This window comes from Emticicia fluvialis (assembly GCF_024793945.1).
Lineage (GTDB): Bacteria > Bacteroidota > Bacteroidia > Cytophagales > Spirosomataceae > Emticicia > Emticicia fluvialis.
In genome coordinates, this window is record NZ_JANUSD010000002.1 from 1 (window position 1) to 230686 (window position 230686).

Consider the following 230686-nt stretch of genomic DNA (forward strand, 5'->3'; position numbering starts at 1 on the left):
GTATCTTCATCTTCTCTTTGTGTTGCACCTCTAAGATAACACTTTTTAGAGGAACAAAGAAAAATCCCCGCGTCTTTTTTGACCGGGGATTCCTATTTTTAGACCTTTTTAGACAGCCTCTTTTAAAAGTTGGCCGGTTAATGGCTTATAGCTCTTTTATTTTAATGTTTTTGTACCACACTTTATCGCCGTGGTCTTGGATGGCAATTTTACCTTTGGCAAATTTACCGAAGCCTTCCCACGATTTAAATTTGCTGTTAGCAACCATGCTATCCCAAGCCGGGCCCGACAAATCAAATTCAACGGTTTGTTTGCCATTCAACCAGAAAGTGCCTTTATTGGCTTTGCGGTCAATTCTCATTTTGGCCACGTTCCATTCGCCAGCAGGTTTTACTGCCTCAAATGTAGACGGAGGTATTAAATCATACAACGAACCAGCCTTGTGATTACCGTTTTTACCGGCTTTGGCATCAGAGTGGCGTTGGTCGTCCAATACCTGCATTTCAGGGCCTGTTACATAAGGGCAGCAGTATTTTTTGTCTTCTACCACACCCCACATTATACCGCTGTTGCCACCTTCGGCTATTTTCCACTCTAATTCCAGCTCAAAGCTTTCATATTCTTTATCAGTTACCAGGTCTCCGCCGCCTTTGGCTGTTAATACCATGGCGCCGTCTTCTATTTTCCATTTGTCTGAAACAGGCTCGGTTTTGTTAAAAGCGTGCCAGCCGGTAAAATCTTTTCCATTAAAAATAGATACCCATTTTCCTTTTTTCTGCGCATAAGAGGTAGTTGCGCAAGCCATCATCAGTGTCATCAGGGCAATGCCACCCAATTTAATTTTTTTCATTTAAATATTCGCTTAAGGTTGATTTTGTTTCAAAAGTACATAATAAAACAGGTGCAAACCAAATGAGATAATAATATTATTCATTAAGCTTTTATTTGCAAAAATACTGTTTTAAAAACAATACCGAGGGCGCAAAGCACCCCCGGTATGAGATTTTAAATGCTATTAAATGCCTAATGCCTTACGGTTTACTTTTTCGTCGGCTCCGGTAGCGGCAAAATCATCAAAGGCGCGTGTAGCTACCTGAATGATATGGCTGGCGATGAAAGGTGCGCCTTCTGCGGCACCCTGCTCTGACGATTTAATGCAGCATTCCCATTCAAGTACTGCCCAGCTGTCATAATTGTATTGTGACAACTTGCTGAAAATGCTGGAAAAATCTACCTGGCCATCGCCTAAAGAGCGGAATCGACCGGCGCGGTCTGCCCATCCGGCATAACCACTATAAACACCCTGGCGACCCGATGGATTGAACTCAGCATCTTTTACATGGAATGCCTTGATGCGGTCGTGATATAAATCAATAAATGCCAGGTAATCCAGTTGTTGTAATACAAAGTGGCTTGGGTCATAATTGATACAAGCGCGTTTATGGCCTTTTAGGTAATCAACAAACATTTCGAAAGTTGAACCATCAAAAAGGTCTTCTCCCGGGTGAAGCTCGTAGCAATAATCCACTCCGTTTTCGTCAAAAGCATTCAGGATTGGTTTCCAACGGCGGGCTAGTTCTTTAAAAGCCGTTTCAATCAGACCCGAAGGGCGTTGCGGCCATGGGTAAAGAAATGGCCATGCCAAAGCACCTGAAAAACCTACGTGCGATGTCAGCCCAAGATTCTGAGAAGCCTTGGCTGCCCAAAGTAATTGTTGTTCTGCCCATTTGCGGCGCGCTTTTTCGTTGCCATGTACAGAGGCAGGGGCAAACGCATCATACATGGCATTATAAGCCGGGTGAGAAGCTATCAGCTGGCCTTGCAAGTGGGTTGATAATTCAGTAATGGCAAGACCTTTATCGGCCAGTTTGCCTTTTAGTTCGTCGGCATACGTTTGTGACTCCGCTGCTTTTTGCAGGTCAATCACGCGGCTATCCCAGGTTGGTAACTGAATACCTTTGTAGCCTAAGCCTGCCATGTAGTCGGCAATGGTATCTAATGAGTTAAATGGGGCTTCATCGCCCATGAACTGCGCTAAAAATATGGCTGGTCCTTTGATGGTTTTCATATTTTAAATAATGAATTAGCGAATGGCGAATTAATGAATAAATCAGCCATTCGTATAGGTGTTTTTTCTTGATTTCGATAAAATATGTAATAACTCTTTACTATCTGTAATTAAATTGCTTAGTTTTTCCTGTTTGAAATAATTGAGATCAATCAACATTTCCAGCCAAAAAACAGACTCATCTATTTCTTCTACTACTATGCTTAATTTAGCGAAGAATTCGTTCTGGCTTCGTGCTCTTCTTACAGCCCTGTAATTTGTTGCTGATGAAGTAGAGGAACGGACTAGTTGCTTTCCGATATGTTGGGCGACGAAATCAGTTAAAGGTAAAGCTCTGTAAACTTCGATACATCTTAGAGTAAATGATTTTAATTTCTTTTCAAGCGTTTCTGCGAATTGAAATCTTTCTTCTTCTGAATATTTGGATGCATATCTTTGTTTCATAAATCATTCGCTAATTTACCATTCACTAATTCGCCATTGGCAAATTATCCCTTAAACTTCACCCACTTAGAGTTGCTTTTGCCTGAGGCGATAACGGTTTCTACGAATTGCATACCCCTGATACCATCTTCGATTGTCGGGAAATCAAGTTCGATTTCGGTTGGTGTTTCTCCGTTCATTCTTTTGCGAACCGTGCGGGCAAAATTGCGGTAGATATTGGCAAAAGCTTCGAGGTATCCTTCCGGATGGCCCGATGGAAGACGAATATTGGCCTTAGCCTCCGGGCAAAGATTGCCTACCGAAGGGCGGTAAATCTTTTGGAACTCCTGCGATTTATGAATCAAGCTATTAGGTTCTTGCTGAAACCAGGTTACACTGCCGAGTTCACCGTAAACTCTGATGTTCAGGTTGTTCTCGTCGCCGTTAGCTATCTGGCTGCAATGTAATAATCCTTTGGCTCCACCCTCAAAGTGTAACAACACGTTGGCATCGTCATCAAGCAGGCGGCCTTCCACAAATGTGCTTACATCGGCACACATTTCGGTAATTTTCAGGCCTGTAATATACTCTGCAAGATTTTCAGCATGGGTTCCTATATCTCCTACGGCTCCGGCAATACCCGAACGCTTAGGGTCTGTGCGCCATTCAGCTTGTTTGTATCCGCGTTTTTCTTCCAGAAAAGCCAGCCATCCCTGTGGATATTCCACTACTACCTTACGGATTTTACCCAGTGCACCGCTTTGAACCAAATGGCGTGCCTGTTTTACCATGGGGTAGCCGGTGTAGTTGTGCGTAAGCGCAAAGGTCAATCCGGTTTTTTCAACAATGTCTTTCAGTTTCTTTGCTTCCGGTAGTGTAAATGTTACAGGTTTGTCGCAAATAACATGAAACCCATTCTCAAGGGCCATTTTTGCAGGCGCAAAGTGCATGTGGTTAGGAGTAACGATAGACACAGCATCCATGCGGTCTTTGCGGCGTTTCTCTTTCTGAATCATTTCTTTGAAATCGCCATAGCATCTTTCAGGTGCCAGCATCAGGTCTTCTCCTGACGCCTTTGATTTCTCTGCTGTAGAGCTGAATGCCCCGCATACTAATTCAATTTCGCCATCAATGGCTGCAGCAGTGCGGTGAACGGCACCAATAAACGCACCACGACCACCACCAACCATTCCCATTCGGATTTTTCGTTGCATATTGTAAACTAGTGGGTTGAAATTTTAAATGAAACCATTATATAAATCATCATTTTTCTGTAAGTTAATTTGGAAAAACGATTTCGGAATTAAAAAATTGATTATTATTGTCTCAAATTGTGACAAAGTGATTTTATTGTATCAGAATTTAATTTTTTTGCTTCAGTTAAATTTGTTTCAGTATTAAAAACGCTTTGCAGCCTCATTAAAGGCCAAAATTTTCTTAAAAATCTGAAATATTTATCATGGTGTAAAATAAAAGCGTTTAATCTGATTTTACAATTAAGATTTCCTTTTATTTCTTTAATTTTCGGCTGTTTTTAAAGAAAATAAGCCTCAATTAGCAGAAAAAAATGGTTATTATTATGGATATTCCATTAATCGTAGGCAGAAATGGTCAGTTCATCGCATAATTACTACATTGTTATTTATCTGGTTTTTTTAACAGTTTGTCTGAATTTTATCTAGTCTTAATTAAACAGATTATTATTAGATATAGATGCGAATTTCATTTGCTTAGAATTACGTTTCAAATAGCCCTATAATTGTAAAGATTACAATTATTAATATCATTTTCTTTTGAAACAATGCAAAAAAAGCTACTTTTACGCTCATAAAAATTTATTAAACCCTAAAAAACTACAAACTCTTATGGTTAATCAGTCGCGTTTATTTCTAGGGAGCTGTTTCGCCTTGATTACTACAGCTTTTTCATTCAGTATTCGTGCAGGTATTCTTAAACAATTAGGGGCAGAATATGGCTTTTCAAACGAACAGCTAGGTACCATAAATCAGATGTGGTTCTTGGGCTTCCCCATCTCAATGATTGTAGGCGGATTAATTTACCAGGCAATTGGTGGTAAAAAAATTATGCAGTTTGCTTTTCTTTCACACACTTTAGGCATTTTGCTTACTATTTATTCTGGAGGCAGCTATGCCGTATTATTGGTTTCAACGCTTTTTATTGGTTTGGGCAATGGCTGTACTGAGGCCGCTTGTAACCCGATGATTGCTGACGCGTATGAAGGTAACAAAATGAGTACCATGCTTAACCGTTTCCACATGTGGTTCCCTGGCGGTATCGTAATAGGTTCTTTGATTTCAAAATTCATGACTGACGCAGCACTACCTTGGCAGTCACAGATTTGGATTATTATGATTCCGACAATAATATATGCCTTTTTGTTTTGGGGCCAGTTATTCCCGCAATCTAAAACCATACAAGGCTCAAATAAATCAGCAAATTATAAAGTAAGTATTCCCTTCTTATCAATTGCCGTTTTGTTTTTCATCCTGTATTCGTTTTCCGATTCATTGGGCATTAGCAATTTGGCAGGTAGTTCAACATCCTTTATTTTATTTTCTGTTGCAATTGTAACTTTGCTAATAGGGGTTTATTCATTATTCGGAGGCCTCTTTTTGTTTATGTTTGTTTGTATGGCACTTACATCAATCTCAGAATTTGGCCCAGGACAATGGATTGATTTGATTTTGGGTAGTAGTGGAGCCAATCCAATGATTTTATTAGCTTTAACTACTGGTACAATGGCCATTGCAAGATTTTTTGCAGGTTCTATCGTTCATAGATTTGACCAGACAGGTGTTTTATTAGGTTCAGCAGTATTGGCAGCTATCGGGCTTTACTTGTACAGCTCATTGACTGGAGATATTTTGTATGTAGTAGCTATTGTTTATGCCTGTGGTATTGCATTTTTCTGGCCAAATATGGTTGGCTTTATTGCCGATAAAATTCCGCAGAGTGGCGCTCTGGGTATGTCAGTAATTGGTGGTATTGGTATGTTTTCAAGCTCACTTTTTCAGCCAATTATTGGCCGCTGGATTGACGAGGCACATACACAAAAAGCAGCTGAAGGCTTAACTGGCAATGCACTTGAGCTTGCTGCTGGTCAAGCCACTCTTAGCACCATGGTGTTATTCCCACTTATACTTATTGTTGCATTTATAGGTTTATTTTTCTATATGAAAAACAGAAAAAAGATTGCTTAATTTAAGCATTGATCAACATATTTTCAGGAAAGCCTTGTTAATTCGTTTAACAAGGCTTTTTTGTTATTTTTGCTGCCAATTCAATTTTAACCTGGCTTATAAAGCAACCGGCTTTGAGTTTTCTTGCGTATTATGTAACGAAACCGCCAAAGGGTTGCCTATGCTTCAATACTATTAACAATGCTAACTATTTCTACCCCGGGCAGGATTTGCCTTTTCGGCGAACATCAGGATTACCTCGGTCTTCCCGTTATTGCCGCTGCAATTTCACGCAGAGTACAGATGACAGGTCAACATCGCAGCGATAACAAAATCATTATACATCTGCCGGATATCGGCTCTGAATTGCAGATGGAAGTTTCTACAACCAGAATGCCGTATCAGGAAAAACGAGATTATTTCAGAAGTGGTTATAACGTTTTGATTGACAAAGGGCTGAAGTTCTCTAAAGGCATAGAGTGTACAGTAAATGGTAATATACCTATCAATTCGGGTACCTCCAGTTCGTCGGCACTTTTGGTTACCTGGATTCATTTCCTGTCTAAGATGGCAGATAATCCAAATCAGTTTACGTTGCAGGAACTCGGAGAACTGGCCTACACTGCCGAGATTGTAGAGTTTAACGAACCCGGAGGTATGATGGATCAGTTATCTACTGCCATAGGTAATGCAGTTTACCTTCAGTTTGAACCCAAAGTAGTTGTAAGAGAGTTAAAACCGGATCTGGGTACTTTCGTATTGGCCGATTCGTTAGAGCCGAAAGACACCATTGGTGTTTTAAAGCGGGCCAAGTTTGCCAGGTTAGACCTCATACAGAAAATCAGGCAGACTCTTCCTTCATTTTCTTTGCATGATTTCAATACCTCCGGTCAGGAAGACCTCAAAAAGCTGTTAACGAACGATGAGTATGCCTTGCTGGGAGGTACATTGCGTAACAGAGATATTTTAAGAGAAGCGCTGGCATTATTTGAGTCGGGTGCAATGTCCAACGAGAAACTCGGGCAATTACTGACAGAGCATCATGGTATATTAAGAGACTTACTGCAGATTTCAACGCCTAAAATTGAGGCAATGATGGCGGCAGCTTTAGCGGCAGGGGCTTTGGGCGGTAAGATTAATGGCTCAGGCGGTGGCGGATGTATGTTCGTATATGCACCAGATGAACCAGAGAAAGTGGCAGACGCTATTAATGCAGTAGGAGGTAGAAGCTATATAATAAGAATTGACCGCGGAACTACAGCTCATATTTCATGAAATGATAAGAATCATAAAAGCCTATGATTTTTTTCTTCAAAATGTGCTTATTATATCCGTTTAATAATTATTTTTGTTTTCAAATTGTTGCTTTGCCTGGTTTTAAGGTACACCTCATCTGCAGAACTTGCCATTTTAGATTAGAATTATTGAATTTCAATATAGTTTTTCCCTAACTATCCTGGAACATAATAACCAATGAAAATACGTCAGACAAAGTTTGTTGATAATACCTGGAAAGAAATTTTGAAGCAGGAGGGTTTTTCAAATCAGAAAGCCGGGCTTGTTCTTGCATTTGGCGAAAGAAAACTGTTAGATAGTTATAATGCTTTCTCTTTTCTTCAACAGGAGTTTCCGGCTGCAGAAATAATAATTAATTCAACATCAGGTGAAATCTACGAAAACAGTGTTCATGATGATACAATCGTTGTAACTGCTATTGAATTTGAAAAAACCAGGGTAAAAACCGTAAAAATTGATATTGCAGACCATACCGAAAGTTTTAAGGCCGGCGAGACCATTGCACAACGTCTGAAAGAAGATGACCTGGCCGCTATTATTGTGATTTCGGATGGGGGCAAGGTAAACGGTAGCAAGTTAATTGAAGCCTTAAATCTGGCGGTTGATACGGGCGTTTCTATTTCAGGAGGCCTGGCCGGAGACGCAGGCAGGTTTGAAAAAACACTGGTAGGTCTAAACGAAAAACCAACTGAAGGCAGAATTGTAGGTATTGGCCTGTATGGTAAAGACCTGAAAGTTGGGCATGGAACAAAAGGCGGCTGGGATGTATTTGGCCCCGAAAGAGAAGTTACAGAGTCTGAATATAACGTCTTATATAAAATCGGAGAGAGCGCAGCTCTTGACTTGTACAAAGATTACCTGGGCAAGTATGCTAAAGATTTACCAGGTGCAGCACTGCTGTTTCCGTTATCGATTCGGGTAAAACCCGACTCTGAGCCTATTGTAAGAACCATTCTTACCATAGATGAAGAAAAGAAAAGTATGACATTTGCCGGCGAATTACCCAAAGGCGCTATGGTTAGGTTCATGAAGGCCAATTTTGACCATCTGGTTGATGCATCCGCTTCTGCTGCGCAATCGTCAGTTAAAAGCATCGGTAACAAACCTGAATTGGCTCTTTTGATTAGTTGCGTAGGCCGTAAATTGGTATTGGGACAAAGAATTGATGAAGAGGTAGAAGCAGCCAGAGATATTTTTGGCGACACAACCGTTGTTACGGGCTTTTATTCTTACGGAGAAATTTCGCCGTTGACACCCAATGCGCAATGCGAATTGCATAATCAAACCATGACCATTACCACTTTTTCAGAAAATTAATAGAATGGAGTTGGATAATATACATAGACTGCTAGCGAAACAGATAAAAAAACATTTGTCAGACGATTGTCTGAAGCACTCCGCCTTTCAGAATTTCATAAATGCTGTTAATGATTCATATCATGGTTTTGACAGAGATAAAGAACTTTCAGAACACTCGGCACTGCTCAACGAAAAAGAGTTCTATGAAATTAATCAAAAACTGAAAAATGAGATTCTTCAAAGAAAAGAATCGGTTCAGAAATTGATTGAAGCCATTAATTTGCTTGAAACCCCGGAAAGCGACGCATCAAAGATTGACGACAATAATTTATCGTCGCTGGTTGACCTCCTCCAAAGACAGATTCATATCAGAAAACATATTGAGGCCGAATTAATTAATGCAAAAGAAGTGGCCGAAACTGCCACGCAGGCAAAATCGGAGTTTTTGTCGATGATGAGTCATGAAATCAGAACTCCGCTGAATGCCATTATCGGGCTCACCTACCTGATGCAACAGGAAGAGCAGACTCCGTCTGTAATGGAAAACCTGAAAACCTTACAGTTTTCAGCCGAAAATTTACACTTGCTCATTAACGATATTCTCGATTTCAGCAAAATTGAAGCAGGTAAGGTAGATTTAGAAGAAATGCCTTTTGATTTGAAACTGCTGGTATCAAACATCAAAAAAGCCAATCAGGTAAAGGCTGAAGAAAAAGGCAACAAAATAAAACTGATGCTGGATGATGATATACCGGCCACGTTAATCGGCGATTCGTTAAGAATAGGGCAGGTATTGACCAATCTGGTGTCAAATGCCGTAAAGTTTACCTTGAATGGCAGTGTAACCATTGAGGTTTCGGTGGTAAAAAAAGACGAAGAAAAAGCAAGCATCTATTTCTCTGTAACAGATACGGGCATCGGTATTCCGCTAGATAAACAGAAACTGATTTTTGAGCGATTCGCACAGGCCAACTCAGAAACCACCCGCAAATTTGGTGGAACGGGTCTGGGGCTGGTAATCAGTAAAAAGCTGGTGCAGTTGCACAACAGCGACATTAATCTGGAAAGTGAGGTAGGCAAAGGAACCAAATTCTGGTTTACAATTGACTTGCGTATTGGTACTACGCTTAAGCAGCAGATAACATCTGCACTGACAGAAGATGACAACGATGTAAGTCTGGAAGGCGTGAAACTCTTACTGGTTGACGATTACTTTGTGAATATCAGGGTAGCTTCTAAATTCCTTGAGAAATGGAAAGTGACATTTGATACTGCTGAAAACGGCCTTGTTGCGCTAGATAAATTCAAAAACAATGAATATGACCTCATTCTGATGGATATTCTGATGCCTGAAATGGACGGCTACACTGCCGCAGAGAAAATAAGAGAAACAGGTACAGAAATTCCTATTATTGCCCTTACGGCCTCTGCCACCATGAATAATCAGGACAGGGCGTTTTCGGTAGGTATGAACGATTACGTAACGAAGCCGTTCAACCCGAAAGAGCTTTATCATAAAATAGCAAAATATAGCGGCAGAATTTAATCTGCCGCTTTTTTATAATTTCATTGCGCCGTATCTAAAACCTACCTCTACTCAACCCTTTTTTCATAAGTAAATATAGTTGTTATATCATCTTCCTTAGTGTCAAGCTGATTTATAATACTTTTCTTAACAATTTTATATTTTTTGGTGAAGTATATAGTTGAATTATCATCTCCCGACTTTGATTTCCCTTCTATTTTTAAAGGCGCTAAATAAAGTTCTCCGTTTAAATGACCACTATAGCCATAAACCACCATATTTGGGAGCTTTACCACACTCTCTAAAGTTAAATGGTTGGAGTAAAGTGTGCTCCCTTCAGAAGTTTCTGCTTGCCATCTATAGCTGGTACGGTCCAGAAATTTTAAAAGTTCTGTATCGTTATATTTAAAGATGCTATCTATGTCAGTGGGCATTATGTCCCTGTTGGGTCTTTTCAGATATTTGCTGACATTTTCGCCTATGAGCACTCTTACCATATCTACGTGTGAGGGTAAATATAAGATGTCTACTGTCTGATCTTTATATACATTATTAAAAACATCAGATTTAACAGGTACAACGGTATGATATTTAGTGCCACTTTTAAGTTTATATGATAATTGTAAATCATAATACTTTGGTTTTCTACCACCAGTTATACTCTTACCATCTGTAACTATCGCATCTTTTACGAGAATTCCTGTGTTTCTAAAGGCAGAGTCTATCCTGTACCTACACCAGAATGAAAATAGTAAACCTGTGCCAACCACTGAGAGTATAACAATTACAATAAAAAAGTCACTTTCGGGTGGCAAAGTCTCTTCTTCATCCTCATTAATAGAGTAAAGCATACGCCTTATACCAGTTGGTATCATATATCCTAAAGTTATCCCGATAGGGATAGAGGTTATATAGGGGTAAAACTCATACAAGTAAATAGGGGGAAATATCAGTATTAAAAGAAGTAAGCTAACAGCGATTATAAGACGCTTGTATTTTTTAGGTAATTGCATAAATTGTTATAGAGTTTAGGGTACCTTTAAAAGAGGATGCGATATCTGTATTAATTGGCAGGATGAGCCATCAGCAAAACTTTCGTCAATATACGGAGTAGGCTTTGTAAAAAAAAGATTACTTATCTATAAACTCTTTTTATAAATCTTTATGTAATATGAGAAGCAAAAAGCGACGAAGTAATTCAGTTTAACTGTAAATTGCCAACTATTTTGTAAATTAGTGGCACAGAGGCCATTTTGAAGGATAAATTGTGACACAAACCATTGTTATTGCAGAGTTTGGGGTAATCAGAAAAGCAAGTGATTTTCACTTGCCGGTTGATTCCTTTTCTGAGGTTTTTGTGTCTGATAAGGTATTTCTCCAGATAAAATCCTTTGTTTTCTCCTACGCCAACGATCTCCTTTTTACTTATGCTGCCCAGCGAGGTAAAGAACAATTGCGGGTGAAAAACTATGTGGGGCTTATTCCCATATCAGAGTCTGTTCAGATAGAAATTCTTCCGAAAACCGCGGCCGGTTCAACCAAAGAATCCCGGCAGATATTGTTAAAAATGCTCCAAAGGATACCGTCTTATCAGGTATTGTCTAAAGCACACGTAGCGGCCAGTCATTTGCCTTTGCTTGAAATCTATGCAGTGGTTTTTCTGGACGAACTGGAGAAACTCTTGCGAACAGGGCTGGGTAGAAAATACGAAAAAACAGAAACCAACGAAGCTTTCATTAAGGGCAAAGTATTGATTGCGAAAAACATGAGGCAAAACCTGATGAAACAGCACACATTCTATGTGTCTTACGATGATTTTGTTGATAATATACCACAGAACAGAATCCTGAAAACCTGCTTGTTCCGCTTGAAAGCTATGGCTTTTAGTAGCCTTACCAGACAAAGAATCTGGCAGAATCTTTCAGTTTTTGAAGGTATCAACTTGTCAGATAACCTGCACCGCGACTTTATTAAAAGCCATGTGCCGAACCCTCATTTTGAGCGGTACCAGCATTTGTTGCAGTGGGCAGGGGTTTTGTTAGCAAGGCAGTCATTTCTGCCTTTTTCAGGCAATTATAACCAGCTATCATTGTTGTTTCCTATGGAAGTGCTGTTTGAGAACTACATCGGTAGCTTATTCTGTAAATATATTCCGCTTACTTACCGGGTGAAGCTACAAGACAGACGCAAGCATCTGGTAATGAAGCACAAAGAAAATGCGAGGTTCAGGCTGATACCCGACATTGTGATTGAAAACGAAGCAGGCGAAGCAATGATTTTTGATACCAAGTGGAAGCTGATTGATGCTTCAAAAAATAAACAGAATTATGGCATAGAGCAGGCAGATTTATATCAGATGTACGCCTACGGCAAAAAATACAATGCCCGGAAACTCTTTCTTATTTACCCGGCCAACGAAAATTTCAGAGAACCACTGGAGGTATTTGACTACGATGAAGACCTGGTACTGCACGTAATACCTTTCAACTTAATGAATGTTGGAAGCGACGAAGTAAGGAAACTTATGCTATAATAAGTTATTGGTACACAGGTGCTTTTAAACCAGAATTTTAATATCTTGCAATGAAACAATCAACCTAATTTGAACGATGCCTATTTTACTTACCTTGCTGGCTATCATTGCTCTTGTGGTTCTGGTAGCTTTCGTAAAGCTTGACACCTTCATTTCATTTATATTAATAGCTATTTCACTGGGTTTGGCAACAGGCATGAATGTGCCAGCCATTGGTAAAGCAATTCAGACGGGTATTGGCGGTACGCTGGGAGAGCTTATTTTGATTATCGGCTTTGGTGCCATGCTGGGTAAGCTGGTGGCAGAAAGTGGAGCAGCCCAACGCATAACCGATACACTTATTAGCATTTTTGGTAAAAAGTACCTGCAATGGGGTTTGGCACTGGCAGGGTTTATTATCGGTATTCCTTTGTTCTATAATGCAGGTTTTATTATTGTAATACCTCTTATCTTTTCCATAGCGGCTTCAACCAAAATGCCGATTTTATATGTGGGTATTCCTATGCTTTCGGCTTTGTCAGTAGCACATGGTTATCTACCCCCGCACCCTTCACCGGCGGCTATTGCATCTCAATTGAACGCCAATGTAGGGCAGACCCTTATTTATGGTATTATTGTGGCTATTCCGGCCATTGCTATAGCCGGACCGATTTTTGGACGTACACTAAAAAAGTATAAACCTGAGATTGATACCACTTTATTCAGCCTGAAACCCGTACCTAAAGAAAAACAACCCAGTTTGTTTGAAAGTCTTGTAGTGGCACTGATGCCTGTTTTCTTACTGACCTTAACCTCGTTCATTAAAGGCTTTGCCCCCAACAACCAGATAGTACTCTTAATAGCTGAGCCTTATGTGGGTATGTTACTATCCTTATTATTGGCCATGTATTTGCTGGGTATTAAACAAGGCCATAGTATAAAAGTAGTAAGTAAGCAACTGGAAGAAGCTTTTAAAAGCTGTGCTGGAATATTACTCATCATAGCCGGTGCTGGCGCTTTGAAACAGATACTGAAAGACAGTGGTACCAGCGATTACATTGGCGCACAATTACAAGGTTTTGATATTAACCCTTTGATATTGGGCTGGACAATCGCGGCCGTATTACGCCTTTGTGTGGGGTCTGCTACGGTAGCCGGGTTAACGGCAGTAGGTATATTGGCTCCGCTGATTCAGAACCAGACAGGTGTAAAGCCCGAGCTGATGGTGCTTTCTATTGGTGCGGGAAGTTTGCTGTTTTCGCATCTCAATGATGGGGGCTTCTGGCTTTTTAAAGAATACTTCAATTTATCAATAAAAGATACTATCAAAACCTGGTCGGTTATGGAAACCATCGTGTCGGTAGTAGGCTTACTAGGCGTATTAATTTTAAATCTTTTTGTATAAAACAGTATGAGGACACCCGAAGAAAATCTGGCAAGACTGAATGTGGAATTACCACCACCACCTGCGCCAAAAGGCGTTTATAAACCTGCTTTAATAGTTGATAATTTTATATATGTGTCTGGGCATGGCCCGGTTCAAACAAACGGCACACTTATTTTTGGTCGCGTTGGTGAAGATGTAGACATTGAAGGCGGCAAATTGGCGGCACGCCAGGTAGGGCTTACCATTCTGGCTACATTGAAAACTGCTTTAGGCAGCCTTAATAAAATTAAAAGGGTAGTGAAAATATTAGGCATGGTTAATTGTACCAGCGATTTCGGAAGTCACCCGTATGTAATCAATGGTTGCAGCGAATTGTTTGCCGATATTTGGGGTACTGAAAACGGCATAGGTGTACGCTCGGCAGTTGGAATGGGCTCATTGCCTGAAAATATTCCGGTTGAAATTGAAGTCATTTTTGAGTTAAATCAAGATTAATAAAATGCTTACTATCAATAAAGTTCATCACATTGCTATTATCTGTTCTGACTACGAGGTATCGAAGCATTTCTATACCGAAGTTTTAGGCTTGAAAATCGTTCAGGAAATTTATCGGGAAGCCCGGCAGTCATACAAACTTGACCTGGCCATTGGCCATAATTATGTAATTGAATTATTCTCGTTCCCAAGTTCACCGCCCCGGCCGTCTCGTCCTGAGTCTTGCGGTTTAAGACACCTGGCTTTTGAAGTGCCGAGTGTTGAAGAAGCAAAAGCGGCCTTAGAACAAAAAGGTGTTGCGGTTGAACCCATCAGAATTGATGAACACACTGGTAAAAAGTTTGCTTTCTTTGCCGACCCCGATGATTTACCACTTGAGATATACGAGCAATAATACTCATTGCCAATAAAAAATAAACTATGGATTGGTACAAAGTGAACAATGAGGGAGAATTGGATTCTCCCTCATTGTTGATATATAAAGAACGTGTTCAGGAGAACATCCGGAAAATGATAGACATTGCCGGTAATGCCGACCGCCTGTTTACACACGTGAAAACCAACAAAATGCCCGAGATTGTAAAATTGATGATAGCGCAGGGTATCAGTAAGTTTAAATGTGCTACCATTGCCGAAGCAGAAATAACCGCTATGGCAGGTGCCGGAATGGTAGTAATTGCCCACCAGTTGGTTGGCCCTAAAATCGGGCGATTAGTGCAGTTGAGCCGCTTGTATCCTGATGTGGTTTTTGCGTCTTTAATAGATTCGTTAGATGTGGCAAAACAACACAATGAAGTATTTGGAGAAGCAGGGCTGGTATCAAACGTATTTCTGGATGTGAACAATGGTATGGATAGGTCCGGGCATTTGCTGGATGACAAAATTCTCGACTTGTATACGTTTCTGGCTTCGCAACCCAACATAAAACTGCTCGGCTTGCATATTTATGATGGTCACCTCCGGGCAGATGATTTTGAAGAACGCAAGCATGAAATCGATGCAGGTTTTGTAGATGTAAAACACTTTCTGGAGGCCATTGAAGAGAAGGGGCTACCCCAGCCAATGGTTATAGCGGGGGGTACTCCGGCCTTTACTTCACATGCTTTGCGTGCCGAAACCTTTTGCAGCCCGGGTACTTGTGTGTTGTGGGACTGGGGCTATGGCGATAAACTAACCGAGCAGCCTTTTGAATACGCCGCGCTTGTGCTTACAAGGGTGATTTCTAAACCACAAAAAGGCATTATAACTGTCGATTTGGGGCATAAGGCCATATCTGCCGAAAACCCTATTGATAAACGTGTCAGATTCTTGAATCTGACAGATTACGAGCTGACAGGCCAAAGCGAAGAACACGGCGTTCTGAAAGTAAAAAACTGGGATTCTATAAAAGTAGGTGATGTGCTGTATGGCGTTCCGTATCATGTTTGCCCGACTGTGAACCTGTACGATGAAGCCTATGTGGTGGTAAACCATCAGGTAAATGATGTCTGGCAGGTGCTGGGCAGACGCAGAAAAGTAACTGTTTAAACTCAGCAGCACATAAATAAAGAGTGGGCCGTTTCAATGCTGCCCACTCTTTATTGTTTTGGTATATCAGAAAATCTGCCTTGCCACTGCTAAAGTTGTGTCAGATTTGCTCATGGTATAAAAGTGCAGCGCAGGTACACCGAAATTCATCAACTCACGGCATTGTTGGGTACACCACTCAATCCCTATTTGTTTGGCTTGTTTATCGTTCTCGCAGGCTGCTATTTCTTTTCTGAACGCCTCGGGCATATCAAGAAAAAACAACTTCGGCAATACATCTAATTGCTTTTTGGTAGATAATACCTTCAAGCCAGGTATAATAGGGATAGTAATACCTTCTGCACGGCAGCGATTTACAAAGTCAAAATATTTCTGGTTATCAAAAAACATCTGGGTAACCACGTAGTCAGCGCCTGCGGCTATCTTACGCTTCAGATTTTCAATGTCTTGTTCCAGCGTCTCGGCCTCAAAGTGTTTTTCGGGGTAAGCTGCCACACCAATACAGAAACTGCTGGCGCTCAGGTATTCAGACTCGTCATGCAGGTACTTCCCCTGATTCATGTCTTTAATTTGTGTTACCAGTTCATTGGCATACAAGTGGCCATCTTCCTTGGCAATAAATGAGGTATATGGTTTAGCAAAATCACCTCTCAAAGCCAGTACGTTTTCAATGCCCAGGTAATTAAGGTCTATCAGCAGATCTTCGGTTTCATCTTTACTGAACCCCCCACATAATACATGAGGCACGGGGTCAATATTGAACTTGTGCATAATAGAAGCACAAATACCTACGGTGCCGGGTCTTTTACGAACTTTTATTTCCTTAAGTTGTCCGTCCGGCTGAGGCTTGAAAATATATTCTTCCCTGTGGTAGGTAACGTCAATAAACGGTGGCTTCAGTTCCATCATTGGCTCAATTGATTTCAGCAAATCATCAATATTGCTGCCTTTTACCGGCGGAATGATTTCAATTGAAAAAACGGGTTTGTCCGTTGCGTTGTATAAATGTTCTATTACCTTAGCCATTGTTCTTGAATTGAGAATATATCTTTTATTTAAGGCAAAAATAGATATATTATTTATTGAAACAAATTTTTTCAGTTAAATTATCTTTATTGGGTGTAGTTGGTAGTTTTTATATCGTATTTGTATGTTAATTCTCATGGTAAGTGCAATTTTAATTAAAAGCTAAACAGGTTTTGTTTCTGATGTTTAGCAAAATAAGTATCTTGCAATGCTAATTTTATATTTTTTACAATTTTCAAAAACTAATTTTTTTAAGATGAAAAGACTATTAACACTACTGATTGTTGGCATTTTTGCCATTTCTTTTGATGTTTCTGCACAAACAACTACAACCGCTGCTGCGCTTGACACCGTGGCGGCCAAAAGTTATGTAGGTAAATATAAAATGAAAGATGCTCCTTTTGAAGAAATAATTGTAACGTTGAAAGACGGTAAGCTCATTGGTGAAGCCGTTGGGCAAGGCGTGGCAGACCTGGCGCCTACCAAAGAACCTGATGTATTTGAAGTAGTTGGCTACGATGGAAAACTGGAGTTTGTTAAAAATGACTCAAAAATAGTGACCAAAATAAAGCTGACTATTCAGGGGTCTACATTGGAGGGAGATAAACAGCCCTGAGTGAAATTTTAAATGCCATACTTACGTTAAAGCCTGAGAGCCATTTCTATGGTCTCAGGCTTTTTAATTACATACTCAAACATTTTTCTTATTTTTGTGGATAAATAAGACAAAGGATACTCAATGGAATATGGACAGCAACCTTATTGCTCTTTCTGCGGTAGAGGAAAAAGCGAAGTTGAACTCTTAATATCTGGCACCGAAGCCAATATCTGCAATTTTTGTGTAGAGCAGGGGCACCAGCTTGTGCAACAGGAATTGCACGGAGTTGTGAAGAAAGAAAAGAAAAAGAAGTCAGCAGACTCGCCTAAATTTGACCTCAAGCCCCCCATAGAACTGAAAAAGCATCTTGACCAGTACGTAATTGGGCAGGATGAAGCCAAAAAGGTTTTAAGCGTAGCGGTTTATAATCATTATAAACGCCTGATGCAAAACAGGCGTGACGATGATGTAATGATTGAGAAGTCGAACATAATTATGGTAGGAGAGACCGGAACCGGCAAGACCTACCTGGCACGTAATATTGCCAAAGTATTACAGGTACCTTTTGCCATTGCTGACGCCACTGTGTTAACCGAGGCAGGTTATGTGGGCGAAGACGTAGAAAGTATTTTGAGCAGACTTTTACAGGCCGCCGATTATAACGTTGAATTGGCTGAAAGAGGAATAGTTTATATTGATGAGATTGATAAAATAGCCCGTAAAAGTGACAACCCGTCTATAACGCGTGATGTAAGCGGTGAAGGTGTGCAACAGGGTTTGCTGAAATTGCTGGAAGGCTCAGTTGTAAGTGTTCCGCCGGAAGGTGGAAGAAAGCACCCGGAGCAAAAGATGGTGCAGATAAACACCGAAAACATATTGTTTATCTGCGGCGGGGCTTTCGATGGTATAGACCGCCACATAGCCAAGCGTATTAATACCCACCCGATTGGGTTCTCTAATGATGCCAAACGCCTGGAATTGCTGGAAAGCACCAGCTTGTTGCGTTTCGTTACGCAACAGGATTTAAAATCTTTTGGTCTTATACCTGAATTGATTGGTCGTTTGCCTTTGTTGACTTATCTGAATCCGCTTGACAAGGACGCCTTGAGCCGTATCCTGATAGAGCCTAAAAATGCACTGACCAAGCAATATAAGAAGCTTTTTGCTATGGAAGATGTAGCCCTTGAGTTTGCACCGGACGCCCTGGATTACATTGTAGGGAAAGCCATGGAATACAAGCTGGGAGCTAGAGGATTACGCTCTATCTGTGAGGCAATCATGACAGACATCATGTTTGAGATTCCGTCAAACAAAGAGGTAAAGAACTTCACAATTACGCTAGAATACGCACAAAATAAATTTGAGCGCTCGGCGTTCTATCAATTGAAACTGGTAGCGTAATTTTTGGGATATTTCATCAAACCCTGTAAAGCCGGTCAATAAGCTTTACAGGGTTTTTTGATGCCCGGTATTTTGGCTGCCTCTACCCTGATATTTTTCTTAAAAAGCTATTATACTATGTTAAGAACGCTTCCATTTGTACTGGTTTTGCTGCTTGTGTTGGGTTGTAAACGAGAGTACGCCCGTTTTCAGAACTCAATTCCGGATCATTATCTGAAGCCTAAAAAACAGAATGCCGCGTCAGCTTTAAAGGCTGGTACTATTGCACCGCATGAAATGGAAAAAATGGCTCCGATGCCCGCGCCAGCCATCGAAAATTTAACAGCTAATAATATCCCGCCCTTGCCTACCATAAAAAATGAGGTAAACCATAAAACAGATTGGTTGCCAAAGGGGTTATTGAAGAAGAACAGTAAAACAGATGAGCACCAGAAACCGCGTCTTTTTCAAAAACCCGAGAAAAAAGGCATATTTCAGAAGAAGAAATCAAAGAAGAAAAGGGGAGGTTTAAGCCATAAAGCATTTGTGCGGCTTGAGATTGGGCTGGTGTTGCTGGGCTTTGCAGTTATTTTTGCATTGTTGCACATCAATATACTAGCCATAGTTTTCGGCTTGTTGTCGGCATTTATGATCATACGCGCATTGCGGAAACTGTTTTAATTGAGTAAAACTTAAAAACCGGAAAATATGAATGTTATTCTGATTCATGGCTTTGGCGAAGACCACATCATCTGGAACAAGTTTATCAGCCTGCTTCCCCGAACACATACTTATGTAACACCAGATTACAGCAAACTTACCAATTGCACATCTATTGACGATTATGCAGACTGGCTGAAAGACCTGCTGGATGAACGCAAAGAAGAAAAATGCGTGTTGATAGGGCATTCTATGGGGGGGTACATAGCACTGACTTTTGCTGAAAAATACCCGGAACGGTTACAAGGTCTGGGGCTGTTTCATTCCTCTGCTTACCCGGATGATGAGGAACGAAAAGCAACTAGATTAAAGACCATTGATTTTATTGAAAAACACGGCTCAGCTGAGTTTATCAGAGATTTTTATCCGAAAATGTTTACAGATGATTTCAAGAAAAAAAGTAAAACCCTGATTGAAAGTCAGATGGAACGTTACAGTTCAATTCCGGAAAAGGCCTTGACAAACGCACAGATGGCCATGCGGAATCGCCGGGATACAACGGCAATTCTGAAAGATGCCGGATACCCCACCATGATTATTGCAGGTGAAGAGGATAAGTTTGTAACGGTTTCGGCAGCTGAGGAACAAATAAAGCTTTTAAAGATGGGTTATACTGGTATACTCGGTGGAGTAGCTCATGCCGGAATGTTTGAAAGACCCGAAGAATGCGCCAGGATTGTAGCTGAATTTCTAACCGCATGTGCTGAGGTAGACACACGCTTTGGCGGAGGTGGCCAATGATAATCAACTGGTAAATCTTCACCTTACCGGCCTCTTTTATGTGTTAAAGTTACTTTGCTAGATATTTTATGAGATATAAGGTAGTATTTCTCACGACAAAGTACTTCATTAAGCTGGGCAATCAGTATTTATTGTACTTTTATGGTATCAATTGCATTTGTAATCATTGTTAAACTGATTAGAAAATGAGCTTTACCACCTACATACCCTGCGACACACTTAAACCTTTTGTAAGACTACTGGCAATATCAGAATCAATAACCTTGCAAAGCTGTTGTTTACCAGCAAAAGCCCTCTTGAAAAGCGGTTCAGAAAAACGGTAGGCGCGTCTCCTAAAAAATTTGCAGGTATTGTTCGTTTCAATGCCTTGCTCAAAAATCATACTGACCAAAAAACACTAACCGAATTGGGTTTAGAGGCAGGTTATTTTGATCAGGCTCATTTTATTCATGATTTCAAGGCATTTAAAGGCGAAACCCCTGAAGCTTATTTTCAGCACAACAAATAATCTTTCGTAATTCATTTCCACTATGCAAATATATCTGAAGGAGCCTCCAAAAGGTTCCTTTTTGTTTAAATGGCCGTTCTACCAGGGTATTGGCAAATTAAAATATAGTTATTTTTACTTATATTTGTATAAAGTCGTTTTATAACTGAACAAGTTAACTACAAATTATATGAAATGGGCTTATAGCATCGAACAAAAAGTAAAAGCCGCTATGGGGCTGACAGTCATTTTTGTGTTTTTGTTTATCAAAAATGTTTCAGATAAACATCATTTTAACGAATTAGGCGATAGCTTCTCTGCAGTGTATGAAGACCGGCTTATGGCTGAAAGCTATATCTATGAGCTATCTAATCACCTTTCCAGAAAGAAATTACTGGTAGATGACTGTAACACCAAAGAAGAAATAGCCCAGATAAAAGATAAAATAACACAGCACAACCAGTCTATAAACGCCTTGATAGTGTCTTACGAAAAGACGAAATTAACAGCAACAGAAGAGGTACTTTTCAAGGATTTTAAAAAGAAAATAGCGCATGGACTATCGCTTGAGCAAAAGCACATTTATCGGGCAGGTGTTTACAATTCAGAAAACGTGAAACACATACTGGATGAAGCGTTTTACGGTGCGCTGAATACGCTCAACCACTTGTCGAACATCCAGATTACAGAAGGGGAGAAGCTGAATAAAACATCGCAGAGAATAGTGTTAGGCTCAGCATCAGATACCCAGTTTGAGCTAACGCTGCTGATTGTTCTGGGTACCATCATTCTTACGCTTATATTTTCATCCAGGTCTGCTATGCCTAAAACACCTCAGAATCCATCATTAAACTAAACCAGGCTAAAAGCAAAAGCCCGGTGTTCATGAGAGCGCCGGGCTTTTGCTTTAAAAATTTGGTTCCTCTGTTTGACAGAACTTATGCTTTCAATCTGAACACTACTCCACCCAAAGGCGGCAATGATATTTCAATAGAGTTATCTTTACCATGCAAAGGTATTGCTTCGGTATTAACACTGCCGTTTTGTAAACCGGTGCCCCAGTACTTCTGGTTATCGCTATTAAAGACTTCTTCATAAATACCCGTTTCAGGTACGCCAATCCGATATGGAGAATGAGGTACAGGCGTGAAGTTGAGTACTACAATTACAGCGTCTTTTTCATGCAAACCTTTACGGGCATACACGATCACGGCATTTTCGCGGTCGCTTGTATCAAGCCATTCAAAACCATCCGGCGAAAACTGCTTTTCAAACAAGGCTACTTCTCCTCTATACAAACCGTTCAGGTCTTTTACCAGCTCTTTTATCCCTTTATTGGGTTGGTTTTCTAACAGATGCCAATCAAGGCTTTTGGCGTAGTTCCATTCGGCATATTGGGCAAATTCGCCACCCATAAATAGCAATTTTGCTCCTGGGTGTGTAAACATATAAGTAAACAATAGGCGAAGGTTTGCAAATTTTCTCCATTGGTCGCCAGGCATTTTTTCAATCAATGACCCTTTGCCATATACCACCTCATCGTGCGAAAGCGGCAACATAAAGTTTTCAGTAAAAGAATATACAAGGCTGAAAGTTATATCATTCTGATGCCATTTCCTGAACATAGGGTCTTTAGCAAAATAGCGCAGGGTATCGTGCATCCAGCCCATCATCCATTTCATGCCAAAACCCAGCCCGCCGTTATATACCGGTCTTGAAACACCCGGGAAAGCCGTAGACTCTTCAGCCACGGTCTGCACATCAGGGAAACTCCTGTAAATCTCTTCATTTAGCTCTTTCAGTAACGATATCACTTCCAGGTTCTCGCGGCCTCCAAAAATATTAGGTACCCATTCTCCGGCTTTACGTGAGTAGTCACGGTAGAGCATAGATGCTACGGCATCAACCCTCAGGCCATCAATATGGAATCTATCGAGCCAGAATAAAGCATTGCTGATTAAGAAAGAGCGTACTTCAAAGCGTCCGTAATTAAAAATATAACTCTTCCAGTCGGGGTGATAGCCCTGGCGTGGGTCTTCATGCTCATACAGCGAGGTGCCGTCAAAACGGTAAATACCATGTGCGTCGCTGGGATAATGAGACGGTACCCAGTCTAGCAGAACCCCGATTCCGTTGATGTGCAGTTGTTCTACCAGATACATAAAGTCTTGCGGTGTACCAAAGCGGCTGCTGGTGGCAAAGTATCCGGTAATCTGATACCCCCACGATGGCTCATAGGGGTGCTGCATCACCGGCATAAACTCTACGTGCGTAAAGCCCATGTCTTTCATATAAGGCACCAGCGAATTGGCAATTTCTCTGTAACTGAGCCGCCGTTCCGGGTCGCTTGGGTCACGCTGCCATGACCCCAGATGAAGCTCATAGACCGATATGGGGGCGTTCAGCGCATTGTTACGATGCCGTGTCTGCATCCAGTCTTTGTCCTGCCATTCATACCAGGTGTCCCATACTACCGAAGCGGTTTTTGGGGGTATCTCCCAATGCAGGGCATAAGGGTCTCCTTTTTCAAGGTCTTCACCTGTATTCGACGAAATAAAATATTTGTAAACTTCACCATTGCCAACGTTGGGTATCCATCCTTCCCAAATGCCTGAGCTGTCCCAACGCGATGCCAGCGGGTGTGAGCCACGCTCCCAGCCATTAAAGCCACCAATAACCGACACGTACCGGGCATTAGGAGCCCAGACAGCAAAGTATGTGCCCACCACACCCTGGTTTTCAATCACGTGCGACCCCATCTTTTCATACAAACGATAATGCTTGCCTGCCTTGAAAAGATTAATGTCAAAATCTGTAAACAAACTGAATGATTCTACGTTCTTGAAACTGGGGGTTTCCGGGTTAGATTCTTCTGTATTCGGTGTAGAAGTCTTTTTCTTTGCCATAGGTTAAAGCCAATGAGGTTTTGTTTTTTCCAATAGGTAAAAATAGAGCAGTGGTTCTACAATTCCAAGAAGCGAAGTATATTTGTCTTGTAAATCTTATTTAGTGAAAAAAAGGATGAACGCTGCTAATCCGGATACTTAAATCTCTTAATAATATATTGTATGGCTGCACCATTAGCTGAGCGCCTGCGTCCGAAAAAACTGGAAGATTACCTGGGGCAGGAACACATTTTAGGGAAAAACAAACCCCTCCGTAATGCCGTTGAGGCCAATCTGGTGCCATCCATGATTCTATGGGGTCCGCCGGGTACAGGCAAAACCACATTGGCTTTGCTGATAGCCGAAACCACCAAAAGGCAGTTTCATCAGTTAAATGCTGTTAGTTCGGGTGTAAAAGAATTGCGCGAGGTAATCGGCCGGGCAACAGGCTTGTTTCCACCCATTGTGTTTATAGATGAGATTCACCGCTATAATAAATCACAGCAGGATTCTCTGTTGCTGGCCGTTGAAAAAGGACAGATTACCCTGATTGGCGCTACAACCGAAAACCCTTCGTTTGAATTAAACAGTGCGGTGTTGTCACGTTGCCAGGTTTATATATTAGAGTCTTTCGGTGAAGATGAACTAAAAGCGCTGACCGACAGAGCCATACATGAAGATGTAATTCTGAAAGAAAGAGATATAAAAGTGGAATCTTACGATGCGTTGATGCGCATTTCAGGAGGTGACGGGCGAAAGCTATTGAATCTGATTGAAATAATCAGTTTTTCTTTTCCTGTAGATACGCCCATCGTGATTACTGATGACTTGGTAGAAGAAGTAGCCCAACGCAATATTGCCCGTTACGATAAGTCAGGTGAGCAGCACTATGATATTATTTCGGCGTTTATTAAGTCAATGAGGGGTTCAGACCCGAATGCAGCCGTTTACTGGATGGCCCGCATGATTGTGGCCGGAGAAGACCCCGAATTTATAGCCCGCCGTATGCTGATTCTGGCGTCGGAGGATATTGGCAATGCTAACCCAACGGCTGTAATTATGGCCAATAACTGTATGCAGGCCGTAAAGACTGTCGGTTACCCTGAGTGCCGTATTATCCTTTCACAAACTGCTATTTATCTGGCTACATCGCCTAAGTCTAATGCTTCTTACATGGCTATTGAAAATGCCATTGCACTGGCCGAGAAAACGTCTCACCTTCCTGTGCCTTTAGCGTTGCGCAATGCCCCAACCAAACTGATGAAGCAGATTGGTTATGGCAAAAATTATAAATATGCGCACAACTATGAAGGGAATTTTACAAAGCTGAATTTTTTGCCTGATGAACTGAAAGGTACCAAACTTTATGAACCAAGCAACAATGCCAGAGAAAACGAGATACGAAGGCAATTGCAGGCATGGTGGGCGGAGTGGTACGGGTATTGAAATTGCCAACAACAGATAAAAAGCCTTGTCCATTCTCGTAGACAAGGCTTTCTTTAAGTCCCTTTAGGGACGATATATCGGTAGAAATCTAAAAGAATACATTTCCAAGTCCTGTAGGGACGTTATATTAATATACTATCCCTACAGTATATTCAATCTCTTTCTACTGGTTTTATCTAAAGATATAGCATCCCTACAGGATATTAGGATATCGATTTTATCAGTTTTCTCGCCAATATAACATTATTATGACGGGACTGTATATCACACATATGTTATCCTAAATACCCTTACAAATTCCCTTTCTTCAACTCTTTTACAGCATAATCAGCTGCTCTTGCTGTCAATGCCATATAAGTAAGTGATGGGTTTTGGGTTGAGGTTGAGGTCATACAGGCGCCGTCGGTGACAAATACGTTTTTGCACTCATGCAGAGCATTCCACTTGTTCAGGAGTGACGTTTTTGGGTCTTTGCCCATTCTTACACCACCCATTTCGTGGATGTCCAGCCCCGGTGTCCGGTTCGAATCGTTGGTTCGGATATTCTTGAAGCCTGCTTTGGTGTACATTTCTGTTAATTGCTCGAAGAAATCCTTTACCATCTTGCGGTCGTTGTCGTCATAATCTACCGAAATACTTAATTGTGGCATCCCCCAGGGGTCAAGCTTCGATTTATCCAATCTAACATAGTTGCTCTCTTTGGGTATGGTCTCACCCATCATGTGCGAACCTACACTCCATACGTTGTTCAGGTACGGATTCAACAAGCCTTTTTTCAGGTCTTCACCCATACCGCTTCTGTCGTCACGCATGTATCGACCCGCCTGAAAACCAGAGGCGTAGCCACGCAGAAAGTCTGTCTCCTGCTTGAATACATTACGGAAACGAGGTATATAAGGAGAGTTTGGCCGGCGACCATCGGTGGTAGAGTCCAGAAAACCCTCATAATCGGCATTGATAGTGGCCGTGTAATTATGAAAAGCAATGTATTTGCCCAACAAACCATTGTCATTACCTAATCCATTTGGGAAACGGCCGGATATTGAGTTCAACAATATCAGATTTGAGTTTAGGGCCGCAGCATTTACAAAAATGATACGGGCATAGTACTCGGTCATTTGTTTCGTGTTCGAATCAATCACTCTAACACCGGTTGCTTTGCCTTTTGTTTCATCATAAATGATTGAATGTACAACCGAATCGGGGCGTAAAGTCATTTTGCCTGTTTTGGCAGCCCAGGGTAAAGTAGAAGCATTGCTGCTGAAATAACCACCGAAAGGACAACCACGCTCACAGATGGTACGGTGCTGGCATTTGGCTCTGCCCTGGTCCAGGTGTACCTTTTTAGGCTCGGTAATATGTGCACAACGGCCCATAATAATATGGCGGTCGTTATAATTTTTGGCTATCTGCTGGCTGAAATACTTCTCTACGCAGTTCATCTCATGCGGTGGCAGAAACTCACCGTCTGGTAAGCTGGCCAAGCCGTCTTTATTGCCCGATATGCCTGCAAACTTCTCTACATAGCTGTACCACGGAGCTATATCTTCATAACCAATAGGCCATTCTACGGCAAAACCGTCACGGCCGGGGCCTTCAAAATCGTATTTCGACCAGCGTTGTGTCTGGCGCGCCCATAGCAATGACTTACCACCCGTCTGGTATCCGCGAATCCAATCAAAAGGTTTTTCCTGTACATAAGGATGCTCAGCATCTTTTACAAAAAACTGTTCGGTGCCTTCATAAAAAGCATAGCATTTGCTTACAATGGGGTTGGCGTCTCTTACCTCTTTTTTCAACTGGCCGCGATGCTCAAACTCCCACGGTTGCATCATGGTGGTAGGGTAATCGGTTACGTGTTTTACCTCGCGGCCACGTTCCAGCACCAGGGTTCTCAAACCCTTGCCTGTTAATTCTTTGGCTGCCCATCCGCCGCTGATACCCGAACCGATAACGATGGCATCAAATGTTTGTGCTTTTACTGAATCAATATTAAAATATGACATAATAACAGTGCGTTTCAAATTGAGTTAAAAAAGAATTATGATTTTACCGGCACACAACCATGATAACGCCCCGGAATAAATTCATGCACGCGCAGGTTGGTCATTACATATTCAGAGTTTAGGTAGCCCTGAATAGTCAAATTTTTCACCAGTCTGATAAAGCCTTTGTCCGTTTCATTGTCCGATACCGCCATTTTGTTCAGAACTGCCAGCCTTTGTTTGGTGTCGGCCTCAATAAACGGTTTTGAGTACTCGCTCGCTGCCAGGGTATCTACTTTTTGCAGACCCTTGGTAAAGGTATCCTGTGCGTTGGCGTCAAAACAGTCGGCTACCATTAGCGTAACAAATTTGTTTAAATTCAGTTCTTTAGCGCCGGGCGTATCAGTTTTAGGGATGATTGCCTCCACTATTTCGGCCAATAAGGCTTCTTGTGAAGAAGAAAGAATCAGATTTGACTGATGAAGGGTTTCTTTGCTCCAGGCATTGGCCCATGACGGCAATACAAGGGTGCTTCCTATGCTGAGTGCAAATGTTTTTAGAGCTGCTCTACGTTGCATTATTCAAATAGATAAAATTTTCAAAAATCTAGGCTTTAAAAGTACTCTTAACAGCCAATAAATTAAACCTGATGAAAGCGCTTAAAATTATATGAGGTGTTAAATAAATGAAGGTTTTTACGGTGTCAATCACCGGTTTTGCTGACCCTATTCTTTTGTTACAATTTCGTCAAGATTCAGCATGGCATTGGCTGTAACAGCGAGTGCTGCCATTTTTGGGGTAACATCAGACTTCCCGAAAAACTTATAGGCCTCAACGGGGTTTCTGGTATATTCCTGCTCGGTTTGTCTGTAAAGCTTGGTAAGCACTTTTAGTTTTTTGTCATCAATATTGCGCATCATAATCAGGTTGAAGCCTGCCTGAATCTGTTGTTCGGGGTTTTTGCCTTTTTTCATCATGTTTCTGGCCAGTTGTTGTGCGGCTTCAACATAGGTTGGGTCATTGAGGGTTACCAATGCCTGTAAAGGAGTATTTGTTCTGAGCCGTCTTAGCTGGCAGAATTCCCTGCTTGGGGCATCGAACGACATCATCGACGGATACGGAGCGGTGCGCTTCCAGAATGTATAAATGGCCCTGCGGTATTTATCTTCTCCTTGTGACAGTTTCCATGACTCTCCATTCCAGGGAGATTGCCAAAGGCCGTCAGGTTGATAGGGCATTACGCTTTTGCCATACATTTTTTTCGACAGCAGACCACTTACAAGCAAGGCCTGGTCTCTTACCTGCTCTGCCGTAAGCCTTATTCTTGGCCCACGTGCCAGAAACCGGTTGTAGGGGTCTTTTTCAAGCAGTTCGTTATTTACTTCTGACGATTGACGGTAAGTACCTGAAGTAACAATCATTTTTAGTAGTTTTTTTACGCTCCAGTGCATATCATCCTGGAAAGTAACGGCCAGGTAATCCAGCAATTCAGGATGCGAAGCGTTGAAACCCTGCGTGCCGAAGTCTTCTACGGTTTCTACTATGCCCACACCAAATATCTGCTCCCAGAATCGGTTTACGGCAACGCGGGCTGTTAAAGGATTGTTTCCATTAACCAGCCATTTAGCCAGCCCGAGCCTGTTGGCAGGGTAATCTTTTGGCATTTCAGACAGATACTTAGGTACCTCGGGCTTTACCTCTTTACCATGTACCAGCCAGTTGCCTCGTTCAAAAATGTGCTGCTTGCGTGCCAGATCGCCTTCTCCATCGCTCATAATCGGGGTAAAATCCGCACTGGCATTCAGAATCTCTTTATATCCGGCTTCAATTTTTTCATATTCTTTGCCTTCGCCAAAAGTACTCTGAAACGACAACCATTTTATCTGTAGCCAGTCTTTGGGCTTTTTAGGATTCGTAAAAGTGAAATAGAGGTCATGCCCGCCTTCCAGTTTCGGAAGCGGGTAAAACATGACGGTATCTCGTGCCGGAGAAATCGGGATAGTCAGAATAATGTTTCCATCCGGCTTGCCGTCTCTGATGTGTAGTACACCTTTTTCAGTGCCGGTATTGAAATTCATTACCAGTCTATTCTTCTCCGTCAGTGTGACCCCTTTCAATCGGCCGTAGCCTGTATGCTGTAAACCAAGATATTTGGCATCTAATAACGATGAAGTACCTGCTGATAAAGGCTCAACATCATGCGAATTGAATTTAGGCTCCAGTATTTTTACAAACTTTTCAAAGTCTTTCCCATTTCTTCCTTTCGCCAGTATCCAGCTCGTCAATTCTTCTATTTTGGTTGAATCCTCAGGCTTGTAAAATCTCAGATAAGGTGTATCGCTCACTACGTCTTCATCACGTGCATTGTTAAAAAATGCCATCAGCTTGTAGTATTCATCATGTACGAAGGGGTCGTACGGGTGCGTATGGCATTGTACGCAACCCATAGTTGTACCCTGCCAAACATCAAAAGTAGTATTTACTCTATCAATATTAGCCGCCACCCTGAACTCCTCGTCTACGGTTCCTCCTTCATCATTGTTCATGGTGTTTCTGTGGAAACCCGTGGCTATCAATTGTTCGTTGGTGGCATTTGGTAGCAAATCGCCGGCCAGTTGCTCAATCGTAAACTGGTCGAAAGGTTTATCATCATTGAAGGCGTTGATAACGTAATCACGGTATCGCCAGATATTCCTGTATACATCTCTTTCATAACCCTTTGTATCGGCATAGCGGGCCAAATCAAGCCACATGGCTGCCCAGCGCTCTCCGTATGCCGGAGAAGCCAATAACTGGTCTACCACCTTCTCATAGGCATTTTCAGATTTATCGTTCAGAAAAGCCCGTAATTGTTCTTCGGTTGGCGGCAGGCCGGTCAAATCAAGATATACCCGGCGTAATAATGTGCCTTTATCAGCTTGTTTCGAAAAAGATAGGCCTTCTTCTTTCAGCTTTTCTACTACAAAATTGTCAATTTCATTTTTGGCAAAGCGGGTTTCGTTATCATCTATCAGACCCAGACGGGCAAAAAAGCCACCAACTGACGGCACATCAGGTTTTTCCGGTTTTTGGTAAGCCCAATGCCCGCCCCACGGAGCCCCCTCATCAATCCATTTTTTCAAGGTCTCCATTTCTTCTTTGCTGAGCGGGTCTTTGCCTTTGGGCATTCGTTCTTCTTCATCAGAGCTTATCAGGCGTCTGTAAAACTCTGAATGCTCGGCATCACCGGGTATAATACCCACCTTGCCCGACTTCCCTTTGGTATTGATGGCCTCCTGAGAAAACAAAAAACTGATATCTCCTGCCTTTTTTACTCCGCCATGACAAGACACGCAATGCTTGTTCAGAATAGGTTTTATTTCAGTATTGAAATCTACCTTGTCTGCAAAAGGATTGAAGCTGAAAGCCATGATGGCGCTTATGGCAATAATGGAACAGGAGAATATAAAAAGCCTTGAGTATTTCATAGATGTCTAGACAACCGTTAGGTATTACAAATTTAACCAGGGTTTGTGTTAAATAGTACAAATAGAAATGAATTAATTTTCAGACCCAGGCATAAATATAAATTAAGAAACACTGTTGTGGTAAGAGAATTAACATTGGTACAGCCAAAGTAAGGCTTATAAAACCTGTAAAAAATCCGGCTTGTTTTAATACAATCGAATATTTACACAAAATCGGGTAAGTTTAGAAAGTTTTCAAAAATCATCATTAAATTTAACCATTCGACACCGGGTTTCCCTTATGTCATGTGATATTATTTGTACAATTCAGGCAATACCCCAAAATTTGAATCGAATTTAATCAGCAGATTGAAATCAACAGAGATAAATTACTCAGTTTAATCAAAAAATAAAGCATTAGCATCACAAATGAGCGATTTTCTTAAAAAATTAAAGGGTATATTTGTAGTAGAAGCTCCGGCAGGAGAAGCCGCCAGCGATACCACTGCCCCGGAAAAACAGGCAGAAGCCCCGACGAATGTCTCTGTGCAGATTCCTCAGGGAAAGGCCTCTGACAAGTTTTATGACATTTTATTGGGCGCCATGGAAGCCAATAACCAGGAGGGTTTTGATTATCTGGAGTTTAAAAAATCTTTAAAGACTTTGGCGCAGATGCCAATGGATGAAAAGACACGTTATCTATCTGCCTTCGCAGCAGCACAGGCAATGGGTATTACACCTCAGAAATTATCTGAATCAGCCGGTTTTTATCTCAAAGTGCTTCAGACAGAAGATTCAAAATTTCTTGAGTCGGTTAATGCGCAGCGTCAGAAACAGATTGGTAATAAAGAAAAAGCCATTGCTGATATGGACGCAACCATAAAAGCTAAAGGTGAGCAGATTGCCAAACTGACACTGGAGATACAGGAACACCAGGCAGATATGGAAAAAATGAAAGCGGAGATTTCAGACGCGGTGGTTAAAATTGAAACAACATTGAGTGATTTTCATGCCACTTACAGTGAGTTAACGGCACAAATCAGCAAGGATGTTGACAATATGACTAAATATTTGAAACAATAAAACCCCGGCTCAGCAGGAAACAGCCCCTTGCTTTCTGCGGTACTATAAACTATCACTAAACAAATTGAAAACCTCCGGGAGGCGGAGGATAACCCCAACAGAATATGGAAATGCAAGAAACCAGACCCAAATCGTTTTGGGAACGCCCCGAAGGCAAAACAGGTACTCTTTTCGCTGCAGGTTTATTATTAGGTGGAGGCTATCTGCTCTATAAAGCCCTGCCTTATCTGATTACTCTGGCTTCAAATACGCTTTATCTGGCCGGCCTGCTGATTGTACTGGCGGCACTTATTTATATGATACTTGACCCCAAGATGAGAAATCTGATTTTCTACATCTATAAGAGTATTATGCGCTGGATAACCGGCATGTTTATACAACTGGATCCTATCGGTGTTCTGAAAACTTATATTGACGAATTGCGGAGTAATCTGGGTAAAATGAACCAGCAGATTGCTACCCTGAAAGGCCAGATGTATAACCTGAAGACTATCATTGAAAATAACAGAAAGCAGATTCAGAACGATTTAAATCTGGCAAGCAAGGCCAAAGAAACCGACAAACAGGCCATGATGGTGCTGAAAGCCCGCAAGGCAGGCCGTTTGCAGGAGTCGAACATTAAGCTGGAAGATTTGTACAAGAAAATGGAGATTCTTTACAGGGTTCTTACCAAGATGTACGAAAATTCGGAGATAATGCTTGAAGACATCAAAGATCAGGTGGCTGTAAAAGAACAGGAGCGTAAGGCCATCCGTACCAGTCATTCAGCCATGCGCTCTGCCATGAATATACTGAACGGAAACAAAGACCAGCGCCAGATGTTTGATATGGCCATGGAATCTATTGCTGACGACGTAAGCCAGAAGGTAGGGGAGATGGAACGCTTTATGGAGATGTCTTCTAACTTTATGGATTCTATTGACCTTCAAAATGGAGTATTTGAAGAAGAAGGTCTGAAAATGCTTGAAAAATGGGAGCAGGAAGGCGTTTCTTTGTTGCTTGGAAGCGACAAAAAGGCCCTGATTGCCGGTAAAGACGTGCCAACAACCAAGCATTCCGGCAACCAGTATGATAAACTCTTTGAATAGAAGCTTTCATAAGGGTATGAGCCACCCAAGGTGGCTCATACTTTCTGAGTCTTAATTTTTACTTTATTCAATTACAAAAAATCCGGTAGATTTTAATTAGCAACAAAATGAAAACAACACTCACACCATTTGCCCGGTTTATGATTACCCTCTTTATTCTTGGAGGCTTGTTTTTTGGAGGCAAATATGTTTTAGATAACACAAGCTGGGGCAAATCTTTGCTTGATAAAAACAATGAAACCCAGGTTGATGAAACCAATACCAAAGCTCCGGAAGAAGGACCGGCTGCAGGTAGCACACCAGGTACTTCAGGTAGTAACACTGAAGCAACAGAAGGTGGCTCATCTTCGTTCAGTTATGTGGCTCGCGAACCGGTTAACGGTAAACTAAAGGGCGTAGTTGAGCTGGGTGCCAGTGGTTTTAATTCTTTTATTGTAAGAATAGATAAAAGCAAAAACTGGAAACTGGAGAAAGCTGAATTCGGTAACAGTCTGGTAACTGAAAATATGGCCTCAGACGATGACATCAGAGCTGGATTGAAAAAATACATAGGCAGTATGCTCGATTTCGGCGTGAGCGGCCGTGATATTCACTTTGTAGTAAGCTCAGGTGCTGTAAAAGCGGATGTAACGCAGAAAATCATTAAAAACCTGAAAACACTTAATTATTTTGTAAACACGGTTACACCTGAACAGGAGGGCGCTCTTGCTTTGAAATGTGTATTACCTGAAGATTACGAAGAAGAGGCTTTTGTAACCGACATCGGCTCTGGGAATACCAAGATTTCATGGTCTACCAATGGTAGTGTTTCAGCCCTTGAAACCTATGGAGCCAAGTATTTTCAGAATGGTGTTGATGATGGTAAGGTATATGACGAAGTAAAAGTGAAGGCATCGTCGGTGCCCAGCATGAAACGCAAAACCTGTTTCATTATTGGAGGGGTGCCTTTCTCGATGGCAAAAAAAGTAAGAGAAGGCAAAGAACGCTATACCGTGCTGAAAGAACCGGCCTACTATAAAATACTGACTGACGCTAAAGATAAATCTGGGGTGAATATCTACAAAGCTATTAAAGATGCCACCGGCTGCGAGCAATTCGTTTTCGACTGGGATGCAAACTTTACTATTGGCTTTTTGTTAGGGTTGCCTTGATGAATGACGAATAGTGAATGGCGAATTATTGAATAAATGTTTATTCAATAATTCGTCATTCATAATTCACGATTGCTTTACGGCCTCAATAATCTTTATCTGCTCAAGTATTTGTTCAGGCTTAATGAGTAACTCTTTGCCTTCTGCAATGGCTTCGTAAAGGTTCTGGAATAAAAGCCCCCAGTTACCGGCCTCGGTATCTACCTGCCCTCTGAACGACACCCCGTTTATTTCTGCATTCAGTAAACCGCTATTCTGCTTCGATTCTACACCGAAACCCTCCATGCCCGGTAGTAATCCGGCCTTTAGGTTATCTTCCTGCACGTCAAGACCATATTTTATAAAAGAACCTTTGGTGCCATGCAGCACATATCTCGGGCCTTCTTCCCGCACCAGCAGGCTCGATTTTAAGGTGACTTTCAGCTTGCCGTAGTCTAGCCTTATATCAAATGCGTCATCAATTTCAGAACCTTCTCTTTGCACATAAGTTTCGCCCCAAACACTTTTCGGTTTGCCGAAAAGCGTAATGGTCTGGTCAATAATATGTGCGCCGAGGTCATATAAAATGCCATTGGCTGGGCTTACCACTTCTTTCCATCTTTTGGGGTTCAGCACAGGCTTGTAGCGGTCATAATGTGCTTCATAGCTAATCAATTCTCCTAAAACGCCGCTTTCTACCACCTTTCGCACGGTTCTGAAGTCTCCATCAAAACGGCGGTTCTGAAACACACATACAATTTTGTTTTGTTTTCTGGCCAGTTCAATTATCTCCTCAGCCTCGGCTGCGGTAGAAGTAAAAGGCTTCTCTACCAGAATGTGTTTGTTGGCCTGCAGGCTTTTCATGGCCAGCTCATAATGTGTTGAGCTGGGCGAACAAATACTTACCAGCTCTATTTCATCATCAGCCAGCACTTCATCAATGCTTCTGGCAACCTGTACCAACGGGAAGATGGCCTGTGGATTTTGACTATTGGTAACAACTGTTTTTAGTCTGAAATTCGGGTTCGCTTCAAAGAAAGGGGCTTGCAGGTATCTTCCCGAAAGTCCGAAACCCACCAGTGCAACATTAATCATATTTATTTAATAAGAAAGGGTTTAATTGATGGGCTAAATTATAAAAAATGCCTTGCTTTTGTATTACAGCAAGGCATTTTTACAGATATCTTTTCGGGTCAGCTCAAAGAAAATGCTTCTATCAGCTTTTGTTTAAACGCTTCGTAATCTGTGCTTATTTTGTCTGCCTGTTTCTCTTTACCCAGTAAAGCCGAGAGCCTATCAGGAATTGGCTGAGAACCAATTACCTCTTCAACCACATCCAGAAACTTGGCATAATGCGCTGTAGACAGGAAAATGCCTGAAACTGACTCAGAAAGATGGCTGGTATATGCTTTCAAACCCAAATAAGCTACAACGGTATGTGGGCATATCACATAATTGTTGCGCTCGTACACCAGGCGCATGGCATCTTTGGTTTCTGTATCTGAGTAGAAATAGCCTGTCAGCATATTTTTCATTTGCTCAAGGTCGTTATTAAACAATGCCAGCATCCTCGGAAAATTACTCGGGTTACCAACGTCCATGGCATTTGAGATAGTAGACAATGACGGGCTTATGGGTTGATAAACACCAGTGTTGAGGTACTGAGGCACTACATTATTTACATTAGTGGCAGCAATAAACTGTTTTACTGGTAAACCCATTCGCCAGGCAATAATACCGGCACTCAAATTACCAAAATTGCCGCTTGGCACAGAAATAACAACTTCTTTGTTTTGTCCTTTCTTTTTTAACTGCGCATAGGCATTAACGTAATAAAACGCCTGCGGTATTAATCTGGCAATGTTTATAGAATTGGCCGATGCCAGAGAAAACCGGGCTGTTAGTTCAGCATCAAGAAATGCCTGTTTTACCAGTTTCTGGCAGTCATCGAAAGTACCGTTCACTTCAAGCGCTTTTACATTTTCACCAAGGGTGGTCAGCTGTTTTTCCTGAATGTCGCTGACTTTGCCGCTTGGATACAAAATGGTAACATCAATATTAGGGGTCCGATAAAACCCTTGTGCCACGGCACCGCCGGTGTCGCCTGATGTGGCTACCAGAATATGTATCTGTTTTTCTGATTTCTGTAAGAAATAAGACATCAAAGCAGCCATGAAACGCGCCCCAAAGTCTTTAAAAGCCATAGACGGCCCATGAAACAACTCAAGACAATAGGTGTTATCTTCTACCTCAACCAATGGTGCCGGAAAATCAATGGCTTTGTTTATTAGTTCTTTTAAATCATAAGCAGGCACATCCTCACCGATCAGGGCATGAGCAATAGCAAATGCAATTTCCTGAAGGCTCTTGTTTTCAATGGTGTCCCAGAAAGCCTGAGGAAGTTTAGGGATATCAGTAGGCATATACAAACCATTATCAGGTGGCAGTCCTCTGAAAATGGCTTCTTCCAAGTTTACATCAGGGCTCTCGTTTTTGGTACTGTATAACTGCATAGGAATTTCTGAAAATAAATTTAAACAGGTTTCGGGTAGGCGCAGCGCGTGTGCAATACGCCATTTTGTTGGTTCATAGCTCCCCTTTTACAAATATAGGACGATTTACAAAACCGTCCTATTGAATTAGGGTATCGAAAATTATACTGCCTATGCCAGTTATTTCTGAAGCATTTGCACAAAATTATCGAAAAGATATCGTGAATCATGCGGACCCGGTGAGGCTTCTGGGTGGTATTGTACCGAGAAAGCAGGCTTATCTTTGCGACGGATACCTTCAATGGTCTGGTCGTTCAGGTTCACGTGGGTCAGTTCTATATTTTCGTTATTGGTAACCTGGTCTGGTTTTACCGCAAAACCATGGTTCTGAGACGTAACTTCACAATAGCCTGTTAACAGGTTTTTAACCGGATGGTTCAGGCCGCGATGTCCATTCTTCATCTTGTAGGTTTCAATACCGCTGGCCAAGGCTAATAACTGATGCCCCAGGCAGATACCAAAAACAGGTTTGCCGGTGTCAACTACGTCTTTGATGGTTTCTACTGCATAAGGCATTGCGGCTGGGTCGCCGGGGCCGTTTGAGAGAAAGAAGCCGTCAGGATTAAAGGCCTGAATTTCTTCGAAACTCGATTTAGCGTTGAAAACCTTACAATAGCAGTCTCTTGATGTAAAGTTTTTTAGGATACTCTTCTTTACGCCAAAGTCTAGCACGGCAACTTTATATTTGGCATCTTCTTCGCCCATGGTGTAGGGCTCTGGTGTACTTACAACCGACGAAAGCTCGAGGCCTTCCATTGAAGGGCATTTCTTCAACTCAATCATCAGTTCCTGAGGATCAAGAATTTCAGAAGAAATGATGCAGTTCATCACACCTGCATTGCGGATGTGCCTCACAATCTGACGGGTGTCTACATCACAAATACCAACAATACCTGCGCGTTCGAAGTATTCCTGTAGCGAAAAATTGGCAGTGGTACGCGAGTAATAGTGGTTTGCGTAGGCATTACACACCATACCGCTGATTGTTACACTCTTTGATTCCTCTTCATCGTCAAGCACTACGCCGTAGTTGCCGATATGAGAGGTGGTGTTTACAATGATTTGTCCGAAATACGAAGGGTCTGTATAAATTTCCTGATAGCCGGTCATACCGGTATTAAAACAGATTTCGCCAGCCGAAGTACCAATTTTACCAAGAGCTTTACCTTTGAAAACAGTGCCATCTTCTAGAAGTAGAATGGCGTCAGAAGGTGTATGAGTCATTGAAAGAAGAATGAATGTTTTCCGATTAATTTACAAAAATCTGCTTGAATGGGTGCCATCAGGCATTCGTTTCAAGTTCAGTATCGGAGAACAAAGGTATAAAAAAAACACATACGCAAAGAATAAACCTGTTACAGTAGGTGTCTTTTCTTTCTTAAGTGCAATAATACTTAAGTATATTTACATTAAAAGCGTATTTAAGAAAGCTTAAGGTCATTAATCTTTCTTTTTCAGATTATCTCTGAAATACTGATCGCGGGTTACGTTGTCACGTGGGGCCGCATCTGCACCTGCTTTCCAGGATTTATCTTTCCAAGCACCGCTTTTGATTGATTTTACGAAATTAGCCCATGAAAATGGGTTCAGAAGAGGATTTGTAGTTACCGACCCCCGGTTTTCTATCTGCCGTAAGAACTGGTTGTTGGCATATTTATAATTGTCGGTGGCTGTCATACCATGCACGGCCGCCATTTTGGCTATATTTTCGGCACTGTAAGTTTCGCGCAGAATTTGTCTTTCGCGCTCATCAGGCAACTTCATATCAACCAGCGCCTGTTTAAATTCTTCTTCAGTGTTGAAAGGATAAACTTTAACTTCTTTTAACAATTTAGAGTCTACCTGCAACTCAACAAATACCGAATAGTCAACGTCTGTCTTGCGTGGAATCACATGGTACTGTTTCTTGAAACCCAGATAACTGAATACCACGGTGTCGCCCGGAAATACCGATAAGGCAAAGTAACCCTTACCATTTGATAGCGTACCTCTGCCAGCCTGTGGGATGGTAATATAAGCGCCTGGCAAAGCTTCTTTTGTTTGCCCGTCTATCACAACCCCTGAAAAAGTAACATATTTTATTTCGCCTTGAGCACGAGATAAATAGCTGATTGTCAAGCAAATAAATGTAAGTAAATATGTAAGATTTCTTTTCATCGTATATTCCGTAAGGGTATGGTCTTCAAAGGTGTAGTAAATTTTAATAACCGGTGCACTCAGCATTGATTAACCAAAAATCTTTAAAAATGTTAAAATAAAAGGCATTGAAAGCAACAGGCCGTCAAATCTGTCCAGAAATCCCCCATGACCCGGTATCAAACTGCCAGAATCTTTGATAGCAATACTACGTTTAAATAATGATTCTACCAAATCGCCAAGGGTGCCGGTTACTGAAATTATAACAGCTACTGCGTACCATTGCCAAGGAGAAACGCAGTCGAAATACTTTGTTAAAATAAACGCTATCAATAGGGCTAATATTGCGCCTCCGAAGAAGCCCTCCCAGGTCTTTTTAGGAGAGACCCGTTCAAACAATTTACGTTTGCCCAGAAAACGCCCGGCAAAATAAGCGCCGGTGTCGCTTCCCCATAGTATAAACAAGCACCCCAGCAACAGCGTAGGTTCGTATCCGCTGTCGGTAAGAACCATTTCATTTATCAATGCAAACGGAACGGCCACATATAAAATACCAAGAAAAGTGTAGCCAAGGTTGGCAAAAGGTTTTGTATCCTTCTTTTTATAAAGCTTAATAAAAAACGTGACCGTTAATAATGGCACTATCAGATAGTAATACTTGAAAGGGAGAAAATCTTTTTCAATAAGAAATGTTAAAGCGTTTAGTATTACGCCGCAGAAAGTACCGTAAAAAGTAAGCGGCAGGTTAGAGTCAAGCTTTAATAGTTTATAAAACTCAATTTGTGTAAGCACACTGATAACCAGAAACAGAACCCAGAATGTCCATTCATTGTAGAGTACTCCGGTTAAAATAATTGATACCCCGACAACAGCAGCAATGATTCGTTGGTTTAGGTTAGATAGTTGGTTTAGTTTCCTCGTCATTTTGGTTGAATATATCAATAATCTCTTTCGCGGCTTCTTCCTGGTAGTCCTGCACGTGCACTTCGCACCAGCCCAGCAGGTAGCTTCTGTCTTTCTTATTTAAAACTACAGCGGCAATTTCTTTATTCAGCAACTCATTCTTTAGCATTTCGGCTCTGTACACATTCGGAGACTCAAAAACCTTTATCCAATTAGCCATAGTTTCGTTTTAATATTTTACCAAATATAATGGTAATTTCTATAAAACAGTATTTTCAAACAGTTTTCATAGCATTTTAATCTGCATTAGCTATCCAGATTATAACTGAGTTTATCATATCAGGCCAGCGTTTTACGCATTAATCTGAGCCAGTTTTTATGAAATACATTCTCAATATCACTCTGTTGGTAGCCTCTTTTAGCCAGCAGATGTTTGTAATGTTGCAGGTCGGCAATGGTATCGAGGTCATAAGGTGATTGCTCAGTGCCAAATGTGCCGTCCAAATCGCTGCCAATGGCAATGTGAAGGCTGTTACCGGTTATCTGGCAAATATGGTCGAAGTGGTCAATCAGTACTTCAAGGTTGGCGCCCACTTCACGCGGGTTTATCTGTCTCTGAATCAGGTTCGGTTTCAGCATCCATACGTCCAGGCAGCCGCCAATTACAGCATCTCTTTCTACTAGGCGTTTAATCTGCTCATCGTTCAACTGGCGTTGATGAGGCACCAACGTGCGGCAATTATGGTGGCTTGCCCATACCTGCCCCTGAAACAAATCCAGCGCTTCGTCGAAGCCTTCATCCGTCAGGTGGGTGGCATCCAGCACCATACCCAGTTTATCCATTTCTTTTACCAGTTCCCGGCCAGCTTTTGTGAGGCCGCCTGTCATACCTGTGCCTGGCGCATATCTGCCCGGGCCGTAGTGTGCGGGGCCTATGGCTCTAAGGCCATAACTGTAGGCTTTTTCAAGGTAGGATAAATTAACTAAAGAATCGGCACCCTCCAGGCTAAGAATAAACCCGACGGGTTTTGTGGAATCATCAATGGCAGGGTTTTCCCATAAAGCAATATGATTATCCAATTGTGCGCTTGTCGTAATCTGAACCATTTCTCCGGCTTCAACCATTGCCTGGTACCATGCCAGTTGCGCTTGTGTCATGGCCCATGCCTGATGTGGCGAGTTCCAGCCCGAACCTGGCATACTGCCGTTGTTTTCACTGAATCTGGCCAATTGCGTAGCTACTATAATGGCTATCTTACCCTTACGCAGCTCAGGCAATGAAACCACCCCTTTTCCACGGTCAATCTTGTCGGTCATGGTTTGTTCCATCATCCTGATTTCCCCAACTGTCCGCCGGTAATCACGGTTCCATTCTATGGCGTTCATGGCCATGTCCAGATGCGCATCAATTATAATCATATTCTGTTTAACAGGCGGTAAATTGTTTTATTAATCAAGCCTTAGTTCCATTTCATCACTAGTTGCCTTGAAACCGTATTTTTCATAAATGGGTCTTCCTTCTTCTGACGCGTGCAATTGTATACGTTTGTAGCCAAGGTTTTTGGCTTCTTCTACAATACGGCTGAAAATCTCTTTGCCTAGCCCTTTTTTTCGCCAGAGGGGCAATGTATAAACATTCAGTATGTAGGCAACTCTGCCATCGGGCAACGAAAAACCCGGAAAGATTCTGAAAAAGCACAAGCCACTGGTACAAACAATTTTTCCATCTGCTTCGGCCAGCCAGACCACAATTTCACCGCTTCCGAGATGTAAATGAAAATAATCTTCAAGCGTTTGCCTTAGCCCTTCCTCATCGGTCTGGTGCGTTTCATTGCTTTGCACTTCTTTCAGAAACTGAACCCTTAACCTTGCCAGCTCTTTTACATCAGCAAGGGTAGCTTTTCGATACGAAATAGTCATCAGATGAGACGTTTATTAATCTACAACAGGATATTTGCCCTGGTCGGCCAGTTTCTGCAATGCTTCGGTAACGGTAGGTTTATCTTCCGGATAAGTAACTCCAAACCATTCAGACTCATTAGAGAAAACCTTACATTTCCCCAGCCCGTTCTGAATCAGGTAGGTCATTACGGTTGGTATATAAAACTCTGCTTTGGGCGAGTGTAGGTTTTTAATAGCGTAGTCTTTGAACATTTCGTTGATAACCGAAAAAACACCGGGCATAAAACCCCAGAAGTTCATAGAAACTATGGTGTTATCATCCAGCTTGGTCAGTTCATCTTTTTCTTCAAAAACAATCTGGCCATCTGCCTGACGGTAAATCTTCGTTCGCTCGGTAACAACTTCCAGAAATCCGTCGGCATCCAGTTCACAAACTCCGCGTGACACTGAACCGTTTTCAGACAATGTATTCTTTATCTGGTAACCTACCATAGCGTGGCGGGTTTCTTCTTTATTGGTTGAGAGGAAATCAGCCATGATTTTGAAACCTTCATATCCGTAAAAATCATCGGCATTGATAACGGCGAAAGGCGTGTTGGTTTGCTCCCAGGCGCATAATACGGCATGGCCAGTACCCCAGGGTTTGGTGCGCTCAACAGTGCCCAGCTCGGCAGGCACATAGCTTTGAACGCTCTGAATGGCAAAATCGTAATCGATTTTTCCTTCCAGCTTCGGGCCGAATATTTCCTCGAAATCTGCTTTAAGTTCTTCTCTGATAATAAACACTATTTTGCCGAACCCGGCTTTGATAGCGTCATATATTGAATAATCTATAATAGTTTCGCCGTTAGGGCCAAACTTATCTAATTGTTTCACACCTCCGTAGCGGCTACCCATACCCGCCGCCAAAATCAGTAAAGTTGGTTTCAACATAAAAAGCTTTGGTTTCATTATTTCTCAACAAAAGTACAAAACTGTTTCATTAGTGCTTAAAAAGTTTTTCCGATTTTAATTGTATAAAATACAATTAATCGGCTAGATTTGTAGAAAACTCTAACAGATTCAACCATGTACCTACGCTTCTTATCCATTTTATGGGCGTCTTTGCTTTGTTTTCAATCCTATGCTCAGGAATTTCCACTGAATCAGTTACCCATTGATAACTGGGAAACCGGTAGCTGGAAAACCGCCGGGAGCGTTGATAATCCGTATAAAAAGAAACCCGGCTTTAAGGCGGGTAACCAGATTTTGTTTTCAACCACGCCGGGCAGAACGACTTCTAAATTAATTACGGCCGATGCCAAAGTTAAGTTTGATTTCATGCTGGGCAAAAACAGTGATGGCGTATTTTATATTCAGGGTAAACACGGCATTATACTGAGTAATTCAGGTACTACCGGCGCTATTATCAGACCAGACGGCACCCTTCAATTAGCTAATCAAAATGCAGGTAAGGCCATTGGCTTATGGCAAACCCTTGAAGTTACTTTTTCTGATGCTCCTTTTGGCGAAGCACTTATTATTGAAAAAGTAACCTTGAACAACGTAGTGATACATCAGGGCTATGTGATACCTGCCAAAGGTATAAATGAAGGCCCGCTGGCATTTGAAAACAAGGCAGGTACTATTGCCATTAAAAATGTGCAGTATCTAAAATATAACAAAGAAAAACCATTAAAGCTGAGCGACTTAAGCTACGAAATGTATGAGACGTTCGACTGGAACCAACAGTTTGCGCCCAAAAGCACTACACCAAACGATAAAGGTACCACCACTGCCCTTACCAAAGATTTTGGGGCTGGTTACAACCGTTTTCTTCTGATATTCAGAGGGAATCTGGATGTGGAAAAAGACGGAAGCTATTCACTGGTGGCTGATTATGCTGGCAAAGCCTCAGTAAAAGTAGATGGTAAAGAAGTAATACCAACCGAAAGCGGAGAAACGTATCGCAGACCCAGAGCAGCTTATCTGGATTTGAAAAAAGGCAAACACCCCATTGAGATACGCTATAACAAAGTATGGTGGAGAGCCGAACTGGGACTTTTTGCTGCCGGACCCGAAGTAAGAGCGTATCCGCTTCATGCCGAAACCTCACTGCCATCGCCACAAGCTGTTGGTGAAATAGAAATAACTCCCAGGAGCGATGTAGAAGTTATCCGCTCGTTTGTTATGTTTAATGGCAAAAAGCGCACACATGCTATTTCGGTTGGTACACCTGTCGGAACCCATTACACGTTCGATTTAGACCAGGGTACCCCGCTTTATGCCTGGAGAGGTGATTTTGCTGATGTAACAGAGATGTTTCATGAACGCGGTGAACCTCAGTTGCTGAAACCAAAGGGTGTAAAAACTACCTTTAGTGGCAAAACGAGTGTTGCCTTGCTTGCAAATGCCAATGAGTCTTTTCCGGATACGCTTGATGATTACAAAGACTTTATTTTTAAAGGTTATGCACTGGGTGGAGAAGGCCTGCCTACCTATAAATACCAATACAAGGGCGCTGAAATTACCGAGAAATTTGAACCATCGGCCGATGGAGGAATCACAACCACCATCAGTGCTATCGGTGGTAACAGCCTTTATGCAAGACTTGGCGAAGCCAAAAGCATAACCCAGCTCGATAAAGGGTTTTATATTTTAGAGACAACAAACGGTAATGACAGCTACATCAGGCTGGATGCTAAACTGAAACCGGTCATAAAAAATACACGTGACGGACAAGAGATTATCATTCCGCTGGCTGGTAGTGTTTCGTTTACAACACTTTGGTAAGCCTAAAAAAGAAGACATTTAAGGTTGGTTTACAACCAGAACCCATTCAAATAAATCTGAAAATGAAAAAAATATTCATCTTAGTGTTATTCACAATTACGGGGGTTTATGCCCAGAACCGCCCGTTGGTGGAAGAAGACTTTTACCGTATTGTTACGTTGCCGGTTCCGGAAGGTGTAAAGCTGGAAGTTGGCGGTTTGGCTGTTTTGCCTGACGGCCGCTTGGGTGTATGTACACGCCGTGGCGAAGTATGGGTTATCTCAAACCCATATATGAAAAACGGAACCACGCCTACCTACAAAAGATTTGCCAGCGGCCTGCACGAGCCACTGGGTCTTAATTATATTAATGGCAACCTGTGGGCAACCCAGAGAGGAGAGGTAACTATTCTGAAAGATAATAATGCAGATGGTGTAGCAGATGATTATACCTCATTTTACAAATTTCCGCTTTCGGGCAATTACCACGAGTATTCTTATGGCCCTGTGCTATTGCGCAATAATGATATGCTGATAACGCTTAATCTGGGTTGGATTGGTCATGGCGCCAGTTTGTCTAAATGGCGAGGCTGGATGTTGCGCCTAACGCCTGATGGAAAAATGACCCCCTGGGCAACAGGTTTGCGTTCTCCGGCTGGGTTTAATGTTTTGAAAAACGGAGATATTTATTATACTGAAAATCAGGGCGATTGGGTTGGATCAGGAAGAATGACACAATTGGAATCGGGTGATTTTGCGGGAAATCCGGAGGGTCTTGTCTGGACATCAGAGGCTAATTCGCCATTAAAAATCAAGGCATCTGATGTGCCTGATACCGGTGAGCCTATGTATGATGTGGCCAAACGCCTGCCCAGCTTAAAAACTCCGGCTGTGTGGTTTCCGCATACATTAATGGGTATTTCAACGTCTGATATTGCCGAGGATTTATCAGGTGGGAAATTCGGGCCTTTTGCTGGTCAGCTTTTTGTGGGCGACCAGGGGCACAGCAAAATTATGCGCGTGTTTTTAGAAAAAGTAAAGGGTAAAAGTCAGGGAGTGTGTTTCCCTTTCCGCGAAGGCTTCCAGTCGGGCATCCTGCGTATGCAATGGGGACTTGACCACTCCATGTTTGTGGGTATGACCAGCCGTGGGTGGTCGTCAACCGGGAAAGACGAGTTTGGTTTGCAAAGATTGGAATGGACAGGCAGAACACCTTTTGAAATGAAAACGGTGAAATCAATGCCGGATGGGTTTCTTATAGAATTTACTCAGCCAGTTAGTAAAGACCTTGCCAGAGATATTGATTCTTATAAAATTAATAGTTTTACCTATAAGTATCATCATAATTATGGTAGCCCTATTATCAATGCCAAAAAATTAGGCATAAAGGCTATTCAGGTGGCAGAAGATGGCATGAGCGTAAGGCTGGCCATTGATTCGTTGCGTTTGGGTTATATTCATGAGTTACGCCTGGAGGGTATCAGAAGTGCAGAAGACAGACCTTTATTGCATAACGTGGGTTATTACACACTTAACAACATTAATGATGAAGCTCCTAAAATGGATATTGCCAGATATGTTGTAGCCGAGAAAAAACCTGCTGATGAGCACGCCGGGCATACCATGAGCAATGCACCTAAGACAGAGCTAAAGGCAAGTGCCAAAAGGCTGACAGAAATACCGACTGATTGGGGTGGCAAAGTAGACCAGACCATAAATATTGGTACTAAACCGGGGCTTAAGTTTGACATAGCCCGTGTGCAGGTAAAAGCCGGAGCCAGAATCCGTCTGGTTTTCAATAATAATGATGACATGCTCCATAACCTGGTAATTGTAAAACCTGGTACGGTAGGTAAAGTAGGCGAAGCCGCCTTTAAAATGGGACTGGAAGGCGAAAGCAAGGCCTACGTACCAGATTTAAGTGAGGTGCTGTTTCATACAGGGCTGATGCAACCGGAAGCACAGGAGACTATCTATTTTACTGCCCCAAGCACACCAGGTGACTACACTTTCGTTTGTACTTATCCGGGGCATTATACTGTTATGCAGGGTACAATAAAGGTTGTGAAGTAAATCAATGAAATATCTGTACAAAAAGGGCGAATATCAACTTACTGATTTTCGCCCTTTTTTGTGAATCATAGTGGTTTTAATTCAAGAATCATTTTTTGATAGTTTTTTATAAATAATTCCATTTATTGAATCCAAAACAAATAAATTTATAAATTGCTAGCCTGTGAATCTTTTCCTCAAAGACTATATCACACAAATAGCTTGAATCTTTATGGATTCTAAAATTAAATCAAAAAAATGTACGACTATTTAATTGTTGGTTCCGGGCTTTTTGGAGCAACTTTTGCTTATGAAGTTTCGAGAATTGACAAAAAGGTTTTAGTATTAGACAGAAGAAAAAATGTTGGTGGAAACGTTTACTGTGAAGCGGTTGAAGGCATAAATGTTCATAAATTTGGCCCCCATATTTTTCATACTAATAATGAAGATATTTGGAATTTCGTAAATAAGTTTGTTCGCTTTAATAGGTTTACTTATTCACCTATTGCCAACTACAAAGGCAATCTCTACAATTTACCTTTTAATATGAATACTTTCTACCAGATGTGGGGAATTAAATCTCCTGAGGAAGTAAAGTCAATCATTCAAAACCAGGTAAATAGCTCGGGAATTATAGTTCCGGATAATCTCGAAGAACAAGCGATATCTTTGGTCGGTAAAGATATTTACGAAATTTTAATAAAAGAATACACGGAAAAGCAGTGGGGTATGCCTGCAAGAGAACTTCCTGCATTTATAATTAAAAGATTACCTGTAAGATTTACCTTTGATAATAACTATTTTAATGACAAGTTTCAGGGTATACCAGAAGGGGGTTATAATTTGCTAGTGGCTTCTCTGCTTAGAGGTATTGAAGTAAGACTCAATGTAAATTTTCTTGATGATAGGGCGTATTGGGAATCCATCGCAAAAAAGATTGTCTTTACTGGTCCTTTAGATGAACTTTTCGGATATGAAGATGGTGTTCTTGAATATCGGTCATTGCGATTTGAGGAGCAGATACTTTCAACTGAAAACTATCAAGGAGTTGCTGTAATGAATTTTACAGGCAAAGAGGTGCCATATACCAGGATTATTGAGCATAAGCATTTTGAATTTAATAAAGGGCCGAAAACGGTTATAACTAAGGAATTTCCAATTCATTGGTTTAAAGGTTCAGAACCGTACTATCCGATAAATAACAAAATTAATGAAGCTTTACATAGAAAATACAAAGGGAAATCAGACAGGCTTAAGAATTATATTTTTGGAGGTAGATTAGCTGATTATCAGTATTATGATATGCATCAAGTAATTGGTTCTGCGCTCTCATTGGCTAAAAAAGAAATTCTTCAATCAGATGATAATAGTTACGATTAATTAAAGAATGGTGATAAATCATCTCAGGTGTTCGTTACTTTATTTTTGAGAAAGGACTCACCATAGATTTTCTATTATGGATATTGTTAATTTTGTTCCATTTCAAACGAGCTGGAATTATATTGAATATTATAAAGAATGAATAAACACGCATACTTAATTATTGCGCACAATAATCCATGGCAGTTATCTATATTAATTGAGCTTTTAGACGATAAAAGAAATGACATTTATATTTTGATAGATGTCAAATCAAATTTATCGGAAAATCAATTATTGTATAAACCAAAATATGCAAGCTTAAGCGTTTTGAAAGACCCAGATAGGAAAATTTATTGGGGTAGTATTAGCTTAATAATGGCTGAATTACAACTATTGGAAACTGCATTGCGACAACATGAATACACTTATTATCATCTTCTTTCTGGGATGGATTTGCCTTTGAAAACACAAGATTTCCTTCATTCATTTTTTGGGCAAACGTCCAAAGAATTCGTAGGATTTAATAATAATCGCCTTAAGACTGCTCAATGGAAAACTGAAAGGTATCATTTTTTTGTTGAAGGATTTAATTACCGAGATAGAAAAATTTATAAATACCTACGCAACGGGCTGGTTTTGCTACAAAAAATTCTGTTTATCAAAAGAAAACGCGAGTTTACAAAATATTATCATGGCTCAGCGTTCTTTTCTATTTCTCTTGCGTTTGCGAAGCATCTTGTTAATAAAAAGTCTATTATTGAGAAGTCATATAGGCATACTATATGTTGTGATGAGGTGTTCATTCAGACAGAATTGATGAATTCTGAATTTGAAAGAAATGTTTCATCTTCTGTTGTTAAAGATAGAGAAAATATGAGACTGATTGATTGGTCAAGACGCGAAGGGAATACTCCATATACCTGGAGAATTCAAGATTTTGACGAAATGATAAAGTCTCCATATTTTTTTGCAAGAAAAGTAGATGAAAATGTTGATAAGGAGATAATTCTAAAAATTCGCCAATATTTAATAGGCGATCATTTGTAATCTTAGCCATTGAATTAACCGCCCAAAAAAGCCTTGAAGCGCTCAATGGCATTGGCAATTATTTCATTTTCTTGCGTAGTTAGTGGGTAAACGGGTGCAACTTCGATATGTAATATTCCGTTTTTTACTATCCTTTGCCATGAACCGACAATTACACCGTTGATAACCACCATACGGTTATAGGCAAAAACGGCTTGTTCTTCATTTGGGGCTTTTGATGGTAATATAGCATTTCTGTTTTTGTATGCTATACCGTATTCGTCATAATCCGGCATCAGGAAAGAATGGTTCGGATGCTTTAAATCTTTAGTGTCGGCTGGTTTGAAAATGTACTCCTGACCATCAATTTTGGTTTTTGCAAAGTCTGATGGCAGATTATTAACCCCTTTGGTGGCATCTTTTGTAGTCAGGCCAGACCACCACACAAAATCCTGCACGGTTGCCGGGCCACGGCTGGTAAAATATCTTTTTACTAACTCAGTTAAAGCTTCTTCCTGTGTAAAAGGCTTTGTTGAGGCAACTCTTTCATCTAGTAAGGCATAAGTAAATTGTTTTCCCTGCCTCGGGCCGCTACAGATAATTCCTTCTAATTCAGCCTGCATCATCAGGCAGCTTAGACCTACACCATCTGTTACTATTCCTGCTTCAACAAAGGCATCATTGAGGGCATTGCGGGTTAGAAATTTACCGCCTTCCAGTTGCTGAATGATAATTGCATTGCATTTACTGAAAACGTTGTTGTCAAGTCCGTTTTTTCTGTACTGATAGGCATTAAAAGCATGCACGCGCGGAGCCGTTAAGGCCAGAAGCCACCGGATATCGGCTGGTGCAACAAAATGCCAGGTTGGCCGCATCAGGTGCGTGCGCAAAATTTTGCCTTCATTAAAGGCCTGTTCAATTGCTGATTCATCCAGATTGTTAGCTCTTAATGCAATGGCCCATTTTGCCATCGCATATTCCTGCGACTGCATAGCGCCCATCCATGATACCACCTGTTCGGGTGTAATAAATGCTGGCTCACTCAGTTGCTGATTATAAAGCCGCGAAGTTATGATGTCAGCCTTTGTCATTAGTAAAGTCCTATCCGTTTGCTTTAAAAAGTATAGTAAATGTTTGAAATTTTTCAGAGAAACAGTGCTTGCGAAAGTGTTTCGCTGAGCATGGAATTATCTTATCGGATAAGTCAGTTAATAAAACCTGTTGAGTTTTATTACAAGAAGTACAAACGAGTAATTCAATTTATTGTATGTTGTTTCTACGGAGCATCAGCAGATTAATTCTGATGCGGTTATATTGTTGTAAAAAAATCGGATAAATATTGTAGGCAACATTGGCAAGTGATATAAAAATCCCCCATGCTATCAACCCTTTAATGAACGCATAAATGCCTAAACAAAGAAAAAAGACAAATACAAGGTAGTGGAACTTCTCATTGACAGCAGACTTGGCCAAAACATTCTTAAAAGATTGTTTGCTTTCAATGTACCTGTACTCAGGGTGACTGTTTTTAACAATGTTATTTACCAGGTCGCCGTCCTGCGTATATTTTTTAATAAATCTTACACCTATTTTTCTGTATAAGTGTTGGCTTTTACTTAGTCTTATACGGGCAAGCCATGAAGTTGGAACAAAAATGACCGGGCAACTGATAAGCAGAAACCAGTAAAGTATGCTGAGCGGCAAATGTTGGATACAGAAATAGATAACCGGGGTAAAAGCCAGTGTAGACCAGAAAAAATTGATTAGCTGGTTATAAATAACTAGTGCTTTAGGGCTTTTATTTTGCCTGTTTTTCATTTGCAAGGCAGATTCCAGTCTATAAAACAAACTAAAACCCATTCTTGCGAACGGGTTTATATCTCGTCGTAATTCAGTACAATCAAGTAAATTAAAAATCGTAGCCTAGAGACAGGTAAAACTTGGGCTTGCCTACTTCTGCATCTTCAAGCCCCCAGGCGTAATCGGCTTTTACAAAATAACCCAAAATAGTAGTTCTTACTCCTGCGCCGTAGCCAATCAGAAAAGGATTTTTAAAGTTGGTAACCTGGGCACTGAATGGATTTGCTCCACCTCCGATTTGTTCAGTATTCAGGCTATTCTGGCGATTAAAAGGTCCTTTACTACCATACCAGGCAGTGCCAATATCACTAAAGCCCACAAACTGCATATTGCGAAGGAAGCTTGAAGAAAACGAACCTTTAGAAAAATACTGAGCTAACGGAAGCCTGAGCTCAAAATTAGTCAGCAAGTGGCTGGTGCCAAACAATTTGGCAAAATTAAAGCCTCTCAGGTTACCGGCATAGTCGAAGAAAAGAATGTCGCGCAAATCGTTCGGTATACCATCCATTTGTCCGTTAGATGGTTCAATGGTTCGGTTAACAGAATTTTCTACACCACCCAGAAAAGTAACTTTAGGTGAATTGCCCAATGAACGGCTGTAAGATAATCTGGCTGCAAAAATAAAGGTATTCAATAAGCGCTGATAATGCCGCGCATCAACCACCAGCCTGCTGAAATTACCGCTGCCGGAAGCAAGACTATAATTGCGCTCTAAACGCAGTTTGGCTCTTGTACCCAAAAGAACTTTGCTATAAAGCGGTGTGGTGTTGTCAAATACAACTTCTGCTTTATAACCCAGGTAGTTAGTGGTAAGTGTTTTGGTGCTTAGTTCAAGTAAATTAATATCTGTTGTAGTAAGAAAAAACGGAGAAATACCTACCCTAAGTTTATTACTTATAGGATAATTGGCATAAGCCGAAAACTTGTTATAGAATAACCGGCGGTCAATAGACGCGGTGGCAGCAGAAGGAAGATTGATTTTTAAAGGCTTGAACAAATACATACTTCTGCTGTCGAGCTCACCCAGTGATACTGAACGGCGGAAAATGCCCAAGCCCCAGTCAATCTTTTTTGCATTATTATTGTATTCAAGCTGAATATCATGATTACGTATGATTGGCGCAATAAACAACCCGATTTTCAGATTATGGTTTTCAAGTAAATCATTTAGCACCAGTGTGTTTTTCATACCAATACGGCGCACCGGATCCATCAGAAATTCAGTTTTTATATCATTGGCAATCATGATATTTTCATACGCGAAAGGCCCTTTTATTTTCAGGGTTTCACGGTAACGACCCGGTTTCGGAGAAGTTTTATCGCCTGCATCAACCTTATTTTTGCCAGTTTCATTGGCCAACGACTTCATGACGTTTTCAGCATCAAATTCATAGTTATCGGTATCTACTTCTCCTTTTTGAAGTACCAGTTTTTCTTTGGGCTTGCTTAATTCAATGCGCGGAGAAACCGAAGGCCGGTTTATGGTTGCTTCTACAATCTTCGGAGTCGCATTGGCATAGGCGCCACTCACATAAAATTCTTTCCATTCTTTTAGAAAGCGGTTATATGAGATACCCAGTGTACTGGTGATGCTAGACTCTTCCGTGCGGATGATCCGGGTCAGGTTCAGGATATTTGAGATATTATCTTTACCGTATCGCAAGGCAATATAGGTCCAGATAGATTGCCCGACAAGCTCTGCATCTTTGCCTTCCAGGTTAGAAATTTTCTTGTCTTTATTTTTCAATACGGCAATCCGCAGGCGGTCCAGGGTTGCGGGGTTTTCGCTGTTTTCTGAAATATAGGCCGCAATTCCAGCCATATACCATTCAGGCACGGTAAGTAGCAGAGAACTCTGCAGTACTTCTTTCAGCGAGCCTCCGTAAAGCATATCGTAAACGAACAAGCGCGAAATTTGTCTGATTAACTCCTGCCTGAAGGTTTCTTCTTTGCCAGTGTACGCAATCTGCACGCGCGATTTGGCCAGATTGAGAATACCGCCGTCTAAATCAACAGGTGCCGTAAGTCCTATGTTGCTTTGCGCCAGGTCTTTAGGCGAATTATAAAGAAATATCTTCATGGTTGTAAAAGGCGTGTAGCCTAACAACTCGGTAATACGGTCATATTCTTCTTCAGAAAACTTGGCAGCATTGCGGGCAATTTTATCGCCGCCTCTATAGTAATTGAATTCAAAATTATTGCTGGTGAGCGTTACCCATTCAAATCTCTTTTCCTGAATACGGTTTTTGCCAAATTCTTCTTGTGTAGAGGCAAAGTAGTTCTGAGCAGAAGCAGATGATACACCAATGCAAATAAGAGCGTTAATGGCAAACAAGCGAGCAATATTTCGTTGAAAAGTAGAGATTTTTTTCATAGCTCTCTGTATATATCCCGCTCCTTGGTTCGGGTTTCAGACTTTGTTTTCTGGTTTAAGGTATTATGCTTTATCCTGTAACGAATATAACGAATAAAATCTTCGAATGTTAGACTCCGCGGGCAAATCTTTCTTGCTTTCTAAAAAATATAACATCTCCTGTGCAAAATAAGGCGCCAGAGAAACCCCCTTGGTGCCTAAACCGTTAAACGAATAGACGTTGCCGTGTGCCGGATGGTTGCCTAGAAATGGGCGGCGGTCTTTAGTTGTAGGTCTGATACCCGCCTGCTGGTCAATAACCTGGTACGGGATTTTGAGAAATTTATCAATTTTACCGGTTATACTTTCCAGGCTCTCTTGTGTCGGTAGCCAGTCTAACTGATTCCAGCTATACGTTGACCCAAAACGGTATTGCTGATTGCCTAAAGGAATAATCCATGCTCCCTGATTAACAATTTCTTTAATTGAATAGTCAGTCATGGTTGCAATAATTGTTTCTCCTTTGGCGGGGTTAAATGGCAGCCAGTTGAAATAGGGGTTCTGCATGGCGTAGTACCCATCGCAGAAAATTATTTTTGGGGCGCTGAAAGTTTTGTAGGAAACCTTCTCGTTAGTAAGCACCAAAGCGGGGTAATCAAATTTTTCGGCCTGATATACAGCCTTTTGAACGAAAAGTTTTTTTAATGTACTCAACATGAGAGGTACATCTACCCACCCGGCTAATGTTGTATACAAGCCACCGAGACTGTTTTCAATTGACTGATATTGATTGGGTTTTACCAGTTGAATATATTTGGATAAATCGTATTCATCAGTCAGTTGCAGAAAATGTCTTCGCTGTTGTTCGTTGGCATAGGGTCTGAATAGATTGGTTTCGTAATAAAAGCGGGTGTGCGTTTCTTTTTCGAGTGTAAGATAAAACTCTCTGGAAAAAGGAAAAAGCGTATCTGCCAGCCAGGTTTTGTCCAGGTTTTTACCGGTTACAGGGTTAAAAATGCCACCGGCTACAGCCGATGAGGTTGGAAGCGATTCGTCATTCAGAATAACTACACGTTTATCGGCCTTCAAGAGCTGATAAGCCAGCACAGAACCCGCAATACCTTGTCCCACTATGATGTAATCAAACTCCTGCATAGATTTACATTGAACCGTTCTTTAACTTTTTGCTGAGCGCTTCGTCGGCCAGCAGGCATACTACATCCACCTGTTCGTCAAGCGTCATGAAAGACGTATCTACTTCTATGGCATCATCTGCTTTTCTTAACGGACTTTCCTTACGGGTGGTATCTATCAGGTCTCTTTTTCTTATGTTTTCAATAATATCTTCCAGGTCAATCAGATCTCCCCTTTCTGATAACTCTATCTGGCGGCGATTAGCCCTTATCAGTGGGTCGGCGGTCATAAATATCTTCAGTTCAGCATCAGGAAAAACCACTGTACCTATATCGCGTCCATCCATTACTACTCCTTTTTTTTTGCCCATGCGGCGTTGTTGGGCTACCATGGCATGCCTTACGGCAGCTACTGCGCTTACTTCACTTACCTGATTGGCAATGTACAGCTTTCTGATTTCATCTTCAACGTTAAGCCCATTCAGATAGGTCTCATTCCGACCGTCGTTCGCATTCCTCCTGAACTCAATATGAATGTTTTCAAGCGCTTTTTCAACTTCTTTGTCGTTAGTGAGGGTAATCAGGTGTTCATGAAAATAGAGTGTTACCGAACGGTACATGGCACCAGTATCGATATAGGTATAACCCAGTTTTTTTGCCACTCTTTTGGCCGTGGTGCTTTTGCCACAGCTGGAGTACCCATCAACGGCAATAGTAATTTTTTGCATTCAATCAGAAAGTTTTTGCAAAGAAAAATCTATTTTGCGAGAGTATCAATCTGTCTGGACAGGTTTTGTCGAATTTTAAATTCTCAATGGGTGTCATTTTAAATGTTTAATGATGAAAACAGTAGCCATTTTTATTTTTGATGAGGTAGAAGTACTCGATTTTACCGGGCCCTTCGAGATTTTTGGTGTTGCCGGAAAACAAGGCGGGGGAGACGGCTTTTTTGAAGTATTTACAGTTGCTGAAAAACCGCAGATAGCTGCCAGAAATAACCTGCAGGTGGTGCCAAACTATACTTTAGAAAATTGCCCGGTGCCTGATATTTTGTTGATACCTGGTGGGGGAGGTTTTAAACCGGATGGCACACCTTACGGAACCCGCCGCGAAATGAATAATGAAAAGCTACTGGACTGGGTAAAGGCAATGAATGAAAAAGTAGAATTGCTTTTGTCTGTCTGTACGGGTTCGCTTATTCTGGCAAAGGCAAATTTGCTAAATGGGCTGTCGGCCACCACACACTTTAAAGCAGTTGAACAAATGCGGGCTGTGGCACCAGACACCACATTAATACCGGAAGAACGTTGGGTTGATAACGGACGGATTATTCTTTCGGCAGGGGTATCGGCGGGTATTGATATGGCTTTGTATGTAGTTGCTAAACTGTATGGGAAAGAGGTAGCTGATGAAACGGCGAGGTATATTCAGTATGATTATTGGAAGTAGGAAAGTGTATTATATTTTATCACCAAATTCTACGTCGGGTTCCACTACAATTCTTTCTGAGTTTTTATGAAACCGCACCAAAAAAGTTATTCGTATTTTAAATTCCCGGGTTGTTACTTTTTGAGCTGCAAAAAGTAACGCAAGACTAGCCGTCCGCAAAGCAGCCCATCATTCCAACTCGCACAATCAAAAATCCAACAATCTCTCTCGCATGGTTATATACATTCCAAGATTTTTAATTGTGAACTAGCCGTCCGCCTCAACAGGAATGACGTAATAAGGTATTCAATTTTAGTTGTTATTTTATTATCAAGGTAGTGCATTATTCCTCCGCGCAACTCTGTGTTAAACTTCGGGATACTCCGTGGTTTAAGGTTTATAAAATTAAAGTCAGGTTTTAATCATTAACTGTCTTTAACTGCTGTTTTATATATCCATAAACCCCATTAAAATCATCCGCATTGAACCATTTGAAATTATCCTGATTTTTGAACCAGGTCATTTGCCGCTTGGCATATCGTCTTGAATTGCGTTTCAATAACTCTACCATCGTCTGGTAGTCAAAAGCTCCATCCAGATACTCAAATACTTCTTTATAGCCTACTGTTTGTAGAGCATTATGATTTCTGAATGCCGTTACACCTTTTACTTCGTCTACCAAACCATTCGCCAGCATCATATCCATTCGTAGGTTAATGCGGTCGTAGAGTTCTTCTCTCGGGCGTTCAATACCAATTTTTATGCATTGAAAGCTTCGTTCAACCTTATGGTTTTTATGAAATTCAGAGAAAGGTCTGCCAGCACTTAAGCAAACTTCCAGAGCCCTCACCACACGCTGTGAGTTTTGTAAATCGGCGGTGGCGCAATACTCTGGGTCTAGTTTTTTTAACTCCCCGGCCAGTACCTCAAGACCTTCAGTTTCAAGTCTGTTCATAAGATTTTCCCGAATTTCTAAGGGTGCTTCGGGCATCTCATCTAATCCGTCGGTAATGGCTTTTATAAAAAGCCCCGAGCCTCCGGTCATGATGGCTACATCTTTTCGCTTAAAGATGTCTTCTTCCACTAGCCTGATGGCATCTCTTTCAAAATCACCGGCACTGTAATAGTCAGTTATATGATGAGAATCAATGAAATGATGGATAACACCATCCATTTCTTCTGGGGTTGGTTTGGCAGTGCCAATGCTTAGTTCTTTATAAAATTGCCGTGAATCGGCTGATATAATTTCAGTTTGAAGCAAATGTGCCAGCCTGACAGACAAGTCTGTTTTGCCTACGGCAGTAGGGCCAACAATAAGAATAAGGTATTTTTGAGAGGTTATTGCCAAGTGAATATGAAATACTGTCTGGCTGCAAAATTAGATAAAATAATAATTGATGTAGCAAAAATCACTCAATCGCTAATCATTTAAACGCAGCAATACCCGTAATGGCTTGGCCCAATATAAGCAGGTGAATGTCATGTGTGCCCTCATAGGTTACAACTGACTCGAGGTTCATCTGGTGGCGCATAATCGAATACTCTCCGGTTATGCCCATGCCACCATGAATCTGGCGAGTTTCACGGGCTATATCTAAAGCCATGGCTACGTTGTTACGCTTAGCCAACGATATTTGTGCCGTAGTGGCTTTATCTTGATTTTTCAGATTCCCAAGTCGCCAGCAAATCAGTTGGGCTTTGGTAATTTCGGTAAGCATTTCGGCCAGTTTCTTTTGCGTAAGCTGAAAAGAAGCAATGGGCTTGTCGAACTGTATGCGCTCCATGGCATATCTTCTGGCAGCCTCGTAACAGTCCATCGCTGCTCCTAAGGCACCCCATGCTATGCCGTAGCGTGCATTGTCAAGGCAAGCCATTGGGGCTTTCAATCCGTCAGCCTCAGGCAATATGTTTGCTTTGGGTACTCTTACATTATTAAAGACCAGTTCGCCGGTTATACTGGCACGTAACGACCATTTGCCGTGTATTTCTGGTGTGCTGAACCCTTCCATGCCACGTTCAACAATCAGACCCTTGATGCGACCCTGCTCATTTTTTGCCCATACAACTGCCACATCTGCCTTGGGGGCATTAGATATCCACATTTTTGCGCCGTTCAGAATCACGTGGTCTCCGTCTTCAACAAAGTGGGTCGTCATGCCACCAGGGTTTGAACCAAAGTCAGGCTCTGTTAACCCAAAACAACCTAAAAACTCTCCACTACCCAGCTTGGGCAGAAATTTCTGCTTTTGCTCTTCACTGCCGAATTTGTAAATAGGAAACATAACCAGCGAGCCCTGCACTGAAGCCGTTGAACGCATGCCGGAATCGCCGCGTTCAATTTCCTGCATCATCAGGCCATAAGATATATAATCCAGACTCTGCCCTCCGTATTCTAAGGGAATAGTAGGGCCAAAGACCCCCATATCTCCCATACTTTTTACCAGATGCTCAGGGAAAACGCATCTCTGAGCGGCATCTTCAATAATGGGTGATATTTCACGCTTTACAAAACTACGCACCGCCGAGCGAATCATCAGATGTTCTTCGGTCAGTAAATCATCTATGCCATAAAAATCAGGCGATTCAAACTCATCTCTTTTGTTAGAGCGATGGAAGTCTTGTTGAGAAGCAATCATAATTGTAAGTAAGTTGAGGCCTCAAATGTAAGCAAACTAGAGTTCAAGCACAATCTGATTGCGCAGAATATCCTCCATGGTTTCACGCTGACGAATCAATTTCGCCTCTCCATTATATATCAATATCTCTGCCGGGCGGAAACGGGAATTATAGTTTGACGCCATAGAAAAACCATAAGCGCCTGCATTTTTAATTACCAGAATATCGCCCTCTTTTACTTTCGGAATCGTACGGTCTTTGCCCAGAGTATCGGTTTCGCAGATGTACCCTACAATATCATAAGTCTCTTTTTCTTTACCTTCAGGATCTGACCCATTGATGATATCATGGTAGGCGTCGTACATCATAGGGCGAATGAGGTGATTAAGGCCTGAATCAACGCCTACAAAATTACGGCCCGGGTTATGCTTCACCACATTGGCTGTTACCAGTAAATAACCGCACTCGCTTACCAGAAATTTACCGGGCTCAAACCAAAGCTGAACATCCTTACCATACTGCCGGCAAAAATCGTTAAACACTTTTACTACACTTTTACCCAGCTTTTCCATGTCTGTTACGTGGTCGTCTTCTTTGTAGGCCACTTTAAAGCCCGAACCCAGGTCAAGAAATTCCAGATTCGGAAAGTATTTAAAAGCTAATTCAAATAGTTTTTCGGCTGCCTCAATAATCACATTCGCATTTTTGAAATCAGAACCCGTATGCTGATGCAGGCCTGTTACTTTCAAATCATACTTTTGTACAATTTCATAAATTTCAGGTGCCTGCTCAATAGAAATGCCGAACTTGGAGTCTTTATGGCCGGTAGAAATTTTCAGGGTTCCGCCCTCCATGATATGCGGGTTAATTCGCAGACAGATAGGTTGAGAATTTCCGTAGGTTTGTCCGAATTTCTCCAGCAAAGGCAACGAGTCAAGATTCATTCTTAAACCCATGGCTACGGCTTCCTGAACTTCAGAAAACGCCACACCACTTGGGGTATATTGTATCTGATGCGGCTCATAACCTGCCAGAATTGCCAGATGTGCTTCCTGTGTTGATACCACGTCTATATCTACGCCGTTCTTTCGCATCAGCTTCATGATGTTGATGTTGGTAAGCGCTTTGCAGGCATATTTCAGTTTTAGGTTACTACCAGCAAAGGCAGTACGCATTTTACTGATTTGCTCTTCAATTTTGTGGCCGTCATAAACATAGAGCGGTGTGCCGAACTGGCTGGCTAGAGACTCAACTGTGAAATTCTGAATTGAAAACATGGTTTTTCTGCTTGAAACAGAGGTTTATGGGTTATAATATGCTTATATGTTGATATAAAGAAACACAGAGGATATAGCCGCTCTGTGTTTCCTGATGTAATCAATATTTTTGTGTTTGCTTTAAAACGGCAGGTCGTCCTGTCCTTCTTCGGCAGAAACCAGAAACTCAGGTGCTGCAGGTTTACTGGCAACCGGTGCCGACTGCGCCGGAGCCGCATAATAAGGAGTTTCTGCTGAGGCCTCTTCTACTTTCCAGGCTCTTACGTCGGTATACCAGCGGCCGTTAAACTCGCGGCTTTCAAGGTCAAACGATACAGTTACATCTCTGCCTGCTACCAAAAGGCTTTCACTGATTCTATCTCCCCAAGCCGAAATACATACTCTTTTGGGGTATTGGCCTTCGGTTTCAATTACAAAATCCTGCTTTTTCCAAACGCCATTTTTTCCTTGTCCTGTCTGTAGTGGCAACAACTGTACTATTTTACCTGTAATTTCCATCTCTTTAAAATTTTATTTCTGCTAAAGGCGACAAAGATACGAATCATAGGGCATAAATAAAACCGGCACTGCCAAAATACTAAACACTTAAAAGGCAAAAATAAGAACCGATTTGTTTGATGCAGCAAAGCACCCTAAGCCATTTTTTATATTGGTGGGTATGGGTACCGGCTCTACAAACGGGTTGCCATCCTGCCGGTTGTTAATACGCACAGCCCTGTGATAATTGAAATAGTTCTTGTCGGTGTTTAGAATTTCAAGGCGGATGATGCTCTTTTTGCCTGCATAACGGGTATAATAGCGCTGATTGTTTTCTGCTACTGCCTCGGTACCCGGGGTAATAATACCATTGGGGGTTGAGAGCAACTGCCCATCGCGGCTTGCATCGGTCTGGTATTGCTCCTGCCGGTTTTCTTCATCCCAATAACCGGTATAACTGATTGTTCTGATGAGGGTAGTCTGAGATTTATTGTCAGGAAAAGGAGTTAACACCATGGGCGCTTTTATTTCTGCTTTCATGGTATAGAAGTTTTCCTGCCCCGGTATGTCTTTCCAGTCAAAATTAATCCTGAAAGTAAGACGGGTAGGATTCACACGGAAGTCAGTAAGGGTGTCAATCTTGTATTTTACAATAGATGCGGCATCTTTTGGTACGGTACAGGCTGCCTCAATATTACCCATTGGTGCACTGGCTTTTATGGTGTAAGTTTCACCGGCAAGAATCGGGAACGACTTCGTGCCAAGCAAATAAACCTGCTGGGTTTTACTGTATGGTAATTCAGCCGACTGCCTTTTTGAGTTTGAGATACTTACTTTGGCATTTGCCACTGGCACGTTGGTCTGGTAGATGGTATCCTGGCCGACAACAGTATAGGTGTACCCGCTGTTTGGCTGAATACCCAGTAAAGGGTTTGATAGTGTTATTTTTACCAGAATGAGGGTGTCTTGCGGAGAAATATAAGAATGCAGGACGAGTTTTCCGGCTCCTTGGGGTAGTTTGTCTTCAGGTACGGTAGTAATGAGGCTGTCGCAAGACAGCAATCCTGAACATAAAATGACACCATATAAATAGGAAAGAAACTTCATCAGTGTTGTCAGAATTTAAAATTATAAGAAAACGCCGGCACAATCGGGAACAACGAGTACTTCTTCAATACATTTTTTTCGGCCACGGTATTGTCTGAATAAGTTATGGTTTCGGTACTTATGTTATAAAAAAACGGATTCCTGCGGTTATATACATTGTAGAGGCTAAATTCCCACGTGCGCTCATGGTGTTTAAGCTTTTTATGAAACTGAATACCGAAATCAAGCCTGTGGTATGGTTCTGCACGGTATGAGTTTTTTTCGCCATATTCATTGGCATCCTGGCTGCTCCACTGTATCCGGTTAACAATGGCCGGGGTTCTTCTGGCACTATTGAACCGGTCAATGTAGGCGCTGTAAGTGGCAACAGGTAAGGTTAGGGCATTACCTGTGCCATATACCCAGGTGCCTGATATTGTAATGCGTGGTGTGAGCTCATATATGCCTACCAGCGATAGGTCATGTCGGCGGTCATACTTCGGATAAAACTTTTTACCGGCGTTCAGTTCAGGAAACTGCCAGAGTGTCCATGATAATGTGTAGCCAATCCATCCAGACATACGCCCTGATTTACGTTGCAATAAAAATTCTCCGCCATAAGACCAGCCGTTTCCGGCTGTTACGTTGTTTTCCCAGTTTACTTCCTGCGCGCCAAGGCCGTCAAGGTTTAAGAATGTAGAACCTTCTTTATAGGCCAGTATATTACGCATATATTTATAATACCCCTCTACAGTAAGTGCCAGGTTTTGCTTCGGAAAGTCTTTGGCAATACCTGCAGCTACCTGCCTTGAGTTTTGCGGCGCTACCTTGCGGGTGGTAGGTACCCATAAATCGGTAGGCAGCCCGATACCCGTGTTAGAAAGCAAATGAACAAACTGATTCATTTCTGCATAAGAGGCTTTGGCTGACAGGTTTTCGGCCAGTTTCAAGGCCGCAGAGATGCGGGGTTCGGGCCGCAGGTAACTCTTTTGTTGGGCAATAAAATAGCTGAGCCTTAGCCCTATATTCATTTTTAGATGGTCGGTGGCTTTCCAGGTATCTTCTCCATAAATGCCAGATTCCATTACATCAATCGGGCTGGCTTCACGCTCCAGGTTGGTCTGGCTGCTTTTGAGCACAATGGCCGACGGAATAAAACGATGACGTGTAACCGCCATGCCAATTCTGGCTGAGTGCTTAGGATTGGGGAAATAATCAAAGTCACTCTTCAGGCCTATGTCGTTGATGCGCGATTGATAATTCAGGGTGTAGTTGTCGCTACTGGTTTGAAAATCCTGATAATAACTGCCAATACCAAATTGATAACTACTAAGAATAAAAGAGGTATTGGCAAACAGTTTTTCATTAAAGAGGTGATTCCAGCGGAGCGTGGTAGTAATGTTACCCCAGTTTAGGTCTGAATCATTCTTTTCGGTATCTGTTTTTGACTTGCTGTAAAATTTATCTCTGCCAAAATAGGCGCTGGCATAAACCTTGTCTTTGCGGCCGAAATCGTAGTTCAGTTTGGCATTGAGGTCATAGAAATAATAACCGCCGTCATCCTGAGTTCCGGCATCTGACTGCGCCTTGATAAACGGCCTGGCCACTACATCAAGGTAGGTTCTGCGGCCTGAAATTAAAAACGATGATTTGCCTTTTCTGATGGGCCCTTCAAGAGTCAGCCTTGACGATATCAGACCAATGCCGCCTTCGCCATGCAGTTTCTCCTTATTGCCTTCTTTCATGTTTAAGTCAATCACTGACGATAACCTGCCGCCATATCTGGCGGGGAAGCCGCCTTTGGTGAGTTCCACACTTTTCAGGGCATCGCCGTTAAAAGTAGAAAAGAAACCAAAAAGATGATTGGCATTGTACACAATGGCGTCGTCTAATATAATCAGGTTCTGATCTGCGCCGCCGCCCCGCACATAAATGCCCGACTGCCCTTCGGAGCCTTTCTGTACTCCAGGCATTAGTTGCAGCACCTTTAGCACATCTTTTTCGCCTAAAAAAGCAGGTATTTTTTTGATTTGCTGCACAGGCAGGTCTATACTGCTCATCTGAGGCGTTTCGCTTACTTTGTCTTGTTGTCTTCTGGCCGACACCATCACTTCCTGCAACTGATTAGCTGTTTCCATCTCAATGTTCAACTCCAGGTTTTTCAGAAGGCTTAACTGTTTTTCAACTCGTTTGTAACCAACCATCGAGAAAATAAGTGTCAGGCTGTCAGAAGCTGAAATCGTAAGTGAGTAAAATCCATAGGTATTTGAAGCTGTGGCGATTGACGAATTCGGTAAATACACATTTACTCCTATCAGTTGTTCCTGGCTTCCTTTTTCGCGGATATACCCGCTCACAGTAAATTTATTCTGAGCAGAAGCAATAGCAGCAACCATTAAGAGCAAAATGGTAAATTTAAAGCTCATGGTTTAGGGTTTGTCTTTGGGGTGTTTATGGTTAATAAACGTAATTCAGAGCAATATATTGACAATATACTCATTTTTGAAGGATATTTTGATGCAGTTATGGAGGAAAAAGAAGCAACTGTTTATTTGCTTACACAACCAGAGGCAATCTGTTTCCTAATGTTTCTACCTGCAAAGGGCTTTGTCCTTTGGTTTCGCCGTCAATTACCAGCATGAATGGGTCGGCATCAATGTTGAATTTTCTGGCCTTCCGGTAAACAACCAAAGAGGAATGAATGTGCCTGCCCGAGAAAATTAAAGGAAACAGCCGCAGCAGATGAAAAAACGAAACATGCTTAATTACCAGTACATCCAGCAGGCCATCATCCAGAACCGCAAGCGGGGCAATCTTCATCGCCTTGCCTGTGTGTTGCGTATTACAGGCCAGCACAAAACTGAAATCTCCGGTAAAGACTTCATCGTCAACCGTTACAGTTGCCTTGAACGAAGGATTCCTGAAAATATGAAAGATGGCTCCCACGCTGTATCTTAAGCCACCCAGCCAGCGTAGTTGCTCTGCTGTTTTATTAATATCTGATACCAGCCCCCAGCCAATAATATTAAAACCGTAGCTCATTTGTTCCGGAGCCGGTGCCGTCGGAAAAGTGGCTTTAAAAATGTCAATGTGCTTAATGTTGTTTTGTCTGAATTTTGCAAGCGAACTATCCCAGTCAAGATTTTTCAGGTCGTGGTTCAATGCTTTGCCACCACCACAGGGAAACAACAGAATAGGGGGTAGAGAAGTTTTTTCGGCCAGGGCATTACATATTTCGTGCATGGTGCCGTCGCCTCCAAAAACAATAATTTTTTCGTAGGGAGTCAGGTCTTCACTTTGCAGAAAGTGAATAAAATGCCCTCTGTACTCACTCACAATGGTTGTATAATCGTAATTATCCAGTTGTTTTTTCAGGTACTCGCTGGCGGCCAGGCTTTTACCTGTACCCGAAAAGGGGTTTACAAGCAAAAGGAGTTTTTTGCACATTTTACAGAAGGTTAATATAGGGGTTCTATTGAATAGGTTAAATTTGTATTGATTCATTTTACAATCAATATTTAATATTATGATAAAAAAATTAAATCTGCTATTATTTGCAGGCCTAATTAGCGTATCTACCCTGATGGCACAGATACAGTCTGGCCCTATGCTTGGGTATTCAGAAATGAGAGAAGTGCTGCTATGGGTACAAACTAAAAAAGAGGCATCTGTGAAATTTGTGTATTGGGACAAAACAAAGCCCGCAATAAAGTATGCAACGGAAGAGTTTAAAACCACTAAATCAGATGCTTTTGTTGCCAGACTAATTGCAGACGAGGTATTGCCGGGAAAAAAATACGCATACGAGGTATGGATAGATAAAAAGAAAGTGGCGCTCAGTTATCCGCTTGAGTTTCAGACCCAGGCGCTCTGGCAATGGCGTACCGACCCTCCGGCCTTTAAGTTTGCGCTGGGTAGCTGTGCTTATATCAATGAAACAGAATTTGACCGCCCGGGTACGCCTTATGGTTCTGAGTATGAAATTTTTACGAGTATCTATCAATCAAAGCCCGATTTTATGTTGTGGAGCGGCGATAATATTTATCTGCGTGAGCCGGACTGGAACACCAAAACGGGTATCATGAAGCGCTATACCCATACGCGCTCATTGCCTGAAATGCAGCCCTTGCTCGGTAGTATTCATAACTATGCTATCTGGGACGACCACGATTTTGGCCCTAACGATGCCGACAGAGGTTTTGTAAGTAAAAAACAAACCCTTGATGCCTTTAAGCTTTTCTGGGGTAACCTCAATTATACCTTTAAGGATGAAGGCGTAACGGGGTCTTTTCAATGGGCAGACTGCCAGTTCTTCCTCATGGACGATCGCTGGTGGAGAACGCCTAACGACCGTACTACCGGAGGCAGAGAGTATTTTGGGCAAAAGCAGATTCAATGGTTGGTAGATGCCCTTAAGTTCTCAAATGCACCGTTTAAATTTGTTATAGTAGGAGGGCAGGTGGGTAATCCGGCTAAAATATTCGAGAATTTTGCCAATTATGAAGAAGAACGCAACCAGTTGTTTGAACTCATTACCAAAGAAAAAATACCCGGGGTAATCTTTATCAGTGGTGACCGCCACTGGACAGCCCTGACAAAAGTAGACCGCCCCGGCGCTTATCCACTATATGACCTTACTATTTCTGCGCTTACCTCTGGCCCCTCAAAACCAGTAAAAGAAGAAGCTGATAGCCCTTATTTGGAAGGCACCACAGTTACCAAACACAATTTCGGGTTGCTTGAAATATCAGGCAAACGCACAGACCGCGTGCTGAAGATTAATGTGCTTGATAAAGACGGTAAAGAACTCTGGACCAGAGAAATAAAAGCCAGTGAATTGAAATAATTTCCAGAATCAGTAATTAGAAAGGCCACATCCAATTACGTGGCCTTTTTCTTTTCTGATGTTTATAACCCGGGCCTGGTTTTTTTCTGAATCTTTATTGTACTATTTTTAAAGCCGTAAAAGTTATCGGGGTATTTAAGTATCAAATCATTTCCAAATATGAGCACAGCTGGGTCTAATAAAGAGCTTCTTGTTGAGAAACTACGTGAAATTGATAATAAAGAGGCGTCTTTATGGTTTTTTGTGCTTTTAAAAGAGCTGATAGAAGTAACCAATGTAGGCATAGACGACCCCAGAATAGTTTTTTCTGTCAGAAAAGACAAAGCAATTTCGGCCAATATCAATAACTATGTGGCTTTGGATTTCAGACGCAAAAAGGGCTTATGGTATGATATTATACTCTGTAAACGCCATGAACAACTATTTGCCAGGTACGATACCATTGAATTATCGCCCCTTAATAACCCCGATTATCTATATGCCCATATACCTTTTGAACAAAAGCATATCATTGAAGACATCAAGATAAGAAGTGCCTGGCATGAGTGTCTGGAAGAACTGAAAGCCACGGCCATTTCAAGCGCACGTAAAGAGCGGCACAATCAGTACATCTACCAGATAGCAGAAAATGAAAATTTAAGAAACGAGCTTTTCTGGGAAATTGGCACCTCTGATACCACCTCTGAAATAACTGATAAGAACCCGCTGCTGTTGAACGAAACAGAAGTAAATTATGCGCCAAAGCTGAATATACCACCAAATTTGGTTTTTTATGGCCCCCCGGGCACAGGTAAAACATTTGAAGCAAGAAACATTGCGGGCAGAGCCCCTGCTCAGTTCATAGCATTTCATCAGTCGTACAGTTATGAAGAGTTCATAGAAGGTTTAAGACCCATTGCACGGGGCGGACAGGTATATTATGAGGTAGTAAAGGGCATTTTTTATAAGGCCTGCCTGGAAGCATTAAAAATGGCGGGATATTCCGGCTTTGAAGCCTGTATGAAGGATACCAGAGAAAACCGCGCCGGAAGATTCGAAAAAGCCGGAAGCTATGTGCTGATTATTGATGAATTGAACCGGGCGAATTTATCAAAGGTATTTGGTGAACTGATAACCCTGATAGAACCAGATAAGCGGCTGGGCGCCGAAAATGAACTATCACTGGTGTTGTCTTACTCGCAGGAGACGTTTGGAGTGCCTGGTAATCTGCACATTATAGGCACTATGAATACGGCCGACCGCTCTATTGCTTTGCTGGATCTGGCTTTACGTCGCCGGTTTGAGTTTAAGGAATTAATGCCGAAGCCCTTTTTGCTGAAGACCATAGAGGATATTGACTTAAGCAGGTTACTGGAAATAATTAACCAGAGGATAGCGTTTTTGCTCGACAGAAATCATACCTTAGGCCATGCTTATTTTTTAGGAGTAGATACTGCTGATGAATTAGCAGGTGTGTTTCATAAAAAGGTTATTCCGTTATTACAAGAGTACTTTTATAACGATTGGGAGAAGATACGCCTGATTCTTGGGTCAGGGGTTATTTTAAGAGAGACCATAAAAACCAAAGGTATTTTTGGCACTAATCTAGATAATTTTGATCACGAAACTTACAGATACCTGGTAAATCAGGAGCTGACAGCAGAAAGTCTGAAACAGATATACCAATAATAAATGGCACACTGCCCAAGCTTTATAAGCCAATGGTGCTCAAATCCCAGGCTTTGGTTGTGTCAAACCTTAAGTTTCCGTTTTCAACAATCAGTGGGCTGTCAACATTATTATGGTACAATGCGCCTGTTCCCAAACCCTGTGGTAGCGTGTTTTTATACTCGGCAGTAAACTGTGCTATGGCATTCAAGCCGATATTAGATTCTAATGCAGAGGTTACCCACCAGCCAATTTGTAGTCTGGTGGCAATTTCAATCCATTCGCGGCAGTGTTGCAGGCCTCCCAACAGGGTGGGTTTTAAAATAATATACTGAGGCTTTATTTTTTTCAGCAACTGCATTTTATGTACGTATTCACTTACACCAATCAGTTCTTCATCAAGGGCAACAGGTACTGGGCTTTTTTCAATTAAAGCAGCCATTGCCTCTGGTTGTCCTGCTTTAATGGGTTGTTCTATGCTATGCAGCTGGTAGGTACCTAAACGAGCTAGTTTGAGTGCTGCTTCAGCCACACTAAAAGCTCCGTTGGCATCAACCCGCAGGCTAATTTGCCCGACCGTAAATTTTTCTCTTATAAAAGCCAGAATACTTAGTTCATCTTCAAAATTAATAGCTCCAATTTTTAACTTTAAAGTATCAAATCCGCCATTTAGTTTTTCTTCAACCTGCTGCAACATAAACCCTTTACTACCCATCCAGATAAGACCATTGATAGGTATAGCTCTTTTGCCAGCCGAAAAATCATTTTCAAAAATAATTCTTCGGCCGCCATTCATTACATCAAGCAGGGCGGTTTCGAATCCGAATTTTACAGATGGATAAGCATCATCAATAAGCTGAGAAAGAATAATATTCAGATTCCAGGGGAAAATCTCCAGGTCTAGGCTGTCAAAAGTAACGCAGGTGTTATGAATCACCTCTTCCAGATTGGGCACATGGTCTATGCTCAGCCCTTGTAGAGGCGCAATTTCACCCACACCGAAAACCCCCGGATTTTCAGTATCTTCGATTTTTAAATAGTACGTTTCTTTTTCTGTGTAAACACCGCGTGAAGTTCCGGCTTCGAACTTGAATTTCAATAAGTGTTTAGACCATTTAGCTTTCAGCCCCATTGAAAAATGCTTAATTTTGGCAAAAGTACAGAAAGTTTTATTTTTTACTCTACAGATTACCCGTTTTGTGCCTTATTCTTATTAAGCGATATTAAAAGCACAAGCACTATAAGAATTTTACATGCAAACCACCCTTTTACAAATATTGCTTTTTCCGTTAAGTGTCGTAATGGCCTGTATTATTGGTGTTCGCAACTGGCTGTATGATAAACAGATTCTGAAAAGCACCAGGCCGGATGTATTTACCATCAATGTAGGGAATCTGAATCTGGGCGGCACAGGCAAAACCCCCCATGTAGAGTATCTGGTACAACTCCTGGCAGACAAATACAAGCTAAGTATACTTAGCAGAGGGTATAAACGCTCTACCAAAGGCTATGTGATGGCTGATGAAAACGCCACGGCCTCAACGATAGGCGATGAACCGATGCAGTATTACCTGAAATTCAGCCATAAAATCAGAGTAGTGGTTTGTGAAGACCGGGTAACAGGCGTGAATCAGATTCAGTATCAATGGCCTGATAATGAGCTGGTTATTTTAGATGATGCTTTTCAGCACCGCAAAATTGCTCCGCACTTGAATCTGCTTTTATGCGATTATAACCGCCCGTTTTTTAAAGATTTTATGGTGCCAACCGGTTTGCTGCGCGATATACGCCAAAGTGCCCGAAGAGCAGATGCCGTAATTGTAACCAAATGCCCGGATGATATTATACATAAAACAAAAGAAGATATAATTAATGGCATTGCTAAATATGCAGGTGCCGATAAACTGGTATTTTTTTCAGGTATCCGCTATAAAACGGTGGCATCTTATGCAGGCAAAAGTGTTTTTAATGCCCAGGTTCCGGTAACACTTGTAACCGCTATTGCCAGGCCTGAAGTACTGGTGAAACATTTAAAACTGCATGGTTTTGTTATTGAACAGACTTTTGAGTACCCGGACCATTTTGCGTTTTCCGGAAAAGAAATTTCTAAAATAATTGATAATAGCCGGCCTCGGCAAATTGTAACCACCGAGAAAGACATGGTAAAAATAAAGCCCTTGCTGAGCGGGCAAGAGCTTGATAGATTTTTTTATGTACCCATTGAGGTGGTTATCTCAGATGCAGAAACATTTAATGAACTAATATTGGCTAAAGTAAAAGGTTTTATCTCAAAAAGTATCTGAAACCTAAGCCTAAACCCGGGCTGCCGTTTGCCCCCATACCCACGTTTACTAATTTGGTTTTTTCAGACCACGTGTAGCCTGCATTAAGGCTAACCAATGAGGTAGAACCTTCAATAGCAAATTTTTCGTTCAGTAGATAAATAATCCCTGGTCCGGCACTAAGGTACAGGTTTATGTTGCCAGGGGTGCCAGAAAGTCCTTCTGAATGAACATGGAACTGATACACCAGACTGCCGCCATAATTGACCGAAACTCCAAGTTTTTCTGATAACATTTTGTAATTTGTGAAAGATATTCCGGCAGCAACAGCATGTGAATATAGAGTATGGAACTCACTCGTTGCATATTGTCTGTGTCTGCCAATTCCAAGGTTATAGCCTAACGAATAATTAACGGCGAAATTATCTTTAATAAATTTAGTTAAAGACGGTGTTAAACCCAGATTTACAGTGTTACTCTCTACAGTGCCATTATTTTTTAGCTGAGTGAGATTAAAACCAAAATTACCACCAATAAAACGTGTGCCTTTTGGAATTACCTGACCAAAAGCTGTGATTGATAAGAATGAAAACAAAGTAATAATGCAGACCTTTTTCATAGTTAGAATTTTCTTGTAATAAATTGATTAATAAGAAGTAAAAATAGTGTTTATATTCAAAAGTTTTAGAACTCTGGCCAGATTGTTATTTTGCGGTACAGTGTAAAGCGTACTTTAAAACATGCCTTTTAAAATCTTTCAGCCAGTTTAACTCTATATTTGCGGTATGTTTCAATCGTACGCTGTAAAATATGCCAATCTGATTAAGACCAAAGCCACAGAATTGGGCTTTGATTTTTGTGGCATATCTAAAGCTGAGTTTCTGGAAGAAGAAGCCCCGCGCCTTGAGGCCTGGCTCAATAAGAACTACCATGGTAAAATGGCCTATATGGCCAATCATTTTGATAAACGATTAGACCCCCGTAAGCTGGTTGATGGCGCAAAATCTGTAATTACACTAATTCTGAATTATTATCCGGAGCAAACCCTGCCTGAATCTGCCTCTGACCTTAAATTGTCGAAATACGCTTATGGAACCGATTATCATTTTGTAATGAAAGACAAACTGAAAGATTTAGTAGAGGCAATAGCTGATGAAATAGGGGAAGTAAATGGCAGAGTGTTTGTTGATTCGGCACCGGTGATGGATAAAGTTTGGGCCAAAAAGAGTGGGGTAGGCTGGGTAGGTAAACACACCAACCTGATAAACTGCGAAATTGGCAGTTTTTTCTTTATCGGTGAGATTATCTGTGATTTGGAACTGGAACCAGATGGCCCTATAAAAGATTACTGTGGCACCTGCACGCGTTGTATAGACGCCTGCCCAACCGATGCAATTACCGAACCTTACGTGGTTGATGGCAGTAAATGTATCAGCTATTTTACAATAGAGCTGAAAGAAGCTATTCCGGAAGAGATGAAAGGGAAGTTTAATAACTGGATGTTTGGCTGCGACATTTGCCAGGACGTATGCCCCTGGAACTCCTTTGCACGGCCTCACAAAACGGCACAGTTTGAGATGAATCCACAGTTAAAAGAATTTACCAGAAAAGACTGGGAAGAAATTACCGGAGAACTGTTTCAGGAAATCTTCAGGCGGTCAGCCGTCAAACGCACCAAACTGGAAGGGCTCCGAAGAAATATTGCTTTTCTTAAAGAGGACTAAAGATTCTTCATTTTAATTTATAATCTCTTATGTCTATTATATTCTTGCAGAATGGGTATTCCTGTGGCTGGTTTGAGCAGATAATCAGCAGGCGGTTTTGGGTATGCTGTTCTACCTGGCTCAAATACCATCCTGAAGCCTGCGCATCCAGATTGGATGTCGGTTCGTCGAGCATTATAACCGGGCAATCAGAATAAAAAGCAAGCCCGAGTTTCAGTCTTTGCTTCATGCCTGACGAGAAATTTTTGATTGATTTATCTTTGTGATGAGCCAGCTGAATCAACTCAAGAAACTGAACAGGAGAAATGTTGTTTTTAAGCGGCTTGAATTTGATATGGAAGTCTACCATTTCAAGCAGGGTAAATTCTTCAATCAATTCAAGGTAAGGAGCAGCAATGGTTATTTTCTTATAAAACTCTTCTATACTTAAAACCTTTCCGTTTTCAATATAGGCAAGCTGGCCTTCAGACTGTGGCAGAGAACCTGCAATTACTTGTAAAAGAGTGGATTTTCCGCTTCCATTGGGCCCGACAAACGTATAACTCTCGTTACTCGAGAAGGTCAGGTTAGTGTTACGAAAAATCCATTCGTTTCTATATTTCTTGCCTATATTAGCCAGCTCAATTTTCACTATCCAAGGCTTTTTTTAACGGGCTTTTGATGATTCCTCTTTCAGAATTAGAAATAAAATTCAATATTTCGTCACGTTCCGGTGTAGCAGGAAACTCAAGCTCAACCTGTGTTACAGCTTCATTATTATTTAAACCTTTCAGATAAATATAACGATAGATGTCCTGTATTTCTGCTATTTTCTCATCTGAATGCCCTCTGCGGCGCAAACCTACCGAGTTGATACCCGCGTAAGAAAGCGGCTCACGGGCTGCCTTGATATAAGGCGGAACATCTTTTCTGATTTGTGAACAGCCACCAATATAAGTATGCTTGCCTATTTTAACAAATTGTTGCACGGCAGACATCCCACCTATATTGGCATAGTCTCCCACGGTAATATGGCCTGCCAATTGCACACAGTTGGCCAGAATTACATTGTTGCCAACAATACAATCGTGGGCTATATGTGTATAAGCCATTATCAGGCAGTTAGAGCCAATTTCAGTGCGATACTTGTCTACGGTACCCCTGTTTACGGTAACACATTCTCTGATAGTGGTATTGTCGCCTATAATTGTTACGGTTTGTTCTCCTTTAAATTTTAGGTCCTGCGGAACAGCAGAAATAACTGCTCCCGGAAAAATACGGCAATTTTTGCCGATTCGGGCACCCTCCATAATAATGGCGTGCGAGCCTATCCATGTCCCTTCTCCAATCTCAACGTCTTTATTAATTACAGCAAATGGTTCTACAACTACATTATGTGCAATTTTGGCGTCTGGGTGTATGAATGCTAATGGTTGATTCATAATTGTTTGATTATTGCTTTAGAATGTTTTGCTTCATAAGACTGGTATCCATACCTGCTTATTTAGCTTTTTTAACAAGACGGGCCGTCATGTTTACGTCGCAAACAAGAGTTTTGCCTACCCACGCTTCTCCATGCATTTTTGCTACACCCAGTTTCATGGGGTTTATTAGAGAGCATCTGATAATAAGTGTGTCGCCCGGTAACACATTTCTGTAAAAACGGCAGTTATCTATACTTACCAGATACGGCCAGTACGCTTCTGGGTTTCCGGTAGAGGTAAGAACAAGCACACCACCTGTTTGCGCAATGGCTTCAATCTGAAGCACACCGGGCATAACGGGGTTTTCCGGGAAGTGACCCGTAAACTGCGGCTCGTTCATGGTAATATTTTTGATGCCTACTACGGTTTGGCCGTCCAGGTAAACAATTTTGTCAACCAGTGCAAACGGATAACGGTGTGGCAACAGCTTGGCAATATCATTTACATTAAACACCGGAGGAGTATTAGGGTCATACTGTGGGGCACTTTTGGCCGAGTCAAGCATTTGTTTTTTGATTTTCTTTGCTAACTCTACATTAGGCGTGTGACCCGGGCGGGCGGCCAGAATATGAGCTTTCAACGGGCGACCAACCAATGCCAGGTCTCCCATTACATCTAATAACTTATGTCTTGCAGGTTCATTAGAAAAACGCAGCGGTGTGTCGTTCAGCACGCCGGTTTTGCCTACCTGAATTTTAGGCTTGTTAAGTAGCTTTGATAAATTTTCAACTTCGTCTTCCGACACCTCCTTGTCAACAATCACAACGGCATTGCCAATATCGCCTCCTTTAATTAAGCCTGCTTTAAAAAGGGCTTCCAACTCATGCAAAAATACAAAAGTACGGCAAGGTGCAATTTCGTTCTTGAAAAGCTCGATATTATGTAGCTGCGCATGCTGGCTGTGCAAGATGGCCGAGTTATAATCAACCATTGCCGTCAGGCGGTAGTCATTCAGTGGCAATGCTGCCAGTTCAATACTGCGTTCGTCGTTGCGGTAATGAATAGCCTCGGTAACTTCGTAGTAGTTACGTAAAGAGGGTTGTTCTTCCACACCGGCTTCTTCCAGTAACTCAACAAACTGAATTGCGCTTCCATCAAGAATAGGAATTTCAGGTCCATCAAGCTGAATCAGGACGTTATCAATCTGTAAGCCTACCAGGGCGGCCAGAATATGCTCGGTGGTATGTACGCGTGCACCTTCTTTTTCAAGCACTGTACCTCTTGAGGTATCTACCACATAATCTACATCGGCTTCAATGATTGGTTTATTGTCTAAGTCGATTCTCTGAAACTTATACCCATGATTAATCGGAGCAGGTTGAATGGTCAGCGTTACTTTTTCGCCTGTATGCAAACCTACGCCCGAAATTGAAACTTTCTTTTTTACGGTTTGTTGTTTTACGTTCATTGGCAATATCATATTTTTCGGTGTCAGCTAATCTATACCTCTGTAAAGGCTCCCTCGCTGGTGAGCTCTTCCAAACGTTTTTCAAGTTCTCGTACCTGTTTTTCCAGAACAGGTAGTTTCCTGAAAATAGCTGTTGACCTCAGATAATCGTTAATCTCAAAGGCAGGTACGCCCGAGACTGAAGTATTTTCTTTCTTAAAAGTTCTGTTAATACCAGACTTGGCTCCAATTTTAGTGCCATTCGGGATACTTATATGCCCCACTATACCAACCTGGCCTGCTATAACACAGTTTTCGCCAATAATTGATGACCCCGCTACGCCTGTCTGTGCTGCAATGACGGTATTTTTGCCAACTTCTACATTATGGGCAATCTGCACCAGGTTGTCAATTTTTACACCCTGCCTTAAAATTGTAGACCCCATAGTAGCACAATCAATAGTGGTGTTGGCTCCTATACTTACATTATCTTCTAGAATAACGTTCCCCAATTGCGGAATAGCCCTATACGAACCATCAGGTTGTGGTGCAAAACCAAATCCATCGCTGCCAATTACTACACCTGCGTGCAAAACGCAGTTATTTCCGATTACCGTGTTGCTATACACCTTTGCACCTGCATAGATAATGGTATTGTTGCCCACGGTTACGTTGTCTCCAATATAAACCTGCGGATAAATTTTAACGTTTTTACCTATTTTTGAATTTTTACCTACATAAGCAAAAGCGGCCAGATAAATACCCTCTCCGAGTTCGGCTCCTTCGCCTGTATAAGAGGGTTGTTCTATGCCAATCTTAGAAAAATTCAAAAACTTTTGGTATTCCTCAAGTAGCAGGGTAAATGATGAATAGGGGTTTTCTACAACAATAAGCGTGGCAGAAACACTTTTTTTGGGCTCAAATTCACGGCCAACAATTACAGCTGAGGCATTTGTGGTGTAGATAAACTGCTCATACTTTTGATTCGCAAGGAACGAAATATCACCAGCTTTACCTTCTTCTATTTTTGCTAAATTGTTGATTGTCAGGGATTCATCTCCTTTTACTTCTCCATTTAGCAGATGTGCTATTTGCTTTATTGTAAATTGCATATAATACTTCAGCGAGTTTAAACTTTGCATGAGTTGGAAAATATACCACTTTGTTTTATTAAGTGTCGGCAAAATAATTTTTGTCGAAAATATTCTTAGAATAATGCAAAAATACCTTACAACATAGCAAAATCATTGCAAATATACATTTTTGCCCCAACATACATAGTATTTTTTAACGATGTTGCTCAATGCCTTGATGGTCGGTAAATCAGAGGCATCGGCTATATCAACCACGTCTTTATTTTTGGTGCTGATGTAAATGGTCTCGTCTCCATGAACGTACCCTTTGTTACTTACATCGCCTTCAATAATAAAATAATGTAGCTCATTTTCAGGTATGCCGTTGTTAAGCAGCGACTGTTTTAATGAACTAATGAGTGTGTCGTCTATCGGGTTATTCGAAAGTTTGATTTTAAACAGATTTCGGTTCATCAAATCACGGCAGATGGTTGACAGAACTTTGTCAGAATGAAACTGCCACATTTTTATACAAGCCCAGATGTCGTAATCATCTAATTGTGTAAACGATTGCAAATAGGTATCATTGCTTTCAAATTCCTTTAAGGTAACGTTTTCTTTCAGAAAAACCATAAATGCCGGGTTGGCAAACAGTGTTTCTCCGATACGAATCAGCTCTCTTGCCCTGCTTATAATCTTAATCAGCATGGTTTCGGCGCAGATGGCGGTCTTGTGCAAATACACCTGCCAGTACATTAGCCTGCGGGCATTCAGGAAATTTTCTACGCTCAATACACCTTTTTCTTCTACAACCAGCTTATTGCCTGCTACATTAAGCATTTTTATAATTCTGTCTACACCAATGGTTCCTTCTGCTACGCCTGTAAAAAAACAGTCCCGGTTCAGATAGTCCATTCTGTCCATATCCAGTTGGCTTGAAATCAGCTGGTGGAAAAAATCACGCGCATAGTTGCCTTTAAACATTTGTATAGCCATAGTCAAACGTCCGTCAAACTGTTTATTGAGGCGGTCCATCAGCAGGGCAGAGATTTTTTCATGAGATACATCCTGCAGAATGCAACATTCAAGGACATGAGAAAACGGCCCGTGGCCAATGTCGTGCAGCAGAATGGCTATTTGTGCAGATTCAAACTCGGTTTCAGAAATAATATTTCCTTTAGATTGCAAAACCAGCAGAGCCTCCTGCATGAGGTGCATGGCACCCATGGCATGGTGGAAACGTGTATGCAGGGCACCGGGGTAAACCAACTCTGCCATACCCAGTTGTTTGATACGGCGTAAGCGTTGAAAATAAGGATGCTCAATCAGGTCATAGATTAAGTCAGAATAAATTGTTACAAATCCATAAACCGGGTCATTGAATATCTTTCTTTTATTGGTCGTCATCAAAGAGTATCTGGTATGGCCGCTTCCGATATCGGCATTGGGCGCAAATGTATAAATGAATTTTGTCAGGTTTTCAGACAATCAACATAAACAAGACGTAATTGGTTGTGAAAAGGCTGAAAATGATAATGAAATTTATTATTTATTTTTCAGATAAGTGAAATTGACACCCAAAACCCACCGATTAATTAGACAGGCTAATGGCCTACTAAAGATTAGGTTTTTAAAAATTGTGGGTTTTATACGACTGAAAGCCCGAAATATATGATGTAACCGGAATATCGCTCTGAAATTTTTACTGATTAGCATTTATTATTAAAATGATAAAAATCATCAAATTTTAAAAAGTAATTTTTGTAGATTTGCATTTAATAATTGTGTTTTTTTTAGTTTTAGTTTTTACACTACTCATGATTAAAAAATTATCTCTCATTCTGAGCGCTGCTCTGATGGGCTTGCTGTTTAATGCCTGTAAACCAAAAGGCGATGCAAAAGTCTACAACGCTAAAGCTGCTGATCCTGAGCTTTATCACCAGTCAGTAGAATTGCTTACGGATGTTATTATCCATGACATTTTCAAACCGCCTGTGGCAAGCCGCATTTATGCCTACGCCAATCTGGCCGGGTACGAAGCCATGGTGCCGGGTTTTCCGGAGTATCAGACAATGGGAGGTAGGCTGAAAGGATATAAAGAAGGCCCACAGCCCGAAGCAGGTAAAGAATACTGTTTTCCGCTTGCCAGTACCAAAGCCTTTTTGAAAGTGGCCAGAACGCTTACTTTTTCAGGTAATTTCTTTGATGATTACGAAAAAGGCTTCTTTAAAAAATATGAAGACATGGGTATACCCGAAGATGTGATGCAGCGCTCAATGGCCTATGGCGACAGTGTAGCTGCTCATGTAATGCGTTATTCGGGTGGCGACAAATATAAACAGACCCGCGGTATCAGATTTACTGTAACCAATCAGCCGGGTACCTGGGTGCCTACACCACCGGCCTATGCCGATGCCTGCGAACCCGAATGGAACAAAATTCGTGCTTTTGCGCTTGACTCGTCTGGCCAATACCCGCCACCACCACCGCCCATGTATAATAAAGACAGAAAAAGTGCTTTCTGGAAAGAAACCTTTGAGGTTTATGAGCTTGGCAAAAAACTAACCGAAGAGCAAAAACGCATTGCGTGGTTCTGGGATGATAACCCGTTTGTGATGAACGTAATGGGGCACGTGATGTTTGCCAATAAAAAAATGACGCCCGGAGGCCATTGGCTTGCCATTCACACCACGGTTTCGCGCAAAACAAAGGCCTCTTTCCAGAAAAGTGTTGAGGGGTACATGCTTGCATCAGTGGCACTACTTGATGGCTTTATCAGTTGCTGGAGAGAAAAATACCGCAGCGTAAAAGTTCGCCCAGAGACCGTAATCAATCAGGAACTAGACCCCAAATGGCAGCCATTTTTACAAACACCGCCATTTCCTGAATATACAAGCGGCCATAGCACCATTTCGGCAGCGGCAGCAGAGGTGTTAAGCTTTGTGCATGGAGATAAAGTTGCCTTTACCGATTCTACAGAATATAAGCACGGCCACGGCGTTATGTCGTTTCAGTCGTTCAGAGAAGCCGCACTTATGGCCAGTGTCAGCCGTTTATATGGCGGTATTCACTATTGGTCAGGATGCGACGAAGGCAATAAATGTGGTATAAAAATCGGGCAGCACGTGTTGCAGGTTGCCCAAACCAGAAGAAAAACCAGTGTTGCTGCCAAATAATATAACAAAGACGAGCCTTGTGAAAACGAGGCTCGTCTTTGTTTAAGAGCGCTTAATGTATTTTACCATTCCATACGTGGCAGGGGGCTTACCTCTTGCGACGTAAACTCGCCTTTCTGATACTTAAAATGGGCAGCCATGGCAATCATGCCGGCGTTATCTGTACAGTATTCAAATGCCGGAATATACACCTGCCATTTTTCCTTTTCTCCCATTTCAAGTATCGCTTTTCTAAGTCCTGAATTGGCCGACACCCCACCTGCAATGGCAACTTCTTTAATATTTAGCTCGCGGGCTGCCCTGCGTAGTTTCTGTAAAAGCATTTTTATTAAAGTGTGCTGCACGCTTGCACAAATATCAGCTATGTTTTCTTCAATAAAATCTGGTTTCTTAGCCTGATTTGCCTTTAAAAAGTACAAAATAGAAGTTTTTATACCACTGAATGAAAAATTGTAACCCGGCATTTCAGACAACGGAAACTCAAAAGCATGAGGGTTTCCCTGTTGGGCATATTTGTCAACCAGTGGCCCGCCCGGATACGGCAAACCCAACAATTTGGCGGTTTTGTCAAAGGCTTCTCCAACGGCGTCATCCTGAGTTTCGCCTATTATTTCCATTTGCAGGTAATCTTTCACCAGCACAATCTGGGTGTGGCCACCGCTAACAGTGAGGCACAAAAAAGGAAACGAAGGCGCAGGCTTATCAATAAAATGTGCCAGTACATGCGCCTGAATATGATTAACCTCAATAAGCGGTATATCAAGCCCTAAAGCCATGGCTTTGGCAAACGAAGTGCCTACCAGCAGCGAGCCCAGAAGCCCCGGGCCACGCGTAAAAGCTATAGCATTTAGCTGATTTTTTGTTATATTTGCTTTTTTTAAGGCATTTTCTACCACCGGAAGTATATGCTGCTGGTGAGCGCGCGAGGCCAGCTCGGGTACTACACCGCCAAAACGCTCGTGAATTATCTGGCCGGCAACAATGTTGGAGCAGATTTTACCGTTAGAAATAACAGCTGCTGATGTTTCGTCACAGGACGATTCAATTGCTAGGATATTCAATACTTTAGACAAAATTTTGTGTTTGAAGGTCAAAAAACCTTTTCTGTTACAAAATTACTATAGAGTAATTCACTAATTAATTTATTTGTCAATTATTTTGCGTAAGGCGTTTAAAATACTAGCAAGACTACTACCCAATTTTATTCTCTACTCTTTTCTGGGGATATTGATAATCTTCTACGCCATACAATTACCGGTAGTGCAAACACTTACACTGCAGAGCGCAACTGAGTATCTTTCAAAAAAACTGGGTTCAAAAGTTACTATTGAAAAAGCCAAACTCACCTGGCTTGACGAGATTACCCTTCAGAACATTACTATTTACGACTACAAAAACCGGGAAATGATTTTTGTGAAGGAGCTGTACGTAAATACCAAAACCAACTTTAAATTTGATTGGGATACTTTTCTGGCTTTTGATAATAATCTTGACTACGTGATGGTAATGAGCCCGCGTGTGAAGCTGATTTATGAACAAGACGGCGACCTGAACATTGATAAATGGATTGCCAGAATTGAAGAGCTTACAACACCGCCAAGAGATACCACCAAACCTTATGTAGAACGCAATATCCCGTTTACGATAGACGAGGCTTATATACAGGGTGGAACTTTTACACTTCAGGACCCCGACGAACAGCGGTTTCCTAAAGAAGAGTTTGACTACAACAACTTTACGGTACATGAAGTACAGGGTCTGCTGAAAAACTTTTTTATTCAGGGAGATACCATAAAATTCGGCCTTAAAGACCTAAAGGGGGTTGACCGGCGCAGTAATCTGGAAATTAAAGACCTGAAGACCCGCTTTTTCTACTCGCGTCAGCACATGAGGTTTGATGACCTCTATGCGCGTATCAATAATTCTGTGCTTCGCAGGTCTGTTCATTTCAAGTACATTACCCCCCGCGACTTTCAGGACTTTAATGAAAAAGTAGAAATGACCGGCGACCTCCATGATTGCGAAATAGATGCCCAGGATTTAGCCAGATTTGCACCCGATATGTACGAGTATCATGAAAATTATCTGCTCAATGGTGATTTTAAAGGCACAGTACACAATTTCAGAGTGAATAATTTTAACCTGAAATTCGGAAAGAACAGTTATTTGAACGGCGATATCGCCTTTAAAAATATGCCCGACCTACGGATAGCCGTAATGGATTTAAACTGGCGGCCGTCTCAGATAGATGCGCCCGATGCCCGCCAGTATGCCGGAGACTCAGTATATACCAAACATATTTACAAACTGGGGGTAGTTAACTTTTCTGGTACCTTCAAAGGGCCTTATGACGATTTTTCAACTACGGCCTACATTAAAACCCAGATAGGGTCGGTTTCTGGTAAAATTGCCATGAAGATTCCAGATAACAAAGCATTGGCCACATACACGGGTAACCTTAGAGTTGATAATCTGGACCTCGGCAAATTGGTGAATCAGGAAAAGACCCTGCAGAAAATGTCATTCAACGGTGCAATAAAAGGTAAGGGCCTTACAATTAAAGATGCGCTACTCAATTTTGATGGCAACGTAAAGCATATTGGCTTTAATGGATATGACTTCAAGAATATAGACGTAAACGGCGCCATGAGCCAGTCTTTGTTTGACGGCCGCGTAAGCGTAAAAGACACTAACCTTACCTTTGATGTTACCGGCAGTATTGATTTCAGCAAGGCACTCAACAAGTTCGATATCAACGGTAAGCTTCAGAACGCCAATCTGAAAGCCCTTGGGTATACAGACAACGACGTAAAATTGAAGTCGGAGTTAAATCTTGATTTTCAGGGCAATGAATTAGATAACTGGATAGGCGAGGCGCAGCTTTTGCATACGGTAATGCAATATGATAAGCGATTACTGGGTATCGATTCGGTTTTTGTAACCTCAGCCCTTGAAAACAAGACCAGGCGCATTAGTTTGTTATCAGAGTTTTTTAATATTGATTTATCCGGCAAATTTACTCCGAGCCAGGTTATTAATGATGTGTCGAGGTTTTCTAAAGAGTACATTCAGTACTTTTCAGATACTGAAGCCGGCCGTCTGGCGTATTATTCAAAATTGCCGGGCAAAAACGCCCAACCCAGATACAACCTTTCTTATAAGGTACAATTCAAGCAGTCGCAGCCATTCTTTGCTTATTTTTATCCTGATCTCTACGTGTCGCCTAATACAGATTTAAGCGGAGAAATGAACATCAGAAATACCATTGAGGTGTCTCTTAATGGTAAAATTGATACGCTCAGACACGGAAGTTTTGCCTTGTATAATAACGACCTTGATTTCTTTACATCAAAAGAGATTAATGCTCCGGGCATATTGTCTTCTCTGGTTTTTAATTCACAAAAGCAGAAACTGGGTGGCATGGAGCCAACTGAAAACCTGGAGGTAAATGGCGTTTGGGGGCTTGACAACATCATAAAATTTGATTCTAAAATAAGGCAGCAAAAAAGTACCAACAGGGCACAGGTTTTTGGCGAGCTTAAATTTTTGCCTGAAGGAATTGACCTGGCTTTTGATGCCAGAAATACGCGCCTGGATTTACTTGGCGATGTTTGGGAAATAGACAAAAACAATATTATTAAGTTTGGCGGTGGCGACATTGAGTTTCGTGATGTGGTGGTGTCTAACAAAAAGCAAAGTATATCTGTCTACGGCCTTATTTCATCCGATAGCAGAAAAGAAGCCTACGTAGATATACATGACTTTGATTTACAAACCATTAAGCCCTTGTCTAATATTGACCTGAAAGGTATTTTGAATGGCAAACTGGTAATGACTGATGTATTTGAAGATGCGCTGGTTACCAGTAAATTTGATGTAGATGACCTTATCTATAAAACAAGCCTGATAGGAACAATTGCCGGTGAAGCCCTTTGGGACAATCAGGTACAGAAACTGAACATTATTGGTAATATTATCAGGCTTGATAAGGAGATATTCAGAGTTGCAGGTACCTATGACCCTAAAAATGAGTTAAATTCGCTTAACCTGGAGGCCGGGCTAAATAAGGCCGACCTTGAAATTTCTGAATCATTTGTTGATGATATTTTTTCAGATATTCATGGTTATGCTTCTGGTAAACTGTCTGTCAGAGGAACCCCTCGTGACCCCGTTATACGCGGAAGTATTGACATAGATAAAGGCAGCCTTGTAGTGAATGAACTGAAGGCTCAGGTATATTTTGATGACAAGGTTAATTTTAATGAAGAAGGCTTTGTGGTTGAAAAGGGTTTCAAGGTGCGTGATGCCCTCATCAACGGCAATGAAGCAGAACTGGCCGGAGGTATTTTTAATGGTGGTGGCGGCAATTTTATGCTCGGTTTACATGCTTACATGAGGGGTAGAGACGGTTTCAGAATAATGAATACGGGTATTAAAGATAATGAAGATTTTTATGGAGTTGGCTATGCGGCGGGCGATATGCATATAACCGGAAACTTTAAGCACGTAGCTATTACGGGCAACCTGACAAGCAAACCCGGAACCAGAATTACCATACCGCTTGACGGAGCCACCAGCGTTGACACCGAAACGGATGGTATCAGCTTTGTAAGTAAAAATACAAAGTTACCTAAGGATAAAAACGTCAAGAGTGATTCGGTTATAACCAGCGAGGCTGGAAGTTTAAAGATGGCTTTTAACTTTACCTTTACGCCAGATGCTATATGTGAGGTGATATTTGACCGTAGCAACAAAGATATGCTAACAGCCGTAGGAAGCGGACGCCTGAGCATTGAATACGATACGCGTGGTGGTTTTACAATGACAGGCCCCTATACTATCAAAAGCGGAAAGTACGATTTTAGCTTGCAGAATATATCGAGAGTGAGAAAATTCGATATTGCGGAAGGTAGCTGGATCAGGTGGTCTGGCGACCCCTACGATGCCGATGTAAATATCAATGCCATTGTAACTGCTAATGTTTTATTGCCAGATGGTATCGTGTCGGCAACTACAAACAGTGCTGAATTAAAAACGCCGTATCCGGTAAATGCTTATGTAACCCTGACAGACAAGCTGATGAAGCCGTCTATTAAGTACGACATCAAGTTTGATTTACGTCGGATACCTCTCAACCTGCAGCCGCAGGTAATTGCATTTGAGCAACGCCTCAGGAATGATGAACAGTTGCTTACAAATAACTTTGTAGGCATTACCGCCCTGAACAGGCTCTTCTCTGACAACAGCTTTAAAGATGCGGTTGATTCTCAGCTATTGCTAGACAATGTAAGTAATTTACTTACCAACCAATTGGGTACTATTGCATCAAAACTTGACCCAAATCTTGAAGTCGGGGTTCAGTTAGGCGTGCTGAGCAACGTGCGTCAAAGCCTGTTTAATAACATGCAACTCAATTTTTCATACCGTTTCAGCAACAATCGTCTGAAACTGAGTGTAAATAATACCATACTGCAAAACCAGGAACAAACAGCCAGCAACTACTTTTATGGTGGAGAAGTAGAATGGATGCTTAACGAAGAGGGTAGCTGGCGTTTAAAGGCCTATAGCCGTAATGTACCCAACTATTTTTATAACTTCAACAATAACGTTACTGTTAATGGTGTAAGCCTGCAGCATACGCGTAATTTCAATACTATCTTCAGACGTCGGCCGGCCAGAGTGGTGCCGGTTGGTATCACATCAAAAAAATCCAATCAAGATACCATTACCTTTAAAAGAAATTAAAATCTGTATTGCACGCGGCAGGTAAAATTGTTGTCTTTCAAATCTTCAGTGTAATCTTTCAGATCAGTTTTTTCATTTTTGGGCATTTCATACCAAAGCATCAGTCTGACGTTCTCGTTCAGATAGGTAAGATAACCAAACCCAAAAGTATTGAATCTTATGTCGGCCGCAGAAAAACCAGCGCCTATTTGTGTGTTTTTTACTTTTTTGTTGGGGTCATACCAGTCGTATTTCAGTACAATCTGGTGTTTTTTGCTGCCTAGTTGTTGTAAAAAATAAAAATAGGCACCATCAAAATTACGGATATAAAGCGGTATAGGTTTACCGTTCTCCATTGGTATTACGGCAGGTGTTTCGGTAGTACTTTGCACGGCTGTCTGGGTACCTCTGATATACTCTGCCCTGAACTCCGTTTCACCTCTTCGGTTCGGAATCCTGACTTGTATATCGGCACCATAATAATTTCTGGGTGCAATTTTGCCCAGGTTTGAAGCAGAAGAATCAACTGTAAACTGTTTGGCCGTTCCGTTTATTCTGTAAATTTTGTTGGTAAACTGCTCCATTCCACCAAAAAAACCAGATATACTTCCGCTTACAATCAACTTTGGGGCAAGTTTGTAGTGTTTAAGCGATAACCTGGAAATCAAATCTTTATGATTATCAAAGTCGGCCACGGCAGTTACGCCCTGCCCGTTAAATACGCCTGCATCAAATTTTATATATTTCAGAAAATCGGTTTTGTTTCGGGGTTCAAAGGTTCCCATAAAGCCAAAATCACGTTCAACCCTCATGAGTATCTGAGACATCCTTCCTCTTTCAGGTGATTCCCTGTCTGGCGAGCCGTATCCTACCTCAAAACCGAACGGGCGGGCAAACATACCTGTAGTAAGATAAAAAGAGTTGAATTTATTCTCATAGATACGCCCCCAGAAATCACGGATAAAGATGCCTCTTTCGGTACCATCAAACTGGAAAATAAAATATAGTTTCGGATTATTGAATTTATCATAACGGGCATAGTCGAACCGGATACGGCCACGGCGCATCATATACCTGTTGCTGGCATTAGGTTGGAAATCGCCACCGTTAAAGTTTCTGGCGCCTTTGGTTTGTATCCATTGAAACTGAGGCTGAATGTAACCCCCAATACCAATGTACTCATATTTACGAAATGTAGAAAGAAGTTTGCGGGCAGTGGTAGTATCAATTTCTGTCAGCGAGCCGTGGTCTTGTGCCAATACGGAGGGTACCTGCAAGCCTAAAAACAGGCAGAACAAGCCTGCCTTTAAGAATGGATTCAAATAAAATTTCATATTGGTGTTTGGGCTCAATAATACAATTGAGTACTTAATTAAAATATAAGAATCCGGAGGGAGTACCAACCCCCTCCGGATTCCCGGATTTACCTAAAATCTTTAATTGACTGCAATTACCAGAAAATCTGTTAAAACAACCAGCGGAAAAACAGAAATAATGTTGCAGACAATATAATAGCTACAGGAAGCGTAAGAACCCACGCCAACGCAATGTTTTTGATAGTGCCTGACTGCAGGTTTTTAATACCCTTGCTGGCGACCATTGTACCGGCAATACCAGACGACAACGAATGGGTGGTACTAACAGGTAGTTTAAACCATGAAGCAAGCCCGATAGTTGTAGCTGCAACCAGTTCGGCAGATGCACCCTGTGCATAAGTCAGATGCGATTTGCCGATTTTCTCGCCAACGGTAACAACAATTCTCTTCCAGCCTATCATGGTACCAAGGCCTAACGACATCGATATCATCAGAATAACCCACATTGGGGCATGGTCGGTATATTTTCTGATTCCTTTTTCTTCCTGTACAGCGGCCGCTTTTAATTCTGCTTTGTTGGCGTCACTTAAAATTACGTCGGGGTCGTCAACCAGTTTTTTAGCATTGCCACTAATAGTTAATAATGCTTTACGGGCAGCCAAAGCATTAGCTTTACTTACTTTGTTGCTATCAGCCAGCGATTGAAGAAAACCTACGCTAGTTTTAATCTGGGCTATTCTGCCTTTTTCAATTACTGAGGTCTTGGCGGTATCAATCAGCGCCACTTTGGCCGATATAGTGTCAAGGTCAGGCTTAATCTGTTTAAAATCAATCGTATTATTAATGGCAAAGTAAGCCGGTAATATACCTATCAGAATAAGCATTACCAGACCTATACCTTTTTGCCCGTCGTTACGGCCATGAAAAAAGCTAACGAGTGTACAGGTGGTAATAAGTATGGCTCTTACCCAGAACGGAGGTTCTTCGTTTTTCTTGGGTTCATCAAAAATCTGCTTTCTGATATCTTTATTCAAGGCCCGGCGAAGTGTAAACATCAGGATAACAGCTAAACTGAAACCCACCAATGGCGATAGAAAGAGTGCATAGAATATTTCTTTGGCTTTGTCCCAGTTTACGGCAGCCACGCCTGAGGCGTTATCTGGCAGAAGGGCGTAACCCAGACCTACCCCTAATATAGCGCCAATAAGTGTATGAGAACTGGACGCCGGTATACCAAAATACCAGGTGCCGAAGTTCCAGATAATAGCGCTGAACAGCAACGCCAGTACCATTGCAATACTATGATATACGTTCTGGTCAATCAGTAGCTCAACGGGCAATAGATTTACTATGCTCATACCAACACCAACACCACCGGTTACGACACCAATGAAATTGATTAGTCCAGACCAGACAACGGCCTGTGTTGGCTTAAGTGAATTGGTATAAATAACAGTGGCAACAGCGTTGGCAGTATCATGAAAACCGTTAATAAATTCAAAAGCGCAGGCTGCCAGAAGGCAGAATGAGAGTAGTAGGAAAATGTCGGTTTCTAAGCCAAACATGATTTATTGGGTTTAGTTATAACAGTACGATTATATTGGTGTTTTTTATTTGGTCGCAAAAGTCCGAAAGTTTCCTCCATACCCGAAAAAAACCATGTTAAGAAATTGTAAAGGTTGTAAGGCTGCCGGCTGTATCAGGCAAATTTCACAACCTTGTCGAATAACTCCCGCTGGTTAAACGGTTTGGTTATGTACTCATTCATGCCAATTTTCAGGCATTTTTCTTTTTCACCAACCAACGAGTGGGCCGTCATGGCAATAATGGGGGTTTCATCTTTCAATTCTTCACGAATGGCAACAGTAGCCTGATACCCGTCCATCTCAGGCATCTGGAGGTCCATGAGAATAATATCAAACTTGTGGGTCTTAACCTTTTCTATCGCAATTTTTCCGTTTTGGGCCAGTTCGGCTTCAAAGCCAAACTTTTCAAGTACCCTTAATGCCAGTTTTTGGTTTAAAACATTGTCTTCTACAAGCAATACTTTAATCTCTTTATTGGTTGTCAGTGTGTCGGTGCTATTACCTGGGGCTTGTTCTGGCAAAGCAGCCATTTTTTTGTAAGTAATTAAAAAACCAAAAGTAGAACCCTGGTTCTCTTTACTTTCAACAAAAATATTACCATTCTGAAGTTCTACCAATGATTTTGAGATACTAAGACCAAGGCCGGTTCCTCCAAATTTACGTGTAGTATCTGAATTGGCCTGAGTAAACCGGTCAAATATCATGGATAGCTTATCTTGTGGAATACCAATACCGCTATCGGTAATCTTAAATAATATGGTTACTTCTGTTTCTGTACAATCAGCTTGTTGAACTTCAATATTTACCAGGCCTTCAGAAGTAAATTTTACTGCATTATTAGCCAGATTAAGTAAAATCTGGTTTAGTCTGGTTGGGTCGCCCAATACATTTTCAGGTATTGTTTCGTCTATAGTGCATGTAAGTTCAAGCCCTTTTTCGTTGGCTCTGCCCTGTAAGATACTTTTTACTGTTTTTACGGTATCTTTAATACTGAATGGTACTTCTTCAATAACAATATGGCCTGATTCTATTTTTGACAGGTCCAGGATATCGTTAATGATACCCAGCAGATTCTGTGTTGCGATAATAATATAAGAGAGGTATTCAGACTGTTCTTCTGTCAGCGGGCTGTCTTTCAATAAATTGGCAAAGCCAACAATGGCATTCATCGGAGTCCTTATTTCATGACTCATATTGGCAAGAAACACATCTTTTGCATAGGCATTTTTTTCTGCCTGCACTTTTGATTTGATAAGTTGCTGCTCCATATCAATGCGGTCGGTAATATCAACAGCATTGCCAATAACATACTTTTCGCCTCCCAAGAGTTCAGACAAAATATTGTTATACATCCAGGTTCTCAGGCTGCCGTCTTTATGCTGAACAAGCATTAAGCCCTTGAAGTAGCCCTTTTCATGAATATCACGCAGATATGCTGTTACCCTCTCCGTATATTCCGGCGGTACTAAGTCGTAAAGAGTTTTCTGAAGGATTTCCGGCGCTGAATAACCCAGCAGATAAGCGCCTGCGGGGTTTACCGTAAGAAACTTCCCTTTCAGGTCGTGGGTACACATTAGCCCTTGCGAGTGCTCGAAGAACCCTCTATGTCGCTCTTCACTTAGTTGAAGCAGTCGTTCAGAGTGCTTTTTATCGGTTATATCTTTTGCAATGCCAAGAAAACCTGATATTTCATTTTCCGAGTTTTTGAGCGGTGTCAATGATAATTCCACCGTAATTCTGGCACCATCTTTTCTGATATAGGTCCATTCATTAAAATCTGTTTTCCCGAGGCGGGCTTTGGCAATCAGGGCTTCCCCGGCGCTAGTCAGTTGAATACCTAATTCTTCTGAAACCTTTTGGGCATAAGTTTCAACCTCTTGGTGGTCATGAAATACATCGGCACGCTTTGTACCAATCATTTCGTCAGCGGTATAGCCAAGCATTATTTCTGCACCTTTATTGAAAGTCTTGATAATGCCGTCGTTATGAGTGGTAATAATAGCAATGCCGGAATCGGCATCCATAATGGCTTTCAGCTCCGTATATATTTTATTAAACTCAATATTTATGTGCTTTTCTTTATCAATATCCTGAATAGTACCCAAAATGAAACTGGGCTGGCCGTCTTTATATTCAATGCCGCCCATGGCTCTTATCCATTTTGGGGTTCCATTGGCAGTTATAATTTCTAACTCGGTATCAAAAGACTCGCCTGTATGTATCGCATGATCAATGAGCGCCTCAATATTTGACCTCGTTTGTGGGTCTTTTGAGAAAACTATGCTGTCTTCATAAGTGACAGGAATACCAGGGTTGGTTTCAAGTATCTCCCTTGTAATTTCAGAGAATGTTACGGCTTCGGTTTCAAGATCCAGCTTCCAACTCCCGATTCTGCCAACCCGGTTGGCAGCTTCAAGCAAATTTTTGGTTTCTATCAGTTCTGCTTCAATTTTACGCTGATTGGTGATATCTCTTCCGATAGCGAAATTCTCTTTGGAGTTATTATCTCTGTTGACCGACCAGTTAATTAATCGATAGGTTCCGTCTTGTGCAGAGAACCTGTTATCGAACGAGATAGTCTGGCTGTCATCCGTTAAACTGCTTATGTAGTTTTTGGTACCCTCTATATCATCTGGTTTTAAAAATTCAATAGCTGGTTTAGATTTTAATTCTTCTTCTGTCCAGCCCAGTATTTTGCTAAAAGATGGGTTTACTTTCTTAAAATGTTTGTCTTCACCGGTAATACAGATTAAATCGCTCGATAATTTAAATAGTCTTTCATAATTTTCGAGTTCTGCATTTTTCTTTTTTGAAACAATATGGCTAATGACTTCCTGTGCAAGAATTTCAAGCGCCAGTAATTGATTATCATTTAATTTATTCGGTTTCTGGTCTATCACGCATAAAGACCCCAATGTGAATCCGTTCGGGTCAATCAAGGGGTATCCGGCATAAAACCTGATTTGCGGGTATTCAAGTACCAAAGGGTTATTACGGAAACGATTGTCTTGGGTGGCATCTTCAACCTCCATTACGGTATCACCCAGTATAGTGTACTGGCAAAAAGAAATATCTCTTGGTGTCTCGGGGGCATTAAGTCCGATGTTTGATTTAAACCATTGCCTATTCTCATCAAGAAGGGTAATAATTGAAATCGGAACCCCGCAAATGACTGATGCCAGTTTGGTCAGGCGATCAAACTCTTTTTCGGAGGGCGTATCAAGAATACAATAGCTTTTGAGTGCCTCAAGTCTTTCTTTCTCATTTTGGGGTACGGGTATATCTTTATCCATGTCAATTACAATTCTGCAAAATTTGATTAATAGAGCACGTATTCAACCTTGATTTTAAATTGGATATGGTTTTAAATTGATCAAAACAAATTTTTCTGAAGTGTAGATTGTAAACTAATTTAAATAGGATATTAGTCTGTATAACCAAAAAGCCTGATGTGCATCACTTGCTTTTGGCACAATTAATTGCAATTTTTGCGTGTAATGTAACCGTAAAATTAACAAAAATCATACCATTGAATATTTTTTTTTGAATATATAAGCCTTTATGATAATAAACCCTGAGTAACTTATTAAGAGGATACATAGTAAAAATAAACTGATAAATGAGCATTATAATTGGCATTACTGACTGCGGCGACAAACACCCTATCTATGAAAAATGGATACTGGGGCAAAATACTGGCATAAAAATAATCAGGCTGGGATACCGGCAGAATAACCTGGATGATATAAAGCTTTGCGATGGTGTGCTACTGACAGGCGGAGAAGATGTGAATCCGCGGCTTTATTTCAAACCCGAGAATCTGCCCTTGTGCAATCCTGAATTTATGGATGAAAAAAGAGACGAATTTGAGTGGAAGGTATGTGAGTACGTTTTCGCAAATAAGGTGCCTCTACTGGGCATTTGCAGAGGTTTGCAATTGGTAAATGTGTTTTTAGGGGGTACACTGATAGGTGATATACCGAGTATTGGCAAGAACAATCATTCAAAATATTATGAAGGAAAAGACCGATACCATCAGATAGAAGTATCTCCTGATTCTACGCTGGCGGGCATTGCCGGAGCCACCAGAGGAGAAATTAATTCAGCGCATCATCAGTCGGTTGATATTCCGGCCCAAACCTTGAAAATCAATGCATTGTCTGAAGACGGTATTGTGGAAGGGCTGGAGTGGAAAACTCCGTCAGACCATGCGCTTACGCTGGTGCAGTGGCACCCGGAGCGGATTGAAAATGAGCATAACCCGTTCAATTACCGTATAAGAGAAGTTTTTATCAACGCCGCTTCTGGTAGATGAGCTATTATAATTGAATGTATCTATGATTTACGACTCGGTTATTATTGGTGGTGGGCACAACGGGCTGGTGGCTGCCTGTTATCTGGCTCAAGCAGGCAAGAAGGCGCTGGTGCTTGAAAAAAATGATTACATAGGCGGAGGCACAACTTCGCAAAGGGTATTTCCGGATTATGAGGCCTACCTGTCGCGATATTCTTATCTGGTAAGTTTATTTCCTGAAGAGATATTTCATGAGCTGAATATTCATGTGCAGCTATTACGCAGAGCAGTAGCTTCTTATACGCCGTACGTTCAGGATGGAGTGCACAAGGGCTTACTGATAAGCAATGTAGATGAAGAGGTGTCGAGAAAGTCAGTTTTAGATTTAGGATATGGTGAAGCAGAGTGGGAGGGGTATCAGGCCATACTGCAAAAACAACAAACTTTTGCCGGGTTGATTTGGGATTCTTTTTTGCAGCCTCTGAAAAGTAAAGAAGAATGGAAAGCCTTTTTTGAAAGCCAGGGACATGCAGAATTGTGGAATAGCTTTGTAGAAGAGCCAATCGGGCAATTAATTGAAACCAATGTGCAGTCAGATATTCTCCGCGGAGTGCTGATGACTGATGCCAAAATTGGGTCTTACACACATGCGCATGACAATAGTTTGCTACAGAACCGAACGTTTATTTACCATGTTGTTGGCAATAAAACCGGTGAGTGGCGTGTGCCACAGGGCGGCATGGGGAATCTGGTTGCCCAACTGATTAGCAAAGCGCAAGAATTGGGCGTTGAACTAAAAACGGGCGCATCAGTAGAGCGCATAAAAACAGGGGAGGTTGCCGAAATAACATTCAGCCGGCATACCAGTCAGCAAATGGTAAAGGCAAAAGATGTACTGGTAAACGCCGCACCACGAGTGCTGGAAAAACTGCTTGGCAACAATGCCCAACCACCTGTAAGTATTGAAGAAGGCACGGCCTTCAAGATAAATCTCCTGTTGAAAAGATTGCCTCAATTAAAAGACAAAAGCATAACCCCCGAACAGGCGTTTGCAGGTACATTTCATATCAATCAGTCTTTTACTCAAATGCAGGAGACATTCAGGCAGGCTGCATCAGGTAAAATCCCGGCTACCATTGCCTGTGAGATTTATTGTCATACAATCACCGACTCTTCTATTTTGTCAGATTACCTGCAAGCCCAAGGCTATCATACCATGACCGTATTCGGGCTTGATTTGCCGTATGAGTTGTTTATAAAAGACAATGAAGCAGCAAAAGCCGAAGTAGTAGACAAGTTTCTGAAAGGAATTAACGAATATTTAGCCGAGCCTATTGAAGATTGTCTTGCTCAGGATAAAAACGGCAACTGGTGCATTGAAGCCAAAAGCGCTGTGGATATTGAAAAAGAACTGGGCATGCCACGGGGCAATATTTTTCATAACGGGTTGTCGTGGTTTTATGCTGAAAGCGATGATGCCGTTGGAAAATGGGGTGTAGAGACACCATGCAACCAAATATTACTCTGCGGCTCTGGCGCGGCCAGAGGGGGTGCCGTAAGCGGCATACCCGGCAGAAATGCCGCAAAGCTGTTAATAAATTAATAGAGGCGGCTCTTAAAGCCGCTTCTAAGACAAATCTTAGGGTTTCCAACCGGGGCCTTTTACAAATCTGCCCGGCTTAGCATCTGTGTGGGTGCCGCTATTTAATACCTGCTGCCCGTTTACAAACACATGCACCATGCCCTCAGACAACTGATGTGGTTTTTCAAAGGTGGCTTTATCGTGCATTCTGGCCAAATCAAACACCAGTACATCGGCATAGTGGCCAACTTTCAGGCGTCCTCTTTTCTTTACTTTCAGGTTGTCGCATGGTAGAGATGTCAACTTCCGGATGGCCTCCTGCAGGCTAATTACTTTTTCGTCTCTTACATATTTGCCAATTAAGCGTGTAAAGTTGCCATAAGCACGTGGGTGTGCGCTAGATTTAATAAAAACCCCTTCAGGGGCCATAGAGGAGGCATCAGAGCAAAAACTCATGTACGGCAGCATTATCTGCTTTTTTACGTTTTCTTCGCTCATCAGAAAATACACTACATCTACCCTCGAATCATCATTGATTACCAGATCCATTGCGGTTTCATACCATGTTTTCTTTTTCATGGCGGCCACTTCGCTCAGGGTTTTGCCCAGGTATTTTTTCAGGGAATCCTGCTTGAAGCCAATCAGTAAGGTTTTGTCAGGCCCGGCAGCCAGGCATAGGTTTTCCCATTCTTTTTGCCTGGCCTGCATTTCTTCACCAACTTTTATTCTGATAGTTTTTTCTTTCAACCTTCTGCGCCATTGAGGCAGGCCTCCTTCCTGCACCCAAGGGGGCATGGCAGCATCAAGACCAGTGGCTCCGGCCACATAATTGTACATATCAGTAGTAATGGTAATACCAGCCTTACGGGCGCTATCAATCTTGGCAATTACTTTATCCATTTTCTGCCAGTTATCTTTTCCGGCGGCTTTCAGATGGTAAATTTCAGAGTGTATGTTTGCATCTTTTGCAATCTTAATGATTTCATCTACGGCTTCTTCCAGCTTATTACCCTCGCTTCTGATGTGTGATATATACATACCTCCGTATTCAGAAGCGGCTTTGGCTAATTCGGTTAACTCGTGCGTATTGGCATAGGTGCCGGGCATGTAAATAAGCGATGAGCCTACGCCCATGGCTCCTTCCTGCATGGCTGTTTTAACCTGCTGCTTCATTCTTTCAAGCTCATCAGGTTTTGGCGGTCTGTTGGCATAACCCAGCTCGTTAGCCCTCACGGTGGCTGCCCCTACGAACGACGCCACATTGGTAGAAACGCCTTTTTTTTCAAGGTATTGCAGATACTCACCCAACGTTGTCCATTCAATTTTGTATTTGATATCGCCCTGAAGTTTTTGTTCATAGGCCTTTACCGAATCGCTTAAGGGCCCCATCGAAGTGCCTTCTCCCATTACTTCAAGCGTAACGCCTTGCATGATTTCGCCCATAGAACGGCCGTCATGAATCAGGCTTTCGGTACTCCAGCTTAGCATATTTACAAAACCAGGTGATACCACCAGGCCTTGCGCATCAATTGTTTGTTTGGAACCTGACTGGCCCGATAAATTACCTATAAAAGCAATGGTATCGGCATTAATGGCGATATCGGTTTTTTGAGGTTCACCGCCGTTACCATCATATATCATTCCGTTTTTAATGATGATATCGTAACTGGCTTTTTGCTGGCAGGAGGTAAGTGTCAGGACAATAAGCAAGCTGGTCAGAAGAGTAAGGTATCGCATGTGGCTAAAGTTTAAGAAGTATAATACAAGTTAACAGGTGGATAGAAACCTTTAAAACATTGAATTGAAAGTTTTGGGAATAGATGCCACAAAACCTTTTTAAATAGGCCTAATCAGGCTTTTTTTCATAAGTCAGTATAGAAATAGCATAAGGTGTGTTTTCACCGGCCTTGAATTCTTTCTGCTCAGTTATCATGAAATCCTTTTCATCAAATAAAGGGAAGAACGCATCACCTTCAAAAATGGCATGAACAATTGTGAGGTATATTTTGTCTGCTAGAGGTATAGCCAGCCGGAAGATTTCTTCCCCACCCAGCACAAATACTTCTTGCTGGTCATTACATTTTTCAATGGCTTCTTCTAAACTGTTTACCACCTCAAAGCCCGGGTCTACCTCATAATCCAGCTGACGGGTAATAACGTAATTGCCTGCGTCAGACCAGATACGGTGGGGGTTGTCGTAGCTTTTACGACCCATAATCATCTTTTTACCCTTTGTTACCTTTTTCAGATTATCCCAATCGGCAGCAATGGGCTCCCAGGGCAAAGCGTTGTAAAGACCAATGGCCCGGTTTTCACTCATGGCAGCAATTAACGAGACAACGGGCATGTGTAAAGAGTAGTTAAGGTAAAATAAAGTTTAAAAATATCCATTTTTTGTGTTTTAGCAAGCGGTTGAGTGTCTGATTTTTTTACCTTTGCTGCTATACGCTCTAGAACACCTGTTAACCTTTTACCCTATTGTACAGCAATACGCTCATACTTTTACTGGCTGTTTTGCTAAGAATTGTCGCTAATCCGCTGGCCAATGTTTTTCAAAAGAAACTAACAGTCAGCGGGGTTTCGGCGTTAACGGTCAATTTTTTAACCTACTTCATTTTAGGTGCAGCCTGCCTTATTTTTAGCGTGAGGCTTGACTGGCACACTATTAACGCTGAATACTACGTCTATTCTGTTATTATGGGATTGTTAGGCGCATTGGGTAACCTTTATCTTGTAAAAGCGCTGCAGATGGGCGACCTTTCTGTTTTAGGGCCTATCAATGCATATAAGGCGGTTATCAGCATGTTAATCGGGCTTTTTGTTTTAAATGAAATCCCAAGTGTGTTAGGGCTGGCAGGAGTAGGGCTGATTATTTTCGGGAGTTACTTTGTGCTGAATACTACAGAAGACGGATTCTCGTGGGCCCTGTTTAAGCGCAAAGAAATACAATACAGAATATGGGCCATGATACTGACAGCCACTGAGGCAATTTTTGTAAAAAAGGTAATTCTGGTTTCGTCGGTTACGCAGGCCTTTTTCAGCTGGTGCTGGTTTGGCGCTTTGTTTTCTTTTGTTTTATTGTTATTTAATAAAATACCCTTGAAAGCGGAGATGCAAAAGCTGAACCCCAGGGCGGTAACTTACATTTGGTTGCTGGTGGGCTGCATTGGTATTGCGCAATTCTCTACCGGATTTATATTCGACCGCATGCCCGTTGGCTATGCACTGTCTTTGTTTCAGTTGTCGGTTCTGGTAAATATATTTCTGGGTTACCGTATTTTTAAGGAAGAAGATATTCTAAAGAAGCTGATAGGCGCCATTATAATGATTGCAGGCTCAGTATTGATAATTTTGTTCTGATATAAAAACATCAGGCTTATACGTGCTGAAATAAGCCTGATGAATAATAAGTAAAATTACAAAGTATCGTAGTATCTGAAAAGCTCAATGAGCCCTGCTTCGGTTTTCAGGTTAAGGTTATTTTGTTTCACAAATTGCTCCATCACGGGTCTTTGTGTTTTGGGGAAACTCTGCAAGGCTTTTCTGCCAGTTGATACTACCTGTAGCATATCATCCTGGATGGTAAAAAATTTATGAGATTTCCTGAATTCTCCTTCATAGCCAGCATCGCCTCCTGATGGTTCATATCCGGTTTTATCAGTAAAACGTGAACTTAAAACACAATCATAGCCTTTCAGTAAGATGTTCTTTCTCAGGTATAGGGTTTCCAGAAATACATTGTCATATTTGCGGAAAGTATGACCTTCAATAGTAAATTCATCTGGTCTTATGGCCACGGCATCAGCACCGGCATTTTTTACAATATAAAGCACATTCTGCTCAATATTATAGGCCATCAGAAAGGTTACATCCTGCCCGCTTTTGGCGCTTAATTTGCCTTTATACCACCCGTTTTTAAAAAAGGGCGTACCCTTAAAAACCTTCGTAAATTCTTGTAAAGAGTTATTAAGCGAATGCTGCAATTTATAATGCGCAACAAGAGTAGTGTCGCCTTTTTCATTCACAACAATTCTCGTGTCGTTGTTATCAGATGCTTTTGCCTCTCTGATAAAATAATTATAACTTCTGGCAGGATTATATAATTCTTGCGCTGCAATATACAGTGGCAAAACCACCATAGCCAACAAAAGTAGAAGTGCTTTCATAGTTTTGAAAAGAATACGAATAAATATCTATAACAAAAATAACAGATAAAAAAGCATTATTCCTAGAAACTCTTTGAGTATTTCCGGAGGTTGCTGTTGTATTCTTAACTATCTATGCGCAGACTTCGCTCTTTTAGAGGGCTTCCAGATACAAAGCTTTAAAATCAGCCCTGCTTACCGGTTTCGGATTGTTAGGGTGTGCAAAGTCGGCAATGGCCAGGTCGGCTAATGTTTCTATGTGTTCATCCCGTACGCCGATGTCTCTTAAGCGATGCGGGATATTTACACGGCTGTTGAGGTCAAACAGGTAATTAACCACGGCCTCACCTGATTCATCTTTCAAGTCTAGTGTTTGTGCAATTCTACGGAATTTTCCTTCAAAGCCGGCTATATTAAAACGCATGCCATAAGGTATGTTTACAGCATTAGCTAACCCGTGGTGCGTATCAAGCAATGAAGAAAGCGGATGCGCCAGCGAATGTACTACGCCCAGCCCTTTCTGAAATGCAATGGCACCCATCATTGAGCCTAAAAGCATTTTACTGCGGGCCTCAACATCAGGATTCTTCACTGCTTTTTCAAGCGACTGATGAATCAAAGAAATGCCTTCTAAGGCTATGCCATCGCATATTGGATGGTACATTTTAGCCAGAAATGCCTCCATATTATGCGTGAGTGCGTCCATTCCTGTTGCTGCTGTAACAAAAGGAGGGAGGTCCATTGTCAATAATGGGTCGGCAAAAACAATTTTTGCCAGTAATTTAGGCGAAAACAATATTTTTTTCTGGTGGGTCTCGTCGTCGGCAATGATTGCGCTTCTACCTACCTCACTTCCGGTACCCGATGTAGTAGGTATGGTAATAAAGTGCGGCACATCGTTAGTAACGTAGATATCTCCACCTATTAAATCATCATATTTAAATAAGTCTTCTCTATGGTTAATACGTAGCACAATGGCTCTGGCTACGTCCATAGCTGCACCGCCGCCAATACCAATAATGCTGTCTCTTTCGGTGCTATGAAAAGCTTGGTCTCCTTTGTAAACGTCTGATTTCACAGGGTTTTTATGGATGTCTGAGAAAACCTCTGTACTGATACCTTTGGCATTTAGGTTTTCAACAATTCTTTTCAGGAAGGGCAATTGCGCTACCACGGGGTCTGTTACAATAAGCGGCTTTGAAAGATTATTGTCTTTCAGGTAATCGGCAAGTTCTTCTACTGCACCTGCTCCGAAGCGTATTTTAGTGGGGAAGTTGTAGGTTAAAATCACAATGAGAAAACGATTAGAATGAATAAAAAACAGAAAAACCATCAATCAAACAAAAGTAATTAATATGCTCGTTTGATTGATGGTTTCGCACTATTTTTTTGCTTACAGGCTTAGTCTCGTCTGCCCAGAAACATGCTCAGATAATACAACAGGTTAGCTACTGCACCCGCCGCCGATACCACATACGTAAGGGCAGCCCATTTCAAGGCATCTTTGGCCATGTCGTGTTCACGGGTGTTTACTACACCCCTTGACTCCATCCAGGCCAAAGCCCGGTTACTGGCGTCATATTCTACCGGAAGCGTAATTAAGGCAAACGTAGCAATTATAGCGTTGGCCGCAATTAAACCCAGTAACACCATTTGCGCCATTGGGGTATTTCTTGAGAATATATAAGCCATAAACATGAACCCGAACATATAGAAGAAGTTCATGGCGTTGGTGGCCACATTCACAACAGGTACCAGTGCCGAGCGCATTTTAAGCGGTGCATAGGCCACAGAATGTTGTACGGCATGCCCGCATTCGTGAGCCGCTACGGCAGCAGAAGCTGCACTATTGCCATTGTACACATCATAGCTCAGGTTTACGGTTTTATTGAGCGGGTCGTAGTGGTCGGTAAGCTGGCCTTCTACCTGCGTAATTCGTACATCATATATACCGTTGTCGTTAAGCATTTTGCGTGCAATTTCAGCGCCGGTCATTCCATTAGATAAGCCAATCTGAGAGTATTGGGCAAATTTGCTTTTAAGCCTCGACGAAACAGCCAGACCCAGCAACATGAAAACAATACTTATTACAAAAATCATAATTATAAGTTTTCGTTAATATTTAATTAAACGACTGATTTTGAATCAAGGTATCAGCCTAAATCCTTTATTTTTTTAATAATTGAGGTAGTAGAGTATCCGTCAACCAACGAAATAGTCTTTACCTCTCCTCCTCTGCCTATAACAAAATCTGCTCCAACAATGTTCTCAATGCTGTAATCATTTCCTTTCACCAGAATATCCGGACAAAGTGTCTCAATTAACTCCTGCGGTGTGGGTTCATCGAACAAAATGACAGCATCTACAAATGCAAGGGCCGACATCATGCGTGCTCTGGCGTATTCGTTCACAACAGGGCGGCTCGGCCCTTTTAATCTACTTACCGATTCGTCTGTATTCAACCCAAGCACCAGCTTGTCGCCCAGATTACGCGCCTTTTCCAGATAATCGATATGCCCGAGATGAACAATATCAAAGCATCCGTTTGTAAAAACGATTTTCTGGCCTTCAGATTGCCACTCTTTTATTTGTTTTTGTGCTTCTTCTTTATTTAGTATTTTCGATTCTGTCATGTGATTTATAATTGCTAAATAATGATAACTAAAGGCTTGTACTTATATTTTGTATATTGAATAAAGAGAAAGTATTAATTACAGTAAAAATTTTGAACCACAGAGTGGCACGAAGTTGAATGCACTGAGTTCCACGAAGCAACAGTTGAAAGATTTTGAACAGAATTAGCAGTAAAACTCCGTGCTGAACCCGGTGTAACTCTGTGGTAAAATATTGTCAATCTATTAGAAAGTTAAAGAAATCTACCCTCAAATCAAACAATTTACGCCTTTTTCCTGGGCAATATAAACGTCAGCAAAAAGGCTGTAACACCAAAGATAACCACAAAGAACAGTCCTTGCATGGCGTGTAAAAAAGTAGCCAGCGTGATGCCGTCCTGCTCTGAAAGCCCATATAAAACTACAATGCTGCCAACCAGAAAATGGTAACTGCCGATGCCTCCCTGCGTGGGTGCTGCCATACCAATAGAGCCCATCACAAAAATGGTCAATGCCGCTAATGGCGACAGGTTAGCGGTTTCAGGTAAAGCAAAACACAATACGTATGTGGTTATATAATATAGCGTCCAGATTAAAACAGTATGGAACACAAATGCTCCCGGATTTTTAAGATTGCGCACACTTAAAAAACCACTGGCTAGCCCACCAATAAACCCGCTTATTTTCTGATAAAGCGGAAGTTTCGAAATCCTGTCAATATTACGTTTAAAGGTAAAATAGGCCATAATAACCAGAATTAACAGGGCAGTTCCAATACTTGCCAACAGAACCGGATTCTTGAACTTGTTGCCAAAGAAATTAAAGAAGAATGTGCTTAATCTGTCAAATTCCAGAAACAAGTTGAGCAGGATGAGCACCAGTAAAACCAACACATCTGCAATGCGTTCTGCTACCACAGCTCCGAACGATTTTTCAAACGGTATATCCTCCAGCTTATTAAGGGTACCACAACGGGCAAATTCGCCTGCCCGCGGAAAAACCAGATTGGCCAGGTAGCCCACCAGAACTGCCAGCGTTGTTCTGAAAACCGAAGGCTTGTAGCCCAGGGGTTCAAGCATTAACACCCACCGGTATGCCCTGCTCCAATGAGCAGCCAGAGCAAGTATGGCAGATAAACCCACCCAGCGATAATCAGCCTGTTTGATTTTTTCCCAGAGGGTGTTCAGGTCTATGTCTTTAAAAACAAACCATAATAAACCTGCGGCTACAGCCAGTGAGATAACATATTGCAGTATTTTTTTCATTTTACAAGACGATTATTCTCATCAGGAAAAACAACCAGTGGTTTGTGGGTTTTAGCCTCCTCTGGCGACATCCAAGCATAAGAAATAATAATCACTATGTCTCCCACCTCGGCTTTTCTGGCCGCGGCTCCGTTCAGGCATATAATACCAGAACCCCTCTTGCCTTTAATAGCGTAAGTTTCAAGGCGTTCGCCATTATTGTTGTTCACAATCTGCACCCGTTCGTTCTCCATAATACCCGCGGCATCAAGCAAATCTTCATCAATTGTAACGCTCCCAACATAGTTGAGCTCGGCCTGGGTTACTTTTACTCTATGGATTTTCGACTTAAAAATATTAACAAGCATATTTACCTTCCTTTTTGAATGTGGTGCAAAATTATAAAATTGCTCATTAAACAAACGTTGAGGGATTGAATAAAATTCCTTACGCCTTATTTGGGCCGACTGACCAGCGCGGATACAATAAAAGCTCCCACAGGAGCCTTCATTTTTTTTATAAACATGAATAAAGGTTATTTTGAAGCCACTGTAACACCATTGGTTTTCAGAATCTGGTAAAAGAAATGCACATGATAAGGCAAAGAGTTCTGCCAGTATGGCCAGGTATGGGCACCGGGTCTTTCTGTGTAATCGTGGGGTACATTGGCATACAGCAGCCTTCTGTGTAATTCCCGGTTGGTATCAATCAGGAAATCGTCTACACCACAATCTATAATAAGAGGCATACCATTTTTCTTGATGGTTTCAACCATATTGATGATCGAGTTTTTAGTGTATACATCATCTTCCGGATTATCGGTACCCAATAGTTTGTTAAACCGGTCTTTAATTGACTTGGCGTAGTCGGCACTGATTTTAAACTTCGTCCAGTTCATGTCCATGGCACCACTCATGGTTCCTGCGGCACAAAACAATTCAGGGTGCCGCGTTGAAAGATACATAGCGCCATGCCCACCCATTGACAGCCCCGTTATTACACGTCCTTTATTGCTTTTTACAGTACGGTAGGTGGCATCTATTTTCTGAATTACTTCTTTGGTAATATAGGTTTCAAATTTACTGGCGGCATCAAACGGGCTGTCAAGATACCACCCGAATATTTCTCCTTCAGGCATTACAATAATCATATTATATTGGTCGGCCAGGTTTCTTACAGTCATTTTGTCTGGCGTTTGGTTCAGCCAGTCGCGGAAGTGTGCCGAGGCCCCATGGAGTAAATATAAAACAGGATAAGATGCTTTGCTGCCTGCATAAGAAGACGGCAATACCACAGCGGCTTTATAGGATTTGTTCATAACCTTGCTGGGTACATCGAGGGTATCAACAGTTGAAGCGCCTGCATAGTAGCTTGAAATAAGCAACATCAGCAGAAAACTCCATAGCGTTGGTGTTGAAGTTTGTTTTATTATCGTCATTATCAGGTGATTTTTATTTTCTTTAGGTACTTTGCCCGTTGTAAGGCAAGCAGACTGGCAACACTGGCAAATCTAATGAATTTATATAATTTTTCATTGAAGAAATAAAACATAAAAGCGAATATGCGCCAGTTTTTGCACTATTTTTGTCGATTTTCTGTAAGCGGGTTTATAAGAAATGTACAAATTGGAAAATTAACAAATGGTTGTTTTTACCTACTTTGGGCGGTCTGGTCTGAGGCATATTTTTATGTAAATAAAAACAAAAGAATATTTTTTTCTTTTGGTAATTAACCTGCTGTTGCTTACCACTTTATTGTTACTTTTGCACCCTTGTAAAGCTACACACGTATGATTAGAAAACTACTTCCTTTTTTGTTTATTATCACACACCTTTCTTTTGCTCAGGACGCATCGGTATTCAAGCCTGATTCAATAAAAAAGACAATTGAAGCCAAAGCTATTACCTCTTCGCTGAAAGTAGACGGCGTGATGAATGATGCCGAATGGAAACTGGCGCGGCCTGTTTCTGATTTCATTCAGATTGAGCCTTTTCAGGGCAAGCAGCCCAGTCATAAAACCGAGGTAAGGGTTTTGTATAATAAACATTACCTGTATTTTGGGATTTTTGCCCGCGATTCGCTGGGGAAAAAGGCAATCAGAGCTACTGATTTTAAAAGAGATTTCAATATCAGACAGCACGACCTGGTGGCTTTATCGTTTGATGGGTTCAATGATAAACGTAATGCCATGGCGCTTGTAACTAACCCCTATGGTGTGCAACGAGACCTGTTGTCTTTTGATGATATTTATTATGACCTCGACTGGGACGGCCTGTGGCGCGTACGCACCACCAGAACTGACTCTGGCTGGGTAGCTGAAATGGCAGTGCCTTGGCAAACGTTACGGTATCCGAAAACCGCTCAACAGGCTCAGGACTGGGGCTTTAATTTCTATAGAATCCGCAGGCTTACTAACGAACATACTGCTTTTTCGCCCTATCCGCGTTCGTTCAGATATACACGTATGGACTATGCCGGCACGCTAACCAATCTGCAGCCACCGCCACCATCAACCAATATCAGAGTGCAGCCTTATGTGCTGACCTCATTTGACAGATACCGGAATTTCAGCAACAGGCCTGATGATAATAATTTGAAGGTTGGCGGCGAAATAAAATGGGCCATTAACCCCAATGCAATTCTTGACCTGACAGCCAATACAGATTTTGCACAGGCCGATGCCGACAGGCAGGTAAACAACGTAACACGGTTTTCTGTGTTTTTCCCTGAAAGACGGCAGTTTTTTCTGGAAAACGCTTCTTTGTTTGGGGTAGGTATAGGCCCCAGCGATGATTTGGCTGGCGGAACGATGCGGGTTCAGCCATTTTTTAGCCGCAGAATAGGCCTGGATGATAGCGGTAATCCGATTCCGATTGATGTGGGAGGCCGATTCGTTTACCGTTCGCTTAAAAGAAACTATGGTGCCATAGCTATGCGCCAGCGTGAAGTAGGTGATACCCCCGGCACAAACTATTTTGTAGGCAGGTATTCAGAAAACTTTGGAAAGCAAAACCGTCTGGGTGGATTAATGACGGTAAAAAACAGGCCTGATGGTTCTAATATTACGGGTACCATCGACGGGTTCTTCCGGCTAGGAGAGTCTCACTCCTTAAACACAATGGCGGTTTATTCTACTTCTACTGACGGAGGTAAACAGGGTTTTTCAGGTCTGGCGCAATACTATTATACCACCAATCAGCTGAAAGTGTGGTGGACACAGTCTGTGGTAACCAAAGATTTCAATCCTGAACTGGGCTTTGTGTCCAGAAGTAATGTTATAGGTACCACCCCCGGAATATTTTTCTATAACAGGGGTAAGTGGATTCCGTTCAAGAAATTTGTAAGAGCCTTTGAGCCCGGCATCATGACAGAGTTTTATCATCAGGCTTCTACCGGTAAGCTCATTGAACGCCAGTTGAATCTGAATCCCATCTGGTTTAATTTCCAGCGCGGTGGCTTTTTTGGTTATCTGGTTAATCCCACCTATCAGCGGCTTACAGAGCCATTTCAACCGCTGGGCGTTTATATAGGGCCGGGCGAATACAATTATGTGCGCCACCAGATTTATGCCAGTACAGACCCCTCAAAGGTTATCAGTCTGAATACAGAGTTTAACTGGGGTACTTACTTTGACGGCCAGTTAAACGGGCACGATATACGTATGCAGGTGGCGCCCATACCGCATGTGTCAGTTGTGGCAAGGTATAACCGTAATCATTTCAGAAATGTAGGCGAGCAGAAGACTACCACCAACGTAGACCTTTATAGTATTGAAGGCCGGTTTGCACTTAATCCGCGTGTACAGTTAATCGGATTTTATCAGAAAAATTCAGAGAACCGGTCGCAGAATTATAATATACGTTTGTCTTGGGAATACCAACCCTTATCGTATATTTACATTGTCTTTAATCATAGAGGGTTCGACAACCTCCAACTGAAACAAACGCAGACAGAAGACCATGTAATTGCCAAATTGAGTTATTTAAAACAATTCTGATATGAGACTTTTGCTGCTGTTAACTGTGGCTATCTGCCTGTTTAATGCCTGTTCATCAAAAAATAAGGAACAGAAACCAGATTCGGTTGCTTTGCCAACCACTACCGGCACTACGCCTTTGGCCAAAGAAGACTGGGAGTGTATTGCAGGCGAAAAGGCAGGAGTGATAACCGCTATTACCAGCGAACAAGAACTGATTGAAAAACTGGGCAGCGCGAATGTAAGCGCACATGATACCGTTTTTGGGGCTGAAGGCTTTTTCTCTATTGGTACCATTCTTTTTAAAGGTACTCCAAATGAAGCCCAGATAGTATGGAAAGATACCACCCATTTCAGAAACCCCGAATACGTTGAATTAGGCTTTGCCCCAACCGGACAAGAAGGCCAAATCAAGTGGTTTACTAATACCGGAATAAAAGTGGGCACTACCCTGAAAGAACTGGAACAGATAAACGGAGGCCGTTTCAGGTTTTCCGGGTTTGGTTGGGACTACGGCGGAACCGTAGTTGACTGGGCGGGAGGCAAGCTGGCTGACCCTCATTCGCCCGGTTTGCTGTCCGTTATTCTGGCTTATGAGTTTGAGAATCCCGCCTTACAAACCGTGGCTGATAAACTGCTGGGTGATTCTGCCTTTGACTCAACCGACCCTAATGCCCAAAAACTGAATCCGTATGTGGCTCATTTTATCATCAGTTTTAGGTAATATTACATTTTTAATAATAAAAAAATGTCTTAATGACTTAAAAATCAATTGTTTATTTTTTATTTGTAGTCTGTTTATTAAGTTCACTATCAAACAATAATAGCTTAAACCCATTTACAACATGGCAACCAAAAAGAAAACCGAAACCGATAAGACAGAAGAATTAGAAACAACGTCTGATGCAGTATCTGATACCAAGGCTGCCATAGAAGAAAAAGTTGGAAAGGGGAAAAAGAAATTGGCGGAAGTGAAAGCTGAAATTTCAGAAAAAGTAGACGAAGCTAAAGCAAAAGTGGAAGAAGTTAAGGAGGAAGTTGTTGAAAAAGCTGAAGAGTTTAAAGCAGAGACAGAAACCGCCGCCATAGCTTTAGAAGAAAAACTGGCTGAAGTAAAACTAGAAGCCGCAGTTGAGCTGGAAGAAATAAAATCTGATGCAAGTGATGCCATTGCCACAGCAGAGGCCAAAGCGGAAGGCGTAAAAGAACAGCTAAGCGAGAAGGTGGAAGATATAAAAGAAGATGTGGCAACAGCTATTGGAGCCGCCAAAGAAAAAGCTAAGGAAACAGCTGCTGAGGCTGCTGATAAGTTTGAGGATTTAAAGGCAGAGGCCAAAGAAGCAGCAGCATCGGCAACTGCAAAGGCCAAAGAAGTGGCTGCCGAGGTAGCAGAGAAATTTGAAGACTTTAAGGAAGAAGCGAAAGAAACAGCTGCCAAGGCAAAAGCCAAGGTGCAGGAGTTTGCTGCTGAAGCAACCGAACAAATTGAAGAGTTAAAAAATAAGTATGCTTCAGAAGAAAAAATCAATGAGTTAAAGAATCAGGCGGCTGAAAAACTGGAAGATATTAAAGAAGATGCTGCCGATGCCATAGAAACAGCCAAGGTAAAAGCACAGGAACTGGCCAATGAAGCAACTGAAGCGGCAGATAAAGTTACCGAAAAAGCCAGAGGGTTCTGGAGCCGCTTATTTGGCAAAAAGTAATTGGATGCTTTTTTACGTTTAAATACGAGCGTGCAATGGTAACTAATACTATTGCACGCTTTTTTTAAAATCCGGAAATGCTAAGCAAGGTATTTACCGAGGGTCTGCAATTTTAATTCGGTCTCAATCCACTCTTTTTCAGGGTTTGAATCTACGGTAATCCCGCATCCGGCATATAGTGTGGCAATGCCGTTCTGTAATTTCATAGTACGCAGGTTAACAAAGATGTGTGACTCCTCCTGAATGTTAACCGGGCCCAGAAAACCACTGTAAAACTCGCGGTCATACTTTTCGTTATCCAGTATGAATTGTCTGGCCGGCTCTTTGGGCATGCCACAAACGGCTGATGTCGGGTGCAGTAAATCTAGCATAACCGTAGCCAGCTGTGGGAAATTGATATCAACGGTGTCAATTGTAAAGTCCATTCGCAGGTGCATCAGATTACCGGCAATTACGGTTTTGGGGCCGTCTTCTTCAAACTCACGCACCCTTATTTTCTTAAGGCAATTTACAATATACCTGCTCACCAGCGCATGCTCTTCTATTTCTTTTTGTCGCCAGAGTGCTTCAGATGTTTTAATAAGGTGGCCGTCTGCATCATAGGCCGACTGAGTACCTGCAAGTGCCATCGTGCGGAACTTGCCTTCTGCGTCCTGGCTCACCAGAGTTTCCGGCGATGCCCCAATCCATATAATACCTGAACTAGGTATCGACACCACAGAGACAAAGGCGGTTGGGTAAGCAGCACAAAGTTTATCAAATAAGGTAACAATCTCAAAATCTGCCGGAATGCCCATCTTTTTTGTACGAGACAACACAACCTTCTGAAACCTGCCTTCCACAATCTGATTTATGGCTTCATTCACTTCGGCAATAAAATCTTCATGGGTTGTAGATGCTTCCTGTGGTTTATCGGCGTGGGTATGGGCAGGTTTTAACCCTGCTCTCTGGGCATTAATTAATTCAATAAAACCGGGGTCAACTGAAGACGGACTGATAACTTCCTCAAAACTTTCAGGATTTGAAGTATCTGCAAAAACGTAATGTAAATCAGCTTTAATAAAATAGGTGTCTTTACCCTCAGGATTGATGAAAGGAGAAAACGCAAAACCCGGCCCGAACTCCTCAAAATCAATCTTTACCTGTTCCGGGCTTTTAAGAAAAGAGGTAAGAAAATGTCTGTCATTTTGTTTAGGCAAACGCCACATCACGGTTGGTAATCCTACTTGTAAGGCTGCATTCCAAAGTGTTTGCCTGAAACTGTTTGTCCTTGAAGTCGCTGTTGTCATATCCTGAAACTATACCTTAAGCAAAAGCTAAGATATGTGGTAATTAATTGTACAATTACAATATACAACAAATATGATTTGAAAACCTCTCAAAAAAAAGCAGAAGTTTTTATGATATAAGTTTTTTGGTTGTTTTTTGTTTAAAATGTACAAAATCCGGCCGGCATTTCTTTAAAACTTCGTTCCTTTTAAGCACATTTTAACTGGCAAACCCTGAATCTGCGGCATGCAATTATAGGCTTCGGCCGCACCTCCATTTCAAGGCAGTTTACGCCAGATAAGCCCTGAAAGCATGGAGTAAGAGAACAGTTATTTCTTAAAGTGCTGATTTGCCGTTTTAATTGGGCAATTTGTCGATTTCTTTGGTTAGATGCTCTACAAAGCATTATTTTTATTGAAATATATTATTTTTCAAATAAAAAAATGAAAGTATCTAAGAATGGCCATCACGGAGTATTGAAAACCTGCCTGCTGATTGCTGCTTGTCTGTATATCATCAGTTCATGCAAAGTAAAACAACCTTTGCAAAGCCAGGTATCTTCAACCACCGAAACTCAGCAAGACTTAGTGCAGGGTGTAATTAAATCATTTTCAGCCGGTCTGCCTAAAAGTACACTGCCAGCAGGAGCAGACCCGGAAGGTGGTGATTGGAAAGGAATAGATTTGGAAGAAAAACAGCCCGTTAAGCCACTTTATGCTTCAGAAGAAGCAAAGCACTTTCTATTGCCTCCCGGTTACAAGATTGAGCCGATTCTAACAGAGCCGGCCATTCAGCAACCCGGAGCCATTGCATTTGACGGCAACGGACGTATGTATGTGTTAGAGTTACGGTCTTACATGCTCAACGCCGATTCTAAAGACGAACTGGAACCCACCAGCCGGATTTCGAGATGGGAAGACAAAGACAACGACGGAGTTTATGAAACAGGTACTACTTTTGTTGATAACCTGATTTTTCCCCGGTTTGTGTTACCTTACGGCAAAGACTGTGTTTTAACGATGGAGTCTGATGCCGACAATGTCTATAAGTATACCGACACTGACGGCGACGGTAAAGCCGATAAAAAAGAGCTTTTTACTAATAAATATGGGCGTTCGGGTAATGTTGAGCATCAGCAGGCTTTTATGTACTGGGGCATGGACAACTGGCTTTACAGCACGGTTAATGCGTTCAGGGTACGTGAAACACCGGGTGGTGTGATTCGTGAAAAAACCGGATTTAACCGTGCTCAATGGGGTATAACCCATGACGACGACGGCAAACTGTGGTTTCAGGGTGGTGCCAGTGGTTTACCTTCTTATTTTCAGTTTCCGATACATTATGGCAATTTTGAAGTGCCGGGCGAATTTGCCAAGGGTTTTGATATACCGTATGGCGCTGCAATTAAAATATCTGATATGCAGGGTGGGATGGACGAAATCCGCCAGCCGGATGGCTCATTGAAGCGGGTAACGGGTTCAGCCGGAAACGACGTGTTTCGTGGTGACCGTCTTCCCGAATCCTTGAAAGGCCAGTATTTTTATGGAGAACCTGTGGCAAGGATTGTCCGCCAGATTAATCCGGTTGTAAAAGACGGTTTAACAACCCTGCATAATGTGTATCAGGACCAGCAATCAGAGTTTTTACGTTCAACTGACCCGCTTTTCAGGCCTGTTGACATGGCAACTGCACCCGATGGCACCATGTATATAGTAGATATGTATCATGGCATTATTCAGGAAGGGCAGTGGACACAAAGAGGAACGTACCTGCGTACAAAAATAGAGCAATACCAGTTAGATAAAGTGGTAGGGTTAGGGCGTATCTGGCGTATTACCTATGAGGGCAAAGAGCGCAACAAAACCAAACCTAAAATGCTGAACGAAAAAACATCAGCATTGGTAAAGCACCTGGAGCACCCCAACGGCTGGTGGCGAGATGCCGCCCAGCAATTGATTGTGTTAAGAAAAGACCCTTCAGTAGCGCCTGCTTTAGAGAAAATGGCTTTGGGTAGCCCTAACGTTCTGGCAAGAATACACGCCATCTGGGCGTTAGAAGGCCTGAACGCACTGAAGAAAGAAACCGTACAGAAATTGTTTAATGACAGTAATCCACGTATCAGGATACAAGCCATGAGAGCCGGGGAAACACTCTATAAAAACGGTGAAAAAGAACTGGAAGCCAATTTTAAGGCAGCATTGAATGATGCAAATGCTGATGTGGCAATTCAGGCCATGCTGAGCGCAAAGTTTCTGAAACTTCCTGAACTGGAAAACAACATTAAAGCCATAGTGGCTAAAAACAAAGCAACCGGAGTAAAACTGGTGGCAGACCAGATTATTGCCCCTGTAAGACCCCGAAGCGGCTTGGGCGTTGCCGAATTAAGCAAAAGCCAGCAGGAATCACTGAGCCGGGGGGCGGTTATCTACAACGAATTGTGTTCGCAGTGCCATGGTAATAATGGCATGGGTACTCCTGCAGGAGACGGCAAATTGCTGGCACCTGCACTGGCGGGTTCCGCAAGAATACAGGCACATCCTGAATATGCGGTAAGAGTAGTGCTATATGGCATGGAAGGCGCCATAGAAGGTAAAACCTATGCCGGCGGAATGATGGCCAGTATGAAAGAGCAGTCTGATGAGTGGGTAGCCGATGTGATTTCTTTCATAAGAAACGGGCTTTCGAACGATGCTTCTTTGATTTCGGCCGATGCAGTAGCTAAAATCAGACAAAAAACAGCTGGGCAGACAGGTATGTACCAATACGCAAGTCTGATACAGTCAGTACCGCGCGAATTACAACAACGTGAGGGATGGAAAGTAACTGCCAGCAATACAGCCTCTACCCGTATAGGCGGTAATGTTTCGCCAACTACTGCATTTACTTATGAGGGTTGGTCAACAGGTGTAAAACAAGAGAAAGGTATGTGGTACCAGATAGAGTTTCCTACTGAAACAGCCGTGAGCGAAATACAGTTTAATTCGGCCGCAATGGTTAAGAAAGGCTGGGTACCCAAACCCAATACATCATTCGGGCAAAGGCCAATGGTGCAAACCCACCCCAGAGTTTACAACGTAGAAACCTCATCAGACGGGGTCAACTGGCAGTCAAATCTGGTAGCAGGTAAAGGGAATGATGGTGATAATATCATTGCTTTGAACCCCAGAAAAGCGAAGTTTATCAGAATAAAACTCGAACAGGGGCTTGAAGGCACCGAAGACGACATACCCTGGACTATGAAACAGCTGAAAATTTTTGAACTCAATTAAGGATTCATTTTTGTAATATATCAAGGAAAAATAATTATTCAATGGAAAAATCAAACAATCCCTCAGTATCTCGCCGACAGTTTCTCGGTACCACCGCTGCCCTGGTGTCGGGTTCAGTATTGGCAAGCAGCCCAATTTTCGGAGCACCTGCATATATCAAAAATCTTTTCGGTCCTAATTCATTAATAAACGGAGTGCAGATTGGTGTTATTACCTACTCTTTCAGAGAAATGCCAGACCAAAGTGCTGAGGCAATTCTGCAATATGTTTTAGAGACCGGTGTAAGTGCCATAGAATTGATGGGCGACCCAGCCGAAATTTATGCAGGAAAACCCAAGAGCAGCCTTGATATGCGTTCTCTTTTTCCGTTGATGAGAAAAAGAAACGAGAAGAAGGAACTAACAGAAGAAGAAAAAAAGAAACTGGAAGACGGAGAAGCGCAGATGAAATCTTATAACCAGGAAGTTGCCCAATGGAGACAAAGCGCATCAATGACCAAGTTTGAAGAGCTGGGCAAAATATATAAAAAAGCAGGTGTAAGTATCTACGGCTTCAAACCGAATGCCTTTGGTCGTAATAATACAGATGCCGAAATCGAGTTTGGTATGCGCGCTGCCAAAGCCTTAGGCGCTAATCAGGTAACGCTCGAACATCCATCGAACGACGAGCATACGCTTAAACTGGGTACTATTGCACAAAAAGTTGGTGTAAAAGTGGGGTATCATGGACATGAGCAGCAGACCTATACTTTCTGGGATACCGCTTTGGCGCAATCGCCTGCCAATTCGCTCAACCTCGATTTGGGGCATTTTGTTGCCGCAGGGAATCCGAACCCGCTGGATATCATCAAGCAAAAGCATGACCGCATCGTAAGCATGCATATTAAAGACCGCCAGACACCGGCGCACGGCAAAGGGAATGTAGTATGGGGGCAAGGAGATACGCCAATCAAAGAGGCATTGAATCTGATAAGGGTCAATAAGTACAAATTCCCGGCAACTATTGAGCTTGAATACAAAGTGCCTGAAGGTTCAACTCCGGTAGCTGAGGTAAAAAAATGCCTTGAGTTTTGTAAAAATTCATTGAGCTAAACAGTCTGATTTTTAAAATAAAAGGTCTCTTACGTTTCTGAAAAATGTAGAAGACCTTTTATGTATCCGCTAATCTTTTGCCTTAACGAAGCTCCAGACAGAATTATAATGGCAATTTCAGGAGCGTTAGCACTTAAGGTATAAATATTATTAGCCCGCTATAACAAGCATATTCTCTTTTTGCATCTCTTGCAGATACGCCAGGGTTTCAGTAGTACACACTTCGGCATCAATATCGTATTTCTCAAGCAGTTGTTCAATCAGATATTCAATAGTTACCTGCTGGGCAGTTAACTCCCATATATCGGCTGCCACAGGGTTAAGGCCAAGGAAATCTCCAGTTGCCAGATTCATCATAACTGCCTCATCTCCCAAACCGGAAACCATAAATGCTTCGTCATTACGGTTAACTTTTGTCTGAAGATTCTCAATTGTAAAGGTTGAAGTTTGCACTGTAAAAATGTATTGTTTTAAGTCTGCAAATATAGCCCTTATATAGTAAAAAACCACATTAAAAGCCGAAAGCTATTTTGTACGTAAAACCCTGAATTGTTGGCTGACACAACCACCGGTGCGCAATTGTAATTTAGTGCATTCAGTTGAACATTTACCTGGCAGATAATGTTTTATTGATAATTATCTGTAAACTTTAGCCCTGCATTAAAAATTATGATTTCACTAGAAAAAAATAAATTATTTGGCTTGCTGATAGTCTTATGTACTATTCCGGCATTGGCCAGTTGTCAGAATAAATCTCAACATAAAAGTATGTCATCGCAAGTAGAACAAGAGAAAAAGGGGAACCCCTATTATTCGCTGACCAGCAAAGAGCCTTTGCAAGTGAGCGATGTTGAATGGAAAAAAGTTTTGCCGCCTGATGTATATGCTATCATGCGTGAGAAAGATACCGAGCGCCCATTTACCGGTAAATTCTGGAACTACACAGGCAAGGGTACTTATCATTGTGCTTCTTGCGGCAATAAGTTGTTTCGTTCTGATGCCAAATTTGCCAGTATGTGTGGCTGGCCCAGCTTTTTTCAGCAGGACGATAAAAAAAGCATAGTATTCAAAGACGATTTTACACACGGTATGCATCGTATCGAAACGCTATGCGGGCGTTGCAACGGCCACTTGGGTCATATTTTTGATGATGGCCCTGAGCCAACCGGCAAACGTTATTGTATGAACTCCATTGCGCTTGATTTCATCCCTGATGATAAATCACAATTGTAAAACAAGATTGTTAGAAATAAATCCAATAAGGGCTTTTCGGTAAGAAGAGCCTTTTATTTATTATAAAATGAAGCACCTGCGCACAGGACAATTTCATGGGCAAACCAACCAGACTGTTAATCTGGGGGGTGTTACGCTTACTGATACCGAATACACACTGGATAAAGTAGACTGGCATTACCATGAAAACGCCTATTTTACTTTTATTCTGCAAGGCAATGTGATCGAAGGAAATAAGAAGGAAGTGTATAACTGCGAGGCAGGAAGCCTGTTGTTTCATCATTGGCAAGAGCCACACTATAATATTAAACCACCGGGCTTCACCCGGGGCTTTCATGTTGAACTGGCGCATGATTGGTTCAGGCATCTTGATTTCGACATCAATCATCTTACCGGTAGTATTCATGTCTTAAACCCCGATTTGAAAATACTGCTTTATAAGATTTTCAGGGAATCTAAATTGTCTGATATCACTACCGAATTGAGCGTGCAGACTATTCTGCTTGAATTACTGAGCAGAATGCATCAAGACCAACAAACTGCATTGCATGGTAATCCTATTTGGGTAATAAGGCTCAGAGAATTACTGCATGACAACGTCACTGAGAATCTGAGCCTGTCTGAGCTGGCACTTCAACTCGGCATCCACCCTGTTCATCTTTCCAGAGACTTCCCTAAGTACTTTCATTGCCGGCTGGGCGAATACATCAGAAAACTGAAAGTTGAAAAGGCCCTGTCGCTTCTAGCGCAAAAAAACAAATCTCTCACCGATATTACTTATGAATGCGGCTTTGCAGACCAAAGCCATTTTGGCCGTTGTTTCAAAGCTGTAAATGACGTTACCCCTTTGGCTCATCGCCGTGTGCTTTTCGGCTGAGACATGTTAATTCTGTTCTATTTCAGGGCGCAGGTTTAGTGTATCTTTGTGCTTTTAACAAATTGAACTATGAAAAAGCTAACACTGATTTTATTACTGCCTCTTTTTTATATTACAGCAAACGGGCAAAGCTCAGATTTGGTTAAAACCGATGGTATGGTTAATGCCTTGCACCAGGCCCATGTAGGCCGTATCACTTTTATGAATGGCAACATTCCGCTAGACGCATATAAGGAAAGTGACTTCCTGACCAGTTTTGAGTTAAAGCCCGTCAGCGATTTAAACATCAGGCCTTTTCTGGCCAATTCTATCACCAATTATCTGCACCACCTGGCACCCGGGCTCAGTGAAGAAGAACTCAATAAAAAGGGAAACTATCAGTTCTCTTTTTATGTGGATGGCAGGCTCATTTATAAAGAAAACCTGCATCATGGTGCGGGTCTACGGAAGAGTACCACGACTACGTTCAGAGTGCCATTAACAACTTCGTCAGGTGAAGACTGGTGGGCGGTGTATATGTTTAACCGGTTTATGATGAATGGCGGCGAAACAGCACTTACTGAAGGAGAACACCAGTTCAGGCTTGAAATGCGCCCGTACCTAAACACAGGCGAAATAAAGGTTGGTGATTTAATAGCTCAGGGCGAGCTGAAACTGATTATAAAAACGCCGGTGTTAACTAAAGAGCAGACTGAGATTCAGCCCATTCAACCTAATTCTGGTTGGCAGATTTCTAACGCCGCTATCGACAAACAAAAGATAGAAGGCCTGAATAAGAATATTCATCTCAATAAATTGAAAGAGATTACCGGAATTGTGGTGATAAAAGAGGGGAAACTTTTATTGGAAGAATATTTCAATAAAGAAGAACGAACCACATTGCACGACCCCCGCTCGGTCGGGAAGTCTTTTGCCTCAACCATGATTGGCATAGCCATTCATGACGGATACATTAAAAATGAATCAGAAACCCTGAAAAGCTTTTATGATTTAAAACAGTTTGCCAATTACAGCCCGGGTAAAGACAGTGTAAAAATTAGTGATTTATTGAGCATGAGTTCTGCGTTTGATGCCTCTGACAACAACAGCGATTCGCCGGGCAATGAAGAAAATATGTATCCTACTGCCAACTGGGTGAAATTTGCGCTTGATTTGCCGATGGATAAAGGCAAAGCCAATGGCAAACAATGGGATTATTTTACGGCCGGGGTAGTTGTGCTGGGGGATATACTGCATCGATCGGTACCGGGGGGCTTACAGAAATATGCCGACACAAAACTTTTTAAACCACTTGGCATTAAAAATTACGAGTGGCAATTTACACCACAGCATGTGGCCAACACGGCAGGTGGTTTGCGTTTGTCGGCATTAGATTTTGCCAGATATGGCGAACTGTACCGGAACAAGGGCGTTTATAACGGGAAACAGATATTACCCGGGGAATGGGTTGCTAAAACTTTTACAAAGTATCTGCCTATTCCGGGTAGAACGAATGAGTACTACGGCTATTTGTTCTGGAATAAAACCTATGTTGTGAATGGCAAAAGTTACGAGGCATTTTATTGTACCGGCAATGGCGGTAACAAGATTTATGTTTTTCAGAACATACCACTCACCATTGTTATTACTGCCAAAGCGTACGGCAGGCCTTATGCACACCCGCAGGTTGATAAAATGATGCAAGAATACATACTCCCGGCTGTGCTGAAATAAAACAACCGGAAACGAAAAAAGTCGGGGAGCACCCGACTTTTTTCGTTATAAACCTGCAAGTGAGCAATCAGCCCAAGTCTTCAAATCTTTCCAGCATTAATATAGAGGCCTGCGGCAGAATTACGTATCTTTCGCCTTCATACATTACCTCAATGGCATGTCTTTGCAGGTAAATGGCTAAATCTCCTTCTTGTGCCTGTAGCGGCATATACTTTACTTTTTCTTCAGTTTCTTTCCAGGGTTCGTCTTCGCTCTGTTGTGGTAAGGGATATCCCGGCCCTACTTTTATAATATAGCCAGACTGCACCTCTTCTTTTTCTGTTACGGTTGGGGGCAGGTATAAACCGGTATTTGTTTTATCAGCCGGATTGTTGGGCTTTACCAATACTTTGTCGCCTACGACAATCAGTCTTTTTAATTTGTTATCTGCAGTTACGCCAATCATAAGTCGTTTATATATATAGAAGCACAAAATTAGTAGAAAATACCGGAGTGAAGCCTGGCAATTGCCCGGTTTTCATTCCGGTAGTATGTATCAAACGTTTAAGCAGATAAAAAGGTTTACTTCAGAACCTGATACACAAGCAGCGCAGCTACATAAGCCAGCACCGACATGTAACCCAACTGAATAAGCGGCCATTTCCAACCTTTGGTTTCGCGATATACAGTAGCAATGGTACTCATGCACATCATGGCAAATACGTAAAATATAAGCAATGAAAAAGAAGTGGCTACTGAAAATGCGGGTTGCCCGGTATTGGTGTTAATTTCATTGCGGAGCCTCTCTTTAATAGTAGATTCATCGTCAGGGTCGGCGCCTATGCTATAAATAGTAGAAACGGTACCTACAAATACCTCGCGCGCGGCAAAAGAAGTAATAAGGGCAATTCCTATTTTCCAATCATAGCCCAGCGGGGCAATGGCAGGTTCAATAAACTTACCGAAATGGCCGGCATAAGAGTTCTCAAGGCGTACAGATGCTATTTTTGAGGCCAGGTCTTCTTGCGGAACGGTGGGGTTGTTGGCAATTACCTGTTGTTCAGCCTGAGTCATTTCATCGCCGGGGCCATAAGATGCCAACACCCAAAGCACAATTGAAATGGCAACAATAACTTTTCCGGCTTCAAAAACAAAGGTTTTTACTTTTTCAAGAATCATGAATCCTACCTGTTTCCATCGGGGCATTTTGTAGGTAGGCAGTTCCATAATGAAGTAACTTCTCTCTTTAGATTTCAGAATCAGCTTCATTATCCAACCGGCAATAAGCGCCGAGAAAAAGCCCAGCAGATAAAGGCCCATCAATGCTATACCCTGCAGGTTAAATATGCCCAGCACTTTGGTATCTGGCACAACCAGCGCTATCAGTATAGTATAGATTGGTAGCCTGGCCGAGCAGCTCATTAATGGTGTAACCATAATGGTAATGAGGCGGTCTTTCCAGCTGCCGATGGTTCTGGCCGACATAATTGCCGGAACTGCACAGGCCAAACTGGATATTAATGGCACTACTGATTTGCCGCTCATGCCAAAGCGGCGAATGAGTTTATCCATCAGTACTACCACACGAGCCATGTAGCCAGACTCCTCAAGAATAGATATAAAAGCAAACAGAAAAGCAATTTGCGGAATAAAAATAACCACACCACCTATACCCGCTATCAGGCCGTCGGTGAGCAGGCTTACCAGCGTGCTTTGAGGCAGAACAGATTTCAGCCATTCATTAAGGCCGGCTACTCCCTGGTCAATCATGTCCATAGGGTATTCTGCAAACGAAAAAACCGACTGAAATATGAGGAAAAGAATGCTGAGGAAAATGACGTATCCCCAGATTTTATGCAAAAGAATTTTATCAATTTTTTCTGAAACCGTTTCTTTCTGTTCGCCGGTTTCATCTATTACCTGTGAGAGGGTTCCGCTTATATCATGATACCGATTGATGGTTTCGGCAGATTGAAACTCGTCTGCATTGAAATCATATCTCAAGACCAGATTTTGCAGGTCTTTCTGAGTTTCAGCTCCCAGAAACATCATCTTAGGCGATTGCGCCGCGTATTGTAAAGCCAGGTACTTGTTAGATACATTGTACTTTTTGCGCACCTCTGAAGCTATGTTTTCAGACTTTTCATCAAAGACAGGCAAATTAGCATGTATCCGTTTTACTTCCAGCTGGTTTAAAATGGTATATTTCAGCCCTTCAATACCTATACCCTGGCGGGCGTTTAGTTCTACCACCGGTACACCCAGGATTTTAGATAGTTTTCCCGAATTGATTGATATGCCCATTTCATCGGCCACATCCAGCATATTCAGTGCCAGTATGGTTGGTATTCCCAGGTCGCTCACCTGTTCAAAAAGCAGCATATTGCGTTTCAGGTTAGACGCGTCGGCAACCACAACGGCCACATCCGGGTATTCGGGGTGGTCGGGGTTAGCCAGTACTTCTAACACTACCTGTTCGTCGAGCGAGTTGGGGTAAATGCTGTAAGTACCCGGCAAATCAAGAATTTCAATATCGGTTTTGGAATCTAACCGGCAAAAACCCACTTTTTTATCAACCGTAACACCCGGGAAATTTCCGATTTTCTGGCGAAGTCCGGTCAGCTGATTAAAAAGAGAAGATTTACCCGCATTAGGATTCCCCAGGAGTGCAACAACTTTTTTATCTTTCACCTTACATCCAATAATTTAGTACATCAGGCCAGCGTACTTATGCCTGACCGGGTTTTAACACAATGGTTGCCGCTTCTTTTTTACGGAGAGACAGATGGTAACCAGCAACTCTGATGCCAACAGGGCAGCCCAACGGAGCAATAAAATCAAGGGTAACCTCAGTACCGGGCAGACAACCCATCTCCAGTAATTTTAATGACATAGAGGGGTCTCTGAAGCCATTAATGATTCCTTTCTCTCCAATGTTTAGGTCTGCAACGGTTTTTTCTGAAAACTTCACCATTACTTATTTAGAATTATTTTAAATAGAACGCAAGTTTAACAGTTTTTGTTCGCAAAAAAAAATGATTTTTAGCATACTCTGCACAGGGTAAGGCCTAAGCACCCACAGAGCGGTATTAATACTTGCAATTAATACTTTTTTAATTGGCGTATTATTGAAAAAAGTAACAAAAATCATAAAATGCTAAGCGTTTGCATAGTACATTTGCATAACGATAACACCACATCTGTAATTATTAGTACGGGTACATGCAAGAAATAAAAGCACTGATAGAAAAAGAAATACGTTTAGAATGGCGCCAGAAATATGCCCTTAACGGTATGCTTTTGTATATTATCAGTACAATTTTTGTTTGTTATATGAGCTTTAAGCTGAAAGTAGACGAGATAGAACCCATTACCTGGAACACCCTGTTATGGATAATTCTGCTGTTTTCGGCGGTTAACTCAATCACCAAGAGTTTCACGCAAGAGGGCGCCGGGCGCCAACTCTATTATTATACTTTGGCCAGCCCACAGAGCATCATTCTGTCTAAGATTATTTACAACACCATGTTGATGCTGGTGCTGTCGTTACTGGGTTTTCTGATATACCTTGTTATGATGGGTAACCCGGTTATGAACCTGCCGATGTATCTGGTTTGTCTTGTACTGGGGGCCATCGGCTTTGCTACTACGCTTACTATGGTGGCTGGTATTGCCTCAAAGGCCGAGAATACCTCAACGCTGATGGCTATTCTGAGTTTCCCGATTATTTTGCCCATGCTGATGATGGTTATCAAGTTGTCGAAAAGTGCGATGGATGGTCTGGGCTGGGAGACAAGCTATGATGAAATTGCCATCTTACTGGCTATTGATGCCATAGTGTTGAGCATTAGTTACTTGCTTTTTCCGTATTTGTGGAGAAGCTGACAGGTTTGAATTTGATAATGTTTTGATAGATTTATGAGAAAATCGTGGTGGAAAATTTTATGTGTAGTGCTTTTGTTCTACACAGTTATACAGGGGCTTGTGGGCAAAATACCCCGCCAGCCTATTGTGAACGAGACTTTGAGGAATGTTTATTTTCATGTGCCTCTGTGGTTTGGTATGATGACCCTCATGGCAGCCTCAGTATGGTTTGCTGTTAAATATCTAAGAAACGGAAACGTACAGGATGACGAATATTCGTCTGAGTTTGCTAATACTGCCATATTGTATGGCATTTTGGGCTTTCTGACAGGGGCTTTATGGGGTAACTATACCTGGGGAGACCCGATACCCAAAGACCCGAAAATTATTGCCGTTGAGGTGGGTCTACTTATTTACTCTGCCTATTTTGTATTAAGAAGCTCTTTTGATGACGACCAAAAAAGAGGCCGGTTGTCGGCCGTGTACAATATTTTTGCCTTTGCGGCCTTTATGCCTTTGGTATGGATATTACCGCGAATGACAGACTCATTGCACCCGGGCAATGGAGGCAACCCTGCCTTTGGGAAATATGACATGGATAACAGCGTGAGAATGGTGTTTTACCCTGCTATTATCGGCTGGACACTCCTGGGCGTATGGATGACAAGCCTGAGAATCAGACTGAGAGTTATTAAGCGGTTGAAAATGGAACAATAAAAGTAAAATAGTATTTGTTAAAAATAATAGTATATGAAAAGAATATTAGCTCTGGTAATGATGACTCTGCTGTTTTCGACCAACCTTTTTGCGCAGCAGGAGGTAGAAATGGCCGATAAAATGCGCGCCGATGGTAAAATTTGGGTGGTTGTTGCTGTAATTGGCTTAGTGCTTGCAGGAATTATTACATATCTGGTTTTGTTAGATAGAAAGATTAGTAAAATAGAAAAAGGTTTATGAAAAAATCACATATTATCGCGCTCGGAGTAATTGCGATAGCCGTTGGAATCATTATTTCTACAGTAGGCGACGCCAGTACTTATGTAGGTTTTACTGAAGCCGAATCATTGGCCAAAGAAGGCAACAATAAGTCGATACACGTTGTGGGTACTTTAAAAAAAGACAGCCAGGGTAAAATTGTAGGCATGATATATGACCCGGTAGCTGACCCGAACAGTTTTCAGTTTACGATGATTGATTCGTTGAACCGGGAAGAAAAAGTAATTTATAACCAGCCAAAACCACAAGACCTGGATAAGTCGGAGAAAGTGGTAGTAGTAGGTAGTATGGATTTACAAAACAAGGTATTCCGTGCAGACCAGATATTGCTGAAGTGCCCGTCTAAATACAATAATAACGAGTTGCAGGCAGAAGAAAGTAAGCCTGCGGTTTCTATGACAAAACCATGATTATTCTATTTGATGGTGTATGTAATTTTTGTAATGCCACCATCAATTTTATAATTGATAGAGACGCAAGCGGTGTTTTTAAATTTGCCGCATTGCAGTCGGAGATAGGCCACGGGATTCTGAAACATCATCAGATTGATAGTCAAATTGAACCTAACAGTGTAGTGCTGGAAAAAGAAGGGAAAATCTATCAGAAATCTGATGCAGCACTGGAAATAGCCCGGCACATGGACGGACTCTGGAAGTTACTCTATGTCTTTAAAATTGTGCCTGGCTTTATGAGAGATGCTATTTATGACCTCGTAGCCAGAAACAGATATAGACTAATGGGCAGAAGCGATAGTTGTAGATTACCCACACCTGAATTAAGAGCAAGATTTTTATAAGCAAATATGCCCGGCCAAAAGGTCGGTCATATTCGTTACAGTATCATCATAAAAACCAGATATTACAGGATTCTCAACTTGGCGAAACTCAGTAGTAAAGTTTTTTCTCCCTGCCCGTCAAATACAATAGTCGCTTTTCTGTCCGACCCGTTTACATCCATTTTCTTCACTGTTCCAAACCCGAATTTCGGGTGTTCTACTTTATCACCTTCTTTCAGGTTGCTGGTATCACTTGGCGCGAAATCGCCGGACGGTGTATGTTGCGGTGGCGGAACCGCCTTCTGAACGGGTTTCAGATTAGATATAACACTTTCTTTTTTAGCAAACGAAAGCGTAGAGGTGGGCCTGTCAGTTTTGGCTTGCGTTGATTCATAAGAAACCGTGCGGCTTTTAGACATCTGCAAAAAACGCTTATCTATTTCTTCCAGAAAACGGCTGGGTTCGCAATAATTCAATCGGCCATAATTATACCGGGTTTCGGCGTAGCTCAGTGTCAGTTTCTTTTCTGCGCGGGTAATAGCCACGTAAAACAAGCGGCGCTCTTCCTCCAGATCACTTCGGTTCTGCAGCATCATCTGCGACGGAAAGAGGTTCTCTTCCAAACCCACAATGTAAACATATTTAAACTCCAGACCTTTGGCTCCGTGAATAGTCATTAGGGTTACCCGGTCTGTATCGCCGTCTTCGTCTTCCTGATCGGCCGATGTCATTAACGTAACCGTCTGCAAAAAGGCGCTTAAGGTCTTTTCTTCGTTTTCAGGGTTATCAACAAACTGTTTCACAGAGTTTAATAACTCCTGCACGTTTTCGTAGCGAGATAAGCCCTCTACTGTTTTATCTTCATATAACTCACGCAAAATGCCCGATGTTTTGGCAATATAAGACGCCACCGTGTGGGCATCTTTGCCTTCTTCTATCATAAGTTTGAAACTCTTAATCAGAGTGGCAAAATCGTCAATAGCCTGTGCGGCGCGCCCTGCCACGTATTGATTAATACTGCTTACCACCTCCCAAACCGAGCGGTTATTCTCGGCTGCAGTTACTACTATTTTGGCTACAGTGGTGTCACCAATTCCTCTTTTGGGTAAATTAATGATACGCTTAAAGGCTTCTTCGTCATTCTGATTTATGGTAAATCTTAAATATGACAGTAAATCTTTTATCTCTTTGCGCTGATAAAAAGAAAGCCCACCCACAATGCGGTACTTGATGTTGATTTTCCGCAGGGCCTCTTCAAATGCCCTTGATTGCGCATTGGTACGATACAATATCGAAAACTCGGTGTTTTTTAAGCCATCATTATTTTTGGCTTCAAAAATACTGGTGGCAATCAGCCTTGCTTCTTCGTTGTCTGACGCCGCCTTGATTACCTCAATCTTCGGGCCTTCTTCGTTATCTGTAAAGACATTTTTCTCCAGCTGCTCTTTATTACGTGCAATAACCGAATTAGCCGCACTTACAATCGTTTTGGTAGAGCGGTAGTTCTGCTCCAGTTTTACAACGTGCAATTCCGGGTAGTCGGTTTTAAAATTCAGAATATTCTGAATATTGGCTCCACGAAAGGCATAGATACTCTGGGCGTCATCGCCTACAACGCAAATATTCTGATGTACGGCCGAAAGTTTTTTGGTAATCAGGTACTGCGATACGTTGGTATCCTGAAACTCATCAACCAACACATGCTTAAACTTGTGCTGATATTTGTTCAGAATATCCAGGTGGTCACGGAACAGAACGTTGGTATTAAACAGTAAATCGTCAAAGTCCATGGCATTGGCCTGAAAGCAACGCAGTTGATACGTTTTGTACAAACGGCCAATTTCAGGCATTTTGGCAGCTTTGTCGTCTTCCATGTAAATCGGGTTGGTGGCATAAGCCTCCCATGATACCAGCGCATTTTTAGCGTTAGAAATACGATTCAGTACGTAGTTCGGGCGATACGTTTTATCGTCCAGGCCCATTTCTTTAATAATCGTTCTTATCAGAGATTTAGAATCGTCAGTATCATAAATGGTGAAATCTGAAGTATATCCCAGTCTTTTACCTTCGAAGCGTAGTATTTTTGCAAAAATTGAGTGAAATGTGCCCATCCACAGATTTTTAGCATCATTGCCTATAATCTGCTCAATCCGGTGTCGCATTTCACCGGCCGCCTTATTGGTAAACGTTAAAGACAGAATATTGAAAGGGTCAACCCCCTGCTCAATCAACCAGGCAATGCGGTAGGTAAGCACACGTGTTTTACCAGAGCCTGCACCTGCAATAATCATCAGGGGGCCTTCGCGGTAAGTTACGGCTTCTCGTTGGGGTGGGTTAAGTTTGTCTAAATAATTGTTCTGGTTCTGCACGGAATCAAATTCATTAAATTTGGTGCAAATATAGCTATATCGTGGCTATAAATCTGTATCATTTTTTTTCTGTTGTTCGTTACATGTGGTATGTATCCGTTTCATCAGCAGCAGGTTAATTGCTTTTTGCGATACGTACGCTCAAAACCAAGATTGTCATTCATCTCAAAAAATGCCATTTTAAGGCAGATTTTCATCAATAAGAACTATTTTTGTCCGGAAATAAATAAAACAATCAGTTTGTATGAAAAAAATATCAGGCTACTTATGGCTGCTCATGCTTTCGTTTTCAGCTATTGCGCAAAACAAATATGCCATAATACCAAAGCCTCTGGAATTAACGCCCGTGAACGGAACATTTGTGATTGATGCCCAAACCAGAATCATTATTCCGAAGGGAGGCGCAGAGCAACGCCTTTTGGCAGAAATGCTGGCAGAGCGCTTCACAGAAGCAGGAGGGGTAAATCTGAAAATTGAAGAAGCAGATGTGCCGGATAACCTGATTCCTACCCATAAGGCGATTGTGTTTGCGCCTTTCAAAGAGCAGATATATAACAAAATGCTGGGCAACGAAGATTATATTCTGAAAACTGATGCCAAAGGAATTATACTGGCAGGGGCATCCAGTCAGGGGGAGTTTTATGCCTTGCAAAGCCTTTTGCAATTGTTGCCCCCTCAAATTTTCAGCAGCACCCTTACTAAAGATGTGAAGTGGACAGTGCCAGGCTGCACCGTTTTCGACCGCCCGCGGTATAAACACCGCGGAAGTATGCTGGATGTAAGCCGCCATTTCTTTCCGGCATCTTTTGTGAAGCGTTATATAGATTTACTGGCTTTGCATAAAATGAACCGTTTTCACTGGCATTTAACCGACGACCAGGGCTGGAGAATTGAGATTAAGAAATATCCGAAACTAACCGAAATTGGTTCGAAGCGTAAGGAGAGTATGAAAGGCCACTATACCGACTGGAAGTTTGATGGTACACCTCATGGCGGTTTTTATACCCAGGAAGAGATTAAAGATGTGGTGGCCTATGCAAAAAAGAAATTCATTACCATTATTCCTGAAATTGAAATGCCTGGCCATGCATTGGCAGCATTGGCTTCATATCCTGAACTGGGCTGCACAGCAAAATCATTGAAAGGTACACCTTATGAAGTAACCGGAATATGGGGCGTGCATGATGATGTTTTCTGTCCGAGCGAAAAAACCTTTAGTTTTCTGGAAGATGTTCTGACAGAAGTAATAGCGTTGTTCCCGGGCGAATATGTACATATAGGTGGCGACGAATGCCCGAAAACTGCCTGGAAACAAAGTCAGTTTTGTCAGGACCTGATGAAGAAAGAGGGTCTGAAAGACGAGCATGAATTGCAAAGCTATTTTATTAAGCATTTTGATAAATTTCTGACAGCGAAAGGCAAGAAAATAATAGGTTGGGATGAGATTCTGGAAGGAGGGATATCGCCCAATGCTACCATTATGTCTTGGCGCGGAGTAGAAGGAGGAACGGCTGCTGCCCAGCAAAACCATGACGCCATTATGACACCTACCGGCTTTTGTTATCTTGATTATTACCAGTCAGACCCTACAACTGAGCCGTTGGCCATTGGCGGATATTTGCCTTTAGACAAGGTTTATTCTTATGAGCCTACACCGAAGTCGCTAACACCAGAACAGGCAAAGCATATTCTGGGTGTGCAGGCTAACGTATGGACAGAATATATGCAAACACCTGAATATGTTGAGTACATGGTTTACCCCAGGGCTTGTGCCATTGCCGAAATAGGGTGGACATCGGCCCGGCAGAAAGATTATGAGGATTTCACGGCCCGTTTGAAAACACATTTTGAGCGATTGAAATACCTTGGTGTTAATTATGCCAGAAGTTATTATGATATTTCGGCCTCATCGGCAATGAATGAAAAAAAACAGGTGGTTGTAAAACTGAAATCGGCCGATAAAGAAGCAATAATCAGATATACTTTAGATAACTCTGAACCTACTGCCCAATCGCCTCAATATCAACCATCCGGAGTGGTGATTACCCAGGATGGCAGCATCAGTGCTGCAGCGTTTTCTCAAAAAGGCGAACGACTCGGCAAGGTGCTTACCAAATATTTTTACATTAATAAAGCTACAGGGCGCAAATATACTTTGGTGAACCAACCTAAAAACTATACAGGTGGTGAAACCTACGGCCTGACAAACGGTGTAAAAGGCGAAGCGGCCAACAGTGCCACCTGGGTAGGTTTTGAAGGAAAAGATCTGGATTTAACCATTGATCTGGGCCAGCCAACAACTCTGAATAAAATTTCATTTGCTTTTCTGAGAGCCAGCGCCTCATGGATTATGCTGCCAAAAGAAGCGGAAGTGTCGGTTTCCAACGACGGTAAAACATTTATCAGCTTACAGAAAATAACTATGGGAAATACTGACGAACAAAGCCGGGCGGTTCAACAAATTGGTGTAGCAGCCAATGGTAAGAAAGCCAGATACGTAAGGGTGTTTGCCAGAAACTATGGAAAACTACCCGAAAATCACCCTGGGCACGGTAATCCGGCATGGTTATTTGTTGATGAAATTGCAATTGAATAGATGTTTTTGAATAATTTTTGTGTTTTGAAACAAAAAAATGCTGAAATTTGTATTCAAGAAAGTACGAAGATGGCTCAATACCGAACCATCTTCGTAAATTATAAGACCACGTAGTTCAACGGATAGAGCGAACGTCGCACCGATAGAAGTTTCCTAAACTTTAGAGCTATAAAAATATAAAGACCACGTAGTTCAACGGATAGAATAGAAGTTTCCTAAACTTTAGATCCGGGTTCGATTCCCGGCGAGGTCACTCTTCATAAAATAGAAGTTTCCTAGATTTTAGATGCGGGCGGGACGCGCAGTCTTCGTTCCCGGCGAGGTCACTCTTCATAAAATAGAAGTTTCCTAGATTTTAGATGCGGGCGGGACGCGCAGTCTTCGTTCCCGGCGAGGTCACTCTTCATAAAATAGAAGTTTCCTAGATTTTAGATGCGGGCGGGACGCGCAGTCTTCGATTCCCGGCGAGGTCACTCTTCATAAAATAGAAGTTTCCTAGATTTTAGATGCGGGCGGGACGCGCAGTCTTCGATTCCCGGCGAGGTCACTCTTCAAATCAGTATTGCATTAAAACAAAGTGGCTAGAAGATAAATTCTCAGCCACTTTGTTTGTTTTAGACCTTCACAAATCTAAGCTAATGTTGATTCTATGTATTGTCTGAAAGTTTTTGTCTTTCTACCTAATAAGCGTTCTAAATCACCTGATTGATATTCAAATTCGCCTCCTTCAATTGCCTCTACCCAACCCGTTAAAAATTCAGCAACATTACGAGGGACTCCCTTGGAAACAATCGCCTCAATATATTCTTCTACTGTAATGGTGGTGAAAGGAACAGGTTGCGCTTTTATTTCTGCAAGTATTTTGGCAATGTCAGAAAACGAAACAGAATCACTGCCAACTAATGAATAGGTTTTGTTTTCGTGTCCCGGTGCAGACAATATTTCTGCATGCGCCTCTGCCAATTCATCTCTTGTGGCTGGTGCCATTTTCCCATGGTCTGCAGGTACTTTTATTCCATTTTCATAAGCATTGGAACCATAGTAGAACGATAAAAGGTCTAGAAAAGGCGGGTGGTATACAATAGTATAATCAAGCCCTGAAGATTTAAGTAACTGCTCTGTAAAAAGGTCTGATTCTGTAATTCCCTGCATAACCCGTCCTGAACCTTCTTTACGCATGATTGACATATACACTACGTGCTTAACACCAGCCTGGCGGGCAGCAGTAATGGCATTATAATGTTGGGTAGACCGGTCTGTGAAAGCCACCGCACTTGTAAGCATTACTTTATCAACACCTTCAAATGCACGCAGTAACGAATCATAATCAAAATAATCGCCAGAACGAACCTCAATGCCTTCGGCAGCTAAGTCTTCCAGCCCTTCTTTTTTTCGTGAGAGCCCGATAATCTGGCTTGCAGGAACTCCTTTTTTTAGCAGGTGTTCAACCGTACGTTTTCCAATTACTCCTGTTGCCCCTGTTACAAGTATTTTTGCCATAACGTAATATCTTTTTTTTAATTTAAATGATTAAGTTTGCTTTCTATTTGCAAGTGTAAAGCGAAAATATTACTTTTAATTTGCAAGTGCAAAGTTATATAATTACTTTCAATATGCAAGTGAAAAGATAGAATGTATGAAATCAAATGAAAGGCGCTCCGAGTGCCCAATCAGTTTATCATTAGATATTTTCGGAGACAGATGGTCGCTCTTAATTGTAAGAGAATTAATGCTTTATGAAACCCGTACTTATGGTGATTTTACAAAGTCTGAAGAAAAAATAGCAACCAATATATTAGCGAATAGATTACAGATATTGGAGGAGAATGGGATAATCGTAAAATTGCCATATCCGGACAATAAGGTAAAAGGCCTTTATAAACTTAGCCCAAAAGGTGTTGATTTGATACCTGCTTTAATTGAAATAGCCCTTTGGGGTGATAAATATTTGTCTAGCTCTACTGAATCTTCACCTTTTTTGAAAGAGGTAAAAAAGAACAAACCGAAATTTCTGAAAAATATTATGGAGAAGCTCTGCAAGGACGATAAGGTTAATTAGCTGCGGGCTTGTTTATAAATTGCTTTGTCTATTTTCTTTAAAAGCCAATTTTGGCTCTTTTCTAAGAAAGAACTACCATCTCTGCTGCGAAAACTACAAATCTGGACAATACTGTCAAAAACACGAAAGCCTTCAAAATCAGCAGTTTTGAAGGCTTTCGTGTTTTACTAAGCTGTTGTATTCGGATAATATTTTTCTGTTTGCAGCAGAAAAATAAAAAAAAACTAGCTTATTGTTGTCGCGTATATTATATTTGCGACAACAAAAATAAGCGCAATGAGAAAATTAAATTTTGCATCTCTTCAGGTTAGAGATTTAGAAGCCTCAAAAGTCTTTTACACCGACTATTTAGGGTTTGAGTTATCGGAAATGACTAATCCGGGGGCTTATGTTTTCAGATACAACAAAGGCGATGCAAGTTTTGCGATCAGAAAACCCATTGGAAATTTAGACGGAAAAGAACTGGGCGTTGGTGTGTCTCTTTGGTTTGCAATTGATGAGAAAATCGAAGCATTTCAAAGCCGACTGGCCCATAAAGGAATAGCAATCGTAGGCACTATAAATAACACTCCTTTCGGTAAAACTCTAATAGTTAAAGACCCGGACGGCTACTTTATTACGTTTTTAGAAGAAACTAAAATTATTAACGATGGCAAATAGAAAGGTAAAATACTGGGTAATTGTGGCATCAAAAGACCACGTAAAACGAGGCATTGCCGATGGAATTGCACAAGCCTGCCACGGAAAGGCTGCACCATTAAAGAGAATGAAGAAAGGAGATTTTGTAATTTATTATTCAGGCAAACAAACTTTTGGAAAACCCGATAAATGCCAGCAGTTTACAGCATTAGGAATTGTAATAGATGATGAAACCTATCAGTTTCAGGTTTCTGAAGACATTTGTGCTGCCAGACGCAACATTGAGTTTTCTGAGTGCCAAGACACTTCAATTCTTCCTTTAATAAATGATTTAGATTTTATTCAGAACAAAAAAAGCTGGGGGTATCCGTTCAGATTTGGATTCTTTGAAATTAACCATCATGATTTTAATTTGATTTCATCACAAATGCTTCAACATCATCATGTCTAAAGAAATTGAATTTCACTTTAAAAGTCCCAATGATAGCCCGGGTTATTTGCTAGGCCAGGTAACTATGCTTTGGCAACGGAAGCTAAAAAAGGTATTAGACCCTTTAGACCTGACGCAGACACAATTTGTGTTGTTGGCCACATTAGGGTGGCTTTCAAAAAAAAGTAAGTCGGTAACACAAATAGACATTGCCAACCAAAGTAATGCCGACAGAATGATGGTGTCGAAAGTCCTGCGTACATTAGAAGACAAGCAGTTTATAACACGGCAGGCACATGAAACCGACACAAGGGCAAAAACAATTCGATTGACATCAGATGGTGAAGTGGTTTTGCAGAAAGCGATTATTGAGATAGAAAATGCTGATTTAGCCTTTTTTGCTCCATTAGGTATTGAACTAGCTTCATTCAATAAAAACATGGTACAACTTATTGAAATGAATAATGAGCAAAATAAAAGCCACTAATAAGGTTTTGACGTTACCGGCGGTATGTACTTACAATGTCAATACTTCGCACCATGCGAAGTATTCAATTTCCGGTAACGTCCCTTATCAATAACTTGTCTCATCCAGCTTCACTTTTCCTCTGAAAGTCCAGAATACAAAGCCAGTATATGTGGCCACCAGAGGTACGCCTATCAAGGCAAATAAAAGCATTATTTTCAGAGATTTATCAGTTGAAGAACCATTATGAACCGTGATGCTATAGGCCTCGTTGATACTTGATAAAATGATGTTAGGAAATAAGCCAACCGCTACCAATACCATCAGCATGGCTGTTACAAATGCCGACGACAAGAAGGCGTACATATATTTTCGCCGTGAAATCTGTCGTGTAATATTAGCCACGGCTAAAATAGCCAGTATCGGGAACGCAAACATATAGGGTACCTCCTGATAACGATGTGCCATGTGTGGCACATAAAGCAAAGTAACAACTGAAGTAACGGCAAACATCAGTACAAAAAATATTGTAGTGTTTTTTACCAGTATAGTCAGCTTGGCATATAGCCTGTTTTCGGTTTTCATAACCAGATAAATGGCGCCGTGCATCATAAACAAAGCAAGGGTTGTAAAAGCAACCAGAATGGAGTAGGGGTTAAAAAAATCACTCAGAGTGCCTTTGTAAACGTAGTTCTGGTCTAGTGGCAGGCCTTGTATAATATTGCCTAATATAAGACCTAAAGAAAGAGCCAGCACAATGCTGGAAACACAATAACTGATGTCCCATAGGTTTCTCCACCACCGCATACTTTCCTTAGACCTGAACTCTATAGATATTGCCCTGAAAATAAGCATTACCAGAAATATCATAAATGGCTCATAAAAAGCAGATAAAATAGTGGCATATACAACAGGGAAGCCCGCAAACAGGGCTCCTCCGCCAATAACCAGCCAGACCTCGTTTCCATCCCACACGGGGCCAATGGCATTGAGTGCCTTACGGCGGCTTTCTTCTTTGTTAAAAAACAGGTGCAAGGCTCCGGCGCCCAAATCAAAACCATCCAGAATGGCGTATCCGCTGAAAACCCCACCAACTACTAAAAACCACCATGTGGCCGGATTAAGTCCTAATATCGTTTCCATTACTTTAAAATCGGGTTATCTCGTTTAGAAAATTCAGGCATCAGTTCATCGTTTTCTTCGGGGCCATGCTTTATTTTTTTATTGAGCAGATACAAAAACAAAACAAACAACAGGGCATAAACCAATGTAAATAATATAAGAGAGAACATGACCTGCTCAGCTTTTAGCGATTGCGAAAGCGCGTCTGAGGTCCGTAGTAAATTATACACTACCCAGGGTTGCCGGCCTACTTCTGCCGAATACCAACCCACCTGATTGGCTATTTGCGGTAATAAAACAGACCAGGCAAAAATATGCAGTAACCATTTATGCTGAAACAACTTGCCCCGCCACCACAGAAAAGTGGCTAATAGTGTAAGCCCAATGAGTATCATCCCAATGGTTACCATCAGATGGTAGGTCTGAAATACAAAATTAACAGCCGAAGGGCGGTCTTCTTTTTTGAAGGCATTAAGGCCTTTAACCGGTTTGTTGGTATCCTGATGTATCAGATAGCTTAATCCGGCAGGAATGCTGATGCCTGATACCTGCTGCTTTTTGTTATTTACCCACCCCGCCAGATACATGTCGGCCACTGACAGAGAATCATAATGGCCTTCAAAAGCTGCCAGTTTTGCAGGTTGATTTTTGGCCACCCCGTTTGCCGAATGATGGCCCGTGAATAATTGCAATAAGGAAGCAACAGTAGCAACCACCAGTGCAATTTTAAAGCCCGGTTTGGCAATCTGCAAATGCCTGCCGCGTAAAATGTAATAAGAGTTAACACTCAACACCAGAAACGAACCAGCCAGAAATGCCCCGATGATTACGTGCGAAAGCCTGTCTATGCTTGACGGATTAAAAACCATTTCCCAAAAATTGGTTATTACGGCCCGGGCTTTCATACCTTCGCCTTCTATTCTAAAGCCAGCAGGGGTTTGCTGCCATGAGTTGGCCACTACAATCCAGATAGCCGAAAACATGGAGCCTAGCGCCACCATTAAAGTGGCAAAAAAATGGACTCTCGGACTAACCCTGTTCCAGCCAAAGATAAGTATACCCAGAAAGCCAGACTCCAGCGCAAAGGCAAAGATGCCCTCTGCTGCCAGTGCGCTACCAAAAATATCACCCACATAACGCGAATAAACCGCCCAGTTGGTGCCAAACTCAAATTCCATTACTATGCCGGTAGCCACGCCTATACCAAAAATAAGGGCAAATATTTTTATCCAGAACCGGGTCATTTGCTCATAAACTGGCTTGCCGGTTCTTAAATACAGGCCTTCCATAATTACCATTACAACGCCTAAACCAATACTTAAAGGAGGATATATGTAGTGAAATGCTACAGTAAATGCAAACTGTATTCGCGAAAGTAGTTCGGTATTCATAAACGACTTGTTAGATGTGGCTAATTTCAATGCCAGATGAATAGGAACCAAGAAAAAAACACTTTATTTCTGTAAAGCAGGCCGGTAGCCCAAAAACCTCAGAATCACAGAATTTTAATCGCATTTGATTTGTTTTAGAAGATTGTGGGGTAAACAATGGTAATATTTAAGCCATTAATTTACCTCGCGCCGTGTTCTTCTTTTTTCAATAAACCACTGTTACAGCCTTAAATATTCAGTGAAATGCGGCCATCGGCGTTATTCTAATTTGTTCTCCTTAATTTTGCGACGCAAATTTTTTTTCGCCAATGCCGGGATACACTGCCTGAAAGTGGAAATCCTGACCCCGAAATAGCCGATGACAATTCTTATAGTAGAAAAAACAGAGGATAATTTTAAACTGATAGCAGATACGCTTGCAGAATATTACCCTATGTCTACCCTTAGCCATTGCCGTAGTGTTCAGGAAACACTGGCCTGGCTGGCCGTTAACGATGGTGTGAGTATTGGTTTTTTTGAGGTTGAACTGGCAGACGGACTTAGTTTTGAGGTTTTTCAAGAAATAAACCCGGGCTTCCCGGTTGTGTTTATGTCGGCTTATGACAAGTATTTGTCTCAGGCCATGCCATATCAAGCCATTGATTATCTACGAAAACCCATTGAAAAGGCAGAGTTAGTCAGGATTCTGGATAAATACGAGGCCCTCCGCAAGCATTTTGTAATGCAGGCCAGAAATAATGAAGCTCTAAGTAACAACAACGGTAACCCAGCTAAAGAAAGGCTGATTGTTAAAAAAGGAACAAATTATTATGTAATGCCTGCGATTGATATTGCCTTTATTTATACCGAGGCGCGAGTAGTTTTTTTGATTGATAAAACCGGAGAAAGATACATTGTAGAAAAAAACCTGAGCGAACTTGAATTAGAATTATCAGGCAGGCAGTTTTTCAGGGCTAACCGCAAGTTCATTGTCAGCATTGATGCTATAAAGAGCTTCAAGCCCTCATTTAAGGGCAAGATTGCCATAGAATTAATGCACTTGTCAAAAGCTGAGGTGAGTATCAGTCAGGAAAATGCCGCACAATTCAAGCGGTGGATTGAAGGATAAAAAAACAAAACCAAATAAAACCAAAGAACATGAGAAGAAAACTTTACTTACTGGCTTGTCTGGCAACTAACATGGCATGGGGGCAGAATGTGCAGGCCGATAGTGCCCGGGCTTTAAATGAAGTAGTGGTGTCGGCATCCAGAATTGAGGAAAGTATTTTTAAAGCCCCCGTTTCTGTTACCAAAGTTTCGGCTTTGCAACTGCAGCAGTCGCCGGGTATTGAGTTAATTTCGTCTTTGTCAAGATACAAGGGTATTGATGTAAGCCAATCGAGCTGGTTTGTAACAAGTTTAAGTACCCGTGGTTTTAACAGCTCTAAAGCCGAAAGGATTTTACAACTGGCAGATTATGTCGATTTTATGTCGCCCACGTCGTCGCTATATGGTGGAAACTGGATGGGTACGCCAGACCTGGATATTGATAACATTGAAGTAATATACGGTGCCAATTCGGCACTTTATGGTTCAGGTGCATTTAACGGAGTAATACTGATGCACTCAAAAGACCCTTTCAGGCATCAGGGATTGGCTGCATCTATCCGTGGCGGCTCGCGATCCTTAATGGACGGACAATTAAGATATGCACAGGTATTTGCCGGGCGTTTTGCCTTTAAGCTCAACGCCAATTTTACACAAGGGCAAGAGTTTATGGGTAATTCAGACGCTGCCATCAAGGCTACCACAGCCGGTGGGTTGGCCGGGTCTGATGCAGCCAATAATGCCTATGGCTCACCTTTTGGCTGGAACAAGCTCAACTATTTTGGCGATGCAGGGCTAACTGTTACAGACCCCCGGTATACTCAATACAACAATAACCAGCCTTACCGCATCTACATGCCGGGCTTTAACGAGGCTGATGTTATAGGGGCAAATGACGGGAGCAAATTCCTGAACATGAAAGGCTTTCAGGCCGGGAGCATCCGTCTTAATCCGTCTTTGCATTACAAAATCAATGAAAATACACAGGCGTCTTATGAGTATCGCTGGTCGTTGGGTAATGGGATTTTTCAGAGTACCAGCCGGTTTGCGTGGCGTGAAATGCAATATGATTTACACAAGTTTGAAATAAAAAACAGCAAGTGGTTTATACGTGCTTACACTATGTTTGATTATGGCGGTAATGCCTATGAAGTAGGGGGTGTAGCCAATGCTTTGCAGAACGTAAGACTCACAGACCCTAAAAATGGGGTGTATCCAACAGTGTCAGGTAATTATTTTAATGCCTGGAACCAGATATTTGCTGCTGCACGTGGCAGTGGTTTTGGTGGAGGGAGCCTTTCAGGTGTTTATACACCCGATATGATAAATGGTGGCTTACCCGGTGCGTTTTCAATACCATCCATTCAGGGCGGGCAATCTATTCAGGATGCCGCCAGGCTTGCGTTTAATCTGACACAATCGCTGCAGTTAGGTGCCGGGTCTCCACTTTTTAATCAGATTACCCAAAAAGTTGCTGACGGCGTTGGCGACCTGACAATCAATGGCTCAACCATCAAAGGTGCTGCCTTCTCTAACACGGCTCGTTATACTGATTTTTCAGCACAGAGAGAATTTAAGCTGGCCACAACCAACATTGTAGTTGGAGGAGCTTACAGAACTTATTTGCTGAAATCAAACGGTACTTTACTATCAGATGGTAATTTCTCACCTCTGTCAAAAGAAAAAAGGAATAGCATTGCCAATTGGGAATCAGGCATATACGGCCAGGTACAGCAAAAACTGCTTAATGAAAAACTTACGCTGGCAGCCGCAGGCAGGGTAGACTTCTTTCAGAATTTTGATGCCAGGTTTTCTCCCCGCATCTCGGCTGTTTATTCAGTTGGCAGGCATAATTTCAGAGCTAACTTTGCTACGGCTTACAGAGCCCCCGCACAGCTTGACCAGTATATTTACCTTGATTACGGCAGTATTTTGCTGATTGGTAATGTTGAAAACGGCTTCAAGGGGTTAAACTCAACAGGTACACAGCCTTTTGAAGTAAAGAAGCTGGCGCCTGAAAAAATGAATAGCTGGGAGTTGGGCTATAAAGCTTTACTTACCAAAGACTTGCAACTTGACCTGAGTTATTACCGTAGTTTATACAATGGTTTTATAGGTATTGTGCGTTTTCAGGGGCGTGAAGACGGCAAAATGCCAGAGGGCAACTATCAGCAAAAAACCGGCGACTGGGCCAAAACAGCACCAGACCGTACCAGAGGCAGGTTTATTCAGACCTGGGCTAATTTCGACAAACAGGTTACCACACAAGGCGCGTTCATTAGCCTTGATTACCGCGTAAACAACAAACTGAGTGTTTATGGTAATTATACCTGGGCAAAAATATCAGACATCAAAAACCTGATTGCCGGTTTTAATACGCCAGAGCATAAATTTAATATCGGCGCAAATGGCCTTATTACTAAAAACTTTTCCTATTCAGTTAATTATCGGCACAGCAGCGCTTATATGTACTTTATGCCTTTTGATGAGGGAGAGATTAAAGCCTTTGGAACACTTGATGCGCAGTTAAATTATTTTATAAAAGACCTCAGCAGCACTGTTAAGCTGGGAGGTACAAATCTTACCAATGCCAATGCTCTCAGTGTTTATGGCTCGGCACCTATCAGCCGCATTGTTTATCTTGGGATAGTTTGCGACCTGAATTTCAATAAAACCAAAAAGTAATCGTTGGTAGATAAAAATCTGCATAGTGGCTCTGTGCCGCTATGCAGATTTTTTTTTAACAGGCTTTTTAATTATAAAAAAACGCTCTAATTTTTGCATATTTGGTAAAATAAGGTGTAACAAATGCGAAGAATCATTGATACATTAATGATATTTTATTGTTGCTGTGTGGCTCAGACTGCACTTGCACAGTATGTGATTACACTGAAAGACACGCCGATTGATATAAAACCAATAGGTTATTACATTGCCGATGTAAAAGACGGCAGAGTGCAAAAAAATGGTTTCGGTACAATTATTACGCCTGACGACACCAAAGCTGTTATTAATATAGCCGGCGGAGTAAAAAATGGATTGCAAAGATTTATATCCGGAAATTTGCCAAAAAATACCGCAACAACCCCCGTTCTTTATAATCTTACTCAACTGAATTTGCATGAAACCAGAAATGCCCAGGGCGGGATTAATGGAAAAATGACACTGTCTGTTAGTTTTGAGAGAATCGGAAGGAATGATACAATAAAGTTGGTTGACTCTCAGGTGTACCTGGACTACAAGCGTTCTGGTGGTGCGCCCAACATGAATAACTATGAGTCGGTTTTACGCAGGTTGGTTTTGCAGACATTGCAGTATTTTGCCGACTGGCTGGAATTGAATAAGGGCAAGCATGAAGCATTGGCCAGAGGCATTGAGATAAAGCTCATGCCTGATTACAAACTAAACGATAAAGACACCATCTATTATGAAACCAGAAAAGTTACCTGGGACGATTTCAGAGGCAGCCCCTCAGGATTAAATAGATATGGTGCAGCTATTTTTAGCAATTTTGGCTATGTGTCGTCATTTAATGTGTCGGGAGGAATTATACGTGCCAATATTCAGACCAGAACCTATATGGTCAGGGGGATGTCGTGGGTGAATGAAAGTGCCAGGACGGCTTATGCACTGGCGCACGAACAACTGCATTTTGATATTACCAAACTGGTTGTGGAGCGATTCAAGAAAAAAGTAAGTGCCTTGCAGGCAGAAAGCATTGATGACCTGAACAGCATGATACAGTTTGAGTATCTGGAATCTTATAGAGAGATGAACAGCTTGCAACGAGCCTATGACGACGAAACAAGCCACAGCCAGGATACCTTTAAACAAGCGGAATGGGCAGAAAAAATAAAAACATGGCTAAATGAATTGGCCGGATAAAAGCAGAGGCCTCACCGGAACGCGAGGCCTCTGCTTTTATCACCAGCCATCATCAGATGGTTTGGGTTTAGCTGCCGGTTTCTTAACCGGGGCATTGCCTGCTTTCAGATTGCCTGCTGAAGGCGCAGCAGCGCCGATTGATGATGAGGTCACCGCGATGGTTTTGTCAACCTTAGAGAACACGCGGCTCACAATTTTCCACTCCCCATTTATTTTTAACAGATTCAGGAAATCAACATATTTAAAATTCTCAAATTCTTCTTCGGTTACAGCGGTTCCGGCGGTTCCGGCAAAGCTGTAACTTACCACATTACTCTTCCATTTTGCGCCTCCTGCCGGTACAGACGCAATGAATTTTTTTACCGGAATCTCCGATATACGTCCGTTTGACTGGCTGCGCAGATTGGCAGCAGGATGAAACGCGCGATTCAATCTGGCCGAATCGCCGGTGGCTCCACCATCCAGATAATTATAAAGCGTTGCTTTAATCGCCTCGTCGTCGGTCTGGGCACTGGCTTCTGCTGCAAAGCCCATCACCCCTATAAATGCAAGTAATAAAGTATTAAATTTCATGTGTTTAATTGTTTAATCGCCTGTTCAAATTAACGAAAATAATATGGGAGTATTGCAAATTTTTAGTTCATTAATCAAGACAAAACCTGCCTGTAAGTTTCCTTAAATCTGGTAAATTCATCTTCTAAAACGGCCATTCTTTCATTGAAATAGGTTAAATCTCCTGTTTTAGACGGCACTTCAATTTCTTTGGTAATTTCATGAATACGCGCCAGCCCGATGGTTCCTGAGTTACCTTTCAAGGTATGCAGTTCGCTTTGAATGGTTTTTACATGGTCAGGGTAGGCTTCTTTGGTATTGCGTATCTGCTCCTGAGCCTCTTGTTCAAAATCCTCAAATACGGTCAGCAGCATTTCTTCTCCTACCATTTCTTTCAGCTGGTTTACTACTTCCATATCAAACATGGGTATACCGGCAGCCACACTGAAATCTGTATTAGCGGCAGACCCTTTAACATCTATAACAGGCTGGTTGTTTTTTGCAGTTGGTGTCCTGGTGATTGGTTCTTTGGCAGCCCCGCTTCTGGCCGTGGCTGCGGTTTCTTCTGTTCTGCCTTCGATTCTTACCAGTTCGTTTACTTTTTGAACCAGAATAGCGGCTCTGATGGGCTTGGGTACGTAGTCATCCATCCCTTCGCTCAGGAAACGTTCCCGGTCGTGCTGCATGGAGTAGGCGGTCATGGCTACTATTTTGGGTAGTGACGACCCATAGATGTCACGCATGCGGTGGGTGGTTTCTATGCCATCCATTTCCGGCATCTGAATATCCATAAAAATGAGGTCAAAGAACGGATTATCACCAAATATCTCAATGGCTTTGGCGCCGCTTTCGGCAGTTGTTACAGTACAGCCCGACTTATTCAGTATTTCTGAAGCTACCTTACGGTTTACCTGATTGTCGTCAACCAATAGAATTTTAGGTGAATACTGACTGAAAAAGTTAGTTAGCTGAATCTCCCCTGCATCATTATCAGAAACACTCGGGCTGATGCTGGTAGAACGAACCTCAATCGTAAACCAGAAAGTGCTTCCTTTGCCTTCGCCCGAAACTACCCCCATGTCGCCTTTCATCAGGCGGCATAGCTCACGTGAAATGGCCAGGCCAAGGCCTGTTCCGCCAAATGATTTTTTGGTTGAATTATCCACCTGCTGAAAAGCCCCAAACAGTAGTTTCTGGTCTTCTTCTGATATACCAATGCCTGAATCTTTGATTTCGCCTTTCAGGATATGAATTTTCCCGTTAGATGATACCTTAGACAGCGAAACCGTTACACTGCCATTCTCAGTAAATTTCAGTGCATTGGAAGTCAGGTTCGAGAAAATCTGTAACAAACGTGTCTGGTCTGCAATCAGGTAGGCGGGTACGTCTTCGGCTATATGATAAGTAAGGGCATTGTTTTTTTCGATAGCCCGCTGACGGAACAAACCCACCAGTCGTTCTAATAACTCACGTATATCAAGCGGGGCATTGTGCAAGTCCATTTTGCCGGCCTCAATTTTAGACAGGTCAAGTATGTCATTCAGAATGGTCAGCAGGGTCTCTGACGATTTCTTGATGGTTTGAACATAATCTCTTTGCTCCGGATTCAGCGGCGTTTCGTACATCAGGTCAATCATCCCAATTACACCATTCATTGGTGTACGAATCTCATGGCTCATATTGGCCAGGAAGCGTTCTTTTACTTTAAGCGACCGCTCGGCCTCGTCTTTGGCAACAATTAAGTCTTCGTTGGCGTGTTTCAGCTCTGATATATCACGTGCTACCCCTTCTACCTCAACAGGAATCCCCTTGGCATCTTTAATCATTCTGATATTGAGCATAAACTGCCGTAACTCTCCGTCTTTGCGCTTTACTACTACCTCAAAGTTGGTAATACTGCCCGACTTCAACAGCCCTTTGATATTCTTTGAACTGTCAATGGCGTTTTCAAAGAACTTATCCACCTTGTTGCCCATTACCTCTTCAACAGAATACCCTGTGTGGGTAAGTACCGACGGTGATATCATACTAATATTTCCGGCCAGATCAGTTCGGTAATAGATATCGATGAACGACTCAATGGTATCGCGGAACTTCTGTTCACTTTTTTGCAGCCTGATGGTAGAGTTTTTCTTTTCGGTAATGTTTTGGGCAATGCCCGAAATCTCTTCTATTTGCCCGGTTGAAGACGAAAGAATGGGGTTCAGGTAAAACTCATACCAATCGTCGCCACCATCTATGTGTCCCCAGTGCATTTCAAAATTCTGAGGTTTGCCTTTAAAGGCTTCATTGTATCTTTCGCGAAGCACCGGGCGGTCTTCAGGGGCAATCAGGCGCCAGCCGATTTTCTCGGTACTTGAGTTGATTTCAGGCGGATACCCGAGGTTTTTTCTGATTAATTCTTCATAATTTTTATTGAAAGAGCTTAGCTGGCGTTTCAGGTTCACTGTCCAGATTACGTGCGAACTGCTGTCAAACACAGCATTGAGGCGAGATGTTTGCCTTAGTAAATCTTCTTCTTTCTGTTTTCTTACCAGCGCCACAGCTACCTGGCCCGAAACGAATTCAAGCAATTCAAGGTCACGGATGGTAAATTTATTACGGTCACTGTAAGACTGCACGCCAATTACCCCGGTAGTTTTGGTATCTACTTTTAAGGGTACACAAAGCATTACTTCAGGTTTGGAAGAACCGTATAAGGTTAACCTTTCGGTTTCTGAAAGACGTTCAATGTCTTCTTTATAAAGAAAAAGAGGCTTGTTTTGCACCATTGAATATTCAATAATGCCGTTCCCCAGTTTTCGGCGCAGGAAATTCTCGCTCGTGTCTGAATACTCATCTACAACATAAGGGTAATAGATGGTACCGTCTTCAGGTTCAAAGAGCGCTACAAAGAAATTATTGGCCTGAATCTGTTTCTGTAGCTCTACATGTACCTGTGTTAAAAAATCTTTCAGGTTCAGGGTATTCAGATTCAGCTGGGCAATGGTGTAATATAGTTGCTGGGCTCGTTCGGCGCGTCGGCGCAGGGTAATATCACGAAACAGGCAGCGGAAAGCCGTAGGTACTCCGTTTTCAAACCTGCAGCTGATGTCGCCAAGCAGATACACACGTTTACCCTCTTTATTACGCATAACAGTCTGGTAATCTACCACCTGTCTTTCGGTTTTTATCTGCTGCAATGTAACCAGCATATCTTCGGCAAACTGCGGGTGAAGAATATCCTGAAGTGTAAGTTTTGAAAGCTCATCACTGGTATAGCCTAAAACTTCTCTTGAGGCCTTGTTGACAAAAAGGAACCGCCCGTCCAGCGAAAGTAGCATAATAATCTCAGACGTATTATCAACTAAATCCTGTAGCTGGTCAATGGCATCACTGTGTTCAGCTTCTTCAAGTTTGCGTTTGAGCTTTTCAATCTCATACAACAAGTCGTCATTCGATTTTTCGGCCGTCATCTTTCTCTTAATAGGTATATATTATGAGGTAAATCTACAAATAAAGATGAAGATTTTAAACCCTAATTTATGGCCCTGTTTTTGAAGCTCATTATTCGCTAATTACCACCGCCAGTTTTGTATTGGCTTTGTTAACAGCCATGCGTGTAATTTTGCCAGACCCGGGCAGGTGAGCTGTATTTATTTCCTGCCACACCGAACCCGACCCGGGCTTAAAGGCAAAGAGTTTTTCGCCATCACTGGTAAGTATGTAGCCATTGGGTGTCCAGGTAATGTCTTCAGACTTGCCCATTGTAGCAACAATAGGGGATATTTCTCCGGTTGCAGGATTAAACTCCTTAATCAGCCATGTTTCTGCTGTTTTATCGATAAAGCTAAATGTATTGCCTCCCGGAATTTTGTGCAGCGAACGGCCAGGCTTTGAACCAAGAATTACGCTTTTTTTAGTATCAAGGTCATAGTAATGCAAATGGTTGGTGGTATCTGCCAGAACAAATAAAAGCAGATGCGTAGGGTCTGTCCAGGTATGATACCCGACTTTCAGATGATTGATTAGAGTTACAGACTGCCCGCCATTTACCGGGTACTTACCCAAATCCTGATTCCCGTTGTCTCTCTGAATAATACATGAAATGAATCGCCCATCAGGCGTGATGGTAGGAGAGTATTCGTGTTCTGTTGTGGTGGTTATCTGCCTGCTGAGGCCCTTTTTGTAATTGAAAGATTTAATATCGGTGCGCCCGCTATCGTTGGCAGATGCATAATAAACCAGCGGAAGGGTCGGGTGAAAAGACGGCTGGTTATCATACCCTTTGTGTAAGGTAATGTTAACAGGGTTAGATAAGCTAAAGCTATTATTTTTGTATTGGAGGTCAAAGAGGTAAATTTCTGAACCCGTCTGTGCCTGCAATGAAAAGTGAATCAAAAAGAACAGAAGCGAAAAAAGGTGTTTCATAAATTTTGGTTTATTTGCCCAATATAGCTAAAAACCTGATTCGTATAACATAAAAAAACCGGAGTAACGATGGGCTACTCCGGTCGGATGTTTAAAGGAAGTAATTAATTTATCTTCCGCCTGTATTATTAACTACACTTTCACGTATAGAATTGTCAGCCACAATTAAGAAATCAACCCTGCGGTTTTTGTTTCTACCTGCCAGATATTTGTTTGAGCGAACCGGTACCTTTTCGCCAAAGCCATCAACCAGTAATCTGTTTTCTTCTACCCCTGCCGAACGCAGATAGTTAGCAACCTGAACCGCTCTTTTTCTTGAAAGTTTTTCGTTATATGCGTTTTTACCTGTGGCATCGGCATGGCCACCTACCAAAACAAATGTATTTGGCATTTGTTTTAATGAATAGGCAATTCTGAGAAGGTCTTGTTTGGCGTTCTCGTTTATCATATAAGAGTCAACTTTAAAGATGTTTCCTTTGGTCATGGTAACCAGCAGACCTTCGTCGTATGCTTCAACCGAGGCTATGCCCATCAGGTTTTCGTTCATGGCAGGCACATAGTCTGCCATAATTCTTTTGAGTTCATCGCCATTGGCGCCGCCCATCGAAACCGTAGTGATGGTGGCTTTCTCGGCGTTGGCAGGTGGCATATTAGCTACCTTATTGTTGTCTTTTGAACTTGATTTTGTAACTGAGTTGCTTGATTTACAACTCATATTAGTATAGCCTACAAGCAACAGAGCAGAAGCTAAAACTATTGATTTTGAAATAAGATTGCGTTTCATGAGTTTTGGTATTTTTTAGTGTAATACAATAAAAAACTGTACCTGAGCAGCCAGAATAGCTTAATTGGGGTTAATGGAGCAAATCTTTATACAAAATGTGGAAGATGTTCAACAAAATCAGAGCCTTTCAACACTTTCTGCTTAGAAAGAACTAATTTTGAGCATGCAAAAAGTTAAGCCTAAAAAACATCTCGGACAGCACTTTCTGAAAGACCTGAATGCCGCCGAAAGAATAGTAAATTTGTTAGCGCTCCATAAAGGATATACGAAGGTGCTTGAAATTGGCCCGGGTATGGGCGTGCTAACCCAGTTTTTGCTGAAGAAGACAGAATACCAGACATCGGTAGTTGAAATTGATAGAGAGTCGGTTGAATACCTGAAAACGAACTATCCGGAACTGAGTGACAGGATTTTCTCTGAAGATTTTCTAAGAATGAACCTGTCTGAATTAAAAGGGTTTGAGGGTTCTGAAACTTTTGGTATCATCGGCAATTTCCCCTACAATATTTCTTCGCAGATTTTCTTCAAGGTTCTTGAACATACAGATACTGTGGCAGAGGTTGTTTGTATGCTGCAAAAAGAGGTAGCTAAAAGGATTGCCTCACCACCGGGCAATAAAGATTATGGTATTCTTAGCGTGCTTTTGCAGGCTTATTATGATATTAAGTATGAATTTACAGTTTTGCCCGGGGCCTTTAACCCTCCGCCTAAAGTAGATTCGGGTGTAATTAGTCTGAAAAGAAATGCAGTTGGTAAACTGGATTGCGACGAGCGAAAGTTTTTTCAGGTGGTAAAAGCCGGATTTAACCAGAGAAGAAAAACGCTTCGTAATGCTTTAAAGCCTATTGGCCTGAATTTTGAACATGAGCTGTTGAATAAACGCGCCGAACAATTGGGCGTTGCCGAATTTATACTGTTGACAAAGGCCTTTACTGAAAACTAACTGAGTAGATATGAGTACTTTTGAGCTAACCAGAGAGTACGTTGAAAAGCTGGAGACGGCCATTGAGCAGAAAGATCATAAACTGCTGAAAGCCGAAATGGAAGAGCTGTATCCGGCGGATATAGCCGGTATTTTGCTTGAACTGGACGGCGAACAGGGGCATTATCTGCTTACATTGGTTGATATTGAAACAGGGGCCGAAATACTGGCACACATTGAGCCGGATACACGCAAGAGTTTTATAAAAGAGCGGTTTACGGTAGAAGAAATTGCCAAGTATGTAGATTTGCTGGATTCGGATGATGCTGCTGATTTGCTGAACGAGCAGTCAATAGAGGTAAGGGAGAAGGTAATTGCGATGCTTGATGACCGCGAGCAGGCCAGGTTCATTATTGACCTGATGTATTACCCCAAAGATATTGCCGGAGGCTTGATGCAGAAAGAGTTGGTAAAGGTTAATTCGAGCTGGACAGTGAGCGAGTGCGTGGAGGAAATCAGGAGACAGGCGGAGGATGTTGAGAAAGTATTTGCCATTTATGTAGTTGATGACGAGCAGAAATTGCAAGGAATTGTTTCTCTGAAACAAATTGTGCTGGCCCGTAAAAACACCAGAATAGAGAATATTCTGGATGATGATATTGTCTTTGTTGAAACTACAGCCAAAGCCGAAGAAGTAGCCGACCTGATGCAGAAATATGACCTGGAGGCTATTCCGGTAGTGAACACCCTGGGGAGATTGCTGGGGAGAATCACCATCGATGACGTAGTTGACTTTATTACCGATAAAGCCGAAGAAGATATTCAGGTAATGGCGGGTATTACCGGCGAAGCAGAGGAGGACGACAGCGTATGGCAACTGGCCAAGGCGCGTTTACCCTGGTTGGTAGTAGGAGTAGCGGGTAGCTTACTGGCTGCCACAGTTATTAAAGGCTTTGAGGCTGAGTTTCAGAAAGTAGCCGCTCTGGCTGCGTTCATACCCATTATGGGGTCAACGGGGGGCAATGTAGGTATACAGACATCGTCTCTTATTGTGCAGAGTCTGGCAGAAAAAACGGGTATTGTTACAAGTTTATGGCAGCGGCTTTTCAAGATTATTCTGGTAGCTTTGGTGAACGGGCTGATTATCGGGGCATTGGCAGGCACCTATATTTATGTTATTGGTGAGGCAGAGCTTTTTCTGGTAGTTTGTTTTTCTTTGCTGGCAGTGGTTGTGCTGGCGTCGTTTATGGGTACGGTAACCCCCCTCTTATTGAACAGGCTCGGCATAAACCCCGCAATAGCCTCCGGGCCATTTATTACTACCGCCAACGACATCATCGGTATAGGTACTTATCTATTAATTGCGCATTTATTGCTCCGAATTTAACAAATCATGATTGCTGTTATTCAAAGGGTAACTCAGGCTTCTGTATCCATTGACCATGCCGTAAAAGGGCAAATCGGTTTAGGTTTTTTGGTTCTGCTTGGTATTACACATACCGATACAGAGGAGGATATTGATTGGCTTTCAAAAAAAATTACAGGCTTACGGGTGTTTGGCGACGAAGAAGGAAAGATGAATCTGGATATAACCGCCGTTAATGGAGATATACTGTTAATCAGCCAGTTTACTTTACATGCCAGTACTAAGAAGGGTAACAGACCCTCGTTCATTGAAGCCGCTCGGCCAGAGGTAGCCATACCGCTTTATGAAAAAATGATTGCCCGGTTGACTACTGGTTTAGGTAAGCCCATAGAAACCGGACAGTTTGGAGCAGATATGAAAGTGTCTCTACTGAACGATGGCCCCGTAACCATAATAATTGATTCGAAGAATAAGATTTAGCAGAAGAGAGCAACTGGTTTTTCAGGCGCTCTCTTCTGTTAAAAAAGGCATTAACCTCTCAAATGCCATGCCTTGGGTTTTACAAATGCCCTGATACCCGCATGCGAAAGCGTAGCGCCAAAACCAGAGTTTTTTCGTCCGCTCCACGGAAGAGGCGCCGAGACACGGTCGCAGCAATTCCAGTAGCTGGTTCCTGCATTAATTTGTTGCAATATTTTCTCAGCACGTTTTATGTCTGCAGTATAAACCGCAGCAGTTAAACCATATTCAGTGTCCTGCATCAGTTTAGTGGCTTCTGCATCGTCTTTCACTTTCATTATACCAATAATTGGCCCGAACGACTCATCCTTCATCACAGCCATTTGGTGTGTAACACCAGTTAAAACAGTTGGCTCAAAGAAATACCCCTTACCTGTTACGCTTTTGCCACCAGTTAGCAGATTGGCACCTTTTTCGGTGGCATCCTTCACCTGATTCGCCAGAAAGCCTAGCTGAGACTGGCGGCTTAACGCGCCAATATATACGCCTTCTTCATCAGGCTGCCCAATTTTGTAAGACTGCACTTCTTTTACAAAGGCATCAACGTACTGGTCGTATACTTTTTCATGTACGTAAATTCGCTCTACTGCACAACAACTCTGGCCGTTGTTATAAAAAGCGCCATCAGCAGTACCTGCCGCTACCGATGCAATGTCTGCCACATCTTCGGCCACATATAGGGGGTCTTTGCCGCCCAATTCCAGCTGGCACGGCACCATTTTGTTGGCCACTTTTTCGTAAATATATAGGCCGGTTTTGTAAGAGCCTGTAAAGAAATAACCGTCCAGAGGCATATCAAGTAATTGTTCACCTACTTCTCTGGCACCAATAGCCACCTGAAACACATCATCGGGTACACCTGCTTTTTTCAGGTACTTCTCAATGTTTAGTCCCGTCAATGTCGAAAACTCAGATGGTTTATAGAAAACGGCATTGCCCCCGATAAGCGCCGGAATAAACACATTTACCCCAACCAGAAAAGGGTAGTTCCAGGCAGATATATTACAAATAACCCCCAGTGGTTCATAAGAAATCTTTTCTGTTAACCCTTCCTGACGTGTAACCGTTTCGTCTTTCAGATACTTCTGCGAGTTATCTACAAAGTATTTAATTCTGGCTCTGGCTCCGTTTACTTCGTTGCGCGCCTGCTGCAGAGGTTTGCCCATTTCAGCCGTTAAAGTAGCGGCAAGCGCCTCAATGTTTTCTGCCAGTAAATCCGAAAACCTGGCGATTATTCCGATACGCTTTTTTAGTGAAACTTTTGCCCAGGATTTTTGTCCTTTTTGAAGCGTTTTTAATTTACTATGAAGACTCTCGGGGGAGTCTTCCACAAGGGTTGTAATAATTTCTTCGGTGGCCGGATTGACAATCTGCATGAGTATATAACGAATAAAAAAACCTTTTTCTGTAATAATTAATTGCTGAAGCAAAACTACAAAATTATACAGAAAAAGATAGTATTCGGGCTACTAACAGCAAAGCGTAAATAAATGTTATTGACAACATTATTTACGCTTTTAGTCAATAACTTGGCTGACATCAAACTTTCAGGTAACCAACAATAATAAATGCTTTACAAAAATCAGTCAATTGCAATGCTTTCTACTCCTTTTTCAAAAGCTGTTTCTTTTATACCATCAAATCTCAGGCCTTCAACTCTTACAAAGGTAACATCTGTAATCCCCAGAAGGCCCAATAAGAATTTCAGATACGGACTCACATAATCAAACGATTTAAATTCACCTTCAGAATAAACACCGCTTGAAGAAATGGCAATATAGGCCTTTTTGTTCTTCAAAAAGCCTTCCGGTCTGCCTTCTTCGTTATATCTGAAAGTAATTCCGGGTCTTACGATGTGGTCTAAATAAGCCTTCAACGTAGAAGGAATGGCAAAGTTATAGAAAGGGGCACCAATGACGTAAATATCGGCTTCCTGCATTTCAGCAATGGCTTCGTTAGATATTTTAATAGCATTTGCCTGGTCAGCAGAATGGTTTTCGGCAGGGGTAAACCATGCACCGATTTGTAGCTGATCAAGATGTGGAAATGCCTTGGTTGTCAGGTTTCTTTCCTTTACACTAATGTTAGTATACTTGTCTTTAATCTTGTCAATAATAGCGTTGCTGAGTTTTTTACTAATCGATGCTTCGCCTTGCGGGCTTGATATAATGTGAAGTACTTTTTTCATGATTTTCTTTTTTGATGTTTAAGATTTTTTTTGATGTCGCAAACTTATGTATATTTGCTAATAAAAAGTTAGTAGTAAATAAAAGGTTAGTACTAACCTTTTGTTTACTACGTCAAGCAAAATGGGGGAATCATCAGACAGAAGACCGGTTTTTACCGAAGTACAATGCAACAAGCATTTGTCGGCAACAGAAGATGCTTTGTATGTAATTGGCGGTAAATGGACCTTACGCGTAATGATTGCTATACTAAGCGGACAAACGCGTTTCAATGAATTGCAACGCACCTTAAATGGTATATCAGCAAGGGTGCTTTCAGGCGAGCTGAAAGATTTGGAAATAAACGGCTTAGTTAAAAGAGTAGTTCATGCTGGCCAAAAACCCGTGGTGGTAGAGTATGTGTCTACAGAGTATAGCGCAACACTAAAAGGCATTATTGCCTGTTTGGCAGATTGGGGTACACAACACAAAAAGAAGATTACTTCTGAAAAGTAATGTTTTATAGCAGCAAATCGGTACCAATGGGTTTTGATACCGATTTATGAGTGGAGTTTCTCTTCTTTATTCGCTCTTCAATACATTAACAGGGTTACTCTGTGCGGCTTTCATGGTTTGCGAGCCTATCATCATTATCGCAATAAGCAATACAGCCAGCAAACCAATAAACAATTCGGTAAATTCATTTTATCTGGCGTTTATATTTTTTTGTTAATGTTTATAGCACAACCGGATTGCCTGAACAGGTAGTTTAAACGCTTCAAAATAATTTTCATAATTTCCACAGCGTTCTGAAATATTTTGTCGTCTTCCATTTTAGAGACTCTCTACACCCAGGCATTGGTTAAATTGAGATATTTGCCTGCCAAGAATGAAGGTCAGATATCGAAAAAGCTATTCATTATTAATTTAAACGTTTTGCTTATGAGGTATGTAAGGAAAATAACTCCTGAACAGGTAAAGCATCTGCGCGAAGTTTCAAGGCATAGTAGAAACTACCGTGAGCGCGAACGAGCCAAAGCAATACTTTTAAGTTTTAAAGGATACAATGTAACTACCTTGTCTGACATCTTTGAGGTAAGCAGGGCAACGATAACCAATTGGTTAGATGCCTGGGAAGAACGAGGTATTCATGCACTGAAAGACTTGCCAAAACAATCACATAATGTTCCTTTGGTTGAAGTAAACAATAGTGGGCTGGGAGCCAAGGAGCTTGTTTATCAATAACGAAAACTTTTTGAAACAAATCTACTTCTATTTTTATGAAAGTTTGTCTCTTCTGGGGGCAAACTTTTTTTGTTTCCGGCCAGAGTAAAATTGAGAAATTGGATTGGTTTGTGTATAAAAAAAGAAGATATTTACCTGTGAATTGTATCACGATTTTGTAAATCGTTAGAGATAAACTATGAAGCCGGATTTTTCGAACATAAAGCTTTTTGAAAAAAAAGAAGAAGTAAAGGATGCTAAAACCGATGAGGCGGCGCCTGTTTTCAAAACAGCAGAAGGGATTCCCATAAAGCCTCTTATTACGGCTAAAGATATTGCTCAGGCAGAACACCTGCGTTTTTCTGCAGGTTTACCCCCTTATTTAAGAGGGCCTTACAGCACTATGTATGTTATGCAACCCTGGACAATCCGTCAGTATGCCGGTTTTTCAACGGCTGAAGAATCGAACGCGTTTTATCGCAGAAATCTGGCCGCCGGGCAAAAAGGGCTCTCGGTTGCATTTGACCTGGCAACCCATCGCGGTTACGATTCTGACCACCCTCGTGTGGTAGGAGACGTAGGCAAAGCCGGTGTAGCCATAGACTCTGTTGAAGATATGAAGATTCTCTTCGATCAGATTCCGCTTAACGAAATGTCAGTATCTATGACCATGAACGGCGCAGTGCTGCCAATTATGGCCTTTTATATTGTAGCAGCTGAAGAACAAGGCGTAGCACCTGCACAACTTTCAGGAACCATCCAGAACGACATTCTGAAAGAATTCATGGTGCGTAATACCTACATATATCCACCAGAATTTTCAATGCGCATAGTAGGAGATATTTTCTCTTATACCTCCCGGCTTATGCCCAGGTTTAATTCAATCTCTATATCGGGCTATCATATTCATGAGGCGGGGGCTCCGGCGCATCTGGAGCTGGCCTATACCCTTGCTGATGGGCTGGAGTATATCAGAACCGGAATAGCAGCCGGTATGGATATTGATGATTTTGCCCCCAGGCTTTCGTTCTTCTGGGGTATAGGCATGAACCATTTTATGGAAATTGCCAAAATGAGAGCAGGGCGATTGCTGTGGGCTAAAATTGTGAAACAGTTTAATCCTAAAAATGCTAAATCGCTGGCTTTAAGAACGCATTGCCAGACCTCGGGCTGGTCGCTTACCGAACAAGACCCATACAATAATGTAGCCCGAACCACAATTGAGGCAATGGCTGCTGCCTTAGGGCACACGCAATCATTACATACCAATTCGCTGGATGAGGCCATTGCCTTGCCTACCGATTTTTCGGCACGCATTGCCCGGAATACGCAATTGTTTATTCAGCATGAAACCGAGATTTGCCGCGTGGTTGACCCCTGGGGCGGCTCCTATTATGTAGAGTATCTAACCAAAGAACTGGTAGAAAAAGCCTGGGCATTAATAGAAGAAGTTGAGCAGCTGGGTGGCATGACCAAAGCCATTGAAACGGGCTTGCCTAAAATGCGTATTGAAGAAGCTGCCGCACGTAAACAGGCGCGAATTGACTCAGCGAAAGATATAATAGTTGGGGTGAATAAGTATAAGACTACCACCGAAACAAAAATTGAGCTGCTTGAGGTTGATAATCAGGATGTACGCAGAAAGCAGATTGAAAGGCTTGAAAAAATTAAAGCCGAGCGAAACAATGAAGAAGTTGAGCGAATTTTAAACAAAATAACTGAGGTAACAGCGCATGCCAGCGGCTCATTTGATGATAATCTGCTGGCAATTGCCGTTGAAGCTGCGCGTAGGCGGGCTACCCTTGGAGAGATATCTTATGCTATGGAAAAGATTGCAGGGCGCCACAAGGCAACCATCCGCTCTATTTCAGGTGTGTATCAGTCTGAGGTTTCAGACGATGAAAACTTCAGGATTGCTAAAGAAATGGCAGATAAATTTGCTGAATTAGAAGGCAGAAGGCCACGAATTATGGTTGCCAAAATGGGTCAGGACGGCCACGACCGCGGCGCCAAAGTAATTGCCACCAGTTTTGCTGATTTAGGTTTTGATGTAGACATCGGGCCGCTTTTTCAGACCCCCGAAGAAACGGCCAGGCAGGCAGTTGAAAATGATGTACACATTGTAGGTGCATCAAGCCTGGCAGCAGGTCATAAAACCCTGGTGCCACAGTTAATTGAAGAGCTGAAAAAGCTGGGCCGTGGAGACATCATGGTTATTGCAGGTGGAGTAATTCCTCCGCAGGACTACCAGTTTCTGTACGATGCCGGCGTAAAAGGTGTATTTGGCCCGGGTACGGTAATTTCAATTGCCGCACAAAAGATATTGAAAGAGTTGATGGGGGAGTAGGAATTGCTTGAAATTAAAAAATAGAGAATTGAATATACATTTGTAAAACCACCAAAGCATAAATTGTTAAAAGAATGAGTAATAAGTATCTAAGTTATATTACAGATGAACATTTTTTACAATGCATCTCAAATCTTCATAAATCGTATATAAAAGCAAAAAATAACATAACCAAGAAAAGTTTTTATGCTAATAAAGTTGATACTATTAAACTTACTTTTGATTCCAGATTCAATGAAATTGACGAAGAAGACCTTATTCAGTCAGAGGTTTTGAGACAAATTGATAAATCTATAAATAATTCCATCGGAACATTTCATGAGCAAGTTTTAGGAGGCATTCAAGGTTTTGAAGTAGGTAAATTAAGTGGATTTGATATTAAAGCTGTTGACAATACGCTGTTTGCGGATATCAAAAATAAACATAATACAATGAATAGTAGTTCGGCAGAGGCATTATTTCAAAAATTAGCACGTTACGCAGATTCTTTCAAAAAAGCAAAATGTTACTGGGTTCAAATTCTTGCTAAAGGAAGCTTTGATGAATTATGGACTGGTGAAATAAATGGTAAAGAATATAGCCATAGCAGAGTGCGTAAAATTTCCGGAGATAAATTTTATGCACTATTAACGGGTAGAGATGATGCATTTTTTCAGCTGTATCAAGCACTTCCATTAGCGATTAAAGATTTTCTGGACACTTTAGATAGGCAATCCGAAATAGCCAAAAATTCAGCAATAGAAGAAATTAAAATAGAAACGCTTTCATCGAAAAAGAGTATTTTAGACCAGATTACATTTGAAAATTACAGTTATTATTTGGGATTTAAAGAGGAGTAATGTTCATTTAAAAATTTAATAATTGAGTAACCAACTTCTCTACCTAAGTTAACAGGAACAGCATTTCCGATTTGCTTATATTGTTGAGCCAAAGAACCTGAAAATTTCCAGTCATCTGGAAATGTTTGAATACGCGCATATTCTCTAACTGTAAATGGACGAGTTTCATCTGGATGACACCTTTCTGTTTGTTTCTGTGCAGGGCTACATGTCAATGTTAAACATGGTTCATCCCAGCCAATTCTACGAGCCATCCCGGTTTTTCCTCCCCCGAGGTAAAAACTACCTCCCATGAATTCCTTTTGAATTTCTAACGGTAAATCTCGCCAATAACCTTTTTGAGGTACCATATCTAAGACTTTTATTTTACTTTTAGGATATCTTGCTCCCTCAGATTCAGGTACATTACTATTAAACAGTTCTCCTTTTTTTAAAGCATCTGTTAATGTGTAAATTTTTTTATATGGTTTTGGGTATTCATATTTAATATTTAAATCTTTACGAATACCTACTAGTATAAGTCGCTCTCTTTTTTGAGGTACTCTATAGTTAATTGCTTTTAAGACCTGCACGGGTACGACATTATACCCAATTTCGTCTAAAATAGATATCATTCCATTTAAAGTTCTACCTTTATCATGACTTAATAAGCCTCTTACGTTTTCTCCTATGCATAATAATGGGTTAACTTCGTTAACTACTCTTGCAAATTCATAAAACAATGTTCCTCTTGCATCAGAGAGTCCAAGTTTTTTTCCTGCATAACTAAATGCTTGGCACGGAAATCCACCTGTAACAATATCAATTTTATCTTTATACTCTGTAAAATCAAAAGATTTAATATCTCCTTCAAGAACTTTCCAGTTAGGTCTATTATATCTAAGCGTTTGGCAAGCCCATTTATCAATTTCATTTAAAGCTACACATTTTAAACCTGCTTTTTCTAATCCAACAGCTAACCCCCCTGCACCGGCAAAAAGTTCTAAAACGGTAAAGTCCTTTATTGGTTCAATATAATTCGTAGTCGATTCTTTTGAATCTTGCGGGATAAAATCAGAAAATAATGTCATTATGTCAGCCTTTCTATATGCACGATAATTACTAATTGGTTCACGAACAGCTGGCAACTTTCCTTCTCTATCCCATCGCCTTAATGTTTCTTTGGTTTTATTTAATAGTTTGGAGGCTTCAGATATTGTGTAATAATCTTCCATAACCAACTTATATAACGTTATACATGGTTACAAAACTAGGGATTAAAATAATAAAATCAAATTTAAAGAAATAATTTAATACTTAACCATGGAATTCATCATGAATACAATTGAAACTCACAAATTTCCACTAGCCTTCTTATATCTTACACTAGCTATCAGAAAGTTATAAATGCTCGAGAGATACTGGGTTTCGGCGTTTTGAAGTGCGTATTCGGTATTTTTAAGGTCTGAAAGCAATATGACGCCTTTTTCAAAACGAAACTTATCAGTTTCCAGAATCCTGTGTGCCAGGTCAATATTTTTACGGGCTTCTTCCAGATTCAATTTCGATTGCTGCAAGGTATTCCAGGTGCTTTTTGATTCATAACTGAAATCGTTTCTCAGCCGCTCGGCATTCAAAACATTTATTTGCTGCCTTACCCTGAAGTCGTTAGCTGTTAATCTCGCCTGCCGACCGTCAAAAATAGGCACATTGGCTCTGATACCGATATAATTGGCCGGGAACCAGGTGTTTTTTTCAAACGGATTAAGGGTTTCAGATAATTGGAAATACGAGTAATTGCCATAAACCGAAACCGTCGGCCTGTTACGGGCCAGTTGCTTTTGTGCATTCAGTTCATTCAAATGCCTGCTCAATTGTTCTGCCTTTATTTCAGCCCGGTTTTCTATGTTCAATTGCCCCTGCACAACTTGTGAATAGCCAAATATGGCTTGCAGGTCTTCACCAGGCTCTACCGTTTCAGAAGTATTCAACTGGTATTGCAATGCTATCAGGCTAAGGTCAGAGTCTTGCTGATTCTTGGTTTGTGCCAATTGGGCGTTGCTGGCATCCAGTTCAAGTTTGTCCAGATCATTTTTCAGAATAGCTCCCTGATCAAAACGCGCTTTGCCTACTTCCAGATAACTTTTAGCTCTCTCTAAAGCCAAAACCGACAGATTTAGCCGCTCTTTTGCAAATACACAATTATAATAAGCTTCAGTAATAGCCTGTTTCAGATTCACCCTTAATTGCTCCAGATTATTCTTCTGTGCATCCAGTTGTGTATTATTCAGTTGAAGGTCAATTTTTCTGTTGGCATCATATACCTTCTGTTCTGCCTGCACCAGAAACGAGTTGTTAAAGGGTCGGCCTAGTCTTACCTCTGTCTGGGTTTCTGCAGAACCGGGCAGGGCAAAGGGTAAAATAGTAGTTTGTAACTGGGTATTCCAACGGATATCCGCATTACCGCTTATCTGTGGCAGCCATCTGGCTTTTATCTTTTCATTTTCAGTGCCGGCTATCTGAATATTCAGATTCTGAGCCTTTAGCTCCAGTCGGTTCGCTAACCCTTTCTGTACGGCTTCATTCAGGCTAATTTTTTGGGCAAGGGCGTTTCCTGTGGCAAAGCAGAATATAAAAGCGTAAATAGTCGGTTTCATAGATTAATTTTTTTTCAAAAGTAAATACATATAAAAAAGCTGGCGTATTTATTTTGATAAGACGGAAAAAAAGTGGCATTAAACTTATGTATGACAATATAATCAAAATAAACATAAAGGTTGCTGTTATTGATTTGTGTTGTTGTAAAATGTTCATTGATAGGTTCTTATCTCTCTTAACGAATCATTAACAAATGGCTGATAAACTTTAAGCCTGTAATTCTCATCTAAGAATCAAATAACAAAAACAAAGATTCAATCATAAAACAAGAAGAATTAATAACCCGATTTTTACTATGAGAAAGTTAATGTTTGTAGCAATGTTGGTGGCTGGAGCCATCTCTGCTAATGCGCAAAGAGGATATGACAGACCCGGCCGTTTTGATAATGGTTATGACAGAATAGACAGCTACCAGCGTGAGGCCCGCCGCCAGATTGCTTTTGGTATTGAAAGCGGCAGAATTACCTCTAATGAAGCCAAACGTTTGCTGAGAGAGGCAGAAAGAATTGAAGTGAAAGAGAACAGATTTAAACGTGATGGAAGACTGGATGGCTTTGAACGCCGTGAATTAGCGCAGGACCTGGCCATGCTGAACAACTGGATAGCTCGCGAGAAAAGAGACAGAGATCGTATAACCTATGATGAATATAGCCGTGGCTATGCAGGAGGCAGATACCACGACCGCTATGGAAGATATTAGTAAATGAGTTTTATTAATAATGCTTTTTCGTAATAACAGGGTGAGGCCTTTGGCCTTGCCCTTTGTTTTTTTGGTTTTTGCCCGTTGATAAATTTATAGAAATAGTGCTCTTTTTTTTGTCAGACAATTGCCAGAGATATGTAACTTGCGAACCGATATTTTAAGTACAAATTGTATGATAACCATTCAGAACGAAATCTTAAGTGCTACCATCAATCCTAAAGGAGCTGAGTTGGTAAGTTTAATAGATAAACCTACAAATACCGAGTATATGTGGTCTGCCGACCCTAAATACTGGGGTAAGTCGTCTCCTGTATTGTTTCCTGTTATCGGGTCATTAAAAGGCAATTCTTTTATTTATGATAACCAGGAATATGCGCTGCCAAGGCATGGCTTTGCGCGCGACAGGGTATTTGAAATTGAAAAACTATCAGAAAGCAGTGTGGTGTTTCTGTTGACTGAAGATGATTCTTCTTTACAGGTTTTTCCATTCACTTTTGAGCTGCGTTTGCATTATTCAGCAGAAGCCAATCAGTTAAAACTGAAGTATGAAGTAAAAAATACTGGCAATAGTGCTATGTTTTTTTCTATTGGGGGTCATCCGGCTTTTAAGGTACCTTTTGCAGAAGGTACTACCTACAATGATTATTTCTTAGAATTTAACAAGGTTGAAGATTTGAAAAAATGGCCTTTGGATAAAGATGGGTTGATAGAATCAGAGCCGGAAACAATTGCGGACGATTCAGGTATCCTGCCATTAACCAAAGAGTTATTTTATCAGGATGCTCTTGTATTTAAACATTTACAGTCTGACTCCGTTACACTTAAATCAGCCAAAACTGCTTACAAGCTTAAATTCCATTTTGAAGGATTCCCTTTTCTGGGTATCTGGGCAGCTAAAGATGCCGATTTCGTTTGTATTGAGCCCTGGTGTGGCATTGCAGACAGCGTTGCTCATAACCGGAATCTGGAAGAAAAAGAAGGAATTAACGCACTGGCGCCAACAGAAACCTTTGAAAGAACCTGGAAGGTGGAGATTGGGAATGAGTGATTGAGTGAATTAGTGAGTTAGTGATTGAGTGAATTAGTGAGTTAGTGATTGAGTGAGTTAGTGATTGAGTGAATTAGTGAGTTAGTGAATTAGTGAATGAGTGATTGAGTGAATTAGTGAATGAATTATTGCTCTTACAATTAGAAATTAGAATAATTGAGTATCTGAGTTGCGCCTCTTGTTCGCTAACCAGCTCTTAGACCCAAAATATAACAACCACTCAATCACTCATTCACTAACTCACTCAATTGCTCATTCACTAAATCCGTATACAATAAAATCCTATCTTTGCCGCCGGATAGATTAAATGATTACCATCAGATGAAACTTTTCTTTAGAAAAACAGGCGAAGGACAGCCTGTCTTGATACTACATGGCGTTTTTGGTTCGTCAGATAATTGGTTTACCATCAGTAAAATGATAGCCGATAAAGGCTTTGCTGTGTATGCCCTCGATGCCCGCAATCATGGTCAGTCGCCACGAAGTGAAGATTTTAGTTATGAACTGATGGCCCAGGACTTGAATGAGTTCATTGACGACCACCAATTGAATAAACCAATTATTATAGGTCATTCAATGGGTGGCAAAACCGTGATGCATTTTGCCATGCAGCATGAGGGGAAATTCAGTAAATTAATCATTGTTGACATTGCCCCCAAGTTCTATCCGTCGCATCATGGCCACATCATCCAGGGGTTAAATTCTATTGATTTAGACAAACTCACTAACAGAAAAGAAGCAGAGTTACAGTTAGACAGATACGTTACCAGCGTTGGTGAACGTCAGTTTCTTTTAAAGAACCTTTACCGGAATGAAATGGGCAAGTTCGACTGGCGCATTAATCTGCCGGTGTTAAGTAAAGAGATATACCAGGTTGGCGGAGATTTTACCGATACTCACGAAATCTCGGAACCCGTACTATTTATGCGGGGTAGTGAGTCTGGCTATATCTACGATGAAGATATACCTGCCATTAAGAAGATTTTTCCGAATGCCGTGGTAGAGACCATCGAAGGAGCCAGCCACTGGATTCAAGCTGATAAACCTAATGAGTTTGTAGAGGCCGTGGTTCAATTTATTGGCTAAAACTTCTTTATCATCTCACCAACAATTTTAGCCGAGGAAAGCGCCAGTGGAATGCCTCCGCCCGGATGCACGCTACCACCTACAAAATATAGATTATTGATTTGCGATGAGAAGTTGGCATGGCGCAAAAACGCTGCAAATTTATTGTTTGAACTATTGCCATACAATGCCCCCTGTACTGATGATGTTCTGAGTTCAATTGTCCGAGGGTCAAGCACCGATTCTGATTCAATCAGTGGTTCAATATCGGTTTTCAGGTTTCTGCTCAGCTTTTCTATCACGTTACGCCGGGCTTCTTCAATAATTTTATCCCAATCCTGCCCATCATTGGCAGGTGCATTCAGCAAAATAAACCAGTTTTCGCATCCGGCGGGGGCATCATCTTTCTTGTATTTGGAGGTGATGTTCAGGTAGATAGTGGAGTCTCTGTAAATGGTTTTTTTCTGAAACTGGTGCTCAAATTCAGTTTGGTAATCATCAGAAAAGAAAATGTTATGCAATCCTAACTCATTAAATTCTTTTCTGATGCCCCAGTAAAAAATGAGACCCGAACCACTTTTGGGCTGGCTAAGCAGTTTCTCCGGGTGTTTAGCATTGGGTAGTAGTTTTCTGTAAGTCGGGGTAACGTCCATATTGCTCACGAGCACATCAAACATACGCAACTCTTCAGTATTATCTGTCTTTAACTTTAGTCCCGTAGCCTTTTTATATTTTACAAGAATTTCTTCTACTCGGCAGTTAAAATGAAACTGCACGCCCAGGTCTTTTGCCAAAGCTACCAGGCTTTCAGTAATGCCATACATGCCATTTTTTGGGAAAAAAGCCCCGATGTTATACTCCAGATGCGGAATGATATTCATCGTTGCCGGTGTCTGGTATGGGTCAGACCCATTGTAGGTAGCGTAACGATTAAATAACTGAACGGCCTTGGGTGTTGAAAAAAACTGCACGTTGGCATCGTTCATGGTATTAAAAATACCCATTTTGGGTAGATTCAGATAGCCTCTTAAAGCCTTTGCGGAGGTCCAGGTTGATAACTTATGGAGCGAGTCTTCTAGAAAAAGGCCGCTTAGCACTTCATACTTAAAGGCACTGTCTTTCAATGCCTTTGTTATTTTTGCTGCCGGTTCGCCCAATTGTTTTTCGGCCTCCCTGGCAAATTCAGAAGTGTCGGCAGGAACATTAAGTCTGGTGCCATCTTCCCAGAAATACCGGCACACTTCCGGAAGGCGGATATACTCAAAATAATCGCTTGCCGATTTACCAGACAATTCAAATAACTCATCTACCAATTGAGGCATGGTAAATAAAGATGGCCCGGCATCAAATCTGTATGGGCCTTGCGCAAAGCTGCTTAGCTTACCACCGGGGTAGTCATTGGCCTCAAAAACTTCTACATCATAACCTTTGTTTTTCAGCCTGATAGCCGTGGCTATACCCCCGATACCGGCACCAATAATACCTGCTTTCATTGATAGAATCTGTCTTTTTAGGATAGTAAAAAAATAACAAATGTGCCGCCGGATTGTTTGAAAATGTAAGCTGATGGCAGGGTATAGCACCAACTATTAATCCAACTTTACCATAATTTCATAAGGGCTTTTCCTATTTTTTCACTATTTTGCGGCGTAAAATTAAACAATTCGGATAGACTAAGTTATATTGGTTACCCTAATAAATCTGTAATGGCAAAATTGTTAATTGTTGATGATGAAAAGAGTATTCGTGATGCCCTAAGAGACATTCTTGAATATGAGCAATATGAGGTAGACGAGGCCAAAGATGGAGAAGAAGGGTTGGCGATGGTGTTAAAAACACATTATGATGTAGCCCTATGCGATATAAAGATGCCCAAGCTCAATGGCCTTGATATGCTGCTGAAAGCCAAAGAAGAAGGCGTAATAACACAGTTTGTTATGATTTCGGCATTTGGTAATGTTGAAAACGCCGTTGAGGCTACCAAACGCGGGGCTTATGATTTTATAACCAAACCACCAGATTTAAACCGGTTGCTGATTACGGTTAGGAACGCCATAGAAAAGAGCAAAGACGTAGAGGTGATAAAAACGCTGAAAAGACGAATTTATAAAATAAATGAGATAGTTGGGGAGTCTGACCTGATTAAACGTGTAAAAGATACCATAGACCGCGTAGCCCCTACCGAAGCCCGTGTGTTAATTACCGGGCCCAACGGCTCTGGTAAAGAGATGGTTGCCAAACAGATTCACGAGAAGAGTAATCGCCGGAATCAGTCTTTGGTTGAGGTAAACTGTGCGGCTATTCCGTCTGAGCTGATTGAGAGCGAACTCTTCGGGCATGAAAAAGGCGCTTTTACATCGGCCATCAAACAAAGAATAGGCAAGTTTGAACAGGCAGATAACGGTACGCTTTTTCTGGACGAGATTGGAGACATGAGTCTTTCTGCACAAGCTAAAGTACTTAGGGCTTTACAGGAAAATAAGATTACCCGTGTTGGAGGAGAAAAGGAAATAAAGGTGAATGTAAGGGTAATAGCAGCTACCAATAAAGATTTAAAAAAGGAAATTGCTGAAGGGAATTTCAGGGAAGATTTATACCATCGGCTAAACGTGATTCCGATATACGTGCCTTCACTGGCTAACCGAAAAGAGGATATACCTTTACTGGCTGAGAAATTTTTACAGGATATTGCTGATGAGTACGGAGACTCAGTAAAGGGATTTGAGCCTGACGCAATGGAATATATGAAAAATCTGCCGTGGACAGGTAACGTGCGAGAGCTTAGAAACGTAATTGAACGGCTGGTGATTATGTGCGAAGCATCCATTACGCTCGATGATGTGAAATTATATGCCGGAATGGGTTATTGACCCGATGGCGAACGAAATGAGTCTGAAAAATAAAAAAAGAATAAAATTTATAATCACATGCAATACGATGTAACGGTAATCGGTTCGGGTCCCGGTGGATATGTAGCGGCTATCAGAGCGGCACAGTTAGGAATGAAAACCGCAATCATAGAAAAATATAGTGTTTTAGGTGGCACATGCCTTAATGTAGGTTGTATTCCATCAAAGGCATTGCTAGACTCGTCGGAGCATTTTTACAATGCCACGCATCATTTTGCCGAGCATGGAATACAAATACAGGCTCCGGTAGTTAACCTTGAACAAATGATGGCCCGTAAAAAAGGCGTTGTTGAGAAAATGAACGGCGGCATCAATTTTCTGATGAAGAAAAACAAAATTACGGTTTATAATGGTTTTGGCTCTTTTGTTGATAAAAATACCATCAACATAAAAAAAGCAGACGGAACTGATGAAAAAATTACTTCGGGAAAGGTGATTATAGCTACCGGTTCTAAGCCTACTATTCTGCCTTTTATGAATTACGATAAAAAAAGAATTATTACCAGCACCGAGGCTTTGAATCTGACAGAAATACCTAAACACCTGATTGTGATTGGCGCGGGTGTAATTGGGGCAGAGTTAGGGTCTGTTTATGCACGTCTTGGAGCCAAAGTAACCTTTGTAGAGTTTGCGGATTCGATGATTCCGACCATGGATAAAACAATGGGTAAAGAATTGCAGAAGTCTGTAAAAAAACTCGGTGCAGATTTTTATTTCAATACCAAGGTTACAAAAATTGAAAATCTGGGTGAAGAGGTTGCTGTAACTGCCGATGGAGCTGACGGAAAACCAGTTGAGATAAAAGGTGATTACTGTTTGGTTTGTATTGGCAGAAGAGCCTATATAGACGGATTGAATCTGGAGGCAGCCGGTGTTATTACCGACCGCGGCAAAGTTGTAGTTGATGAACACACCCTTGAAACAAACGTGAAAGGCATTTATGCCATCGGAGACGTAATAAGAGGGGCCATGCTGGCTCATAAAGCCGAAGAGGAAGGTGTTTTGGTGGCCGAAACCATTAATGGCCAAAAACCACATATTAACTATAACCTGATACCGGGTGTGGTTTATACCTGGCCTGAGGTTGCCTCGGTAGGTCAGACAGAGGAAGAACTCAAATCTAAAGGGGTTAGCTACAAGGTTGGCCAGTTTCCTTTCAAGGCTTTGGGCCGCGCTACTGCCAGTGGTGATACCGACGGACTGGTTAAAATTCTGGCTAACAAAGAAACAGACGAAGTATTAGGCGTACATATTATAGGTGCAAGAGCCGCAGATATGATTGCGGAAGCAGTAACGGCTATGGAGTTCAGAGCCAGTGCCGAAGACATTGCCCGTATATCTCATGCACACCCTACTTACATGGAAGCCGTTAAAGAAGCAGCTCTGGCCGCTACTGAAAACAGAGCTATTCACGTTTAACAAAAGCCATTTACCAGCAAAAGGCCCTTTGTAAGTATTTACTTTGGGCTTTTTTCATTTTAACCGGGTAAATATCCTGAACACTATCAAGCCTTAATGTACCTACAATTTGGTTTTGAAGTATTCAACCATTCCAAAAATCAGAATGCACCTTGATAGCATCACAATGGCTCTCGGAATAAAACTTAGCCAGGGCAGGGGCTCCACATACGTATTATAAAACACCAGTATATTGGCAAATGCCATTAAAACAACACACCAGCTTATCCAGAACTTATTTGTTCCGCCTATGGGTAGAAATGATGCCAGCGTGGCCGTGTAAGCATATATGGCCGTATAAATTAAAAGCAGAATTTCTTCAAAAAAGGGTAGGGATGGATGCAATGAAATGATATAAAATAAAATGGGTACCAGGGCATAAACCGGTATAACCCTCAACAACTTATAAGATTCGTCCTTTGTCTTGATTTCTGCGCCCATATTTTTAAAAATCTGTGTCCAGAGTATCAGTATACCCGCATGTATTACAAGGTTGAAAATTCTTAACCCATCAGGATAAATGATCACACATAGAGAAATAAAAACCGGAAGAATAAGCGTAGCAATGAATTGCCTGTCTATCGTTGTCGGAAGCGGCCTTCTCAAATTATAGTACCAGGCAACCAATACAATGGCTGCAATCAAGCGGAGGGTAGCAGTCCAAAAAACTTCCTCATCTGCCGGAAGCTTATTGAAAAATAATTCAGATATCAGTAAAAGGAATGTAGCTGTCAGGTATCGGATGTTCATAGATGTTAAAGTAAGAGCCCATACCTGAATATGGGCTCCGGATGCGACAGACTAATGCGATTCTCTTTTTACTTCATGACCTGAAAAGCCGGTCAGGAAGTTTAAATCGGCACCTTTGTCAGCTTGTGTTACTGTGTTAACGTAAAGTTGCACATAGCCGCGGTCATAGCCCAGGTCAATTGGTTTCCAGTTCCTGCGTCTTTCTGCCAGCTCTTCGTCTGGCACATGAAGCCAGATTTTGCGCGCCTCTACATCAATTTCAATTAAATCGCCGTTTTGCACCAGCCCTAAAGTACCGCCGACGGCAGACTCTGGCGAAGCATGAAGAAATACTGTTCCATAGGCTGTTCCGCTCATACGTGCATCTGAAATACGCACCATGTCGGTAATGCCTTTTTCGAGCAGTTTCTTGGGTAACTGCATATTGCCCACCTCTGGCATGCCTGGGTAGCCCTTTGGGCCAACGTTTTTAAGAACCATTACACTGGTTTCATCTATCTCCAGATCAGGGTCGTCTATGCGTGCATGATAATCTTCAATGGTTTCAAAAACAACGGCTTTGCCAGTATGTTTCATCAGGTGTGGCGATGCAGCAGACGGTTTAATAACCGCCCCGTTTTCGCACAGGTTACCTTTTACAACAGCAATGCCACCCTCTCGTAAGATAGGGTTATCGGCCGTTGCTATTACGTCATCATTCCATATTTTGGCACCTTTTGAGTTTTCAACCAGGCTTTTACCATTTACTGTAATGGCATTTTTATGCAAAAAGCCCGACATCTCCTTAATAACTGCCGGTAGCCCGCCTGCATAATAGAAATCTTCCATCAGATACTTGCCTGATGGCATCAGATTTAACAGAAACGGCATTTTACTTCCTATGCTGTCAAAATCATCAAGCGTAATATCTACATTAGTTCTGCCGGCAATGGCCAGTAAGTGTAGCACCAGGTTAGTTGAGCCCCCCACTGCTGCATTCATCATAATAGCATTTTCGAAGGCTTCGCGGGTAAGCACTGAAGAAATTGCCATGTTTTCGCGTACCATCTCAACAATTCTCATGCCCGACATGTGTGCCAGTACTTTTTTGCGGGAATCGGCTGCAGGGATAGCCGATGCGCCCGGAAGTGTAAGACCCAGGGCCTCAACCATAACGGCCATTGTAGAGGCTGTACCCATCGTAGAACAGTGTCCTATGCTTCGGCTCATGCAGGCTTCTGCTTCTTCAAATTCTTCGGGTGTCATTTTGCCCGTTTTAACATCATCCGCAAATCGCCATACATCAGTGCCTGAGCCTATGGCTTTACCCTGAAAACGGCCACTTAGCATGGGGCCTCCCGGCACCACAATAGTGGGCAGGTCAACACTGGCGGCGCCCATCACCAGCGAAGGCGTAGTTTTGTCGCAACCGGTTAATAACACCACCGCATCAAACGGATTCGCTCTAATGCTCTCCTCTACTGTCATGGCAGCAAGATTACGGTATAGCATGGCGGTAGGGCGGATGATAGTTTCGCCCAGCGACATCACCGGAAATTCGAGCGGAAACCCACCGGCTTCGTAAATGCCGTTTTTTACAGATTGCGCAATATCACGTAAATGGCCGTTGCATGGTGTTACTTCAGACCATGTGTTGCAGATTCCGATAACAGGTTTTCCTTTGAACTGATGCGCCGGATAGCCCTGGTTTTTAATCCAACTACGATAGATAAATCCATCTTTCCCATCTTTGCCGAACCAATCCTGGCTGCGTAGTTTTGTCGTATTTTCAGTGGTCATAATTTATGTTAGAGAAAAAGGCAAAAAATTTATCAATAATCTTTATTTTTGCGTTGTTTTGCAACCAATTTTAAGAAATTTGTTGGAATTAATTGTGATAGACTCAAAATTTATAAAATATGAACCTATTTGATACATTGAGCGAGGCATTGACAGATGATGTGGTATCAAAACTTGCCAAGTTAACAGATGAAGACCCGGCCAAAACCAAAAAAGCAATTGATGGTATTCTTTGTACGCTTATTGCCGGGCTTGTAAGAAGAACAGGAAGTACCATGAGCGTGAATATGCTCTATAATCAGATTCAGAAAGGGAACCAGGGCGGAAGACTGATTGGTGATGTGTTGTCTTATCTTAATAAAAAAGAAGACCTTGATGCCATATTGAAAATCGGCGACAGCCAGGTGAGCCAGATTTTCCCGGCCTATAAAAGTCCGCTGGTTAGTTTGATTGGTATCTATGCAGGCATTAAGAAAAACTCATCAAGCACCTACGCCAGTCTTATTACGCCAATGCTGATTGACGCCGTAAGCGTTGAAATAGCCAATAATAAAATGGATGTGGATGCCTTAACGGCTTATCTGGCAGAACACCACGAACCACTATTCAAAAAGGCTCCTGAAGAACTGATGGAGAAGATGATTCCGCAGCTGGGTTTACAAGAGCTGCTTTCTCCTAAATTCCCGCTTCCAAAGCGTGTAGTAACAGCTAAGCCTACGCCTCAGAAATCAAAAACCGGGGCGCCTGCTACGCCGCAGCCGGTTGAGCCTGTTGAAGAAGAAATAAGTAGTAGTTCGTCGTTTCCTATTAAAGGACTCCTTATTTTTCTTGTACTTGTAGCGGCAGCAGCCGGCGGATACTACTGGTATGAAAATTACTACAAACCATCTCAGGCCAGTGCCGTTCAGGAAGAAACCACCGTGGTGGATGATTCTCTGAGCACCGGCATTGATACCACGCGTGCGGCTTTAGTAGATTCAGTAGCCACAAAAGATACTACTGCCACACAGGTAGCACCTGCTGAAACAAATGCCGGTGGCAGCCTTACCAAAGAAATTGATCCTTACCTGGCCGATGCCACCAAACCAACCGGGCAGGTGTTTACGCTTAAAGACATCACTTTTGTAAAAGGCTCTTATGCATTAGATGATAAATCTGAGGCCTCAATTAAAGAGCTGATTGCCTTGTTCAATAAATACCCTAAACTTCAGATAAGACTGCAAGGCCACGCAACCGACGCCGTTGGGGTAGATAATAAAACAATGGCCGTTAAGAGAGCCTATGCAATAAAACGTAAATTGTTGTCAGCCGGGGTTAACGATACCCGCATTGATGCCATTGGTATAACAGGCCAGGGAGACCTGGCAGAAGTGAAAATTGTATCTAAATAAGAAGAAATACACATTGCATATCAACAAAAAAAGCACCTGTTCGACGGGTGCTTTTTTTGTTATCTTGCTTAATAGGGTTTATTTAAGTGCCTTTAGTTTGCCTCCTGTCTGCATCTGATTCACTTTCTTCATCATGGTGCGCATCTGGTCAAACTGTTTCAGCAGATTATTTACCTGTATAATCTGCGTACCACTACCGGTAGCAATTCTTTTCTTACGGCTGCCGTCAATAATATCAGGTTTCTCTCGCTCTTTTGGTGTCATTGAGCGGATAATAGCCTCTATTGGTTTAAACGAGTCATTGCTGATGTCAAGGTCTTTTATCTGTGAGCCCACCCCCGGAATCATGCCCATTAAGTCTTTAATGTTACCCATTTTCTTGATTTGCTCCAGCTGCGTCAGAAAGTCGTTCAGGTCAAACTTATTCTCACGCATTTTTTTGTTGAGGCGCTTGGCTTCGTCTTCGTCAAATGCCTGCTGTGCTTTTTCTACCAACGATATCACGTCGCCCATGCCTAAAATACGGCTGGCCATACGTTCGGGGTAGAAAATATCTAAAGCCTCCATTTTTTCACCCGTTGAAATAAACTTGATAGGTTTATTAACGACGGTTTTAATTGACAAGGCCGCACCACCACGGGCATCACCATCTAATTTGGTAAGTACCACACCATCAAAATCAAGGCGGTCGTTAAAGGTCTTGGCCGTATTAACGGCATCCTGCCCGGTCATGGAGTCAACCACAAAGAGAATCTCACTTGGGTTTATGGCCTTTTTAATGTTTTCTACTTCCTGCATCATCGCCTCATCAACTGCCAAACGACCGGCGGTATCGACAATGACTATATTTTTGCCGTTGCTTTTGGCGTAGGCTAAAGCATTTTTAGCAATTTCAACTGCATTTTTGCTTTCAGGCTCGGCATAAACCTCAACTCCTATCTGTTCGCCTAATACCTGTAGCTGTTTAATAGCCGCAGGACGGTAGATGTCGCAGGCTACCAGTAATATCTGGCGTCCTTGTTTCTTTAAGTAATTGGCAAACTTGCCTGAAAAAGTAGTTTTACCAGACCCCTGTAAACCGGCAATTAATATTACAGCCGGAGACCCCTTCAGGTTCACGCTCTGTGCCTGGCCACCCATCAGGTCGGTTAATTCTTCCTGTATAATTTTTACAAATAACTGACCCGGCTCAACGGCTATCATTACTTTCCGGTCAATTGCCTTTTCACGAACGCGGTCGGTTACGTCTTTTGCTACTTTATAGTTTACGTCGGCATCCATTAGTGCACGGCGTACTTCTTTTATAGTGGCTGCAATGTTTATATCAGAAATCCTACCTTGCCCTTTCAGGGTTTTGACAGCCTTATTTAGTTTATCACTTAAATTTTCAAACATTTTCCAGAGCGTTAATGATTATTCCTTTGCGCATAGCTCATACCAAAGGGACATAGTTTGTAATAATTTGCAAAGTTAAGATTTTAGCAATCAACTTGTCTATAATTAAATAAAGAAATAAACCCCGGAAAGTGATTTTTTAAGCGATGTAAATTGAGAAGCCTGCCAACGGGTATAATTATTTAGCCGTTTAATAACAATTGTTGTAAGTTTTAATTGTCGAAATCGTTATTTATTTGTGCTGCGTGTAGGGTATATGGTTTAATGCCATACGGCTGGCACAAGTTTTTAACATTGTATACAGGGCCCCGGCCTTGCGTATTAATATTACCTCAGTGCATAGTAAGAATAATAAATTATTTGTCATGAAAATCTTAAGCTTTTTATTTTGCTTAACAGCCATTGCTTTGATGAATGGCTTCAGGGGTTCTCAGCACAATGTAACCATAAAACGAGACCAGGTGTCTCTATATACCGAACATTTCGGAGAAAAGGAAAATCCGGCAGTTTTATTATTAGCCGGGGCCACAGCTTCTATGTTGTATTGGGATGAAGAGTTTTGTCAGAAACTGGCCGACAAGGGTTTTTATGTTATCAGATATGATAACCGGGACGTAGGGAAATCTACCTACTATAAACCCGGAAAGGCATTATATACTATTGTAGATTTTGCTGATGATGCCATTAGTATTTTAAATAAGTACGGTATTAAAAAGGCGCATCTGGTTGGTATGTCTTTAGGTGGCTCAGTTTCGCAGATAGCTGCATTAAAATATCCTGAGCGTGTGGCCTCACTTACGCTCATGTCAACCGGTCCCTGGGGTGATTCTGACCCGGCGGTGCCAGAAATGGACAAAAAACTACACGATTTTGAAGCTAAAGCCGTATCTGTAAACTGGTCTGACGAAAATTCAGTAACTGCGTATATGTTAGAGGCTGCTGCCTTAATGAGCGGTAGAAAACCTTTAGATAAAGACCGGATAGAACAAAGAATAAGAGCTGAACACAAACGTGCTAATTTTTATGTAAGTATGTTTAATCATGCAAGCATAGGTGGAGGAGAAGAGTTTTATAACAGACTGGGTGAGATACATGTGCCAACGTTGCTGATTCATGGAACAGATGACCGTATATGGCATTTTGGTCATACCAAAGTAATGCTTGAAAAAATTAAAGGTTCTAAACTCATAAAACTTCAAGGAACTGGCCATGAACTGCATTATGATGATTGGGACACGATCATCAACGGTATTGAGCAGCACGCTTCAAGTAAAGCCGCAAAACTGATGTAACACAATTGTGGTTTCAAGGGCAGTATTCATACGTTTTAGCTTGCTTTATGATTATATTTGCGGCTCAAAAAATTTGATGCAATGAAACTTCATTTAATGGGGGCTTCGGGCAGTGGTGTAACCACTCTTGGCAAAGCGCTGGCTGAAACCCTTGATATACCCTATTTCGACAGTGACGAATACTTCTGGGAAAAAACAACACCTCCTTTTATTTCAAAGCGACAACCCGATGTGCGGAATGCAATGATTCTTTCGGATGTTAACAACCATAAAAGTTGGGTACTCGGAGGGTCATTACTAAAATGGAATATTGAAGTCGATTTTGATTTAATCGTTTTTTTATACATTCCGAACGAAATCAGAATGGCTCGTCTGCAAAAGCGGGAATACGCACGTTATGGAGATGTTATTTCTGCCGATGAAGACCGTAAGAGGCAATACCTTGAATTTATGGCCTGGGCAGCCGGCTACGACGATAACAGCACGCAAGGCCGAAATCTGGCATCGCACGAAAGTTGGTTGAAAACGCAAACTTGCCCGGTATTTGAGTTAAGAGGAGACCTGACAGTTAGCGAAAGGCTCAATGCTGTAATCAATAAAATAGCAGAGCTGAATCTAAAGCTTATTTGTTAAAAATACGCTTGCGGTGTTCTGCCCCCCAATAGGCTATCGCGCCTATTACTTCCTGCAGTGTGGCACCGTAATCAGTTAGTTCATATTCAACGGTTACTGGTTTGGTATCATGTACTGTTCTTTTCACCAGATCGTTCTCTTCAAGATCTTTTAGCTCTTTCGAAAGCATTTTTGCACCTATTCCGTTTATGTCACGCAGTAGTTCCATAAAGCGTTTCTTTCCGAAACTCAGAGAGCCAATAATCAGAATTTTCCATTTCCCACTCAATATATCCATTGCATCCTGCACGGCCATCATGTGGCTGCTGCATTGGGCGTGGTCTTTCTCGGCAGGCATTTTCAAAGTTTTGTTGTTCATATTTTTTTTCAATCAAGATAGTTTCTTAAAGGAAACTACTTCCAAAAAGAAATTTACTATTTAACGTAAACTAATTTGTTTGGGTTCTTGTATTAGTCTAAATACTAATTTAATCACTCATAAACTAATACGTAAATGTCGAACAAAACAAAGAAAATTCTGTCTATTATTTTTCTTGCTATTCCGTCTTTTATGCTTCTTGTAAGTGGCATAATGAAAATTACCGGTGCCGAGCAGGTAGTTACCGCCTTAGCCAAAGCTGGTTTGGGGTCTTACATTACCGCATTTGGTATTGCCGAAGTCATCTTTGTAATTTTGTTATGGATACCCAAAACCTACAAAGTTGGTTTTTATTTTATACTTTCTTATTTGGGCGGAGCTGCCTCAATTGAGTTAGCCGAAGGAAATAACCCAATAGCTTTTGGTCTTATTGCCTTGGCCTGGATCGGTTTCTTTCTTAAAAGCGAAGAAAATTTTATTGTCTAGCCTGCTTTGCCAATCATTAAAAAAGCCATGTTTCCGTTGAGGAAACATGGCCCAGAAATAAAAAATAGGTAAGTAAGTATCAATAACTTGGGTTTTGTTTCAGGTAACCCGGTATGTTAGAAGCACCGTCGATAGCGGTTTGCGGAATCGGGAAGATTCTTTTCTGCACGTTATTGTTGGTTTTTTCTGTCCAGGTTCCTTCATACTTTCCAAAACGAATCATATCTGAGCGTCTCAGCATTTCCCAATAGAACTCAAAGCCGCGCTCACGGTACAACAAGTCTAACGACATAGAAGTTAAAGCCGGAGGAGGAGTAGACGCAGTTCTTGAAGCTCTTACGGTGTTTACATCTGCCAATGCGCTGGCGGCGTCTCCGCTTTTGCGAAGTTTGGCTTCTGCACGCATCAGATATACATCTGCCAGACGAAGAATCACAAGGTCGGCATCACCAAAGTTTCTACCACTGGTTGATTTCTTGCTGAACTCATATTTTTCAACTCTATAACCTGTGTTGTAGTTGCTACCTTCTACAGTAAAGTCAATTTTCTCTGTAAATTCAACCGGTTGGGTTGGTCTGTTACGGGTATCATAGAACAACTTGCCAACTTTATAGTTTCCGTTAGAACATCTAACAAATACACCGTTCTTTCTGATTAACCCATACTGCTGTCCGCGCAAAATACCACGGTCTATATTAAAGCTCTCAGCTGTTACGCAAGAGTCAGCCGGATTTGTATAAATAGAGATATTTTGTTTGTAGAAGCGTGGGTCAACCTTAGGGTCTTGCGGAGCATAGGCATTTACCCATGTACGGTAGTAGTCTGAGGTAATACCAGGGCCGTCAGTACCATTAGCTGCCGGATATGCCGGAAGCGGGAACTGGTCGCCTGACAACGAGAAATACGCCATACGGTTATGTCCGTTCAATTCAGCCCTCTGGTCAACCGCAAAAATCAATTCTTTGTTATCGTGGTTGTTCGAATTGAAAAGCGAGAAGTAATCGTTTGATAGCTGGTATTGGCCAGAAGAGATAATTTTATCACAATACTCAATTACTTTGTCCATGTCTTCAGACTTGAAAGTAAAGTTAGTAGAGTAGATGTCTCTGTACACGGCTGAGTTCAGATACAAGCGAGCCAGTAAGCCCCAAACGGCGCCTTTGGTTAAACGGCCTGGGCCTACGGTTGTTTCAAGGTTTGGTTCAACTGCCAATAGTTCGCTTTTGATGTACTCTACTGCCTCGTTACCTCTGATAATTTTAGAAGTTTCTCCGATATCGTCTTTTACAAATACCAGACCAAACAAATCTAAGGTAAGCATTGAGTAATAGGCTCTCATACCTCTTGCCTCAGCCAAAAATGTTTTGGTTGAAGGGTCTTTCAGCGTTGGCAATGTGTTAATAGCCGTAATGGCTCTCGACATACCCTGCACAATAATGTTCCAGGTATTTCTGATGTTCGGGTCGGTGCTCACATAGTTGTGCGCGTGCATGTTCAGATAGATACCGTTGTCGCCCCAGTCGGTGCCACCACGATAAGGTAAGATAGCCTCGTCAGTCGAAATCTCCTGTAATGTAAAGTAGTTGGTATGTAAGAAAAGGTCCGGAAGGCGTGCATATACCGGGGCAATAATACCCTCTACTGCAGCTTTGTCTGAAAGGTTTGTACTCAGTGTTTCATCTAAAACGATTTCTTTCAGGTCTGTACAACTGTTCAATACCAACAAACCGGCCAGTGCCAATGTTGAATATATTTTCTTTTTCATGAGTTTTAAATTTTAAAATGAAACATTCAGACCAAATACTACAGATCTGGCTTTAGGATAACTTAAGTAATCGATACCGTAAGAAGAAATACCGGCAATGGTTCTGTCTGTATTTACCTCTGGGTCATAACCGTTATATTTGGTTATCACAAAAAGATTCTGACCGGTTACTGACAATCTCAAACCAGATACCCACTTGCCAAGGCCAATGGTTTTGGTATTGACATTATAGCCTAACGACAAGTTGTTTAATCTGAAGAATGCGCCGTCTTTCAGGAATCTTGTTGACACCGAAGCCGCATTATTAATTGATTCATTGGCATCTTTCGTTGCATCTGGTGTTGTATTTAAGCTTTTAGATAATCTTAACTTATAGAAGTTAGCATTGGCAGTATTATCATAAATTTTGTTACCAGACACACCGTTAAAGTTAGCAACCAGATCAAAACCTTTGTAAGCTACACTTGCATTGAAGTTAAACTGTTTGGTTGGCAGGGCACTACCTGCAGTAATACGGTCTTTATCGGTAATAATGCCGTCTCCGTTTACGTCTCTGTATTTGCTGATACCTTTATCGTCAAAACCGATGAAATCAAGCATATAGAATGCACCGATAGGTTGGCCGCTTACATAACCATTGATAGTTGCCGAAGTAAGACCAGAACCAGATGCTGAACCCGATTGGATAACCGAATACGGTGAGTTTTTAACTTTGTTATCAATGAAGGTGATGTTACCACCTACATCTACTTTCAGGCCACTTGGCGCGGTGTAACGATAGTTCAGGTCAATTTCAAGACCTTTGTTGGTGATGGTCATGTCCTGCACGTTGGTCCAGAATGTACCTGCAGGCTGCACTGGGTCAAAAGGGATAACCTCTAACAGAATATTGTTGGATATTTTGTTGAAGTAGTCAACAGAACCTGTCAAAGCGCCATTGAAGAAGCCGAAATCAAGACCTAAGTCAGTTTGGGTTGAAACCTCCCACTGAATGTTCGGGTTAGCCAGGCGGGTATATGAAGTACCGGCCGGATAAACAGTTGTGCCGTATAACGGATAACTGGTTGATGCAGAAATCTGCGAAGTAAACAATGCCTGGGTAATTTTTGAAGGTATCTCCTGATTACCTGTCTGGCCCCAACCTGCTCTCAATTTCAATTCACCGATATTAGCTTCTTTCATGAAATCTTCTTCAGAAAGTCTCCAACCTAGTGAGAAAGACGGGAACACCCCGTATTTATTATTTGAACCGAATTTAGAAGAACCATCCACACGCACAGTTGCAGTAGCCAGATATTTATCTTTGTACTGGTAGTTTAGACGCGAGAAGAAAGACTGCAACTCATTAACCAGGGCATAGCCCGTTGGCTTGTTGTTGGCCAGTGTCAGCTCTTGGCCTAAACCAGGATTGTAAATAGGCTCAATATCTGTAATCGGGAATTTGTTGATACTGCTTGTGCGGCCCTGTACGAATATCTTCTGATATGAGTGACCAGCCAGAGCCGTCAGATTATGTGCATTTTTATTAAGCGTATAGGTAATGTAGTTTTCTATCAGCTTATTACGGTTATAAGTGTAGATAGTTTCCAATCTTCCGTCTCTTTGTGGCTCTGCGTTAGGCAATGATTGCAAATCACGAACAGAGTTAGAGTTATCGATACCGAAGTTCAGCTTATAAACCAGGTCTTTTGTGATTTTGAACGATGGTGAGATGTTACCAATTACACGATTAATGGTAGTTATGTCTTTATCCAGTTTCAACGTAATAAGCGGGTTGGTTACGTTAGGATAATTTTTTGGCTGACCATTATCATTATACGCCGGGTAAGTAGGGTTCATTGAGATAGCTCCACCAATCAAACCGTCAATTGGCGGTCTGGTATTAGCTGTATAGGTGGCGTTCATGTTCACATCAATTGTCAGGCGATCATCCAGAAACTTCTGTGTTACGTTCATACGGCCGGTATAGCGGTTCAAAGAGTTGTTTTTCAGGATACCTTCCTGATTCTGAATACCAAACGAACCGTAGTAAGTCAATTTATCGGCACCACCCCCTATTGAGATATTGTGGTTTTGCGTAATGGCAGTTCTGGTAATTTCTTTTTGCCAGTCTGTGTTGCCACCCAGGTCTTCAAGCTGGCCGCCAATGGCTGTTACCTGCTTTTTAAACTCATCTGCTGAATACACAGGCAAGGCTCTGGCAATTTTTGAAACACCAAGACTTGCCGAGTAATTGAAGGTAGAGAAACCAGCTTTACCTTTTTTAGTAGTAATTAACACAACCCCATTGGCACCACGAGAACCGTAGATAGCCGTAGCAGAGGCATCTTTTAATACGTCAATAGACTCAATATCCTGCGGATTCAGGAAGTTCAAAGGGTTGGTTGCACCACCGGTGCTTGAGTTGTCAAGCGCCATACCGTCAAGGATAAATAGTGGCGTACTACCGGTACGAACCCCTCCGGGACCACGAATGGTGATTCCCTGAATTCCACCCGGCTCACCGCTGGCAGAAGTAACGTTTACACCCGCAACTTTACCTTGCAATAATTGTTCAGGCGAGTTAATGATACCTTTGTTGAACTCGGCGCTTTTGATAGATTTTACCGAACCGGTCATATCTTTTTTGGTTGAGCTACCATAACCGATAACCACTACCTGTGCCAGGTCGGCGGCCTCTGACTTCATCTGCACATCAATGGTAGTTCTGTTGCCAACTGTTATTTCCTGTTTGGTGTAACCAATAAAACCAATTACCAGTACCGACTTTTCGTCTGCAACGGTTATTGAGTAATTACCTTCAATATCGGTGCTTACACCTTTTTGGGTGCCTTTCAGAGTAACACTGGCGCCAACCAGCGGTTCGCCCGTTGTGGCATCAGTCACACGGCCTTTTACAGTAATCTGTACAATTTTTCCATCAATCGGGCTGGTTCCATGTGCATTTTTTGCACTGGCAAATAATGGTGTTTGTCCGTAAACGCTGGGCAAACACGCAGTAGCAAACAAAAATACTCCCAGCATCAGTTTTAACAGCGGGGGAGAGGCAGAAAGGTGTTTCATAATCGGATGTTTAATTAAACAATTTGATGTTTTACAATTTACTTACAAAGGGTGAGGTGTTCCATAAACAATAATGCATAGTGTAAGCGCCGACAGGTAAGTAAGAACTTCTGGTGCAATCTGCCTGCAGAAAATACTTTACAACATAGGGTTATGAATCTTCAGGTCAATGGTGTTAATTAGAATTTTCTTCAAATTTGTTGCATTATAACAATAAAAAATATTGCTTTTTTCGAATGTCCTAATGCAAACGTTTTAAATCGTTCTGCAAACGTTTTAAATCTTTTGAGCGATTGACCCGAATTTTTGAAACAGTTTAAGGTCGGAGGTGATGCATGATCAGTTGATGAAATCTCCTGCACGTTAGTTTGTAAGAATTTAGTTTTATTAATTTTCAAGGCGCAAAAGTAGGGCTTTATTATTCCCGAAGTATTATCGGCATGTTAAGCTATTGTTAAGTAGTAGTAATTTCGGGCTTGCCGGGCGTAATACAATATTGCCTCCGATTTCAGCAGTGGCAGTTTATACTACTTAAAATGCAAAGCCGGGACATGAGTATTTTTTTCCTCATGTCCCGGCTTTGCAATTATCAGTTCTTGTATGGCATGGATTTTTAGTTGGATAAGTATATCCATGAAACTAAAAAATTAATATGTCACACATCTTCATTTTGTTGATTCAGATTCCTTATGTGATTCTGGCTATATTCTGTGGTATAAGTGTCGTTACTTCTAACTGGAACGAGTACTTTGCTGCCAGGAAAAAAACTACCAAAACCGTGTTTATGGTATTTGAAAACGTTGAAACAGAGGCAGAACAGAGCACGGAATTGGTTCGTGTAGCTGCCTGATTACAACTGGTCGTCGTCGGCTGGTTTGGCCGTCGGAGGAGTGTATTTCTGAGTTGAATCTATGTGATACCCTTCTCCGGCGGTGTAAACACAATCGCCTGAAACAGAGACTGTTGATGGTTTTACAAAAGACCCTCTTTTATACTCCAGCGATTTGTCGGCATATACCTTCTGAAAGAACATCCCCCATGTAGGCAATGAAACCCTCGACCCCTGTCCCAATGCAATAGACCGGAAGTGAATAGAGGGTTCGTCTCCGCCCGTCCATCCACCGGCTACCAGCGTAGGTGTTATACCCATAAACCAGCCGTCAGAGTAATTAGAGGTAGTACCTGTTTTAGCCGCTACTTCATTGCCATCCAGTAGCCCATATCTTGAAAGCCCGCCATAAGCTGTACCGCCCGGCTGAGTAGCCCCACGCATAAGATGAATCATCTTGTAGGCTGTTTCCTGGCTGATAACCTCCTTGCTGTCTGAATAATACTCTTTTATTACTTCACCGTTTTTGTCTTCAATACGCGTTACAAATATGGGCTCGGTATATTTACCTCCGTTTGCAAAGACACTGTAGCCGGCCATCATTTCGTATAAAGACACACTACTGATACCCAGGCATAGCGCAGGCACTTCATCAAGCTTACTTTTTATGCCCAGCTTGTGCGCATACTTTATTACATTAGCGGGTTTGAACTGGTTAATGAGGTAAGCACTTACCGAGTTGACCGACTGCCCCAATGCCTCTCTTAACGTGAGCGATTGGTAACTGTATTTGCCATCTGAGTTTTTGGGTGTCCAGCTGCCTCCGGGCACTGGTATAGTAACTGGTTGGTCAATTACACGTTCGCAGGTAGAAAAGCCGTTGTCAATGGCCGTTACATATACAAATGGCTTGAAGGTAGACCCCGGCTGGCGTTTGCCCTGAAACACGTGGTCATACTTAAAGTATTTGTAGTTAATACCGCCTACCCAGGCTTTAATATGGCCATTTCGGGGGTCCATGGCCAGAAAACTTGAATGCAGTAAAAATTTGTAGTATCTGATAGAGTCCATTGACGACATCACGGTATCTCTTTCTCCGCTCCACGAAAACACACGCATTTTGGTAGGGCGGTTCATTTCTTTCCAGACCTTATCCATGTCGTCGCTATATTGCTCTTTCAGTTCTCTGAAACGCGGTGTGGTTTTAGCAACATTCTGAACAAAGTTTGGTATTTCTTTATAATTACCTTCTGGCCCCATTACCCAGGGGTTGCGGCCTTTCCAGTGCTCATAGAATTTCTTCTGCTGCTCTTTCATGTTCTCTTTCAGGGCTTCCTCAGCATAAAACTGCATTCTTGAGTCAATGGTCGTATAAATCTTGAAACCCTTGGTTTCAATGTCTTCCATATCATAGCCTTCGTTGCCCAGCTCAACTTTCAGCCAGTCTTTCAAAAACTTTCTGAAATAAGGCGCAGGGCCTGTATTGTGGCTTTCTGGCTGATAATTAAGTGTAATAGGGGTTTGTTTTAATGTTTCGGCCGTGGCTGGCGATAGCTTGTCATACTTCACCATCTGGTCGAAAACAATATTCCGGCGGTTTTTTGAAGCCAGTGGGTGGAATTTCGGGTTAAATCGGGAAGGATTCTGAATCATGCCAACCAATACGGCGGCTTCTTCCAGATTCAACTCGCTTGGTTCTTTCTTGAAATAGGTTTTTGAGGCAGACTTAATACCGAATGCACCACTACTAAACTCAATGGTGTTCAGGTATTTTTCCATTATTTCCTGCTTGGTATAACGACGTTCAAGTTTAATGGCGGTTATCCATTCTTTGGTTTTAATAATAAGCTGTTTAAAACCGGGTATGCTGTACAAAGGGCCTTTGTAGTAATCAATCTCACGCAGTTTAAAAAGGTTTTTAGCCAATTGTTGCGATATAGTACTACCACCGCCTTTTTGCTGGCCTGTAAATAAACCCGTTACCACGCGCAAAGTACTGCGGGCATCAATACCCGAATGCACTGTAAAACGGGCATCTTCGGTAGCTACTAGTGCATTAATAATATTAGGAGATAACTCGCTGAACTCTATGGGGCTTCGGTTTTCGTGAAAGAATTTGCCAATCACTTTACCGTCAGAAGATATAATTTCTGAGGCTACTTCACTTTTAGGATTGTCGATTTCTTCAAGGCTGGGCATTTTGCCAAACAGCCAGAATAAATTGAAGCTGACGGCTATCAGATAAATAATAAAAGCAACACCAGCCAATCCGGTGAATTTCCAGATGTTAGCAATAATTTTTTTATATCTGCCTTTTTCTAATTCCGGTAATGTGAACTTCATTTTGGTGTGTTATATGAAAGCAAACGTAAACAATTTTATGAACTGATGCAAAAGGTTAAAGCCTTAAAATATAGGTAAGGGGCTAATATTTCTAAGCATTTACGTGCCTATTATACGAAGGAAAGCCTTCAATTATTGTGTAAAGAACCAACAGTGGATTATTAAAGTCGGGAGGGTACATCTGTTGTTTTCTTTGGTCAGATTCAGTTGATTTATTTAACCTGCCCGCCATTTTTTGTGATTGAAATGGCGGGCAGGTTAAGTTTTTGCACTATTATTTAACTGTGCTTTTATCAATTCTGGTCGGGGTATCGGTGCCTGCAATTATACTTTGCGAACTTAAAGCAATGGCTCTGATGGTTGCCAATATGTTTTGTATATCAAGCGATTCTACTTCATCATTAACCGAATGGTAAAGTTTGTCTGAGTCAATCTGGTCGGTTGAAATAGTATGCGCCGGTACGCCCAGACGAGCCAGTGTGGCATTATCTGAACGATAGAAAAGATTTTGCTGTGGATACGGGTCCGGGTTGAATGTAAAGGCAGTGCCTTTCAGGTTTTTTTGCAGAATAGCACCAAAGTCTGAGCGTTCAAAACCTGTAATAAAGGCAGAGTTAATACCCCATTTAGAGGCTTTACCAATCATTTCAATATTAAACATAGCCACTACTTTATCGGGATTCAGTTGCTCCGAGAAGTATTTTGAGCCAAAACCACCAATTTCTTCAGCAGTAAAAGCTGCAAAAACAATGGTACGCTCGTTGTTTTTCAATTTCTTAAAGTAATTGGCCAAGGCAATAACTGCTGTTGTACCAGAGGCATCATCGTCTGCGCCATTAGCAATAGAGTCTCCTTCAACAGATTTTATAATACCCAGGTGGTCATAATGGCCAGAGAAAACAACCATTTCATCAGGTTTGCTTTTGCCTGGTATTATTCCTACCACATTAGCCATTTTAAAGGCTTCTTTGCGTTGCTTTATTTTTACCGAGTAGCTGTCTGCCGAACTGAAGCCAACCACAAACAGGATATTCCCTGCAATTTTCGGATAAGGTTTAGCCAGCAAACGTGTACGGCCAAAGAAACGCTTCAGGCCTGCCAGTTTGCCTTCATGCGCTGCATCAACCAATACTATTTTGCTGGTTGAATCATTCATAAACTGGTTGGGTGTAAAAGTATCTTCTTTCCCTACAATTACCACAGGTATGTTAGAGGTCCAGTTTACTTCTTCTTTATCTGACATAAAGATATATTTATCTTTCGTTAGCACCTGCCCGTTAATAATTACCTCTGCTTTCTCAAAGCCATCTATTTTTGTAATCGGAAACTCCTGCCTGTAGCCTGATAGCCCGTTTAATGGTTTCAAACCTGCTTTTTTAAATTCTTCAGCAATAAATGCAGTGGCTTTTTCAATTTGCTGTGGGTGAAGCGAGCTTCTACCCATCATATCATCTGCCGCCAGCGTGCTGATAATCCTCTTTACTTCAGTTTCTTTAATGAGTTTGTTTACTTTCTGTGCCATAGCAGCATGGCCAAAAGCAAAAAGCAGTAGGGTTAGTCTGATAAACTTCATATAGTTTGTTGGTTTTAAGAGTTTATTCTCCGGTTATTTCTTCTATCAGGTATTCGTCTTTTTTGAAGGTCTGTTTTACAAATAATTCGCCAAGAAAACCAGCCAGAAACAATTGAGAACCTATAATAATAGCCACCAATGCCAGAAAAAACATGGGGTTATCTGTTACGTTACGGTAGCGCAGCCCCTGGCTGATGTTATAGAGTTTTTCGGCAATGAGGTACATTGCCATAAGAGAGCCCACAACGAACGACAACACACCCATAGTACCAAAAAAGTGCATGGGCCTGCGACCGAATTTATTAACGAAAGCAACGGTCAGAAGGTCGAGAAAGCCGAAAATGAAGCGCTCGAGACCAAATTTGGTGCTGCCGTATTTACGGGCCTGATGCTGCACTACCTTTTCACCTATTTTTCTGAAACCGTTCCATTTAGCTATAATAGGTATGTTGCGGTGCATTTCGCCGTAGATGGTAATGTTTTTTACCACTCTTGCCTGATACGCCTTTAGGCCGCAATTGAAGTCATGCAAATGAACACCAGATACCCAGCGCGACACCGCATTGAAAAGTTTGGTGGGCAATGTTTTTGTGAGGGGGTCGAAGCGTTTTTTCTTCCAGCCCGATACCAGATCATAGCCTTCTTCGGTTATCATTCTGTATAATTCCGGAATTTCGTCAGGGCTGTCTTGCAGGTCGGCATCCATGGTTATTACAACATTACCACGCGACTGCACAAAAGCAGTTTGAAGCGCAGCCGTTTTACCATAGTTTCTTACAAATCTGAATCCTCTCACAAAAGGGTTCCTGGCTGCAAGGCGCTTGATTACCGTCCATGACCCGTCGTTACTGCCATCATCAACAAAAAGAATTTCGTAGCTATAGTTGTTATCCTGCATTACCCGCACTATCCAGTCGTGTAGCTCCGGAAGCGATTCTGCTTCATTGTATAATGGAATAACTAATGATATTTGAATTTTCGGGTTCATTAAGGGCAAAGTTCTAAAAAATAGTGTAATAATCGCTCAACAGGTTACGGAATTTCTCCGAGTAAGCACCTGTTTCTTTTTCATGAATCACCAGGGTTTCTTCTGCATAAGCGGCTTCGGGTGTTTTGCCGAACGTCATGATGTGCCTGAAAACCTGCTTTTGAGGATTATGTTGAATCAGTAATCTTTTTGACAAATATAAGGCTTTTTTCTGAGCAACTTCTGCTAGTTGCCGGGCTTCAAAAGGAGGTAGCAGCACTATAAACCGGCCATCGGGTTTTAATAATTGTATAACTGCGTCAGTTAACTCTTCCAATGTAAGCGTGGTTGCATGTAACGCTTTGCTGGTTGGCTCGTCCGGCGATTGTAGGGAATTTTGATAAAAAGGTGGGTTGGAAATGATTAAATCGTACCTAGCGCGGTCAGAATCCTGATTTTGTTGGCTGAAATTCTGAATAGATTGATGTTGAAGCCAGACTTTATGCGCAAATTTGCTTTCAGTAATATTTCTGTTTGCCTGTTTGTAGGCGGCTTCATCTATTTCAACGGCATCAATTTTCGCCTCGGTTCTTTGGGCGAGCATTAATGATAATAGACCTGTTCCTGCACCTATATCCAGAATCCTTTGTGCATTTTCTTGTTCAGCATAGGCTCCCAGTATGCAGGCATCGGTGCATACTTTCATGGCGCACTGATCCTGATGAATGATGAATTGCTTGAACTGAAAATAAGACTTTGGCACCCTATACTGGTTTAAAGGGTGCGAAGATAATGTTTTTTGCGTAATTAAGGCCATCAAAATCAAGAATCAATTGTACTGCATGGCTAACAAATGTACTAAATATGAAATTTGGTATTTTTAACAAAGCCTTCATGGCTTTTCTTTAAAATTCGTACTTTTGCAAAAAAATTGCTAAACATAAACGTTAGACCTAATGTTAAGAACGCATACCTGCGGAGAACTAAGAATCTCAGATGTTAATCAGACAGTAACCTTATGCGGCTGGGTACAAGTTGTTCGTGATAAAGGAGGCATTATATATATTGACCTTCGCGACCGTTACGGCATCACCCAATTGATCCTGAACGAAAATAGCAGCGATGCAACCGTAATTGCGCTGGCTCGTACATTAAGCCGTGAATTTGTGATTCAGGCAACGGGCGAGGTAATTGAACGTGTATCAAAAAATGATAAAATAGCAACTGGCGATGTTGAAATAAAAGTTGAAACACTAGAGATACTTAATCCTGCCAAGTTGCCTCCTTTTATGATTCAGGACGAAACAGATGGGGGGGACGACATCCGTATGAAATACAGGTATCTGGACTTGCGCCGGAATGTGGTTCGCCAGAATTTGCAGTTACGTCATAAAATGGCACAGCAAACCCGTAATTACCTGGACGGACAGGAATTTATTGAGGTTGAAACCCCTGTATTGATTAAATCTACACCTGAAGGTGCCCGCGACTTTGTGGTGCCTAGCCGGATGAATCCGGGTGAGTTTTATGCCCTTCCGCAATCGCCGCAAACATTCAAGCAATTATTGATGGTTTCTGGTTTTGACCGCTACTACCAGATTGTCAAATGTTTCCGCGACGAAGACCTGCGTGCCGACCGCCAGCCAGAGTTTACACAAATAGACTGTGAAATGTCTTTTGTGAAGCAGGAAGATATTCTGCAGATGTTTGAAGGGCTGATTCGTCACCTTTTCAAAACGGTGAAAAATATTGATATGCCTGAGGTGCCTCGTATGACGTATGCCGATGCCATGCGTTTGTACGGCTCTGACAAACCCGATACGCGTTTCGGAATGCAGTTTGTAGAACTGAACGATGTAGCCAAAGGAAAAGACTTTGTAGTTTTTGATTCGGCAGAACTGTTGGTTGGTATCAATGCTTCAGGTTGTGCTGAATATACCCGCAAACAATTGGATGAAATAACCGAATGGGTAAAACGCCCGCAGGTTGGTGCCAAAGGTCTGGCGTATATCAGATATAATGCTGATGGTACGCTGAAATCATCGTTTGATAAATTCTTTGATGAGGCCGCTTTAAAGCAGATTGCTGAGAAGTTTGATGCCAAGCCGGGCGACCTGATTCTGATTCTTGCCGGTGATGCAGCTAAAACCCGCAAGCAATTAAACGAACTTCGCCTTGAAATGGGTAGCCGTTTAGGTTTGCGCAAACCTGACGAGTTTAAAGCGTTATGGGTGCTTGATTTTCCGCTTTTGGAATACGGAGAAGAAGAAGAACGCTGGTTTGCCATGCACCATCCGTTTACAAGCCCTAAACCTGAAGACATACCATTGTTAGATACTAACGACCTGGGCAATGTACGAGCCAATGCTTACGACATGGTAATTAATGGTACAGAAGTAGGAGGTGGCTCGGTACGTATCTTCCAGAGACCATTGCAACAGAAAATGTTTGGTATACTGGGCTTTAGTGAAGAAGAGGCTAAGAAACAATTCGGCTTCCTGATGGATGCCTTTGAATACGGCGCACCTCCGCATGCTGGTATTGCCTTTGGGTTTGACCGCCTGTGTTCTATCTTTGGTGGTGCCGATTCCATCAGAGATTTCATAGCTTTCCCTAAAAACAATTCAGGCCGAGATATGATGATTGATTCACCATCAACTATCGACCAGAAACAAATGGATGAGTTGAAGATTAAGACAGTTTTGTAATTGAAACTGATTGATATACAAAGAGAAAGCCTCGTTCACAACGAGGCTTTCTTGATTTTATGGGTGATTTTATCGCTTTGCCCATTTATTTTTTGCCACAAGCTGCAGTATAAGCCTCAAATATCTGAATATAATTCTGCGGCGTTAGTGAGCTAAACTCACCGGCATCAATTCTCTTTTGAATGGCCGGGCAATCAGCAAAATATGCCTTCAGTGATTTCTTCACACCTAATATTGGTAATTGATAATATTTATCTTCTTTCGGTTTTTTTAATGCTCTTTCGCTTTGAGGAAAAACTTCATCATATACTAAAAGACCAGGATGCGACTTAATTTCTTCTAGTAAAGCATAGTGATTATTATCTTGTAAAAAGTCTCCAACAACCCCTACAACATATTTTTTGCCGTCTTTTGTTTTAATTGAAGAGATATCATCAATTTTTCTTCTTACCGGCTTCTTTTCACCGGCTATTTCAATATAAACAGTGCTATTATCAGTTTTTAAAGCACTCATTAAGCCAGATACCAAGCCTCCTTGTTGTTCGTTTTGTCGGTAATCAATGATTGGCGGATTATCATTCATTAGTTTTATATTACCAACAAAGCGTTCGTTTTTCTTATCTGTTAATTCTCCCTCCAGCAAAACATATTTGAATGCATCTGAAGTTTTATTATACTCAGGCAAAACCGGGGCAGGCGATATAGGGCTGATGTTTTTAGCTTCTTTTGAATCAGTCGCATAATCTTTCACTGCCTTGATGTTATCTGCAATAGGAGGGGTAGTTGAAGCAGCAGATAAACTAAAAAGTTTACCGTTATCTTCCTTTACCATTGCAGCATATTTTTCAGCAAGTGGCAGGTTACCAAGTAGCAGATGAGAAAATGCCAGGTTTTTGGCTGCACCCATTCTTACCTCCTGAGTAGCGTCACTATCCTTTGTCTGATATTTTAGAAGTGATTCCCAATATTTTTGAGCTTCGCCAAACAAGTTCGGCCATTGGTCGCGGCTTACACCTGAAATATTTGCAAATACTTGAGCTGAAAGGTTAAAATCCTCAAGGTTGCTGTTTTTGGGTAATTTAGTAAGTTCAGCATATCGTCCAACTAAAACCGGGCCGTATAAAAAGTACTGGTTGAAATCGTTAACCAGCTGCTTAAAAGAATTGATTATTATAACATTTATTACCTGAGCTGGCTGTATTTGATTATCTACCAGATAGGTATTTACTTTTGGGGTAATATATCTTTGATAAATTATTTTCCCTTCCTTATCTTTTATCTCCATGTTGGCTTCTATACCCATTACGTATGCCGGAGAGCGCGAAATTGTTTTTTGCTCAAGGAATGCAAATTTTGTGACATTGTATGTAATTTTAAAATCGCCATCAGGGTCATTTTTTAAACCATAAATCTGTAAATCGTCCGCCCAGGAAGGGGTATAGATTCCACCTGCTTTTTTTACGGTAGATTCAAACATTACAGGTACATTAAGCTTTAGTGAATAACTTTTTTAATTTGTGTAATTCTGGTCAAAAGGAGTAATAGGGCCTCTTAAAGCGATAGCCTTTTCATTTCTTTTTTGAGCGTATCCCACAAACCCCACAAGAAGGAATAAAATAATACTCAGATGTTTTTTCATTAAGATAGTGATTAGTATTAAAATTTAATTTTATTTCAATTCAGGATTGTGTCTGGTATTTGTTTTAGCTATTTTCATTGACTCAGCCAATTCGTTAGCCATTTGTACTAATGACTCTCCGTCTTTTTCATCATATTCGTTCTTGATTAGCCCCTCTGCTTCTTCTCTTGCTTTTTCAGGTTTATCCAGATAATAGAAGATTTTTGACAGATTGTAATAGGCAGAGTACCTCATTTTTTTATTTCGTTTATCATCGCCTTTGTATTTGGTTTTCAAAGACTGTAAATAGTCTATAAGCGGAGAAAGATTACTTTCTAACTCTGTAATAGGCTGGTCGACTTTCATAGTTTTAAATAATTCTTTCACAGCCTGAATCGCCTCTTGCTGGGTTTGGTATTCAGGATGATCTTTTGAATTCAGAATCCACAGATAATCATTTCTCTGAATAGGGCTGAATCCATAATAGAAATTCAGATTATTATTAACTGCCGCAAGCGAGCTATTAACAAAATTCTTTAATTGATCTGAATAAATGGCATCTTTCTTGTTTTGGAAAGCGGAGTTTACAGTTGATGAACTGGTGCTGCTTTCTGTAGCATAAGTATAAACGTTATTATGTCTGACATTAAAACCATTAGTTACCTCAGGCTCTTTATTAACTGTTACACTAGCCAAAAATCTGTTGTTACTTTTAGCTTCTTCTTTTTTCTTTTGCTCCAATAGTTCCTTTTCGCTTGGCTGTTTTGGAGTAAAAGGACCTTTGATATAAGAAAAGCCTCTGGCCTCATAGGTTGCCAAAATCCAATACGAAGTTGTTCTTGAGGTTACTTTACCCTCTTTGTCTTTTTGTTCGGTTGTTTCTGATTTTAAACTCGCGTCCTTAAAAATGAAACTTTCAAGATTCATATCAATGCCAACGGTCGGGCTTGATTCCACTTTCTTCCAACCGTATATTTTTATTCCATCATAGAGGGCAACATCGTCCATATAAGACCGTACTGAACTACCTACTGTTACTTTAGCTCCATAAGTGCGTTGCTCTAAGGGCACAAACTCTTTTGGTAACTGTTGATAACTAACATTGAAATGATACCGGTCTAAGTCGACCTTCTGAGCTAATGATGTTAGCAATGAAGAAAAAAATGTAATACAAAAACCAAGAATAAATTGTGGTTTCATAAATAGTAAGTGTTTAAATTGGTTAAAAAAAAAGGGTTTAACCTGCAATACGCAGTTTAATTTAGTTAGTAAGCAAGATTTCAGGACTCCATACTATTGAAAGCATGAAAGGCCAGTTCTCAACTGCTCTGTTTTATTAATTGATTAGCCTATACGTAATGAAATTACCATATAATATTGGCTTGCTTAATAATGAACGCTTCTAGAATATTGGTGTAATTTATCAGCCGAAATGTTCTGATAGAGACAAGAGAGGTTAAGCTTTTATAGTATAGTAAAAAAGGAAAACTAAATTATAGGTTTCGATAGTAATCCCTAAATGTGAAAGGCACAATGATATATTTTTTGTCTGACAGAGCAATGTGCTTAATGCTCTCCGGGTTCGAAAGAATCACAGACAAAAGAATATAATAAAATAGGCATCAATCAGCAGTTTAGGCTTTTTTAGTTTGGCAAAAAGATTAGCGTGCGCTTGTCTGGGTGCGAAATAAGCAAAAAAAAACAATAATTATAAATTGTGGATTTTATTTATTTACGTTTATCGATTAATCTATTTATAGTATAATAAAATAACAAAAAAGTGCTTTACGAGACCAGTAAAGCACTTTTTTGTTTTATCACTTCTTCACATTAGCAGTGCTATCTGCTTTTCTTTTGGCTTCTTCTTTGGCCTGATTTCTGAAATATCTTCTGAACAGGAAGTTATGCTTCAATGCTTCCAGATTCTGGTCTAACTTGGCACTGCTGCTTTCCAGATTACTGATGGTTTCTCTGATGTTATTGGCAGCTTTTTCGTCGTGCAACAATACACCAACCGGGCTTTTAGGATTATTAAGCAGTGTATTGCTGGTTTGTTCCAGATTATTCACCATTTGCTTGGCAGATACCGTAGTTTCCTTCAAGGTTTGTGAGGTGCTTTCAAGCGAGGCTACAGTTTTCTTGATGTTCGGATACATTTCTTTGTCTGTAGCAATAGAGTTAATAAAATTGCCATCAGCATTTAATTTGTCGGTTAGCTTGGCTAAACCGTTAGCACCTCTTTTCAGGTCTCGGGTGGCAGATTCAACAGTGGCCATGCTTTTGTTAAGGTTGGCATATAAAGCCTCATCTTTCATTAGCTTACCTATTGAACCCTGCCCGGCACGTATATCTGCAATAATGCTTTTCAGGTCATCAGTAATTGACAGAATATTTTTGTTGTTTGCCTGCAAAGTAGTGAGCATTTCCTGTTGGGTAACGTCTGGTTCTACTTTAAATTTAAAGCCGTCTTCTATCATTCTGGCTTGTGGAGACCCACCCGAAATCAGAATAATCGGGTTGCCTATCAGCCCGTCTGAACTAACTCTGACGGTTGCATCCTGTTTTATAAAGGGCTGCGAAGTATCTTCTATACTAAACAATACCTTTACTTTAGAGTCAGGCGTGAAAAGTATCTCTCTTACGGTTCCTACTTTTACACCTGCAAACCATACATTATTACCTTTTGTAAGACCATTAACACTCTCAAAAGTGGCCTCGGCATCAATTCGGGTAATAAAAGATTTTCTCATGGTGCCAAGTGTAAGAATACCTGCAGCCAGAATAATAATTCCTATTAAAATAAATAAACCAACTTTGGCAGCTATTTTTTGTGACGATTGCGGGTTTGCCATACACTATCTCTTTTTATTTTCTATAAAATTATAATCGTGAAAATTCTTAATCCGGGGGTCCGGATGTTTAAAAACTTCATCGAATGTCCCCTGGAACTTAAAGTTACCATCAAATAAAACGGCCAGTCTGTCGCCTGTGTCTTTGGCACAGGTAAGGTCGTGGGTAATGATGATAGAACTGGTATTATAACTCTCTTTTACTTCATTAATTAACTGATTGATTTCAATACAGGTAATAGGGTCTAAACCGGCTGTGGGCTCATCGTACAGCATAATTTTTGGATTCATGATAAGCGTACGGGCAATACCTATGCGCTTTTTTTGTCCGCCAGATAACTCAGAAGGCATCTGATGAATAGCTTGCAGCAGACCAACCGAATCTAGAACCTTATGAACGGCCTTGTCAATTTCGGCCCGCGTCATATTTCTGACGTTTCTTACCAGCGGAAACTCCAGGTTCTCTTGTACCGTCATACTATCGTACAAGGCGCTGTTCTGAAACGAAAAACCTATTTTTAGGCGTAACTCATTCAATTCTTTTTTTGTCAGGTGGGTTACCTCCCTACCAAGTACTTTAACACTTCCTTTGTCAGCAGTTAAAAGCCCGGCAATGATTTTTATGAGCACCGATTTTCCACTGCCCGACTTGCCCAGCACCACCATGTTTTCGCCCTCATACACATCAAGGCTGGCGTCTTCCAGCACCTCCCTGTCGCCAAATGCCTTATATAAATGTGCTATTTCAATTACTTTGTTCATATATCACTTATGGAGTGAATGGGTGAATGAGTGATTCTCAATTGTGCGAATAATTGACATCAGCTATTGAAACCGGGGTTTAATGGCTAATTCGCTCAATCACAAAATAAATTACCTAAACCAGTTAGTTACCTGTACAATAAATACCTCTTCAATAAATATCAGGAACATAGACGTAACAACCGAAGCATTGGCTGCTTTGCCTACGCCCAGCGTACCATTACTGGCGTTGTAGCCTTTATAACAACCCACTATGCCTATTGTAAACCCGTAGGATACTGCTTTAATAATGGCTGTCCATAAATCAAGAAAAATAATGCTGTTAAATGCTTGTTCAAAAAACGCGGGAAGACTGGTTTCTTCGTTGGTAGCTACATTCAAAAATACGCCTGTCATAGCCATTATGGCACAATAGAATGATAAAATCGGAATCGTAACAGTGGTGGCCAGCACCCGGGTAACCACTAGGAATTTAATAGGATTAACCGCTGAAACCTCCATGGCATCTACCTGCTCGGTTACTTTCATAGAACCCAATTCGGCACCGATACTTGAGCCCACCTTACCTGCACAAATAAGCGATGTTACCAATGGTGCAAGCGCTCTTATGATGGCGATTGTTACCAGCGATGGCAGCCACGATGTAGCCCCGAAACTTTCAAGAGACGGCCTTGATTGTTTGGTAAATACAAAGCCTGTTACAAAGCCTGTAAGCGAGATCAGTAAAAGTGAACTATTACCGATACGATAGCATTGATTGATGAATTCTTTGAACTCGAAATTTCCACTTAGCGCTTCTTTAAAGAACAGAATTATAAAATCGGCTCCATCTTTAAATCCAATAAGCCAATTGTCGATTTTTTCGGAGATTAAATTTTGTCTAGATCGTAAACCCATATTTTATTGCGTTTGCGGAAATTTTGGCGCCTCAAAGTTATTAAAGTATATTGTTAAATTAATAAACCAATCCAGTTTTTACGGAATTTATATACGTATGTGGAAAAAAATGCTCAGTTTGAGTAATATAGTAATTCAAATCTATAGATTTAATAGGTAAAATTTTAAGCATTTGCGTAAAATTTCTTTCAGTTCTGCAAGTATTTTTATTATTTTTGATTAAAATATTGACTATCAATTAAATAAACTACGATGGCAAATTACAACCTTAACATTAACGGGCGACAGTTTAATTTAGACGTTGCCCCCGACACTCCTTTGCTATGGGTTCTGCGAGACCACCTGGGTTTGCTCGGTACAAAGTATGGCTGCGGAATGGCTATGTGTGGCGCTTGCACTGTTCACATAAACGGAGAGGCAACCCGTGCCTGTATTTTGCCGGTTTCGTCTGTGAGCGCTTCAAAAATCACTACCATTGAAGGCTTATCAGAAAAGGACGACCACCCCGTGCAAGCGGCCTGGAATGAAATAGACGTACCCCAATGTGGCTACTGCCAGGCCGGGCAGATGATGACCGCCGCTGCATTTTTGAAAAGCAATCCTAAACCTACTTTAGAAGAGATTGAAACTGCTATGTCAAACAATATATGCCGTTGTGGTACTTACCACCGTATCAGAGAAGCTGTTCAACTTGCCTCAACCAAAATGAAATAACATGGATAACACAATGAATAATAGTCGTAGAGATTTCCTGAAATCAGCTGCTATGGCCGGTGGTGGTTTCATGTTAAGTTTCAGTTGGTTTGGTAAGGAGGTTTTTGCCTCTGAAACTGCAACAACCGCTGTTGCTGCCGATTTTGCCCCTAATGCTTTTCTTTCTATACACCCTGACGGAATCGTAACCATCATGTCTCCCAACCCTGAAATAGGGCAGGGCATAAAAACGGCATTCCCAATTATTGTAGCAGAAGAATTAGATGTTGACTGGGCCAAAGTAAAGGTTTTACAAGCGCCGCTGGACACCAAAAAATTTGAGCGTCAGGTAGCAGGTGGCAGTGGGTCTATTCCACATTCATGGCAGAGACTCCGGAAAGCCGGAGCAACCGCCCGCCAGATGCTGGTTGAAGCAGGAGCCAAACGCTGGAACGTACCAGCTGCTGAGTGCAAAACCGAAAATGGTTATGTAATACATACGTCTTCAAATAAAAGATTAAGCTATGGCGAACTGGCCACCGAGGCAGCACAGATTACACCACCAGCTGATGTAAAACTGAAAGACATTAAAGATTTTAACCTGATAGGCTCTACTATAAAAGGTGTTGATAATCAGGATATTTTAACAGGAAAGCCACTTTTTGGTATTGATTTTTACCGCGAAGGCATGCTGTTTTCCATGATTCAGCGGCCACCAGCTTTTGGGTTGAAATTAAAATCTTTTGATGCCTCTGCCGCCAAAGCCATGCCCGGCATTGTAGATGTGGTTTCGTTCAAAAATAAGGTAGCAGTTGTAGGTAAGTCTACCTGGGAAGTAAAAAAAGCCAGAGAAGCCCTGAAAATAGAATGGGAGAAAGAGGGCAACCTTGAAAGCACCGAAGACCATAACCGAATTTTCAAGGAACTACTTGATTCGCCAAAGGCAGATGTAAGACGTAAAGAAGGGAATGTAGAAGAGGCTTTTAAAAATGCCGCTAAAATTGTGGAGTCTGAGTACCAATGTCCGTTCCTGCCGCATAATCCGATGGAGCCTATGAACTTCTTTGCGCATGTAAAACCGGATGGTGTAGAGTTAGTAGGCCCTACGCAAACGCCGCAGGCAGCTCAGACACAAACTGCCAAATTATTGAATATCGCCCCTGAAAAGGTAACAGTAGAGCTTACCCGAATGGGAGGAGGCTTTGGCCGCCGTTTGGGTACCGACTACGTGCTGGAAGCCGTTGAGGTGTCTAATCTGGTAAAAGCTCCGGTAAAGGTAATCTGGACGCGCGAAGACGACATGACAGGCGGAAGCTATCGCCCTGCTGTTCGTTACCGTTTCCGTGCCGCGCTCGATAAACAAGGTAATATGATAGCTTACTCTCTTCGTGGCGTAGGTATCAATGCAGGTAACAGCACCCGTGAAAACAACTTTCCGTCGGGCGCTGTGCCGAATCTGTTGATAGATTCAGTAGACCACAAATCGCCGATTACAACCGGCCCCTGGAGAGCGCCAATTACTAACTTTCTGGCGTTTGCCGAGCAGTCATTTATAGATGAAGTAGCCATTGCTGCAGGCAAAGATGCAGTGCAGTTCAGACTAGACCTCCTTGAAAAAGCCAGAAATTCGCCAACCGGGCCTGTTCGTTATGATATTGACCGTATGAAGACCGTTATTGAAATGGCAGCAGAAAAATCAGGCTGGTTTAAAAAACGGAAGGGAATCAGCCTGGGCTTTAGTGTTTACTTCTCTCATGCGTCGTATGTAGCACAGGTAGCAGAAGTAGTGGTAAAGAAAGGCAAACCGGTTTTACAAAAAATTTATGCAGTGGTTGACTGCGGCGTTGTTGTAAATCAAAGTGGTGCCAGAAACCAGGTAATAGGGGGCATTGTAGACGGTATGGGTCATGCCATGTATGGTAACCTTACTTTTAAAGAGGGTACACCTGCACAAAGCAATTTCAATACTTTCCGCCTGATAAAAATGAACGAGATACCTGCTGTTGAGGTGCATTTTGTTAATAACGGTATAGACCCGACCGGGTTGGGTGAACCTGCCTTACCGCCAACAGGTGGCTCAATTGCCAATGCAATTTATAAAGCCACAGGCAAACGCCTGAAAAGCCAGCCGTTTTTAGAGCAGGAGGAAAGCCTACTCGGAAATATTTCTTAATAAGCCATCTGATAATTGTCTGCTGAGCCATTCCGGGAGGGGTGGCTCATTTTATTTTCACCTTATTTCTTGAATTTTCTGTTCTATTATTTACATTTGCTCAAAAAAAACTTCTCACTTGTTTAAAGACCTGAAATACCACCTGGCACGGCTCGCTTATCTTAGAAGCGCCTGCTCATTTGTTCCTGACACGAGCAAGGGTCTTTATTTATTGTCTCTCTGAACATCAGTTTCTAATCATTGTTTCCATGTTGGTTTAAATACCCATGTCCTTACCATGCGTGGTGTGGCCTGATTATTTATACGTACATGAAAATGAATGCATAGTTGTTTCATTAATAAATTTCATCATCACTTTATTTAGCACCTGTCATGAAAAACGTTCTTGTAATAGGTATGGGAAAGGTGGGGTCTTTAGTAGGAGTGCTACTCGCTAAACGCTTTACCGTAATGGGTATGGATAAACGATACCCCGATTTTGAGTTACCCTTTGAAGTTATTCTTGGGGACGTAACCGACGTTAATTTTTTAGAAAAAACAATTCCGAGTTTTGAGGCAGTAGTCTCTGCCATGCCTTATAACCTAAATTTGCCTATAGCCGAAACCGCACATAAGTATGGGGTGCATTATTTTGATTTAACTGAAGATGTACCCACCACGGCAGCTATCAGAGAAATGGCTAAGACCGCCAAAGCTGTAATGGCTCCGCAATGTGGTCTGGCGCCAGGTTTAATTGGCATAATAGGTGCAGATTTAGCCAGCAGGTTTACCAGATTACGTGATATTGAACTGCGCGTAGGCGCATTACCGCGCTATCCTAATGGCTTGTTGGGTTATTCGTTTACGTGGTCGCCAGCCGGTGTAATAAATGAGTATATTAATGATGCAGAGGTTATACATAACGGCACACGCAAAATGGTGCCATCGTTGGATGGTGTAGAACATATTCAGATTGAAGGCCAGGAGTTTGAGGCCTTCAGCACATCCGGCGGTTTAGGTACCATGTGCGAAACCTACGCAGGAATGGTAGATACCCTCAACTACAAAACTATCAGGTATCCGGGCCATGCGCGTCTCATGAAGTTTCTATTGTATGAACTCATTCTGAAAGATAAACGTGCATTGGTAGAGCAGATTCTGACAGAAGCTAAACCTGCCGTGCAGGAAGACGTAGTGTATGTTTATGCCGTGGTAGAAGGCTGGAAAGGAGAAGAACTGGCACGGGAAGAGTTTTATGAGGCGTATCTGCCGATTGAGATTGACGGAAAGCATTGGAGGGCAATATCCTGGACAACGGCCGCATCTGTAGCGGCAGTGGTGGAGATGGTTGCCGATGGCAAGTTGCCTCAGGACGGCTTCATTAAACAGGAGCATATCCGATTGGGTGAGTATCTGACAACCACTAACGGTCAATTTTTTAAAAAGGAGAATAACTAATGGAAAATAGAACAGCAACTTTAACGTATGTGTTGGAAGGCCTGATGCGACGTTATCGCGAACGGGTACCTGATGTAGAGAAGGTAACCAATGGTATGATTGCCGGGGGCATAATTGCCGATGCCAATGAAATAGAAAACGACCATATTGCTTTCAGAACTATGGGAGTGCCACAATTGGGGATAAAATCTTTTGAGAAAATATTTATTCATTTGGGCTACCAGAAACGCGATTATTTCTATTTCGAAGGTAAAAAGTTGGATGCCTACTGGTTTTCTCCGCCAAGGCCGGAGTATCCCAGAATATTTGTAAGTGAGCTAAGAGTAAATGATTTACCTGAAAATATTCAGGATATTATCAGAAACTATACTGATGAGGTGAAAGCAGACCCGGTTGATAGCCTGAACCTGAACGACGGCGCGGCCATAGATGCTTTTTTGCACCAGCCTTTATGGCGCATACCAACCTGGCAAGATTATTCAACACTGCTGAAAGCCAGTGAATATGCGGCATGGGTAATCTATAATCGTTATTACCTGAATCACTACACCATTAGTGTGCATAACCTGAAAGCAGGCTACAACACTATTCAGGAGTTTAATGCTTTTCTTGAAAAAACCGGCGTGAAGCTGAATGATGCGGGCGGTAAAATAAAAATCAGTCCGGATGGAGGTTTATTGCAAAGCTCAACCGTAGCCGAAATCATTGATGCTACTTTTGAGGGCGGTGAGGTGCATCCTATTTCTGGCAGTTATGTAGAGTTTGCCGAGCGTAAAGTATTGCCGGAGTATCAGCATTTAGAACCCGCATCTATTACGCGTGAACACAGAAGAGAAGGTTTTGAAACCGGTAATGCCGATAAAATTTTTGAAAGTACGTTTACCAGCCAGACTGTGAAACGAAATAGCTAAGCCGGAATGCCGAATGAGTGAAGCGTTTGACCCTTTACTTCCCTCCCTACAATGGGGTAACCCGCGTAGGGAGGGCTGGGGTTTTTAATATTCAGGCTCTGTTTTCAGTAAGGTCAACTTTCCTTTCTGCCAGGCTTTCAGGTCTTTTTTAAGATAAGGTCTGTTTCTTTTGGTAAGCCCCTCATCATCTAGTGCTTTTAAATCAGGTTTTCCCGCATTTACCCAGGCAGTAAACCAGAAATTGGCTGTGGCCGCAATAGCCTCTTTCATCTGGTTTTCTATCATACCTCCCAATGCCTGGTGGTATAGCTCAGCATACTCTTTGCTATAAACGGCCTGATTGAATTTGTTTCTTACAATTTTCCCGTTTTCATCTTTCTTAAAGATTTTATCAGCCGGAAAAGTCTTTCTTAATTCTCTGTCTTTTGCTAACAAAGTATCGGCCAGTTCATGCGAATGTTGGATGATACGCCAGGTTTCTTTGGTTATATCGTCTATGTATTTTGCCTGATTGATATTAAAACCATACCCGGGGCCATAAGTTTCAGGTAGTTGCGCTTCCCAGAAAGAGTGGATACCCGTCTGACTGGTTAACTGCCCGTTGTGGTTGCTTGATGTATGCAAAGGCATGTGGGCATCGGCCAGATAATGGCCCAGGTCGGCGGCAAGAAAAAGAACCTCGGTTTTTCTTTTGCCTTGCATTGATTTTGTAAGTTTGTCGGTTACTTCCTGAATGTACCAGGGCAATATGCCACTTGACTGAAGCATTTTGCTGTCGTATCTGGCATAAGCCTCTTTGCTGGTTCTTGCAATGTCTCCAATTGGCGTCTTGAAGTCTTCAATATCAATATAATGGCGCGGATTCTCAGTTTTATCATTCAGGGTATATTTTCTTAAATCAGGTATGTTAGATTCCTCCGTAATAAAATCAAGGTGGTTGTAAAAGAAAACGCGGAGCTCATCTGGCAAAGCAAAAACCGCCGATTTATTAATATGCTGATGCCCCCAGATTCCCCATGAAGATAATAACAATACCAGACCTAAACCTGCAGTAATCAGTGCTGTGCAGACAATGTTTCTCTTTTTCATTAGTTTTCTTCGTTCAATAATGTTTCATACACTAGTAACAGGATACCGTCTTTCAGGCCAAGGTCAGGAACAATGATTTCATCCGCTTCTGCCCATTTCATAACCGAAATATAGATGTCAGATGCTGGTACAATTACATCGGCACGGTCGGCATTGAGCTGTAACAGATTAATTCGTTCTTCAAGCGTAAACTGGTCAATATAATTGCGTTTTCTTTCCAGTTCTTCCAGCGATGCCATGCCGTTAGGTTTGCTTTCAATCATGTTAAAAAGCTTGGAGATATTACCCCCGGTACCTACAGCTATTACCTTTTCATGCACGGGTATGGTTTCATTAACCCATGCTTTCATTTTTCGCCATACATCGGGGGCTTCCTTATGTTCGAGCAACCGAACCGAACCTATTTTGAAAGATTTTGCTGCTATTTTAGTTCTCCCTTTGTAGATATTCAGTTCGGTGCTTCCTCCCCCCACATCAATATGCAGGTAAGTTTTGTCGTTTTCAAGAACTGCAATAATCACATTGTTGATTAGCTCGGCCTCTTTTTCACCGTCAATGAGGTGAATCTCCATCCCCAGTTCATTTTTTATTCGCTCCACAATATTACTGCCATTCTCTGCTTCTCTCATGGCAGATGTGGCGCATATCATGTAAGCGTCTACCTCGTGTAGTTCCATCAATAACCGGTAGGCCATCAATAGTTTTTTTATTCTGGCTTCACTTTCGTACGATATTTTGCCTGTATTAAAAACATCCATACCCAGGCGCAGGGCAAATCGCACGTATTCTACTTTTTTGAAGCTTATTTTCTTTTTGTCATGCAGCACCGACGAAATTTGCATCCGGGCTGCGTTTGAACCAATATCAATAGCGGCAATTTTCATTAAATCTTATTCAGTATTTAGAAGGATTTGCAAAAATACCTCTTTTTATTAAAACTGCCCGTTTTTATTACCCAAAACCAACCAGACCTCCTCTTTATACCCGCGTCCGATAGGAATCTGCCTGCCTTTAATCTCTACATCAGTGGCTGTAAAGGCCTCAATTTTATTGATAGCCACCAGAAAAGACCTATGCACCCGCAGAAAATTTGCCTTTGGTAACTCTTCTTCAATTTCACTTAAAGCAAGTTTGGTTAAAATTTCATGAGAAGCAGTTGTGATTTTAATGTATTCGCGCTGGCTTTCAATATAAAGAATCTCATCATAGTAAATCTTAATGTTTTTCTTGTTTACATTAAAATAGCGGTATTTATTTTCTTCCTGATGTACTGAAACCGGCGGTAATAGGCTATTTGGGCTCATTTTATTTACTGCCTTCAGAAAACGGCTCAATTCAATGGGTTTCAGCAGGTAATCAAGTACATTATGTTCATAACCTTCAAGCGCGTATTCATGGTAGGCGGTTGTCAGAATAACTTTTGGCGGGCTGTGCAAAGTTTTGATGAAGTCGATGCCCTTTAACCTGGGAAGGTTGATATCAAGAAAAATTAAATCTATTTTGTGCTTGCGCAGTATATCTGTGGCCAATATGGCATTGGGGCAAACGGCTATTAATTGCAAAAAGGGTACCTCGCTGATGTAGTCCTGCAGAATTTCGGCAGCCAGAGGCTCATCTTCTACAATAAGGCAGTTAAATTGTTGCATGACTGTTCAGATTTATTTCCAACACTATTTTAAAACTAGAAGGTAACCTGCTTATTGTAAGCCGGTGTTCAGGGTATAACAACTCCAGTTGTCTGCTTACATTAATCAGGCCTATTTTTTCATTATTTTCAACACTCACATCTTCCGATTTGGAGTTTTCAACCTGATAAAAAAGGTATCCATTTTTTAACTTTATATCAATATTAATAAATGAATCATGGATACTCTCGCCAACACCGTGTTTAAAGGCATTTTCTATAAAAGGTAATAAAATCAATGGGGCAATAGGTATGCTCAGGTTGTCTAGTGTTTTGCTGAAACCAATTTTCAACCTTTGGTTATACCGTATTTTTTCCAGTTCAAGGTAATCTTCTATTATCTTCAGTTCTACCTCAACAGGCAAAAATGGTTTATTGGTTTCATAAAGCATAAACCGTAATAATTTCGATAATCGCAGTACAACTTCCGCCGTATCATCAGATTTTTTTCTGGCAAGGCCATAAATATTATTGAGTGTATTGAACAAAAAGTGAGGGTTTGTTTGTGCTTTCAGAAATCTGAGTTCGTTGGCCAGCCTTTCTTTGGCCAATTCCTGTGCCAGTTCTCGTGTTTTAATGTTCTGTCTTATTAGTTTAAATACAAGGGCAATGCCACAGGTAAAGCCCAGAAGAAAAAAAGCGTAAAAAAAACTGGCTGCCGATAAATAGCTTTCATTCTCCATTGAGTGGTGCAAAATATATTTCTGTACCCAATAGGTAAGTAACAGAAAACCAGGAATGGCAACCATAAAAGCAATTGCAGTAAGGCTTACGGTTTTTATTATTCCCCATCTTTTGCTAAGGAATTGCCCCGTAAAATACAGAATGCTATATGCCAGTGGTATTTTGACTATGAGGTATATTGACTGGATGCCCAAGGCCAGAAAAAAAAGTCGGTAATAACTTTCTTTGGGTTGATTGTAAGCCAGAGTCTCAAAATTGAGATAGGTCTTGAACAATAAATAACCAAGCCAGAAAGCAAAATGATATAAAACGCGGCTTTGCATGAACCAGACTGGTAAGAGATAAAACAAAACCTAAATTTATAATAAAATATCGGATGCTGATGCTTTCGTCTGCCAACAACCATTTCAGACCCACAAGCGGCTGAAATCATTGTATTTGCGTTGCAAAAGGCTTTGCATCAATACATGGCTGTTGACTGTAAGTTGTAGCATACCCTGCATTACAAATTCAGATACATTTATGGCGGCAAACGAAAAGCCAATAAAAAACGCCTTTCAAAGCGGTTTATGCAGGAGTCTTACCAAGTACAGGCTTACTGTAGTTCGAGACAAATTTTAAGAGTAATCAACAATATATTAATCAAATTAGATAATGAAACATCAAATACCAATTGTGCTGATTTTTGCATTAGCATTTAATTTTTCATCAATAGCGCAAGACACCGTTTGGGTAGACGCAAGCAAAGTAAAAACAAGTTATTTAAAAGAAGGCGCTAACCGCTATCTGGTTTATTTCAAAATGGGGAAGGATGCGGCACGGTCAAGGCTCCAGTTCTGGACAAGAAGTATTACTTTCGGAAATTTTAAAGGCAATAATGCCATTATTGTAAAGCAAACCTGGGAAGACCGCGACAGCGTAGTACACACTGTTACTTCTGTATGCGATAAGAAAACCTTTGCGCCACTTTATCATCAAAGCTGGTGGAAGCAAAGAGGTAGCAGCGAGTTTGATTTTATGGCAAAAACGGCCAGCATTAATAATGTGCCACTAACTGATACAGACACAACGGCTAACCGAAAACTGCCCTGGATGGCTTTTCAGACAGCAATTAATCAATATTCATTAAACTGGCATCTTGATCTGGAGGTATTCCCTTTGCTTGTCTATAAGTTAAAAACCACTTACATGATTCCGTTTTATGAACCCGGTTATCTCGCACCTAAGTTTGAGGTTTACACAATTACTGGTACTGCACAGCTTAACGGATATGATAACACAAAAGTAGATTGCTGGTTGCTAACGCATGAAGCGAAAGGTTATAAAGAGGTTTTCTGGATAAGTAAAAAAACGCATGAAGTACTTAAACTTGAAAACGAGATTGGAAAAGACCGCTGGCGATACAAAATAAAACTGGGGTTCAGTGTTTAAATGATGAGTCGGAATTAAAAAAATGCGGGTGCCTATTATTAATTCGGGCACCCGTATTTGGCATATTTATTATATCTATAAAAAACTGAATGTCAGGGTTATAGTAATGTAAATTTTATTTGATCTTTGTAGTAAAGCCTACTCTCATTTGGGGTTTCCGTATTTTTTCCAGAGTCTTTTCCCTAATTCAACAGAAGGTAATTCAACAAACTGATAGAGTCCGTAAGCAAGAATGGTAAAAATAAGCAGCGCGGCCAACGGGCTGGCTACCAGATGAACCATAACAAATTTAAAATGCCCAAGGTGTTTTAGTAAATCGAACAAATAAGGCTGGTGTATGAGGTATAAACTGTAGCTGCAAATACCAATACCTGCCAAAACACGAAACAACGGTTTTAGAAAAAATGGATCTTCCTGTTTTTTATACAAAAACCACTCTAACAATGCCAGCCAGGCACATACCGACACGGCTATTGTAAAATAATGCGCAACCATAAAGTATTTGCAAACAGGAAGCATCGCAAGAAAAACCAAAAGGTATAGAAGAGGCTGTTTCTTGAAAATCTTTTTGTTTTCCCAGTATAACTCAGCCGCCAGGGCGCCGGCACCCCATGTAAACCAAAGCACAGGCATAGAAAGTGCCATTGACAGCGGTATGCTGTCTTTCATGAACGTTTCTAGTATAAACGTGCAGGCAAAATGAAGAAGCGTTAAACCAACTACTGTGTTTCGGATACCAATTTTTTTTCTGAAGTACAAAAACAAAGGATAAGCCAGGTAAAGTTGAACTTCTAGGGCCAGGGTCCAAAAAGACGGATTAATTGAGAAAAACGATGTGTCTGAGAGATTGTGAATCAACAATACATGTAAAAGTATGTCTTTAGGGGAGAAAGACATATTCCTGAAAACAATAAAGAATAGCAGCACTAACAGGTACGGAGGATATATGCGGAAAAACCGTCGTACATAAAATTGCTTTACATTAAACAGGTCCTGACTGTTTAAAAAGCCTAAATGAATGACAAATCCACTGATAACCAGGAATAACTCAACGCCTAGTTCTCCAAATGTAAAAGGCAAAAAGTTGAAAATTATATCTTTTGTTGACCGTAAATCAAGTATGCCACTATCTGTATAGTTTCTTATTTCGTATGGAGGAAAAATACTTAGTTGCGTGTGGTAAAAAAATACCATCAGTATGGCAATTCCGCGTATTACATCTAATTCAGGTATATAACGGTAGTTGTTTTTATTCATTGGGTAAGTTATAAGGCATGCAGCTTTGGGCTTCTGCAAAAGTTATTTACTAGCTTAGGATATATTTCTGGAATGAGTATGTATAAATACAACCAGATAAATAGGGTAAAAGGGTTTTAAAAAAAGTCATCAGGTCTAACTACAACCTATATATGTTTGCTTACAGCCAGTTGTTAACAAGCATGTATTAATGAACAAACATTTAGAATTAGCAAAAATAATCCGGTTTTTTCTCAAAAGTCATCACATGTATATTTAAGAGCAAGAACAATTGTAATATACAAGTAGAATGCGCCCGGGGTTTGAAGTTAGCAGCATCAAAATGATGTTTGGGCCGCTAATTAATTGTACAGGTAAAGTTTATCTTATAAGATGTAATTAATAAAGCACGTTTTTAAATTTTTAATTGGGTTTATAGTGGGGTACTTTTTTTTAGCCACCGTCTTTATTTAAGCTGCATTTAATGCAAATTAAAACTGACGGTGGCTTTTAATATACTAAGATTCAAAAAAATATTACCAGAAATACCAATACAAGCCAATCAGGATAACGATTACGGCTACGGCGCCAAAAGCAAAAATCCCTTGTACTTTAAACATGCTGGCGTCAATTTCAAGTCCTTTACCTTCGTCTGGCAAGATAAAGCCCAGAATAAACATAACAGCCACGCAAATCAGGAACACAATACCCATGCGGTCAAGGAACGGAACGGTGGTCCAGTCAGCAAACGGCATCCAGTTGTTATGCAAAGACAGTGCAATTAAGAAACCACCTACAATGGCAAACAAAGCACCTGCTGAATTGGTACGTTTCCAGAAGAAACCCATCACAAATGAAGCGAAAATACCCGGCGATAACAGACCGGTCATTTCCTGAATAAACTGGAAACCACCTTTTTTGTCGATACCCATATAAGGCGACACCACAATGGCCAATATCATAGATACCACTATAGTTACGCGGCCAATCCATACCAGGTGTTTCTCTGATGCATTTTTACCGATATAATTTTTGAAAATATCAAGCGTAAAAATGGTAGAAATACTATTGGCTTTACCCGCTAAAGATGCTACAATAGCCGCTGTTAGCGCCGCAAATGAAAGACCTTTCAAGCCCATAGGCAGCAGGTTCAATAACACCGGATAGGCGTTGTCCTGATTGAGTGTGCCATCTGCACCCAGCATTTCCTTCTGAAACAAACCTTTCTGATATAACGTATATGCCGCAATACCCGGTAAAGTTACAATGATGGGCATTAAAAGTTTCAGAAACGCTGCAAATAAAATACCTTCACGAGCGGTTTTCAAATCGGCTCCCAAAGCACGTTGCGTAATGTACTGGTTACATCCCCAGTAGTTCAGATTCACAATCCACATACCACCTATTAAAACTGTTAAGCCCGGCAGTGCCATATAATGCGGGTCTCCTTTATGGAAAATCATGTGGAAGTGGTCTTCCGATTTCTCTGTCATCAGTTTTAATCCATTGGTAAGGCTTTCTAACCCGCCATATTCTGTAGAAACCAGCGTAACAGCCAGATATGTTGTAGCTAAACCACCAATAATCAGGAAGAATACCTGAATTACATCTGTAAAGCCGATTACTTTCATACCTCCGATAGTAATTACAATAGCAAAAATGGCCAGGCCAATCATACAAACCGTAAAATCAAGACCTGAAATACCCGATACAGCTAAAGCACCCAGATACAAAATAGAGGTAAGGTTTACAAGGATATACAAAGCTAGCCAGAATACGGCCATAATCAGACTCACCGTTGAGTTGTAACGCTGATTAAGAAACTGCGGCATGGTAAATATCTTGTTTTTCAGATAAATAGGCATAAAAACCACACCAACCACAATCAGCGTGGCAGCGGCCATCCATTCATAAGTTGAAATAGCCAGACCCATCGAAAAACCATTGCCCGACATACCAATCATTTGTTCAGCAGAAATGTTAGAGGCAATCAGTGAGGCACCGATAGCCCACCAGGTAAGAGACCCTTCAGCAAGGAAAAAATCTTTTGTTGAGGCTTCTTTAGATTTTTTTCGCTGATAAATCCAATAGCCATAGCCCGATACCAGGATAAAGTAAAAGAGAAATACGACGTAATCGAGGGTTTGTAATTTTTGCATAGCGCTTTAGAAAAAAAGAGAATAGAATTTTTTAGATTTAGATAAGTTTCATGTACGGAGCAAATTAAGGTAGAAAATTTTCCTTTTCAAAGGGTAGCGTTTGTTTTTAAAAGATTTTTTAGATTTTACATAATTTTTTCTATGAATGCCCAATTGCCCTCCAATTATTATTTTGTCAATACCTTGTCTTTTACGTAATTTTACAAAAAAACTCTTCGGTTTTGAGCAGAAATACAATCAGGCTATTGATTATTCTTGGCACACTTTCTATTACTGGAATTATTGCAGTGCAAGCGTATTGGGTAAAGAAGGCATTTGATTTGAAGGAACAGCAGTTCAGGCAAACTGTTATGATTTCTTTGCGTAATGTAACCAATAAAATATCGTCACTTTATAAGCTATCTGTTATTGAAAACCCCGTTACCCAGCTTTCGTCTGATTATTATGTTGCCAATTTAAGGGCGCCGCTTAATGCAGATGTGCTGGAGCATTACCTGAAAGATGAGTTTAAGAAGCAAAATCTGTTAACAGATTTTGAGTATGGTATTTATAATTGCGATACCGACAATATAGTTTATGGTGCTTATATCAACTCAGATTTTGAAGAGAGTGCACATGCACAGAAGAATCTTCCGAAGACAGACAAATACCTCAATTATTTTGGGGTTAGATTCCCCGGTAAAACCAGTTACCTGGCCAGCAGGCTTGATATCTGGCTCATTTCGTCACTTATTACGCTTATTGTTACCTTGTTTTTCGGGTATGCCATGTTTATCATCCTAAAGCAAAAACGGCTGAGTGAGGTACAGCGTGATTTTATTAATAATATGACGCACGAGTTTCAGACGCCCATCTCTACCATCAGGGTAGCTACAGATGTTTTAAGCCAGCCGAAAATATTAGACCAGCCCGAGCGTTTAAGAAAATATGTAAGTATAATCAGGCAAGAAAACAACAGGCTTAAAAATCAAGTTGAATCTGTACTGAATACTGCCAGAATGGATAAAGGAAGGCTGCAACTGGATATTCAACTGCAGGAATTGCACAGCCTCATTGATGATGTAACAGAAGGTGTGAAAGCAGAACTGGAAGATTCACTGAAACTGGAGCTGCATGCAACCAGAACCAGTATTTATGCAGATAGGGTGCAGTTGATAAGTCTGATCAGGAACTTACTTGAAAACGCTATTAAGTATTCAGATAAAGTACCGGATATAACAGTAAGAACCGAAAATACTGACGAAGGTCTGGTTCTTTCCATAATTGATAAGGGCATAGGCATAAGCAGCGAAAATATCAATAAAATTTTTAATAAGTTTTACCGGGTTCCTACCGGTAACACACACAATGTAAAAGGCTTTGGGTTGGGGCTTAGCTATGTAAGACAAATTGTAAGAGCGCACAAATGGGAGATTAAAGTTGAAAGCAAGCTTGGCGAGGGAAGTACATTTACAGTTATAATGAACCAGGAATAAAAACCGTTTACCCAAAAGACTTATAAAGCCAGATTATGCCCAAAATATTATATGTGGAAGATGACCCCAACCTGGGGTATGTTACAAAAGACAGCCTGGAAATGGAGGGTTACGAAGTAAGCCATTTTCAGGATGGTAAGGAGGCCTGGAAAAGTTTTACCAAAGAGAAATATGACCTTTGCCTGCTTGATGTAATGCTACCCGAACTGGACGGGTTTAGTCTGGCCGAGAAAATCAGAAAGCAGAACCTGCAGATTCCGGTAATTTTTCTGACGGCCAAAGGTATGCAGGAAGACCGCATTGCAGGCCTTAAAGTAGGTGGTGACGATTACATAACCAAGCCTTTCAGCATAGAGGAGCTTAGTTTACGGATTAAGGTTTTTCTGAAGCGGAAAGATATTTCGAAGGTAGATTTTGAAGGCCAGGGCGTCTGGAAACTGGGTAATTATGATTTCAATTATCAGCAACTTTCTCTTAAATCAGAACAAAAGACTGAGCAACTGACTAACCGTGAAGCAGAGGTGCTGAGGTATTTATGTGAAAGAAAAAATCAGGTTATTAAACGTGAAGATATTCTGACGGCCATTTGGGGTCGAGACGATTATTTTTTAGGCCGAAGTCTGGATGTTTTCATAACCAGGCTCAGAAAAATGCTGATAGATGAGCCTGCCGTTAAAATAGAAAATGTACATGGCATAGGGTTTAAATTTACCTGCTAAAATAAAGCCTCCGGTAAGTTTTTATACTTTTTCCGGAGGCCTGATTGATTTATGAACAAAAACACTATTGTTGGTTTTTATTTGCCGCTTTCTTTAGCCCAGGTGTCTTTCAGGCTAACGGTGCGGTTAAAAATGAGTTTGTTTTCTGTTGCGTCTTTATCAAGACAAAAATACCCTTTTCTGAGAAACTGATAATTTTTGCCCGTTACAGCCTCTTTAAGCGACGGTTCAAGGTATGCATTTATTACTTCAAGAGAATCGGTATTGATATACTCTTTAAAATCGCCTTCTTCACTGCCGGGGTCTTCAACTTTAAACAGTCGGTCATAAAGCCTTACTTCTGCCTTGATCGCATCAGCTGCAGAAACCCAATGGATAGTTCCTTTTACCAAAATGCCGGAGGTGTCCTGGCCGCTCCTGGAGTTCTCAATATATGTGCATCTCAGTTCAGTAATCTCACCGTTTTCGTCTTTTAGCACTTCATCGCAGCGGATAATATAGGCGCTTTTCAGACGTACCATCTGGCCAGGTGCCAAACGGAAATATTTTTTCGGCGGATTCTCCATGAAATCGTCTTTTTCAATAAGAATCTCCCTGCTGAACGGCATAGTACGTGTGCCACCTTCAGGGTCTTCGGGGTTATTTTCAGTGGTCAGTATTTCAGTCTTTCCTTCCGGATAATTAGTAATTACCACTTTCAAAGGGTCAAGCACTGCCATTACACGGGTAGCCGATTTGTTGAGTTGTTCTCTGATACAAAATTCAAGCAGCCCTACACTTATCAGGTTATCTCTTTTGGCTACGCCTATTCTGTCGCAAAAATCACGGATGGCCTCAGGTGTATAACCTCTCCTGCGCAAACCTGAAATAGTAGGCATACGGGGGTCGTCCCAACCGGTTACGTGGCCTTCATTTACCAATTGCAACAATTTCCGCTTACTCATTACTGTGTAGGTAAGGTTCAAACGTGCAAATTCATATTGTCTGGAAGGGAAAATCTCCAGGTTTTCAATACACCAATCGTAAAGCTCACGGTGAGGTACAAACTCAAGCGTACAAATAGAATGCGTAATACCTTCAATTGAGTCAGACTGCCCATGTGCAAAGTCGTACATAGGGTAAATACACCATTTATCGCCGGTACGATGGTGTTTTGCAAATTTTATACGGTAAATAATAGGGTCACGCATGAGCATATTCGGAGCCGCCATATCAATTTTAGCTCTCAGCACACGTGTACCTTCTGCAAATGCTCCGTTTTTCATTTGCTCAAACAAGGTCATGTTTTCTTCAATGCTGCGGTTTCTGAAGGGGCTGTTAATGCCCGGTTCAACAGGCGTGCCTTTCATGGCTGCCATTTCTTCAGAGGTACTGTCATCTACATAGGCAAGACCCTTATTGATCAACTTTTTGGCAAACTCATAGAGCTTCTCAAAGTAGTCTGACGCATAGAACTCGTTGGCCCAGTTGAAACCCAGCCACTGCACATCATTTTTTATAGACTCTACATATTCTGTATCTTCGGTAACCGGGTTGGTGTCGTCAAAACGCAGGTTGGTTTGCCCGCCATATTTAAGGGCTACGCCAAAATTCAGACAAATAGATTTTGCATGGCCAATGTGCAGGTAGCCATTTGGTTCAGGAGGAAAACGGGTCAGAACTCTTCCATTATATTTACCTGTTTCGAGGTCATTTTCAATAATTTGCTCGATAAAATTTAAAGATTTCTCAGTCGCGTCTGCCATAAATTAACGGTGGTGTTGTTGCTATGCTTGCGAATTTAGCATTTTTTTACGGTAATGAATTTGAGTTGCACATCTTATTAATTAATTTATTTATTTTATTTTAGAAAAAATTAGAATACTCATATTTTATTAGTATCAATTTATCTTACTGTTTTTTAATGATAATTTTTACGATAATTCAGTTACTTAAATTCTGCAGGTGAGGGTATATTTAGCGCCGCAATTACAAATTTTAATTTTATGAGTTTCAAAAAAGCAATTAACAATTTTCTTAGTAGTAAATACCTGGCATTTGCTGTAACCCTTCTGATATTGGTTTTGTGTTCTTTGCCCAGTAAAAATATTGAGATGCCCGGCAATATGAGCGACAAAACAGCGCATTTTCTTGCATTTGGCGCCTGGGCATTTTGTTGGCAGGCCGCCTTTGGAAAATATGGGCAGAGCCTGCTCTATGGAGTGCTTCTGGGTGTGCTTATTGAGTTTTGGCAGGCCTCATTGCCTGAATCTTTTCATAGAAGTTGTGATTTTAAAGATGGTCTTGCCGACAGCATTGGAGTTGTGATAGGTCTTGCACTCTGGAAGTTAAAAACACTTCTGAAGCTATAAAGTAAAACAATGCAATAAAACAACAAATGTGTGGCTATAATTGCCCAATTTTTACTGTAAAAAGAGGTTTTTGCCCTTTTGGAATATTTTTTTGCCTGTTTTTTGAGATTGAAACCTCAACTCTTAAGCAGTGCAAGAAATTTTTTTATAAGTGTGCTGGTATTTACATTGCAGCCTGGGATACCCCAATGTAGTAAATGAAATAACCCGGCAAATTGTGCAGATGCTTGAGAGTCTGGTGCCTGAAAATATCCGATGACAAAAGAGAGGTAGCCGGAAGTAACTCATCCAAAACAATTGTTTTTTTATGGAAACAGAAAAAATTGCCAGAGAATTGAATTATCTGATTATTCATAACCTTGATGCGCAGGAGGCTTACATAGAAGCAGCGGGCAGTGCAGCATCAAAAGACCTGCGCGATGCCATGCTCGATGAAGCTGAAAAAAGAGGCAGCTATGCCAGAGAATTACAGCGGGAAGTAAAAGCCTTAGGAGAAGAAGTTGCTGAAGATGTAAGCCTGGTAGCCATGTTGAACAATGTAATGCAGGGAGTAAGGGGGTGGTTCAGAAAACCCACCGACGTTAAGTTGGTTGAGGAATGCCGACAAGGTGACGATGAAACAATTGTTGCATACGATACCGTGCTTCAGTTGGGCGAAAAATTCATGCCTTCTTACATTTATAACATTATAATAAAGCAGAGAAAAGAAATAGGCCTGACATACCAGGCCTTAATAAAATATCACGAGCAGCAATTGGCCCATTAATCAGGGTTTAAAAAGTATTTTGCCTGTTTGTACTTTCTCAATGGCAGTTCTATTCATAAGTTCGGGGCGGGCTTCTCCGTTTACATACATTTGTGCCTGGTCGCTGTAATGTTTGCTCATTATATTGCCAGACTGGCCGGTGGGTAATATACTGGTGCCTTTATCCGGATACGCAAAATCAATAATACGCCGCAGTGCAGGGCCATAGCTAATGTCATAGACACCTGTAGAATCCATCTGAAAATCAAGATTATTGATGGTTTCACGGCCTCCGGGTGCCGGAAATGGCCCTACGTTAAAGAATTTCCCTACAACCGGTAAAATACCCAGCGGATGCTTGTGGGTAAGGGTATGCACTTTTTCCCATTGCCATTTTTCTATATCTCCACCTAGTTGTTTTTCCAGACTGGCTGCCGCATCATTGATAGATTTGGTAAGTATCTGTCTACGGGTTTCACGTTCAGGAGTATTTACGTTATCCCACCACGGAGAATCTTCTTTTTTTATCATGGCAATCATATTTCTTTTAAAATTGACATTGTGTTCAAAAGAAGCAAACACTTCCTGGCCTAGTTCATCCTTTACTGTATTTACCAGCATGTAATAAATGAATCGGTAGAAGATGGTCGGTTCAACGTTATTCAATTGATGAGCGCCATCCCACGGAATCAGTCTCGCTATTGACTTCTTCGCTAAAGGAGATAAATTTTCGGCAAATATGATAGGTATAATGTCTTTCAGTAAGCTTTTATAACTGGTTGATGTTACATCATTAATTACTTTTCTTACCTCTTCGGGTGTCCAGTCTTTTTTGTCTGTAAACAACAATTGCTCAATGCGTTTTGCGCGGTTTCCCGGCACATAATAACCGGGTACTGGCCCCGTACCCATATCTGCCGGTTGGTTATTGGCTGTGTATAAAACCCCACGTGCTGGATTCAGAATCTGTGGATTCTGCGAAAAATCAAGCCAGCCCAATGGGTCATCCTTACCTGTGGTACCGTCCAGAATAAGCATCGGGTTTACGTGTGTGGGTCTTCTGGGTAGTTTCCCTGCGGCCCACCAGGCAATATTGCCGGCGGTATCTGCCCACATAAAATTTAATCCCGGTGCAGCCAGAGTACTTACCGCTTTAGAGGCTTCGCCCGCATTCCGGGCATGAGCCAGGTCGTAGAAATTCTGCAATAAATGGCTTGGAAACTGGTTAAACACCCACCATAGAGCAATCGGGTCTTTTTCTTTTGCCATTTTATCAAAACTATCATTCATCAGCGTTCCGTGGCGCGAACGCTTAATGGTAATTTTTATGTCTTGCGCCCCTTTTACTTTAATGCTTTCCTGATAGGTATTCAGGTTTTCCCAATGGTCTTTGTACCAGACCTGATTCGGGTTTTGAGGGTTAAGCCTTTCTCTGAAAAAATCTACATCATCGTTTTCAAACATGGTAAGGCCCCAGCCGCCGTTTTGGTTATGCCCTAAAGCAGCAAATGGTGTACCAGCCAGAAAATTACCATAGAAATGAAAGCCAGGACATTCAAGGTGTGCTTCGTACCACACCGATGGCTGCGCAAAGGCTATGTGTGTATCGTTTGATAAAATGGGTTTTCTCGATTTTGTCTTTGAACCGCTAATGACCCAGCCATTGGAGCCATGATAAGGCGGAAAAGGGGCAGTTGTTTCAATTGTAGCCAGTTGGTTGGCTATACTGGCCAGGGTTTGCGCTACTTTAACGGCAGAGTCTTTTTGCTGAACAGGTATTACTGGTTCTCCTTTTGGCCATTGCGACCAAACATCGTTCAGGTATGTGTCACCAAATTTATTGTGAATATACGTAGCAATTGCCTCTGCCCTGAATGCCTCAGCAAACGTAAAACCCATATAGCCAGAAATAATGTAGCAGTCTTCTAACGTAAAAGGCGTATTAGAGATGCCTGCCAAAGTAAATTCAAGAGGCGCTTTACCTTGAGCCATATACTGGTTAATGCCTTTAACGTAGGCCTCGGCAGCTTTTACAAATGGGGCATCGGGGTTTTTTCTTACCAGCGAGTCTATTGTCCATTGGGCATGCTTCCGCAAGCCAAGTGTACGGAAGAACTTATCTGATGCCACGGCTTTCTCGCCAAACAATTCAGCCAGCCGGCCATCAGCCAGCCTCCTGATGAGTTCCATCTGAAACAGCCTGTCTTGTGCATGTACATAGCCAAAAGCATAAAAAAGGTCTTCTTCGTTTTGTGCATAAATGTGCGGCACACCATAATTATCATAAATTACCTCAACTTTGTCTTTGAGGCCTTTTAATTGTAGTTCGGTATTCAGATTAGGTTTAAAAGTTGATAACCATATATAAATGCCTACACCTGCTACTACAATAATAATTAGCAGGGCAACGAGTATTTTCTTGAGTACTTTCATGTTTTTTAGGTTGACGACTGACCGGATGGTGTGTTAACAGAAACAAAAATATAGGAAGCAATTTAGAAAAAAACTTTTACATCTTTATTGACACCGGGTTCTGAATAAAAATAAGGCAGGCATTTAATAGGTAATTGAAGTAATAAAGAAAAAACAATACTTGTATTTAAACTGTTTTTGGGTAGCTGAGAATGAAAAAAAACTGAATTTTATGGCAAAGTTCCGAACAATTAGATACATTTGGCTTGAAACCTAATTGCAGATGAAGACTGATTCCCTGTTTGGCTGCACAACAAAAAGCCATTCGGCTATATTGATAGAATGGCTTCAAGTGTGTTTCAAATAATAGAACCTTAAATTTTTTAGTCAAAGCAAGGTAATTTTGGACCTTTGGGGATGATGCAAAGTTCAGATAAATACATCGAATAGGAAATACTGTCCAGACAGTATATTGAGTACCCTGAATGCTGTATTGAATAATAATAAGTTAAGTGATTTGCTGTATCCGCTAAAGAGTGTATTGCGTTTAGACAGATGAAGAAACTCCTCATATTAACCTTCTTGTGCCTTTTTTGGGGTTTTGCTGCTCAATCTAAAAGCAGAACCGACAGCTTGCGTGCGGTATTAGCTGGGTTATCGGTACAAAAAAAGAGTTTTACGCTCGATACCTCCCTTATTAACCTTTATTGTCAGTTAGGTAAAGAATTTACCAAGGTAAAAGATGATTCGGCCCTTTATTATCTCAACAAAGCGCTTGTTATAGCCCAGAGAATAGATAATAAAGAACTTTTATTGAAAACCTATATTCAAACGGCAACCCATTACGGTATTCAGTTCGGGCACATAAAGGCCCTTGAGTACTGGTATAAGGCGCTGGCTTTGGCAGAAGAGTTAAAAGACAATAAGAGAAGCATTTTTATACTGGGAAGAATTGCCGTGAGTTTTTCGAGCATGCACGATTATAAAACTTCAATAGAATACTACAAAAAAAAAGCAGAATTAAGCAAAGCAGTAAATGACCAGCAAGAGTATGTGATGAGCCTGATGAATATCGGCAATATCAACTTTGATATGGCTGATTACAAAACAGCATTGAAATATTACCAGTTATGCGAGCAGTTAAATAAAAGTATAAAAAGTAAGAAAATTGAGTCGTCAGTCATTATAAATATTGCAATGACACGCGTGAAATTCAAACAATACCAAGAGGCTCTGGCCGGATTTAAAGCCAGCCTTGAAGTAGACGAAGGCTATGATGATAAAGTTGCCTTTGTAAACAACGAAATAGCTAAGGTGTACCTCTTGCTTAATAAACCCAAAGAGGCTCTGAAATATGCAACAATTGCACAAAATAATGTAAAGCATGTTTATGCAAAAATGAATATGGATGTTTCCAGAACACTCTCTGAAATCTACGAGAAAATAGGGAACGACGTGCTTGCCTACAAGTATTATAAAGATTACGTTAATGTAAGATTGAGCGAAGATTCAACTAAAAATTCGCAGCTAATGCGTCTTGTTCAATTAGATTATGAAACCGAAAAGAACAACCAGAAGTTGGCTCAATTGAATTTAAGGATGCAGGAAAGAGAGAACCGGACCAGGCTTATGAGTATTGGTTTAGGCGCCTTATTGGTTTTGATTCTTGTTGGGTTGGGTTACTCGCGCTCTTTGGCTCAAAAAAATAAACTGATTGAGTCTCAAAAGGCCGCAATTCAGAAATTGAATGAATCGCTGGAAGTGAAAGTTGAAGAACGCACCAGAGAATTGACAGTAGCCAATGAAGGGCTTAAACAAAAGAACAAAGAAATAAGAGAGGCCCTTTTAAAAGGCCAGACAATGGAGCGGGAAAGGGTGGCTTCTGAGCTACATGATAACATAGGAGGCACCTTAACCGCACTTAAATGGCGTTTTGAGGCCTTGGATAAAGATAATCTTTCTGAAAAAGAACAGGTAATTTATGATGGCATACTAAAAAACATGCACCGGGCTTATGGCGAGGTCCGGCTCATTTCTCATAATATGCTACCCGCCGAGTTTGAAGAAAAAGGCCTTGTAGGGGCGCTTGAAAAATTTATTGCTGACTTAAATACCGGAGCTGCCAAAACAAATTTCAGGCTTAATGTATCTCAATTACAAAAGCCTATCAGGCAGGAAGTAGCCCTTGAAATTTACATTTGTTGCTTTGAGATTATCAACAATGTGATTAAGCATGCCAATGCAACAGAGGTAGAACTTGAAATAGCTGAGAAACAAAATGGTAATCTGGAGGTAATGATACTAGACAACGGTAAAGGATTTGACCCTGCCTTAATTGGTAACGGCAAAGGTCTGAAAAATATCATGAACCGGGCAGAAAAAGTAAACGGCAGTCTGATAATAGATAGTAAACTAAATGTTGGTTCACAGTTCTGTATCAGTATACCTGAGTTGTTCTGGGAAGAAATACTGGCTGTCTGATACTAGAATTTAACCTGATTGATTATTTTCAGCAAAGTATCTTTTGCATAGAAACCTTCAAGTTTAATCAGGTCGGTCAGGTTGCCTTCGGCTATAGCCAGCAAAATAAGCCCGATAGCTGAGTACCCCATTTTTATTATCGGTTGCGGCCCGTCATTATCGATTTTCGTATAGCTGTCTGTCTCATTAAGGGTATTTACAATTTCGTTAACCAGTAAATGGTTATGTATTTGTTTCTTTTTTAATCGCTTAGGTAATTTAAAATCCAGGCACTTGTTGATTTCTTCAATAAATTGGTAATTATCTGAAACCCCCGGCATAGTGGCTGAAATATCTTTCAGCACCGTTTTACAAAGAAACCTGAACAAGTATTCATTCGGGAAATAAGAATATAACTTAGCCAGAAAATAGATGATACCTAACCTGCCTTCATTAAAACTATCATCAGTCAGCCTGTATTCAAAACTGCTTGTCTCGTCTTCAATCAGGCTTAACCAATAACAATGGGTTTTACCTTTCTGGTTTATTACCAGTGCCTGCCTGCATATCAGCCTTCCTATATGAAGTGCCCAGTTAAGGTAATTGTTTTCTGATAGCGGGTTATACCTTTTGCTTCCATTGAAAGCCTTACTTAAAATGGAGAAATCGTACGGATACTTGCTCTGCGGATTCCTGAAAAAGTCGTCTAAATTAAAGCCCATCTCAAGTAATCTCTTTTTTACAAAACCAGAAAGTCTTTGCTTGCTTATGTTTGCCGTTCTGGTCTGGTAATATTCAATGTAAATTTCAGCCAGAATATCGGCTCTATACTTACCGAAACTGCTATTTTTTATAGGCGGTTCTTCTCCGAAAGTTATACCTCTCAACACTGTTTTCTTTGTAAAAGGCAGTGTTGCTGAGCCAAACAAATCGGCATATTGTGGTGCGGTTGCAATTTTCTTTACAATATAAAAAACTATCAAATAATGTTCGCGGGCTGTGTAAAGAACGGCGTTGTCTAAACGGGAGTTTTTTCTGATAGCAAATTTATATTCAAAGGGTATCAGCCAATTGTTTAGCTCGTCTTGCAGGTCTTTTGAGAATCTGGCAATGGTCTCAAAATCATAGTTGAAGTGAAAATAAATACGTGTTATAAATGAGCTGCCCAGGTATTTAATACCTCTGAAATAAAACCAGGCATTGTCCAGAATCTCAAGGCGTTTAATCCTTAAATCTACGATTTTATCCTGGTTAGGAAAGGAGGATGAAGAAACGAAGTCACCGGCAGAAACTAATTTGTACTGTTCTCCTTTACATAAATAAAATTTGCCATGCCGCTTTGCATGACGTACAGACTGTTCGTCCAGTGTCCAGTTTTTATCCCAGGTGTTCAGTTGCTCATCAGATTGATAAAATTGTTTTGCCAGCCAGTTAAAAGATTCTTTGTTATCCTCATTCAGTTTCTCTTGTTCTGTAACATTAGCATACAGGCAATATATCTGGTCGCTGATGGCATATTTTTTTCCAATTAGTTCCTCTTCTTTTCTGGCGAGCAGCATTTGGGGTTGAAAGGCGGAATCGACATTAACTAATATGGAGTCTATCTGTTTTCGGGTAGTAAGCGTCATAGCAAGTTAAATAAATTAGAATTCAAAAATTTCAAATCTGCATTCGCCTGAATCATATATCGCATCAATGTACTTGTCTGTATCAATCATTAACCTTTTTACTACTTCCAGACTAACCAGAAAATAATTGAAGTTGCCATCATAGTTTCGTAGCCTTTCAAGTTTTCTTATTGCCCAGAATTTCAGTACTCTTGAGGTAAATTGATAATGAGCTGTTTCATTGAAACTGAATTTCTGGCAATAGGCGTTTAAATACTCAGCAAAAAAGAAGTAACGTTTCATCAGCGAAGCGCTTAATTCGTTGGTTGATGCCCCTCTTCTGAATGCCGGCTGATATAGAACTGACTCAAGAAAACATGCGAAATCCCAGGCATGGTCTCCTTCAGACACGTTTTCAAAATCTATAAATTTAGGCATACCGGTAGCGCCATCCTGCAAAAGATTTTCAACTTTCAGGTCGCCATGTATTAGGTATTCTTCCACTATTTGTTCTGAAAACTCCTCGAGTGCATCTGAAAAAGTTGCCTTGTTTAAAAAATTATGAAGTATGGCTCTGCTGGGTGAAATGAAGGCAAATGATGGAAAAACAACTTCATCTAAAAACTGAGCACGCGTAGCGCCAAGTTGCAGCAGGTTTATAAAACTCTTGTAATAAGATAACCTGTTAAAGCAGTGGTTTTGCAGGAAAACCTTGGCCGGTGGATTCCCGTTCAGTCGCAAAGATTGATGCAATGCTGCCAGTGCGTCGGCGGTCTGGCGGGCATATTCCTGCAATTGGCATGAACTATTCAGTACCTGATGGGGTTCAGGTAAATTTTGCAGATAGGGTAATAGCAGTATGTTGTATTGCGAATCGAATGAAAAATCCTTCAACTTAACCTGAAGCCCACCGAACGAGCTGTAAAAGTGGTATTCGTTCAGAATAGGTAAGGTGCCGCTGTTGGTCAGAAACTTAGGTTGCTTAAAAACAAACGACTGCTTATTGACGGTGCATTTGAGCAGGGTGTTACGAGGATTCCTGGCATCTATGTTTTCAATTAAGAGCAAGTCTCGCTCGCTAAAAATGTTACTCAATGCACTGAACCCGCCATGGGTATTTTGTTGCAACAAATAGCCGGTAAGATTATAGGCAGTGAGTAACATTTTTTAGTCATTCAAAAGTTTGTTAAAAATTAATAAGTGTGCTCATGGCTGAAGGTAGACAAGTACTCGCGAAACTCTTTTGCTTCTTTAATTGGCATTGTATGAAATTCATTATGCCTTTTTTTGATAGAGCAGGTTGCTTCTTCAAATACTTCAACGTAAAGTGCCGGAAATTTGCCGGTGGCATCTGTCTGCGGCTTTGTAAAATTTACCAGCGCATGGCTTTCCATAAAATACGTTTTTGCATTACCTGCCGAGTCGTTGATTTCAACAAGAGCCAGAGGGTTTTCCATACCCAGCGACTTTTTAAGGTTGTTGTTAGTAATAGGCCTTAATTGACCAAACAAAGTAGTAACTCTGTTTTTGTCGACGCCTGCGGTTTGAAAAAAATGCGGGCCGGGGTTAATTGTTTTTGTCATACCAGTAAATGATAGGATGGTGAAAGGTTTATTTAACTAAACCATGCTTCATGGCATACTTCATTAAAGCCAGTGCAGAGCTTACGCCTAATTTTTTCATCAGGTTTCTCCGGTGTGTCTCAACCGTTGTCGGGCTGATAAAGATTTTTTCGGCAATTTCTGCATTGGTAAACTCTTGTATAATCAATTGCATGATTTCAATCTCCCGTGCTGTTAGCGGCACATGCTCACCTATTTCGTCTTTCCCGCTGGCAGTAGCCTGGTTAGGTATCTCTGCCAGACGCATCACAACCGCATCACTGAAATACTTTTGCCCGTTTATTACTCTTTTCAAAGCGGCTTCAAGCTCTTTTTTTTCAATGCTTTTTACTATGTAGCCATCAATACCTGCAACAAGCGCTTCTTTAATAACGGTGGCATCTTCAGACATCGTAAGCAATATGGTTTTTACATGCGGGTATTCTTTCCGTATCCGGATAGTCGTTTCTATACCCCCCATAACAGGCATTTGCAAGTCGCTCAGTACCATGTCTATTTCATGGGTACCCATATAAGCTAATGCTTCCTGTCCGTTTTTTACGGTTGCTACTACTTCAAAGTCTGGCATTCTGTTAATGAGCATACCCAGGCTTTCTGCTACAATAGTGTGGTCGTCAGCAATTAAGATTTTGATTTTCTGCATTTTGGATCTGTGTGATAAGTAGTTCGTTTTTTGTAAAGCCTCCGGTTATATTCCGGATTCTTGTTACAAACTGCTAAATGTCTTAAAACTTATCATTTTTACCAAACCAATCATGTGCTAATCTTTAGCTGACGCTTTTATATGCCTGTTTTTGTTATGCTCATGGTGCAAATTTATATAACAGATGCTATGCAGGCCTACGGGATAAATACGGTTTTATTACCGTATTTTTCTCGACTTAAAAAAGGTATTTCCACTATATGCTGGCATATACCTTTACTATAACTTGCATGCAATTAATGAGCGGACGGTAGTGTTTATGGAAATTACTGAAATCTTTACACACTGAACGTAAATCCTATATTGTAGCCGGAAGAAGGCTATTACAGGCCATTCATGGTATCCTTCAATTGTATTTCAATTCTGCTGATTCAATTATAAATTCTTGGAAACTTCTCTATTCAGAGTCGCGGCGGGTGTCAAAGTGCCACCAGGCAGTATTTTAACCTTTTATTTGGTATGGTTCATCAAACTTTGTGTGTTGTCTGGCTTTTTATTGGGTATATGGTTTTTCATAACATTCTTATAGTCAGTCTTTTGGTGTCGCAGAACAAGGCTGCATTCCGGATATCTGAGCAGGAATATTTTAAAACAATGCTCAGCAATGAAATCCAGGGGGCTCAACTTGCGCTTCAGAAGACCAAATTTATCCGGATCGGATTTCAACTGGTCGATAACCTTGGCCAGTTATTGTCGGTAGTAAAAATTAACCTGGCAGTAATGGAAGAGAGTTTTATATACCGCAATCAAATCGAATTCGCCGAAAACATGTCTCAGGCCAATGAATTGGTAAATACTATGCTAAGTGAGATAAGAACATTGAACAGCGATATTGAAGAACACCTGATAAAGAAATTTGATTTTATTGCCAACGTATCAGAAGCATTAAGAACCAGACATACTGAAAGCGAAACAACCGCCGAACTAATTATTGAAGGCAAATGCTATTGCTTAGGGTATAACCGGGAAATTATCCTTTTCAGCATTATTCAGGATATATTTCTGACGGCTCGTCAATGTAGCGAAACAAAAAAAGTTGAGGTTAAACTAAGTTATTTTTTTGATAACTTTACTTTGTGTCTAACGTTTGATGCTGCCAATGATTACGCAACTGCAGATACCGGTATTTATGCCCTGCGAGCAACCTTGATTAATTTTGAATTTGGCGTAAAAACCGATAGTGAATATAGAACCCAATATTGTTTTAGAACCACAATTGTTAATGATAGTATTAATACTACTGATTTATGATAAAAGTTGCCATTGCTGATGACCACCAGCTTGTGGCCAAGGCTATTTCGGGGCTTATACAGAAGATTGACCCTTATGATGTGATTTTTGAAGTTGAAAACGGTAAAGAGCTTGTGCGGTACTTTAATCTGGGTATGGTGCCAGACATTGTGCTGCTTGATATCAATATGCCTGAAATGGACGGTTATGAAACGGCTTTATGGTTGAAAACCAATTATCCTGATGTTAAAGTGCTGGCGCTTTCTATGTATGACAAAGAAGAGTCAATCGTTACGATGCTTCGTAATGGCGCCAAAGGATATTTGTTGAAGGGATGCAGACCTTCTGAGCTAAAAGATGCGCTTGATGCAATTATGACCAAGGGGTTTTATTATACCGAGTACCTGACAGACAGGCTGGTTAAAAGCCTGAATTCTGAAAAAAGTAAAAACCCGGCTGAACAACTGGGGCTTAATAGCCGCGAACTACAATTTATTGAATATGCCTGCAGTGAACTTACATATAATGAAATTGCCGACCTGATGTGCGTAAGCCCTAGAACGGTGGATGGTTATCGTGAGCAGGTGTTTATGAAATTGGGTGTAAAAAGCAGGGTAGGGGTAGTGCTGGAAGCAATAAAATCGGGTATTATTAAAATTTGAGGGGTTTTGTTAAGTGTGCCTTAATCTTCAAAATTATTTCGTTTGTATTTCAAGGTTCATTTGCTATCTTTGGTTGTCATCAAAAAAAACCAAAGATTATTATGCTGAGCCGAGTTGCCAATTCTATTTATTGGATTAATCGCTATATAGAACGAGCAGAGAATTACTCTCGTTTTGTGAGTGTAAACCTGAACCTAGCGCTGGATGCCCCCGGGATTTTGACCGAACAATGGGAACCCCTTTTAATTGCTACTGCCGATAATGACAATTTTTTTGAGTTCTACAGCAGGGCAAACAGGAATAATGTGATTGATTTCATGACATTTGACAAGCGCAACCCGAACTCCGTTTATAGTTGTTTGGCTGCTGCCAGAGAAAATGCCCGTACCATAAGAGAGAGTATAACCAAGGAAATGTGGGAGCATATTAACATTTTCTATCTCAAAATTAAAGAAACGCAATCGGCCAAGAACTGGGATGTTGAACAACTTCAACAGTTTTTTACTGAAATAAAAGATGGCTGCCAGCTTTTCTGGGGTATTGTAGACTCAACCGTTACCAGAAATGAAGCCTATCATTTTGGCCGGATGGGGCGCTTTCTTGAACGTGCCGATAAAACCTCAAGGTTTCTGGATGTGAGGTACTTTACTTTACTACCGGATGATGAGGCCTTCGGTTCACCGCAGGAATTGCTTATATGGACATCCGTGCTGAAATCTGTTGGGGCGTTTAATATGTACCGGCAGGAACACCGCGTCATTAATCCGTCTCATATTGTCGGGTTTCTGATTCTCGATAAAAATTTCCCCCGGTCAATGTTCTATTGTATCAGGCAGGCGGAATTGTCTTTATATGAAATTTCAGGGCATAAAATTACTGAAGGGTACTCTAACCCGGCAGAAAAACAATTAAGCAAGCTACGCCACGAAATTGAGTTTACAGAGGTAGAAGATATTTTTAACAAGGCCTTACACCCTTATTTAGACGAGTTTCAAATCAGAAACAATAATGTGGCTCAGGCTATTTTTGATACTTATTTTGGTTTAAAACCAGTTGAACAGTAAAATTAATTAAGTAAGATAGCCATTGGTATGGCAGCATTTTTTACATTTGCAGTTGTTTATTAATAAGTTTTGAATGCTGCTTTCATTGTTTTAACCGCGGCGGCGACCCGCCTAATGTATCGATATGACTTTTTGTCTGGGAGTAAAAGTGGCCAAGGGGCTTGTTGCAATAGCTGATACGCGCATCACATCAGGTAGCGAGGTGTCAACGAATAAAAAAGTGTTTATCCATCAGTCTAAAAACCATTCTATGTTTATTATGACTGCCGGATTGCGTTCGGTGCGAGACAAGGCCATTACTTATTTTAAAGAAGTGCTTGAGCATCAAGACCACCGGTTTGATAAAATGTATAAGGCTGTCAATGCTTTCGGAGAACAGGTAAAAAGGGTAGCCAGCGAAGATAAATCTTCATTAAAAGAGGCGGGTCTTGCATTTAATCTGTCAGCCCTGATTGGCGGGCAGCTTGAAAATGATGATGAACACAAGTTATACATGCTTTACCCTGAAGGCAACTGGGTTGAGGTAACCGAGGGTTCTCCGTTTATTATAATCGGGCAGTCTAATTATGGCAAGCCGATTCTGTATCGGAATCTGAAATATACCACCTCATTGCAAGAAGTTTTAAAGCTTGGGTTTCTTGCTTTTGACTCCACGCGCGTTAGCGCCAATGATGTGGATTTTCCGATTGATGTAATCCTATGCGAAAAAAACAGCTTTAATATAGTAGAGCAAAGATACGAGAAACAAGACCTGGAGCAGATATCGTATCAGTGGAATGCTCTGCTGAATGCCTCGGTTCAGAAACTCTCAACCGATTGGATGGAACCTATCTTTAGCAAGTCGCTGGAAGAAATTTAATATTTGCCAAAGCCATAAAATAAAAAGCGATTAAAGTGGAAACCTTAATCGCTTTTTGTTTTATGGCTGCTTTATTTTTCTGCAATAAGTTCTTTTATATCTCTGATAATCTTATCTGCCAGATTCGAGGCTGTAGTTTCAAATTCAGACTCAGCATAAATGCGGATAATGGGTTCAGTATTCGATTTACGCAGGTGTACCCATTCTTTTTCGAAGTTTATTTTTACGCCGTCTTCGGTATTAATAGGATATTTTTCATAACGGGACTTAATGTTTTCAAGCACTTCGTCCACATTTATGTCCTGAGTAAGTTCAATTTTCTTTTTGGCTATATGGTAATTAGAGTAGGTTTTTCTTAAAAAACCAATGGGCTTACCAAATTTGGCCAGATGGCTTAAAAATAAAGCGATACCTACCAGGGCATCTCTGCCATAGTGTAACTCAGGGAAAATAATCCCGCCATTGCCTTCGCCACCTATTATTGCGCCTGTTTCTTTCATTTTGGCAACCACGTTTACTTCTCCCACTGCGGCAGAGGCATAAGCGCCGCCTGCTTTAAGGGTTACATCTTTTAATGCAAGTGAAGACGACAGGTTTGAAACAGTATTTAAGCTATTACTGGCTTTGTTGGCAGCCAGAACGTAGTCTGCTACTGCCACCAGTGTGTATTCTTCTCCAAAGGGCTCGCCATCTTCACAAATAAAGGCCAGGCGGTCAACATCAGGGTCTACAACAATGCCTAAATCATAGTTGCCTTTTCTGGTTTCAGCAGAGATTTCTCTCAGGTTTTCAGGTAGAGGCTCAGGGTTGTGTGCAAACAAACCCGTTGGCTCACAATTGATTAACTTTATTTTTGTTACACCCAGCGCTTCAAGCAGTTGGGGTACAACAGTGCCCCCGGTTGAGTTAACCGCATCTACAGTGATACTGAAATCGGCGTTTGCTATGGCTTCTTTGTCAACCAGTGGCAGGGCCAGAATCAACTCAATATGCTTTTTTACGTAAGAATCATCAAAGGTTATTTTACCCAGGTGTTTTACATCTGCAAAATCAAAATCCTCGGCATCTACAATGGCAAGCAGTTCGGCGCCGTCGCCGGCCGAAATAAATTCTCCTTTTTCATTGAGTAGTTTAAGTGCATTCCACTGAATCGGGTTATGGCTGGCGGTAAGTATAATGCCTCCCAGCGCCTGCTCAATAGGAACCGCAATTTCAACAGTAGGTGTAGTTGAAAGGCCCAAATCAACTACATGAAAACCCATGCCAACCAATGTTGAGCTGACCAGATCTGAAACCATTTTACCTGACAGTCGGGCGTCGCGGCCTAAAACAATTTTAGGTTCAGCACCCGGGTTCTTCTTTTTAAGCCAGGTACCGTATGCGGCAGCAAACTTTACAATGTCAAGGGGGGTTAAGGCATCACCACTTTTACCGCCGATAGTTCCACGGATGCCGGAAATAGATTTAATGAGCGTCACTTTAATTGAGATTTGGGATTTTTCTTAATTAGGTATAAACACAAAAGATAAAACAAAAAACAATCCATAGTTGTCTTAATATCGGCAAAGATATAAAAAAACTAATGCTTTTGTATCTGGTTTTGCTTACAAGAGATAAAATAATCAATCGGTGGCTTTAAATACGCCTGATATTTACGTTTGCATCCAGGTGTGATTTGGCGTTTCCTCTAAAACCGCCGGTAATTGGATTTATGAGTTCAGGCTGGGCAGATGAGGCCAGTGTAATGTAATGGTCGTCTATTATTTTTCCTTCGGTGGGGTCAAAACCTCTCCAGCCTGCACCCGGAAGATACACCTCTACCCACGCATGTAGTTCATGTTGCTGTAGTTGGCTGCCATAGCAATATCCACTGGCAAAGCGGGCAGCAATACCTAAAGATTTGCAGCAGGCTATCATCAGTACGGCGTAGTCACGGCAGGTGCCTTTTCGGTTAAGCAGGGTTTTTTCGGCAGGGTTTGCCGGTCCTTGAATGCGTTTCTCGTATACAAAACTGGTTTTTATGTACTTTGATATTCTCGTCAGAAAGTCAGTGGTTTTCCAGTTGGCTTCTGCTGCAATTTGCCTCGAAAACTGATGTATAAGCGTTGTAACGCCACTCATGTTCAGGTAAGGGTGTAACAGAGACCCTTCTTTTTCGGGATAATGAAAGGGGAGTTTTTCTGCACTGAAAGGAAAATAAAGAAAATGAAAAGGGTTAGTTGGCGCAGAATCAATTTCAAATGATGCCTTAAAGGTGAGTTCTTCACAAGAAGAATTGATGTAGGCAATGTATTGCGCATTGCCTTCCACATCAATATTCTTATATAAGATATTTGCTACGGGATTAATTATAAGTTCAAAACTGCTTACCTCCTGATGAGGAGACGTCTTTGGCGACAAATAAATATAATGGGGCGTCAGAAAAACAGGTTGCGAATATTTATAATGTAAGGTATGTTCAACGCTTAAAATCATAAATTGTTTGTTAAGTACATGTACCTATTGGTCTGAACAATTATTTATTCTTCATCAGTTCCGCTCATTCCTGATAAAAAATGTCCGTTGCTGATTACGACCTGATGAGAAAAATCAAGGTTTCCAACCGGCAAAATTTCTATGTTGCCTTCTTGTAAACCTCCTAATTTAACAGGTATTTTTCTGAAAACTGCCTCTTTGTCGTTTTGTTTTTCGAGAATCATAATAAAATTACCATCGGGCTCTCTTAACACGGCACTTTCAGGTAATGTTCTGGCATTTCTGGTGCCGGTTAATACCCTGGCGTTAATAAACATGCCCGGTATAAGCCTTTGCTCCTGTTGTTCATTGTTCAGGTGCACATGCACATTTATTGCTTTTGAGTCTGTTTCAAAGGTCTGGCCTACCAAAAAAACGGTTCCTTCAACTTTATCGCCCAGTCGCGTGTCATCAATCAATACTTTTTGCCCTTTCTGTATCTTAAAAGCATCTTTTTCAAGAATTTTCAGTTCAACGTGCAAATGTTCTTTGCTGATAATCTCAAACAGTACATCATTCGGGGCTACAGATTTGCCGGTATTGATATTTGTGGCTTTAATGTATCCGCTAATAGGGGCAATAATATTTAATGTTGCAGATATATCGCCTTTTTTAAGTGCAGCAATATTAGTGCCTAATACCCGAAGCTTGGCCTCAAGCGATTTCACAAGTGCCTGGTTACCTTTAAAGTCTGACTCTGCCTGCTGCAATTTCTTTTTTACGCCAATGTCTTCAGCATTCAGGCTTTGCTGGCGCTCCAGTTCTTTTTCAAGAAAACCGGTATGAGCTGCTGCCTGAAAGTAATCCTGTTGCATCTGAATAAACTCAATAGATTCAATTGTAGCCAGTACAGTACCCTTGGTAACAAATCTGCCTGGAAGCGCATTATTAGAAGAGATATTTTTTACAAATCCATTAATGGGCAGGCTGATAGAGGCCATGTTTTCTGGTGGCACATCGGCCACCCCATTGGCTTTAATTTCTTCATTCAGAGGCATCTCTTTAAAGTTCCCCATACCCAAATGCAGGTTTTTGAATTGTTCAGCCGATACCCTTATAAGCCCGGTGGGGGCATTGGTTTGTGCCGAATCGGCAGTAGAGGTATTTGCCTTTTTATTTGCATCAGTGTTCTTTGTGCAGGCCTGCAGGCATGCAAGGCCTATCAGTGACAGAAAAAAATATGTTTTCATTGTATGTGCCGTTTAGTCTATACCCAGTAGTGTTTCTATCTGAATGATAGTGTGATTAAAATTTAGAACTGTTAGAAGGTAGTCGTCTTTAATTTGCCATGCCTGCTGATTGTTTTGCACCAGCTCAACATAATCAATTTCTCCGCTCTGATAGCTTCTCATGGCATTTTTCATGAGCACGTTGGCCTGTGGTAAAGCGTATTTTTCATAATAAGCAAGCGAACTGCGGTGTTTCTCATAATTGAGCCTTAAAACATGAAGCTGGCCTGTTATCTGGTTTTCGGCCTGCCGCAGATGCGATTCCGCTATTTTTTCGTTCACCTGTGCCGCTTCTATTCTTGCTTTCTGCGCTTTGGTGAAAATCGGTATGCCGATACCGCCGGACACCACCATCTGGTTAAGCTGATGCTCAATACTCTGATTGATGATTCCCAAACGAAAGTCAGGTTTTAATCGCTGTTTTTCAAGGTTAGTCTGCATTTTGCTTACCTCGGTTTGTTGTTCCACAACTGCCAATAGAGGGTTACTCAAGCTGTTGAAAGACCGGCTGATTACGGTGGTATCTCTCTTCAGAGGCAAAGAAAAATCAAGCGAAAAATCATCCTTGTTGTTCAATACTATTTTAAAAGCCTGATAAGCAGCCGATTCGTCTTTGTCTAGTATCCTTAGCCGGTTATTGATGTCTTGTAGCCTTACCTCTGCGCTTATTTTTTCAAGGGCATTGCTTTCGCCGGCTTTATACCGGGCCTGGGCCATTTGCATGGCGCTACGGTATACGCTATCCTGCTGGGTAAGCGCCTGTCTTAATTGCTGATAATAATACAACTGATAGTATAGCTGTTTCAGAGAACCTACAATTTCAGATTTGCGCAGAATCTGGTTTTTCTGGCTGGCAACTACATGGCTTTGCTGCAAATCTGCCTGTGCCTGATACAATTTCGGATGTGCAAATTGTTGCACCAGGCCCAAGGTGTAGTCGTTGGTATAAGGTGTTTGTGTTCTACCCAGCTGCACATCTATATTGGTTTTAGGTAGTTCTCTGGCTGTTTTAACCAGCAATTGTTGGCCTTCGGTTTCAAGACTGCTTATTTTAAGCAGGTAATTGTTTTTGGCGGCTATATCAATACTTTGTTGCAATGATAGCGCTTGCCCTCTGGCGGCTTGTAAAAAAGCCAGCACCACACAAAGTATAAGGCCTGAATGTTTCAGTGTTTGCGTTTTCATTGAACTTTCTTTTTTGAAAATAAGGTATAAATAACGGGTAGTACCACAAGTGTAAGAAGGGTTGCCGAAATAAGGCCACCTATAACCACTGTAGCCAGGGGTTTTTGAACCTCTGCTCCGGCCGAATGCGAAATGGCCATTGGTAAAAAGCCCAGCGATGCAACAGAGGCTGTCATGATTACCGGACGGAACCTGTCTCTGACACCCTGAAAAGTTCTCTGATAGATGTCATCTATTCCTTCAATTTCCAGATGATTCAGGTGGCTCAGCAATACAATGCCGTTAAGAACAGCCACCCCAAACAGTGCAATAAAACCAACCCCGGCCGATATACTGAAGGGCATATCGCGCACCCATAATGCTACTATGCCTCCAATGGCAGAAAGCGGAATAGCGGTGAAAATCATCGAGGCTTCTCTGAAAGATCTGAAAGTAAAATACAGCAGCATAAATATCAGCAACAAGGCTACAGGTACGGCTATACTCAGGCGGTCTTTTGCTTTTTGGAGGTTTTCAAAAGCACCACCATAAACGTAGTAATAACCAGCCGGTAGCTTCACCTGTGCATCAAGTTTCTGGCGGATTTCGTTAACCAGGCTTTCTACATCCCGGTTTTGCGGGCTTATACCAATGGTTATGCGGCGTCTGGTGTTTTCATGTGATATTTGCGCCGGAGCCGAAATATACGAGATTTCGGCCACCTCTTCAAAGTTAACGTAAGAGCCATTGGGCAGTTTTACATACAATGCTTTTACGCCGTCAATATCATTTCTGTAGGTAGAGTCAAGCCTCAGAACCATATCAAACCTTTTTTCATCTTCAAACACCGTTCCGGCTTTTTCTCCGGCAAAAGCAGTTTTAAGAACCAGGTTCAGGTCTTCAATATTCAATCCGTATTGAGCCAGTTTTTCTCTTTTATATACTACTGATATCTGTGGTAAACCCACCAGACGTTCAATTTTTATGCTTGCCACGCCGTCAATTTTTTCAATTACTGCGGCACAGGCACTAGCACGCTCAGCCAGTTTTTCAAGGTCGTTTCCGAATATCTTTACCACTATTTCAGAACGTGAGCCGGCAATCATTTCGTTAAAGCGCATCTGAATAGGCTGGGTAAACTCCAGGCTCATGCCCGGTACCTCGCGGGTAATTACATCGGCCATTTTTTCAAATATTTCTTCTTTGGTTTTGGCTGATACCCATTCTGATTTGTCTTTCATCGATATCATCAGGTCTGACATCTCAACAGGCATTGGGTCTGTTGGTACTTCTGATGCACCTATACGGCCAACAATTTGCTGTATTTCAGGGAAATGCTTCTTCAATGCTTTTTGAGCCCTGGTGGTGGCGTCTACAGTTGCAGAAAGTGATGTGCCGGGCGGAGTCTGAAAATCAATAGCTATATCTCCTTCCTCAAGTGTGGGTATAAATTCTCCCCCGAGTGTTGAGAAAATCCAGATACTAAAGCCAAATAGCCCGAATGCAATGCCTATTACCAGTTTTTTTCTCTGTAAAGCCCATTTGAACAAGGGCTGGTAAGCATTGAAAACTGAATTAACGATGGTGTCTGAAATTTTGAAGTGTTTGTTGCCTTCATTTTTAAGAAGCAATGCCGAAACTGCCGGTACGTAGGTAAGTGAAAGCACCAGTGCCGACACAATGGCAAGGCTCACTGTAATAGCCATTGGTTTAAACATTTTGCCTTCAACACCAGACAAGGTAAGCAGCGGCAGGTAAACAGTGAGGATGATGATAACTCCGAAGATGGCCGAATTAAGGATTTTTGAAGTTGCCTTAAATACCAGATTATCCATTTCCGGCTGATTCAGTTTTGTTTTCTGAGGTACCATACTCCGGTCTTGCAGGTAATGCAGTATGCCTTCCACCACAATTATTGACCCGTCAATTATCAGCCCGAAGTCAATAGCGCCCAGGCTCATCAGATTGGCAGAAATGCCGAAGGTGTTCATGAGGCTCAGCGTTACAAGCATTGATAGCGGTATAACAGAGGCCACCAGCAAGCCTGCTCTGATACTACCCATAAGCAGCACCAGCACAAATACCACAATAAGCCCCCCTTCAATAAGATTGGTTTCTACTGTATGTATGGCCTTGTCAATCAGTTTGGTACGGTCTATAAATGCATTAATCACCAGGCCTTCCGGCAAAGTTTTCTGAATACGGGCTATCCGCTCTTTTACACCCTTAATGGTTTTTTCAGAGTCGGCACCTTTCAGCATCAGCACTACTGCACCAACTGTTTCTCCTTTTCCGTTCTGGGTCATGGCGCCAAAGCGGTTGGCATGGCCAAATTGTACGGTGGCTACCTCCTTTACCAGCAATGGCACATTGCCTGCTGTTTTTATCACAATGTTTTCTATATCGCTCAGGGTTTTGGTGGTTCCTTCACCTCTGATAAAATACGCCTGGTTGTTTTTTTCTATATAGCTGCCGCCAGTGTTGGCATTGTTCCTGCTCAGGGCGTCAAACAATTCAGAAAGGCTGGTGTTATTGGCACGGAGGCGCTCTGGGTTTGCGCTTATTTCATATTGTTTGACGTATCCGCCAAAACTGCTGATTTCTATAACTCCTTTTACACCTGCTAACTGCCGTTTTACTATCCAGTCCTGAATAGTCCGTAAGTCTGTCAGCGAATAGCGCTCTTCGTATCCTTTAAGGGGTACAATGGTGTACTGGTAAATTTCGCCAAGGCCTGTGGTTATCGGAGCAAGCTCGGGCTTGCCAAATTGCGTTGGTATTTTGTCTTCAGTGGCTTTTAGCTGCTCGGCAACCAGTTGCCTGGCTTGCAGCATGTGTATTGATTCGTCGAACACGATGGTAATAACCGAAAGCCCAAGGCGCGATGTAGACCGAATTTCTTCTACTCCCTGCAGGTTGGCCATTTGTTGCTCAATTGGTGAAGTAATGTATTGCTCCACTTCCTGTGCTGCCAGGGTAGGGGTTTGAGATAAAATTACCACCTGATTATTGGTAACATCAGGTATGGCATCTATGGGCAATTGGGTGAGGGAGTATCCGCCCCAGCCAATCAGACCCAATACCATCATACCGATGATAATTTTATTTTTGATACTAAATTTTATGATGGCATCAAACATGATGTTAATGAGAAAATGTGAGGTAGTATATAAAATATTGATATAACAGAATAAGCCTAGCGGAATCAGTGCATCACTGACCCGGATAGCCGTTTAAATGAGAGAGAGGATTAGGCCCTGGGAGGGTTGAGTAAGTTTAACTCGACAGAAAAGAAGTAATGATTAAGCCAGTTGAAATGGTCTTCTTTACTGATAAATGAGAGTACTGCCGTACCGCTAAAGGATAATAGCGACGGTAAAAGATACATATAGCTTACACCGTTAATATCAAAAGAGGGTAAGCTCGGATGTTTTGTTTTGGCGTGTTCTGAGTTGGCTGAGTAATGCATAACAAGAAAAACCCAGAGATTAAAGTCTTTGGGTGCATCTCTTTTATGCTGGTAGTAGTGTGTTACAAGTTCTGAAAGCTTAATTGACTGGCTCCAGTTTACTTTCGGAACAAGGCTACCCAATGAGATGGTAATAAACAGTATGACAGCAATGAAACGCCGCAAATATTTATAGATGTTTTGTACAAATATAATAGTATATCTATACAATTGGTTCATTAAAATAGACAAATGCGGCGTTTTGGCAGATTTTTTCAGTAATTCATAATCATTATAAATAATTATTTATTTTAGGGTCTGTTTTTCTACGCCTTCGTTGGTTATTACAATCGGTTTTATAAGGCCTTTTTCATCAAAAAACATTTGGTCAATGCAGGTTACCCTTGAATTACCATCGGTTTCAGTTAATGGCCTGCGGTGGTAAACTATGTACCAGTCTTTGCTGCCTTCAGCATGGATGACCGAATGATGACCCGCACCTGTGGCTATGGCAGGGTTTTGTTGTAGTATTTTACCTATGCGCTTAAATGGCCCGAAGGGGGTATCGGCAATGGCATAGGCAACACTGTAGTTGGGGCCTGTCCAGCCGCCTTCCGACCACATAAAGTAATATTTGCCATCTTTTTTAAACATAAATGGTCCTTCAACATAGTTTTCCGGGGTAATCTCTTTAAATATACTTCCGTCTTCATAAGGTATAAAACCCGTAAAATCTTTTTTCAGATGAGCAATGTTGCAGTGTCTCCAGCCGCCATAAATAAGGTAGTATTCGTCATTGTCTTTAAATACAAACTGGTCGATAGGTTGGGCTCCATTATGAAATTTGTCTATCAGTGGTTTGCCCAGGTAATCTCTGAATGGCCCTTCGGGTTTATAGGCAACAGCTATGCCTATGCCACCCAATTCTTTGTCGCTCTGAATATCATTGGCACCAAAGAAGAGATAATAC

189 protein-coding genes and 1 tRNA gene (1 of these 190 cut by a window edge) are annotated in these 230686 nt (G+C 41.5%); 87 read left to right on the forward strand and 103 right to left on the reverse strand.

From position 1 onward, the window contains the following. Nucleotides 1-145: 145 nt before the first annotated feature. The 4 genes from NZ848_RS01940 to NZ848_RS01955 all read right to left on the reverse strand — a co-directional run bounded on the left by NZ848_RS01940 (nt 146) and on the right by NZ848_RS01955 (nt 3705). Entirely contained in the window at nt 146-850 is a 705-nt protein-coding gene (locus NZ848_RS01940) for a 3-keto-disaccharide hydrolase (RefSeq protein WP_253533625.1), read from the reverse strand. Nucleotides 851-1015: 165 nt separating this feature from the next. Continuing rightward, nucleotides 1016-2068 (reverse strand): sugar phosphate isomerase/epimerase family protein, encoded by a 1053-nt coding sequence (locus NZ848_RS01945; protein WP_253533626.1) that lies wholly within the window; start codon nt 2066-2068, stop codon nt 1016-1018. 42 nt (nt 2069-2110) lie between these two features. Beyond that, nucleotides 2111-2512 (reverse strand): four helix bundle protein, encoded by a 402-nt coding sequence (locus NZ848_RS01950; RefSeq protein ID WP_253533627.1) that lies wholly within the window; start codon nt 2510-2512, stop codon nt 2111-2113. Between the two features lie 44 nt (nt 2513-2556). Next, on the reverse strand, nt 2557-3705 hold the full coding sequence (locus tag NZ848_RS01955) for a Gfo/Idh/MocA family protein (protein WP_253533628.1): 1149 nt from the start codon (nt 3703-3705) through the stop codon (nt 2557-2559). Between the two features lie 651 nt (nt 3706-4356). On the opposite strand from NZ848_RS01955, the gene NZ848_RS01960 reads away from it, so the two are divergent. The 4 genes from NZ848_RS01960 (at nt 4357) to NZ848_RS01975 (ending at nt 9832) form a co-directional block, all read left to right on the forward strand. After that, nucleotides 4357-5712, forward strand: a complete 1356-nt coding sequence (locus NZ848_RS01960; RefSeq protein ID WP_259014136.1) for an MFS transporter — start codon at nt 4357-4359, stop codon at nt 5710-5712. Nucleotides 5713-5892: 180 nt separating this feature from the next. Beyond that, nucleotides 5893-6966, forward strand: coding sequence for a mevalonate kinase family protein (locus NZ848_RS01965; protein WP_259014137.1), 1074 nt, complete (start codon nt 5893-5895; stop codon nt 6964-6966). Nucleotides 6967-7164: 198 nt separating this feature from the next. Beyond that, nucleotides 7165-8304 (forward strand): FIST signal transduction protein, encoded by a 1140-nt coding sequence (locus NZ848_RS01970; RefSeq protein WP_259014138.1) that lies wholly within the window; start codon nt 7165-7167, stop codon nt 8302-8304. Nucleotides 8305-8308: 4 nt separating this feature from the next. After that, complete coding sequence (locus NZ848_RS01975) at nt 8309-9832, forward strand: ATP-binding protein (protein ID WP_259014139.1); 1524 nt, start codon at nt 8309-8311, stop codon at nt 9830-9832. Nucleotides 9833-9879: 47 nt separating this feature from the next. Here the strand turns inward: NZ848_RS01975 and NZ848_RS01980 are convergent, their stop codons facing one another. Next, a complete protein-coding gene (locus tag NZ848_RS01980) occupies nt 9880-10824 on the reverse strand; it encodes an OapA N-terminal domain-containing protein (protein ID WP_259014140.1) in 945 nt (314 codons plus the stop codon). A 254-nt stretch (nt 10825-11078) separates the two neighbouring features. Here NZ848_RS01980 and NZ848_RS01985 point away from each other — a divergent pair, with 254 nt between their 5' ends. The 5 genes from NZ848_RS01985 to NZ848_RS02005 all read left to right on the forward strand — a co-directional run bounded on the left by NZ848_RS01985 (nt 11079) and on the right by NZ848_RS02005 (nt 15732). Beyond that, nucleotides 11079-12344, forward strand: a complete 1266-nt coding sequence (locus NZ848_RS01985) for an McrC family protein (RefSeq protein WP_259014141.1) — start codon at nt 11079-11081, stop codon at nt 12342-12344. A 76-nt stretch (nt 12345-12420) separates the two neighbouring features. Then, nucleotides 12421-13728 carry a gluconate:H+ symporter gene (locus tag NZ848_RS01990; RefSeq protein WP_101727524.1) on the forward strand — a complete coding sequence of 436 codons (1308 nt, stop codon included), beginning with the start codon at nt 12421-12423 and terminating at the stop codon, nt 13726-13728. A 6-nt stretch (nt 13729-13734) separates the two neighbouring features. Next, a complete protein-coding gene (locus NZ848_RS01995; protein WP_259014142.1) occupies nt 13735-14205 on the forward strand; it encodes a RidA family protein in 471 nt (156 codons plus the stop codon). A 4-nt stretch (nt 14206-14209) separates the two neighbouring features. Next, a complete protein-coding gene (gene gloA2 / locus NZ848_RS02000; protein ID WP_253533635.1) occupies nt 14210-14599 on the forward strand; it encodes an SMU1112c/YaeR family gloxylase I-like metalloprotein in 390 nt (129 codons plus the stop codon). Between the two features lie 26 nt (nt 14600-14625). Next, nucleotides 14626-15732, forward strand: coding sequence for a D-TA family PLP-dependent enzyme (locus tag NZ848_RS02005; protein ID WP_259014143.1), 1107 nt, complete (start codon nt 14626-14628; stop codon nt 15730-15732). A gap of 66 nt (nt 15733-15798) precedes the next feature. On the opposite strand, the gene metF is transcribed toward NZ848_RS02005, so the two are convergent. Further along, on the reverse strand, nt 15799-16758 hold the full coding sequence (gene metF, locus NZ848_RS02010) for a methylenetetrahydrofolate reductase [NAD(P)H] (protein WP_259014144.1): 960 nt from the start codon (nt 16756-16758) through the stop codon (nt 15799-15801). A gap of 256 nt (nt 16759-17014) precedes the next feature. Here metF and NZ848_RS02015 point away from each other — a divergent pair, with 256 nt between their 5' ends. The 6 genes from NZ848_RS02015 (at nt 17015) to NZ848_RS02040 (ending at nt 21540) form a co-directional block, all read left to right on the forward strand. Further along, a complete protein-coding gene (locus NZ848_RS02015) occupies nt 17015-17374 on the forward strand; it encodes a hypothetical protein (protein ID WP_101727529.1) in 360 nt (119 codons plus the stop codon). A gap of 123 nt (nt 17375-17497) precedes the next feature. After that, nucleotides 17498-18757 (forward strand): ATP-dependent Clp protease ATP-binding subunit ClpX, encoded by a 1260-nt coding sequence (clpX, locus tag NZ848_RS02020; protein ID WP_253533638.1) that lies wholly within the window; start codon nt 17498-17500, stop codon nt 18755-18757. Between the two features lie 117 nt (nt 18758-18874). Further along, nucleotides 18875-19417 carry a hypothetical protein gene (locus NZ848_RS02025; protein ID WP_259014145.1) on the forward strand — a complete coding sequence of 181 codons (543 nt, stop codon included), beginning with the start codon at nt 18875-18877 and terminating at the stop codon, nt 19415-19417. 27 nt (nt 19418-19444) lie between these two features. Then, entirely contained in the window at nt 19445-20197 is a 753-nt protein-coding gene (locus NZ848_RS02030; RefSeq protein WP_259014146.1) for an alpha/beta fold hydrolase, read from the forward strand. Nucleotides 20198-20471: 274 nt separating this feature from the next. After that, the gene (locus NZ848_RS02035; protein ID WP_259014147.1) at nt 20472-20705 is read left to right on the forward strand and encodes a helix-turn-helix domain-containing protein; all 234 of its coding nucleotides are present in this window, start codon (nt 20472-20474) and stop codon (nt 20703-20705) included. A gap of 169 nt (nt 20706-20874) precedes the next feature. Then, on the forward strand, nt 20875-21540 hold the full coding sequence (locus NZ848_RS02040) for an MCP four helix bundle domain-containing protein (RefSeq protein WP_259014148.1): 666 nt from the start codon (nt 20875-20877) through the stop codon (nt 21538-21540). Nucleotides 21541-21622: 82 nt separating this feature from the next. Here NZ848_RS02040 and glgB read toward each other — a convergent pair whose 3' ends face one another. Further along, on the reverse strand, nt 21623-23590 hold the full coding sequence (gene glgB, locus NZ848_RS02045; protein WP_259014149.1) for a 1,4-alpha-glucan branching protein GlgB: 1968 nt from the start codon (nt 23588-23590) through the stop codon (nt 21623-21625). Between the two features lie 162 nt (nt 23591-23752). On the opposite strand from glgB, the gene NZ848_RS02050 reads away from it, so the two are divergent. After that, nucleotides 23753-25015 carry a replication-associated recombination protein A gene (locus NZ848_RS02050; RefSeq protein ID WP_259014150.1) on the forward strand — a complete coding sequence of 421 codons (1263 nt, stop codon included), beginning with the start codon at nt 23753-23755 and terminating at the stop codon, nt 25013-25015. A gap of 290 nt (nt 25016-25305) precedes the next feature. Here the strand turns inward: NZ848_RS02050 and NZ848_RS02055 are convergent, their stop codons facing one another. From NZ848_RS02055 to NZ848_RS02065, 3 genes are all read right to left on the reverse strand, one after another. After that, nucleotides 25306-27021 carry a GMC oxidoreductase gene (locus NZ848_RS02055; RefSeq protein WP_259014151.1) on the reverse strand — a complete coding sequence of 572 codons (1716 nt, stop codon included), beginning with the start codon at nt 27019-27021 and terminating at the stop codon, nt 25306-25308. Nucleotides 27022-27056: 35 nt separating this feature from the next. Then, nucleotides 27057-27578 carry a gluconate 2-dehydrogenase subunit 3 family protein gene (locus NZ848_RS02060; protein WP_259014152.1) on the reverse strand — a complete coding sequence of 174 codons (522 nt, stop codon included), beginning with the start codon at nt 27576-27578 and terminating at the stop codon, nt 27057-27059. Nucleotides 27579-27725: 147 nt separating this feature from the next. After that, nucleotides 27726-30410 carry a DUF1553 domain-containing protein gene (locus NZ848_RS02065; RefSeq protein ID WP_259014153.1) on the reverse strand — a complete coding sequence of 895 codons (2685 nt, stop codon included), beginning with the start codon at nt 30408-30410 and terminating at the stop codon, nt 27726-27728. 465 nt (nt 30411-30875) lie between these two features. On the opposite strand from NZ848_RS02065, the gene NZ848_RS02070 reads away from it, so the two are divergent. The 3 genes from NZ848_RS02070 to NZ848_RS02080 all read left to right on the forward strand — a co-directional run bounded on the left by NZ848_RS02070 (nt 30876) and on the right by NZ848_RS02080 (nt 33768). After that, the gene (locus NZ848_RS02070; protein ID WP_259014154.1) at nt 30876-31529 is read left to right on the forward strand and encodes a hypothetical protein; all 654 of its coding nucleotides are present in this window, start codon (nt 30876-30878) and stop codon (nt 31527-31529) included. Between the two features lie 104 nt (nt 31530-31633). Beyond that, nucleotides 31634-32617 (forward strand): hypothetical protein, encoded by a 984-nt coding sequence (locus tag NZ848_RS02075; protein WP_253533649.1) that lies wholly within the window; start codon nt 31634-31636, stop codon nt 32615-32617. Between the two features lie 107 nt (nt 32618-32724). Then, on the forward strand, nt 32725-33768 hold the full coding sequence (locus tag NZ848_RS02080; protein ID WP_253533650.1) for a hypothetical protein: 1044 nt from the start codon (nt 32725-32727) through the stop codon (nt 33766-33768). 66 nt (nt 33769-33834) lie between these two features. Here NZ848_RS02080 and NZ848_RS02085 read toward each other — a convergent pair whose 3' ends face one another. The 9 genes from NZ848_RS02085 to NZ848_RS02125 all read right to left on the reverse strand — a co-directional run bounded on the left by NZ848_RS02085 (nt 33835) and on the right by NZ848_RS02125 (nt 42191). Further along, on the reverse strand, nt 33835-34842 hold the full coding sequence (locus NZ848_RS02085; protein WP_259014155.1) for a Gfo/Idh/MocA family oxidoreductase: 1008 nt from the start codon (nt 34840-34842) through the stop codon (nt 33835-33837). 98 nt (nt 34843-34940) lie between these two features. Then, complete coding sequence (thrC, locus tag NZ848_RS02090; protein WP_259014156.1) at nt 34941-36260, reverse strand: threonine synthase; 1320 nt, start codon at nt 36258-36260, stop codon at nt 34941-34943. A gap of 159 nt (nt 36261-36419) precedes the next feature. Continuing rightward, on the reverse strand, nt 36420-37523 hold the full coding sequence (carA, locus tag NZ848_RS02095) for a glutamine-hydrolyzing carbamoyl-phosphate synthase small subunit (RefSeq protein WP_253533653.1): 1104 nt from the start codon (nt 37521-37523) through the stop codon (nt 36420-36422). A gap of 216 nt (nt 37524-37739) precedes the next feature. Beyond that, on the reverse strand, nt 37740-38456 hold the full coding sequence (locus tag NZ848_RS02100; protein ID WP_259014157.1) for a carboxypeptidase-like regulatory domain-containing protein: 717 nt from the start codon (nt 38454-38456) through the stop codon (nt 37740-37742). A gap of 69 nt (nt 38457-38525) precedes the next feature. Further along, entirely contained in the window at nt 38526-39359 is an 834-nt protein-coding gene (locus NZ848_RS02105; RefSeq protein ID WP_253533655.1) for a phosphatidate cytidylyltransferase, read from the reverse strand. Beyond that, on the reverse strand, nt 39331-39558 hold the full coding sequence (locus tag NZ848_RS02110; RefSeq protein ID WP_253533656.1) for a putative signal transducing protein: 228 nt from the start codon (nt 39556-39558) through the stop codon (nt 39331-39333). Before NZ848_RS02110 ends, NZ848_RS02105 begins: the two co-directional genes overlap by 29 nt. A gap of 119 nt (nt 39559-39677) precedes the next feature. After that, a complete protein-coding gene (locus NZ848_RS02115) occupies nt 39678-40757 on the reverse strand; it encodes a dipeptidase (RefSeq protein WP_259014158.1) in 1080 nt (359 codons plus the stop codon). A 30-nt stretch (nt 40758-40787) separates the two neighbouring features. Then, nucleotides 40788-41258, reverse strand: a complete 471-nt coding sequence (locus NZ848_RS02120) for a GNAT family N-acetyltransferase (RefSeq protein ID WP_259014159.1) — start codon at nt 41256-41258, stop codon at nt 40788-40790. A gap of 15 nt (nt 41259-41273) precedes the next feature. Beyond that, nucleotides 41274-42191 carry a nucleotidyltransferase family protein gene (locus NZ848_RS02125; protein ID WP_253533659.1) on the reverse strand — a complete coding sequence of 306 codons (918 nt, stop codon included), beginning with the start codon at nt 42189-42191 and terminating at the stop codon, nt 41274-41276. A gap of 117 nt (nt 42192-42308) precedes the next feature. Between NZ848_RS02125 and NZ848_RS02130 the strand changes: the two genes are divergently transcribed. From NZ848_RS02130 to NZ848_RS02145, 4 genes are all read left to right on the forward strand, one after another. After that, on the forward strand, nt 42309-44012 hold the full coding sequence (locus tag NZ848_RS02130; protein ID WP_259014160.1) for a PA14 domain-containing protein: 1704 nt from the start codon (nt 42309-42311) through the stop codon (nt 44010-44012). 62 nt (nt 44013-44074) lie between these two features. Further along, nucleotides 44075-46063, forward strand: a complete 1989-nt coding sequence (locus tag NZ848_RS02135) for a plastocyanin/azurin family copper-binding protein (RefSeq protein ID WP_259014161.1) — start codon at nt 44075-44077, stop codon at nt 46061-46063. A gap of 237 nt (nt 46064-46300) precedes the next feature. Beyond that, a complete protein-coding gene (glf, locus tag NZ848_RS02140) occupies nt 46301-47422 on the forward strand; it encodes a UDP-galactopyranose mutase (protein WP_259014162.1) in 1122 nt (373 codons plus the stop codon). Nucleotides 47423-47560: 138 nt separating this feature from the next. Next, nucleotides 47561-48451: a beta-1,6-N-acetylglucosaminyltransferase gene (locus tag NZ848_RS02145; RefSeq protein ID WP_259014163.1), complete on the forward strand. Its 891-nt coding sequence runs from the start codon at nt 47561-47563 to the stop codon at nt 48449-48451. A 14-nt stretch (nt 48452-48465) separates the two neighbouring features. On the opposite strand, the gene NZ848_RS02150 is transcribed toward NZ848_RS02145, so the two are convergent. The 5 genes from NZ848_RS02150 to cmk form a co-directional block, all read right to left on the reverse strand. Beyond that, nucleotides 48466-49521, reverse strand: coding sequence for a winged helix DNA-binding domain-containing protein (locus NZ848_RS02150; RefSeq protein ID WP_259014164.1), 1056 nt, complete (start codon nt 49519-49521; stop codon nt 48466-48468). Between the two features lie 169 nt (nt 49522-49690). Further along, nucleotides 49691-50248, reverse strand: a complete 558-nt coding sequence (locus tag NZ848_RS02155; RefSeq protein ID WP_259014165.1) for a glycosyl-4,4'-diaponeurosporenoate acyltransferase CrtO family protein — start codon at nt 50246-50248, stop codon at nt 49691-49693. A 91-nt stretch (nt 50249-50339) separates the two neighbouring features. Further along, nucleotides 50340-52664 carry a hypothetical protein gene (locus NZ848_RS02160; protein WP_259014166.1) on the reverse strand — a complete coding sequence of 775 codons (2325 nt, stop codon included), beginning with the start codon at nt 52662-52664 and terminating at the stop codon, nt 50340-50342. 63 nt (nt 52665-52727) lie between these two features. Beyond that, nucleotides 52728-53798: an NAD(P)/FAD-dependent oxidoreductase gene (locus NZ848_RS02165; protein WP_259014167.1), complete on the reverse strand. Its 1071-nt coding sequence runs from the start codon at nt 53796-53798 to the stop codon at nt 52728-52730. A gap of 4 nt (nt 53799-53802) precedes the next feature. Beyond that, complete coding sequence (gene cmk, locus NZ848_RS02170; RefSeq protein WP_259014168.1) at nt 53803-54504, reverse strand: (d)CMP kinase; 702 nt, start codon at nt 54502-54504, stop codon at nt 53803-53805. A 109-nt stretch (nt 54505-54613) separates the two neighbouring features. On the opposite strand from cmk, the gene NZ848_RS02175 reads away from it, so the two are divergent. Continuing rightward, the gene (locus NZ848_RS02175) at nt 54614-55225 is read left to right on the forward strand and encodes a DJ-1/PfpI family protein (protein ID WP_309600817.1); all 612 of its coding nucleotides are present in this window, start codon (nt 54614-54616) and stop codon (nt 55223-55225) included. A gap of 397 nt (nt 55226-55622) precedes the next feature. Here the strand turns inward: NZ848_RS02175 and miaA are convergent, their stop codons facing one another. The 7 genes from miaA to NZ848_RS02210 all read right to left on the reverse strand — a co-directional run bounded on the left by miaA (nt 55623) and on the right by NZ848_RS02210 (nt 64107). After that, on the reverse strand, nt 55623-56552 hold the full coding sequence (gene miaA, locus NZ848_RS02180) for a tRNA (adenosine(37)-N6)-dimethylallyltransferase MiaA (RefSeq protein WP_259014169.1): 930 nt from the start codon (nt 56550-56552) through the stop codon (nt 55623-55625). A 76-nt stretch (nt 56553-56628) separates the two neighbouring features. Further along, entirely contained in the window at nt 56629-57840 is a 1212-nt protein-coding gene (locus tag NZ848_RS02185) for an acyl-CoA dehydrogenase family protein (protein WP_259014170.1), read from the reverse strand. Nucleotides 57841-57876: 36 nt separating this feature from the next. Continuing rightward, nucleotides 57877-59097 (reverse strand): diaminopimelate decarboxylase, encoded by a 1221-nt coding sequence (gene lysA / locus NZ848_RS02190; RefSeq protein WP_253533670.1) that lies wholly within the window; start codon nt 59095-59097, stop codon nt 57877-57879. Nucleotides 59098-59217: 120 nt separating this feature from the next. Beyond that, nucleotides 59218-59595 (reverse strand): DUF3127 domain-containing protein, encoded by a 378-nt coding sequence (locus tag NZ848_RS02195; RefSeq protein ID WP_253533671.1) that lies wholly within the window; start codon nt 59593-59595, stop codon nt 59218-59220. Between the two features lie 87 nt (nt 59596-59682). Next, a complete protein-coding gene (locus tag NZ848_RS02200) occupies nt 59683-60681 on the reverse strand; it encodes a DUF4249 domain-containing protein (RefSeq protein ID WP_253533672.1) in 999 nt (332 codons plus the stop codon). An 8-nt stretch (nt 60682-60689) separates the two neighbouring features. Further along, entirely contained in the window at nt 60690-63086 is a 2397-nt protein-coding gene (locus tag NZ848_RS02205) for a TonB-dependent receptor (protein ID WP_259014171.1), read from the reverse strand. Nucleotides 63087-63216: 130 nt separating this feature from the next. Next, nucleotides 63217-64107 carry a diacylglycerol/lipid kinase family protein gene (locus tag NZ848_RS02210; RefSeq protein ID WP_259014172.1) on the reverse strand — a complete coding sequence of 297 codons (891 nt, stop codon included), beginning with the start codon at nt 64105-64107 and terminating at the stop codon, nt 63217-63219. A 79-nt stretch (nt 64108-64186) separates the two neighbouring features. Here NZ848_RS02210 and NZ848_RS02215 point away from each other — a divergent pair, with 79 nt between their 5' ends. Beyond that, a complete protein-coding gene (locus NZ848_RS02215; RefSeq protein WP_259014173.1) occupies nt 64187-65506 on the forward strand; it encodes an alkaline phosphatase D family protein in 1320 nt (439 codons plus the stop codon). A 159-nt stretch (nt 65507-65665) separates the two neighbouring features. Further along, entirely contained in the window at nt 65666-67174 is a 1509-nt protein-coding gene (locus NZ848_RS02220) for an McrB family protein (RefSeq protein WP_259014174.1), read from the forward strand. Between the two features lie 22 nt (nt 67175-67196). On the opposite strand, the gene NZ848_RS02225 is transcribed toward NZ848_RS02220, so the two are convergent. Continuing rightward, complete coding sequence (locus tag NZ848_RS02225) at nt 67197-68285, reverse strand: o-succinylbenzoate synthase (protein ID WP_259014175.1); 1089 nt, start codon at nt 68283-68285, stop codon at nt 67197-67199. A 121-nt stretch (nt 68286-68406) separates the two neighbouring features. Here NZ848_RS02225 and lpxK point away from each other — a divergent pair, with 121 nt between their 5' ends. Further along, complete coding sequence (gene lpxK, locus NZ848_RS02230) at nt 68407-69456, forward strand: tetraacyldisaccharide 4'-kinase (protein ID WP_259014176.1); 1050 nt, start codon at nt 68407-68409, stop codon at nt 69454-69456. On the opposite strand, the gene NZ848_RS02235 is transcribed toward lpxK, so the two are convergent. Further along, nucleotides 69437-70054: a hypothetical protein gene (locus NZ848_RS02235; RefSeq protein WP_259014177.1), complete on the reverse strand. Its 618-nt coding sequence runs from the start codon at nt 70052-70054 to the stop codon at nt 69437-69439. The genes lpxK and NZ848_RS02235 overlap by 20 nt on opposite strands. 166 nt (nt 70055-70220) lie before the next feature. Between NZ848_RS02235 and queG the strand changes: the two genes are divergently transcribed. Next, on the forward strand, nt 70221-71159 hold the full coding sequence (queG, locus tag NZ848_RS02240; protein ID WP_259014178.1) for a tRNA epoxyqueuosine(34) reductase QueG: 939 nt from the start codon (nt 70221-70223) through the stop codon (nt 71157-71159). A 7-nt stretch (nt 71160-71166) separates the two neighbouring features. On the opposite strand, the gene NZ848_RS02245 is transcribed toward queG, so the two are convergent. From NZ848_RS02245 to NZ848_RS02265, 5 genes are all read right to left on the reverse strand, one after another. Next, nucleotides 71167-71790, reverse strand: a complete 624-nt coding sequence (locus NZ848_RS02245) for an ABC transporter ATP-binding protein (protein ID WP_259014179.1) — start codon at nt 71788-71790, stop codon at nt 71167-71169. Beyond that, nucleotides 71780-72580: an acyl-ACP--UDP-N-acetylglucosamine O-acyltransferase gene (gene lpxA, locus NZ848_RS02250; RefSeq protein WP_101727571.1), complete on the reverse strand. Its 801-nt coding sequence runs from the start codon at nt 72578-72580 to the stop codon at nt 71780-71782. The genes NZ848_RS02245 and lpxA overlap by 11 nt, the downstream gene beginning before the upstream one ends. Before the next feature lie 58 nt (nt 72581-72638). Beyond that, entirely contained in the window at nt 72639-74030 is a 1392-nt protein-coding gene (locus NZ848_RS02255; protein ID WP_253533682.1) for a bifunctional UDP-3-O-[3-hydroxymyristoyl] N-acetylglucosamine deacetylase/3-hydroxyacyl-ACP dehydratase, read from the reverse strand. A gap of 32 nt (nt 74031-74062) precedes the next feature. Continuing rightward, nucleotides 74063-75121 carry a UDP-3-O-(3-hydroxymyristoyl)glucosamine N-acyltransferase gene (gene lpxD, locus NZ848_RS02260; protein WP_259014180.1) on the reverse strand — a complete coding sequence of 353 codons (1059 nt, stop codon included), beginning with the start codon at nt 75119-75121 and terminating at the stop codon, nt 74063-74065. A 132-nt stretch (nt 75122-75253) separates the two neighbouring features. Then, complete coding sequence (locus NZ848_RS02265; RefSeq protein WP_390890859.1) at nt 75254-76489, reverse strand: HD domain-containing protein; 1236 nt, start codon at nt 76487-76489, stop codon at nt 75254-75256. A 410-nt stretch (nt 76490-76899) separates the two neighbouring features. Here NZ848_RS02265 and NZ848_RS02270 point away from each other — a divergent pair, with 410 nt between their 5' ends. Continuing rightward, on the forward strand, nt 76900-78258 hold the full coding sequence (locus NZ848_RS02270) for a vanadium-dependent haloperoxidase (RefSeq protein ID WP_390890850.1): 1359 nt from the start codon (nt 76900-76902) through the stop codon (nt 78256-78258). Between the two features lie 62 nt (nt 78259-78320). Here NZ848_RS02270 and tsaD read toward each other — a convergent pair whose 3' ends face one another. Beyond that, nucleotides 78321-79319: a tRNA (adenosine(37)-N6)-threonylcarbamoyltransferase complex transferase subunit TsaD gene (gene tsaD / locus NZ848_RS02275; RefSeq protein WP_259014181.1), complete on the reverse strand. Its 999-nt coding sequence runs from the start codon at nt 79317-79319 to the stop codon at nt 78321-78323. An 85-nt stretch (nt 79320-79404) separates the two neighbouring features. Between tsaD and NZ848_RS02280 the strand changes: the two genes are divergently transcribed. Beyond that, nucleotides 79405-84003, forward strand: coding sequence for a translocation/assembly module TamB domain-containing protein (locus NZ848_RS02280; RefSeq protein WP_259014182.1), 4599 nt, complete (start codon nt 79405-79407; stop codon nt 84001-84003). On the opposite strand, the gene NZ848_RS02285 is transcribed toward NZ848_RS02280, so the two are convergent. The 3 genes from NZ848_RS02285 to NZ848_RS02295 all read right to left on the reverse strand — a co-directional run bounded on the left by NZ848_RS02285 (nt 84000) and on the right by NZ848_RS02295 (nt 90177). After that, complete coding sequence (locus NZ848_RS02285) at nt 84000-85316, reverse strand: porin (RefSeq protein ID WP_259014183.1); 1317 nt, start codon at nt 85314-85316, stop codon at nt 84000-84002. The two genes, NZ848_RS02280 and NZ848_RS02285, sit on opposite strands and share 4 nt — an antisense overlap. Before the next feature lie 131 nt (nt 85317-85447). Next, nucleotides 85448-86863 (reverse strand): inorganic phosphate transporter, encoded by a 1416-nt coding sequence (locus NZ848_RS02290; RefSeq protein ID WP_259014184.1) that lies wholly within the window; start codon nt 86861-86863, stop codon nt 85448-85450. Between the two features lie 134 nt (nt 86864-86997). Next, entirely contained in the window at nt 86998-90177 is a 3180-nt protein-coding gene (locus NZ848_RS02295) for a PAS domain S-box protein (RefSeq protein WP_259014185.1), read from the reverse strand. Nucleotides 90178-90503: 326 nt separating this feature from the next. Here NZ848_RS02295 and NZ848_RS02300 point away from each other — a divergent pair, with 326 nt between their 5' ends. Together NZ848_RS02300 and NZ848_RS02305 are read left to right on the forward strand one after the other, a co-directional pair. Further along, the gene (locus NZ848_RS02300; RefSeq protein WP_259014186.1) at nt 90504-91199 is read left to right on the forward strand and encodes a gamma-glutamyl-gamma-aminobutyrate hydrolase family protein; all 696 of its coding nucleotides are present in this window, start codon (nt 90504-90506) and stop codon (nt 91197-91199) included. A 22-nt stretch (nt 91200-91221) separates the two neighbouring features. Next, a complete protein-coding gene (locus NZ848_RS02305; protein WP_259014187.1) occupies nt 91222-92781 on the forward strand; it encodes a phytoene desaturase family protein in 1560 nt (519 codons plus the stop codon). A gap of 36 nt (nt 92782-92817) precedes the next feature. Here the strand turns inward: NZ848_RS02305 and NZ848_RS02310 are convergent, their stop codons facing one another. Continuing rightward, nucleotides 92818-94497: an N-acyl-D-amino-acid deacylase family protein gene (locus tag NZ848_RS02310; RefSeq protein WP_259014188.1), complete on the reverse strand. Its 1680-nt coding sequence runs from the start codon at nt 94495-94497 to the stop codon at nt 92818-92820. A 109-nt stretch (nt 94498-94606) separates the two neighbouring features. Beyond that, nucleotides 94607-95107 (reverse strand): dihydrofolate reductase, encoded by a 501-nt coding sequence (locus NZ848_RS02315; RefSeq protein WP_259014189.1) that lies wholly within the window; start codon nt 95105-95107, stop codon nt 94607-94609. A 131-nt stretch (nt 95108-95238) separates the two neighbouring features. Here NZ848_RS02315 and NZ848_RS02320 point away from each other — a divergent pair, with 131 nt between their 5' ends. After that, nucleotides 95239-96120: an EamA family transporter gene (locus NZ848_RS02320; RefSeq protein ID WP_259014190.1), complete on the forward strand. Its 882-nt coding sequence runs from the start codon at nt 95239-95241 to the stop codon at nt 96118-96120. Nucleotides 96121-96176: 56 nt separating this feature from the next. Here the strand turns inward: NZ848_RS02320 and NZ848_RS02325 are convergent, their stop codons facing one another. The 7 genes from NZ848_RS02325 to NZ848_RS02355 form a co-directional block, all read right to left on the reverse strand. After that, the gene (locus NZ848_RS02325; protein WP_259014191.1) at nt 96177-96926 is read right to left on the reverse strand and encodes a hypothetical protein; all 750 of its coding nucleotides are present in this window, start codon (nt 96924-96926) and stop codon (nt 96177-96179) included. 133 nt (nt 96927-97059) lie between these two features. Continuing rightward, nucleotides 97060-98196 carry an iron-containing alcohol dehydrogenase gene (locus tag NZ848_RS02330; protein ID WP_259014192.1) on the reverse strand — a complete coding sequence of 379 codons (1137 nt, stop codon included), beginning with the start codon at nt 98194-98196 and terminating at the stop codon, nt 97060-97062. Between the two features lie 110 nt (nt 98197-98306). Then, a complete protein-coding gene (locus NZ848_RS02335; RefSeq protein WP_253533696.1) occupies nt 98307-99005 on the reverse strand; it encodes a zinc metallopeptidase in 699 nt (232 codons plus the stop codon). Nucleotides 99006-99058: 53 nt separating this feature from the next. Then, complete coding sequence (gene rfaE2 / locus NZ848_RS02340; protein ID WP_259014193.1) at nt 99059-99538, reverse strand: D-glycero-beta-D-manno-heptose 1-phosphate adenylyltransferase; 480 nt, start codon at nt 99536-99538, stop codon at nt 99059-99061. 263 nt (nt 99539-99801) lie between these two features. Next, nucleotides 99802-100782: a lysylphosphatidylglycerol synthase transmembrane domain-containing protein gene (locus NZ848_RS02345; RefSeq protein ID WP_259014194.1), complete on the reverse strand. Its 981-nt coding sequence runs from the start codon at nt 100780-100782 to the stop codon at nt 99802-99804. Next, complete coding sequence (panD, locus tag NZ848_RS02350) at nt 100779-101129, reverse strand: aspartate 1-decarboxylase (protein WP_101727585.1); 351 nt, start codon at nt 101127-101129, stop codon at nt 100779-100781. The genes NZ848_RS02345 and panD overlap by 4 nt, the downstream gene beginning before the upstream one ends. A gap of 167 nt (nt 101130-101296) precedes the next feature. Next, nucleotides 101297-102199 carry an alpha/beta hydrolase gene (locus NZ848_RS02355; RefSeq protein ID WP_259014195.1) on the reverse strand — a complete coding sequence of 301 codons (903 nt, stop codon included), beginning with the start codon at nt 102197-102199 and terminating at the stop codon, nt 101297-101299. A gap of 351 nt (nt 102200-102550) precedes the next feature. Here NZ848_RS02355 and NZ848_RS02360 point away from each other — a divergent pair, with 351 nt between their 5' ends. The 3 genes from NZ848_RS02360 (at nt 102551) to NZ848_RS02370 (ending at nt 106440) form a co-directional block, all read left to right on the forward strand. Beyond that, nucleotides 102551-104758, forward strand: coding sequence for a carbohydrate binding family 9 domain-containing protein (locus NZ848_RS02360; protein WP_259014196.1), 2208 nt, complete (start codon nt 102551-102553; stop codon nt 104756-104758). A 1-nt stretch (nt 104759) separates the two neighbouring features. Beyond that, nucleotides 104760-105461: a hypothetical protein gene (locus NZ848_RS02365; protein ID WP_259014197.1), complete on the forward strand. Its 702-nt coding sequence runs from the start codon at nt 104760-104762 to the stop codon at nt 105459-105461. Nucleotides 105462-105582: 121 nt separating this feature from the next. Next, complete coding sequence (locus tag NZ848_RS02370; protein WP_259014198.1) at nt 105583-106440, forward strand: hypothetical protein; 858 nt, start codon at nt 105583-105585, stop codon at nt 106438-106440. Nucleotides 106441-106520: 80 nt separating this feature from the next. On the opposite strand, the gene NZ848_RS02375 is transcribed toward NZ848_RS02370, so the two are convergent. Then, complete coding sequence (locus tag NZ848_RS02375) at nt 106521-107729, reverse strand: chorismate-binding protein (RefSeq protein ID WP_259014199.1); 1209 nt, start codon at nt 107727-107729, stop codon at nt 106521-106523. Nucleotides 107730-108152: 423 nt separating this feature from the next. On the opposite strand from NZ848_RS02375, the gene NZ848_RS02380 reads away from it, so the two are divergent. Then, nucleotides 108153-110978 (forward strand): DUF7133 domain-containing protein, encoded by a 2826-nt coding sequence (locus NZ848_RS02380; protein WP_259014200.1) that lies wholly within the window; start codon nt 108153-108155, stop codon nt 110976-110978. Nucleotides 110979-111019: 41 nt separating this feature from the next. Further along, on the forward strand, nt 111020-112069 hold the full coding sequence (locus tag NZ848_RS02385) for a sugar phosphate isomerase/epimerase family protein (protein ID WP_253533705.1): 1050 nt from the start codon (nt 111020-111022) through the stop codon (nt 112067-112069). Between the two features lie 150 nt (nt 112070-112219). Here NZ848_RS02385 and NZ848_RS02390 read toward each other — a convergent pair whose 3' ends face one another. Continuing rightward, nucleotides 112220-112522, reverse strand: coding sequence for a PqqD family peptide modification chaperone (locus NZ848_RS02390; protein ID WP_259014201.1), 303 nt, complete (start codon nt 112520-112522; stop codon nt 112220-112222). A 216-nt stretch (nt 112523-112738) separates the two neighbouring features. Between NZ848_RS02390 and msrB the strand changes: the two genes are divergently transcribed. From msrB to NZ848_RS02405, 3 genes are all read left to right on the forward strand, one after another. Next, on the forward strand, nt 112739-113302 hold the full coding sequence (msrB, locus tag NZ848_RS02395; RefSeq protein ID WP_253533707.1) for a peptide-methionine (R)-S-oxide reductase MsrB: 564 nt from the start codon (nt 112739-112741) through the stop codon (nt 113300-113302). Between the two features lie 67 nt (nt 113303-113369). Next, a complete protein-coding gene (locus NZ848_RS02400; RefSeq protein WP_259014202.1) occupies nt 113370-114179 on the forward strand; it encodes a helix-turn-helix domain-containing protein in 810 nt (269 codons plus the stop codon). Between the two features lie 69 nt (nt 114180-114248). Beyond that, nucleotides 114249-115892 carry a serine hydrolase domain-containing protein gene (locus NZ848_RS02405; RefSeq protein ID WP_259014203.1) on the forward strand — a complete coding sequence of 548 codons (1644 nt, stop codon included), beginning with the start codon at nt 114249-114251 and terminating at the stop codon, nt 115890-115892. A gap of 67 nt (nt 115893-115959) precedes the next feature. Here the strand turns inward: NZ848_RS02405 and NZ848_RS02410 are convergent, their stop codons facing one another. The 3 genes from NZ848_RS02410 to NZ848_RS02420 all read right to left on the reverse strand — a co-directional run bounded on the left by NZ848_RS02410 (nt 115960) and on the right by NZ848_RS02420 (nt 118845). Continuing rightward, the gene (locus NZ848_RS02410; RefSeq protein ID WP_253533710.1) at nt 115960-116337 is read right to left on the reverse strand and encodes a co-chaperone GroES; all 378 of its coding nucleotides are present in this window, start codon (nt 116335-116337) and stop codon (nt 115960-115962) included. Between the two features lie 116 nt (nt 116338-116453). Continuing rightward, on the reverse strand, nt 116454-118562 hold the full coding sequence (feoB, locus tag NZ848_RS02415) for a ferrous iron transport protein B (protein WP_259014204.1): 2109 nt from the start codon (nt 118560-118562) through the stop codon (nt 116454-116456). Nucleotides 118563-118599: 37 nt separating this feature from the next. Then, nucleotides 118600-118845 carry a FeoA family protein gene (locus NZ848_RS02420; protein WP_259014205.1) on the reverse strand — a complete coding sequence of 82 codons (246 nt, stop codon included), beginning with the start codon at nt 118843-118845 and terminating at the stop codon, nt 118600-118602. 248 nt (nt 118846-119093) lie between these two features. Between NZ848_RS02420 and NZ848_RS02425 the strand changes: the two genes are divergently transcribed. From NZ848_RS02425 to NZ848_RS02445, 5 genes are read left to right on the forward strand one after another with little or no spacing between them, the layout of a single operon-like run. Beyond that, a complete protein-coding gene (locus NZ848_RS02425; RefSeq protein ID WP_253533713.1) occupies nt 119094-119756 on the forward strand; it encodes a heme exporter protein CcmB in 663 nt (220 codons plus the stop codon). Between the two features lie 33 nt (nt 119757-119789). Then, nucleotides 119790-120452 (forward strand): cytochrome c biogenesis protein, encoded by a 663-nt coding sequence (locus NZ848_RS02430; protein ID WP_259014206.1) that lies wholly within the window; start codon nt 119790-119792, stop codon nt 120450-120452. A 33-nt stretch (nt 120453-120485) separates the two neighbouring features. Continuing rightward, on the forward strand, nt 120486-120692 hold the full coding sequence (locus NZ848_RS02435) for a CcmD family protein (protein ID WP_253533717.1): 207 nt from the start codon (nt 120486-120488) through the stop codon (nt 120690-120692). Beyond that, nucleotides 120689-121141, forward strand: coding sequence for a cytochrome c maturation protein CcmE domain-containing protein (locus NZ848_RS02440; protein ID WP_253533718.1), 453 nt, complete (start codon nt 120689-120691; stop codon nt 121139-121141). The genes NZ848_RS02435 and NZ848_RS02440 overlap by 4 nt, the downstream gene beginning before the upstream one ends. Then, complete coding sequence (locus NZ848_RS02445; RefSeq protein ID WP_259014207.1) at nt 121138-121527, forward strand: thiol-disulfide oxidoreductase DCC family protein; 390 nt, start codon at nt 121138-121140, stop codon at nt 121525-121527. The genes NZ848_RS02440 and NZ848_RS02445 overlap by 4 nt, the downstream gene beginning before the upstream one ends. Nucleotides 121528-121589: 62 nt before the next feature. Here NZ848_RS02445 and NZ848_RS02450 read toward each other — a convergent pair whose 3' ends face one another. Beyond that, nucleotides 121590-123875 carry an ATP-dependent helicase gene (locus tag NZ848_RS02450; RefSeq protein ID WP_259014208.1) on the reverse strand — a complete coding sequence of 762 codons (2286 nt, stop codon included), beginning with the start codon at nt 123873-123875 and terminating at the stop codon, nt 121590-121592. Nucleotides 123876-124119: 244 nt separating this feature from the next. Here NZ848_RS02450 and NZ848_RS02455 point away from each other — a divergent pair, with 244 nt between their 5' ends. Next, nucleotides 124120-126471, forward strand: coding sequence for a glycoside hydrolase family 20 protein (locus NZ848_RS02455; RefSeq protein WP_259014209.1), 2352 nt, complete (start codon nt 124120-124122; stop codon nt 126469-126471). Between the two features lie 181 nt (nt 126472-126652). After that, nucleotides 126653-126724, forward strand: a tRNA-Arg gene (locus NZ848_RS02460). Nucleotides 126725-127101: 377 nt separating this feature from the next. Here NZ848_RS02460 and NZ848_RS02465 read toward each other — a convergent pair. Further along, a complete protein-coding gene (locus NZ848_RS02465) occupies nt 127102-127971 on the reverse strand; it encodes an SDR family oxidoreductase (RefSeq protein WP_259014210.1) in 870 nt (289 codons plus the stop codon). 136 nt (nt 127972-128107) lie between these two features. Here NZ848_RS02465 and NZ848_RS02470 point away from each other — a divergent pair, with 136 nt between their 5' ends. The 4 genes from NZ848_RS02470 to NZ848_RS02485 all read left to right on the forward strand — a co-directional run bounded on the left by NZ848_RS02470 (nt 128108) and on the right by NZ848_RS02485 (nt 130086). Then, nucleotides 128108-128530, forward strand: a complete 423-nt coding sequence (locus tag NZ848_RS02470) for a winged helix-turn-helix transcriptional regulator (protein ID WP_259014211.1) — start codon at nt 128108-128110, stop codon at nt 128528-128530. A gap of 276 nt (nt 128531-128806) precedes the next feature. After that, the gene (locus tag NZ848_RS02475) at nt 128807-129190 is read left to right on the forward strand and encodes a VOC family protein (protein WP_259014212.1); all 384 of its coding nucleotides are present in this window, start codon (nt 128807-128809) and stop codon (nt 129188-129190) included. Next, on the forward strand, nt 129180-129620 hold the full coding sequence (locus NZ848_RS02480; RefSeq protein ID WP_259014213.1) for an EVE domain-containing protein: 441 nt from the start codon (nt 129180-129182) through the stop codon (nt 129618-129620). Before NZ848_RS02475 ends, NZ848_RS02480 begins: the two co-directional genes overlap by 11 nt. Next, nucleotides 129613-130086 carry a MarR family winged helix-turn-helix transcriptional regulator gene (locus NZ848_RS02485; protein WP_101727610.1) on the forward strand — a complete coding sequence of 158 codons (474 nt, stop codon included), beginning with the start codon at nt 129613-129615 and terminating at the stop codon, nt 130084-130086. Before NZ848_RS02480 ends, NZ848_RS02485 begins: the two co-directional genes overlap by 8 nt. An 87-nt stretch (nt 130087-130173) precedes the next feature. On the opposite strand, the gene cydB is transcribed toward NZ848_RS02485, so the two are convergent. Both cydB and NZ848_RS02495 read right to left on the reverse strand, forming a co-directional pair. Next, on the reverse strand, nt 130174-131208 hold the full coding sequence (gene cydB / locus NZ848_RS02490; protein WP_259014214.1) for a cytochrome d ubiquinol oxidase subunit II: 1035 nt from the start codon (nt 131206-131208) through the stop codon (nt 130174-130176). Next, nucleotides 131208-132578, reverse strand: coding sequence for a cytochrome ubiquinol oxidase subunit I (locus tag NZ848_RS02495; protein ID WP_259014215.1), 1371 nt, complete (start codon nt 132576-132578; stop codon nt 131208-131210). Before NZ848_RS02495 ends, cydB begins: the two co-directional genes overlap by 1 nt. Before the next feature lie 358 nt (nt 132579-132936). Between NZ848_RS02495 and NZ848_RS02500 the strand changes: the two genes are divergently transcribed. The 3 genes from NZ848_RS02500 (at nt 132937) to NZ848_RS02510 (ending at nt 137549) form a co-directional block, all read left to right on the forward strand. After that, a complete protein-coding gene (locus NZ848_RS02500; protein WP_259014216.1) occupies nt 132937-133686 on the forward strand; it encodes a LytR/AlgR family response regulator transcription factor in 750 nt (249 codons plus the stop codon). Nucleotides 133687-133715: 29 nt separating this feature from the next. Continuing rightward, nucleotides 133716-136349 carry a TonB-dependent receptor gene (locus tag NZ848_RS02505; protein WP_259014217.1) on the forward strand — a complete coding sequence of 878 codons (2634 nt, stop codon included), beginning with the start codon at nt 133716-133718 and terminating at the stop codon, nt 136347-136349. Nucleotides 136350-136472: 123 nt separating this feature from the next. After that, nucleotides 136473-137549 carry a DUF922 domain-containing protein gene (locus tag NZ848_RS02510; protein ID WP_259014218.1) on the forward strand — a complete coding sequence of 359 codons (1077 nt, stop codon included), beginning with the start codon at nt 136473-136475 and terminating at the stop codon, nt 137547-137549. A 39-nt stretch (nt 137550-137588) separates the two neighbouring features. On the opposite strand, the gene NZ848_RS02515 is transcribed toward NZ848_RS02510, so the two are convergent. From NZ848_RS02515 to NZ848_RS02530, 4 genes are all read right to left on the reverse strand, one after another. After that, nucleotides 137589-138122, reverse strand: coding sequence for a nuclear transport factor 2 family protein (locus NZ848_RS02515; protein WP_259014219.1), 534 nt, complete (start codon nt 138120-138122; stop codon nt 137589-137591). Nucleotides 138123-138196: 74 nt separating this feature from the next. After that, nucleotides 138197-141556 carry a PAS domain S-box protein gene (locus tag NZ848_RS02520; RefSeq protein WP_259014220.1) on the reverse strand — a complete coding sequence of 1120 codons (3360 nt, stop codon included), beginning with the start codon at nt 141554-141556 and terminating at the stop codon, nt 138197-138199. Between the two features lie 91 nt (nt 141557-141647). After that, nucleotides 141648-142511 (reverse strand): TolB family protein, encoded by an 864-nt coding sequence (locus NZ848_RS02525; RefSeq protein WP_259014221.1) that lies wholly within the window; start codon nt 142509-142511, stop codon nt 141648-141650. 109 nt (nt 142512-142620) lie between these two features. After that, nucleotides 142621-143295, reverse strand: a complete 675-nt coding sequence (locus NZ848_RS02530) for an OmpA family protein (RefSeq protein ID WP_259014222.1) — start codon at nt 143293-143295, stop codon at nt 142621-142623. Between the two features lie 163 nt (nt 143296-143458). Between NZ848_RS02530 and rsmA the strand changes: the two genes are divergently transcribed. From rsmA to dtd, 3 genes are read left to right on the forward strand one after another with little or no spacing between them, the layout of a single operon-like run. After that, nucleotides 143459-144238, forward strand: coding sequence for a 16S rRNA (adenine(1518)-N(6)/adenine(1519)-N(6))-dimethyltransferase RsmA (rsmA, locus tag NZ848_RS02535; RefSeq protein ID WP_253533734.1), 780 nt, complete (start codon nt 143459-143461; stop codon nt 144236-144238). A 10-nt stretch (nt 144239-144248) separates the two neighbouring features. Then, nucleotides 144249-145604 carry a magnesium transporter gene (mgtE, locus tag NZ848_RS02540; protein WP_259014223.1) on the forward strand — a complete coding sequence of 452 codons (1356 nt, stop codon included), beginning with the start codon at nt 144249-144251 and terminating at the stop codon, nt 145602-145604. Nucleotides 145605-145610: 6 nt separating this feature from the next. Continuing rightward, nucleotides 145611-146063, forward strand: coding sequence for a D-aminoacyl-tRNA deacylase (gene dtd / locus NZ848_RS02545; protein WP_259014224.1), 453 nt, complete (start codon nt 145611-145613; stop codon nt 146061-146063). Between the two features lie 50 nt (nt 146064-146113). On the opposite strand, the gene NZ848_RS02550 is transcribed toward dtd, so the two are convergent. Both NZ848_RS02550 and NZ848_RS02555 read right to left on the reverse strand, forming a co-directional pair. Beyond that, nucleotides 146114-147478 (reverse strand): aldehyde dehydrogenase family protein, encoded by a 1365-nt coding sequence (locus NZ848_RS02550; protein WP_259014225.1) that lies wholly within the window; start codon nt 147476-147478, stop codon nt 146114-146116. A 206-nt stretch (nt 147479-147684) separates the two neighbouring features. Further along, complete coding sequence (locus tag NZ848_RS02555) at nt 147685-148290, reverse strand: FMN-dependent NADH-azoreductase (protein WP_259014226.1); 606 nt, start codon at nt 148288-148290, stop codon at nt 147685-147687. A 121-nt stretch (nt 148291-148411) separates the two neighbouring features. Here NZ848_RS02555 and NZ848_RS02560 point away from each other — a divergent pair, with 121 nt between their 5' ends. The 4 genes from NZ848_RS02560 to NZ848_RS02575 all read left to right on the forward strand — a co-directional run bounded on the left by NZ848_RS02560 (nt 148412) and on the right by NZ848_RS02575 (nt 152677). Beyond that, nucleotides 148412-148783 (forward strand): winged helix-turn-helix transcriptional regulator, encoded by a 372-nt coding sequence (locus NZ848_RS02560; RefSeq protein WP_253533739.1) that lies wholly within the window; start codon nt 148412-148414, stop codon nt 148781-148783. A gap of 426 nt (nt 148784-149209) precedes the next feature. Then, nucleotides 149210-149512 (forward strand): helix-turn-helix domain-containing protein, encoded by a 303-nt coding sequence (locus tag NZ848_RS02565; protein WP_259014227.1) that lies wholly within the window; start codon nt 149210-149212, stop codon nt 149510-149512. A gap of 178 nt (nt 149513-149690) precedes the next feature. Further along, nucleotides 149691-151838 carry a methylmalonyl-CoA mutase gene (scpA, locus tag NZ848_RS02570; RefSeq protein ID WP_259014228.1) on the forward strand — a complete coding sequence of 716 codons (2148 nt, stop codon included), beginning with the start codon at nt 149691-149693 and terminating at the stop codon, nt 151836-151838. Nucleotides 151839-151912: 74 nt separating this feature from the next. Continuing rightward, nucleotides 151913-152677, forward strand: coding sequence for an Eco47II family restriction endonuclease (locus NZ848_RS02575; RefSeq protein WP_259014229.1), 765 nt, complete (start codon nt 151913-151915; stop codon nt 152675-152677). On the opposite strand, the gene dcm is transcribed toward NZ848_RS02575, so the two are convergent. Both dcm and NZ848_RS02585 read right to left on the reverse strand, forming a co-directional pair. After that, the gene (gene dcm / locus NZ848_RS02580) at nt 152653-153891 is read right to left on the reverse strand and encodes a DNA (cytosine-5-)-methyltransferase (RefSeq protein WP_259014230.1); all 1239 of its coding nucleotides are present in this window, start codon (nt 153889-153891) and stop codon (nt 152653-152655) included. The genes NZ848_RS02575 and dcm overlap by 25 nt on opposite strands. Nucleotides 153892-154008: 117 nt before the next feature. Continuing rightward, the gene (locus NZ848_RS02585) at nt 154009-155313 is read right to left on the reverse strand and encodes a TolC family protein (RefSeq protein ID WP_259014231.1); all 1305 of its coding nucleotides are present in this window, start codon (nt 155311-155313) and stop codon (nt 154009-154011) included. 296 nt (nt 155314-155609) lie between these two features. Between NZ848_RS02585 and NZ848_RS02590 the strand changes: the two genes are divergently transcribed. The 3 genes from NZ848_RS02590 to NZ848_RS02600 all read left to right on the forward strand — a co-directional run bounded on the left by NZ848_RS02590 (nt 155610) and on the right by NZ848_RS02600 (nt 158151). Continuing rightward, nucleotides 155610-156014, forward strand: a complete 405-nt coding sequence (locus NZ848_RS02590) for a hypothetical protein (RefSeq protein ID WP_259014232.1) — start codon at nt 155610-155612, stop codon at nt 156012-156014. A 175-nt stretch (nt 156015-156189) separates the two neighbouring features. Beyond that, nucleotides 156190-157065, forward strand: a complete 876-nt coding sequence (locus NZ848_RS02595) for an aldose 1-epimerase family protein (RefSeq protein WP_259014233.1) — start codon at nt 156190-156192, stop codon at nt 157063-157065. Nucleotides 157066-157386: 321 nt separating this feature from the next. Further along, on the forward strand, nt 157387-158151 hold the full coding sequence (locus NZ848_RS02600; protein WP_259014234.1) for an alpha/beta fold hydrolase: 765 nt from the start codon (nt 157387-157389) through the stop codon (nt 158149-158151). On the opposite strand, the gene crtD is transcribed toward NZ848_RS02600, so the two are convergent. Next, entirely contained in the window at nt 158148-159623 is a 1476-nt protein-coding gene (crtD, locus tag NZ848_RS02605) for a 1-hydroxycarotenoid 3,4-desaturase CrtD (protein ID WP_259014235.1), read from the reverse strand. The two genes, NZ848_RS02600 and crtD, sit on opposite strands and share 4 nt — an antisense overlap. A 213-nt stretch (nt 159624-159836) precedes the next feature. On the opposite strand from crtD, the gene NZ848_RS02610 reads away from it, so the two are divergent. Beyond that, a complete protein-coding gene (locus tag NZ848_RS02610; RefSeq protein ID WP_253533747.1) occupies nt 159837-161000 on the forward strand; it encodes a sigma-54-dependent transcriptional regulator in 1164 nt (387 codons plus the stop codon). Between the two features lie 57 nt (nt 161001-161057). Beyond that, a complete protein-coding gene (lpdA, locus tag NZ848_RS02615) occupies nt 161058-162458 on the forward strand; it encodes a dihydrolipoyl dehydrogenase (protein WP_259014236.1) in 1401 nt (466 codons plus the stop codon). A 102-nt stretch (nt 162459-162560) separates the two neighbouring features. Here the strand turns inward: lpdA and NZ848_RS02620 are convergent, their stop codons facing one another. Further along, nucleotides 162561-163247 carry a hypothetical protein gene (locus NZ848_RS02620; RefSeq protein ID WP_259014237.1) on the reverse strand — a complete coding sequence of 229 codons (687 nt, stop codon included), beginning with the start codon at nt 163245-163247 and terminating at the stop codon, nt 162561-162563. Between the two features lie 51 nt (nt 163248-163298). After that, the gene (locus NZ848_RS02625) at nt 163299-165026 is read right to left on the reverse strand and encodes an IlvD/Edd family dehydratase (protein WP_259014238.1); all 1728 of its coding nucleotides are present in this window, start codon (nt 165024-165026) and stop codon (nt 163299-163301) included. A gap of 119 nt (nt 165027-165145) precedes the next feature. Here NZ848_RS02625 and NZ848_RS02630 point away from each other — a divergent pair, with 119 nt between their 5' ends. After that, on the forward strand, nt 165146-166417 hold the full coding sequence (locus NZ848_RS02630) for a DUF937 domain-containing protein (RefSeq protein ID WP_253533751.1): 1272 nt from the start codon (nt 165146-165148) through the stop codon (nt 166415-166417). Nucleotides 166418-166495: 78 nt separating this feature from the next. Here NZ848_RS02630 and ffh read toward each other — a convergent pair whose 3' ends face one another. Then, on the reverse strand, nt 166496-167812 hold the full coding sequence (ffh, locus tag NZ848_RS02635) for a signal recognition particle protein (RefSeq protein WP_259014239.1): 1317 nt from the start codon (nt 167810-167812) through the stop codon (nt 166496-166498). A gap of 365 nt (nt 167813-168177) precedes the next feature. Between ffh and estT the strand changes: the two genes are divergently transcribed. Together estT and NZ848_RS02645 are read left to right on the forward strand one after the other, a co-directional pair. Continuing rightward, the gene (gene estT, locus NZ848_RS02640; RefSeq protein WP_259014240.1) at nt 168178-169104 is read left to right on the forward strand and encodes a macrolide hydrolase EstT; all 927 of its coding nucleotides are present in this window, start codon (nt 168178-168180) and stop codon (nt 169102-169104) included. Nucleotides 169105-169185: 81 nt separating this feature from the next. Next, nucleotides 169186-169737 (forward strand): AAA family ATPase, encoded by a 552-nt coding sequence (locus tag NZ848_RS02645; RefSeq protein WP_259014241.1) that lies wholly within the window; start codon nt 169186-169188, stop codon nt 169735-169737. Here the strand turns inward: NZ848_RS02645 and NZ848_RS02650 are convergent. Then, nucleotides 169727-170095 carry a winged helix-turn-helix transcriptional regulator gene (locus NZ848_RS02650; protein ID WP_259014242.1) on the reverse strand — a complete coding sequence of 123 codons (369 nt, stop codon included), beginning with the start codon at nt 170093-170095 and terminating at the stop codon, nt 169727-169729. The two genes, NZ848_RS02645 and NZ848_RS02650, sit on opposite strands and share 11 nt — an antisense overlap. Before the next feature lie 135 nt (nt 170096-170230). Here NZ848_RS02650 and NZ848_RS02655 point away from each other — a divergent pair, with 135 nt between their 5' ends. Beyond that, entirely contained in the window at nt 170231-170581 is a 351-nt protein-coding gene (locus NZ848_RS02655) for a hypothetical protein (protein ID WP_259014243.1), read from the forward strand. Nucleotides 170582-170660: 79 nt separating this feature from the next. Here NZ848_RS02655 and NZ848_RS02660 read toward each other — a convergent pair whose 3' ends face one another. Together NZ848_RS02660 and NZ848_RS02665 are read right to left on the reverse strand one after the other, a co-directional pair. Beyond that, nucleotides 170661-172346, reverse strand: a complete 1686-nt coding sequence (locus tag NZ848_RS02660; RefSeq protein ID WP_259014244.1) for a RagB/SusD family nutrient uptake outer membrane protein — start codon at nt 172344-172346, stop codon at nt 170661-170663. Nucleotides 172347-172358: 12 nt separating this feature from the next. Next, entirely contained in the window at nt 172359-175409 is a 3051-nt protein-coding gene (locus NZ848_RS02665; protein ID WP_259014245.1) for a SusC/RagA family TonB-linked outer membrane protein, read from the reverse strand. Nucleotides 175410-176061: 652 nt separating this feature from the next. On the opposite strand from NZ848_RS02665, the gene NZ848_RS02670 reads away from it, so the two are divergent. Beyond that, nucleotides 176062-176259: a hypothetical protein gene (locus tag NZ848_RS02670; protein WP_259014246.1), complete on the forward strand. Its 198-nt coding sequence runs from the start codon at nt 176062-176064 to the stop codon at nt 176257-176259. Here NZ848_RS02670 and NZ848_RS02675 read toward each other — a convergent pair whose 3' ends face one another. The 4 genes from NZ848_RS02675 to NZ848_RS02690 form a co-directional block, all read right to left on the reverse strand. Next, nucleotides 176260-178581: a penicillin-binding protein 1A gene (locus tag NZ848_RS02675; RefSeq protein WP_253533758.1), complete on the reverse strand. Its 2322-nt coding sequence runs from the start codon at nt 178579-178581 to the stop codon at nt 176260-176262. 274 nt (nt 178582-178855) lie between these two features. Next, on the reverse strand, nt 178856-180154 hold the full coding sequence (locus tag NZ848_RS02680) for a M20/M25/M40 family metallo-hydrolase (RefSeq protein WP_259014247.1): 1299 nt from the start codon (nt 180152-180154) through the stop codon (nt 178856-178858). Between the two features lie 22 nt (nt 180155-180176). Beyond that, on the reverse strand, nt 180177-181142 hold the full coding sequence (locus NZ848_RS02685) for a glycosyltransferase family 2 protein (RefSeq protein WP_259014248.1): 966 nt from the start codon (nt 181140-181142) through the stop codon (nt 180177-180179). A gap of 13 nt (nt 181143-181155) precedes the next feature. After that, complete coding sequence (locus tag NZ848_RS02690) at nt 181156-181884, reverse strand: tRNA1(Val) (adenine(37)-N6)-methyltransferase (RefSeq protein WP_259014249.1); 729 nt, start codon at nt 181882-181884, stop codon at nt 181156-181158. 193 nt (nt 181885-182077) lie between these two features. Here NZ848_RS02690 and aspS point away from each other — a divergent pair, with 193 nt between their 5' ends. After that, nucleotides 182078-183829: an aspartate--tRNA ligase gene (aspS, locus tag NZ848_RS02695; RefSeq protein ID WP_259014251.1), complete on the forward strand. Its 1752-nt coding sequence runs from the start codon at nt 182078-182080 to the stop codon at nt 183827-183829. Nucleotides 183830-183914: 85 nt separating this feature from the next. Here aspS and NZ848_RS02700 read toward each other — a convergent pair whose 3' ends face one another. The 5 genes from NZ848_RS02700 to NZ848_RS02720 all read right to left on the reverse strand — a co-directional run bounded on the left by NZ848_RS02700 (nt 183915) and on the right by NZ848_RS02720 (nt 189955). Then, nucleotides 183915-185114 (reverse strand): hypothetical protein, encoded by a 1200-nt coding sequence (locus tag NZ848_RS02700; RefSeq protein ID WP_259014252.1) that lies wholly within the window; start codon nt 185112-185114, stop codon nt 183915-183917. A gap of 384 nt (nt 185115-185498) precedes the next feature. Next, a complete protein-coding gene (locus NZ848_RS02705) occupies nt 185499-186647 on the reverse strand; it encodes a hypothetical protein (RefSeq protein ID WP_259014253.1) in 1149 nt (382 codons plus the stop codon). Nucleotides 186648-187264: 617 nt separating this feature from the next. Next, a complete protein-coding gene (locus NZ848_RS02710; protein WP_259014254.1) occupies nt 187265-188299 on the reverse strand; it encodes an MlaD family protein in 1035 nt (344 codons plus the stop codon). Nucleotides 188300-188302: 3 nt separating this feature from the next. Then, on the reverse strand, nt 188303-189058 hold the full coding sequence (locus tag NZ848_RS02715; RefSeq protein WP_253533764.1) for an ABC transporter ATP-binding protein: 756 nt from the start codon (nt 189056-189058) through the stop codon (nt 188303-188305). Nucleotides 189059-189169: 111 nt separating this feature from the next. After that, complete coding sequence (locus tag NZ848_RS02720) at nt 189170-189955, reverse strand: MlaE family ABC transporter permease (RefSeq protein ID WP_101727657.1); 786 nt, start codon at nt 189953-189955, stop codon at nt 189170-189172. Nucleotides 189956-190207: 252 nt separating this feature from the next. Between NZ848_RS02720 and NZ848_RS02725 the strand changes: the two genes are divergently transcribed. The 4 genes from NZ848_RS02725 to NZ848_RS02740 all read left to right on the forward strand — a co-directional run bounded on the left by NZ848_RS02725 (nt 190208) and on the right by NZ848_RS02740 (nt 195169). Beyond that, on the forward strand, nt 190208-190669 hold the full coding sequence (locus NZ848_RS02725; protein WP_259014255.1) for a (2Fe-2S)-binding protein: 462 nt from the start codon (nt 190208-190210) through the stop codon (nt 190667-190669). Nucleotides 190670-190682: 13 nt separating this feature from the next. Beyond that, nucleotides 190683-192821 (forward strand): xanthine dehydrogenase family protein molybdopterin-binding subunit, encoded by a 2139-nt coding sequence (locus NZ848_RS02730; RefSeq protein WP_259014256.1) that lies wholly within the window; start codon nt 190683-190685, stop codon nt 192819-192821. A gap of 372 nt (nt 192822-193193) precedes the next feature. Beyond that, nucleotides 193194-194258 carry a saccharopine dehydrogenase C-terminal domain-containing protein gene (locus NZ848_RS02735; protein WP_259014257.1) on the forward strand — a complete coding sequence of 355 codons (1065 nt, stop codon included), beginning with the start codon at nt 193194-193196 and terminating at the stop codon, nt 194256-194258. Beyond that, nucleotides 194258-195169: a DUF1338 domain-containing protein gene (locus NZ848_RS02740; RefSeq protein WP_259014258.1), complete on the forward strand. Its 912-nt coding sequence runs from the start codon at nt 194258-194260 to the stop codon at nt 195167-195169. The genes NZ848_RS02735 and NZ848_RS02740 overlap by 1 nt, the downstream gene beginning before the upstream one ends. Nucleotides 195170-195253: 84 nt before the next feature. Here the strand turns inward: NZ848_RS02740 and NZ848_RS02745 are convergent, their stop codons facing one another. From NZ848_RS02745 to NZ848_RS02760, 4 genes are read right to left on the reverse strand one after another with little or no spacing between them, the layout of a single operon-like run. Beyond that, nucleotides 195254-196258: a zinc dependent phospholipase C family protein gene (locus tag NZ848_RS02745; protein WP_259014259.1), complete on the reverse strand. Its 1005-nt coding sequence runs from the start codon at nt 196256-196258 to the stop codon at nt 195254-195256. Then, complete coding sequence (locus NZ848_RS02750) at nt 196258-197142, reverse strand: Ppx/GppA phosphatase family protein (protein WP_253533769.1); 885 nt, start codon at nt 197140-197142, stop codon at nt 196258-196260. The genes NZ848_RS02745 and NZ848_RS02750 overlap by 1 nt, the downstream gene beginning before the upstream one ends. A 48-nt stretch (nt 197143-197190) precedes the next feature. After that, nucleotides 197191-197904: a LytR/AlgR family response regulator transcription factor gene (locus NZ848_RS02755; RefSeq protein WP_259014260.1), complete on the reverse strand. Its 714-nt coding sequence runs from the start codon at nt 197902-197904 to the stop codon at nt 197191-197193. Beyond that, complete coding sequence (locus tag NZ848_RS02760) at nt 197891-198949, reverse strand: sensor histidine kinase (protein WP_259014261.1); 1059 nt, start codon at nt 198947-198949, stop codon at nt 197891-197893. The genes NZ848_RS02755 and NZ848_RS02760 overlap by 14 nt, the downstream gene beginning before the upstream one ends. A 331-nt stretch (nt 198950-199280) precedes the next feature. On the opposite strand from NZ848_RS02760, the gene NZ848_RS02765 reads away from it, so the two are divergent. Next, nucleotides 199281-200057: a DUF3108 domain-containing protein gene (locus NZ848_RS02765; RefSeq protein WP_259014262.1), complete on the forward strand. Its 777-nt coding sequence runs from the start codon at nt 199281-199283 to the stop codon at nt 200055-200057. A 144-nt stretch (nt 200058-200201) separates the two neighbouring features. Here NZ848_RS02765 and NZ848_RS02770 read toward each other — a convergent pair whose 3' ends face one another. Together NZ848_RS02770 and NZ848_RS02775 are read right to left on the reverse strand one after the other, a co-directional pair. Next, on the reverse strand, nt 200202-201314 hold the full coding sequence (locus NZ848_RS02770; protein ID WP_259014263.1) for an acyltransferase family protein: 1113 nt from the start codon (nt 201312-201314) through the stop codon (nt 200202-200204). Between the two features lie 515 nt (nt 201315-201829). Further along, entirely contained in the window at nt 201830-203452 is a 1623-nt protein-coding gene (locus NZ848_RS02775; RefSeq protein WP_253533774.1) for a sodium:solute symporter family transporter, read from the reverse strand. 221 nt (nt 203453-203673) lie between these two features. On the opposite strand from NZ848_RS02775, the gene NZ848_RS02780 reads away from it, so the two are divergent. Together NZ848_RS02780 and NZ848_RS02785 are read left to right on the forward strand one after the other, a co-directional pair. Further along, nucleotides 203674-204927: a sensor histidine kinase gene (locus tag NZ848_RS02780; protein WP_253533775.1), complete on the forward strand. Its 1254-nt coding sequence runs from the start codon at nt 203674-203676 to the stop codon at nt 204925-204927. Between the two features lie 35 nt (nt 204928-204962). After that, nucleotides 204963-205646: a response regulator transcription factor gene (locus NZ848_RS02785; protein ID WP_259014264.1), complete on the forward strand. Its 684-nt coding sequence runs from the start codon at nt 204963-204965 to the stop codon at nt 205644-205646. A 77-nt stretch (nt 205647-205723) separates the two neighbouring features. Here the strand turns inward: NZ848_RS02785 and NZ848_RS02790 are convergent, their stop codons facing one another. After that, nucleotides 205724-207391, reverse strand: coding sequence for a glutamine--tRNA ligase/YqeY domain fusion protein (locus NZ848_RS02790; RefSeq protein WP_259014265.1), 1668 nt, complete (start codon nt 207389-207391; stop codon nt 205724-205726). 240 nt (nt 207392-207631) lie between these two features. Here NZ848_RS02790 and NZ848_RS02795 point away from each other — a divergent pair, with 240 nt between their 5' ends. Then, nucleotides 207632-207997, forward strand: coding sequence for a VanZ family protein (locus NZ848_RS02795; protein ID WP_259014266.1), 366 nt, complete (start codon nt 207632-207634; stop codon nt 207995-207997). A 307-nt stretch (nt 207998-208304) separates the two neighbouring features. Continuing rightward, complete coding sequence (locus NZ848_RS02800; RefSeq protein WP_259014267.1) at nt 208305-208763, forward strand: PA2169 family four-helix-bundle protein; 459 nt, start codon at nt 208305-208307, stop codon at nt 208761-208763. Here the strand turns inward: NZ848_RS02800 and NZ848_RS02805 are convergent, their stop codons facing one another. After that, on the reverse strand, nt 208764-211175 hold the full coding sequence (locus tag NZ848_RS02805; RefSeq protein ID WP_259014268.1) for a penicillin acylase family protein: 2412 nt from the start codon (nt 211173-211175) through the stop codon (nt 208764-208766). 534 nt (nt 211176-211709) lie between these two features. Between NZ848_RS02805 and NZ848_RS02810 the strand changes: the two genes are divergently transcribed. Beyond that, entirely contained in the window at nt 211710-213635 is a 1926-nt protein-coding gene (locus tag NZ848_RS02810; RefSeq protein ID WP_259014269.1) for a tetratricopeptide repeat-containing sensor histidine kinase, read from the forward strand. A gap of 2 nt (nt 213636-213637) precedes the next feature. On the opposite strand, the gene NZ848_RS02815 is transcribed toward NZ848_RS02810, so the two are convergent. From NZ848_RS02815 to NZ848_RS02830, 4 genes are read right to left on the reverse strand one after another with little or no spacing between them, the layout of a single operon-like run. After that, nucleotides 213638-215242: a T3SS effector HopA1 family protein gene (locus NZ848_RS02815; protein ID WP_259014270.1), complete on the reverse strand. Its 1605-nt coding sequence runs from the start codon at nt 215240-215242 to the stop codon at nt 213638-213640. A 15-nt stretch (nt 215243-215257) separates the two neighbouring features. Beyond that, on the reverse strand, nt 215258-216385 hold the full coding sequence (locus NZ848_RS02820) for an aminoglycoside phosphotransferase family protein (RefSeq protein WP_259014271.1): 1128 nt from the start codon (nt 216383-216385) through the stop codon (nt 215258-215260). Nucleotides 216386-216414: 29 nt separating this feature from the next. Beyond that, a complete protein-coding gene (locus NZ848_RS02825) occupies nt 216415-216804 on the reverse strand; it encodes a hypothetical protein (RefSeq protein ID WP_259014272.1) in 390 nt (129 codons plus the stop codon). A 28-nt stretch (nt 216805-216832) separates the two neighbouring features. Then, complete coding sequence (locus NZ848_RS02830; RefSeq protein WP_253533784.1) at nt 216833-217486, reverse strand: response regulator; 654 nt, start codon at nt 217484-217486, stop codon at nt 216833-216835. 519 nt (nt 217487-218005) lie between these two features. Between NZ848_RS02830 and NZ848_RS02835 the strand changes: the two genes are divergently transcribed. The 4 genes from NZ848_RS02835 to NZ848_RS02850 all read left to right on the forward strand — a co-directional run bounded on the left by NZ848_RS02835 (nt 218006) and on the right by NZ848_RS02850 (nt 221361). Beyond that, entirely contained in the window at nt 218006-218797 is a 792-nt protein-coding gene (locus NZ848_RS02835) for a hypothetical protein (protein WP_259014273.1), read from the forward strand. Further along, nucleotides 218794-219438 carry a response regulator transcription factor gene (locus tag NZ848_RS02840; RefSeq protein WP_101727682.1) on the forward strand — a complete coding sequence of 215 codons (645 nt, stop codon included), beginning with the start codon at nt 218794-218796 and terminating at the stop codon, nt 219436-219438. Before NZ848_RS02835 ends, NZ848_RS02840 begins: the two co-directional genes overlap by 4 nt. A gap of 101 nt (nt 219439-219539) precedes the next feature. After that, on the forward strand, nt 219540-220502 hold the full coding sequence (locus tag NZ848_RS02845) for an alpha-E domain-containing protein (RefSeq protein WP_253533786.1): 963 nt from the start codon (nt 219540-219542) through the stop codon (nt 220500-220502). Between the two features lie 124 nt (nt 220503-220626). Then, a complete protein-coding gene (locus tag NZ848_RS02850; protein WP_253533787.1) occupies nt 220627-221361 on the forward strand; it encodes a peptidase in 735 nt (244 codons plus the stop codon). A 71-nt stretch (nt 221362-221432) separates the two neighbouring features. Here the strand turns inward: NZ848_RS02850 and glmM are convergent, their stop codons facing one another. The 7 genes from glmM to NZ848_RS02885 form a co-directional block, all read right to left on the reverse strand. Continuing rightward, nucleotides 221433-222839, reverse strand: coding sequence for a phosphoglucosamine mutase (glmM, locus tag NZ848_RS02855; RefSeq protein ID WP_259014274.1), 1407 nt, complete (start codon nt 222837-222839; stop codon nt 221433-221435). A gap of 157 nt (nt 222840-222996) precedes the next feature. Further along, a complete protein-coding gene (locus NZ848_RS02860; protein WP_259014275.1) occupies nt 222997-223836 on the reverse strand; it encodes a transglutaminase family protein in 840 nt (279 codons plus the stop codon). 44 nt (nt 223837-223880) lie between these two features. Further along, the gene (locus NZ848_RS02865) at nt 223881-225065 is read right to left on the reverse strand and encodes an efflux RND transporter periplasmic adaptor subunit (protein WP_259014276.1); all 1185 of its coding nucleotides are present in this window, start codon (nt 225063-225065) and stop codon (nt 223881-223883) included. Between the two features lie 12 nt (nt 225066-225077). Then, on the reverse strand, nt 225078-226289 hold the full coding sequence (locus tag NZ848_RS02870) for a TolC family protein (RefSeq protein WP_259014277.1): 1212 nt from the start codon (nt 226287-226289) through the stop codon (nt 225078-225080). Further along, nucleotides 226286-229408, reverse strand: a complete 3123-nt coding sequence (locus tag NZ848_RS02875) for an efflux RND transporter permease subunit (protein WP_259014278.1) — start codon at nt 229406-229408, stop codon at nt 226286-226288. The genes NZ848_RS02870 and NZ848_RS02875 overlap by 4 nt, the downstream gene beginning before the upstream one ends. 110 nt (nt 229409-229518) lie before the next feature. After that, nucleotides 229519-229902 carry a hypothetical protein gene (locus NZ848_RS02880; protein ID WP_253533793.1) on the reverse strand — a complete coding sequence of 128 codons (384 nt, stop codon included), beginning with the start codon at nt 229900-229902 and terminating at the stop codon, nt 229519-229521. Nucleotides 229903-230022: 120 nt separating this feature from the next. Next, nucleotides 230023-230686: the 3' portion of a glycoside hydrolase family 43 protein gene (locus NZ848_RS02885; protein WP_259014279.1), read on the reverse strand. The gene runs 329 nt beyond the window's last position; 664 of the gene's 993 nt are visible here — the last part of the coding sequence; the start codon falls outside the window, past its right edge; its stop codon occupies nt 230023-230025.

Bases quoted from the DNA above. Each gene is read 5' to 3' on its own strand.
- gloA2 (WP_253533635.1), top strand. From the start codon at position 14,210: ATGCTTACTATCAATAAAGTTCATCACATTGCTATTATCTGTTCTGAC.
- NZ848_RS02585 (WP_259014231.1), bottom strand. From the start codon at position 155,313: ATGAAACCGACTATTTACGCTTTTATATTCTGCTTTGCCACAGGAAAC.
- NZ848_RS02295 (WP_259014185.1), bottom strand. From the start codon at position 90,177: ATGGATAAAGATATACCCGTACCCCAAAATGAGAAAGAAAGACTTGAG.
- lpxA (WP_101727571.1), bottom strand. From the start codon at position 72,580: ATGAATCAACCATTAGCATTCATACACCCAGACGCCAAAATTGCACAT.
- NZ848_RS01970 (WP_259014138.1), top strand. From the start codon at position 7,165: ATGAAAATACGTCAGACAAAGTTTGTTGATAATACCTGGAAAGAAATT.
- NZ848_RS02515 (WP_259014219.1), bottom strand. From the start codon at position 138,122: ATGAAATTTAATACTTTATTACTTGCATTTATAGGGGTGATGGGCTTT.
- NZ848_RS02750 (WP_253533769.1), bottom strand. From the start codon at position 197,142: ATGAAAATTGCCGCTATTGATATTGGTTCAAACGCAGCCCGGATGCAA.
- NZ848_RS02195 (WP_253533671.1), bottom strand. From the start codon at position 59,595: ATGGAAATTACAGGTAAAATAGTACAGTTGTTGCCACTACAGACAGGA.
- NZ848_RS02215 (WP_259014173.1), top strand. From the start codon at position 64,187: ATGATAAAAAAATTAAATCTGCTATTATTTGCAGGCCTAATTAGCGTA.
- NZ848_RS02830 (WP_253533784.1), bottom strand. From the start codon at position 217,486: ATGCAGAAAATCAAAATCTTAATTGCTGACGACCACACTATTGTAGCA.
- NZ848_RS01995 (WP_259014142.1), top strand. From the start codon at position 13,735: ATGAGGACACCCGAAGAAAATCTGGCAAGACTGAATGTGGAATTACCA.
- carA (WP_253533653.1), bottom strand. From the start codon at position 37,523: ATGACTCATACACCTTCTGACGCCATTCTACTTCTAGAAGATGGCACT.
- NZ848_RS02050 (WP_259014150.1), top strand. From the start codon at position 23,753: ATGGCTGCACCATTAGCTGAGCGCCTGCGTCCGAAAAAACTGGAAGAT.
- NZ848_RS01945 (WP_253533626.1), bottom strand. From the start codon at position 2,068: ATGAAAACCATCAAAGGACCAGCCATATTTTTAGCGCAGTTCATGGGC.
- NZ848_RS02610 (WP_253533747.1), top strand. From the start codon at position 159,837: ATGGCAAAATTGTTAATTGTTGATGATGAAAAGAGTATTCGTGATGCC.
- NZ848_RS02600 (WP_259014234.1), top strand. From the start codon at position 157,387: ATGAAACTTTTCTTTAGAAAAACAGGCGAAGGACAGCCTGTCTTGATA.
- queG (WP_259014178.1), top strand. From the start codon at position 70,221: ATGTTTCAATCGTACGCTGTAAAATATGCCAATCTGATTAAGACCAAA.
- NZ848_RS02130 (WP_259014160.1), top strand. From the start codon at position 42,309: ATGTACCTACGCTTCTTATCCATTTTATGGGCGTCTTTGCTTTGTTTT.
- NZ848_RS02220 (WP_259014174.1), top strand. From the start codon at position 65,666: ATGAGCACAGCTGGGTCTAATAAAGAGCTTCTTGTTGAGAAACTACGT.
- NZ848_RS02360 (WP_259014196.1), top strand. From the start codon at position 102,551: ATGATTAGAAAACTACTTCCTTTTTTGTTTATTATCACACACCTTTCT.
- NZ848_RS02335 (WP_253533696.1), bottom strand. From the start codon at position 99,005: ATGATTTTTGTAATAAGTATTGTTTTCATGTTGCTGGGTCTGGCTGTT.
- dtd (WP_259014224.1), top strand. From the start codon at position 145,611: ATGATTGCTGTTATTCAAAGGGTAACTCAGGCTTCTGTATCCATTGAC.
- NZ848_RS02475 (WP_259014212.1), top strand. From the start codon at position 128,807: ATGAGAAAATTAAATTTTGCATCTCTTCAGGTTAGAGATTTAGAAGCC.
- NZ848_RS02485 (WP_101727610.1), top strand. From the start codon at position 129,613: ATGTCTAAAGAAATTGAATTTCACTTTAAAAGTCCCAATGATAGCCCG.
- NZ848_RS02425 (WP_253533713.1), top strand. From the start codon at position 119,094: ATGCAAGAAATAAAAGCACTGATAGAAAAAGAAATACGTTTAGAATGG.
- NZ848_RS02205 (WP_259014171.1), bottom strand. From the start codon at position 63,086: ATGAGCTTTAAATTTACCATTTTGCTCTTAATGGTTGCTGCTATTGCT.
- NZ848_RS02720 (WP_101727657.1), bottom strand. From the start codon at position 189,955: ATGGGTTTACGATCTAGACAAAATTTAATCTCCGAAAAAATCGACAAT.
- NZ848_RS02135 (WP_259014161.1), top strand. From the start codon at position 44,075: ATGAAAAAAATATTCATCTTAGTGTTATTCACAATTACGGGGGTTTAT.
- NZ848_RS02510 (WP_259014218.1), top strand. From the start codon at position 136,473: ATGCGAAGAATCATTGATACATTAATGATATTTTATTGTTGCTGTGTG.
- NZ848_RS02590 (WP_259014232.1), top strand. From the start codon at position 155,610: ATGAGAAAGTTAATGTTTGTAGCAATGTTGGTGGCTGGAGCCATCTCT.
- thrC (WP_259014156.1), bottom strand. From the start codon at position 36,260: ATGCAGTTATACAGTACCAAAAACGAGAGCCCTGATGTAAACTTGGAA.
- NZ848_RS02480 (WP_259014213.1), top strand. From the start codon at position 129,180: ATGGCAAATAGAAAGGTAAAATACTGGGTAATTGTGGCATCAAAAGAC.
- rsmA (WP_253533734.1), top strand. From the start codon at position 143,459: ATGCAAAAAGTTAAGCCTAAAAAACATCTCGGACAGCACTTTCTGAAA.
- NZ848_RS02455 (WP_259014209.1), top strand. From the start codon at position 124,120: ATGAAAAAAATATCAGGCTACTTATGGCTGCTCATGCTTTCGTTTTCA.
- scpA (WP_259014228.1), top strand. From the start codon at position 149,691: ATGAAGCCGGATTTTTCGAACATAAAGCTTTTTGAAAAAAAAGAAGAA.
- NZ848_RS02175 (WP_309600817.1), top strand. From the start codon at position 54,614: ATGATGAAAACAGTAGCCATTTTTATTTTTGATGAGGTAGAAGTACTC.
- NZ848_RS02520 (WP_259014220.1), bottom strand. From the start codon at position 141,556: ATGACGGCCGAAAAATCGAATGACGACTTGTTGTATGAGATTGAAAAG.
- NZ848_RS02575 (WP_259014229.1), top strand. From the start codon at position 151,913: ATGAGTAATAAGTATCTAAGTTATATTACAGATGAACATTTTTTACAA.
- NZ848_RS02105 (WP_253533655.1), bottom strand. From the start codon at position 39,359: ATGACGAGGAAACTAAACCAACTATCTAACCTAAACCAACGAATCATT.
- NZ848_RS02300 (WP_259014186.1), top strand. From the start codon at position 90,504: ATGAGCATTATAATTGGCATTACTGACTGCGGCGACAAACACCCTATC.
- panD (WP_101727585.1), bottom strand. From the start codon at position 101,129: ATGCTTGTTAATATTTTTAAGTCGAAAATCCATAGAGTAAAAGTAACC.
- NZ848_RS02860 (WP_259014275.1), bottom strand. From the start codon at position 223,836: ATGATTTTAAGCGTTGAACATACCTTACATTATAAATATTCGCAACCT.
- NZ848_RS02055 (WP_259014151.1), bottom strand. From the start codon at position 27,021: ATGTCATATTTTAATATTGATTCAGTAAAAGCACAAACATTTGATGCC.
- lpxK (WP_259014176.1), top strand. From the start codon at position 68,407: ATGCAAACCACCCTTTTACAAATATTGCTTTTTCCGTTAAGTGTCGTA.
- NZ848_RS02815 (WP_259014270.1), bottom strand. From the start codon at position 215,242: ATGACGCTTACTACCCGAAAACAGATAGACTCCATATTAGTTAATGTC.
- NZ848_RS02185 (WP_259014170.1), bottom strand. From the start codon at position 57,840: ATGATTGCTTCTCAACAAGACTTCCATCGCTCTAACAAAAGAGATGAG.
- NZ848_RS02405 (WP_259014203.1), top strand. From the start codon at position 114,249: ATGAAAAAGCTAACACTGATTTTATTACTGCCTCTTTTTTATATTACA.
- NZ848_RS02700 (WP_259014252.1), bottom strand. From the start codon at position 185,114: ATGGAGATAAAAGATAAGGAAGGGAAAATAATTTATCAAAGATATATT.
- NZ848_RS01940 (WP_253533625.1), bottom strand. From the start codon at position 850: ATGAAAAAAATTAAATTGGGTGGCATTGCCCTGATGACACTGATGATG.
- NZ848_RS02085 (WP_259014155.1), bottom strand. From the start codon at position 34,842: ATGATTAATGTTGCACTGGTGGGTTTCGGACTTTCGGGAAGATACCTG.
- NZ848_RS02025 (WP_259014145.1), top strand. From the start codon at position 18,875: ATGTTAAGAACGCTTCCATTTGTACTGGTTTTGCTGCTTGTGTTGGGT.
- NZ848_RS02305 (WP_259014187.1), top strand. From the start codon at position 91,222: ATGATTTACGACTCGGTTATTATTGGTGGTGGGCACAACGGGCTGGTG.
- NZ848_RS02265 (WP_390890859.1), bottom strand. From the start codon at position 76,489: ATGACGACCAATAAAAGAAAGATATTCAATGACCCGGTTTATGGATTT.
- NZ848_RS02210 (WP_259014172.1), bottom strand. From the start codon at position 64,107: ATGTGCAAAAAACTCCTTTTGCTTGTAAACCCCTTTTCGGGTACAGGT.
- NZ848_RS02285 (WP_259014183.1), bottom strand. From the start codon at position 85,316: ATGAAATTTTATTTGAATCCATTCTTAAAGGCAGGCTTGTTCTGCCTG.
- NZ848_RS02785 (WP_259014264.1), top strand. From the start codon at position 204,963: ATGCCCAAAATATTATATGTGGAAGATGACCCCAACCTGGGGTATGTT.
- NZ848_RS02430 (WP_259014206.1), top strand. From the start codon at position 119,790: ATGAGAAAATCGTGGTGGAAAATTTTATGTGTAGTGCTTTTGTTCTAC.
- cmk (WP_259014168.1), bottom strand. From the start codon at position 54,504: ATGCAAAAAATTACTATTGCCGTTGATGGGTACTCCAGCTGTGGCAAA.
- NZ848_RS02080 (WP_253533650.1), top strand. From the start codon at position 32,725: ATGAAAACAACACTCACACCATTTGCCCGGTTTATGATTACCCTCTTT.
- NZ848_RS02410 (WP_253533710.1), bottom strand. From the start codon at position 116,337: ATGATTGGCGTAACTGCAGATAACAAATTAAAAAGACTGATTGTCGTA.
- NZ848_RS02565 (WP_259014227.1), top strand. From the start codon at position 149,210: ATGAGGTATGTAAGGAAAATAACTCCTGAACAGGTAAAGCATCTGCGC.
- NZ848_RS02875 (WP_259014278.1), bottom strand. From the start codon at position 229,408: ATGTTTGATGCCATCATAAAATTTAGTATCAAAAATAAAATTATCATC.
- NZ848_RS01955 (WP_253533628.1), bottom strand. From the start codon at position 3,705: ATGCAACGAAAAATCCGAATGGGAATGGTTGGTGGTGGTCGTGGTGCG.
- NZ848_RS02835 (WP_259014273.1), top strand. From the start codon at position 218,006: ATGGTTCATCAAACTTTGTGTGTTGTCTGGCTTTTTATTGGGTATATG.
- NZ848_RS02825 (WP_259014272.1), bottom strand. From the start codon at position 216,804: ATGACAAAAACAATTAACCCCGGCCCGCATTTTTTTCAAACCGCAGGC.
- NZ848_RS02525 (WP_259014221.1), bottom strand. From the start codon at position 142,511: ATGAAACACCTTTTTTCGCTTCTGTTCTTTTTGATTCACTTTTCATTG.
- NZ848_RS02745 (WP_259014259.1), bottom strand. From the start codon at position 196,258: ATGAAAAAGAGAAACATTGTCTGCACAGCACTGATTACTGCAGGTTTA.
- NZ848_RS01975 (WP_259014139.1), top strand. From the start codon at position 8,309: ATGGAGTTGGATAATATACATAGACTGCTAGCGAAACAGATAAAAAAA.
- NZ848_RS02685 (WP_259014248.1), bottom strand. From the start codon at position 181,142: ATGAACCCGAAAATTCAAATATCATTAGTTATTCCATTATACAATGAA.
- NZ848_RS02125 (WP_253533659.1), bottom strand. From the start codon at position 42,191: ATGAAACCAAAGCTTTTTATGTTGAAACCAACTTTACTGATTTTGGCG.
- NZ848_RS02810 (WP_259014269.1), top strand. From the start codon at position 211,710: ATGAAGAAACTCCTCATATTAACCTTCTTGTGCCTTTTTTGGGGTTTT.
- NZ848_RS02235 (WP_259014177.1), bottom strand. From the start codon at position 70,054: ATGAAAAAGGTCTGCATTATTACTTTGTTTTCATTCTTATCAATCACA.
- NZ848_RS02400 (WP_259014202.1), top strand. From the start codon at position 113,370: ATGAAGCACCTGCGCACAGGACAATTTCATGGGCAAACCAACCAGACT.
- NZ848_RS02725 (WP_259014255.1), top strand. From the start codon at position 190,208: ATGGCAAATTACAACCTTAACATTAACGGGCGACAGTTTAATTTAGAC.
- NZ848_RS02345 (WP_259014194.1), bottom strand. From the start codon at position 100,782: ATGAAAAAAATACTGCAATATGTTATCTCACTGGCTGTAGCCGCAGGT.
- NZ848_RS02795 (WP_259014266.1), top strand. From the start codon at position 207,632: ATGAGTTTCAAAAAAGCAATTAACAATTTTCTTAGTAGTAAATACCTG.
- lpxD (WP_259014180.1), bottom strand. From the start codon at position 75,121: ATGCAATTTACAATAAAGCAAATAGCACATCTGCTAAATGGAGAAGTA.
- NZ848_RS02670 (WP_259014246.1), top strand. From the start codon at position 176,062: ATGTCACACATCTTCATTTTGTTGATTCAGATTCCTTATGTGATTCTG.
- NZ848_RS02550 (WP_259014225.1), bottom strand. From the start codon at position 147,478: ATGCAGATTGTCAATCCGGCCACCGAAGAAATTATTACAACCCTTGTG.
- NZ848_RS02030 (WP_259014146.1), top strand. From the start codon at position 19,445: ATGAATGTTATTCTGATTCATGGCTTTGGCGAAGACCACATCATCTGG.
- NZ848_RS02385 (WP_253533705.1), top strand. From the start codon at position 111,020: ATGGAAAAATCAAACAATCCCTCAGTATCTCGCCGACAGTTTCTCGGT.
- NZ848_RS02555 (WP_259014226.1), bottom strand. From the start codon at position 148,290: ATGAAAAAAGTACTTCACATTATATCAAGCCCGCAAGGCGAAGCATCG.
- lysA (WP_253533670.1), bottom strand. From the start codon at position 59,097: ATGTTTTCAATTCAGAATTTCACAGTTGAGTCTCTAGCCAGCCAGTTC.
- NZ848_RS02500 (WP_259014216.1), top strand. From the start codon at position 132,937: ATGACAATTCTTATAGTAGAAAAAACAGAGGATAATTTTAAACTGATA.
- NZ848_RS02115 (WP_259014158.1), bottom strand. From the start codon at position 40,757: ATGATTATAATTGATGCGCATCTGGACATGGCCATGAACGCCATAGAA.
- NZ848_RS02790 (WP_259014265.1), bottom strand. From the start codon at position 207,391: ATGGCAGACGCGACTGAGAAATCTTTAAATTTTATCGAGCAAATTATT.
- NZ848_RS02645 (WP_259014241.1), top strand. From the start codon at position 169,186: ATGAAACTTCATTTAATGGGGGCTTCGGGCAGTGGTGTAACCACTCTT.
- msrB (WP_253533707.1), top strand. From the start codon at position 112,739: ATGATTTCACTAGAAAAAAATAAATTATTTGGCTTGCTGATAGTCTTA.
- NZ848_RS02820 (WP_259014271.1), bottom strand. From the start codon at position 216,385: ATGTTACTCACTGCCTATAATCTTACCGGCTATTTGTTGCAACAAAAT.
- NZ848_RS02595 (WP_259014233.1), top strand. From the start codon at position 156,190: ATGATAACCATTCAGAACGAAATCTTAAGTGCTACCATCAATCCTAAA.
- NZ848_RS02355 (WP_259014195.1), bottom strand. From the start codon at position 102,199: ATGACGATAATAAAACAAACTTCAACACCAACGCTATGGAGTTTTCTG.
- glf (WP_259014162.1), top strand. From the start codon at position 46,301: ATGTACGACTATTTAATTGTTGGTTCCGGGCTTTTTGGAGCAACTTTT.
- NZ848_RS02715 (WP_253533764.1), bottom strand. From the start codon at position 189,058: ATGAACAAAGTAATTGAAATAGCACATTTATATAAGGCATTTGGCGAC.
- NZ848_RS02200 (WP_253533672.1), bottom strand. From the start codon at position 60,681: ATGAAGTTTCTTTCCTATTTATATGGTGTCATTTTATGTTCAGGATTG.
- NZ848_RS02145 (WP_259014163.1), top strand. From the start codon at position 47,561: ATGAATAAACACGCATACTTAATTATTGCGCACAATAATCCATGGCAG.
- NZ848_RS02435 (WP_253533717.1), top strand. From the start codon at position 120,486: ATGAAAAGAATATTAGCTCTGGTAATGATGACTCTGCTGTTTTCGACC.
- NZ848_RS02735 (WP_259014257.1), top strand. From the start codon at position 193,194: ATGAAAAACGTTCTTGTAATAGGTATGGGAAAGGTGGGGTCTTTAGTA.
- glgB (WP_259014149.1), bottom strand. From the start codon at position 23,590: ATGGCAAAGAAAAAGACTTCTACACCGAATACAGAAGAATCTAACCCG.
- NZ848_RS02505 (WP_259014217.1), top strand. From the start codon at position 133,716: ATGAGAAGAAAACTTTACTTACTGGCTTGTCTGGCAACTAACATGGCA.
- NZ848_RS02865 (WP_259014276.1), bottom strand. From the start codon at position 225,065: ATGAAAACATATTTTTTTCTGTCACTGATAGGCCTTGCATGCCTGCAG.
- NZ848_RS02160 (WP_259014166.1), bottom strand. From the start codon at position 52,664: ATGAAAAAAATCTCTACTTTTCAACGAAATATTGCTCGCTTGTTTGCC.
- NZ848_RS02775 (WP_253533774.1), bottom strand. From the start codon at position 203,452: ATGCAAAAATTACAAACCCTCGATTACGTCGTATTTCTCTTTTACTTT.
- NZ848_RS02730 (WP_259014256.1), top strand. From the start codon at position 190,683: ATGAATAATAGTCGTAGAGATTTCCTGAAATCAGCTGCTATGGCCGGT.
- metF (WP_259014144.1), bottom strand. From the start codon at position 16,758: ATGGCTAAGGTAATAGAACATTTATACAACGCAACGGACAAACCCGTT.
- NZ848_RS02620 (WP_259014237.1), bottom strand. From the start codon at position 163,247: ATGAACATCCGATACCTGACAGCTACATTCCTTTTACTGATATCTGAA.
- NZ848_RS02740 (WP_259014258.1), top strand. From the start codon at position 194,258: ATGGAAAATAGAACAGCAACTTTAACGTATGTGTTGGAAGGCCTGATG.
- NZ848_RS02650 (WP_259014242.1), bottom strand. From the start codon at position 170,095: ATGAACAACAAAACTTTGAAAATGCCTGCCGAGAAAGACCACGCCCAA.
- lpdA (WP_259014236.1), top strand. From the start codon at position 161,058: ATGCAATACGATGTAACGGTAATCGGTTCGGGTCCCGGTGGATATGTA.
- NZ848_RS02120 (WP_259014159.1), bottom strand. From the start codon at position 41,258: ATGACTATTTCGTATCGAAAAGCTACCCTTGCTGATGTAAAAGAGCTG.
- NZ848_RS02675 (WP_253533758.1), bottom strand. From the start codon at position 178,581: ATGAAGTTCACATTACCGGAATTAGAAAAAGGCAGATATAAAAAAATT.
- NZ848_RS01990 (WP_101727524.1), top strand. From the start codon at position 12,421: ATGCCTATTTTACTTACCTTGCTGGCTATCATTGCTCTTGTGGTTCTG.
- NZ848_RS02495 (WP_259014215.1), bottom strand. From the start codon at position 132,578: ATGAATACCGAACTACTTTCGCGAATACAGTTTGCATTTACTGTAGCA.
- NZ848_RS02660 (WP_259014244.1), bottom strand. From the start codon at position 172,346: ATGAAAAAGAAAATATATTCAACATTGGCACTGGCCGGTTTGTTGGTA.
- NZ848_RS01965 (WP_259014137.1), top strand. From the start codon at position 5,893: ATGCTAACTATTTCTACCCCGGGCAGGATTTGCCTTTTCGGCGAACAT.
- NZ848_RS02680 (WP_259014247.1), bottom strand. From the start codon at position 180,154: ATGAAGTTTATCAGACTAACCCTACTGCTTTTTGCTTTTGGCCATGCT.
- mgtE (WP_259014223.1), top strand. From the start codon at position 144,249: ATGAGTACTTTTGAGCTAACCAGAGAGTACGTTGAAAAGCTGGAGACG.
- NZ848_RS02530 (WP_259014222.1), bottom strand. From the start codon at position 143,295: ATGAAACGCAATCTTATTTCAAAATCAATAGTTTTAGCTTCTGCTCTG.
- ffh (WP_259014239.1), bottom strand. From the start codon at position 167,812: ATGTTTGAAAATTTAAGTGATAAACTAAATAAGGCTGTCAAAACCCTG.
- NZ848_RS02370 (WP_259014198.1), top strand. From the start codon at position 105,583: ATGGCAACCAAAAAGAAAACCGAAACCGATAAGACAGAAGAATTAGAA.
- NZ848_RS02325 (WP_259014191.1), bottom strand. From the start codon at position 96,926: ATGAAAGCACTTCTACTTTTGTTGGCTATGGTGGTTTTGCCACTGTAT.
- NZ848_RS02375 (WP_259014199.1), bottom strand. From the start codon at position 107,729: ATGACAACAGCGACTTCAAGGACAAACAGTTTCAGGCAAACACTTTGG.
- NZ848_RS02465 (WP_259014210.1), bottom strand. From the start codon at position 127,971: ATGGCAAAAATACTTGTAACAGGGGCAACAGGAGTAATTGGAAAACGT.
- NZ848_RS02445 (WP_259014207.1), top strand. From the start codon at position 121,138: ATGATTATTCTATTTGATGGTGTATGTAATTTTTGTAATGCCACCATC.
- cydB (WP_259014214.1), bottom strand. From the start codon at position 131,208: ATGGAAACGATATTAGGACTTAATCCGGCCACATGGTGGTTTTTAGTA.
- NZ848_RS02290 (WP_259014184.1), bottom strand. From the start codon at position 86,863: ATGTTTGGCTTAGAAACCGACATTTTCCTACTACTCTCATTCTGCCTT.
- NZ848_RS02060 (WP_259014152.1), bottom strand. From the start codon at position 27,578: ATGCAACGTAGAGCAGCTCTAAAAACATTTGCACTCAGCATAGGAAGC.
- NZ848_RS02225 (WP_259014175.1), bottom strand. From the start codon at position 68,285: ATGGGGCTGAAAGCTAAATGGTCTAAACACTTATTGAAATTCAAGTTC.
- NZ848_RS02840 (WP_101727682.1), top strand. From the start codon at position 218,794: ATGATAAAAGTTGCCATTGCTGATGACCACCAGCTTGTGGCCAAGGCT.
- NZ848_RS02560 (WP_253533739.1), top strand. From the start codon at position 148,412: ATGGGGGAATCATCAGACAGAAGACCGGTTTTTACCGAAGTACAATGC.
- NZ848_RS02710 (WP_259014254.1), bottom strand. From the start codon at position 188,299: ATGGCAAACCCGCAATCGTCACAAAAAATAGCTGCCAAAGTTGGTTTA.
- NZ848_RS02765 (WP_259014262.1), top strand. From the start codon at position 199,281: ATGAAACATCAAATACCAATTGTGCTGATTTTTGCATTAGCATTTAAT.
- NZ848_RS01980 (WP_259014140.1), bottom strand. From the start codon at position 10,824: ATGCAATTACCTAAAAAATACAAGCGTCTTATAATCGCTGTTAGCTTA.
- NZ848_RS02665 (WP_259014245.1), bottom strand. From the start codon at position 175,409: ATGAAACACCTTTCTGCCTCTCCCCCGCTGTTAAAACTGATGCTGGGA.
- NZ848_RS02805 (WP_259014268.1), bottom strand. From the start codon at position 211,175: ATGAAAGTACTCAAGAAAATACTCGTTGCCCTGCTAATTATTATTGTA.
- rfaE2 (WP_259014193.1), bottom strand. From the start codon at position 99,538: ATGACAGAATCGAAAATACTAAATAAAGAAGAAGCACAAAAACAAATA.
- NZ848_RS02365 (WP_259014197.1), top strand. From the start codon at position 104,760: ATGAGACTTTTGCTGCTGTTAACTGTGGCTATCTGCCTGTTTAATGCC.
- NZ848_RS02315 (WP_259014189.1), bottom strand. From the start codon at position 95,107: ATGCCCGTTGTCTCGTTAATTGCTGCCATGAGTGAAAACCGGGCCATT.
- NZ848_RS02070 (WP_259014154.1), top strand. From the start codon at position 30,876: ATGAGCGATTTTCTTAAAAAATTAAAGGGTATATTTGTAGTAGAAGCT.
- clpX (WP_253533638.1), top strand. From the start codon at position 17,498: ATGGAATATGGACAGCAACCTTATTGCTCTTTCTGCGGTAGAGGAAAA.
- NZ848_RS02630 (WP_253533751.1), top strand. From the start codon at position 165,146: ATGAACCTATTTGATACATTGAGCGAGGCATTGACAGATGATGTGGTA.
- NZ848_RS02165 (WP_259014167.1), bottom strand. From the start codon at position 53,798: ATGCAGGAGTTTGATTACATCATAGTGGGACAAGGTATTGCGGGTTCT.
- NZ848_RS02270 (WP_390890850.1), top strand. From the start codon at position 76,900: ATGATTAAAAAATTATCTCTCATTCTGAGCGCTGCTCTGATGGGCTTG.
- crtD (WP_259014235.1), bottom strand. From the start codon at position 159,623: ATGAAAGCAGGTATTATTGGTGCCGGTATCGGGGGTATAGCCACGGCT.
- NZ848_RS02760 (WP_259014261.1), bottom strand. From the start codon at position 198,949: ATGCAAAGCCGCGTTTTATATCATTTTGCTTTCTGGCTTGGTTATTTA.
- NZ848_RS02755 (WP_259014260.1), bottom strand. From the start codon at position 197,904: ATGCAACAATTTAACTGCCTTATTGTAGAAGATGAGCCTCTGGCTGCC.
- NZ848_RS02625 (WP_259014238.1), bottom strand. From the start codon at position 165,026: ATGACCACTGAAAATACGACAAAACTACGCAGCCAGGATTGGTTCGGC.
- NZ848_RS02015 (WP_101727529.1), top strand. From the start codon at position 17,015: ATGAAAAGACTATTAACACTACTGATTGTTGGCATTTTTGCCATTTCT.
- NZ848_RS01960 (WP_259014136.1), top strand. From the start codon at position 4,357: ATGGTTAATCAGTCGCGTTTATTTCTAGGGAGCTGTTTCGCCTTGATT.
- NZ848_RS02065 (WP_259014153.1), bottom strand. From the start codon at position 30,410: ATGGCTTTCAGCTTCAATCCTTTTGCAGACAAGGTAGATTTCAATACT.
- NZ848_RS02110 (WP_253533656.1), bottom strand. From the start codon at position 39,558: ATGGCTAATTGGATAAAGGTTTTTGAGTCTCCGAATGTGTACAGAGCC.
- NZ848_RS02255 (WP_253533682.1), bottom strand. From the start codon at position 74,030: ATGAACGTAAAACAACAAACCGTAAAAAAGAAAGTTTCAATTTCGGGC.
- NZ848_RS02845 (WP_253533786.1), top strand. From the start codon at position 219,540: ATGCTGAGCCGAGTTGCCAATTCTATTTATTGGATTAATCGCTATATA.
- NZ848_RS02655 (WP_259014243.1), top strand. From the start codon at position 170,231: ATGTCGAACAAAACAAAGAAAATTCTGTCTATTATTTTTCTTGCTATT.
- NZ848_RS02150 (WP_259014164.1), bottom strand. From the start codon at position 49,521: ATGACAAAGGCTGACATCATAACTTCGCGGCTTTATAATCAGCAACTG.
- NZ848_RS02420 (WP_259014205.1), bottom strand. From the start codon at position 118,845: ATGGTGAAGTTTTCAGAAAAAACCGTTGCAGACCTAAACATTGGAGAG.
- NZ848_RS02310 (WP_259014188.1), bottom strand. From the start codon at position 94,497: ATGCGATACCTTACTCTTCTGACCAGCTTGCTTATTGTCCTGACACTT.
- NZ848_RS02770 (WP_259014263.1), bottom strand. From the start codon at position 201,314: ATGAATAAAAACAACTACCGTTATATACCTGAATTAGATGTAATACGC.
- NZ848_RS02440 (WP_253533718.1), top strand. From the start codon at position 120,689: ATGAAAAAATCACATATTATCGCGCTCGGAGTAATTGCGATAGCCGTT.
- NZ848_RS02040 (WP_259014148.1), top strand. From the start codon at position 20,875: ATGAAATGGGCTTATAGCATCGAACAAAAAGTAAAAGCCGCTATGGGG.
- NZ848_RS02100 (WP_259014157.1), bottom strand. From the start codon at position 38,456: ATGAAAAGAAATCTTACATATTTACTTACATTTATTTGCTTGACAATC.
- aspS (WP_259014251.1), top strand. From the start codon at position 182,078: ATGTTAAGAACGCATACCTGCGGAGAACTAAGAATCTCAGATGTTAAT.
- NZ848_RS02380 (WP_259014200.1), top strand. From the start codon at position 108,153: ATGAAAGTATCTAAGAATGGCCATCACGGAGTATTGAAAACCTGCCTG.
- NZ848_RS02075 (WP_253533649.1), top strand. From the start codon at position 31,634: ATGGAAATGCAAGAAACCAGACCCAAATCGTTTTGGGAACGCCCCGAA.
- NZ848_RS02800 (WP_259014267.1), top strand. From the start codon at position 208,305: ATGGAAACAGAAAAAATTGCCAGAGAATTGAATTATCTGATTATTCAT.
- NZ848_RS02005 (WP_259014143.1), top strand. From the start codon at position 14,626: ATGGATTGGTACAAAGTGAACAATGAGGGAGAATTGGATTCTCCCTCA.
- dcm (WP_259014230.1), bottom strand. From the start codon at position 153,891: ATGGAAGATTATTACACAATATCTGAAGCCTCCAAACTATTAAATAAA.
- NZ848_RS02705 (WP_259014253.1), bottom strand. From the start codon at position 186,647: ATGAAACCACAATTTATTCTTGGTTTTTGTATTACATTTTTTTCTTCA.
- NZ848_RS02155 (WP_259014165.1), bottom strand. From the start codon at position 50,248: ATGAAAAACAGGCAAAATAAAAGCCCTAAAGCACTAGTTATTTATAAC.
- NZ848_RS02850 (WP_253533787.1), top strand. From the start codon at position 220,627: ATGACTTTTTGTCTGGGAGTAAAAGTGGCCAAGGGGCTTGTTGCAATA.
- NZ848_RS02470 (WP_259014211.1), top strand. From the start codon at position 128,108: ATGAAATCAAATGAAAGGCGCTCCGAGTGCCCAATCAGTTTATCATTA.
- NZ848_RS01950 (WP_253533627.1), bottom strand. From the start codon at position 2,512: ATGAAACAAAGATATGCATCCAAATATTCAGAAGAAGAAAGATTTCAA.
- estT (WP_259014240.1), top strand. From the start codon at position 168,178: ATGAAAATCTTAAGCTTTTTATTTTGCTTAACAGCCATTGCTTTGATG.
- NZ848_RS02870 (WP_259014277.1), bottom strand. From the start codon at position 226,289: ATGAAAACGCAAACACTGAAACATTCAGGCCTTATACTTTGTGTGGTG.